This is a genomic window from Microbacterium sp. KKR3/1 (assembly GCF_021272365.1).
GTDB lineage: Bacteria > Actinomycetota > Actinomycetes > Actinomycetales > Microbacteriaceae > Microbacterium > Microbacterium aurugineum.
Map to the genome: position 1 here is coordinate 1,539,522 of NZ_JAJSDW010000001.1, position 225,537 is coordinate 1,765,058.

General features: G+C 66.3%; 217 protein-coding genes and 6 tRNA genes (1 of these 223 cut by a window edge). 89 read left to right on the forward strand and 134 right to left on the reverse strand.

The genetic code is table 11. From position 1 onward, the window contains the following. Window positions 1-72: 72 nt before the first annotated feature. Window positions 73-630 carry a nucleoside phosphorylase gene (locus LVJ59_RS07410; protein WP_232762532.1) on the forward strand — a complete coding sequence of 186 codons (558 nt, stop codon included), beginning with the start codon at window positions 73-75 and terminating at the stop codon, window positions 628-630. 26 nt (window positions 631-656) lie between these two features. Here LVJ59_RS07410 and LVJ59_RS07415 read toward each other — a convergent pair whose 3' ends face one another. The 3 genes from LVJ59_RS07415 to LVJ59_RS07425 all read right to left on the reverse strand — a co-directional run bounded on the left by LVJ59_RS07415 (window position 657) and on the right by LVJ59_RS07425 (window position 5,247). Further along, window positions 657-3,656 (reverse strand): AAA family ATPase, encoded by a 3,000-nt coding sequence (locus LVJ59_RS07415; protein ID WP_232762533.1) that lies wholly within the window; start codon window positions 3,654-3,656, stop codon window positions 657-659. Beyond that, a complete protein-coding gene (locus tag LVJ59_RS07420; RefSeq protein ID WP_232762534.1) occupies window positions 3,657-4,826 on the reverse strand; it encodes an exonuclease SbcCD subunit D in 1,170 nt (389 codons plus the stop codon). A 112-nt stretch (window positions 4,827-4,938) separates the two neighbouring features. Further along, on the reverse strand, window positions 4,939-5,247 hold the full coding sequence (locus LVJ59_RS07425) for a GNAT family N-acetyltransferase (protein WP_232762535.1): 309 nt from the start codon (window positions 5,245-5,247) through the stop codon (window positions 4,939-4,941). Window positions 5,248-5,579: 332 nt separating this feature from the next. Here LVJ59_RS07425 and LVJ59_RS07430 point away from each other — a divergent pair, with 332 nt between their 5' ends. From LVJ59_RS07430 to LVJ59_RS07440, 3 genes are read left to right on the forward strand one after another with little or no spacing between them, the layout of a single operon-like run. After that, window positions 5,580-6,287 carry a winged helix-turn-helix domain-containing protein gene (locus tag LVJ59_RS07430; protein ID WP_232762536.1) on the forward strand — a complete coding sequence of 236 codons (708 nt, stop codon included), beginning with the start codon at window positions 5,580-5,582 and terminating at the stop codon, window positions 6,285-6,287. A gap of 43 nt (window positions 6,288-6,330) precedes the next feature. Continuing rightward, window positions 6,331-7,290: a DNA-3-methyladenine glycosylase gene (locus tag LVJ59_RS07435; protein WP_131491745.1), complete on the forward strand. Its 960-nt coding sequence runs from the start codon at window positions 6,331-6,333 to the stop codon at window positions 7,288-7,290. Window positions 7,291-7,312: 22 nt separating this feature from the next. After that, the gene (locus tag LVJ59_RS07440; RefSeq protein WP_047520535.1) at window positions 7,313-7,510 is read left to right on the forward strand and encodes a hypothetical protein; all 198 of its coding nucleotides are present in this window, start codon (window positions 7,313-7,315) and stop codon (window positions 7,508-7,510) included. An 18-nt stretch (window positions 7,511-7,528) separates the two neighbouring features. Here LVJ59_RS07440 and LVJ59_RS07445 read toward each other — a convergent pair whose 3' ends face one another. The 4 genes from LVJ59_RS07445 to LVJ59_RS07460 are packed head-to-tail and all read right to left on the reverse strand — an operon-like array spanning window position 7,529 to window position 11,347. Beyond that, on the reverse strand, window positions 7,529-8,284 hold the full coding sequence (locus LVJ59_RS07445) for an ABC transporter ATP-binding protein (protein WP_131491744.1): 756 nt from the start codon (window positions 8,282-8,284) through the stop codon (window positions 7,529-7,531). Then, entirely contained in the window at window positions 8,281-9,309 is a 1,029-nt protein-coding gene (locus LVJ59_RS07450; protein WP_232762537.1) for an iron chelate uptake ABC transporter family permease subunit, read from the reverse strand. Before LVJ59_RS07450 ends, LVJ59_RS07445 begins: the two co-directional genes overlap by 4 nt. A gap of 7 nt (window positions 9,310-9,316) precedes the next feature. Next, window positions 9,317-10,303, reverse strand: a complete 987-nt coding sequence (locus LVJ59_RS07455) for an iron chelate uptake ABC transporter family permease subunit (protein WP_232762538.1) — start codon at window positions 10,301-10,303, stop codon at window positions 9,317-9,319. Between the two features lie 48 nt (window positions 10,304-10,351). Further along, window positions 10,352-11,347: a siderophore ABC transporter substrate-binding protein gene (locus tag LVJ59_RS07460; RefSeq protein WP_131491742.1), complete on the reverse strand. Its 996-nt coding sequence runs from the start codon at window positions 11,345-11,347 to the stop codon at window positions 10,352-10,354. Between the two features lie 100 nt (window positions 11,348-11,447). On the opposite strand from LVJ59_RS07460, the gene LVJ59_RS07465 reads away from it, so the two are divergent. From LVJ59_RS07465 to LVJ59_RS07480, 4 genes are all read left to right on the forward strand, one after another. After that, complete coding sequence (locus LVJ59_RS07465; protein ID WP_232762539.1) at window positions 11,448-12,215, forward strand: siderophore-interacting protein; 768 nt, start codon at window positions 11,448-11,450, stop codon at window positions 12,213-12,215. 391 nt (window positions 12,216-12,606) lie between these two features. Then, a complete protein-coding gene (locus LVJ59_RS07470) occupies window positions 12,607-13,776 on the forward strand; it encodes an RtcB family protein (RefSeq protein ID WP_047520525.1) in 1,170 nt (389 codons plus the stop codon). Between the two features lie 237 nt (window positions 13,777-14,013). Next, window positions 14,014-14,301: a hypothetical protein gene (locus tag LVJ59_RS07475; protein WP_232762540.1), complete on the forward strand. Its 288-nt coding sequence runs from the start codon at window positions 14,014-14,016 to the stop codon at window positions 14,299-14,301. A gap of 2 nt (window positions 14,302-14,303) precedes the next feature. Further along, on the forward strand, window positions 14,304-15,131 hold the full coding sequence (locus LVJ59_RS07480; protein ID WP_232762541.1) for an acyl-CoA thioester hydrolase/BAAT C-terminal domain-containing protein: 828 nt from the start codon (window positions 14,304-14,306) through the stop codon (window positions 15,129-15,131). Window positions 15,132-15,133: 2 nt separating this feature from the next. Here the strand turns inward: LVJ59_RS07480 and LVJ59_RS07485 are convergent, their stop codons facing one another. From LVJ59_RS07485 to sigJ, 3 genes are read right to left on the reverse strand one after another with little or no spacing between them, the layout of a single operon-like run. After that, window positions 15,134-16,594 carry an MFS transporter gene (locus LVJ59_RS07485; protein ID WP_232762542.1) on the reverse strand — a complete coding sequence of 487 codons (1,461 nt, stop codon included), beginning with the start codon at window positions 16,592-16,594 and terminating at the stop codon, window positions 15,134-15,136. Between the two features lie 55 nt (window positions 16,595-16,649). After that, entirely contained in the window at window positions 16,650-17,990 is a 1,341-nt protein-coding gene (locus LVJ59_RS07490; RefSeq protein WP_374199044.1) for a M20/M25/M40 family metallo-hydrolase, read from the reverse strand. 25 nt (window positions 17,991-18,015) lie between these two features. Continuing rightward, window positions 18,016-18,897, reverse strand: a complete 882-nt coding sequence (gene sigJ, locus LVJ59_RS07495; protein WP_232762544.1) for an RNA polymerase sigma factor SigJ — start codon at window positions 18,895-18,897, stop codon at window positions 18,016-18,018. 120 nt (window positions 18,898-19,017) lie between these two features. Here sigJ and LVJ59_RS07500 point away from each other — a divergent pair, with 120 nt between their 5' ends. Further along, window positions 19,018-19,758 (forward strand): SDR family oxidoreductase, encoded by a 741-nt coding sequence (locus tag LVJ59_RS07500; protein ID WP_232762545.1) that lies wholly within the window; start codon window positions 19,018-19,020, stop codon window positions 19,756-19,758. 119 nt (window positions 19,759-19,877) lie between these two features. Further along, window positions 19,878-20,291 (forward strand): VOC family protein, encoded by a 414-nt coding sequence (locus tag LVJ59_RS07505; RefSeq protein WP_232762546.1) that lies wholly within the window; start codon window positions 19,878-19,880, stop codon window positions 20,289-20,291. Window positions 20,292-20,303: 12 nt separating this feature from the next. Here LVJ59_RS07505 and LVJ59_RS07510 read toward each other — a convergent pair whose 3' ends face one another. From LVJ59_RS07510 to LVJ59_RS18065, 11 genes are all read right to left on the reverse strand, one after another. Next, the gene (locus LVJ59_RS07510) at window positions 20,304-21,818 is read right to left on the reverse strand and encodes a CdaR family transcriptional regulator (RefSeq protein WP_232762547.1); all 1,515 of its coding nucleotides are present in this window, start codon (window positions 21,816-21,818) and stop codon (window positions 20,304-20,306) included. Then, window positions 21,815-22,843 (reverse strand): DUF917 family protein, encoded by a 1,029-nt coding sequence (locus LVJ59_RS07515; RefSeq protein ID WP_232762548.1) that lies wholly within the window; start codon window positions 22,841-22,843, stop codon window positions 21,815-21,817. The genes LVJ59_RS07510 and LVJ59_RS07515 overlap by 4 nt, the downstream gene beginning before the upstream one ends. 10 nt (window positions 22,844-22,853) lie before the next feature. Then, window positions 22,854-23,972, reverse strand: coding sequence for a DUF917 domain-containing protein (locus tag LVJ59_RS07520; protein ID WP_047520508.1), 1,119 nt, complete (start codon window positions 23,970-23,972; stop codon window positions 22,854-22,856). Continuing rightward, complete coding sequence (locus tag LVJ59_RS07525; RefSeq protein ID WP_232762549.1) at window positions 23,969-25,069, reverse strand: DUF917 domain-containing protein; 1,101 nt, start codon at window positions 25,067-25,069, stop codon at window positions 23,969-23,971. The genes LVJ59_RS07520 and LVJ59_RS07525 overlap by 4 nt, the downstream gene beginning before the upstream one ends. 1 nt (window position 25,070) lies before the next feature. Continuing rightward, window positions 25,071-26,618: a hydantoinase/oxoprolinase N-terminal domain-containing protein gene (locus LVJ59_RS07530; protein WP_131491729.1), complete on the reverse strand. Its 1,548-nt coding sequence runs from the start codon at window positions 26,616-26,618 to the stop codon at window positions 25,071-25,073. Window positions 26,619-26,659: 41 nt separating this feature from the next. Continuing rightward, window positions 26,660-27,997 (reverse strand): cytosine permease, encoded by a 1,338-nt coding sequence (locus LVJ59_RS07535; RefSeq protein ID WP_232762550.1) that lies wholly within the window; start codon window positions 27,995-27,997, stop codon window positions 26,660-26,662. 388 nt (window positions 27,998-28,385) lie between these two features. Further along, complete coding sequence (gene thrC / locus LVJ59_RS07540) at window positions 28,386-29,789, reverse strand: threonine synthase (protein ID WP_232762551.1); 1,404 nt, start codon at window positions 29,787-29,789, stop codon at window positions 28,386-28,388. Between the two features lie 89 nt (window positions 29,790-29,878). Continuing rightward, a complete protein-coding gene (locus LVJ59_RS07545; RefSeq protein WP_232762552.1) occupies window positions 29,879-30,385 on the reverse strand; it encodes a methylated-DNA--[protein]-cysteine S-methyltransferase in 507 nt (168 codons plus the stop codon). Between the two features lie 49 nt (window positions 30,386-30,434). Then, on the reverse strand, window positions 30,435-31,199 hold the full coding sequence (locus tag LVJ59_RS07550) for an rRNA adenine N(6)-methyltransferase family protein (protein ID WP_232762553.1): 765 nt from the start codon (window positions 31,197-31,199) through the stop codon (window positions 30,435-30,437). Window positions 31,200-31,424: 225 nt separating this feature from the next. Beyond that, on the reverse strand, window positions 31,425-32,027 hold the full coding sequence (locus tag LVJ59_RS07555; RefSeq protein WP_047521181.1) for a response regulator transcription factor: 603 nt from the start codon (window positions 32,025-32,027) through the stop codon (window positions 31,425-31,427). Next, the gene (locus LVJ59_RS18065) at window positions 32,024-33,223 is read right to left on the reverse strand and encodes a histidine kinase (RefSeq protein ID WP_232762554.1); all 1,200 of its coding nucleotides are present in this window, start codon (window positions 33,221-33,223) and stop codon (window positions 32,024-32,026) included. The genes LVJ59_RS07555 and LVJ59_RS18065 overlap by 4 nt, the downstream gene beginning before the upstream one ends. A 155-nt stretch (window positions 33,224-33,378) precedes the next feature. Between LVJ59_RS18065 and LVJ59_RS07565 the strand changes: the two genes are divergently transcribed. The 5 genes from LVJ59_RS07565 to LVJ59_RS07585 all read left to right on the forward strand — a co-directional run bounded on the left by LVJ59_RS07565 (window position 33,379) and on the right by LVJ59_RS07585 (window position 36,883). Continuing rightward, window positions 33,379-33,924 (forward strand): small multidrug efflux protein, encoded by a 546-nt coding sequence (locus tag LVJ59_RS07565; protein WP_232762555.1) that lies wholly within the window; start codon window positions 33,379-33,381, stop codon window positions 33,922-33,924. Between the two features lie 74 nt (window positions 33,925-33,998). Continuing rightward, a complete protein-coding gene (locus LVJ59_RS07570; protein WP_232762556.1) occupies window positions 33,999-34,346 on the forward strand; it encodes a helix-turn-helix transcriptional regulator in 348 nt (115 codons plus the stop codon). Continuing rightward, on the forward strand, window positions 34,346-35,002 hold the full coding sequence (locus LVJ59_RS07575; RefSeq protein WP_232762557.1) for a cation diffusion facilitator family transporter: 657 nt from the start codon (window positions 34,346-34,348) through the stop codon (window positions 35,000-35,002). The genes LVJ59_RS07570 and LVJ59_RS07575 overlap by 1 nt, the downstream gene beginning before the upstream one ends. 32 nt (window positions 35,003-35,034) lie before the next feature. After that, the gene (locus tag LVJ59_RS07580; RefSeq protein ID WP_232762558.1) at window positions 35,035-35,943 is read left to right on the forward strand and encodes an SDR family NAD(P)-dependent oxidoreductase; all 909 of its coding nucleotides are present in this window, start codon (window positions 35,035-35,037) and stop codon (window positions 35,941-35,943) included. 40 nt (window positions 35,944-35,983) lie between these two features. After that, window positions 35,984-36,883 carry an arginase family protein gene (locus LVJ59_RS07585; RefSeq protein WP_232762559.1) on the forward strand — a complete coding sequence of 300 codons (900 nt, stop codon included), beginning with the start codon at window positions 35,984-35,986 and terminating at the stop codon, window positions 36,881-36,883. Between the two features lie 22 nt (window positions 36,884-36,905). Here the strand turns inward: LVJ59_RS07585 and LVJ59_RS07590 are convergent, their stop codons facing one another. The 7 genes from LVJ59_RS07590 to LVJ59_RS07620 all read right to left on the reverse strand — a co-directional run bounded on the left by LVJ59_RS07590 (window position 36,906) and on the right by LVJ59_RS07620 (window position 42,540). Then, window positions 36,906-38,189, reverse strand: coding sequence for a hemolysin family protein (locus tag LVJ59_RS07590; RefSeq protein WP_232762560.1), 1,284 nt, complete (start codon window positions 38,187-38,189; stop codon window positions 36,906-36,908). A 94-nt stretch (window positions 38,190-38,283) separates the two neighbouring features. Then, window positions 38,284-39,300: a TerC family protein gene (locus LVJ59_RS07595; protein WP_232762561.1), complete on the reverse strand. Its 1,017-nt coding sequence runs from the start codon at window positions 39,298-39,300 to the stop codon at window positions 38,284-38,286. Between the two features lie 199 nt (window positions 39,301-39,499). After that, window positions 39,500-40,150 (reverse strand): GntR family transcriptional regulator, encoded by a 651-nt coding sequence (locus LVJ59_RS07600; RefSeq protein WP_232762562.1) that lies wholly within the window; start codon window positions 40,148-40,150, stop codon window positions 39,500-39,502. Between the two features lie 102 nt (window positions 40,151-40,252). After that, entirely contained in the window at window positions 40,253-40,714 is a 462-nt protein-coding gene (locus LVJ59_RS07605; protein WP_232762563.1) for a universal stress protein, read from the reverse strand. Window positions 40,715-40,778: 64 nt separating this feature from the next. Next, on the reverse strand, window positions 40,779-41,447 hold the full coding sequence (locus LVJ59_RS07610) for a response regulator transcription factor (RefSeq protein ID WP_232762564.1): 669 nt from the start codon (window positions 41,445-41,447) through the stop codon (window positions 40,779-40,781). 338 nt (window positions 41,448-41,785) lie between these two features. Beyond that, window positions 41,786-41,893 carry a universal stress protein gene (locus tag LVJ59_RS07615; RefSeq protein ID WP_232762565.1) on the reverse strand — a complete coding sequence of 36 codons (108 nt, stop codon included), beginning with the start codon at window positions 41,891-41,893 and terminating at the stop codon, window positions 41,786-41,788. After that, complete coding sequence (locus LVJ59_RS07620; protein WP_232762566.1) at window positions 41,890-42,540, reverse strand: universal stress protein; 651 nt, start codon at window positions 42,538-42,540, stop codon at window positions 41,890-41,892. The genes LVJ59_RS07615 and LVJ59_RS07620 overlap by 4 nt, the downstream gene beginning before the upstream one ends. Window positions 42,541-42,810: 270 nt before the next feature. Here LVJ59_RS07620 and LVJ59_RS07625 point away from each other — a divergent pair, with 270 nt between their 5' ends. The 6 genes from LVJ59_RS07625 to LVJ59_RS07650 all read left to right on the forward strand — a co-directional run bounded on the left by LVJ59_RS07625 (window position 42,811) and on the right by LVJ59_RS07650 (window position 49,230). Then, on the forward strand, window positions 42,811-44,508 hold the full coding sequence (locus tag LVJ59_RS07625; protein WP_232762567.1) for a GAF domain-containing protein: 1,698 nt from the start codon (window positions 42,811-42,813) through the stop codon (window positions 44,506-44,508). Window positions 44,509-44,824: 316 nt separating this feature from the next. Further along, window positions 44,825-45,403, forward strand: coding sequence for a flavodoxin domain-containing protein (locus LVJ59_RS07630; protein ID WP_232762568.1), 579 nt, complete (start codon window positions 44,825-44,827; stop codon window positions 45,401-45,403). Further along, window positions 45,400-46,839, forward strand: coding sequence for an MBL fold metallo-hydrolase RNA specificity domain-containing protein (locus tag LVJ59_RS07635; protein ID WP_232762569.1), 1,440 nt, complete (start codon window positions 45,400-45,402; stop codon window positions 46,837-46,839). Before LVJ59_RS07630 ends, LVJ59_RS07635 begins: the two co-directional genes overlap by 4 nt. 35 nt (window positions 46,840-46,874) lie before the next feature. After that, window positions 46,875-47,933, forward strand: coding sequence for a zinc-dependent alcohol dehydrogenase (locus LVJ59_RS07640; RefSeq protein ID WP_232762570.1), 1,059 nt, complete (start codon window positions 46,875-46,877; stop codon window positions 47,931-47,933). A 33-nt stretch (window positions 47,934-47,966) separates the two neighbouring features. After that, window positions 47,967-48,488 (forward strand): hypothetical protein, encoded by a 522-nt coding sequence (locus tag LVJ59_RS07645; protein WP_232762571.1) that lies wholly within the window; start codon window positions 47,967-47,969, stop codon window positions 48,486-48,488. A 127-nt stretch (window positions 48,489-48,615) separates the two neighbouring features. Beyond that, on the forward strand, window positions 48,616-49,230 hold the full coding sequence (locus LVJ59_RS07650; protein ID WP_232762572.1) for an HAD-IA family hydrolase: 615 nt from the start codon (window positions 48,616-48,618) through the stop codon (window positions 49,228-49,230). 126 nt (window positions 49,231-49,356) lie between these two features. On the opposite strand, the gene LVJ59_RS07655 is transcribed toward LVJ59_RS07650, so the two are convergent. After that, window positions 49,357-49,794 carry a hypothetical protein gene (locus LVJ59_RS07655; RefSeq protein ID WP_232762573.1) on the reverse strand — a complete coding sequence of 146 codons (438 nt, stop codon included), beginning with the start codon at window positions 49,792-49,794 and terminating at the stop codon, window positions 49,357-49,359. Between the two features lie 50 nt (window positions 49,795-49,844). Next, window positions 49,845-50,141: a hypothetical protein gene (locus LVJ59_RS07660; protein ID WP_232762574.1), complete on the reverse strand. Its 297-nt coding sequence runs from the start codon at window positions 50,139-50,141 to the stop codon at window positions 49,845-49,847. A gap of 989 nt (window positions 50,142-51,130) precedes the next feature. On the opposite strand from LVJ59_RS07660, the gene LVJ59_RS07665 reads away from it, so the two are divergent. From LVJ59_RS07665 to LVJ59_RS07680, 4 genes are all read left to right on the forward strand, one after another. Continuing rightward, entirely contained in the window at window positions 51,131-51,841 is a 711-nt protein-coding gene (locus LVJ59_RS07665) for an ABC transporter ATP-binding protein (RefSeq protein WP_232762575.1), read from the forward strand. Further along, on the forward strand, window positions 51,838-53,127 hold the full coding sequence (locus LVJ59_RS07670; RefSeq protein ID WP_232762576.1) for an ABC transporter permease: 1,290 nt from the start codon (window positions 51,838-51,840) through the stop codon (window positions 53,125-53,127). Before LVJ59_RS07665 ends, LVJ59_RS07670 begins: the two co-directional genes overlap by 4 nt. Window positions 53,128-53,130: 3 nt before the next feature. Continuing rightward, window positions 53,131-53,733, forward strand: coding sequence for a TetR/AcrR family transcriptional regulator (locus LVJ59_RS07675; protein WP_232762577.1), 603 nt, complete (start codon window positions 53,131-53,133; stop codon window positions 53,731-53,733). A 463-nt stretch (window positions 53,734-54,196) separates the two neighbouring features. Then, window positions 54,197-56,116 carry an alkyl/aryl-sulfatase gene (locus tag LVJ59_RS07680; RefSeq protein ID WP_232762578.1) on the forward strand — a complete coding sequence of 640 codons (1,920 nt, stop codon included), beginning with the start codon at window positions 54,197-54,199 and terminating at the stop codon, window positions 56,114-56,116. A 670-nt stretch (window positions 56,117-56,786) separates the two neighbouring features. Here the strand turns inward: LVJ59_RS07680 and LVJ59_RS07685 are convergent. Both LVJ59_RS07685 and LVJ59_RS07690 read right to left on the reverse strand, forming a co-directional pair. Then, window positions 56,787-58,136 carry an NAD(P)/FAD-dependent oxidoreductase gene (locus tag LVJ59_RS07685; RefSeq protein WP_232762579.1) on the reverse strand — a complete coding sequence of 450 codons (1,350 nt, stop codon included), beginning with the start codon at window positions 58,134-58,136 and terminating at the stop codon, window positions 56,787-56,789. Further along, window positions 58,133-58,447 carry a thioredoxin family protein gene (locus tag LVJ59_RS07690; RefSeq protein ID WP_100812219.1) on the reverse strand — a complete coding sequence of 105 codons (315 nt, stop codon included), beginning with the start codon at window positions 58,445-58,447 and terminating at the stop codon, window positions 58,133-58,135. Before LVJ59_RS07690 ends, LVJ59_RS07685 begins: the two co-directional genes overlap by 4 nt. Before the next feature lie 54 nt (window positions 58,448-58,501). On the opposite strand from LVJ59_RS07690, the gene LVJ59_RS07695 reads away from it, so the two are divergent. From LVJ59_RS07695 to LVJ59_RS07710, 4 genes are all read left to right on the forward strand, one after another. Further along, the gene (locus LVJ59_RS07695; RefSeq protein ID WP_232762580.1) at window positions 58,502-58,906 is read left to right on the forward strand and encodes a heavy metal-responsive transcriptional regulator; all 405 of its coding nucleotides are present in this window, start codon (window positions 58,502-58,504) and stop codon (window positions 58,904-58,906) included. Window positions 58,907-59,091: 185 nt separating this feature from the next. Beyond that, window positions 59,092-59,688 (forward strand): recombinase family protein, encoded by a 597-nt coding sequence (locus tag LVJ59_RS07700; RefSeq protein ID WP_100812217.1) that lies wholly within the window; start codon window positions 59,092-59,094, stop codon window positions 59,686-59,688. Window positions 59,689-59,695: 7 nt separating this feature from the next. Then, complete coding sequence (locus LVJ59_RS07705) at window positions 59,696-61,081, forward strand: Mu transposase C-terminal domain-containing protein (protein WP_033105409.1); 1,386 nt, start codon at window positions 59,696-59,698, stop codon at window positions 61,079-61,081. After that, window positions 61,081-61,893, forward strand: a complete 813-nt coding sequence (locus LVJ59_RS07710; RefSeq protein WP_206477256.1) for an AAA family ATPase — start codon at window positions 61,081-61,083, stop codon at window positions 61,891-61,893. Before LVJ59_RS07705 ends, LVJ59_RS07710 begins: the two co-directional genes overlap by 1 nt. A gap of 248 nt (window positions 61,894-62,141) precedes the next feature. Here LVJ59_RS07710 and LVJ59_RS07715 read toward each other — a convergent pair whose 3' ends face one another. Then, window positions 62,142-62,660: a DUF305 domain-containing protein gene (locus LVJ59_RS07715; protein ID WP_200838872.1), complete on the reverse strand. Its 519-nt coding sequence runs from the start codon at window positions 62,658-62,660 to the stop codon at window positions 62,142-62,144. Then, window positions 62,657-63,058, reverse strand: a complete 402-nt coding sequence (locus tag LVJ59_RS07720) for a hypothetical protein (protein WP_058631433.1) — start codon at window positions 63,056-63,058, stop codon at window positions 62,657-62,659. The genes LVJ59_RS07715 and LVJ59_RS07720 overlap by 4 nt, the downstream gene beginning before the upstream one ends. A 215-nt stretch (window positions 63,059-63,273) precedes the next feature. On the opposite strand from LVJ59_RS07720, the gene LVJ59_RS07725 reads away from it, so the two are divergent. The 6 genes from LVJ59_RS07725 to LVJ59_RS07750 all read left to right on the forward strand — a co-directional run bounded on the left by LVJ59_RS07725 (window position 63,274) and on the right by LVJ59_RS07750 (window position 68,262). Then, window positions 63,274-63,555, forward strand: a complete 282-nt coding sequence (locus tag LVJ59_RS07725; protein ID WP_058631434.1) for a metal-sensitive transcriptional regulator — start codon at window positions 63,274-63,276, stop codon at window positions 63,553-63,555. Between the two features lie 31 nt (window positions 63,556-63,586). Beyond that, the gene (locus LVJ59_RS07730) at window positions 63,587-63,910 is read left to right on the forward strand and encodes a heavy-metal-associated domain-containing protein (RefSeq protein WP_058631435.1); all 324 of its coding nucleotides are present in this window, start codon (window positions 63,587-63,589) and stop codon (window positions 63,908-63,910) included. 55 nt (window positions 63,911-63,965) lie between these two features. Continuing rightward, window positions 63,966-66,104, forward strand: a complete 2,139-nt coding sequence (locus LVJ59_RS07735; RefSeq protein WP_374199047.1) for a heavy metal translocating P-type ATPase — start codon at window positions 63,966-63,968, stop codon at window positions 66,102-66,104. Between the two features lie 54 nt (window positions 66,105-66,158). After that, the gene (locus tag LVJ59_RS07740; protein ID WP_232762581.1) at window positions 66,159-66,593 is read left to right on the forward strand and encodes a DUF6153 family protein; all 435 of its coding nucleotides are present in this window, start codon (window positions 66,159-66,161) and stop codon (window positions 66,591-66,593) included. 86 nt (window positions 66,594-66,679) lie between these two features. Continuing rightward, the gene (locus LVJ59_RS07745) at window positions 66,680-67,273 is read left to right on the forward strand and encodes a DUF305 domain-containing protein (RefSeq protein ID WP_210697702.1); all 594 of its coding nucleotides are present in this window, start codon (window positions 66,680-66,682) and stop codon (window positions 67,271-67,273) included. 143 nt (window positions 67,274-67,416) lie between these two features. Then, a complete protein-coding gene (locus LVJ59_RS07750) occupies window positions 67,417-68,262 on the forward strand; it encodes a F510_1955 family glycosylhydrolase (protein ID WP_058631439.1) in 846 nt (281 codons plus the stop codon). A gap of 646 nt (window positions 68,263-68,908) precedes the next feature. Here LVJ59_RS07750 and LVJ59_RS07755 read toward each other — a convergent pair. The 11 genes from LVJ59_RS07755 to LVJ59_RS07805 form a co-directional block, all read right to left on the reverse strand. Then, a complete protein-coding gene (locus LVJ59_RS07755) occupies window positions 68,909-69,100 on the reverse strand; it encodes a hypothetical protein (RefSeq protein ID WP_136054584.1) in 192 nt (63 codons plus the stop codon). A gap of 301 nt (window positions 69,101-69,401) precedes the next feature. Then, entirely contained in the window at window positions 69,402-69,869 is a 468-nt protein-coding gene (locus LVJ59_RS07760; RefSeq protein ID WP_058631443.1) for a signal peptidase II, read from the reverse strand. Window positions 69,870-70,060: 191 nt separating this feature from the next. Then, window positions 70,061-71,077, reverse strand: a complete 1,017-nt coding sequence (gene ccsB / locus LVJ59_RS07765; RefSeq protein ID WP_058631444.1) for a c-type cytochrome biogenesis protein CcsB — start codon at window positions 71,075-71,077, stop codon at window positions 70,061-70,063. Window positions 71,078-71,412: 335 nt separating this feature from the next. Further along, window positions 71,413-72,987, reverse strand: coding sequence for a cytochrome c biogenesis protein ResB (locus LVJ59_RS07770; protein WP_307861169.1), 1,575 nt, complete (start codon window positions 72,985-72,987; stop codon window positions 71,413-71,415). 124 nt (window positions 72,988-73,111) lie between these two features. Continuing rightward, window positions 73,112-73,861, reverse strand: coding sequence for a cytochrome c biogenesis CcdA family protein (locus LVJ59_RS07775; protein WP_058631446.1), 750 nt, complete (start codon window positions 73,859-73,861; stop codon window positions 73,112-73,114). Further along, window positions 73,858-74,517, reverse strand: a complete 660-nt coding sequence (locus LVJ59_RS07780; RefSeq protein ID WP_307861170.1) for a TlpA disulfide reductase family protein — start codon at window positions 74,515-74,517, stop codon at window positions 73,858-73,860. Before LVJ59_RS07780 ends, LVJ59_RS07775 begins: the two co-directional genes overlap by 4 nt. 669 nt (window positions 74,518-75,186) lie before the next feature. Beyond that, entirely contained in the window at window positions 75,187-76,173 is a 987-nt protein-coding gene (locus tag LVJ59_RS07785) for an arsenic resistance protein (RefSeq protein ID WP_058631448.1), read from the reverse strand. Continuing rightward, window positions 76,170-76,703 carry a signal peptidase II gene (locus LVJ59_RS07790; protein ID WP_227751395.1) on the reverse strand — a complete coding sequence of 178 codons (534 nt, stop codon included), beginning with the start codon at window positions 76,701-76,703 and terminating at the stop codon, window positions 76,170-76,172. Before LVJ59_RS07790 ends, LVJ59_RS07785 begins: the two co-directional genes overlap by 4 nt. Continuing rightward, a complete protein-coding gene (locus LVJ59_RS07795) occupies window positions 76,700-77,308 on the reverse strand; it encodes a cadmium resistance transporter (RefSeq protein WP_058631449.1) in 609 nt (202 codons plus the stop codon). The genes LVJ59_RS07790 and LVJ59_RS07795 overlap by 4 nt, the downstream gene beginning before the upstream one ends. Next, window positions 77,308-79,224 carry a cation-translocating P-type ATPase gene (locus tag LVJ59_RS07800; protein ID WP_058631450.1) on the reverse strand — a complete coding sequence of 639 codons (1,917 nt, stop codon included), beginning with the start codon at window positions 79,222-79,224 and terminating at the stop codon, window positions 77,308-77,310. The genes LVJ59_RS07795 and LVJ59_RS07800 overlap by 1 nt, the downstream gene beginning before the upstream one ends. Then, a complete protein-coding gene (locus tag LVJ59_RS07805; protein WP_058631451.1) occupies window positions 79,221-79,580 on the reverse strand; it encodes a helix-turn-helix transcriptional regulator in 360 nt (119 codons plus the stop codon). The genes LVJ59_RS07800 and LVJ59_RS07805 overlap by 4 nt, the downstream gene beginning before the upstream one ends. A 129-nt stretch (window positions 79,581-79,709) precedes the next feature. On the opposite strand from LVJ59_RS07805, the gene LVJ59_RS07810 reads away from it, so the two are divergent. From LVJ59_RS07810 to LVJ59_RS07875, 14 genes are all read left to right on the forward strand, one after another. Continuing rightward, on the forward strand, window positions 79,710-80,714 hold the full coding sequence (locus tag LVJ59_RS07810) for an acyltransferase family protein (RefSeq protein ID WP_232762582.1): 1,005 nt from the start codon (window positions 79,710-79,712) through the stop codon (window positions 80,712-80,714). Window positions 80,715-80,780: 66 nt separating this feature from the next. Continuing rightward, window positions 80,781-81,254, forward strand: coding sequence for a hypothetical protein (locus LVJ59_RS07815; RefSeq protein WP_153002304.1), 474 nt, complete (start codon window positions 80,781-80,783; stop codon window positions 81,252-81,254). 70 nt (window positions 81,255-81,324) lie between these two features. Beyond that, the gene (locus LVJ59_RS07820; protein ID WP_058631453.1) at window positions 81,325-81,990 is read left to right on the forward strand and encodes a thioredoxin domain-containing protein; all 666 of its coding nucleotides are present in this window, start codon (window positions 81,325-81,327) and stop codon (window positions 81,988-81,990) included. Next, window positions 81,990-82,976 (forward strand): NAD(P)/FAD-dependent oxidoreductase, encoded by a 987-nt coding sequence (locus LVJ59_RS07825; protein ID WP_058631588.1) that lies wholly within the window; start codon window positions 81,990-81,992, stop codon window positions 82,974-82,976. Before LVJ59_RS07820 ends, LVJ59_RS07825 begins: the two co-directional genes overlap by 1 nt. An 8-nt stretch (window positions 82,977-82,984) precedes the next feature. After that, entirely contained in the window at window positions 82,985-83,899 is a 915-nt protein-coding gene (locus tag LVJ59_RS07830; protein WP_058631454.1) for a cation diffusion facilitator family transporter, read from the forward strand. 43 nt (window positions 83,900-83,942) lie between these two features. Then, window positions 83,943-84,560: a copper resistance CopC family protein gene (locus tag LVJ59_RS07835; RefSeq protein WP_165875501.1), complete on the forward strand. Its 618-nt coding sequence runs from the start codon at window positions 83,943-83,945 to the stop codon at window positions 84,558-84,560. Then, a complete protein-coding gene (lspA, locus tag LVJ59_RS07840) occupies window positions 84,553-85,086 on the forward strand; it encodes a signal peptidase II (protein ID WP_232762583.1) in 534 nt (177 codons plus the stop codon). The genes LVJ59_RS07835 and lspA overlap by 8 nt, the downstream gene beginning before the upstream one ends. Continuing rightward, window positions 85,083-85,418, forward strand: coding sequence for a DUF6804 family protein (locus LVJ59_RS07845; RefSeq protein ID WP_045278974.1), 336 nt, complete (start codon window positions 85,083-85,085; stop codon window positions 85,416-85,418). The genes lspA and LVJ59_RS07845 overlap by 4 nt, the downstream gene beginning before the upstream one ends. A 25-nt stretch (window positions 85,419-85,443) precedes the next feature. Beyond that, window positions 85,444-86,394 (forward strand): cytochrome c oxidase assembly protein, encoded by a 951-nt coding sequence (locus LVJ59_RS07850; RefSeq protein WP_058631457.1) that lies wholly within the window; start codon window positions 85,444-85,446, stop codon window positions 86,392-86,394. Window positions 86,395-86,518: 124 nt separating this feature from the next. Further along, complete coding sequence (lnt, locus tag LVJ59_RS07855) at window positions 86,519-87,982, forward strand: apolipoprotein N-acyltransferase (protein WP_232762584.1); 1,464 nt, start codon at window positions 86,519-86,521, stop codon at window positions 87,980-87,982. Beyond that, the gene (locus tag LVJ59_RS07860) at window positions 87,967-88,482 is read left to right on the forward strand and encodes a DUF3515 family protein (RefSeq protein WP_058631458.1); all 516 of its coding nucleotides are present in this window, start codon (window positions 87,967-87,969) and stop codon (window positions 88,480-88,482) included. Before lnt ends, LVJ59_RS07860 begins: the two co-directional genes overlap by 16 nt. Beyond that, on the forward strand, window positions 88,479-90,377 hold the full coding sequence (locus tag LVJ59_RS07865) for a cytochrome c oxidase assembly protein (protein WP_058631459.1): 1,899 nt from the start codon (window positions 88,479-88,481) through the stop codon (window positions 90,375-90,377). The genes LVJ59_RS07860 and LVJ59_RS07865 overlap by 4 nt, the downstream gene beginning before the upstream one ends. Further along, window positions 90,374-91,057 (forward strand): copper resistance CopC family protein, encoded by a 684-nt coding sequence (locus tag LVJ59_RS07870; protein ID WP_058631460.1) that lies wholly within the window; start codon window positions 90,374-90,376, stop codon window positions 91,055-91,057. Before LVJ59_RS07865 ends, LVJ59_RS07870 begins: the two co-directional genes overlap by 4 nt. A 193-nt stretch (window positions 91,058-91,250) precedes the next feature. Then, window positions 91,251-92,609: a M23 family metallopeptidase gene (locus LVJ59_RS07875; protein ID WP_374199048.1), complete on the forward strand. Its 1,359-nt coding sequence runs from the start codon at window positions 91,251-91,253 to the stop codon at window positions 92,607-92,609. A gap of 97 nt (window positions 92,610-92,706) precedes the next feature. On the opposite strand, the gene LVJ59_RS07880 is transcribed toward LVJ59_RS07875, so the two are convergent. From LVJ59_RS07880 to LVJ59_RS07910, 7 genes are all read right to left on the reverse strand, one after another. Continuing rightward, the gene (locus LVJ59_RS07880) at window positions 92,707-93,468 is read right to left on the reverse strand and encodes a cytochrome c biogenesis CcdA family protein (protein WP_045278969.1); all 762 of its coding nucleotides are present in this window, start codon (window positions 93,466-93,468) and stop codon (window positions 92,707-92,709) included. Then, window positions 93,465-94,034, reverse strand: a complete 570-nt coding sequence (locus tag LVJ59_RS07885) for a TlpA disulfide reductase family protein (protein ID WP_058631462.1) — start codon at window positions 94,032-94,034, stop codon at window positions 93,465-93,467. Before LVJ59_RS07885 ends, LVJ59_RS07880 begins: the two co-directional genes overlap by 4 nt. 359 nt (window positions 94,035-94,393) lie before the next feature. Then, window positions 94,394-95,785 carry an SAVED domain-containing protein gene (locus LVJ59_RS07890; RefSeq protein ID WP_206549486.1) on the reverse strand — a complete coding sequence of 464 codons (1,392 nt, stop codon included), beginning with the start codon at window positions 95,783-95,785 and terminating at the stop codon, window positions 94,394-94,396. Beyond that, window positions 95,742-96,227, reverse strand: a complete 486-nt coding sequence (locus tag LVJ59_RS07895; RefSeq protein WP_082682572.1) for a Mov34/MPN/PAD-1 family protein — start codon at window positions 96,225-96,227, stop codon at window positions 95,742-95,744. Before LVJ59_RS07895 ends, LVJ59_RS07890 begins: the two co-directional genes overlap by 44 nt. Further along, entirely contained in the window at window positions 96,224-97,540 is a 1,317-nt protein-coding gene (locus tag LVJ59_RS07900; RefSeq protein WP_164743634.1) for a ThiF family adenylyltransferase, read from the reverse strand. The genes LVJ59_RS07895 and LVJ59_RS07900 overlap by 4 nt, the downstream gene beginning before the upstream one ends. Window positions 97,541-97,767: 227 nt before the next feature. Continuing rightward, complete coding sequence (locus LVJ59_RS07905) at window positions 97,768-98,814, reverse strand: nucleotidyltransferase (protein ID WP_232762585.1); 1,047 nt, start codon at window positions 98,812-98,814, stop codon at window positions 97,768-97,770. A 361-nt stretch (window positions 98,815-99,175) separates the two neighbouring features. Then, entirely contained in the window at window positions 99,176-100,201 is a 1,026-nt protein-coding gene (locus LVJ59_RS07910; protein ID WP_127481840.1) for a RelA/SpoT domain-containing protein, read from the reverse strand. Between the two features lie 367 nt (window positions 100,202-100,568). On the opposite strand from LVJ59_RS07910, the gene LVJ59_RS07915 reads away from it, so the two are divergent. Continuing rightward, entirely contained in the window at window positions 100,569-101,081 is a 513-nt protein-coding gene (locus tag LVJ59_RS07915) for an HAD domain-containing protein (RefSeq protein WP_127481839.1), read from the forward strand. 23 nt (window positions 101,082-101,104) lie between these two features. Here LVJ59_RS07915 and LVJ59_RS07920 read toward each other — a convergent pair whose 3' ends face one another. Together LVJ59_RS07920 and LVJ59_RS07925 are read right to left on the reverse strand one after the other, a co-directional pair. Then, complete coding sequence (locus tag LVJ59_RS07920; protein ID WP_058631468.1) at window positions 101,105-101,482, reverse strand: hypothetical protein; 378 nt, start codon at window positions 101,480-101,482, stop codon at window positions 101,105-101,107. Between the two features lie 86 nt (window positions 101,483-101,568). Next, complete coding sequence (locus tag LVJ59_RS07925) at window positions 101,569-101,991, reverse strand: hypothetical protein (RefSeq protein ID WP_153002306.1); 423 nt, start codon at window positions 101,989-101,991, stop codon at window positions 101,569-101,571. 262 nt (window positions 101,992-102,253) lie between these two features. Between LVJ59_RS07925 and LVJ59_RS07930 the strand changes: the two genes are divergently transcribed. After that, window positions 102,254-102,538, forward strand: a complete 285-nt coding sequence (locus LVJ59_RS07930) for a helix-turn-helix domain-containing protein (RefSeq protein ID WP_205802387.1) — start codon at window positions 102,254-102,256, stop codon at window positions 102,536-102,538. Here the strand turns inward: LVJ59_RS07930 and LVJ59_RS17860 are convergent. From LVJ59_RS17860 to LVJ59_RS07980, 12 genes are all read right to left on the reverse strand, one after another. After that, window positions 102,419-103,081 carry a hypothetical protein gene (locus LVJ59_RS17860; RefSeq protein ID WP_164743609.1) on the reverse strand — a complete coding sequence of 221 codons (663 nt, stop codon included), beginning with the start codon at window positions 103,079-103,081 and terminating at the stop codon, window positions 102,419-102,421. The two genes, LVJ59_RS07930 and LVJ59_RS17860, sit on opposite strands and share 120 nt — an antisense overlap. A gap of 482 nt (window positions 103,082-103,563) precedes the next feature. After that, window positions 103,564-104,466: a TniQ family protein gene (locus LVJ59_RS18165; protein WP_363512367.1), complete on the reverse strand. Its 903-nt coding sequence runs from the start codon at window positions 104,464-104,466 to the stop codon at window positions 103,564-103,566. Next, window positions 104,463-105,491 carry an ATP-binding protein gene (locus LVJ59_RS07935; RefSeq protein WP_058631472.1) on the reverse strand — a complete coding sequence of 343 codons (1,029 nt, stop codon included), beginning with the start codon at window positions 105,489-105,491 and terminating at the stop codon, window positions 104,463-104,465. Before LVJ59_RS07935 ends, LVJ59_RS18165 begins: the two co-directional genes overlap by 4 nt. Continuing rightward, the gene (locus LVJ59_RS07940; protein WP_082682575.1) at window positions 105,488-107,491 is read right to left on the reverse strand and encodes a Mu transposase C-terminal domain-containing protein; all 2,004 of its coding nucleotides are present in this window, start codon (window positions 107,489-107,491) and stop codon (window positions 105,488-105,490) included. Before LVJ59_RS07940 ends, LVJ59_RS07935 begins: the two co-directional genes overlap by 4 nt. Further along, a complete protein-coding gene (locus tag LVJ59_RS07945; RefSeq protein ID WP_058631474.1) occupies window positions 107,491-108,228 on the reverse strand; it encodes a TnsA-like heteromeric transposase endonuclease subunit in 738 nt (245 codons plus the stop codon). Before LVJ59_RS07945 ends, LVJ59_RS07940 begins: the two co-directional genes overlap by 1 nt. A gap of 427 nt (window positions 108,229-108,655) precedes the next feature. Further along, window positions 108,656-109,615, reverse strand: a complete 960-nt coding sequence (locus LVJ59_RS07950) for a DUF2971 domain-containing protein (RefSeq protein WP_232762586.1) — start codon at window positions 109,613-109,615, stop codon at window positions 108,656-108,658. Window positions 109,616-109,671: 56 nt separating this feature from the next. Beyond that, entirely contained in the window at window positions 109,672-110,763 is a 1,092-nt protein-coding gene (locus tag LVJ59_RS07955; RefSeq protein ID WP_232762587.1) for a reverse transcriptase family protein, read from the reverse strand. A 243-nt stretch (window positions 110,764-111,006) separates the two neighbouring features. Further along, window positions 111,007-112,212: a hypothetical protein gene (locus LVJ59_RS07960; RefSeq protein WP_232762588.1), complete on the reverse strand. Its 1,206-nt coding sequence runs from the start codon at window positions 112,210-112,212 to the stop codon at window positions 111,007-111,009. Next, a complete protein-coding gene (locus tag LVJ59_RS07965; protein ID WP_232762589.1) occupies window positions 112,209-112,952 on the reverse strand; it encodes a M48 family metallopeptidase in 744 nt (247 codons plus the stop codon). The genes LVJ59_RS07960 and LVJ59_RS07965 overlap by 4 nt, the downstream gene beginning before the upstream one ends. Next, a complete protein-coding gene (locus tag LVJ59_RS07970) occupies window positions 112,939-116,037 on the reverse strand; it encodes an HsdR family type I site-specific deoxyribonuclease (RefSeq protein ID WP_232762590.1) in 3,099 nt (1,032 codons plus the stop codon). Before LVJ59_RS07970 ends, LVJ59_RS07965 begins: the two co-directional genes overlap by 14 nt. Further along, complete coding sequence (locus LVJ59_RS07975; protein WP_232762591.1) at window positions 116,034-117,164, reverse strand: restriction endonuclease subunit S; 1,131 nt, start codon at window positions 117,162-117,164, stop codon at window positions 116,034-116,036. Before LVJ59_RS07975 ends, LVJ59_RS07970 begins: the two co-directional genes overlap by 4 nt. Next, window positions 117,164-119,617: a class I SAM-dependent DNA methyltransferase gene (locus tag LVJ59_RS07980; protein WP_232762592.1), complete on the reverse strand. Its 2,454-nt coding sequence runs from the start codon at window positions 119,615-119,617 to the stop codon at window positions 117,164-117,166. Before LVJ59_RS07980 ends, LVJ59_RS07975 begins: the two co-directional genes overlap by 1 nt. A gap of 297 nt (window positions 119,618-119,914) precedes the next feature. Here LVJ59_RS07980 and LVJ59_RS07985 point away from each other — a divergent pair, with 297 nt between their 5' ends. The 3 genes from LVJ59_RS07985 to LVJ59_RS07995 all read left to right on the forward strand — a co-directional run bounded on the left by LVJ59_RS07985 (window position 119,915) and on the right by LVJ59_RS07995 (window position 121,140). Then, window positions 119,915-120,298 carry a hypothetical protein gene (locus LVJ59_RS07985; RefSeq protein ID WP_232762593.1) on the forward strand — a complete coding sequence of 128 codons (384 nt, stop codon included), beginning with the start codon at window positions 119,915-119,917 and terminating at the stop codon, window positions 120,296-120,298. Window positions 120,299-120,329: 31 nt separating this feature from the next. Then, a complete protein-coding gene (locus LVJ59_RS07990) occupies window positions 120,330-120,728 on the forward strand; it encodes a hypothetical protein (protein WP_232762594.1) in 399 nt (132 codons plus the stop codon). A 127-nt stretch (window positions 120,729-120,855) separates the two neighbouring features. After that, window positions 120,856-121,140: a helix-turn-helix transcriptional regulator gene (locus tag LVJ59_RS07995; RefSeq protein WP_308191500.1), complete on the forward strand. Its 285-nt coding sequence runs from the start codon at window positions 120,856-120,858 to the stop codon at window positions 121,138-121,140. Here LVJ59_RS07995 and LVJ59_RS18070 read toward each other — a convergent pair. The 4 genes from LVJ59_RS18070 to LVJ59_RS08015 form a co-directional block, all read right to left on the reverse strand. Continuing rightward, window positions 121,021-122,025, reverse strand: coding sequence for a hypothetical protein (locus LVJ59_RS18070; protein ID WP_308191513.1), 1,005 nt, complete (start codon window positions 122,023-122,025; stop codon window positions 121,021-121,023). The two genes, LVJ59_RS07995 and LVJ59_RS18070, sit on opposite strands and share 120 nt — an antisense overlap. A gap of 1,036 nt (window positions 122,026-123,061) precedes the next feature. Further along, window positions 123,062-124,090 (reverse strand): AAA family ATPase, encoded by a 1,029-nt coding sequence (locus LVJ59_RS08005; RefSeq protein ID WP_232762596.1) that lies wholly within the window; start codon window positions 124,088-124,090, stop codon window positions 123,062-123,064. Beyond that, window positions 124,087-126,114, reverse strand: coding sequence for a Mu transposase C-terminal domain-containing protein (locus LVJ59_RS08010; RefSeq protein ID WP_232762597.1), 2,028 nt, complete (start codon window positions 126,112-126,114; stop codon window positions 124,087-124,089). Before LVJ59_RS08010 ends, LVJ59_RS08005 begins: the two co-directional genes overlap by 4 nt. Next, window positions 126,111-126,851, reverse strand: a complete 741-nt coding sequence (locus LVJ59_RS08015) for a TnsA-like heteromeric transposase endonuclease subunit (RefSeq protein ID WP_232762598.1) — start codon at window positions 126,849-126,851, stop codon at window positions 126,111-126,113. The genes LVJ59_RS08010 and LVJ59_RS08015 overlap by 4 nt, the downstream gene beginning before the upstream one ends. A gap of 423 nt (window positions 126,852-127,274) precedes the next feature. Between LVJ59_RS08015 and LVJ59_RS08020 the strand changes: the two genes are divergently transcribed. The 3 genes from LVJ59_RS08020 to hrpB all read left to right on the forward strand — a co-directional run bounded on the left by LVJ59_RS08020 (window position 127,275) and on the right by hrpB (window position 132,185). Then, window positions 127,275-127,703, forward strand: a complete 429-nt coding sequence (locus tag LVJ59_RS08020) for a MarR family winged helix-turn-helix transcriptional regulator (RefSeq protein ID WP_232762599.1) — start codon at window positions 127,275-127,277, stop codon at window positions 127,701-127,703. A gap of 119 nt (window positions 127,704-127,822) precedes the next feature. Then, window positions 127,823-129,427: an SPFH domain-containing protein gene (locus LVJ59_RS08025; RefSeq protein WP_232762600.1), complete on the forward strand. Its 1,605-nt coding sequence runs from the start codon at window positions 127,823-127,825 to the stop codon at window positions 129,425-129,427. Between the two features lie 202 nt (window positions 129,428-129,629). Beyond that, the gene (hrpB, locus tag LVJ59_RS08030) at window positions 129,630-132,185 is read left to right on the forward strand and encodes an ATP-dependent helicase HrpB (protein ID WP_232762601.1); all 2,556 of its coding nucleotides are present in this window, start codon (window positions 129,630-129,632) and stop codon (window positions 132,183-132,185) included. 21 nt (window positions 132,186-132,206) lie between these two features. Here hrpB and LVJ59_RS08035 read toward each other — a convergent pair whose 3' ends face one another. The 5 genes from LVJ59_RS08035 to LVJ59_RS08055 form a co-directional block, all read right to left on the reverse strand. Beyond that, window positions 132,207-132,941 (reverse strand): ABC transporter permease, encoded by a 735-nt coding sequence (locus LVJ59_RS08035; protein ID WP_232762602.1) that lies wholly within the window; start codon window positions 132,939-132,941, stop codon window positions 132,207-132,209. After that, window positions 132,938-133,723, reverse strand: coding sequence for an ABC transporter ATP-binding protein (locus LVJ59_RS08040; protein WP_232762603.1), 786 nt, complete (start codon window positions 133,721-133,723; stop codon window positions 132,938-132,940). The genes LVJ59_RS08035 and LVJ59_RS08040 overlap by 4 nt, the downstream gene beginning before the upstream one ends. Before the next feature lie 65 nt (window positions 133,724-133,788). Further along, the gene (locus LVJ59_RS08045) at window positions 133,789-134,385 is read right to left on the reverse strand and encodes a TetR family transcriptional regulator (RefSeq protein ID WP_232762604.1); all 597 of its coding nucleotides are present in this window, start codon (window positions 134,383-134,385) and stop codon (window positions 133,789-133,791) included. A 42-nt stretch (window positions 134,386-134,427) separates the two neighbouring features. Beyond that, complete coding sequence (locus tag LVJ59_RS08050) at window positions 134,428-135,180, reverse strand: AAA family ATPase (protein ID WP_232762605.1); 753 nt, start codon at window positions 135,178-135,180, stop codon at window positions 134,428-134,430. Between the two features lie 69 nt (window positions 135,181-135,249). After that, on the reverse strand, window positions 135,250-136,746 hold the full coding sequence (locus LVJ59_RS08055) for an L-serine ammonia-lyase, iron-sulfur-dependent, subunit alpha (RefSeq protein WP_232762606.1): 1,497 nt from the start codon (window positions 136,744-136,746) through the stop codon (window positions 135,250-135,252). A gap of 126 nt (window positions 136,747-136,872) precedes the next feature. On the opposite strand from LVJ59_RS08055, the gene LVJ59_RS08060 reads away from it, so the two are divergent. Beyond that, a complete protein-coding gene (locus LVJ59_RS08060; protein ID WP_232762607.1) occupies window positions 136,873-137,169 on the forward strand; it encodes a hypothetical protein in 297 nt (98 codons plus the stop codon). Window positions 137,170-137,280: 111 nt separating this feature from the next. Here LVJ59_RS08060 and LVJ59_RS08065 read toward each other — a convergent pair whose 3' ends face one another. Next, on the reverse strand, window positions 137,281-139,011 hold the full coding sequence (locus LVJ59_RS08065) for an L-aspartate oxidase (protein WP_232762608.1): 1,731 nt from the start codon (window positions 139,009-139,011) through the stop codon (window positions 137,281-137,283). 71 nt (window positions 139,012-139,082) lie between these two features. Here LVJ59_RS08065 and LVJ59_RS08070 point away from each other — a divergent pair, with 71 nt between their 5' ends. Beyond that, entirely contained in the window at window positions 139,083-140,018 is a 936-nt protein-coding gene (locus LVJ59_RS08070) for a LysR family transcriptional regulator (protein WP_232762609.1), read from the forward strand. Window positions 140,019-140,095: 77 nt separating this feature from the next. Here the strand turns inward: LVJ59_RS08070 and LVJ59_RS08075 are convergent. Then, window positions 140,096-140,168: transfer RNA gene (locus LVJ59_RS08075), tRNA-Arg, on the reverse strand. Between the two features lie 64 nt (window positions 140,169-140,232). Beyond that, the gene (locus tag LVJ59_RS08080) at window positions 140,233-140,817 is read right to left on the reverse strand and encodes a hypothetical protein (protein WP_047521226.1); all 585 of its coding nucleotides are present in this window, start codon (window positions 140,815-140,817) and stop codon (window positions 140,233-140,235) included. Between the two features lie 129 nt (window positions 140,818-140,946). On the opposite strand from LVJ59_RS08080, the gene LVJ59_RS08085 reads away from it, so the two are divergent. Beyond that, window positions 140,947-141,786, forward strand: coding sequence for an SDR family oxidoreductase (locus LVJ59_RS08085; RefSeq protein ID WP_232762610.1), 840 nt, complete (start codon window positions 140,947-140,949; stop codon window positions 141,784-141,786). 7 nt (window positions 141,787-141,793) lie between these two features. On the opposite strand, the gene LVJ59_RS08090 is transcribed toward LVJ59_RS08085, so the two are convergent. From LVJ59_RS08090 to LVJ59_RS08120, 7 genes are all read right to left on the reverse strand, one after another. Further along, a complete protein-coding gene (locus tag LVJ59_RS08090) occupies window positions 141,794-142,666 on the reverse strand; it encodes a hypothetical protein (protein WP_232762611.1) in 873 nt (290 codons plus the stop codon). Continuing rightward, window positions 142,663-142,908 carry a hypothetical protein gene (locus LVJ59_RS08095; RefSeq protein WP_047521232.1) on the reverse strand — a complete coding sequence of 82 codons (246 nt, stop codon included), beginning with the start codon at window positions 142,906-142,908 and terminating at the stop codon, window positions 142,663-142,665. Before LVJ59_RS08095 ends, LVJ59_RS08090 begins: the two co-directional genes overlap by 4 nt. A 109-nt stretch (window positions 142,909-143,017) precedes the next feature. Continuing rightward, the gene (locus tag LVJ59_RS08100; protein ID WP_232762612.1) at window positions 143,018-143,683 is read right to left on the reverse strand and encodes a GntR family transcriptional regulator; all 666 of its coding nucleotides are present in this window, start codon (window positions 143,681-143,683) and stop codon (window positions 143,018-143,020) included. A 123-nt stretch (window positions 143,684-143,806) separates the two neighbouring features. Next, entirely contained in the window at window positions 143,807-144,448 is a 642-nt protein-coding gene (locus LVJ59_RS08105) for an NADPH-dependent F420 reductase (RefSeq protein WP_232762613.1), read from the reverse strand. Between the two features lie 57 nt (window positions 144,449-144,505). Beyond that, window positions 144,506-145,447: an N-acetyltransferase gene (locus LVJ59_RS08110; RefSeq protein WP_232762614.1), complete on the reverse strand. Its 942-nt coding sequence runs from the start codon at window positions 145,445-145,447 to the stop codon at window positions 144,506-144,508. A 16-nt stretch (window positions 145,448-145,463) separates the two neighbouring features. Next, window positions 145,464-145,898: a Fe-S cluster assembly sulfur transfer protein SufU gene (gene sufU, locus LVJ59_RS08115; RefSeq protein WP_232762615.1), complete on the reverse strand. Its 435-nt coding sequence runs from the start codon at window positions 145,896-145,898 to the stop codon at window positions 145,464-145,466. Beyond that, window positions 145,895-147,202 (reverse strand): SufS family cysteine desulfurase, encoded by a 1,308-nt coding sequence (locus tag LVJ59_RS08120; protein WP_232762616.1) that lies wholly within the window; start codon window positions 147,200-147,202, stop codon window positions 145,895-145,897. The genes sufU and LVJ59_RS08120 overlap by 4 nt, the downstream gene beginning before the upstream one ends. Before the next feature lie 82 nt (window positions 147,203-147,284). Between LVJ59_RS08120 and LVJ59_RS08125 the strand changes: the two genes are divergently transcribed. Then, window positions 147,285-147,932: a LysE family translocator gene (locus LVJ59_RS08125; RefSeq protein WP_232762617.1), complete on the forward strand. Its 648-nt coding sequence runs from the start codon at window positions 147,285-147,287 to the stop codon at window positions 147,930-147,932. Window positions 147,933-147,956: 24 nt separating this feature from the next. Here LVJ59_RS08125 and LVJ59_RS08130 read toward each other — a convergent pair whose 3' ends face one another. From LVJ59_RS08130 to LVJ59_RS08150, 5 genes are all read right to left on the reverse strand, one after another. Continuing rightward, the gene (locus LVJ59_RS08130) at window positions 147,957-148,757 is read right to left on the reverse strand and encodes a DUF1206 domain-containing protein (protein ID WP_232762618.1); all 801 of its coding nucleotides are present in this window, start codon (window positions 148,755-148,757) and stop codon (window positions 147,957-147,959) included. A gap of 68 nt (window positions 148,758-148,825) precedes the next feature. Next, on the reverse strand, window positions 148,826-149,461 hold the full coding sequence (locus LVJ59_RS08135; protein ID WP_232762619.1) for a GyrI-like domain-containing protein: 636 nt from the start codon (window positions 149,459-149,461) through the stop codon (window positions 148,826-148,828). 91 nt (window positions 149,462-149,552) lie between these two features. Next, window positions 149,553-150,419, reverse strand: coding sequence for a GyrI-like domain-containing protein (locus LVJ59_RS08140; RefSeq protein ID WP_232762620.1), 867 nt, complete (start codon window positions 150,417-150,419; stop codon window positions 149,553-149,555). 81 nt (window positions 150,420-150,500) lie between these two features. Then, the gene (locus LVJ59_RS08145; RefSeq protein ID WP_081996931.1) at window positions 150,501-150,635 is read right to left on the reverse strand and encodes a methionine/alanine import family NSS transporter small subunit; all 135 of its coding nucleotides are present in this window, start codon (window positions 150,633-150,635) and stop codon (window positions 150,501-150,503) included. Beyond that, window positions 150,632-152,254 carry a sodium-dependent transporter gene (locus tag LVJ59_RS08150; protein WP_232762621.1) on the reverse strand — a complete coding sequence of 541 codons (1,623 nt, stop codon included), beginning with the start codon at window positions 152,252-152,254 and terminating at the stop codon, window positions 150,632-150,634. The genes LVJ59_RS08145 and LVJ59_RS08150 overlap by 4 nt, the downstream gene beginning before the upstream one ends. A 111-nt stretch (window positions 152,255-152,365) precedes the next feature. Between LVJ59_RS08150 and LVJ59_RS08155 the strand changes: the two genes are divergently transcribed. Continuing rightward, window positions 152,366-152,875 (forward strand): hypothetical protein, encoded by a 510-nt coding sequence (locus LVJ59_RS08155; RefSeq protein WP_232762622.1) that lies wholly within the window; start codon window positions 152,366-152,368, stop codon window positions 152,873-152,875. A 47-nt stretch (window positions 152,876-152,922) separates the two neighbouring features. Next, entirely contained in the window at window positions 152,923-154,020 is a 1,098-nt protein-coding gene (locus LVJ59_RS08160) for a YihY/virulence factor BrkB family protein (protein ID WP_232762623.1), read from the forward strand. Between the two features lie 21 nt (window positions 154,021-154,041). Here LVJ59_RS08160 and LVJ59_RS08165 read toward each other — a convergent pair whose 3' ends face one another. After that, complete coding sequence (locus LVJ59_RS08165; RefSeq protein WP_232762624.1) at window positions 154,042-155,349, reverse strand: DUF2254 domain-containing protein; 1,308 nt, start codon at window positions 155,347-155,349, stop codon at window positions 154,042-154,044. Between the two features lie 80 nt (window positions 155,350-155,429). Beyond that, window positions 155,430-155,518: transfer RNA gene (locus LVJ59_RS08170), tRNA-Ser, on the reverse strand. Between the two features lie 220 nt (window positions 155,519-155,738). Here LVJ59_RS08170 and LVJ59_RS08175 point away from each other — a divergent pair. Both LVJ59_RS08175 and LVJ59_RS08180 read left to right on the forward strand, forming a co-directional pair. Continuing rightward, window positions 155,739-156,455, forward strand: a complete 717-nt coding sequence (locus tag LVJ59_RS08175) for an ion channel (RefSeq protein ID WP_232762625.1) — start codon at window positions 155,739-155,741, stop codon at window positions 156,453-156,455. After that, entirely contained in the window at window positions 156,452-158,062 is a 1,611-nt protein-coding gene (locus LVJ59_RS08180) for an MFS transporter (RefSeq protein ID WP_232762626.1), read from the forward strand. Before LVJ59_RS08175 ends, LVJ59_RS08180 begins: the two co-directional genes overlap by 4 nt. Before the next feature lie 36 nt (window positions 158,063-158,098). On the opposite strand, the gene LVJ59_RS08185 is transcribed toward LVJ59_RS08180, so the two are convergent. Further along, on the reverse strand, window positions 158,099-160,366 hold the full coding sequence (locus LVJ59_RS08185; RefSeq protein ID WP_232762627.1) for a glycoside hydrolase family 3 C-terminal domain-containing protein: 2,268 nt from the start codon (window positions 160,364-160,366) through the stop codon (window positions 158,099-158,101). Between the two features lie 93 nt (window positions 160,367-160,459). Here LVJ59_RS08185 and LVJ59_RS08190 point away from each other — a divergent pair, with 93 nt between their 5' ends. After that, window positions 160,460-161,041 carry a TetR/AcrR family transcriptional regulator gene (locus LVJ59_RS08190; protein ID WP_232762628.1) on the forward strand — a complete coding sequence of 194 codons (582 nt, stop codon included), beginning with the start codon at window positions 160,460-160,462 and terminating at the stop codon, window positions 161,039-161,041. Between the two features lie 82 nt (window positions 161,042-161,123). Here LVJ59_RS08190 and LVJ59_RS08195 read toward each other — a convergent pair whose 3' ends face one another. The 9 genes from LVJ59_RS08195 to serS form a co-directional block, all read right to left on the reverse strand. Continuing rightward, entirely contained in the window at window positions 161,124-162,071 is a 948-nt protein-coding gene (locus tag LVJ59_RS08195; RefSeq protein ID WP_232762629.1) for a carbohydrate ABC transporter permease, read from the reverse strand. Continuing rightward, complete coding sequence (locus LVJ59_RS08200; RefSeq protein WP_194239344.1) at window positions 162,068-163,033, reverse strand: carbohydrate ABC transporter permease; 966 nt, start codon at window positions 163,031-163,033, stop codon at window positions 162,068-162,070. The genes LVJ59_RS08195 and LVJ59_RS08200 overlap by 4 nt, the downstream gene beginning before the upstream one ends. 6 nt (window positions 163,034-163,039) lie before the next feature. Continuing rightward, complete coding sequence (locus tag LVJ59_RS08205) at window positions 163,040-164,407, reverse strand: ABC transporter substrate-binding protein (protein ID WP_232762630.1); 1,368 nt, start codon at window positions 164,405-164,407, stop codon at window positions 163,040-163,042. 40 nt (window positions 164,408-164,447) lie between these two features. Further along, the gene (locus LVJ59_RS08210) at window positions 164,448-166,094 is read right to left on the reverse strand and encodes a glycoside hydrolase family 13 protein (RefSeq protein WP_232763167.1); all 1,647 of its coding nucleotides are present in this window, start codon (window positions 166,092-166,094) and stop codon (window positions 164,448-164,450) included. A gap of 189 nt (window positions 166,095-166,283) precedes the next feature. Continuing rightward, on the reverse strand, window positions 166,284-167,288 hold the full coding sequence (locus LVJ59_RS08215) for a LacI family DNA-binding transcriptional regulator (RefSeq protein WP_131492918.1): 1,005 nt from the start codon (window positions 167,286-167,288) through the stop codon (window positions 166,284-166,286). 62 nt (window positions 167,289-167,350) lie between these two features. After that, entirely contained in the window at window positions 167,351-168,589 is a 1,239-nt protein-coding gene (locus LVJ59_RS08220; RefSeq protein WP_232762631.1) for an LCP family protein, read from the reverse strand. A 49-nt stretch (window positions 168,590-168,638) separates the two neighbouring features. Further along, a tRNA-Ser gene (locus LVJ59_RS08225) sits at window positions 168,639-168,723 on the reverse strand. Window positions 168,724-168,766: 43 nt separating this feature from the next. Continuing rightward, window positions 168,767-169,588: an HAD family hydrolase gene (locus LVJ59_RS08230; RefSeq protein WP_232762632.1), complete on the reverse strand. Its 822-nt coding sequence runs from the start codon at window positions 169,586-169,588 to the stop codon at window positions 168,767-168,769. Further along, window positions 169,585-170,889, reverse strand: coding sequence for a serine--tRNA ligase (gene serS / locus LVJ59_RS08235; protein WP_131492924.1), 1,305 nt, complete (start codon window positions 170,887-170,889; stop codon window positions 169,585-169,587). The genes LVJ59_RS08230 and serS overlap by 4 nt, the downstream gene beginning before the upstream one ends. Window positions 170,890-170,980: 91 nt before the next feature. Between serS and LVJ59_RS08240 the strand changes: the two genes are divergently transcribed. After that, on the forward strand, window positions 170,981-171,979 hold the full coding sequence (locus LVJ59_RS08240) for a diacylglycerol kinase family protein (RefSeq protein ID WP_232762633.1): 999 nt from the start codon (window positions 170,981-170,983) through the stop codon (window positions 171,977-171,979). Between the two features lie 14 nt (window positions 171,980-171,993). On the opposite strand, the gene LVJ59_RS08245 is transcribed toward LVJ59_RS08240, so the two are convergent. The 3 genes from LVJ59_RS08245 to LVJ59_RS08255 form a co-directional block, all read right to left on the reverse strand. Continuing rightward, window positions 171,994-172,722, reverse strand: a complete 729-nt coding sequence (locus LVJ59_RS08245; protein ID WP_232762634.1) for a hypothetical protein — start codon at window positions 172,720-172,722, stop codon at window positions 171,994-171,996. Between the two features lie 47 nt (window positions 172,723-172,769). Next, a complete protein-coding gene (cls, locus tag LVJ59_RS08250; RefSeq protein WP_131492927.1) occupies window positions 172,770-174,230 on the reverse strand; it encodes a cardiolipin synthase in 1,461 nt (486 codons plus the stop codon). Between the two features lie 85 nt (window positions 174,231-174,315). Then, window positions 174,316-174,489, reverse strand: a complete 174-nt coding sequence (locus tag LVJ59_RS08255) for a hypothetical protein (protein WP_165875449.1) — start codon at window positions 174,487-174,489, stop codon at window positions 174,316-174,318. Window positions 174,490-174,601: 112 nt separating this feature from the next. On the opposite strand from LVJ59_RS08255, the gene LVJ59_RS08260 reads away from it, so the two are divergent. Continuing rightward, window positions 174,602-175,729, forward strand: coding sequence for a DUF4192 family protein (locus LVJ59_RS08260; RefSeq protein ID WP_232762635.1), 1,128 nt, complete (start codon window positions 174,602-174,604; stop codon window positions 175,727-175,729). A 17-nt stretch (window positions 175,730-175,746) separates the two neighbouring features. Here LVJ59_RS08260 and lysS read toward each other — a convergent pair whose 3' ends face one another. Beyond that, window positions 175,747-177,279: a lysine--tRNA ligase gene (gene lysS, locus LVJ59_RS08265; protein ID WP_232762636.1), complete on the reverse strand. Its 1,533-nt coding sequence runs from the start codon at window positions 177,277-177,279 to the stop codon at window positions 175,747-175,749. A gap of 80 nt (window positions 177,280-177,359) precedes the next feature. Between lysS and LVJ59_RS08270 the strand changes: the two genes are divergently transcribed. Next, a complete protein-coding gene (locus LVJ59_RS08270; protein WP_232762637.1) occupies window positions 177,360-179,195 on the forward strand; it encodes a DUF2207 domain-containing protein in 1,836 nt (611 codons plus the stop codon). A gap of 25 nt (window positions 179,196-179,220) precedes the next feature. Here the strand turns inward: LVJ59_RS08270 and LVJ59_RS08275 are convergent, their stop codons facing one another. The 5 genes from LVJ59_RS08275 to LVJ59_RS08295 are packed head-to-tail and all read right to left on the reverse strand — an operon-like array spanning window position 179,221 to window position 182,535. Further along, on the reverse strand, window positions 179,221-179,661 hold the full coding sequence (locus LVJ59_RS08275) for a DUF805 domain-containing protein (RefSeq protein WP_232762638.1): 441 nt from the start codon (window positions 179,659-179,661) through the stop codon (window positions 179,221-179,223). Window positions 179,662-179,692: 31 nt separating this feature from the next. After that, window positions 179,693-180,880: a hypothetical protein gene (locus LVJ59_RS08280; RefSeq protein ID WP_232762639.1), complete on the reverse strand. Its 1,188-nt coding sequence runs from the start codon at window positions 180,878-180,880 to the stop codon at window positions 179,693-179,695. Continuing rightward, a complete protein-coding gene (locus tag LVJ59_RS08285; RefSeq protein WP_232762640.1) occupies window positions 180,877-181,389 on the reverse strand; it encodes a signal peptidase I in 513 nt (170 codons plus the stop codon). The genes LVJ59_RS08280 and LVJ59_RS08285 overlap by 4 nt, the downstream gene beginning before the upstream one ends. A 59-nt stretch (window positions 181,390-181,448) precedes the next feature. Further along, on the reverse strand, window positions 181,449-181,967 hold the full coding sequence (locus LVJ59_RS08290) for a hypothetical protein (RefSeq protein WP_232762641.1): 519 nt from the start codon (window positions 181,965-181,967) through the stop codon (window positions 181,449-181,451). 13 nt (window positions 181,968-181,980) lie between these two features. After that, the gene (locus LVJ59_RS08295; protein ID WP_232762642.1) at window positions 181,981-182,535 is read right to left on the reverse strand and encodes a TasA family protein; all 555 of its coding nucleotides are present in this window, start codon (window positions 182,533-182,535) and stop codon (window positions 181,981-181,983) included. A gap of 454 nt (window positions 182,536-182,989) precedes the next feature. On the opposite strand from LVJ59_RS08295, the gene LVJ59_RS08300 reads away from it, so the two are divergent. After that, window positions 182,990-183,751 carry a DUF1345 domain-containing protein gene (locus LVJ59_RS08300; RefSeq protein ID WP_232762643.1) on the forward strand — a complete coding sequence of 254 codons (762 nt, stop codon included), beginning with the start codon at window positions 182,990-182,992 and terminating at the stop codon, window positions 183,749-183,751. Between the two features lie 93 nt (window positions 183,752-183,844). Here LVJ59_RS08300 and LVJ59_RS08305 read toward each other — a convergent pair whose 3' ends face one another. The 11 genes from LVJ59_RS08305 to hpt form a co-directional block, all read right to left on the reverse strand. Beyond that, entirely contained in the window at window positions 183,845-186,421 is a 2,577-nt protein-coding gene (locus LVJ59_RS08305) for a LuxR family transcriptional regulator (RefSeq protein ID WP_232762644.1), read from the reverse strand. Between the two features lie 95 nt (window positions 186,422-186,516). Further along, entirely contained in the window at window positions 186,517-187,209 is a 693-nt protein-coding gene (locus tag LVJ59_RS08310; protein ID WP_232762645.1) for a DUF2520 domain-containing protein, read from the reverse strand. Window positions 187,210-187,211: 2 nt separating this feature from the next. Then, complete coding sequence (locus LVJ59_RS08315) at window positions 187,212-189,077, reverse strand: PH domain-containing protein (protein WP_232762646.1); 1,866 nt, start codon at window positions 189,075-189,077, stop codon at window positions 187,212-187,214. Next, window positions 189,074-189,655, reverse strand: coding sequence for a PH domain-containing protein (locus LVJ59_RS08320; protein ID WP_047521280.1), 582 nt, complete (start codon window positions 189,653-189,655; stop codon window positions 189,074-189,076). The genes LVJ59_RS08315 and LVJ59_RS08320 overlap by 4 nt, the downstream gene beginning before the upstream one ends. After that, the gene (locus tag LVJ59_RS08325; RefSeq protein WP_131492944.1) at window positions 189,606-190,088 is read right to left on the reverse strand and encodes a DUF3180 domain-containing protein; all 483 of its coding nucleotides are present in this window, start codon (window positions 190,086-190,088) and stop codon (window positions 189,606-189,608) included. The genes LVJ59_RS08320 and LVJ59_RS08325 overlap by 50 nt, the downstream gene beginning before the upstream one ends. After that, on the reverse strand, window positions 190,085-190,624 hold the full coding sequence (gene folK, locus LVJ59_RS08330; protein WP_232762647.1) for a 2-amino-4-hydroxy-6-hydroxymethyldihydropteridine diphosphokinase: 540 nt from the start codon (window positions 190,622-190,624) through the stop codon (window positions 190,085-190,087). The genes LVJ59_RS08325 and folK overlap by 4 nt, the downstream gene beginning before the upstream one ends. Further along, on the reverse strand, window positions 190,621-191,016 hold the full coding sequence (gene folB, locus LVJ59_RS08335; RefSeq protein ID WP_131492947.1) for a dihydroneopterin aldolase: 396 nt from the start codon (window positions 191,014-191,016) through the stop codon (window positions 190,621-190,623). Before folB ends, folK begins: the two co-directional genes overlap by 4 nt. Before the next feature lie 45 nt (window positions 191,017-191,061). Then, window positions 191,062-191,871, reverse strand: coding sequence for a dihydropteroate synthase (gene folP / locus LVJ59_RS08340; RefSeq protein WP_232762648.1), 810 nt, complete (start codon window positions 191,869-191,871; stop codon window positions 191,062-191,064). Further along, complete coding sequence (gene folE / locus LVJ59_RS08345) at window positions 191,871-192,473, reverse strand: GTP cyclohydrolase I (protein ID WP_232762649.1); 603 nt, start codon at window positions 192,471-192,473, stop codon at window positions 191,871-191,873. Before folE ends, folP begins: the two co-directional genes overlap by 1 nt. Window position 192,474: 1 nt before the next feature. Then, on the reverse strand, window positions 192,475-194,475 hold the full coding sequence (gene ftsH, locus LVJ59_RS08350; protein WP_232762650.1) for an ATP-dependent zinc metalloprotease FtsH: 2,001 nt from the start codon (window positions 194,473-194,475) through the stop codon (window positions 192,475-192,477). Between the two features lie 86 nt (window positions 194,476-194,561). Then, window positions 194,562-195,113 (reverse strand): hypoxanthine phosphoribosyltransferase, encoded by a 552-nt coding sequence (hpt, locus tag LVJ59_RS08355; RefSeq protein ID WP_232762651.1) that lies wholly within the window; start codon window positions 195,111-195,113, stop codon window positions 194,562-194,564. A gap of 92 nt (window positions 195,114-195,205) precedes the next feature. Here hpt and LVJ59_RS08360 point away from each other — a divergent pair, with 92 nt between their 5' ends. Then, a complete protein-coding gene (locus LVJ59_RS08360) occupies window positions 195,206-195,805 on the forward strand; it encodes a DUF937 domain-containing protein (protein ID WP_232762652.1) in 600 nt (199 codons plus the stop codon). 14 nt (window positions 195,806-195,819) lie between these two features. Here LVJ59_RS08360 and tilS read toward each other — a convergent pair whose 3' ends face one another. Next, complete coding sequence (gene tilS, locus LVJ59_RS08365; RefSeq protein WP_232762653.1) at window positions 195,820-196,812, reverse strand: tRNA lysidine(34) synthetase TilS; 993 nt, start codon at window positions 196,810-196,812, stop codon at window positions 195,820-195,822. A gap of 63 nt (window positions 196,813-196,875) precedes the next feature. Here tilS and LVJ59_RS08370 point away from each other — a divergent pair, with 63 nt between their 5' ends. Next, window positions 196,876-197,538, forward strand: coding sequence for a TMEM175 family protein (locus LVJ59_RS08370; RefSeq protein WP_232762654.1), 663 nt, complete (start codon window positions 196,876-196,878; stop codon window positions 197,536-197,538). A gap of 40 nt (window positions 197,539-197,578) precedes the next feature. After that, window positions 197,579-198,070, forward strand: coding sequence for an inorganic diphosphatase (locus LVJ59_RS08375; protein ID WP_017204665.1), 492 nt, complete (start codon window positions 197,579-197,581; stop codon window positions 198,068-198,070). A 77-nt stretch (window positions 198,071-198,147) separates the two neighbouring features. Here the strand turns inward: LVJ59_RS08375 and LVJ59_RS08380 are convergent, their stop codons facing one another. Then, entirely contained in the window at window positions 198,148-199,503 is a 1,356-nt protein-coding gene (locus LVJ59_RS08380; protein ID WP_131492953.1) for a M23 family metallopeptidase, read from the reverse strand. A gap of 211 nt (window positions 199,504-199,714) precedes the next feature. Here LVJ59_RS08380 and LVJ59_RS08385 point away from each other — a divergent pair. The 4 genes from LVJ59_RS08385 to LVJ59_RS08400 all read left to right on the forward strand — a co-directional run bounded on the left by LVJ59_RS08385 (window position 199,715) and on the right by LVJ59_RS08400 (window position 200,464). Further along, window positions 199,715-199,787: transfer RNA gene (locus LVJ59_RS08385), tRNA-Glu, on the forward strand. Window positions 199,788-199,816: 29 nt separating this feature from the next. Further along, a tRNA-Asp gene (locus LVJ59_RS08390) sits at window positions 199,817-199,890 on the forward strand. A gap of 69 nt (window positions 199,891-199,959) precedes the next feature. Next, window positions 199,960-200,032, forward strand: a tRNA-Phe gene (locus LVJ59_RS08395). Between the two features lie 114 nt (window positions 200,033-200,146). Beyond that, window positions 200,147-200,464 (forward strand): hypothetical protein, encoded by a 318-nt coding sequence (locus LVJ59_RS08400; protein WP_232762655.1) that lies wholly within the window; start codon window positions 200,147-200,149, stop codon window positions 200,462-200,464. Between the two features lie 33 nt (window positions 200,465-200,497). On the opposite strand, the gene LVJ59_RS08405 is transcribed toward LVJ59_RS08400, so the two are convergent. From LVJ59_RS08405 to LVJ59_RS08420, 4 genes are all read right to left on the reverse strand, one after another. Beyond that, window positions 200,498-201,343, reverse strand: coding sequence for a transposase (locus LVJ59_RS08405; protein WP_232762656.1), 846 nt, complete (start codon window positions 201,341-201,343; stop codon window positions 200,498-200,500). Between the two features lie 55 nt (window positions 201,344-201,398). Then, window positions 201,399-202,724 (reverse strand): FG-GAP-like repeat-containing protein, encoded by a 1,326-nt coding sequence (locus tag LVJ59_RS08410; protein ID WP_232762657.1) that lies wholly within the window; start codon window positions 202,722-202,724, stop codon window positions 201,399-201,401. A 129-nt stretch (window positions 202,725-202,853) separates the two neighbouring features. After that, on the reverse strand, window positions 202,854-203,147 hold the full coding sequence (locus LVJ59_RS08415) for a hypothetical protein (RefSeq protein ID WP_231554993.1): 294 nt from the start codon (window positions 203,145-203,147) through the stop codon (window positions 202,854-202,856). A gap of 163 nt (window positions 203,148-203,310) precedes the next feature. Beyond that, on the reverse strand, window positions 203,311-203,460 hold the full coding sequence (locus tag LVJ59_RS08420; RefSeq protein WP_232762658.1) for a hypothetical protein: 150 nt from the start codon (window positions 203,458-203,460) through the stop codon (window positions 203,311-203,313). Here LVJ59_RS08420 and LVJ59_RS08425 point away from each other — a divergent pair. Next, window positions 203,459-204,847, forward strand: coding sequence for a cell division initiation protein (locus LVJ59_RS08425; protein ID WP_232762659.1), 1,389 nt, complete (start codon window positions 203,459-203,461; stop codon window positions 204,845-204,847). The two genes, LVJ59_RS08420 and LVJ59_RS08425, sit on opposite strands and share 2 nt — an antisense overlap. A gap of 88 nt (window positions 204,848-204,935) precedes the next feature. On the opposite strand, the gene LVJ59_RS08430 is transcribed toward LVJ59_RS08425, so the two are convergent. The 4 genes from LVJ59_RS08430 to LVJ59_RS08445 all read right to left on the reverse strand — a co-directional run bounded on the left by LVJ59_RS08430 (window position 204,936) and on the right by LVJ59_RS08445 (window position 208,916). Continuing rightward, window positions 204,936-206,108, reverse strand: coding sequence for an acyl-CoA desaturase (locus LVJ59_RS08430; RefSeq protein WP_232762660.1), 1,173 nt, complete (start codon window positions 206,106-206,108; stop codon window positions 204,936-204,938). Window positions 206,109-206,210: 102 nt separating this feature from the next. Continuing rightward, window positions 206,211-206,486, reverse strand: coding sequence for a hypothetical protein (locus tag LVJ59_RS08435; RefSeq protein ID WP_232762661.1), 276 nt, complete (start codon window positions 206,484-206,486; stop codon window positions 206,211-206,213). A 204-nt stretch (window positions 206,487-206,690) separates the two neighbouring features. After that, the gene (locus LVJ59_RS08440; RefSeq protein ID WP_232762662.1) at window positions 206,691-207,659 is read right to left on the reverse strand and encodes an intradiol ring-cleavage dioxygenase; all 969 of its coding nucleotides are present in this window, start codon (window positions 207,657-207,659) and stop codon (window positions 206,691-206,693) included. A gap of 72 nt (window positions 207,660-207,731) precedes the next feature. Then, the gene (locus LVJ59_RS08445; RefSeq protein WP_374199052.1) at window positions 207,732-208,916 is read right to left on the reverse strand and encodes a low temperature requirement protein A; all 1,185 of its coding nucleotides are present in this window, start codon (window positions 208,914-208,916) and stop codon (window positions 207,732-207,734) included. A gap of 308 nt (window positions 208,917-209,224) precedes the next feature. On the opposite strand from LVJ59_RS08445, the gene LVJ59_RS08450 reads away from it, so the two are divergent. The 6 genes from LVJ59_RS08450 (at window position 209,225) to LVJ59_RS08475 (ending at window position 217,960) form a co-directional block, all read left to right on the forward strand. Beyond that, a complete protein-coding gene (locus LVJ59_RS08450) occupies window positions 209,225-210,751 on the forward strand; it encodes a sugar transferase (protein WP_134352920.1) in 1,527 nt (508 codons plus the stop codon). Between the two features lie 4 nt (window positions 210,752-210,755). After that, a complete protein-coding gene (locus LVJ59_RS08455; protein ID WP_134352919.1) occupies window positions 210,756-211,517 on the forward strand; it encodes a WecB/TagA/CpsF family glycosyltransferase in 762 nt (253 codons plus the stop codon). Then, the gene (locus LVJ59_RS08460) at window positions 211,514-213,019 is read left to right on the forward strand and encodes a polysaccharide biosynthesis C-terminal domain-containing protein (RefSeq protein WP_232762663.1); all 1,506 of its coding nucleotides are present in this window, start codon (window positions 211,514-211,516) and stop codon (window positions 213,017-213,019) included. The genes LVJ59_RS08455 and LVJ59_RS08460 overlap by 4 nt, the downstream gene beginning before the upstream one ends. Window positions 213,020-213,198: 179 nt before the next feature. Then, on the forward strand, window positions 213,199-213,759 hold the full coding sequence (locus LVJ59_RS08465; RefSeq protein WP_134352917.1) for a hypothetical protein: 561 nt from the start codon (window positions 213,199-213,201) through the stop codon (window positions 213,757-213,759). A gap of 29 nt (window positions 213,760-213,788) precedes the next feature. Beyond that, window positions 213,789-217,238: a fibrinogen-like YCDxxxxGGGW domain-containing protein gene (locus LVJ59_RS08470; protein ID WP_232762664.1), complete on the forward strand. Its 3,450-nt coding sequence runs from the start codon at window positions 213,789-213,791 to the stop codon at window positions 217,236-217,238. 8 nt (window positions 217,239-217,246) lie between these two features. Continuing rightward, a complete protein-coding gene (locus LVJ59_RS08475; RefSeq protein WP_232762665.1) occupies window positions 217,247-217,960 on the forward strand; it encodes a CDP-alcohol phosphatidyltransferase family protein in 714 nt (237 codons plus the stop codon). 258 nt (window positions 217,961-218,218) lie between these two features. Here the strand turns inward: LVJ59_RS08475 and LVJ59_RS08480 are convergent, their stop codons facing one another. Then, entirely contained in the window at window positions 218,219-219,811 is a 1,593-nt protein-coding gene (locus LVJ59_RS08480; RefSeq protein WP_232762666.1) for a hypothetical protein, read from the reverse strand. Window positions 219,812-219,928: 117 nt separating this feature from the next. Here LVJ59_RS08480 and LVJ59_RS18075 point away from each other — a divergent pair, with 117 nt between their 5' ends. The 5 genes from LVJ59_RS18075 (at window position 219,929) to LVJ59_RS08505 (ending at window position 225,244) form a co-directional block, all read left to right on the forward strand. Beyond that, window positions 219,929-221,227 (forward strand): O-antigen ligase, encoded by a 1,299-nt coding sequence (locus tag LVJ59_RS18075; RefSeq protein WP_232762667.1) that lies wholly within the window; start codon window positions 219,929-219,931, stop codon window positions 221,225-221,227. Between the two features lie 60 nt (window positions 221,228-221,287). Further along, window positions 221,288-222,196 (forward strand): glycosyltransferase family 2 protein, encoded by a 909-nt coding sequence (locus LVJ59_RS08490; RefSeq protein WP_374199053.1) that lies wholly within the window; start codon window positions 221,288-221,290, stop codon window positions 222,194-222,196. Next, window positions 222,197-223,096 carry a glycosyltransferase family 2 protein gene (locus LVJ59_RS08495; RefSeq protein WP_232762669.1) on the forward strand — a complete coding sequence of 300 codons (900 nt, stop codon included), beginning with the start codon at window positions 222,197-222,199 and terminating at the stop codon, window positions 223,094-223,096. Next, window positions 223,093-223,608 (forward strand): serine acetyltransferase, encoded by a 516-nt coding sequence (locus LVJ59_RS08500; RefSeq protein WP_232762670.1) that lies wholly within the window; start codon window positions 223,093-223,095, stop codon window positions 223,606-223,608. The genes LVJ59_RS08495 and LVJ59_RS08500 overlap by 4 nt, the downstream gene beginning before the upstream one ends. Window positions 223,609-223,702: 94 nt before the next feature. After that, window positions 223,703-225,244 carry a family 16 glycosylhydrolase gene (locus LVJ59_RS08505; RefSeq protein WP_232762671.1) on the forward strand — a complete coding sequence of 514 codons (1,542 nt, stop codon included), beginning with the start codon at window positions 223,703-223,705 and terminating at the stop codon, window positions 225,242-225,244. Here LVJ59_RS08505 and LVJ59_RS08510 read toward each other — a convergent pair. Continuing rightward, on the reverse strand, window positions 225,241-225,537 hold the 3' end of the coding sequence (locus LVJ59_RS08510) for a glycosyltransferase (protein WP_232762672.1). It continues 924 nt past the right edge of the window; only the last 297 of its 1,221 coding nucleotides appear in the window; its start codon lies off the right edge, out of view; its stop codon occupies window positions 225,241-225,243. The two genes, LVJ59_RS08505 and LVJ59_RS08510, sit on opposite strands and share 4 nt — an antisense overlap.

Here is a 225,537-nt window from a genome sequence, read left to right on the forward strand (position 1 = left end):
CTCCGTGTTACACCCGGGTGACGCCGCGTCGCTCGTCAGGTTCTGTTCGCGGTGACCTGAGAGAATGGGGCAGTGAAACTCCTCGTCGCCGCGCTCGCCTCCGAACTGTCCGCCTTCCCGGAGGAGCTCGAGGGCTTCGATCGGCTCATCACGGGCCCCGGCAAGTTGCAGGCGACGTACGCACTCACCCGTGCCCTCGATGCGAACGACTACGACGAGATCGTCGTGGTGGGCACCGCCGGGGCGATCGACCCCGACCTCGAGCCGAGGGTGCACGAGGTCGGCACGGCATTCCAGCACGACGTCACCGATCTCGACGGAATCTCCGGGCAGCACGTCTCCCTTCCCACGAAGGTGTCGACCGGGAAGGAGGGCGTGCTGATCGCGACCGGCGACCACTTCGTCGAGGACGCGGAGATCACCGCCGTGATCCGCCCGTCCGGCGCGGTTCTGGTCGACATGGAGACCTATGCGTACATCTGGGTGGCGGGGCGGTTCGAGGTCCCGATCCGCGTGTTCCGGGCCATCTCCGATCAGGCCGAAGACGGCGCTCTCACGGACTGGCGCGAAGCCGTCGCGCGCTGCAGTGTGCAGCTGCGCGAGTTCATCCTCGCCGAATACGGCGTGTGACACCGCGGCGCCGTGCGGGCACCACCTCAGCGAGGCTCGATCATGCTGGGACCGTTCGGCAACGCCCGCACCGTGAGCTGCGCCGGGATCTGCTCCTGCATGGCCTCGACGTGGCTGATCACCCCGACGGTCCTGCCGCCCTGTCGTAGTTCGTCGAGGGTACGCATGGCGACATCGAGAGTGTCTCCGTCGAGCGAGCCGAATCCCTCGTCGATGAAGAGCGTGTCCAAGCGGATGCCGCCGGCTCGCGCGGTGACGACTTCGGCGAGGCCGAGCGCGAGCGCGAGCGAGGTGAGGAACGTCTCACCACCCGAGAGGGACTGCGGCGGCCTGGACTGTCCGGTGAACGCGTCGAAGACCACGATGCCGAGGCCGGAAGCGGCGCCTCGTGCGGCGAGCGCATCCGAATGCCGCAGCTGATAGCGCCCCGTCGACATGTCGTGCAACCGCCGGTTCGCCGCTTCGACGATCTCTTCGAGTTCGGCGGCGAGGACGAAGGTCTCGAGCGTCATCTTGTGCGTGTTCGCTCCGCGCCCGGCGATCGTGTCTGCGAGATTCTGCAGCAGCTCGAATTCGGACGCCTCCGCGGTCGTCCTCGCATGCTCCGCGGCAGCCGACTCGATCAACCCTTCGAGCCGCTCGGCGACACCTGCAGCGCGGGCCGCCTCATCGACCGCGCCCTTCCAGAGCGCCCGGGCGGCTTCCGCCGCCTGCTCGGCCGGTTCCAGGTCGATGGGCTCTTCGGGGAGCGTGCGCAGTTCCAGATCGAACAGGATCCCGCGCTCTTTCTCGCGCTGGACGGCATGCTGCGCGATCCGGGCGTCGAGGGTCTCTTGCGCCGTCGACGAGCGAAGCGCCTCCTCCGCGGCCGCCGCGTCACTGAACGGCGAGTCGGCGAGGGCCGTGTCTCGCTCGGATTCCGCCGCGACGAGCGCCTCGGACCTGCGGCGGTGTTCCGCGACCGCCGCAGCGAGAGCACGGGCGGCGGCGATTGCGGTCGCTGTGTCCGCGAGCCGGGCGGCGACCGTGTCGAAGTCGCCCCGAGCCTCGGCGATCGACTCGCGCGCCTGAGCCTCCCGCTGCCGCAGCAGGGCGTGGTCTTCTCGCGCCTGAGCGAGGGCCGCCGCGTCTGCCGCCTTCTCGGCCTCGAGCCGTTCGACACGCGCCGTCAGTGTCGCCAGTTTCGCGTCGAGCGCCTCCAACTCCTCCACGGCGCTCAGGCTGCGTGTGTACGCCGCCGTCGCCTCGGCGTGCTCTCTCTCGGCCTGCTCGACGCTCCTTCCGTCGGCGCGAGCCAGGACCGCGGCCAACTCGGCCTGCACGCTCGATGCGGCCGACATGAGTTCCCGCTCCCGCTCTGCCGCGGCGTCACGAATGAGCTCGGCGTCGGCGATGTCGTCGGGCGACACCGGATCGGAGTGCGTGGCGAGGCTCGGATGCTCGACAGAGCCGCAGACCGGGCAGGGGTCGTCAGGACGGAGACTCGACGCCAGTTCGCCGGCCATCCCGTCGGTGCGACGCTGTCGAAGCTTCGCGAGAGCGGTCTGCGCAGCGGCGTGCTCGGTGGTGGCAGCGGTGAGATCGCGCTCTGTCGCCGCTTGGTCGGCCTGGAGTCGTCGGGCTGCCCTCGCCGCCACGACACGCACGTCCGCCGACTCCTGCGCGATCCTCAGGTCGTCCGCACGATCGGCGATGCGCCGGGTCTGGTCTCGCTCCGCCTTCAGCGCGGCCACCGCGTCGGGCAACGAGGCGCGCTCCGCTTCCCCGGCCTCGATGCGTGCGGTCGCTGCGTCGACGGCGGCGACCGCGATCCGCAGTTCTTCGTCGAGGGCCGGTGCCTGTTCCTCGAGCTCACGCGCCCGCTCCCAGGACCCGGTCTCCTTGGTACGCGCCGTCACCCACGCCTCGAGGTCTCCGTCGACGTCGAACTCGAAGGCGTCCCATTCCGCGCGAGCGCGCTCCTCGGCCGTCGCGGCAGCGTCGACCAGCTCGTGAGCCCGTGATGCCGCAGCGATCGTCGAGCGCAGCGCCTCGGCAGCACGCGCAGCCGTGAGCTCGGCACGCGCCTCGTCGATCAGCGGCGCATCCGCTTCGAGACGGGCGAGTGCCGCACGTGCACGGTCGCGTTCCTGCTGTGCGCGCCGCTCCTCACGCGTCGTCACCAGCGCCGCATCGGCCTCGGCCGATCGCTTCTCGGCGTCGGCCTGTTCGGAGGCCCGCCGCTCGGCACGGTAGTCGGCTCGCGCCTGGGCTCGGCGAAGGGCGTCGAGACGCTCATCGATCGTCAGTGATGCTGGCGGCTGCTCCCCCGCCGCCGTGGGCGCCGTGCCGTCGTCGGCGTCGCCCGAGAGCCCCGTGGTGCCCACCAGACGTTCGGCCTCATCGACACGAGCGTCGACGGTGGCGAGCCGCGCACCGAGCGTCTGCTCCGCCTGGCGGCGCCGCTCGTCGAAACGGGCCTGCACGTCTTCGAACCGCTGAGTGCCGAAGAGGCGGCGAAGCAGCGCCTGGCGATCCCTGCTCCCCGCCAGCAGGAACTCGGAGAAGCGGTTCTGCGCCAGGAGGATCACCTGCAGGAACTGCTCGCGGCTCAGCTGCAGGATCTCATCGAGGTCGCCGGCGACGTCGACGGCTCGTGCGGCACGCCCCACCCAGCCCGCGTCCGTCCATTCCTCCAGTGACACCGCTGCGGCCTGCTTCGTCAGCCCCCCGCCGCGCTTGGCCGGACGAAGGTACTCCGGCGAGCGCGTCACGCGGAACCGACCGGCCGGAGTACTGAACTCGACCACGACCTCGGAGGGATCATCGGGCTCGCAGTGGTCGCTGCGGAGCCGCTTCTCGCCCCCGTCGTAGCGTGGCACACCACCGTAGAGACCGAAGCAGACGGCATCGAGGATGCTCGACTTGCCGGCGCCGGTCCGCCCGGCGATCAGGAAGATGCCATCGTCGCCGAAAGCGTCGAAATCCACGATCTGCCGCGACCGGAAAGGGCCGAACCCCTCGATCTCCAGGCGATGGAGGCGCATCTAGACGAGAGCTTCCGCGCGCACGCGCTCGTCGAGCACCGCGCGGAGCAGGTCGCGCTCCGCATCCGTGGCGCCGTGCCCGGCGCGGACGTGCTCGAGGAACGCCTCGATCCGGTCGACATCGGTCACCGCGGTACGGAGTCGCTGCGAGTACGACCTCTCCTCCGCCTCGGAGACGGCCACGGGCTGGTGCTGCACCATGGCGCAGTAGGGGTAGCTCTCGCGCAGACGCCGCATCGGCTCGGCCTGAGGCAGAGCATCGGTGTACACGGCGCACACCCACTCGTTCGCATGCTCGGCGACCATCTCCGGCGCCAGGATCTCGTCGAGCGTTCCCGTAAGCGTGACCAGACGACGCGGCACGGGCAGTTCGAGCCACTCGACGGTGGCGAGACCGTGGGCATCGAGGTCGACGAGCCACGAACCGCGCGCCTTGTGCTGCTCGCCGAAGCTGTAGTGCAGCGGAGCCCCGGCGTAGCGGACGCGCTCGCTGAGCGTCTGGCGACCGTGGATGTGCCCGAGCGCCACGTAGTCGGGGCCGTCGAACACGCTGAGAGGCACGACATCGAGCCCACCCTGACGCACCTCGCGCTCGAGGCCTGCGGTGGCATCGACTCCTGCGGCGAAGCAGTGCGCGATGGCGACCGCACGGCCCTCGTGCATATCCATGCCCGCACGGACGAGGTCCATCGCATGCCCCATGGTCTGCGCCTGGGTGCGCAGCGGGCGGCCCGCACTGTCGCCCTCGGGCCAGTGCTGACGCACGATGGCCGGCTCGAGGTAGGGGATGCCGAAGAAATGAACCGGTCCATCGGTATCTGCGATCGTGATGGGCTCTCCGACAGCGAGCGGATCGGTCAGCACGTGGATGCCGTCACGGAGCAGCCGCGCCTGGAAACCGAGCCGCGCGGCCGAGTCATGGTTTCCGCTCGTGACGATCACTCGCGCCCCGGCCTCTTCCAGCGCCACCAGCGCATCGCCGAGGAGCGAGTAGGCGGGACCGGACGGCGTCGCGGAGTCGAAGACGTCTCCGGCGACGACCACGACGTCGACGGAGTGCGTGCGCACCTGCTCGGTCAGCGCCCCGAGCACCTCGGTCAGCGCGTCCATGGTCGAGTTGCCATGGAACGTGCGGCCGATGTGCCAGTCGGAGGTGTGCAGGATTCGCATACTCACACGGTACGAACCCCCTCGGACATTCCGTCCGAGGCGTGCCGCGACCCGTTCATGACGTCACCCCGTCGGTAACCCGCCGTAACACGACGTCATGAAACGACGGCGGTCAGCGCGAGCGCAGCAGGGGGGCGTGCTCGGGGTGCGCGGCGAACCAATCGGCGACGTACCAGCACACCGCGTCCACCTTGCGGTCGCCACGCTCCTCGATGTCGGCCACCGCACCCTCCACGACCTTGCCCGCGTAGCCGTTGCCGCGGAAAGTCGGGATAGTGAACGCGCGGGTGAGGGCGATCGTGTGACCGTCGTCGCGGTAGTCGAGAACGCTCACGAGCTTTCCATCGCGCATGAGCGTGTAGCGGGACGCGTCCTTCTCGTCGGTCAGGATGAAGCCTCCGACAGTGTGCGAGATCGTCATTCGATCCACGTTACGCCCGCCAGGAGCGCCCGGGCGTTTTGACATGGGGCGTCACGATCGGACATAATCCCCCCATGACCACCAACGCAAGCCCTTTGTCCGCCCAGGAGGCGAACAGGACTGCCGGGATGATGATGCCCGGTCGCGTTGGCATGTGTTGCCGAATGTGTCGCTGAACGAACAGCCACCCCGCCTGACCTGATTCCTCGCGAACTGCGAGGCCAGTGTCTCCGAGCATCCACCCTCTGCTCGCTTCCCGGCTCCGCCGGTCATTCATGCAACGCATCAGAGCCCCCCTCGATCCGGGCTCACGTCCTGAGGACTTCATCATCATGTCGAACACCGCACTTCTCGAGCGTCCCGCCACCACCGCCGCGAACCGCACTCGTGCCGAGGCCGCCGCACCGGTGCCCTCCGCCACCGCAGACCTTCCCGCCGTCCGCTCCCCGCGAGGCTTCGCGCTCTACGTGGGGCTCGACGAGATCAAGGCCGCCGAAGCCGGTGTGAGCCTGCCGTTGCTCGTCGATGCCCTGCGACGCACCCTCGCCGAACTCGCTCCGGGTGCGGAGACGCACGCCACGGTCGCCCTCGCGCCGCACGGCTCGGGCGGCCGCGACCTCGACGTCGTCCGCCTCGCCCTGCAGGAGCCGGGCGCCATCGCGCGCACCAAGGCCGCTGCCGAAGAGGACACGGCAGAAGAGGAGAGCGGCGTCACCGTCGACATCTCCCGCAAGCGCGTCCTGATCGACGGGGAGTCCGCGGCCTTCACCTACAAGGAGTTCGAGCTGCTGCAGTACCTCGTGCTGCGCGAGGGCCGCACGATCGAACGCAGCGAGCTGGTCTCTGCTCTCTGGCAGGCGCAGGACGACGAGACCCCCGGTGAACGCACGATCGACGTCCACGTGCGTCGTCTCCGCGCGAAGCTCGGACGCTACGAGGACATCGTCCGCACGGTGCGGGGAATCGGCTACCGGTTCGACCGTCACGCCGACGTCGTCATCCGCTACGGACACGGAACCCCCTCGCCCGACCGCTTCTGACCGTCTGCGAGTCGGTGTCAGGGCCGGCGCGTAGGGTGGGCGCATGACATCGACGGCGCAATCCGCAGCGGCTGAGGTCGCGCCATCGGATGCCCCTCGGGAGACCGTTTACCGCCCATCGCACCCTCTCGATCTCGGCCGCACACTCGGCTTCCTTCGCCGTGGCACGGGCGACCCGACCATGGTCATCGCCGGATCGGTGATCTGGCGGGCAGTGCGCACACCCCTCGGTCCGACGACGTTGGCGGTGCGCACGATCGGTGGCGAGGTGCGCGCGACCGCCTGGGGCCCCGGAACGGACTTCGCGCTCGACGCCGTCCCCGCACTCTGTGGAGCCCACGACGACGCCGAGGGGTTCGACGCATCGCATCACCCTCTCGTCGCCGAGTCCGCGCATCGCCATCCCGGGCTGCGCCTGACACGCACCGACGAGGTGTTCGACGCGCTGGCATGCGCGATCATCGAGCAGAAGGTCACCGGCATGCAGGCGTTCGGAGCGTGGCGTTGGCTCGTCTCCCGCTTCGGCGAGCGCGCCCCCGGCCCGACGCCCCGACCGATGTTCACCGCGCCCACCGCCGCACAGTGGCACCGCATCCCCTCCTGGGCGTGGCACCGCGCCGGGGTCGAGCCCCCACAGTCCCGGACCCTCGTGCGCGCCGCGGAACGAGGCGATCGCATCGCCCACGCCGTGCGGACCGCCCCGGACGGCACGGCGCGCGACCGCGTTCTCACGAGCCTTCCCGGCGTCGGCGTGTGGACCTCGGCGGAGACCCGGGCCCGCGCGCTCGGCGATACCGATGCCGTCAGCGTCGGCGACTACCACCTCGCCCACGAGATCGGTTACGCCCTCACCGGCACGCGCACCGATGACGCCGGGATGCTCGAGCTCCTCGCTCCCTGGGCGGGGCAACGACAGCGAGCGGTCCGCCTCATCGCCGCCAGCGGGGTGCACGAGCCGCGCCGAGGCCCTCGCCTCGCACCCGAGAACCATCGCGACCGCTGACTCCGCCGCCTATGCTGGGGCCATGTCCCGCAGAGCGATCCGCATCTCCATCACTGTCGGCCTGTTGATCGTCGGCGTGGTGGTCGGGCTCATCTTCCAGAATGTGTGGCTGGGCGTTCTTCTCGCCGCCATCGTGTGGCTGGGCTGGTTCCTCGGGTACGAGTCGCGGCGCGGGAACAACGCCGGCGTCAACGATGAAGACCACGGCATCGAGCTCTGAGGAGCTCGTGCGCGGAGGTCAGTAGTACACCGCGAGCGGTCCGGAGGGCCCGGCGATCACGCTCACGGGGGTGTCGAAGACCCGTGACAGCACCTCATCCGTCATGATCGCGGCAGGGGATCCGAACTCCACGACCGCGCCGTCCTTCATCGCGCAGATGTGGTCGGCGTAGTGCCCCGCGAAGTTGATGTCGTGCAGCACGATCACGATCGTGCGTCCGAGTTCCTCCGCCGCCCGTCGCAGGTGCTTCATCATCTGCACCGCGTGGCGCATGTCGAGGTTGTTCAGCGGTTCGTCCAGCAGCACGAACTCGGTGTCCTGTGCCAGCACCATCGCAACGTAGGCGCGCTGACGCTGCCCTCCGGAGAGCTCATCGAGATACCGCCCCTCCAGCGGACCGAGGTCGAGGAAGTCGATGGCCTGGCTGATGATCTCCTCGTCGGCCCGGTTCAGCCGTCCCTTCGAGTGCGGGAACCGGCCGAATCCCACGAGCTGGCGCACGGTGAGTCGCGTGACGAAGTGGTTCTCCTGACGCAGGATCGACACGACCTTCGCCAGGTCCTTCGATTTCGTCGAGGCCACATCGAGCCCCGCGATCTCGATGGCCCCCGCATCCATTCCGTTCAGCCGGCCGATCATCGTGAGCAGCGTCGACTTGCCCGCACCGTTGGGTCCGATCAGCGCGGTGATGCCGCCGGTCGGGATCTCGAGGTCGACCGGACCGATCGCGACCTCGCTGCTGTAGTCCCGGCGGACGCCGTCGAGAGCGATCACAGTCTGCCCTTTCTGAGGATGACGATGAGGAACACGGTCCCGCCGACGAGCTCGATCAGGATCGAGACCATTCCCTGCGCGTAGAACACGTTCTTCATCACGAAGTACGCCCCCGCGAGGATCGTGAAGGCGGTGAGCACCGCGACGGGGAAGATCAGCCGATGGTCATGCGTGTCGGCGAACTGGTAGGCGAGCGTGGCGACCAGGAAGCCGAGGAAGGTCATCGGCCCGACCAGCGCGGTCGACGTCGCCATCAGCACGGCGACGAGGAACAGTACGACGAACAGCTCGCGCCGATGGTCGACACCGAGCGAGCGCGCGGCGTCCGGACCCAGGGCCATGAGGTTGAGCCGACGCGATCGGATCCATAGCAGAGCGGAGGCCACGATCACGAGCGGGATCGCGAGCGGCAGGTAGGAGGCGTCCGCGTTCGAGACGTTGCCGAAGAGACGGGCGGCGAGCACGTCGAACTCGCTGGGGGTGAGCAGACGCTGCATGAACGTGGCGACCGCTCCGAGACCGCCGCCGATCACGATGCCGACCAGAAGCATGATCTGCAGGTTTCCGTATCGCCCCGAGAGCAACCACCCGTACAGGGCGACCGCGAGTCCGACCATGATGACGACCTGGATCGCGAACTGGCCGACGCCCTGGATCGCGACGAGCCCGGCGACTCCGAACAGGTAGACGGTGGAGGTCTGCACGACGCGGTACAGCGACTCGAAGCCCATGATCGACGGCGTGATGATGCGGTTGTTGGTGACGGTCTGGAAGCTCACCGTGGCGATCGCCTGGGACACGGCGACGAGCGCCATCACGGTGACATCGATCGCGCGGTGCTGGGCGATTCGCCAGAATCCTGCGGAGCCGACCGGCATCGGGTTCGCCCATGCCAGCAGCCCGAAGCCGGAGACGGCGGCGAGGACGACGAGCACGCCGAGGACGAGGACGTAGCGACGGCGCGCTCGCGGGGTCGTGAACGAGCCGGCCGATCGCACCGGACCGCCCGTCGTCGTCGGTATCATCACAACGCTAGCCACGTCGACGCTGCCTCAGCAGGAGGAGCACGAACACCACCGCGCCGACGACCCCGAGGATCAACGACACCGGGACCTCGAACGGCATGATGATGGTGCGGCCGATGATGTCGCACACCGTGACGATCGCGATGCCGAGCAGGCACACCCACGGCAGATTGCTGCGCAGATCGTCACCGCGCACCATCGAGACGATGTTCGGCACGATCAGCCCCAGGAAAGGAAGATTGCCGACGACGACCGTCACGACACCGGTGGTCACCGCGATGAGCACCGTGCCGAGCAGGATGATCCGGTTGTAGTTCACACCGACGTTCGTGGCGACCTCCTCCCCGAGCCCGGCGATGGTCAGTCGATCGGCGACGATGAAGACGATGACCCCGATGACCGCCACGATCCAGAGCATCTCGTACTGACCGCGCATCACCGAGGTGAAGCTCCCCGCGAACCAGACGCCGATGATCTGCAGCGAGTTGGTGACCAGGGCGAGATAGGTGGACAGGGCACCGACGACCGCACCGAGCATGATGCCGACGATCGGGACGATGAGCGAGGACTTGAGGGCGACCCGACGGAGGAACGCGAAGAACACCATCGTGCCGATGAAGGCCGCGAGGATCGCACCGGCCATCCGCAGCGGGAGCGACGGCTGCGGCACGAGGATCATGACCATCAGCAGCCCGAGCCCCGCCCATTCGGTGGTCCCGGTCGTCGTGGGCTCGACGAAGCGGTTCTGCGTGAGAAGCTGCATCACGAGGCCCGCCATGGCCATGGCGGCGCCGGCGAGGACGAGCGCGATCGTACGGGGGACGCGCGTGATCTGGAACATCTGCGCGCCGTCGTCCGCCCCGGCGATGTCGTAGACGCCCGTGAAGAGCGAGATCACGAGGAGCACCGCGACGACGAGCACGCCGATGAGCAGTTTCACGTCGAAGAGCCGCCCGGCGTGGCGGGGCGGCTGGGTGATGTCGGTGGAGACCATGATGACCGTGCGGCGGCACCCGGATCATCCGGATGCCGCCGCAGTACCTCAGTTCTTCGCGCTCTTCTCGAGGGCGTCTGCGAAGTCGTTGAGGAACGACGTGTAGGTCTGGATGCCCTCGTTCAGGTACGTGTCGGTGGGCATGTAGACGAGCTGCTTCTCCTTCACTGCCGTGACGCCGGCGAGGGCCTCGGAGCTCTCGAGGATCTCCGCAGCCTGCACGTAGTCCGGGGTTTCGGCAGCGAACACGGCGTCGCGGTCGAGCACGAGGATCCAGTCGGGGTCCGACGCGGCGATCGCCTCGACCGAGATCTCATCGCCCTGGTGGTCATCGGTCGCGTCGTCGACCTGAAGTGCCGGGGTGAGCCCGAGAAGGTCGTAGATCGGGCCGAGCGAGCGGCCGACGGTCGGGGCGAGGTAGCCGATCTCGCCGCCCGACGTGTTGACGGCCATGACGGTGTCGGCGTCGTCGTACGCGGCCTTCGCGCGCTCGGCAGCGGCGTCGAAGTCCTCGACGAGCTTCGCGGCCTCGTCCTGCTTGCCGAAGATCTCTCCGAGCACGGTGACCTGGCGCTTGAGCTCCTCGTCGAAGGGCTCTCCCTCGCGCGGCTCGAGGTCGACGATCGTCGCATCGGGCACGAGGTCGGCGATCGCGGTGTTGTGCTGCGTGAATCGCTGGCCGCTGATGATCAGGTCGGGCTCCACGGCGACGATGGCCTCGAGGTCGGGCTCGCTGTGCAGTCCGATGTCGACGATGCCGTCGTCCTTCACGTACGACACGGTCTCGGGCATGAGCGCGACGGCTCCGGCCGAGAGCTCGACGCCCCAGTCGGACAGCGTCTGGAAGGTGCGGTTGTCGAGAGCCACGACGGAGGTGGGAGGTGTCGCGATCTCGTGCGTGCCGGTGTTGTCCTCGACCGTGACGGTCGCGGCTGCAGGTTCGTTGTTCTCCGATTCCGCCGAACCGCCGGATGCGCAGCCGGCGAGGGCGAGAAGACCGACGAGCGCGACGCTCGTGGCGGTGAGGGTTCTGGGCACGGACATGGAGAGACTCCTGTTCTGCGGGATCGATGCGCACACGACGGGCGCCGGGCGGCGAGGTTAGGGCAACCTTCCCTCGACAGTTTTAGGTTAGCCTTACTTTATGAGCAACACGAAATCCGGATTCTCGATCGAACGTCGTGGCCTGGAGCTGCGCTTCCGCCACGTCGCACTGAGCGCCCGGGAATGGCTCGCGCCGGATTTCGTCCGCGTGCGGCTGACCGGCTCGGACCTCGCCGGCTTCGATTCGCCGGGCGCCGATGACCACATGCGGCTTTTCTTCCCCCTCGGCCCCACGGGCTCGGTCGAGGAACTCCGCGCCTCACCGAGCCGCGAGTACACGCCGCTCGCCTGGGGCGACGACTGGCTCGATGTCGAGTTCGCGGTGCACGGAGACCAGGGCGTCGCGGCGCCCTGGGCGGCGACGGCACCGCTCGGATCCATGATCGGTGTCGGCGGTCCGCGCGGATCAGCCGTGCTGTCCGGCGACCCCGACTCCTGGCTGCTGGTCGGCGACGAGACCGCGATCCCCGCCATCCGACGCTTCGCCGCGCTGATCCCGGCAGGCACCCCGGCCCGCATCGTGGTGGAGACCGTGAACCAGGGACGCGAGTTCGAGATCGATGCGCCGGTCGACATCGAGTGGCTGCATCGCGGCGAAGCCCCCTCCGGTTCCGCACTCATCGCCTTCCTCGAGACTCTGACCGCGGACGACGCCGTCGGAGACGACCCGTTCGTGTTCATCGCCGCGGAGCAGTCGATCGTCAAGCCGGGCAGGGCACTGCTCGAACGCTGGGGCGTCGACCCGACGAAGGCCGTCGTGAAGGGGTACTGGAAGCGCGGCGAGGCCGAGTACCACGCGCCACACTGACCCTTCCCCGGCGAAAACCCAGACCACCCGACGTGTTCGCGTCTGGTCGTGGTTCGACACAGCGGAGCTCCCAGCGCTGGTCTGGGTTTTCGCCTTCCGGCGCAGTCGGTGCCGCTTGACTCCCGGGCGTGTCGCACTCTAGGGTGGCAAAGCTGTGCCATTCAGCGCAGCACACCAGCCGAGGAGTCGACGGATGACCGCGCAGCGGAACCTCCCCATCGCAGCGGTGTTGCAGCTTCAGCAGAAGCGCAATGACCGCTACGAGTCGTACCCTCCGGCACGCGCCGTGTGACAGCACCCGCTCTCACAACGCCCCGTACCGTCAGGTCCGGGGCGTTTTCCGTGGAAGACCCCTGACCTGTGGCCGGAAACCACCACAAGGAAAGGAATCATGGAGAGGCTCTCCGCACGGCTGCTGTCGTGGGCGTCACTGATCGACGAGAAGACACTCGCTCAGGCGCACACCACGGCTCGCATGCCGTTCATCCACCCGCACCTGGCACTGATGCCGGATGCCCACCTCGGCAAGGGGGCGACGGTCGGCTCGGTGATCCCGACGCTCGGCGCCATCATCCCCGCGGCCGTCGGCGTCGACATCGGCTGCGGCATGATCGCCGTTCGCACCCAGTTCACCGGGAACGACCTCGCAGGTCATGACCTCGCAGGACTCCGGGAGCAGATCGAGCGCGCCATCCCCCTGTCGGCCGGACGCTACAACCGCAAGGTCGTGGCCACCGCCGAGCCGCGCATCGCCGAGCTCGAGCAGCTCGCCGAGAAGAGCGGCTTCGATCCCGCCCAGTACGCCGGGAACTGGCGGCTGCAGCTGGGGACGCTCGGTTCGGGCAACCACTTCATCGAGGTGTCGGTCGACGAACTCGACCGGGTCTGGCTGTTCCTGCACTCGGGATCGCGAGGCGTCGGCAACAAGATCGCCGGACACCACATCGGTGTCGCCCAGCGGCTCGCGAAGCAGTGGTGGATCGACCTCCCCGACCCCGACCTGGCCTACCTGGTCGAGGGGACCGCGGAGTTCACCCGCTACATCCGGGAACTGCGGTGGGCCCAGCACTTCGCCCTGCTGAACCGGGAGGAGATGATGGACCGCGTCATGCGCCAGGTCTCGGAGTTCCTCGGTACCGCGGTCGACGAGCAGGAGCGCATCAACTGCCACCACAACTTCACGGAGTCGGAGAAGCACTACGGCACGCAGGTGTGGGTGTCGCGGAAGGGTGCCATCCAGGCGGACGCCGGCCGACCAGGACTGATCCCTGGGTCGATGGGCACCGCCTCGTACGTGGTCGAGGGGCTCGGCGACCCGCAGTCGCTGAACTCCTCTCCGCACGGTGCCGGGCGGGAGTACTCCCGGTCGGCAGCACGGCGGACCTTCACTCACGAGCAGCTGCGGGCAGCGATGACGGGAATCGAGTTCCGCGACACGGATGCCTTCATCGATGAGATCCCGCAGGCGTACAAGCCGATCGACCAGGTGATGGCGGATGCCGCGAGCCTCGTATCGATCCGGCACACGCTGCGGCAGATCGTCAACGTGAAGGGCGACTGAACAGGACCGGGCGGTGGGAACCCCACCGCCCGGTCGGGTGGCAGCACCTCGCCTCCGTCGAAGATGCCGACGGCATCCGGATCGAGTTCCTGCACACCCCCCCAGGGCGGGGACTGACCTTTCCTCCACCGAACGACATGCAAACCAGTTGTTCGCCGTTCGTGAGTAGCCGATATCTTCGTCTCCCGCACTCTGGCAGGCTTGCCGGATCGATGCGACGATGACGGAGTGGGATTCATGAATGACGCACAGATCTGGACCATGATCGGATCGTTCACCGTGCTGATGTTCAGCACCCTCACGGTCGTCTCGACCCTGTTCGTCCGGATCGTCCGCAGCGAGATCGCTGGCCTGCGCACCGAGATGAACGGACAGCTCGGTGGCCTGCGCACCGAGATGAACGGACAGCTCGGCGGTCTGCGCGCCGAGATGAACGCCCGATTCGACACCGTGAACACCCGCATCGATGCCCTCGACCGCGACGTCCAGGCCATCGTGAAGCGCACGTTCGGTCTCGATCGCTAGTGATGACGACGAAGCTTCCCCGCACCTCGGTCGACCCCGCCGACCGGCATGATGCCTTTCCGGAGGCTCCCTGCGGCACCGCGGTCCTGCTCCTCGCCGGATCCAGCGGACGTGTGGAGGCTCAGCGGGCCGACCTGCTCGCGCGGCACGGGGCCCGGGTCCGCGCCATCCGCTGGTTCGGCGGCACGGACCAGCGCCCCGCTCCGCACGAGGTACCGATCGAGATCTTCATCGACCAGTTGGATCTGCTCCGCCGTGATGCGGATCGCGTCGCGATCTTCGGCACATCGTTCGGAGCAGAAGCGGCACTCGTCACCGCGTCGCTGCACTCGGTCGACGCCACCGTCGCAGTCGCGCCGTCGTCCGTCGTCTGGTCGGGCGTCGTCGACGGCAACTGGTCGTCGCACTGGAGCCTTCGTGGCACTCCGCTTCCCTCCGTGGGGTTCGACCCGTCGTGGTCCCCGACGACCGAACCGCCGGAGTATCGATCGCTCTACGAATCCAGCCTCGCCCGCGATCCCGATCTCACCCGCGCGGCGGCGATCCGGGTCGAGGACATCACCGGTCCGGTCATCCTCGTCGCCGGCGGAGACGACCGCGTCTGGCCGAGCGACCGATTCGCAGCCGAGATCCAGCGTCGCCGTTCGTTGCACGCTGGAGTGACGACGCTCGTCACCCACCCCGAGGCCGGACACCGCATCACCCTTCCCGGCGAGACCGGCGTCCACGGCGGTGTGACCATGGGTCGGGGCGGCACGCCGTCCGCCGATGCGGCCCTCGGCGCCGACGCGTGGACGGTGATCGCCCGCGCACTCGATCTGCGCGAGTGACGTCAGAGTGCCGGGACGACCTCCGCATCGGCAGCCCGGTCGGTGAACGCGGTCTTCGGGACGAACACGAGGATCACGGCTGCAGCGAGAGCGGTGGCGCCGCACACGATCCACACGGTGAAGTAGCCGGCGAGCGAACCCGCGGTCCCCTCGGTCGCCCCCGCCGTGGTCGCGACGCCGTGTAGCAGCGCGATGCCGAACACACACGAGGCGATCGCCCCGCCGACGGTTTTGACGGAGTTCGTGAGGCCCGTCGCGACGCCGGTCTGCGACGCCGGTGCTGCCGAGGCCGCGGCGGCAGGAAGCGCGGCCACCAGGGCGCCTGAGCCGAGTCCGACGACGACCATGTTCACGATGACCTGCGTGTAGGTGTCGTGGAACGGCAGGAAGAGCAAGAAGCCGAGTCCCACGAGCACCGATGCCCCCATCAGCGTCAGGCGTGGGGTGATCCAGCGGGCGAACGACGGGAACAGCAGGGCACCCGTGATCATGGCGACGAGGTAGACGCCGATGATCAGCGAGGTCGCGAATCCGCTGGTCCCGAGACCGTAGCCGTAGACCGCGGGGTCGGTGCGCGCGAACGTCGACAGCGGTGCCTGCGCGCCGAGGACGCTCACCCCGAAGAGCCCTGCCGTCAGGAAAACCGGGCCGAGCGCGGGCGAGCGGAACATGCGCACATCGATGAGGGGGTCTTCGCACCGCAGCTCCCACAACACGAACGGAACCACCAGCAGCACACCCAGGACCACCACACCCCACGACCAAGGATTCTCCAGTCCGCCCTCGAGACGAAGCAGACTGAGACCCCCGGTGAAGCAGACGAGTGCGAGCGAGATCAGCACGAGACCGACCGTGTCGAAGACGCCGCCCGCGGGCTCCGGAGACTCCTTGACCCCGAGCAGGATCACGAAGAAGCACACCACGATCAGTACGGCAGGCACCAGCAGGACCACGGTGAGCGGCAGGACGTCGATGAGTGCACCGCCGACGAGGGCTCCGATGATCGCGCCGCCTTCGAGCGCCGCGACCAGGAGTCCCGCCGCCTTGGCCGTGATCGAGGAGCGACCCTCCATCCGCCGCGACCGCGACCAGATGAGGGCGATCTCCAGCGGGAGCCAGACGACGTAGAACCCCATCAGCGCCCAAGCGGCGAGGAACACCCCGAAAGAATCCGTGAAGGGCAGCACCAGGGCGGCCGCGCCGGTGACCGCGGTGGAGATCAGCAGCATCCGCTTGTGGCCGACCATGTCGCCGAGCTTCGCGAACGCCGGGACGACGAGGGCTGAGAGCATCAGCTGCGTGCCCTCGAGCCAGTTCACGTCAGCATCATGGACCCCGAGATGACGGGCGATGTCCGTCAGCATGGGCGTGTAGTACCCCTGCAGCACACCGCTCGTGAACTCGACGAAGGCGAGGAAGCCGACGACGACGGCGAGGGTGCCCAGTGTGCGGGTGCGCGTCATCGCGTCTCCTGCTTCTCGTTCGGATGCTCCTGCGTCGGCAGGAGGCGGGGTGAGATCACCCTAGTCGTTCGAGAAGTGCCCGATGGAATCGCTCCCCGCGCTCCAGGGCGACGATCTCGACGCTCTCGTCGACGCCATGGATCGACGCCCGCTGGGCATTCGACATGTCCAAGGGCGCGAAGCGGTAGACAGCGGGCGAGAAGCGATGGAAGTGCCGGGAGTCGGTGGCGGCCATCATCACATAGGGCACGGCGGGGACCCCGGGATGGGAGACGTCCAACGCGGCTGCGAGCAACGCGAACTGCGCGTTGTCGGTGGGCGACTCGGGCGAGGGCTCCCCCGCTTCGACCACCTCGACGGAGACGAGCGGATCGCGGATGCGCCGCCGTACCCGGAAGACCGTCTGCTGGGTGGTCTCCCCCAGCGCGATGCGGAGGTTGAGGGTGGCGGATGCCTGCGAGGGCAGCACGTTCGCCGCCGTGCCGCCCGACTGCATGGTCGGAGCCACGGTCGTGCGGACGAGAGCGGCGGGTTCGCCCCCGAGCGCGGCGAAGACCTGCCCCGTCACCAGCGGCATCGACCCCAAGAACCTGAGCAGGTGGCGGGCCGGCCCCGGGGTGCGCGTCGCCAGTTGCGACAGCATCCGCAGGATCGCTTTCGAGGCACGAGGTCGGAAGGTCGTGGGTCCGAGCCGGTCGACGGCTCTCGCGACGCGTCGGACCGCGGTGAGCGACGGCGGTGCGGACGCATGACCACCCTCGCCCCGTGCCGTCAACCGGAGGGTCATCACGCCCTTCTCCCCCACACCGATCATCGCGGCTCGACCGGGGACGAAGGGCAGCGGCGCATCGACGACGGCGCCGCCTTCGTCGAGGACGAGCCACGGCATCACGCCGCGGGCGCGCAGCACGCGTGCGATCTCCTCCGCCGCCTTCCCGTAGGTCTCCTCGTTGCCGCCGAACGAGAGATACACGTCGCGGGACGGGACGAAGCCGTCCGCGAGCAGATTCTCCACGGCTTCGAGCACGACGAGCAGCGGGCCCTTGTCGTCCAGGGCGCCTCGGCCGTACACCGAACCGTCGGCGATGGTTCCCGCGAACGGCGGATACGTCCACGCGTCGCTCTCGTCGACGGGGACGACGTCGTAGTGCGCCATCAGCACGAGAGGGTCTCGGCCCGCCGCGCCGTTCCCCGCCCAGTGGAACAGGAGACCGAAGTCGGTGTGCCGTTCCAGCCGCAAGTCCCGGTGCGTCAAGGGGTACAGTTCGGCGATCAGCGCCACGAACTCCTCGAAGGGGGCAGGTCCGCGCTCATCGAGCTCCGCCGAGACCGTCGGGATCCGGATCATCTGCGAAAGCCGTTCGGCGATGCCGGGGCGCACGGTCGGGGTGGTCACGCTCGTCATCGTACCGAGTGAGGTCTCACGGCCATTGGCTGAGTTTGTCGGGATTGCGCACGGCGAAGACTTCCGTGATGCGGTCTACGCGGACGACGAAGGAGAAGACCGCATCCGCGCGGCCGTCGATCGTCGCGAGCATCACGAGCCCATCGGGGGCCGCGACGAGCGAGACGTCGGCCTCGGGATGGCGCTGCGCGATCCCCCGCAGGAAGCGTGCCACGCGGTCCGCTCCCGCCACCGGCCGCAGCGCAGCCGACTTCTTCCCTCCTCCGTCGGAGACGAGCACGACGCCGGGGTCGAGCAGTGCGATCAGACCTTGCAGCTCTCCGGTCGACGCAGCGGCGAGGAAGGCTCTCGCCACGGCATCGTGCTGGTCCCGCGACGCCACGACCGCCCGGCGTTCGCGCACGCGCCGACGACCCTGCGAGGCGAGCTGGCGCACCGCATCCGGGCTCCGACCGACCGTCTCCGCGATCTCGGCGAAGGGGACACCGAACACGTCGTGCAGCACGAACGCGACCCGCTCGGCGGGGGTGAGCGACTCCAGCACGACGAGCAGGGCCATCCCCACCGATTCGTCGAGCGTCATCCGCTCCAACGGATCCGGGTGCGGACGGGCGGCGAGCAGCGAGTCGTGCGGAACGGGCTCCGGCAACCAGGGGCCGACGTACCTCTCCCGACGAGCACGCGCTGATCCCAGCGCGTCCAGGCAGATGCGTCCGGCGACGCGGGTCAGCCACGCAGCGGGGTTCCTGATCTGTGCACGTTCCTCGACGCTCATCCGGTACCACCGCACAAACGTCTCCTGCACCGCGTCTTCCGCATCGGCGACCGTGCCGAGCAGACGATAGGCGAGAGCGAGCAGGGTGCGGCGTTCGGCGTCGATCACCTCGAGATCATCCATCGCCTCCATCCTGGCCCGACGCGGCGCCCGCCGCTGCCGTCTTTCGGCTGTCGCCTTACATTCCCGTGGTCTGCGTCGTCGAAAGAGGAGAAGGATGAAATCGAGAGAGAAGGAGCACACATGAGAATCGCCGTCGCAGGAGGAACCGGGACGGTCGGTCGGCCGACCGTGGCCGCGATCAAGGCCGACGGACATGACGCGGTAGTGCTCAGCCGTTCGCACGGGGTGGACCTGGTGACCGGCCGGGGACTCGATGCCGCGCTGGACGGTGCCGACGTCGTGATCGACGTCACGAGCATCGAGACGCTCAAGGCCGCCGCGGCGATCGAGTTCTTCACCGCCGCGACCGGCACCCTCGTCTCCGCGGCCGAGGAGGCCGGGGTCCGACACGTCGTGCTCCTGTCGATCGTGGGTATCGACCGCATCCCTTACGACTACTACGCAGGCAAGATCGCGCAGGAGAAGGTGATCGCGTCCTCACGGGTGCCCTGGACGATTCTGCGGGCGACACAGTTCCACGAGTTCGCGGGACAGATGTTCGCGCGCGCGAAACTGGGGCCGCTGCACCTCGCCCCGAACGCCCGCACCCAACCCGTGGCCGCCTCCGAGGTCGGCGCCCGGCTCGCAGCCCTCGCGACGTCGGAGCCGCAGGGCCGGGCGCGTGACCTCGCCGGCCCGCGCGAGGAACAGCTCTCCACCATGATCCGGGCGTTCGCCCGCCGGGAGGGGTATCGAGGGTGGATCCCGGCGCTCAACGTCCCCGGGCCGCAGATGGCGGGGATGCGTGCCGGCGATGCGCTTCCCGGTCCCGACGCCGACCTCGGACGCCAGACCTTCACGGACTGGCTCGCCGCGCGGTGAGCACCTGCTCCACCGACGCACGGGGTTCTCGGAGCGCGCAGGAGTCCTCTTGCGGATCCGGTCGGAGGCGGCGCAGACTGAGCGTGCGGTCGATGCATCCACCTCACCCCGGAGCGATCATGGCGAACCTCAATCCGTATCTGTCCTTCCGCACCGAAGCCCGCGAGGCGATGGAGTTCTACCGGAGCGTGCTCGGCGGGGAGCTCGTGATCAACACCTTCGGAGAGTTCCCCGACATGGTGCAGGATCCGAGCCAGAAAGATCTCGTCATGCACGCACAGCTGGATGCACCGGGCGGACTCGTGCTGATGGGCTCCGACTCCCCGGACGGCATGCCGTACGAGAAGCCGCAGGGCTTTTCGGTCTCGTTGAGCGGCAACTCTCAGGACACCACCCGCGAGGTCTGGGAGAAGCTGTCCGAAGGGGCGACCATCACGATGCCGCTCGATGTGCCGCCGTGGGGTGGCCTCTTCGGGATGCTCATCGACCGCTTCGGCATCCCCTGGATGCTGCACGGCGATCCGGAGGACTGACCCCGCCCGGCCTCAGCGCGGCTGCACGGCCCGACAGGCCAGGTGCAGCGCCAATCGCGCCTCGGGGTCGTTCATGTCGATCCCGAGCAGCTCCTGCACGCGACGGATCCGCACGGCGATGGTGTTGCGGTGCAGACCGAGGGCCGTCGCCGTCGCCGCTATGCCCGACTCGTGATCGAGATACGCGGAAAGAGTGGTGAGCAGTTCGCCTCCCCCTTCCCGCAGCGGGGCGAGGAGGGATTCCGCGGCGGGCACGAACGTGTCGTTCCCCGTCCACGCCAGCAGCAGCTGCTCCAGGCCGAGACTGTCCACCCGCACGAACCAACCGGTCGCCGACCGCGCCGCGGCGATCCGCGCCGCATCCCCCGCCTCGTCCAGCGTCGTGGCGAGTCCCTCGGATCCGGCCTGCAAGGATCCGACGCCGGTCGCGACGGTGAAGTCCCGCAGGACACCCAGGTGAAGCTCACGCAGTGCGGCCACGGCCCGCTCGACGCGATCGGGATCGGGGGCATCCGGGAACGTCAGCCACCCGCTCAGTCCTCGACCCGCTGTCGTAGCATGCGCCTCCGCGTCGATCGCACTGAGCCCGACACTGACGGAGCGCAGCAGCGAGAACGAGTCGAGACGCCCTCTCGCCACCACCCGGAAACCGAGATGATGACCGCTCGTGCGCCAGCCGCGCTCGATCATCCGCCGCTGGACATCGGCATCCGCTGCCCCATGCAGATCGACGAAGTCGCGCAACAGCCCGGACGACACCGCGACGTCGTTCACGGCTGCCACCTCGTCGATCAGGATGCGCGCGGCCACGGCAGGCATCGCGACCTCGGCCGCGACCGAGAGCGACTGCACCTGTGCCTCGCCGAGACCCTGCCCGAAGAGCACGAGCCTCAGGCCGCTGCGTCCGGGACTGTCGACCCGCACCGACGCCGCAGCCGTCTCGCCGACGCGCACCCGGTCGAGCCACGAGTCGAAGCCGATGGCCGCATGCAGTCGCTCGTCGAGATGCGCGCCCGCCTCCTGCAGGACACCGGACGAGTCGATCAGTGCGGCACCGACACCGAGGTTCGCCGCGATGTGTCCGAGCAGATCGGTGAGATCATCGGCAGCGTACTCGAACGACTGCGCGACCTTGCGCACCTGGCTGAGCGTCAGCGCATCGCGCGCCTCGATCAGCATCCAACAGGCCTTCGCGAGTTGGATGGGGCGCGGGACGTCGAGCAGGCACAGGCCGATCCGATCCGCGAGGCGGAACGCGCCCGCGTCGAAGTCCGCCGCCCCGGACACGGCGAGCCCGGTGAACCCCCGGTCCCGCAGCCGGCGCAGCAGAGCGTCCTGCTGCCAGGTCGATGTCGGGGCCGATGCGGTGATGATCGCGAGCCGCTCGGCGCCCCTCTCGGTGAGTTCGGCTTCGCTCGCGCCGACGGCCACCTCCTCCCACGCCGCATCGCGTGGTCCGGCGATCCACTGCAGGCCGCCGTTCTCCGTGTGGGAGAGCAGCGCGCTCACGGGCAGCCGCGCGCTCACGCCGCATCCAGATCGTCGAGGCCGTAGGCGGAGGGCAGCACTTTCGCGCGACGCTCGGGCCGCGCATTCCACCAGGCGGGCGCAGGGATGGAGAAGACCGCGACGTTCCGCGCCAGACGCAGTTCCGTGACCTCGAGGATCTCGCGTGACACCGCATCGACGACCACGATGATCGTGGGGGCGGACGCGACCAGCAGCCCATCGGTCAGCACCGCGAGGGTCTCCGATCGGCTCACCACACGGTGGACGGCACCGCCGAGTCCGCTGATCTCGACGGCGTTCACGTGCGGATCCTGCGGCGACGGGGCGACCGAGACGATACGCCCTTCAGCCAGTAGCTCGCCACCGAGGGCATCCGCTAAGAGTGGGAGGGGCGCGCCCGCCGATGCGAGGTAGGCCCTGCCGAGTTCGAGCGCATGCGCCAGATGGCCCCCGATCGCGTGTTCATGGAGGTCGCCGACCGTGAAGCCTCCGAGCACCGCACAGCCGACGCCGCCCGCCTGGATGATCGCGGATCGCACGACCCGCTCGGCGTCGATAGCCCGGTGCGCCTCGACGAGGGCGACCCCTCCGGCGCCGGTGTCACAGGCGAACACGAGTCCGGGAACCCGGTCGACGAAGAGCGACATCTGGTCCAGCCCCGGAACGGCACGGCCGGTGCAGTCCGCGTCCACCACGAGGTGGGACCCGGCCAGCGTCAGCGGAGCGAGCCCGTTCATCCCGCCGCCTTCGAGGGAGCAGACCGCGGGAACGGGATGACCGATCCACCGTTCGACCGCGGCCAGCAGACGGGCGAAGGGCTCAGCGCCGGGAAGGCGTTCGCCGAGCAGCATCGTCGAGCCGACGAAGGCGACGCCCAGGCAGGGTGTGCGCGGGTCCAGCGAGGAGATCGGAGAGATCTCGATCGGCCCCCGGTCGGACCCGGCGAGCATCAGCTCGAGCATGGTCGTCGAACCGCCACCGCCGGATCCGAGGAGCGAATAGCCGCGGGCGAGCGCCGTGAGGTCGTCGCGCTGCAGCATCATGCACTCCAGCCTAGGGAGAAACGTCCTCACCCGCGGCCAGAGTCTCGACCGGGACGAAGTCCGCGGCGAGACCGAAAGCGGACGGTCCGAAGGCGGCGAGCGCCTCGGGGGTGCGCATCATCTCAGGTGTGGAGATGCCGAGCACCCGTACGCGCTGCCCGTAGCGGAGTCCCTCCGTGGTGATGGGCTCGGCCGTCTCGTGATCGACCACGCAGATGAGGTCGGGCACGATCGCCACGAGCGTCTCCCCGTGATGGGCGATGAGGTTCTCGTTCTGGAACGAGATCTCGAAGGTGGCGCCCTCCTCTGCGCCGAGCGGTGCGATCACCGCACGCCCCTTGGCGAACCCCTCGGTCGTGCGCCGCTCGACGTCGATGACCTTGCCGACGCAGAGTTCCCGAAGGTGCGGGTAGAGCGTCGTCGCGAGGGTCGAGGCGATCGCCTCGAACGGTGAACGATGCTCCTCCCGGGCGAGACGGATGGCGCGGCCCAGCGCGAGGGCCATCGAGATCGTGCGCGGGACGGCGGTGCGCCGGACGTCCGCGCCGGTCATCGCGTACTCGGCGATGTGGCCGACGCCGCCGAGACGGATCGTGATGCCGCGGGCGAGCCACTCCATCTGCCGGTCGTCGTCTCCCGTGTCGATCACGACCTTCTCGCCGCGCTCTCCCGCGAGCGCGAGGGGCGATCCATGCACGCCGTACACGGCGAAGGTCTCCATCGACAGCTCGGGGAATGCCCGGCCCATGCCGTCGGCATCCACCACCGGCAGGCCCGTCTCGGCCGCGACGATGAGCGGGATCATCGAGTTGATGCCGCCGCACTCGATCGGCATCGTGGCATCCGCCGTGCGTCCGAGGTGCTCCTCGAGCGTGCGCAGGGCGAGCGTGGGCTCGGTGCCGGCCGGGATCTTCTCAACCATGACCGTGGGCGCACCCATCTGGGCAGTCGGGATCACGAACAGATCGTCGGCGAGCTCGTCCGGATCCAGGATCGTGATGCTCCCCTCGCCCAGCACGCGCTCGACGAGCATCTTGCCGATGTACGGGTCACCGCCCCCACCGGTCCCGAGCAAGGTCGCGCCGCGAGCGAGATCGGGAAGGTCGGCCGCGGTGAGCTGCCAGCTCATGCCGTCGCTCCCGCCGGCACGGTTCCGGTGGAGATGCTGCCGTCGAAGCGGTGGGCAGCCATGTCGTACCCGAAGTACCCCGGGCCGACCATCGCGAGGGCGGCGTCCGAATGCCAGCGCTCATCGGCCGGAGCCGCGATCACCCGGACCCGCTGTCCGTAACGCAGTCCCTCGGTCGTGATCGGCTCACCGGACTCCCCGTCGAGCACCATGATCAGATCGGGCGTGGTCGCCAGGACCGTGCCGTCGGCTTCGGCCACCAGGTGCTCGTTCTGGAACTGCAGCGTCAGCGAGCGGTCGGCGTCGCCGTCGATGCGAGCACGGCCACGCGCGAAGCCCGTGGTGGTGGCTCGGTGCACGTCGACGACCTTCCCATCGAACAGCTCGCGTCCGCCGAGGAGCCGGACGACCGCGTCGACCGGATCGGACTTCTCCTCGCGTGCCGTCGCGATGCGCTGCCCGATCTCGATGCAGCGGGACAGCGAGCCCGCGACGAGCGACTCGCGCGCCGCCGAGCCGGACATGGAGAACCCGGAGATCATGACCGAGCAGCCCATCTCGACGCAGGCCACGCGAGCGATGCGTTCGGTCCACGAGTTGTCGGCCGTCTGCAGCACCCCCGTGTTGCCCTTCTCGTCGCTGAACGCGAGGGGCGATGCCGTCACGCCGTACAGCGTCGGCAGAACCATCTGCAGCTCCGGGAACGCGCGACCCATGCCATCGGCATCGACCAGCGGCAGTCCGAGTGCGGCCGCGGCGGCGATCGGGATGGTGGAGTTGACTCCGCCCACCTCCGCGCACGCGATGTGGGTCACCGGACGGCCCAGGTGGACGCTGAGCGCTTTGACCGGTTCGATGACCTCGGCGAGGCTGGGGAGCTTCTCGACCATGACGGTCGGCGCGCCCATCATCGCGACGAACAGCACAAGCGCATCGTCGGGCACCTCGTCGAGCCCGACGACCGTGACGTCGCCGGAGGTCAGGGCCTGACGCGCGAGGAGGGCACCGATGTACGGATCCCCTCCGCCTCCCGTGCCGAGCACCGCAGCACCGCGAGCGAGACCGTCGATGTGGGCGGGGGTGATCGTCCAGCTCATGTCACGCCCCCATGTCGAGGTCGCCGACCGCCTTGACGCGGATGCGCGTGGCGTTGCCGGGCAGATACGGGATGGGCACCTCGTCGAAGTCGATGATCGACACGGTCGAGGGCTTGGCACCCGCCGCGATCGCCTTGTCGACCGCCTCGGCGCGCACCTCGGCGAGTGTCTCGTCACGACGACCGGGCTCGATCGCGTAGACCTTGTCGATCTCACCGCCGACCTGTGCGATGGAGGCGCCGATGGCGTTCGCGACCGCGTAGTTCTCAGGTCGGTGCACGGTGCCGAACAGCGGCAGCTCGTCGGGGAGCAGGATCGAGCCTCCGCCGACGGCGACCACCGCGATGGGCTCGGGTGACGTGCGCATGCGGTCGACCGCCTCCGACACACGCTCGGCGATGCGGGCGAGCACCCGCTCGACGAACACGGGGTCGAGGTGCGCGACCTTGCTCGCGTCGCCCACGTGGGCGCGGCCGGCCGCGACCGCGATGTCCGTGGCGGTCAGGGTCGATCCACCGAACACCAGCGCTTCCGTGGTCAGCTTGTACCCGACGGATGCCGGTCCGACCTCGGCGGTCTCCTCATCGACGATGCTGCCGCCACCGATGCCGAGCGAGAGGACGTCCGGCATCCGGAAGTTGGTGCGGATGCCGGCGACCTTGACCTCGTTCGCGGTCTCCCGGGGGAAGCCGTTGATCAGGAGCCCGATGTCGGCCGTGGTGCCGCCCACATCGATCACGGCGCAGTCGTCCAGACCGCTCGTCGCGGCTGCTCCGCGCATCGAGTTCGTCGGACCGGAGGCGAAAGTCGCGACCGGGTAGCGACGCACGTACTCCTCGTCCATGAGCGTGCCGTCGTTCTGGCTGAGGAAGATCGGCGCCTCGATGCCCTGGGCGCGCACGGCAGACGTGAGCCCATCGACGATCTCGGACGCGAGCTCGCGCAGCGCGGCGTTGATGATCGTCGCGTTCTCGCGCTCCAGCAGTCCGATGCGTCCGATCTCGTGGGAGAGCGAGATGGCGGCATCCGCCCCCAGCACCTCTGCGACGATCTCAGCCGCCCGCACCTCGAGGTCGTGGTTGACCGGGCTGAACACCGACGAGATCGCGACCGAGCGGATACCGTGCGACTTCATGTCTTCGGCGTGCGCCCGGATCTCGTCCGGGTCGAGGGGTGAGATCGGTCGGCCGTCGAACTCGTAGCCCCCGTGGGCGAGATAGCTGCGGGCCTGCGTCGCCTCGACCAGCACGTCGGGCCAGTCGATCAGCGGCGGCAGAGCTCGCGTCGCCGGGAGTCCGAGGCGGAGTGCCGCGACCGGCGCCAGACGGCTCGCCTGCACGAGTGCGTTGATGAAGTGCGTCGTGCCGATCATGACGGCGTCGACGTCGGCGCCCTCGAACGCGTGTCCGGCCCGCAGATCCTCGATCGCCTGGATGATGCCGCTGGTGACATCGGGGGTGGTCGAGTGCTTCACGCCCGCGAGCGTGCGGGTGCCGTCCATGAGGACTGCGTCGGTGTTGGTGCCGCCGACGTCGATGCCGATGTGCATGATTCTCGCTTTCCTGTGAGGAGGTTCTGACTCGGGGCGGCTCAGGCCGCGGCTGTCTCTTCGACCGGGCTCGCCTGCCGCGTGTTCGCGACTCCGACACCGCGGACCCAGCCGAGCTTGCCCGCCACGATGTAGAGCACCATCGAGAGGAAGAGACTGAGCAATGACGGGATGCCCCAGGTCACGAAGTAGCCGACGAGCGCGGACACCAGCCACACGACGATCGTCGCGGGAACGATGCGTGGTGCGGTTGCCGGAAGGGTGCCGGCCTCACGGGTCGCGTCGAGCTCCGGACGCCAGCGGCGCACCACGTAGTACTCGGCGACCATGATGCCGGCGATCGGCGGGAAGGCGACGCTGAGCACGATCAGGAACTCGGTGAACTGTCCGAGGATGCCGACCGCGGCCAGAATGGACCCGACGACGCCCAGCACGATCGTCGTGGTGACGCGGTGCAGGTTCTTGCCGAACGCCGTCGAGATGAAGTTCACCAGGCCCAGGGTCGACGAGTACAGGTTCCAGTCGTTGATCTTCAGGGTGCCGGTGAGCACGATGAAGAGGCCGATGAAGCCGACGGACGACGTCACGATCGCGACGATGTCACCGGTGGCGGCCGCGTGTGCCAGCAGGACACCGGCGAGTCCGATCACGAACTCACCGAGCGAGACTCCGAGCACGGTCTGCTTGACGACGTCAGCGCGAGAACGGTTGAAGCGGGTCATGTCACCCGTGATGATCGCGCCGACGATGAGACCACCCGCGACGATACCCGTACCGGCCCAGACGCTCATCGTGGGTCCGGGTGCCGGCCCCGTGAGCAGCTCGCCGATGTCGTGACGGCTCAGCTCGGTGATGACCGACCAGCCGACCAGGATGAGGAAGAGCGGCACCGTGATGTTCGCGAGCCACTGCATGCCGACGAAGCCGAAGGCGACGATCGCGGTGACGGCGAGACCGAAGATGAGGCTCCACGCCCAGACCGGCAGCGCACCGGGCATCAGGGCGTCGAGGGACTGTGCTGAGATGGCCGACTGGATGCCGAACCAGCCGATGAGGCTGATCCCGATCGCGAGCCCGACCAGCGAGGCACCGATCTCCCCGAAGCCGGTCCACCGGGCGAGCAGTGCGGTGTTGAGGCCCTCGCGCTGGCCGATGAAGCCGACCACGCACATGATCACCTCGAGGATGATCGAGCCGAAGAGGAAGGCGAGGACGGCCTCGCCGAAAGTCATGCTGTAGCCGAGGGTCGCGCCGAGGAGGAACTGCGAGAGGGCCGAGACCTGACCGAACCGCTGCACAGCGATTCCGAACCAGGGTTTGCGGGCCTCAGGAGTCACTCGGGAGAGCGCGAAGTCGTCTGGGTGCGCCGTGCGTGCCATGAGGATCCTTCGGGAGAGGGAACGGGTTGTGCGCCACAGTAGCGATGCCCTGCGCACCGCCCACATGTGCAGATCGCACGAACATCAGGCACTGATGTGCAGATCGCACATCATCCCGGCCGTCCGTCTCCCGACGCCTCTGTCCCTCTCGTCGACACCCCCTCCCCGCGTCCAGACCCTCGCCCCACGTCGACACCCCCTCCCCGCGTCGGCGCCCCCTCCGGTTCGCGGTGTGCAGAGGGGGTATCGACGGGCGGAGGGGGTGCCGACGGAAAGAGGGGGCACCGACTGGTGATGAGGACGTCGACGGGCGGAGGGGGTGTCGACGGGTGGAGGGGGTGGAGCCGGAGGGGGTGGGGACGCGGGAGGCGCGGATGTGCGGGTGCGCTCAGCTCACAGCGTTCGCGGCGATGAACTCACGGAGTGCGTGCTCGTCGTCGGGCATCTCGGTCACGTGCTGCGGTGCGTCGAGCATCTCCTGCAACTCCGGTGCGTAGCCGAGCTCCACTCCGAGCGCCTCGTGGATCGTCTCGGCGAACTTCTCGGGCTTCGCCGTCTCGAGCACGAGCATGGGCACACCGGGCTCGACGTACTCTCGCGCGACCTTGACACCGTCGGCCGTGTGCGGGTCGATGACCTCACCCGTCGTCTCGTACACCGAGCGGATCGTCGCCAACCGGTCCTCGTGCGTCGAGGTGCCGCTGACGATCCCGAACTCCTCGACGAAGCGCTCCTGCTCCGCGGAGAAGTCGAAGAAGCCGCTCTCGTCGAGCTCACGCCAGGCACCGACGACGCGCTCCGCGTCACGGCCGACCAGCTCGAAGATGAAACGCTCCAGGTTCGACGCCTTCGAGATGTCCATCGACGGACTGGAGGTCGCGAGCGTCTGGGCAGCGCTGCGCGGGCGGTAGACACCCGTGCGGAAGAACTCGTCCAGCACGTTGTTCTCGTTCGCGGCGAGCACCAGGCGACGGATCGGCAGGCCCATCTGCTTCGCGAAGAACCCGGAGAGGATGTTGCCGAAGTTGCCCGACGGAACGGTGAACGACAGCTCGGTCCAGCCGCCTGCATCGGTCGCCCGCAGCCACGCCCAGAAGTAGTAGACCGTCTGCGCGGTGATGCGTGCCAGATTGATGGAGTTCACGGCACCGAGGTGGTGGGCACGCTTGAAGTCGAGGTCGCCGGCGAGCTTCTTGACGAGGTTCTGACAGTCGTCGAAGACACCCTCGACGGCGATGTTGTGCACGTTCGCGTCGTCGAGGGAGAACATCTGCGCGCGCTGGAACGCGCTCATGCGCCCTCGCGGTGACAGCATGAACACCGCGAGGCGCTCCTTGCCCCGCAGCGCGTGCTCGGCCGCCGACCCGGTGTCTCCCGAGGTCGCGCCGAGGATGTTGAGCACCGATCCCTTGCGCTCCAGCGTGTACTCGAGCACCTGGCCGAGGAACTGCATGGCCATGTCCTTGAACGCGAGCGTCGGCCCCTCGGAGAGCCCGACGAGGGTGAGCTCGTCATCGATCGCCCGCAGCGGCACGACGCCGTCAGGGAAGTCGGCGTATGCCGCGGCGGTCATCCGGGCCAAGTCTGCGCGAGGGATGTCGGTCGCGAACAGTCCGAGCACCTCTGTCGCGAGCTGCGGATAGGTCAGTGCCCGCCAGCGCTCGAGCGTCTCGCCGTCGACGACCGGCATGGTCTCCGGCACCGCCAGCCCGCCATCGGGCGCGAGGCCTTCCAACAGCGTCTCGCTGAACGACTGCGGCTGCATGCCGCCGCGGGTGGAGATGAACTGCACGTTGGCTCCTCGGCTCGGGACTCGGCACGTCCATTCTCGCAGGGTGTTCCCGGTCCGAGTGACGGGATGACGGACACCACCACTCACCGTCAGAACAGGGAGGTAGGGAGCGCCCCTTCATGCTCCAACAGCCACCGCTTCGTCTCGAGGCCGTGCCCCTCTTCTCCGCCGGAATAGCCGCCCAGCCCATCGCCGGCGACGACCCGATGACACGGCACGATCAGCGGAACCGGGTTCGCGCCCATGATCGAGCCGATCCCCCGGGCCGGCACGTCGGTGCCACTGCGCGCGGCGAGACCGCCGTACGTGATCGTCTCTCCGTGCGCCACGGTCTCATGGAGTGCGGTGAGGACAGCACGCGTGGCCTCGGTCTGCGGGCCGAGGTCGACCGGCAGATCGAAGCGACGCAGTGTGCCGTCGAAGTAGGCCGCCAACTGTGCGAGCGCCTCGACCAGCAGGGGATCGGACCCGGTGTCGGGCACGACGACACTGCCGCCGGACGGAGTGGTTCGCCACGTGACCCGGGTGACGGCCGCGCCGTCGCTCACGACCCCGATGACGCCGACCGGGGTCGCGAGCGTGCCGAAGGCGGACATGCGTCGAGAGTACCTCCGCCGTCCGACAGCGGAGTCACGATCCCGCGCCTCATCCGCGGGAGACCTCACGCCAGAGCGCCGCCCAGTGCTCCGGATGCAGATCCCGCGGCCATCGACAGCTGGTCGCGTCGGCTGCCACCACGGCGCGCCGCGCACGCGACATCGGAGCGCGAGTCGCCGCCGCCAGCACCGCGGGAAGCGTGGCCCCTCTCCCCGTGAACATCGCACGGACGAAAGCCTCGTACCCCCGTCGGTCGGACACCGGAACGAGCGGTGAGGCCCGTCGCGTGATCGTGAGCACGCCCCCGTCGACGCTCGGTTGCGGGGAGAAGCCCCAGGCCGGGACCCTCCCCTCGAGGGAGAAGGCGAACCACGGAGCCGACTGCGCGGTCATCATGGTGCCGCCACCGACGCCCGCACGCTTGCGCGCCACCTCCCATTGGGTCAGCAGCACGGCCTCCCTCCACTCCTTCCGCGACAGCAGACGCCGGAGGATGGGAGTGGTCACGTGGAACGGGATGTTGCCGACCACCACGGCGGCATCGAGGGGATGACGGGTCGCGTCCCCGAACTCGACGCGGACCCCGGGCAGGGCCGCGCGCAACCGCCGCACCCGGTGCTCGTCGATGTCGATAGCCGTGAGCGGCCGGCCGAGCCCCGCGAGCCGGCGCGTGAGGGCGCCATCGCCGCACCCCAGTTCGAGGATCGATCCGGACGTGCGGTCGACGAGAGCCGTGATCCGGGCGAGGGTCGGACGGTGGGTGAGGAAGTTCTGGCCGAGTTCGTGACGGCCGCCATGGGGTGAACGAGGCATGAGTGCGCTCCATAAGAAGAATCGGAGCACCTCGGAAGGAGGGAGGACGCGAAGAGGCGTCAGTGAGTTCTGCCCGTCCCGAGGTGCGATGACATCTCGGTGGACGGCGCGCAGATGCGTGCGGTGAGCGAGCGCGCCGTCAGACGCGGCGGTCGCGGAACACGAGGGTGCGCCCCATCACGGGCGCGGCGCATATTGTTCCCATGCGTGCCAGCATAACGGCGCTCAGATCCACCCGCGCTCCTCGGCGGTGAGCACAGCCTGCTGGCGCGTGTCGACGGCGAGTTTGCCGAGGATGACGGAGATGTGGTTGCGCACGGTGCCGGGCGCGAGAGCGAGAGCCCGCGCGATCTGACCGGTCGTCTCCCCGCGCCGCCCCGCGCGCAGTACATCGAGCTCGCGATCGGTGAGGGGCGAGCGCTCATCGCTCAGAGCGTCCGCCGCGATCTCCGGATCGACATAGCGGGCTCCTGCCGCGACACGGCGGATGACGGCGGCGACCTCGTCCGCACCCCGGGACTTGGGCAGGAAACCGGAGACGCCGGATGCCAGGGCTCGCCGCAGCACCCCCGGACGCGCATGGCGGGTGACCACCACGCAGCGCGTCGCGATCGCACGGTGCAGTTTCTCGGCGACCTGCACCCCGTCCAGGCCGGGCATCTCCAGGTCCAGCAGACACACGTCGGGTTGCAGACGAAGCGCCTCGGCGACGGCCTGCTCGCCGTCGGCGCACTCCGCGACGACGTCGATGTCGGCTTCGAGTCGCAGCAGTGCGGCGAGCGCAGAGCGGATCATCGCCTCGTCGTCGGCGAGCAGCACGCGGATCAACGCCCCTCCTCCGCCTGCGACGGAACGGTCACGACGACCGTGAACTCGTCGGCATCGCGCCGGATCTCCAAGGAACCGTGCGCCTCCTCGATCCGTCGTCGAATCCCCTCGAGGCCGGATCCGTCGTGATCGAGCGGCGCACCGGGCATCCTGTCGTTCGCGATCTCATATCGCCAGGCGTCACCGGTCCGTGCCAGCAGCAGCCGCGCGCGACGGCCACCCCCGTGGCGCAGCACATTCGTCGTGGTCTCCCGGATCACCGGCCCCAGCGCAGTCCCCGGTGCGGCATCGGCATCCGGATCGATCACGGCCTCCACGGTGAGACCCGCTGCGGTCAGGAGATCTCGCGCGTTGGCGAGCTCATCGCCGAGCGGAACGGACCGGAAGCGGGTCGCGAGGTCTCTGGTCCCCTGCCGCGCCTCGTCGACACTGAGCCGCGCGGCCCGGAGCTGTTCCATCCCTGCCTCCGCATCGGTCGGCAGGAGCCGCTCCGCGAGTTCCAGCTGCAACGCGATGACCTGGAGATGATGCCCCTGCAGGTCGTGCACGTCGGTCGCCACCCGCAGGCGCTCCTGCGTCGCGGCGAGCTTGACCTCGGAAGCGCGGGCGCGGTCGAGTGTGACCAGGACATCCCACCACCAGAGCGAGCTCACGGTCATCGCCGGCAGCAGGACGGCATACACGGCGGGCAGCCACAAAGGGAGGCCCGTGTCGAGGCCTCTCGCGGTCGAGTCGACCGCCGTCAGGGCCACGAGCAGCAGGGTCGCCGTCGCGGCCACGCGCATCCGGATTCCGCGCGGCCATCGCAGGAGGACGAAGAACTGCGCGACCGGCATCGCCGCGAGCGCCCAGCTCCCGACCGCCGACCCCGCCACCACTCCGTATGCGACAGCAACCAGGAAGGGCACGGCCAGGCGCCCCCAGGCGATGCCGGGACCCGCGTCGATACGGCTGCGGTAATCGGCGAGCAGCAGCATGGTCGAAGCACACCAGAGCACGCCACCGATCGCGACGACGAGGATCGCGCCGCCGCGCAGATCGACGGCGGCGGTGATGCCGGTCCATGCTCCGACCAGCATCAGCTCGATGAACACCACGGCGCTCGCGGTGTACCACCAGGTGGCGGTGATGCCCCGGGCGAGCTGGCGGGAGCCGGGCGTCGGATCGGCGACGGGGAGGGGCGGGACGGAACTCACGCTCCCACGATAGAGGCGTGACACATGTCACGGGATCACCGTGCGAACCGCAGGGGAACAGGTGACGGGCCGACACTGCCGCCACGGCTGCTCCTCGGCTGGACTGGAGTCATCGCAGCGGAGACACCGCTCGCACCGACAGCAGGGAGCACCCCATGAACCTCATCGAGACCTTCCAGAACCTGGTCGCCCAGGTCCCCGAGCTCGTGCAGCCGCTCATCGTCGCCCTCGCCGGCGCGATCCCGTTCATCGAGGGCGAGGGCGCGGTGAGCATCGGGATCCTCGGCGGCATCCCTCCGGTGGTCGCGGCGATCGCCGCGATGGTCGGCAACTTCCTGTGCGTCGCGGTGCTGGTGCTGGCGAGCTCCGGTGCGCGTCAGGCGGTCGTGAACCGCTCGCGTGCCAGGAACGCTGTCCTCGCCGGCGGCGGCACGACGGACACAGCACCGGCAGCGGAAGCCGCCGACTCCGGGCGCGGTTCCGCCCGGAAGGAGAAGTTCCAGCGCGCCTTCGAACGCTACGGCGTACCCGGCGTCAGCCTGCTCGGCCCGCTGCTGCTGCCGACGCAGTTCACCGCAACGATGCTCGCCGCCTCCGGCATCGGGAAGGCGCGCATCCTCTTCTGGCAGGCCATCGCCATCATCGGCTGGACGACCGTCGTCGCCGTGATCATCGGCAGCGCGGTGTACGCGATCCGCTGATCGTCCGGGGGCGCGAGACGTCGTCGCGCCCCCTCTTGTTAAATTCAGAAGTTCCTGAATTCAGCAGTTTCTGTATGATCAAGTGCGTGACGACCGCTCTCGCATCGCTGACCCACACGTCTGCCGTCGCTCGCCTGGGACACGCACTCTCCGACCCGACCCGCGCCGGCGTGCTCCTCGCTCTGCGCGAGGCCCCGGGCTACCCCGCTGATCTGGCCGAAGCTCTCGGCGTCTCCCGCCAGGCCCTGTCGAACCACCTTGCCTGCCTCCGCGGCTGTGGGCTCGTCGAGAGCGTGCCTGATGGGCGTCGCAGCAGCTATCGTCTCGCCGACCGTCACCTCGCACCGGCCCTCGACATGCTCCTGCGGGTCACCCTCATCGTCGAACCGGACTGCTGTTCGGGTGAAGGATGCACCTGCTGATGTCGTCGGCGCTCACCGACGCGCGTCGGGAGACCCTGCATCGTCGCATCCGCCTCCTCGTCGGCGTCACGATCGGCTACAACGCGGTCGAGGCGATCATCGCGATCACGGCGGGGACGGTCGCATCGTCCGCGGCTCTCATCGGCTTCGGGCTGGACTCGACGATCGAGGTGCTGTCCGCGGCCGCCGTCGCCTGGCAGTTCACCCGCCGCGATCCGGAGCGCTGGGAGAAACCCACCTTGCGCGTGATCGCTGTGGCGTTCTTCGCTCTCGCCGCCTATGTCACCGTGACCTCCGTGACCGCACTGGTCACGGCCGAGCGCCCGGAGCACAGCACGATCGGCATCATCCTCACGGCGGTCAGCGTCGCGGTCATGCCGTTCCTGTCGTTCGCCGAACGTCGCGCGGGCCGGGAGCTCGGATCGGCGACGGCGGTCGCGGACTCGAAGCAGACTCTCATCTGCACGTACCTCTCCGCCGCCGTGCTGATCGGCTTGGTCGCCAACTCGCTGCTCGGATGGTGGTGGGCCGATTCCGTCGCCGGACTCGTGATCGCCGCCTTCGCCGTGCGCGAGGGCATCGACGCCTGGAAGGGCGACGCCTGCGCCACCTCGATCGGAATGCTCCTCGAGAACGAGGACGACCACGACCACTGACTGCCGGCGCGCACAGCGCCTAGGTTGGGGAGATGGATGCCGCTTCCCTCACGCCTGCCGAAGACCTGCGCGGACGCACGGTGCTGGTCACTGGCGCGAACGCGGGCATCGGCTACTGGTGCGCCGAGCAGCTGGCCGCTCGCAGAGCCCGCGTGTTGTTGGGTTGCCGCTCATCGGAGCGCGCGCAGACTGCGGCCTCGGCGATCCGGAGCCGCATGCCGGATGCCGAGCTGCGCGTGCTGCCACTCGACCTCGGCTCCCTCGACAGCATCACTCACGCCGCTGCGCAAGTGGGCGAGCGGATCGATGCGGTGATCTGCAACGCGGGGGTGAAGGCGGCCGACCCTGCGGCGCGCACGGGCGACGGCTTCGACCTCATGGTGGGCACCAATTTCCTCGGCCATTTCGCCCTCGTGGCGCAGCTCGAACCGCTCTTCGCACCGGATGCCCGCGTGGTCGCGGTGGGCTCGATCGCGCACCGTTTCGCGCGGCTCGCCCCCGCGACCCTCGACGCCCCGTGGAGCGGTTCCTCGCTCCGCCAGTACGGACGCTCGAAGGCCCTGTTGATGGCCTTCGCTTTCGAGCTCGCACGGCGTTGGTCGGACTCTTCGCGGTCGGCGGTCGTCGCGCACCCGGGCTATGCCGTCGACCCGCTCACTCCCCCGCGCCCCGGCCTCGCCCACGTCTCCGGTTTCCTCCGCGCCCTGACGGCGCCCACTCGGATGCTCGTGCAGGGCAAGGACGGTGGAGCGCTGCCCATCGTGCACGCGGCGACCTCCGCGGAGGTGGTGAACGGCGACTACTGGGGTCCGGACGGACTGCTCGAGTTCCGTGGGGCACCACGACGAGTGACAGCCTCGGACGAGGTCCGCTCCCCCACGACCGGAGCCGCGGTGTGGGCGGCCGCCGAGCAGGTCACCGGGGTGCGCTTCCCGGCGTGATCGCGGTCACGATGTCAGACTCCCCGCACAGACTGAGGACATGATCACCGTGATCTCCGCTCCGTCCAACCTCGGACTCCGTCCGCCGGAGCCGGGAAGCGTGCCCGGTGCGGCGAAGGCACCGGAGGCCCTGCGCGAAGCCGGCCTTTTCGATCGGTTCGCCGAGCTCGGCGCCACCGACTCCGGTGTCGTCCTCGCAGGCCGCTATGTCGATGACGACGGCAGACGCCCCTCCGGCCGAGTGCGCAACGAGAGCGCGATGGCCGACCACTCCCGGCGCCTGGGCGCGCGCATCGCCGCGGCATTCGATCGGGGCGAGGCACCGCTGGTCGTCGGGGGCGATTGCTCGATCCTCCTCGGGGCCGGCATCGCCGTCGCGGGTCGCGGCGTCGGGCTCGTGCACGTCGATGGACATACCGACTTCCGCCATCCAGGAAACAACTCGGTGAGCGCGAGCGTCGCCGGCGAAGACCTCGCCGCTGCGATCGGCATGCATTGGCCCGCTGTCGCCGACATCGACGGGCTCGGCCCCTACTTCCGCGCCGAGCGCACGGCGCACATCGGCCATCGCGACGATGATGCGGAGCAGGAGGAAGCGCGCGCGGTCCTCGGCCGGGTCACGCCCGCCGCCGATGTGCTCGCGCTCGGTGCCGCCCGCGTGGGTGCCGACGCGGCGGCGGTGGCCGGACCCGCATACTGGCTCCAGGTCGATGTCGACGTCCTCGATCCCGCGGTCATGCCCGCGGTGGACAGCCCCGACCCGGGCGGGATCGGGGCTGCGGACCTCACGGCCCTCCTCCGCAAACTCGCACCGCAGGCAGTGGGCGCCTCGGTCACGGTGTTCGACCCCGACCTCGATCCCGACGGACGGTACGCGCGACTGCTGGTCGACATCCTCACCGAAGGGCTCAGCGAGCTGGGCACCGGCGTGCGCCGCTGAAGAGAAGCCTCACCCGTCGGCGTCAGTCCTCGACGAGCTCCGGGCTCTCCTGCGGTGTGACCCGCACACGGGAGATGCGACGACGATCCAGGGCCATGACCTGAATCGAGGCACCGGGCACCTCGACGGTGTCGCCGACGACCGCGAGGCGACCCAACTGCTCGGTCACGAAACCTGCGATCGTGTCGGACGAGCCCCGCGGCATCGCCAGCCCGGTCGCCTCCTCGAAGTCCTGCAGGTTGAGCCGCCCATCGAGTCCCTCTTCCGCGGAGAAGTACTCCTCGGCGTCGTACTCGTCGAAGATCTCGCCGACGACCTCCTCGACGAGGTCCTCCAACGTGACGAGACCGTCCGTGCCGCCGTACTCGTCGACGACGACCGCGATGTGGTGCCCTTCGGCCCGCATCCGCGTCAGCGTGGGCAGGACGCGCGCGCTGGAGGGGATGTACGGGATGTCGCGGACGAGCGCACGGAGCGGACGCGCTGGGTCGTCGGACGACGCCTCGAACAGGTCCCGCACGTGGACGAACCCCGCGATGTCGTCGATGGAAGTGTTCGAGACGGGGTAGCGCGAATACGGGAGGTCCCGCACCTGGGCCAGCACATCACCGACGTTGGCATCCTCGTCGAGGGCCACGACCTCCGGCCGCGGTCGCATGACCTCGCTGACCTGGCGCCCCCGCAAGGACAGCACATCGTCGAGGATGCGGCGTTCATCTTCGGGTAGACCTTGGTGGCTCGCGACGATGTCGCGCACCTCCTCGTCGGTCATCTCGTCGCCCATCTTGCGGGGATCACCGCCGAGCAGTCGTACCAGCGCGTCGGTCGACACGGAGAGCAGCCAGATCACGGGACGCATGATCACCGCGAACCCGTTGAGAGCGGGGGCCACGGCGTATGCGAACTGGGCGTTGCGCTGGATCGCGAGCCGTTTGGGCACGAGTTCTCCGAGCACGAGCGACAGGTAGGCGATCACGAGGGTGAGGATGACGGTCGCGATCGTGAGGGCGAGTGCGGGGGCGAGGCCCCACGACTCCAGCAACGGCGCCAAGGACGGTGCGATCGATGTGGCGCCGTACGCGGCCGAGGCGAAGCCCGCGACCGTCACGCCGATCTGCACAGCCGAGAGGAAGGTGTTGGGGTTGCGGGCGAGTGCCGCGACCTTCGCCCCACGGCGGCCCCGTTGCCCGATCGCGTTGATCTGGCTCTCGCGGAGCGTGACCAGGGCCATCTCCGTCGCAGCGAAGACACCGCCGATCAGCACGAACGCGAAGACGAGGGCGATGTTCCAGAGCAGGTCGCCCATCAGCGGGCCACCTCGTCTGTGGTGGGGTGAGCGCCCGGGACGAACCGGGCGCTCGTACTGTCAGAGTCCGAAGAGTCAGAACAGCGCTGCGCGCTCAAGAGTGCTCCTTGTGGGTAGGGGTGGTGTCGGTGGAAGAGGTGACCTCGCCAGGGGTGCGACGGGTCTTGAGGAGGCTCGCGGCGGTGGCCACCGCGATGGTCGCGCCGATGAACAGCAGGGAGAACCAGATCGGGATCTCCGGCGCCCACTCGACGCCCTGGCCGCCGTTGATGAACGGGAGCTCGTTGACGTGCAGTGCGTGCAGGACGAGCTTTACTCCGATGAATCCGAGGATGACGGCGAGGCCCTGAGCCAGGTAGACCAGACGCTCCAGCAGTCCTCCGATGAGGAAGTACAGCTGGCGCAGACCCATGAGTGCGAAGGCATTCGCTGTGAAGACGATGTAGGCCTGGTCGGTGAGACCGTAGATCGCGGGGATCGAGTCGACGGCGAACACGAGGTCGATGAACCCGATGGCGATGATCGTGAGCAGCATCGGCGTGACGAAGCGCTTGCCGTTCTTCACGACCGTGAGCCGGTCGCCGTTGTACTCGTCGCTGACGGGCAGGTGACGGCGGACGAACGTCATGAACCGTCCGTTCGCGGGGTTGCTCTCATGGTTGCTGAACGCCTGGCGATACGCGAGCACGAGGAGCAGGGCGCCGAACAGGTAGAAGATCCACGAGAAGTTCTCGATGAGCGTCGCGCCGATGGCGATGAAGATTCCTCGCAGGATCAGCGCGATCACGATGCCGATCATCAGCACCTTCTGCTGGTACTTCTTCGGCACGGCGAAGCCGGTCATCACGATCAGGAAGACGAAGAGGTTGTCGATCGACAGCGCCTTCTCGGTGAGGTAGCCGGCGAAGTACTCGCCGCCGAACGTCCAGCCGGAGAAGACGCCGATCCCGACGCCGAACAGCAGCGCGAGGCTGATGTAGAAGATCGACCAGCGCGCCGACTCCGCGATCGTCGGCTCGTGCGGGGTGCGAACGTGGGAGAAGAACTCGTACACGAAGAAAGCGATCGTGATCGCGATCGTGATGATCCAGATCAGCGGGGTGATATCCAAATGAGGGCTCCAGACTCGGGGTACGACCGTACCGCCAAAGTCTTCTCCATTCCGTGAAACAGGAACCGGTGGCCCGGGATGCGACGTGCATCCGTAATGACGATCCCACCGTGTCGGAGTACTCCCCTTGGGAGATCCCAGAGTACGAGGACACCCTTTGGGGTTCCTGTGGATTGGCCGGGAATGCGGCGGGGTGCGGCTACTCCGGGTCGGAGCGGAGGAGACCCCGTTCTTCCGCGCGGTCGATCATGCCGCTGAGCACATCGTCGAAGAGAGTCACGAGCACGCTTCTGGTCTCCACCACGTCACGCTCGCTCAGCGCCACGCGAAGTGCTTTGACGCACGCCGAGACGGCCTCCGCGTCGAAGGCATCACGAGCGTGCTGAGCGAATCGGCGGATCTGGGGGTCGAGACGCTCGATGGCAACTGCGCGCGAAGCGTTGCCTTCGATGCGAGCGAACCCGGTCGCGAGGGATCGGAGCGCGATACCGAAGCCGGCCACGTCGCGCACGTGGGCGGCCGCGACCACCTCGTCCGTGAGCGCGGTCAGGTGCGCGAGGTCATCGGCCTCGATCACCGCCTTCGCATGACGGAGGGAACCGATCCAGATGTCACCGAAGAGGTCGACGGCGTTGCGGACTCCTTCGAGATCGATCGGGGCCACCCGCGTGTAGCGGTTGCGCTGCATCTCGACGAGGCCGTGATCGGCCAGACGGTCGAGCGCGTGGCGGATCGGAGTCTTCGACGTGCCCAGGCGCTCGGCGAGGTCATAGTCGCGCAGACGTTCGCCCGGGGGCAGTTCGCCTGAGATGATCGCGTCCTGCAAGCGCGCATAGGCCTCGTCGCTCATGGACCTGCGCTCGAGCGGTCCACCCGACAGTGCCACATGTCCTCCAGCGAGAGAGAAAGAACGTAGAACCTGACGTTCTACCCGCTGTGCAATATATCGCGATCACGAGGGCGGGTTGGCGACGACGTCTTCGTTCGTCCTCCGTTCATGCACGATCAACACGGGACAGTGCGCGTGCTCCGCGCACGTCGCGCTGACCGAGCCCAACAGGAGTCCCACGAACCCGCCATGCCCCCGGCTGCCCAGCACGAGCATTGCGGACGTGTCGCTCAGCCCGATGAGGGTGCGCGCTGCGGGACCGAGGAGAACGGCTCGCGTGAGCCCCGCAGGGGGCGTTCGGCCGAATACCTCCACGATCGCGGCGTCCAGCGCCTCTCCGGCGTACTTCTCGGGTGTCCACTCGATCGCCATGAAGGGATCGATCGGAGGCGCTGTCCACGTCGTGACGACATGCAACGGAGCATCGAGCGCCTCGGCCATCCGCGCGGCGTAGCGAAGGGCCGAGAGAGAGGATTCAGATCCGTCCACGCCGACGACGATGCGATCTGTGGCTGCTTTGTCCATGCGTACACGGTGTCTCGCTCGGGCCGCAGCGGGCGGGACGAAGGTCACACGAACTCCGGGACGCTCAGCGAGACCGCTCACTCGCCGAACGGTCGAGCGTAGGGCGATTCGCGCGTTCGGCTTGGAGGACCGCCGCTTGCGTGCGTCGCTCGAGCCCCAGCTTGCTCAGCAAGGAGGAGACGTAGTTCTTCACCGTCTTCTCTGCCAGGCCGACTCGATCGCCGATCTGCCGATTCGAGAGCCCCTCCGCGATGAGGGCGAGGATCTGCTTCTCTCGCAAGCTCAGCGCCCCGAAGCGCGGGTCCTCCTCGTCCGCATCATCGACGCTGCGCGTGACGTGCCGAACCATCGAAGGTTTCAGCAACCTCCGGCCTTCCGCGACGGCACGGACCGCAGACACGATTTCGCCGGTGCGCAGCGTCTTCACGAGGTAGCCTGCCGCGTCTCCCATCACCGCCGCGAAGACAGCATCGTCGTCATCGAAGGCGCTGAGTATCAGGCACTGGACTCGCGGATGCGCCTGCCGAATCTGACGACAGAGGTCGATGCCACTGCCGTCGGGGAGATGCACATCGAGCACGACGACGTCCGGCAGAGTCGCCGCGACGCGCGCAGACGCTTCGCGAACGGTCGCTGCCTCGCCGATCACGGTGAGATCGGGTTGCGCCTCCAGGAGGTCGGCGACACCGCGCCGCACCACCTCATGGTCGTCGACGAGGAAAATGCGGAACATCTCGCCTCCGTTCACGTCGCCTGTTCCCGGTTCGCATCAGCGTACCGCTCGAGTCGTGATCGGTTTCGGGACCTTCGACCCTGTCGGGTCGGGCTGCGGGGGTGTCGACTGGAGGCGTTCCTCGACCTTGGGCAGCAGGTCACGTTGCACAGCGCGTCGGCGTCCGGCGGGAGAGGTGGTCAGCCACCCGCAATGGGGATTCGGTCTCGTGTCAAAGGTGAGACGTGACGCGAGGCGAAGGGTGGCGCCGAAAGGGGAGGTGGAAGGGGCGGTGCTTCGGGTGCACCGCCCCTATTCACAGGGCATCGCTCGTCCCAGATGTCGTGAAGCTCAGAGACTCAGCCGGCGGGAGCCTGCACGACCAGGACGGGGCAACGCGCATGGCTCGCGCACGCAGCGCTGACCGAACCGACGACGATCGGCAGCGCGCCGGCGTTCTCGATCATCGTGTCCGCTGTCCGTCCGGTTCTGCGTGGCCCATCCGCGACGCGCGAACGATGAGCACCGGCGCGTTGATGTTCACAAGCACGTCGTGGGTCACGGATCCGATCGCATGACCGGCACCTCGCGGATGCCCCGCTCCGATGACGAGGAGCGCCGCGTTGCGGGAAGCATCGAGCAGTGCCTCAGCAGGTGATCGGGCCGTAGCGTGCGTCCGCACCCTCACGACACCGTTCTCGCGTGCTGCCAAGGCGGCGCGATCGAGCGCTGTCCCCTGTGTCTCGACGGGAGCGGGGACGAGCCCGACCGACGATGACTGGATCAAGTGAAGCGGCTCTCTCCGCGCACGCGCCTCGTCGCCGGAGGCCCGAACGATCGCCGGCACCAGCTCGTCGTCTTTCACACCGGCAACGACCCCAGACCGGAACCGGAGGTCGACGTCAGGGATCACGGCGACGGTGCATGCCACCTCAGCGACGATCTGCAAGCTCAACGTGCCGAAGACACGGCTGCGGATGAACCCGGTCTTGCCCGTACCGATCACGAGGATATCGTCGGCACCGACGAAGCGCGCAAGGGCGTCCGGGACCCGACCGGTCACGTGCACCGGATCGTGTGCCGCGGCTTCATCGGGGTGTCGGCGTGCGGCCACGACATCTGGAGTTACGACGTGCACGCGGACCAGCGGAACATCAGCAAACGAGGCGTGGGACTCCGCCCACGCCTCGGCACCGGCTAGGGCACTTGCGCCGGAGCTGCCGACGGCGAGGACATATCGTGTGGGCATTCAGAGCACCGCCTCTCGGATCGGAACGGAGTCGAGACGATCGTCGGTCATCGGTCACCCGCGTGCAGAGTCGAAGGTCCCTCGGCGCCTGTTCGGGAGTAGTGTCGTCCCATCGAGAGCCCGGAAGGGAGTGCGATGGAGGGCCCGCATCTCAACTTCCCGGATGCGCCGCGTTCCGAGCTGGAGCGCACGATCGGGGAACTTCTCGAGCGTGCTCACCGAGTTCTTGGGGCCCAGGGGCGCCTACGCAGCCTTCTTCACGCATCCCAAGCCGTCGTCGAAGATCTCGAGCTCGAACAGGTGCTCCGACACATCGCCGAGGCTGCGCTCACCCTGGTCGGTGCACAGTACGGCGCTCTCGGTGTCATCGATCGAGACGGACGCCTCGAGCAGTTCATCCACGTGGGAATTCCCGATGACGTCGCCCGGGAGATCGGACACCTTCCCGAAGGTCACGGCATTCTCGGAGCCGTCATCGAAAGTGAGCATCCGATCCGGCTCGAAGATCTCGGAGACGATCCCCGCGCGGCGGGGTTCCCCGACCATCACCCACCGATGCACACCTTTCTGGGCGTACCGATCCGAGTACGCGGTGAGATCTACGGAAACCTGTACCTCACCAACCGGGCAGAGGGTGGTTTCACCGATGAAGACGAAGAACTCGTCCGAGCACTGGCGTCGACCGCAGCGATCGCGATCGACAACGCCAGGCGGTTCGAGGAATCACGCCGACTGCAGCGGCTGAGCACCGCATTGGCTGAGATCAACGCGGCCCTCCTCGCCCCGGACTCCGGCGACGTCTTCGGCATGCTCGCCGAGCGAGTCGCCTCGCTCGTGAAGGCCGACCTCGTCTACATCGTCGTTCCGGACATTCTCACCGGCCGCGCCCGTATCGAGACAGCGCGCGGACGCGGCGCGGAGTCGCTCGAGGGCACAGAGATCTCGAACCCCGGATCGGTGGCGTCGCGAGCGATGGCCAGCGGAGGCATAGCGGTGTCGGAGGGGCCTGAGGATGCGTTGCCCGACGACCCGGACCACGCCCGCGGTGCCAGGGCCGCCGTTCCCCTGGTGGTCGGGGGCGAGACGGCCGGAGCCCTTTGCGTGACACGTGATGCAGGGGGCCGGCGGTTCTCGCCCGAGGATCTGTCGACGCTTGCGGAGTTCGCCGCTCAGGCTGGTCTCGCACTCGCGCTCGATCAAGCGCGCACCGATCGGCAGCGGCTTGACCTGATCGAGGACCGAGCCCGGATCGCCAGGGACCTTCACGACAACGTCATCCAGAGATTGTTCGGCACCGGACTCGGATTACAGGCACTCGCGGCGAAAGTTCCGGCCCACGCCGCCACGATCGCCGCGCAGGTGGCAGAGATCGATGCCGCCATCGCCGACTTCCGCACGGCGATCTTCACCCTGCAGGCCTCTGATCCCGGATCGCTCCGCCAACGCCTGCTCGACGTGGTGACTGAACTCGCGCCGCTTCTCAAGCGCTCACCGCGGATCGCGTTCGACGGACCGGTTGACCTTCTGGTGACGGGTACGCTTGCTGACGACGTCGTCGCCGTTGTGCGTGAATCGCTCACGAACGTCGCTCGTCATGCGCACGCCACGACTGCGCAGGTCAGTGTCTCGGCCGCTGCTTCGCACGTGACGATCATCGTGGAAGACGATGGGATCGGCATGCCCGCGCAGCCCGCGCGTGCGAGCGGCACGGCGAACCTCGTCACTCGCGCGCACACGCACGGCGGCATCTGTAACATCGAGCCGCGAAGCACGGGTGGCGCGCGGGTACGATGGCGCGTCCCCCTCGACTCCGCAACGGAGACCCGGCAGTGAGCGTGGTGTTCCTCGGAGACCACCATCGGGCCGCATCCGAGTGCATCGGTCGCCGGAGGGTAGCTCGGCTCATGTGGCCGTGAGCGGGCCAAAGGTCCTCCCCCCATCGCTGAGCGCGATGGGACGTTCGACCCTGGAGTGAAGCCGGCGAGGAGACACGATGTGACGACGGGGAATCACATCACCGCACAAGGAGCATCATGAACGACACCAGCTTCGTCATCCGCCCACTGCCTCCCGTCGGTCCAGCAGACCTGCAGCTTCCGCCCACGCAGCCGATCGACCTCACCGAGCTGATCCAGATGGAGGCGGGGCAGTGACCACGGACGCGTCGGAAGCACCGCTTCCGACCATGACCATCGTGTTCGAGTCGCTCTTCGGCAGCACTCGGCACGTAGCCGAGGCCATCGCTGCGGGAGTCCGGGAAACCACCCCCGTGACGGTGATGCCCGTCGTCGATGCGCCCGCGCTCACTGAATGCGACGTCCTGGTCGTCGGTGCGCCGACGCACGTGCATTCACTGAGCGGGCCGGCATCCCGGGCGGAAGCCGAAAGGTGGGCACGCGACCCGGGCAAGGATCTGCGGTTCGAAGGCGACAGCCGCACCACCGGGGTGAGGGAGTGGATCGACAGCCGTCCCTCCGCCCGTATCGGTTACGTCACGTTCGACACCCGCGTCGATATGCCGCGGATCTTCACCGGCTCCGCAGCTTCCGCAATCTCGAAGCGGCTCAGAAAGCAGGGCCTGCACGAGGTGCTCCCCTCGGAGAGCTTTCTCGTCGATAAGGACAGTCATCTGCTGCCGCCGGAACTGGACCGTGCACGGCGGTGGGGACGCGCAATCGCGTCCACCGTTGCGGCGCCGGCTCTCCGGGAGACCCGGGGGAAGCGATGACCGCGCGAGACCAGCGACTGCGGAGTTCGGGCGGCGTCTTGCTGAGATTTCTCGGCGCCGCCGACACCGTGACGGGCTCGCGCTACCTTGTCACCGACTCCTCCTCGCGGATCTTGGTGGATTGCGGGCTCTTCCAGGGCTTCAAAGTGCTCCGTGAGCGAAACCGAGCCCCGTTCCCGGTTCCTCCTGAGTCCGTCGACGCGGTCGTGCTCACGCATGCGCACCTCGATCATTCGGGCTACCTTCCCGCGCTCGTGCGCGACGGCTTCCGCGGTCGCATCTACGCCAGTGAGGGCACCGTCAAGCTCTGCCGCATCATGCTGCTGGACAGCGCACATCTTCTCGAGGAGGAAGCACGCCACGCGGCGAAGCACGGCTGGTCCCGGCATCCGAAACCCTGCCCGCTCTATACGGTCGACGACGCGACGGCGGCTCTCGAGCGGTTCGTCGCGGTGCCCGAGGGCAACGACGTCGCCCTGGCCGGAGCGGCGAGGTTTCGGTTCCTCGGGGCCGGTCACATCCTCGGGGCCATGAGCGCTTACCTCGATGTCAGCGGGGCTCGGCTGTGCTTCACAGGTGATCTGGGCCGTCCAGATGACCCGCTCATGCTCCCACCTCACCCGTTCGATGGCGCCGACGTACTCGTTACTGAATCCACATACGGAGACCGCAGCCACAGCGAGGTCGATCCGGCGAAGCAGCTCGGAGACATCGTTCGCCGGACTGCTCGCCGCGGCGGCGTCGTCCTGATCCCGGCGTTCGCGGTGGGCCGCACGGAGACGATCCTGCTCCATCTGTCCAGGCTCTTGGATCGCGGAGATATTCCCGAAGTGCCGATCTATGTGAACAGCCCGATGGCGGTGAGCGTCGCCGATGTCTATCGCGACCACCCCGAAGAACACCGCATATCGCCCGAAGAGGTCGAACGCCTCTACCAGGTCGCGACACCGATCCGAAGCGTCGACGACTCGAAGCTCCTCAACCTGCGCGGTGGTCCGATGATCATCGTGTCAGCGAGCGGAATGCTCACGGGAGGTCGGGTCTTGCATCATCTCCGTGCGTACGGTCCTGATAAGCGCAACACTATCGTCCTGAGCGGGTTCCAGGCGGGAGGAACACGGGGGGCACGGTTGGCAGCAGGCGAGCGCACTCTGCGAATCTTCGGGGAGGACGTACCGATCAGAGCGGAAATCACAGCGATCGAGTCGATGTCCGCGCACGCTGACGCCGACGACATCATCGATTGGATGCGCAAGAGCCCTCGGCCGCCGGCCACCGTATACGTCACCCACGGCGAGCGCGCAGCGGCAGACACTCTCCGCCTGCGGATCGAACGCGAACTCGGCTGGCCGGCGCGGGTCCCCGAGCAGGGAGAAGAGGTGTCGATCTCCACTCGAAGGGACCTTGGACCCGTGGCCGGCCCGTCGCCAGCGTAAGACTGCAGGAAGTCGAATCCCGTCAAGGAGGAATGATGCGATCAGCCGTTGTCAGAGAATTCGCTTCGCCGGCCCAGGTCGAGGAGCGCCCGCTCCCCCAGCCTGGCCCTGGACAGGTCCTCGTCCGCCTGGAGACGTGCGGCCTCTGTCACACCGATATCCATGCCATGCACGGGGACTGGCCGGTGAAACCGAATCTCCCCCTGGTGCCCGGACACGAGGGCGTGGGGATCGTCGAGCAGCTCGGAGACGGAGTGATGAACCGCACCATCGGACAGCGGGTCGCGATGCCGTGGCTGGGTCACGCGTGCGGCGAGTGTCGTTACTGCATCGACGGGCGTGAGAACCTCTGTGAGGCCCAGTTCAACAACGGATACGCCGTGGATGGCGGATTCAGTGAGTACATGGTGGCTGACTCGCGTTTCGCCACGCCCGTGCCCGATGGCGTCACCCCGGTCGACGCCGCCCCCCTCACATGCGCAGGTGTGACGACCTACGCCGCAATCAAGAACGCGCGCGTCACCCCGGGGGAAACGGTTGTCATCTTCGGTATCGGTGGACTCGGACATCTCGCCGTTCAGTACGCCCGCCTCGTGGGGGCGAAGGTCATCGCGGTGGACGTCACGGACGAGAAGCTGGAGCTGGCGTCCGAACTCGGCGCGGATCACGTCGTGAACGCAGGCGAGGCGGATGCAGTGGCGGAGATACGCAGACTCGGCGGAGCCGACGTGGCCGTCGTCCTCGCAGTCGCCCCCACGGTTTTCGATCAGGCATTCAGTTCCCTGAATCGTGGAGGCCGACTGGTGCTGGTCTCTCTGCCCGCCGGAGGCGAGCTGACGGTGCCGATCTTCGACACCGTGCTCAAGGGGATCAGCATCATCGGGTCCATCGTCGGTACCCGGCAAGACCTCACCGAGGTCTTCGCCTTGCATGCCGCTGGACGCACCCGAGTCGTCACAGAGACACGCGAGCTGCAGCAAGTGAATTCGTCCGTAGATGAAGTGCTCGCCGGAACGGTGCCCGCTCGACTTGTGTTCCAGTACCACACGGCTGACGTCATGCCGTTCTCAGAACCAGAAGCCGCATCTCGGTGAAACGCGAGTGGCAAGCGGATGGAAACCGGGAAGATGAACACCCGAATGGTGCCGGAGTTCCGGGTGGGGCAGCCGCTCATCCGAATCGGACTGCTGAGCGTCGAGGCTCTCGTCGGGCTCACAGCTCTCGCGGGCGGGATCGCGCTCATCCTCGGGGCGATCATGCCGCAGACCGTGACGGCAGTCAGCCCACCCGACGAGTATCTCGCCGGAACGCCGTTCAGCAGCTATCTCGTTCCTGGCATCGTGCTCGCCGTCGTCGTCGGCGGTCTGCATAGCGGCGCGTTCGTTCTGGAACTGCGTCGGAACAGATTGCACATCATCGCCGCAGCGACCGCGAGTTTCGCGTTGCTCATTTGGATCTTCGTCCAGATGATCGTCATTCCGTTCAGCTTCCTGCAAGCAGCGTACTTCGCTGCCGGCCTCGCCGAACTGGGCTTGGTGCTCCTTTCCCTTGATGTGCTTCGTCTCGCACCGAATCACCCTGAGCGACGAGAGCATCGCTCAGACGTTCGCCCCGGACAACTCGCTGGAGATGATCGCGTCTTCCGCTGAGCGACCATGACGCAGAAGCTGACGTTGCACCTGCGCGGCAATGATGCGCGTAGCGTCGCCGAGGACGGACCGGAGAGTGTCTCGCACCTGCGGGGGACGACGAAAGCGCCCGGGATAGAGTGCCGGGATGAAGTGGGTCCTCTACGACATCGGCGGCGTCCTCGAACTCGTCGACGATGACCGTTGGCCGCAGATCTTGGAGAAGAGGTGGAGCGTCCGCGTCGGGCTGTCGGTCGAAGCCCTGCGTGCTCGTCTCGATGCCGCCGACCTCCCGGACACGACGCTGCAGGCGGGCGTCGAAGGTGAGTTCTGGCGAAAGTTCGCCGCCGCGCTGGCACTCGATGACGCGGAAGTCGCGGCCATGCGAGCCCAGTTGTGGGACGCATACTGCGGTGAGGCGAATGTCGGGCTCCTCGAGCATGCGCGCTCGCTGCGCGGACGCGCCGGTCTCGCCATCCTCTCCAACTCCGGCGATGGAGCACGCGAGGAAGAAGAACGACGTTTTCAGCTCTCGTCCCTCTTCGATCCGATCTGTTACAGCCACGAGCAGGGGGTGGCGAAGCCGGACGCCGGAGCCTATCTCACCGCCCTCGAACGGATGGGAGCGCGTGCGGAGGATGTCCTCTTCATCGACGACAACGACGCCCCGGCGCGGGGAGCAGAGAGTTGCGGGATCCGCGCGGTTCTCCACCGCGACAACGCCACGACGATCGCCGCGATCGAACGGTTCTTGGCGAACTGAACTGCAACTTCAATGTTGCACTCCCCGTGGCACCTCGGTATCGAGATGAGATCGAAGACCTCGGCCCCGGATTCGACGGCTTCTGGATCTCGTCCGGTCTCGCGGGAGCGTCGTGAGCGTGGAGTTCTACGGAATCCACTCCGTGGACCAGTAATCGACGATGAGGTTCAGGACGCTGCCCGCCGGTCGCGCTGACACCCAGACGGTGCGAGGGTCCCAAAAAGTGCCGGGTATCGACATCTGCGGGGTGGCGCCCATCTCTTCTGCGAGAGCCTGCGGGGACTGTCCCGCGGGAGGTCGCACGGTGAAGGTCACCGAGCATCCGCCGCTTCCACAGCCGATGCTGTCGCCGAGGATCTCCGCCCCCTCCGGCAGCGGAACCGACGACGCCGGCGGCACGTCGCCTTCCGTCGCCATCATGGTCAACCACGCGACGCGTCCGCCGTAGAACAATGCCAGCAGCGCTGCCGCAATGATGAGCCCGGTCCACATCACCCGTCGCCGCTTGGCCGCTCTCTGTTTCGCGACCCACGCGGCTTGGTCGAAGGGCGTAGCGGTGTCCACGCTGTGAGCCTAGTAGCCGGACCGCGGAGCCGACTCCGACATAGCCCCCGTCAGGAGAAGAGTTGGCGGAGGGCGTTGAGGTCGCCGGAGTCGACGACCTTCTGGACGGCGGCGACGGTTTCCTGACTGGTGAACATAGCCTTCAGGGTGCCGTTCCAGATCTTCCGCACAGTGTCCACATCACCGGCATCCACGGCCGTGCCCGCGGACTCGATCGCCTGCTGGTACGGAATCTGCGGGAATCCAGCGGGCGCATCCCAAGGGTTGTAGTACGGCACCCAAGGGAGGTCGGGGTCGGGCGTGAGCCAGAGCACCTGGCCGGGGTGAATGTCGCGCCTGTGGTTCATCGAGGCAAGAGTTGGGTACGCGCAGAGTCGTTCAGCGACCACCGCCTCGACGTCTCCAGGCTGAACGGTATAGGTCACGGGAGTGCCGTCCCCATCGACTGTCACCTCGCCCCGCGCGAACTCACGTGGGCCCAGATCTCGGAGAGTCCCCCGCCGTTCCCAATACAGACCGCCGCCGTCTCCGTAGACCTCTGACATGCCGGAGCAGGATTCCGGCTCGGTCGATCCCGGCGTCGGCATAGCCTCGGTACTTGGGTCGACGACAGCCGTGGGAGCGGATGACTTGGATGTCTGATCTGCCGCTGGCACTGTGGCGGTGCACCCGGCCAGCGCGGCTGCGGCCAAGGCGAGTGCGGCGAGTACAGGCGCGAGCTTGTGTGTGCCGGACATGACGCCATACTGACAGACCGGTTCAAGCTTCTCGACGTCGACCGGGCGGGCAGCTGACGCCCCGCCGATTACCTCCGTAGATCGACGGTTCTGAAGGACGTTAGTTGGTGCCCATCTGGCCCGTTCGGCGGCGTCCTGCCAGAAACCATCGCTTCCGGCATCCGCGTCGAGGCCGCTAGTTGACTGCGTGACACGACGGTCGCGCACCCGCCGAAACTCCCTGCCGGAACCTGATGCGCCGAAACCCTCCGCTCGACGTTTTGGGTAGGACGGGATGAAACGCGATCACCGACAACTTTCGTGAGACAACCGGGCCCCTCGGCAGCGCGCCCCGCACCCGTCATTCCGCGGCTGTCGTGTCTCAGCGACTGCGAACTCTCGTGAGATCGGACATCTCATCAGATCCGCCGAAATCTCACCTACCTGCAGATCGCCGACGACCAACTGGCTGCAGGCGGTCGATTACGCATGCCGCCCCGTCGCAGGGCTACCTTGCCGGAAACGATCCTTTCCGGCCGCCCGGAGGGTATGTGCAAGTTCCACCTGATGAGTTCGCCTCGTTATGGCAGTAACTGTAGAAAGTTGTTACAGTTACTGCCATGAACAGTGAGCAAGAGTCCTCTCCCCTCCTGGAGGCGCGTGGGCTGTCCAAGTGGTACGGGAAGGGCGAAGGGCGGTTCCGGGCCCTCGACGACGTCACTGTGCGGATCCGCAAAGGCGAGTCCGTGGCGATCGTCGGGAAGAGCGGGTCGGGCAAGTCGACGCTGATGCATCTGCTCGCCCTCCTGGACGCCCCGGACGAGGGCGCCGTAATCGTCGAGGGGCGCGACGCCTCCGGGCTGCGGACGCGGGAGGTGAACGAGCTGCGCAACCGTCAGTTCGGGTTCGTGTTCCAGCAGTTCTTCCTCACTGCGAACACGTCCGTTCTCGACAACGTGACCCTGCCGTTGAAGATCGCGGGCGTCTCAGCACGGGAGCGTCGCGCCCGCGGCCTTGCGGCGTTGCAGAAGTTCGGGCTGGAGGACAAGGCGAAGAATCGGGCGAGCGATCTTTCCGGTGGTCAGAAGCAGCGAGTGGTGCTCACTCGGGCGCTGGTCGGTGAGCCCGCGGTGATCTTTGCGGACGAGCCCACCGGCAACCTGGATTCCGCGACGGGGAGCCTGGTGGAGGAGGAGCTGTTCCAACTGAATCGGGAGCAGGGGATCACCCTCGTGATCGTTACCCATGACGAGGATCTTGCCGCTCGGTGCGACCGCCAGATCCTCGTGCGCGACGGCCGCATCGTCGACACGGCGGAGGTGGCGGCATGAAGACTACCGATCTGATCCGGACCGCGTTCGCGAACACGTTCCGAAGCAAGCTGCGCACGACCCTCACCGTCCTCGCGCTGTTCATCGGCGCGTTCACCCTCACTCTCACGACAGCCCTCGGGGCCGGAGTGTCGGACTACGTCACCAAGCAAGTCGCGTCCCTCGGCGCGAACGACGTGTTCCTCGTCTCCAAGGACTCGAGCGCGACCGCTACCGACAGCGGTCCGCAAAAGTACGACCCCGCGACCTCCAGCCCCGGAACGGGCACCGGCAATCCGCTGACTGGCTCCACAAGTGCTTTGTCGGACTCCGACATCAGGACACTCTCTGAGATCGGTGGTCTCCGGGACGTGGAACCCGTGTCGACGGTCGCCATCGACTATGTGGAGGCCGATGGCAGCGACAGGTACCAGTTCACGATCGCGCCAACCTCTTCGATCGCCCAGGCCGACCTCACCGCGGGCAATCAGCTGGACTCGTCGAGCTCCGAGTATCAGGTGATCCTGCCCGAGGACTATGTCGATCCCCTCGACCTGGGCAGCAACGAAGAGGCGGTGGGCGCCACCCTTACGCTCGGATTCACCGACGTCACCGGAACACAGCACGCCGAGACCGCCACCGTCGTGGGTGTCTCGAACACGAGCCTGCTCAGCGCGGGAGCGGGCGCGAACTCGGCGCTGGTTGCCGCGATCGCCCAGGAGCAGAAAGCTGGCTCCAGCGCTCCCGACCGCTACCAGGTGGCCGTGGCCTACTTCGACGCGGACGCCACTGATGCTCAGATCGCGCAGCTGAAAGACAGGATCACCGAGGCGGGGATGTCGGCCCAGACCATCGAAGATCAACTCGGAGTCGTGCAGACGATCATCACCGGGATCACGGGCGTGCTGAACGCCTTCGCGATTATCGCGCTCCTTGCCGCCGCCTTCGGCATCGTGAACACGCTCCTGATGAGCGTGCAGGAACGAACAAGAGAGATCGGCCTGATGAAGGCGATGGGAATGGGCAGCGGCCGCATCTTCACCCTCTTCAGCCTCGAAGCCGCCGTGATCGGCTTCCTCGGCAGCGCGCTCGGCGTGGTCGTTGCGATCGCTGTCGGGCTGCCACTCAACGGCGCACTCGCCAGCGGGCCTCTCTCGGGGCTCTCGGGTCTGACCGTCCTGCTCTTCCAGCCCAGCGGGATCATCGGCGTCATCGCGCTCATCGTCATCATCGCCTTCCTCGCCGGAACACTTCCCGCGCGACGAGCGGCGAAGAAGAACCCGATCGACGCCCTGCGGTACGAATAGAGGATGAGCGAAACGATGAGCGCGCGCGGGAACAGCAACGCGAGAGGACGAGCCACCGCGCGCGCCATCGAGTCCGCCGCGGTGCGCCTCGCCACAGAGCACGGCGTAGCGGCAGTGACTGTCGATCAGATCTGCGCGGAAGCCGGCATCGCTCAGCGCACGTTCTTCAACCACTTCGACACGAAGGAAGACGCACTTCTCGGCAAGGATCTCCCCCAGGTCGACGAGCAGCGCACCCGTGAATACCTGAGCTCCACCACTGTCGGTGTGCTCGCCGGCGCCCTCAACCTCGTGCGACTCCCGACACCCGGGGACAGCGACCACGAACTCCTCCTCGCCCGGATCGCTCTCCTCTCGACATCACCCGCTCTCGCCGAACGTCAGGCGCTCCGGCTGCGCCCCCTCGCCGACGAGGTGCAGAGCATCATCACGCTCAAACTCACCGACATCGCGCCCGACCGCACCCGAGAAGAACTCCACACGTCCGCCTCACTGATCACGCAGATCGCCTCCGGGCTCATGCTCACGTCCGCCCTCCCCCGCCCCGACCAACCGCTCGCCCCGTCGATCCAGGACCTCGCCTGGGTCTGGCCCCGACTGCTCTAGGCCCGACGCGCCACTTCTGGCCCCGCTGACCAACGCATTGATGCCCCCCCCCCGCTGACGAACGAAGGAATGAGCACTAGCCGACCACGTCGAATCCGTCTGCCGAAAGCGGATTCTGGTGATCCTTTCCGGCAGCCCATCACAAGCCTGACAGCGCACCCCGCCGCAAACGATCGTTTACGGCGCAGCCGAGAACGAGGTCTCGCAGAGCCCTCCGTAAGACGTCAGTCGATACCCGGTATCGGCGGGGAGATTCGGCGAGCGATGTCGTAACTCGGTCGCTGGTTAGAAGTGCCCGAGCCCTTTGCCGATCATGCTCACCCCAAGAACCCGAACGAGCACCGTCATGACGGTGGTGTTGTTCCTCACGAGTCATCTTCACGACATCGATCGTCGCCGGAACGATCTTGTGCGTCTCGATGAAACGTCATTAGCCTCAGCACAACGACGCTGAGGAGCTTTGATGGACGCCACGACCCCCAAACCCGCGACCGACGCGACCAGGAAGGCCAACGCTGAGGCAGCGAAGCACCTCCCTTGGGATGACCGGCAGGACTTCGACGACGTGGCCCGCGGATTCATCGCCCCTCTCGCCGACCCGGTCGTGCGCAAGGAATCCGGCGCGCCGGTCATCAACCTCGCGGCCTGGGACTTCGTCAAAGAGTCCGACGACGCGCCCGACACGGTCCACCCGAGCCTCTGGCGTCACGCGCAGGTCAACAGCGGTCGCGGCCTGTTCGAGGTGACCGACGGGATCTACCAGCTCCGCGGCATCGACCTGTCGAACATGACCATCGTCGAAGGCGACGAAGGAATCATCGTCATCGACCCCCTTGTCGGTAACGAGACCGCCGCCGCAGGCCTCGCGCTCTACCGAGAGCACCGCGGCGTCCGCCCCGTGAAAGCCCTGATCTACACACACAGCCACGCCGACCACTACGGCGGCTCGCGCGCCATCGTCAGCGACGACGACATCGCCGCCGGCCGCACGGTCGTGATCGCCCCGGACGGGTTCCTCTCCGAGGCCGTCTCCGAGAACGTCTACGCCGGTACCGCGATGACTCGCAGGGCCCTGTACATGTACGGTCCTCTGCTGCCGATCGGCGAACGCGGACAAATCGACGCGGGCCTGTCCTCAGGCGGAGGCGCAGGCTTCTCATCCAGCCTCGTGCCGCCCACCGACACGATCGCCACCACCGGCGAAACGCGCGTCGTCGACGGCGTCGAGATGGTCTTCCAAATGGCACCCGGCACGGAAGCGCCCTCCGAGTTCCTGATCTACTTCCCCGCTCACCGCGCCCTGTGCACGGCCGAGGACGCAACCCACGTCATGCACAACCTCCTCACCCTCCGTGGAGCCCAGGTGCGCGACGCTGCCACCTGGTGGAAGACCCTCAACGAGACGATCCACCTGTTTGGCGCGGACACCGACGTCGTGTTCGCACAGCACAACTGGCCCCGCTGGGGCACGGAATCGATCATCGAGTTCCTCGCGAATCAGCGCGACCTGTACAAGTACATCCACGACCAGGTCCTCCGCCTCACCAACCTCGGCCAGACACCTGTCGAGATCGCGGAGCAGATGGAACTCCCCGCCGCTCTCGACCAGCAGTGGTACAACCGCGGCTACTACGGCTCCCTCAACCACAACTCCAAAGCCGTCTACCAGCGCTACATCGGCTGGTACGACTCCCACCCCGCGCACCTGCACCCGCTCCCACCGACCGAGGTCGGCGCCCGCTACGTCGAGTTCATGGGCGGCGCTGACGCCGTCGTCGAGAAAGCGAAAGCCTCCTTCGACAAGGGCGACTACCGCCGGGTCGCAGATGTCCTCACGCACGTGGTGTTCAGTGAACCCGACCACCAGGCAGCCCGTGAGCTCCAGGCTGACGCCTTCGAGCAGCTCGGATACCAGTCCGAGAACCCGACGTGGCGCAACGAGTACCTGATGGCCGCTCTCGAGCTGCGGAACGGTGTCAGAGACCTCGGCACGCTCAGCCTCGCCACCCTCGACGTGCTGAACTCCATGACGCCGGAGATGATCTTCGACTTCATGGGCATCAAGCTCGACGGCCCCGCCGCTGCCGACCGCCGGTCCACCCTCGACTGGGTCATCAGCGACGCTGGAGCCGACGGCGTCACCTACGCACTCGAACTGCGAAACGGCTGCCTCATCTACACCCCCAACACCACCTCCGCTACCGCCGACGCCACCGTCACATCGACCAAGAGCGAGCTCGCTGCTCTCGTGTTCGGAAGCACCGACCTCGACACCGCCCTCTCAGACGGATCGGCGAGCGTCGAGGGCGACCCGGCCGCGGTGAGGACGCTGTTCGGCCTCCTCACCGCATTCCCGCTCTGGTTCCACATCGTCGAGCCATAAACCAACCTCGCACGTCACCGAACGGGCGGAACCACCTTCTTGTGGCTCTGCCCGTTCGGCCTGTTACGGCAGCCCCTGCACGGCTGAGTCGTCGTCGACGATCGATGGGGCTGGGAGCGGTCCGGTCTTGAGATCTTGCCGCGGGATGCTGTCGTTCAGGATCCATGGTCTAACGCGAGGTCAGAAATTCCTCGAGGGCGAGGCGTCGCCGAAAAGGCGATCCACCGAAAACGATCGTTTCCGGCAGGGTCGATGACCCTGCCGCCAATCACAGGTCCGACACCTCTCGTGAGCATCAGACACGTTTCGTGAGACGTTGCGCCAACTACTGAGAATCCGACACCTTCCGTGAGAACGGACATCTGTTGTCCGATCTCACGAAAGTTGTCGGCTGGTGAGACAGAGCAGCCCCGGAAAGACGGGTGGCTGATGCGGCGCCGAAAGCGCCCGTTGTCTCACGAAACTTGTCGGTAATCGCGTCTCAACCCGTCCTGCCTAAAACGTCGAGCGGACGGTTTCGGCGCGGCAGGTTCCGGCAGGGGGTTTCGGTCGGCGCACGGCTGTGGACTTTGCCGCTCTCTGGCAGTGTTTTTTGATCGCTCGTTGGCGGGTGCGTCGGGCTCGGTAACTGGCTGAAAGCAGAGGGTTGTTGACTCTCTGCTTTGCTCGGTTAAAGCAGGGAGCCGAGGTCGGAGCCGAGGGAGGGGTAGGTGGCGGTGGTGGATTTGAGTTGCCGGGTGGTGAGGCCGAGCTTGATGGCGATACCGAAGGTGTTGATCAGTTCGGAGTAGCCGGGGCCGAGGAGGTGTGCGCCGAGGATCTGGTCGGTGTCGGTATCGATGATGATCTTGGCGGCGGCGGTGGTCTCGGCGACCCGGTAGGTGGAGTACCAGTTGCTGGTGTCGGTAAAGCGGACGGCAGTGTTGTGGCCTTCGGCAGCTTCTTCTTCGAGGAGACCGACCCGGTTCAGTTCCGGGATGGTGAATACGGTCGTGGGAACTCCGGTGTAGTCGGGCGCTGTCGTGGTGCCTTTCAGCATGTTCGAGGCCGCGACTTTACCCTCAAACACGGCGACCGGCGTCAGGGGCCGTCCCGCGGTGTTAGCGGCGTCTCCTGCCGCGTAGACGGCGGGATTGGTGGTGCTTTGCAGGTGTCCGGTGACGGTTACTCCGTGTGAGCTGCTCGCGATGCCGGCAGCGTCCAGGTGGAGGCTTTCGAGGTTCGGGACGCGGCCAGCACCGTGGACGACGAGGTCCGCGTCAAGGCGGGTGGTCGTGCCTTTGGTGTCGACGTTGAGCTGGAATCCGGAGGGGGTTGCCTCGATGGCGGTGACGCTGGTGTTTCGGTGGACGCGGATGCCGGCTTGTTCGGTGCGTGAGGTCAGCAGCTCCACCAGGTCGGGGTCGAATTCGCGCAGGGGCCGCGGGCCGCGGTCGATGATCGTGCAGTGCGCGCCGGCTCGGGCGGCGATGTGGGCAAATTCGAACGAGATGAACCCGCCGCCGATGAACACGATCCGCTGCGGTAGGGCATCGAGGTCGAGGAACTGGGTGCTGTCGATGAGGTGCTCCGCGCCCGGGAATGTCAAAAGCCTCGGGGTGGCCCCGGAGGCGATGAGGAACCGCTCCGCCTCGTGGGTGGTGCCATCGATGGTGATGGTGTTCGGGCCGGTGAACTCGGCGTGACCGTGGAAGGTGGTGGCACCGTTGCCGGTGAGTTCGTCTTCCATGCCTTTTGGTACCCCGTTGGTGAAGCCGCGCTTGCGCTGCATGAGTGCCGACCAATCGACACGGAGGCCAGCTTCTGTGATGCCGGTGTCGTTCATCAGCCGGGCGGCATCGACGATTTCGGCGCCGCGGCGAAGGATCTTTTTCGGGTCGCATCCCCGGAGAGCGCAGGTGCCGCCGTAGGGGAGCGCGTCGACGATCCCGACCCGCCAGCCTTGTGCGGCGCACTTGTTCGCAGCGGACGTGCCAGCCATGCCGGCACCGATGACCAGCAGGTCCAACGCGTCACTCACCGGGTGCCCGCTTCGACGTTCACGATGGCGTCGCGGATCTGCTCTGTCGTGGGGGACCCGGCAAGACCTGCTGGTGTCAGATACACCCGGCACGACAGGCCAGGCGGAGCCTCCGGCACGGGAAACAACGGCACACCGTCGGCCAGGAGAGTCGGGGAGCCGCGGAAGTCGACCGTTTCCGCTTCCGCTTGTGTCTCGATGAGCTGCCGGCTCACCGTGATGTCGGATCGTTCCGCCGTGATCACGGCGAGGCGCTCCTCGGTCGTCTGCCAGTTCGGGCACCCATCGAAGTACTGCAACGTGATCTCCATCCAACGACCGTAAACGTTTCAGCCCGGTACAAGGTCAAGTGGTGTGATGGTCACATGCGCATTGGAGACCTCGCCGCGGCCACGGGCGTCAGCACTCAAACCCTTCGCTTCTACGAACGCGAGGGCCTCCTGCCGGCCCCGAGCCGACAAAGCAACGGATACCGGGTCTATGACGACGGGGTCGCTTCCCGGGTCGGGTTCATTCGCGCCGCTCAAACCGCCGGACTAACGCTGTCCGATATCGCCGGGGTTCTCGCCCTCCGGGAGGATGGGCAGGCCCCGTGCTCACACGTGCATTCACTACTCACTGGCAAACTCGGTGAAGTCAGAGCCCGCCAACAAGAACTCGCCCGCCTCGAGAGAGCGCTCGTGGGCATGCTGACGACCAGCTCGGCCCTGGATCCAGCGACGTGCTCGGAGCGCAGCATCTGCCACGTCATCCCACAGCCGCTCCCGTAAGCCCGTCGTTGTCCGCACCAGCGGTCCGCCTCGAAAAGCTAAAGTTTTCCGAGGCACGCGAAACCCCTTCCGAGCAGCCGAGGGAAGTGGCGGATTTCCGGGACGCCATTTGTCTTGGAAACATGTCTTACCGCAAACTGTCTTTCCTTCGCCGCTTCTAGCAGTTATTGAGGCACAATGGTCGGGTGAGGCATCTCGGGTACACGCGGGTCAGTACGAGAAGCCAAGACGCGAAGTTGCAGGTCGACGCCTTGGTCAAATCCGGCGTGCAGGAGCGCGACATCTTCGCCGACGTCACCTCAGGTAGCCGAACCGCGATCTCCCGGCCCGGAATGAAGAAACTCCTCGACTACGCCAAGCCCGGCGACACGGTCGTCGTCTGGCGAGTCGACCGCCTCGGACGGTCCCTGATCGATGTTCTCAACACCGTGAAGCTCCTTCGGGAGCGAAACGTCCAGGTGCAGAGCATCTCTGATGGCATCGACCCGTCGACGACCTCGGGCCGGCTGATGCTGAACATGCTTGCCACTTTGGCTGAGTACGAGCGCGAGCTGATCACGGAACGGGTGAATGCCGGGATCACTGCTGCTCGGCAAGGCGGCACGAAGTTCGGCCGGCCCTTGTCGGATCCTGTCGTCGTCGCTGACAAACTCAAGCTCGTCACCGAGGCCAGGGCCAAGGGCCGGACCGCGGCAGATGCCGCGAAACTCGTCGGCTGGAGCCGAGCCACCCTCTACCGCCACCAGCAGGCCTTCGCGGCCCGCGAGAGCACCACCGTGTAAGTGACTCATGGACGCGGCCGAACGGTGGCGTGTTCTTCGGCTTCATGTCGAAGACCAGATCCCGCTCGCCGTCCTCGCCCGGGAGACCGGGATCTCCGCCCGCACCCTCCAACGCTGGCACCAGCTCTACCGCGCAGGCGGCATCGCAGCCCTCGAACCTCATGACCGCAACGACAAGGGGGGCCGCCGAACATCAGCGGAGACTGTCGCGTTCATCGAACGATTGGCGCTGACCCGGCCACGCCCAAGCATCGCCACCTTGCACCGGCTCGCCTCCGCGGAGGCGGAAGCTCACGAACTGCCGGTGCCGAGTTACGCGACCGTCCGCCAGATCGTCCAGGCACTCGATCCGGCCCTTGTCACGCTGGCACTTGAGGGACCGGTCTCGTACCGGGACAAGCACGAGCTCGTCTTTCGGCGCCGGGCGGAACACCCCAACCAGACGTGGCAGTCCGACCACACCGAGCTCGACATCCTCATCGTCGGCGCGGACGGGAAACCCGACCGGCCCTGGCTCACCACGGTCATGGACGACTACTCCCGCGCCATCTGCGGATACATGGTCTTCACCGGCGCACCCTCAGCCATCAACACCGCCCTCGCTCTCCGACAGGCGATCTGGCGGAAGACCGACCCGGCGTGGGCAATGTGCGGCATCCCCGAAATCCTCCACGTCGACCACGGCTCCGACTTCATCAGCCATCACCTCGAGCAGACCGCACTCGCCCTGCACATCAGGATCGTCCACTCCGCCGTCGGGCGACCCCAAGGCCGCGGGAAGATCGAACGGTTCTTCGGAACCATCAACACCGAACTCCTAGCCACGCTCCCCGGCCACCTCGGACCCGGCAGCCGAACACCAATGCCTATGCTCGACCTCGCAGGCCTCGACCGTGCCATCGGCGACTTCATCGGCACCTACAACGACCGGCCCCACAGCGAGCTGGGGATCTCACCCCGGGATGCGTGGGTCGCGGACGGCTGGCTTCCGCGGATGCCCGAGAGCCTTCAAGAGCTCGACGGGCTGCTCCTTACTGTTCCGAAGAACCGGGTCGTGCAACGCGACGGCATCCACTTCCAAGGCCAGCGCTACCTCGCCCCAACCCTGGCGCCGTTCGTCGGTCACACCATCACGATCCGGTACGACCCCCGGGACATCTCCGAGATCCGCGTCTACGACCGCGACACGTTCATCTGCACCGCCATCGACGAGGCCCACCCCAACCTCCGCCTCAGCCTCCGCGACATCGAAACCGCCCGCCGCGCCCGCCGCAAGCAGCTGCGTCGTGCAATCCACGATCGCATTCCGACCGTTGCCACCCGCCAGGAACCTCGCACCCCCGAACCGATCAAGCGGCGGCCACGGCTTCGCACCTACGAAGAGGACGAGTGATGAACCAGGCATTCATCGTCACCAAAGAACACCGACGCTTCACCGAGTTCGCCAACGCCGTCCGAAAGGAGAAAACCATCGGGATCTGCCACGGCGCCGCCGGCGTCGGGAAAACCAACTCCGCCCGCCGCTACGCGAACTGGGACGCCCTCGAGCCCTACATCAACGCGTGGGGACCGAGAGGCGATCACGACGCAAAGCACTATGCCCTGGCGAACCGATCCCGCACCGTCTTCTACACACCCGAAGTCCTCTGCCGGCCCAAGGACCTCATGCACGACATCGACCACTGGCAGATCAAAGTCGGACTCTGCGCCGACGAGCACCTCCGCTCCCTCATGCCCGACGGTGAAGTGGTCAGGCAGAACGACGTCACCCGCCTGGTCGAGCTCCTCATCATCGACGAAGCCGAACGGCTCACCCCGACCGCCTTGGAGCTTCTCCGCGACCGTCACGACCGCACGCATCTCGCGATGATCCTGATCGGCATGCCCGGTATCGACGAACGCTTCCGTCACTACCCCCAGCTCTACAGCCGCCTCGGCTTCTCACACCACTACCGCGCCCTTGGCCGGGAAGAGCTCCTCTTCGTTGTCGAACGCCACTGGAAGCGACTCGGCAGGACTCTCGACCCTGACGACTTCACCGACGCTCAAGCCATCGCCGCCATCGAACGCATCACCCGCGGCAACTTCCGCCTGCTCGAACGGCTCTTCCCCCAGATCAATCGCGTGCTGAAGATCAACCAGCTCGACACCATTACCGACGACGTCATTGAAGCCGCCGCGAGCATTCTCGTCATCGGCAACTAGCGACACGAAGCGATCACAGAACACCGCCAAAGAGCGGCAAACTCCACAGCGCACGGCCGGCGTGTCGTGTGGTCGGCCGGCGGCCTGGGAGGGGGCTGCCGGAAACGATCGTTTTCGGCAGCTCTCGCGTAAGGCTGAGGCGTAAGGTTGCCTGGTCGACCCGGACCCTGTCGACGGCGGTGATCCGGTCCGCTCGTCATGAGCGCGGTAGCCGGTCCACTTGTCGCAAGGGTGGTGCCGACGCCCCACTAATCGTCGAGACGGTCGAGAATCTCATTCATCTGGTCGATCTCTTCCTGCTGTGACGAGATGATCTGCTCACAGAGATCTTGGATCTCCGGGTCGCTGATGTCTGATTGCTCACACACCAGAATCGCTCGAGAGTGATGCGGGATCATGGAACGGAGGAACTGGTCGTTACCGACGAACGCTTCCGAGCGTCCCATGAAGAAGGCGACAAGGAAAAGCGCGGCGAAACCTACGAGCAAGCTGATGTTCGCGGCCTTGTTCGGGAACATCTTCCACATGACGATGACCATGATGATGCCCATGGGGAAGACCATCATCAGTGCCATGTAGAGGTTGCTGATGTTGAGGAAGAGATCGTCCAGGACGTTGATCATCGCAAACGTGAGGAAGTACATCACAACGAAGCTGAGCGATAGCGAGACGGCGAGCTTAAGGTAGCTCGACATCCCGCCCTGATTCTTCCCCTGGGAGTGGCCGGCCGGCGGGCGTGAACCGTTGTCGGCGTGCTGGCTTGTCATAGCGACTCCAGCAGTGCAACGCACGCCTGTTCGCAGCGTCGGCATGCTTCAGCGCAGATCGTGCAGTGTTCGTGCATGGTGTGCTGTTCACATTCGTTAGCACAGCTCAGGCACGCCGCTCGGCAAGCTTCGAGCGCGGCACGGGTGACGCTGGCGTCGTGCCCGGTGCGACGGGAGAGGATCCGGGCGGTGGTTATGCAAAGGTCTGCACAGTCCTGGTTCGCGCGAATGCACTTGATTAGGTCAGCAACCATGTCCTCGCTGAGGCAAGCGTCGGCACATGCGGTGCAGGCTTGCGCGCACGCGAGACACGCGTCGATGCAGTCGACGAGCTTCTTCTGATCAATTCCGCCCAGATCTTTCGGATACGTGCTGAGCATTTCTTCGGTGACGGTCATGAGAGAACTCCTTTCGTGAGCCACGAAAGTACGCTCGCATCGCCCGCGCACTGAGGCCCTTGAATACCCCGCTGGGGTCTGGTAACCCGGTATTGATATGCCGCCGCGCTGCGCAGATCAGCCTGTGAGCTGAACAGAGTCGGCGACCACGTTCGCCTAGCGGGAATAGAAGCGAAAACATTGAGTTAGATACCCCCAGGGGGTATGCTCGAGGCATGAACGGGTACGACGGAAGCAAGGACGACCTGCGCAAGCGGTTGAATCGCGTCGAAGGCCAGGTGCGGGGGATCTCCCGGATGGTTGATGAGGACAAGTACTGCATCGACATCCTCACGCAGGTCTCTGCGGCGACGAAGGCCCTCGAGACGGTGGCGTTGTCACTGCTCAGTGATCACCTGAGCCACTGTGTCGCGGAAGCGAGTGCGGAGGGTGGGGAGGTCGCGGCCGAGAAGGTCCGTGAGGCTAACGAAGCGATTGCTCGCCTGGTTCGTTCATGACCACACGTCTGTCTAACTGAAGGAGAACACCATGACTGATCGCATTGAGCTCGGGCTGAAGGACGCGAACGCTGGTTGCGCATGCTGCGCTGTCCCATCGAACACGGAGACATCGGCGCCTGTTGATGCCGCGGTGACGGCGGAGGTGCTTGTCAACGGGATGACGTGCTCGCATTGTGCGTCGAGCGTCACTGAGGAACTGGGCGCTGTCGAAGGCGTCGAATCCGTCACCGTGGATCTGAACGCGGGCGGCACCTCCCGGGTGACGATCCACAGCACCACCCCGGTCGACCCCGCTGCCGTGAAGAGTGCGGTGGAAGAGGCCGGCTACGCCCTCGCAACCAGCCAGCCCTGAGTTGCATCTGTCGGCGTCCGGCTTACCCCGGGCGCACCTGAGCAAGGAGTCCCCGATGAGCCAGCACGACGAACACACCGATCACACCGCGCACCACAACCACACGGCGGCCGCCACAACGGAGCACGACCACGCGGCGATGAGCCCCGAACCGGCTGCACCGCACGAACGCACCGGGCACGGTGGCCACGATGGCCACGAGGGTCACAGCGGGCATAGCGGCCACGGGGATCATGTGGGGCAGTTCCGGCGCCTGTTCTGGATCATGCTGCTCCTCGCCGTGCCGGTGGTCGGGCTCTCCATGATGTTCTCGATGATCCTGGGGTACTCGCTGCCGGACGCGGCGTGGGTCGCGTGGGTGTCGCCGGTTCTTGGAACGGTCATGTACGTGTGGGGCGGGGCACCGTTCCTCACCGGCGCCGTGAGCGAACTCCGTGCCCGCAAACCGGGGATGATGCTGCTGATCGCCCTCGCGATCACCGTGGCGTTCCTCGCCTCGTGGGGGGCGAGCATCGGGCTGCTGCACCACGAGCTGGACTTCTGGTGGGAGCTGGCGCTCCTGATCGTGATCATGCTGCTCGGTCACTGGATCGAGATGCGCTCGCTCGCCCAGACGACGTCGGCATTGGACTCCCTCGCCGCATTGCTGCCCGACGAGGCGGAGAAGGTCGACGGAGACACCACCGTCACCGTCGCACCGGCTGATCTGCAGGTGGGGGATGTCGTTGTGGTGCGCCCCGGCGGGCGGGTCCCCGCGGATGGGCGGATCGTGCAGGGCTCGGCCAGCATGGACGAGTCAATGATCACCGGCGAATCCCGCCCGGTTCGCCGCAGCGATGGTGATCCGGTGATTGCCGGCACGGTCGCCACCGACTCCGGGGTGCGGGTAGAGATCACCGCTATCGGCGAGGACACCGCTCTCGCGGGTATCCAGAAGCTGGTCACGGAGGCGCAGAGTTCATCGTCGCGGGCGCAACGACTCGCGGATAAGGCAGCGGGGTGGCTGTTCTGGTTCGCGCTCGGCGCTGCCGCGATCACCGCGATTGTCTGGACTCTCGTCGGCCAACCCGACGCGGCGGTGATCCGCACCATCACGGTGCTGGTGATCGCCTGCCCGCACGCGCTGGGTCTCGCGATCCCACTGGTCGTGTCAATCGCGACCGAACGCGCCGCCCGAGGGGGCGTGCTGATCAAGGATCGGCTCGCCCTGGAGAGCATGCGCACCGTCGACACGATCCTGTTCGACAAGACCGGCACGCTCACCAAGGGCACCCCCGCCGTCACCGCGATCGACCCCGTGTCCGGCACCGATTCTGACCAGCTGCTGGCGTGGGCGGCGGCCGCGGAAGCGGACTCCGAGCACCCCCTCGCCCGTGCGATCGTCAACGCAGCGAAGGAGAAGAACCTCACCGTTCCGCGCTCGACCGATTTTGAATCCTCCCCCGCCGTGGGGGTGCGTGCCCGTGTCGACGGACGTGTCGTGCAGGTCGGTGGCCCGTACATGCTCGAGCAAGAACACGCCACCGAGCTGCCGGTGGCCGACGAGTGGCGCGGTGAGGGTGCGATCATCCTCCACGTGCTCGTTGACGGTCAGGTGACGGGCGCGCTGCGCCTGGCGGATGAGATCCGGTCCGAGTCGCGTCACGCGGTCGATGCGCTCCACGAACGGGGCGTGCAGGTGGTGATGATCACCGGTGACGCCGATGCGGTCGCCGCGTCCGTCGCCGGCGAGCTGGGTATCGACCGGTACTTCGCCGGGGTCCGTCCGGAGGACAAGGCCTCCAAGGTGAAAGAACTGCAACACGAAGGCCGCAAGGTCGCGATGGTCGGTGACGGCGTGAACGACGCCCCCGCCCTCGCCCAGGCGGACGTGGGGATTGCGATCGGTGCCGGAACGGACGTCGCGATTGCCTCAGCGGGTGTCATCCTCGCCAGCGACGACCCTCGATCGGTGATCTCCGTGATTGAGCTGTCGCGGGCGAGTTACCGGAAGATGAAACAGAACCTCTGGTGGGCCGCCGGCTACAACCTGCTCTCCGTCCCCCTCGCGGCCGGTGTGCTCGCCCCCGTCGGATTCGTGTTGCCGATGTCCGTCGGTGCGGTGCTGATGTCACTGTCCACGATCGTTGTCGCGCTGAATGCGCAGTTGCTGCGACGGCTGAACCTCAGCCCGGACGCCGTCGTCGACAAGTAGGCGTCAGGGGCGGCGGCGACGTACCCTGGAAGAAAGGGAGGTGGGACAGTGTTGATGACGATCGCACGGCGCGTGCAAGACCAGCGCACCCTCACCCGCACCCTCCTGACCGTCGTCGCCGTCGCCTTTTCCGTGATCTTCGGGCTTCTGGCGATGCACTCGATGAACACGCACACCATGCCCTCCGGGCACAGTGAGACCATCGCCGTCGCACCCGCGCATGCCGATGCTCACCCCGCACACGCCTCTGGCGACGCCGCAGCGGTGGACGAGGCGGGGTGCGCCACGTGTTCTGACGATCACGGCATGGCGTGGATGGCCTGCGTTCTCGCGCTCCTCATCGCTGTCGTGCTGCTCGCCCGGCCGTCCGCCTGGTGGCGAACCGTCGCACATTCCCCGGGAACGCCCGTGTCCCGCCTACATCTCCGGGATGCGCTGCATCCGCTGCGGCCTCCGTCTCTCACCGTTCTCTGCATCAGTCGCACGTGATGGCAGGCGCGCCCGCTTTCCGCGGGTAACGCCCTCGCCCAGCCTCTCTCGCTGGGCACCATCATCGACTCTTGGAGAACCCCATCATGAAGACCCGGTTTGCGGCGACAGCCGCACTCACCCTCGCCGCAGTGCTTGGACTCGCCGGCTGCGCCGGTACCACCTCCGGCGGCGACATGCCCGGCATGAACCACGAAAGCAGCACCTCGGCCCCGGCGTCCGCGGACGCCAACGACGCCGACATCATGTTCGCCAGCATGATGAAAGAGCACCACGCCCAGGCCATCGACATGTCCGACATGCTCCTTAGCAAGGAGGGTGTCGACGAACGTGTCGTCGCTCTTGCGAAAGAGATCAAGGCCGCGCAGGAGCCCGAGATCCAGAAGATGGACCAGTGGCTCGAAGAGTGGGGCGCTGATACCTCCGACATGGAGGGCATGGATCACGGCGGTGGCATGATGTCGGAGGATGACATGCAGGCTCTCGAGGATGCCACCGGTGCGGACGCCAGCCGCCTGTTCCTCGAGCAGATGATTCAGCACCACGAGGGTGCCGTCGAGATGGCCCAAGAAGAGGTCGACAACGGCCAGAACAGCGACGCGGTCGCTCTGGCCGAGACGATCATCGAGGCGCAGACCACGGAGATCGCCACGATGAAAGATCTCCTCGCCACACTCTGATCTACCTTCGGGGGTGCGGCGCTCGCCCGCACCCCCGAACTGGCCATCTCGCAGTAACCCACGCCACCGCGCTGGTGCCCTGTCGCGACTCTCATTCGCGTACCGCTCGCGCACCCGCATGCATTTCTTCAAGTCGGAGTCTCATGAACCGCCACTCGCCCCTACCCGCTTTCGCGATCGCTCTCGTAGCCGTCGCCCTCACCGGCTGCGCCGTGCCGCAGGCCTCCGGCACCAACGCGGTCCCCCCCGTCATCCAACACATTCACGGTGTTGCCGCTGACCCCCGCGGTGAGGACCTCTTCGTAGCCACCCACGGAGGGCTCTTCACCCTCACACCCGAAGGTGCGATCGCCGGTCCCATCGGAGGCCACGATTTCGATGCGATGGGCTTTACCGTCCTCGACGACGCCCTCTTCGCATCCGGACACCCGGGCACACAGACACCCGCAGAGCTCGGCTCCCCGAACCTAGGTGTCATTCGCAGTGACGACTTCGGCGAGTCGTGGTCACCGATCGCGCTCACTGGCAGCACGGACTTCCATGTCCTCACCGCCGGACCGGACGGCACTCTCTACGGGATCGCGTCCGATGGCGTCGATCTGCTCATCAGCACTGACGACGGTCTCGAATGGACCCGCGGCGCAACGCTTGCCGCGGCAGACCTCGCCGCCAACGGCGACGGTCTCTACGCGGCCTCAGAAGAAGGACTGCTCCTCAGCACCGACAACGGCGCCACCTTCACCCCCATCGCCGACGCCCCCCTGCTCTACACACTCGACGCCAAACCCAATGGCTCGCTCGCAGGAGTCGGAACCGACGGTGCCCTCTGGTCACAGAATACCGAAGGAACATGGCAACGCCTCGACGCGCTTCAAGGGGCCGCTCAGGCCTTCACCGCGATCGATGACGAACGCTTCATCGTTGTCGACGACCGCGGCATCGTCCAGATCACAGCAGACGACACAACCATCCTCGCCCCCGCCCGGTAGAGAAAGCCACCACCAGAACGGCCACCCATGGTCCCCCGCCGCAATCCCTTCCGACGCATATCCGTCTTCGTCGCGTGCGCCACAGTCCTCGCCCTACTTCTCGCCCTTGCGAGCTTCTACCTCATCGGAGCCATATTCAGATGACCCGCCACCCGTACCCTGCTCCTCTCAGACCACAACGAGACGTTCCTGCTCAACCAGTCACGCCCACCAGCCGCCTGTCCCCGCGGCTGCGTCACGATCGTCTCGTACGTGGCGGGGCCATCCTCCTCCTGGTCGCCGTCGCACTGATCGCAGCTCATCTCCTCATCGACACAACCGTCCCAGACCAATGGTCATTCTGGGCATACACGCTTGGAAGCTACGAAACAGCGTTCATCCTCGCGATCGTCGGACTGGCGCTCGTGCTGCGTGAACCCCCCGGGAGGCGCGGATGAATCTCAATGACTACTGGACCAACGCCTTTTGGTCCGTCATCCCCACGATCGCCGTCGTCGCGGCATTCTGGTTCGTCCTGCGGTCCATCGTCAGAGCCGACCGCAGCGAGCGATAAGCACACGCCAAGATCGAGCAACAACTCCGCGCGGAACGAAACCAACCACGCCAACTCGCATCGACAGACGACGAGCGAGGGCAGCCAGATCAGCTACCTGAACGCCGGAAACGCCTGCCGAAAGCAGATACCGGCGGGCGTTAGCGGCGAGCGTCCGGTGACGTGTAACGCGAGTTCGCCGGAAACGATCGTTTCCGGCGTGGTCGCCGCGTCAAAGAATTCATATCGGAGCGGATCGCCGACCGCGAGTGCCTCATCAACGCTGCCACTGCCGAGACTGAACATGAACACCCCTCGTTGAGTGCTACTAAGGATGTCTGCCTGATGTGAGCTAGCGGAGAACTCTCGTCTCAGCGTCGGAAAAGGCTCCCCCGATGACGGCGTCGGCAATCCGCCGGCAATCCGCTTCGTTTCTATAGCCTCGTCCCCCGTCGGTGGCGATGACGTGGCCCTGGGATGTGAGCTTCCATGCCCACTTACCATCGGGCCGCTTGTAGATCAGGCGCACAGCCGCCATATCTCCTCCTCACGTCGTGCCATAAGCGTAGATGTCACGGAATGCGCGTTTCACCTTGATAAACCGAGGTTACTTCTCGTCGGCGGAGATCTCCGTTGCATGTTCACTGGACGGTTGCGGTTGGCGGCTGCGGAGCATCTGGAGGATGCCGAGTCCGACACCGATTCCGAGGGCGACGTCGGCGATATTTCCGATGAAGAGGTTGCCATAGGCGAGGAAATCGGTGACGTGACCGCGGGCGAACCCGGGAGGGGCGAAGAGGCGGTCGATGAGGTTCCCGGCCGCTCCACCCCAAACAAATCCGATGGCGACTGCCCACGTTGTGGATGTCGCCCGCCATGCGGCGTAGAACAACGCAATTACGGCTACGGTTCCGATCACCGTGAACACAAAGGTGCTGCTTGAGCCGAAAGACATAATGGTGCCGGGGTTGAAAGCGAGCTGCATGCCGAACAGATCACCGACTAGCGGAGTGCGCTCTTGCTCGCTCAGTTGCGCAAGCGCCAGGGCCTTCGTGCCCTGGTCGATGACAGCCATCGAGAGTGCAACCAGGCACGCGGTTACCAATCTTCGACTACGATCGCCCCTCAACGTGGGTCCCACACTTAGAAGTTATTGCGACGGTGGAGGGTACCCGTACCCGCCTGCGACCGTGGAGGCCGGCCGGGATCTAGCAGTGCTGTGAACACGGAGCGGTGCGTCCTTTGTTAGTGAAGCGGCGTTGATCGTCAGTTGAGGCCGGAGTATGCATGCAGGCCCTTGAAGAACACGTTCACGATCGTGAAGTTGAACAGCACTGCGGTGAAGCCGACGATCGACAGCCATGCCGACGGGTTGCCCCGCCAGCCGCGGGTCGCCCGCGCGTGGATGTAGCCTGCGTACAGCACCCAGATCACGAACGTCCAAACTTCCTTGGTGTCGAATCCCCAGTATCGTCCCCAGGAATCGTTGGCCCAGATTGATCCGGCGACCAAGGTGAACGTCCAGAAGATGAACCCGACGATCGCGAACCTATAGGCGAGGGACTCCAGCGTTTCGGCGGTCGGGAGCGTGCGCAGATATCCCGCCCCGGCCATCTTCGCCGCCTCGCCTTTCGCCGCGATCCGTCGCTCGCGTCGGGCCTGCATGAGTTGTGTGGCTGATAGTCCGCAGGAGATGGCGAAGAGGGCGGTGCCGAGGGAGGCGACGAAGACGTGGATGACGAGCCATACGCTCTTGAGTGGATCCATCAGAGGGGTTATCTCGACGTAGAAGGCAAGGGTCGCTCCCCCGAGCAGTAGCGCGACCATGCCGATGAGGAACGAGCCTAGGAAGCGTAGGTCGTACCGGCGGAGTACGACCATGTAGACCGCGACGACCAGCAGGGTACCGGTGAGGGCGAACTCGTACATGTTCGCCCACGGGACCCGGTCTGCGGCGATCCCTCGCCCTAAAGTGCCAGCGAGGTGAAAGATAAACGCGAACCCGGTCAGGACAGTGCCGATGCGCGCCCAGAGCAGACGTTGCCGCTGGCCTGGCCGGGTACGGACTTCGTTCAGTGTTGGGCGTTCGTCGTCGGTATCGTGCGCCTTTGCTTCGCCGTTGGCGGCCACGAGCGCGGGTACCCGTTGGACCTCATCGCGGCGCACTGAGCGTTGGGCAAGGTCGATTGCGTAGGCGACGAACGCGAGCAGATATACGGCAATTGCGGTCCACACCAACAGCAGAGCGATGCCGTCCATGGTCAGGGATTCGGGTTCAGGCATCAGTTTCTCCTCGGGCGGAACGGGGGCTGGAGTGGAAGTGCCGATGGCTGATTCCAGCCATCGCGAAACCGGTGATCGCACCAAGTGCGATCACCGTGGTGAACGGGTAGAACGCCCCGCAGGCCTCGCATTCGAAGTCGAGAAACTCCACCAGTGTCGGGGGATCGGGTCCAGCGCTGTCCAACACGTGCGAGTTGGCGCGAGCACCAATAAGTGCGGCGGCATTGTCGTCTGTGGACGCTTTTGGACGGGTGGCGATCGTGTAGATAATCGCGCCGGTGACAGCGCGATCACGGTAGCGATTGTGATGAGGGTGACTTTCCGGGAGGACTTCATCATGGCTTCCTTCGGCGGGGCATCTGTGGGCTTGAGCCTCCGCGGCGGGCCATGTGGTTGTCGCGGAGGTGGGCTATTTCGTCCGGAAGCTGCGGGTCCTCTCCTCGCGCGAGGCCGGCGAATTCCAGGTGCAGGGAGGGTGCTACCGGGGAGCCGACGACGGATGCCTTGACGAACACCCGCCGTCGGGGAACGAGAAGGCCGATGATTAGGCCCAGGGTGGCGAGGGTGGCGAAGGCGAGCACCCATGTTCCACCCGTGTCACGTTTGATATCCAACGACGCGAACCTCTTCACTGCTGCCAGCGGATCCGAGCCGTCGGACGCATCCTCGAAGGTGACAGTTCCCCACCCGTTGGGAAGGTCTGCGGTCTGCCCGGGCGTGAGCTCGATCGACTCCGTGCCGCTACCGCCGCCCGTGAGCTGGGTCATGTCGGTGGTGTCGAGGGTGTACACCGACCGGGGTACGCCGTCGTCGATGCCGAGGCTGCCGGAGAACACGTTAAACGTGACGACCGGATTCAGCAGGTCGGGATACACCGAGGTGAACGCCCCGGAGTCAAGAACACCTTGGGTTGGGTAGAAGAACCCGATGAGCCCGATCTGTTCGGCAAGCCCATCCGGCACCTTAATGACGCCGAGCGAGGTCATCATGGAGTCCTGCGGGAGGAAGGGCTGCGACTCGCTGTACACGATCGTCCCCTCAGGATCTCTGACGGTGATGGTGGGTGCGTAGCCATTTCCAAGCAGGTAAACCCGTTCACTGCCGACAGTGATGGGGTGGTTCACGCGCACCTTCTCCGTGCCCTCTGTCCCGGCGCGGGCATCACGGATAGTGAGGTTGGCGGCGAAGTCGCCTGCTTGGCCGGCCCCGGCAGACCCCAAGGGCACGTAGTTGACCTCGAAGCTGTCGAGGGTCAGCGAGTATGGGTCCAGCTGTGTACCGTTCACGAACCTGCCGGGGCTGAACGAGGAGTAGTCGTTGAGGGTGTTGACGAAGGTGGTCCCCTCAACGATGACCCTTTGCCCGGTGTAGGAAAACCCGCTGGAGGCGAGCACAGCGACCAGCACCCCAACGAGAGATGCGTGAAAGAGAAGGTTGCCGGTTTCTCGAAGGTACCCGCGTTCGGCCGACACCGACCACGAGCGGGCGGTGTCATACCGCTGAACACGGTATCCGCGTCGACGCAGATCTGTTGTCGCGGCGGTGATCGCCGCGTCCGCGTCCGCGCCTATGTCCTCAGCTTTCGGCGGGACGTCAACGTGGAGGTGGGTGCCCAGCCGACTGAGCCGCGCCGGGGTGCGTGGTGGACGGGAGCGGAGCGCCTTCCAATGGTGTCGGGTGCGAGGAATGATGCAGCCGATCAAGGAGATGAAAAGCAACAGGTAGATACCTGAGAACCAGGCAGAGTTGTACAGATCGAACACCTGGATGCCGTCGAGGAAAGACGCCAGGTCCGGGTTGTCCCGGAAGTATTGGACGACCCCGTTGGGGTCCGCAGTGCGCTGAGGGAAAATGGACCCGGGAACTGATGCGATGGCCAACAGGAGCAGCAGCAGGATGGCGGTGCGCATGCTGGTCAGCTGCCGCCACCCCCACCGCAGCCACCCGACGGCTCCCAGCGTCGGGGACGTGACGGTGTCCGGCTCTTCCTGATCGATGTGATCGGCGGGTCGAGAGGGGTCGGCAGGAAGCTGGTCAGAGAGGGAGCGTGACACTGAGCATCACCCCCTGCAGAACTGACATCAGCATGCCCCAGATGCCCGTGACCATCAGCACACCCAGCGCGATCAGCATGCTGCCGCCAATGATGTTGACTACCCGGATATGACGGCGGAGGAAAGCAACCGATCGGGTGGCCCAGCCCAGTCCGAGCGCGAGTAGGAAAAACGGAATGCCCAGGCCGAGTGAGTACGCCAGCCCCAGCAGCGCAGCACGGCCGGGGTCCCCGAGATTCCACGACACCGACATAATCGCCGCGAGCGTCGGTCCGATGCAGGGCGTCCACCCGATCCCGAGCGCTATTCCCAGCAGCGGCGCGCTGAGCAGGCCTAGGTTGCCGCGGAAACGGGGTCGGAGGGTGCGTTGCGTGCGGGGGAATGCCCCGATGAAGACCAGACCCAGAACGACGACGACCACTCCGAGCACCCGAGTGAGGATGTTGGCGTACTCGAGGAAAAACATCCCCGCGACCCCACCGAGCACCGTGACGGTCATGAACACGAGCGTGAACCCTGCCACAAACAATGCCACCCCACCGAACAGTCGTCCACGACCAGAAGCGGGAGTCCGTGTCGGCGAGCTGGAGAGGGAAGAGCCGAGGTAGCCGAAGTAGCCGGGCACCAACGGGAGCACACACGGGGAGACGAAGGAGATCAGCCCCGCCAGCATGGCGATGAGCACAGCCACCCACAGCGCACCGTCGAAAATGAGCCCCTCGGCATTCATTCGCTTTCCGCCAGCGCGTCTGCGATCAGGGTGGACAGGATAGACGCGGCCGGTAGCTGACCGATGATTCGCGCGGCGACCCTACCCTCGCGGTCCATAACAAGAGTCGTCGGCGTCGCCTGAATGGGGGTGACCGCCGCAAACGCGAGCTTCGTCTTCCCGTCGACGATGTCGATCACGCTGCGGTACGTGATCCCGTAGTCCTCCGTGAAGGACAACGCGGTGGCAGGCTGGTCGTAGATATTCACCCCGATGAAACCCACCCCCTCGGTCTGATAGCTCTGCCACACCTCCTCCAGCAGCGGCGCCTCGACCCGGCACGGCCCGCACGCCGCATACCAGAAGTTCACGACGTAGACCTCGCCAGCGAATTCGCCGCTACTGATCGGGTTGTCGCGCTCGTCGACGCCGGCAAATACCACCGTCTCGCCGCGCTCGTCCGCAGGTATCTCGACGACGCGCTCGTCGACGCTGGTGGAACCGGTGCCGTTGTTCATCGCATCAGCGAGGTCACTTTGGGACGTGCAGCCCGTGACTGTAAGCACGGTGGCGACGGCGACCATCGCGGCGACGGCACGAAACGTGTGTTCAAACTTTCGCTGGGGATCAGATGGTGTGGCGCGGGTGGTGGAAGCCACCCCGAACGGGTTGGTCACGACTACTCCAAATTGGGAACTCAGTAAACGCGCTTGATAGCGCGAGAATCCGCGTGCTTTCACGGATGAGAGGGAGTTGATCGTGATTCAGGTTCGGGAAACGCGCAGTTGCGTGAGTGTGAGCATCGGTGATTGGGACGGCTGGCGCGCGACTGTCTCTCGCACCCTCCGCGTCACACGTCCAGTGCTGCATGTGCGAGACGGTGCTCGCCAGGCAGAGATGACGAGCGCCAGCACGCACGCCACTCCCAAAAGACATAGGGCGGCACCAAGGTCTTCAGCCTCGCCAGCATGACCGTCTGCCATCACGCCGGGCACGACACCCAAGTCGTTCGTGGCGATCAGCTCCGCGATAGGCGCTACCTGCAGGTCCTCGGTCCCCGCGTGCGTCGCCACCCACGATCCGACCAGGAGCGTCAATGCTAGCCCCAGGCCGATCAGCAGCCTCGCCGCTAGCCCACTCGTGCGCGCAGCGGTAGCGCGCTCAGTGAGGGCGGGGCGGATCATTGGACGGTCCTACGTTCGAAGTGGAATCAGGGTAGCCGACGATTAGACACTACCAGCTGTACAGTCAGCGCATGTTGACGGTTGCTGTAGCGGGGGTGATAGTTCACGTTCACACGATGCCCGACCCGATCACTTTCGGATTCTCTTGTCGCTTCTTGGCCCCTAGCTGTTTCCCGGGAGGCTGGGCCGCGGTTCGCGCCCGCGGAGGGAGACGACACGGACGAGGATGATCATCGCGACCAGTTCGACAAGGGTTTGTGTGACTACCGCGAGCGGGGCGATGCTCATCGAGGCAGGGAGAGCGAGAGCGAGCGGTAGGACGACGATCGAGTTGCGCGTCGCGGCGGAGAACATCACCGCGCGGGTGGCGGGGACCTCTAGTCGTGCGACCCGGCCGGCGAGCTTCCCGATCGCGACGGCGAGGATGACGAAGGCGATGTAGAGCGGTACGACGCGCAGGAGGGCGGTGATCTGCGATCCAACAGCGGCGATCTGGGAGCCGATGACCACAGCGAGGGTCACCATCATCAGCGGCACCATCGCGCCCGCCATGATCTTCTCTATGAAGCGGCCTCCCCGGTGACGACGCGCAACAGCCTGCACCACCGTTGCTGCGGAGAGGGGGACCACGATCAGCAACAGGAATGCCCGGATGAATGGGCCGATGTCGACCACATCGAGCGCAGCGCCGCCCGCGAAGAGGAACAGGAACACCGGCAGAAGCAGGATCTGGACCAACATCAGCAGTGGCGCGGCTGCGAGCAGTCGTGCGCCAGCGCCACCTGCGAGACCGGCGAACACGATGACGTAATCGATGCACGGGGTCAGCAGGACGAACAACACCCCGAGCAACAGTCCCCGGTCATCGACCACGAAGCGCGAGAGGCCCCAGGCGAGCATCGGCACGATGACGAAGTTCGCCACCAGCACCGTGCCTAGAAACCTGATATCGCGGAACGCGCGTTTCACCTCGATGAGCGGGACGCCGAGAAACGTCGCGAACAACAGCAGCATCAGTGCCGGTTCAATCGAATGCTCGAGGCTCGGAGCAAGTTGCGGCGTTATCAGCCCGACGGCCGCCCCCACGGCGATCGCGCCGATGTAGAGAGCCAGTTGACGGATATCCCACCACCGCACAACGGATCTCACTCGGTGGTCTCATCGCCTGTGCGGATCATGAAAACTGCTCCGGTGATCGCTGCGGCGAAGATCACGATGTCGGCGATGTTCCCGATGAACCAGTTGCCGTAGGCGAGGAAGTCTACGACGTGCCCCCGGGCGAATCCGGGGTCGCGGAAGAGGCGGTCGCCTGCGTGTGAGGCGGCAGCGCCGCCGAGCGCGCCGATGACGATCGCCCATCCCACGCGTTGCACTCGGAACGCGAACACGATCGCTGTGATGGTGGCTGCGACAGCGAGCAGTGCGAACACCCAGGTGAAGCCTTCCCCGAAGGAGAATGCCGCTCCGGGGTTATAGGCGAGCTGCAAACCCAGCAGGTCACCGATCAGCGGGATGCGCTCACGCTCGGTGAGGGTCGCTTCGGCCCACACCTTGGTTCCCTGATCGATCAGCACGACGACCACGGCGATCAAGAGCGCTCCACCAGTGAGCTGCCGCCGCCGGGTCGACGACAGCTTGCTCGCAGCGGGCGGATGAGCCTCTGCCTGGGAGGAGGTCATGCGAGCACCTCGATCAGACGGACGATGACCCCAGATTCGATCAGGATGAACAGGCCCAGGCCGATGAACACGGCCGGTACGAGCCAGTGCTCGACGCGCTCCAGCCCCTCGGTGACAGCCTTGTTGGTGCCGATCAGCCGGCCGGCCGCGCACCAGACCGCGACGAGGACCAGGAACACGACGATCATGATCGCGACGTCGCTGGGGGCGCTGGTGCGGAAGATCGGCGTGTAGAGGGAGATGTTGTCGGCCCCGTTGGCGATCGTGATACCCGCGACACCCCATAGTCCGACCGCGGTGATCTTGGAGTCGTCATCATCGTCATCGCCGTTACGGCGCAGGCCGCGAATGAGCGTCCAGATGCCGATGCCGAGCGGGATCAGACCCAGGAAACCGACCCATTCGTCCGGAACGATGGTGAGACCGAGAGCGGCGATCACGCTGATCACGACGAGGGTGATGAACCCGAGATACTGGCCCGCGACGATCTGCCACGGCCGGGGCTTCCCTCGACTGGAAGCGAGGAACAGCACGGTAAGCACGACGATGTCGTCGATGTTGGTCGCCGCGAACAGGCCGATCGCTGAACCGATGGTGGCGAGCATCAGCTTCCCAACCGTGGCGTGCGGGTGCGGGCGGCACGCAGACCATTGAGGATCACGATGACCTCCGCAACCTCGTGGACCAGGACGACCGCGGCGAGCCCCAGCACGCCAAAGAGCGCGAGCGGGAGCAGTGCGGTGATAATCAGCAGCGACAGGACGATGTTCTGGTTGATGATCCGTCGACCGCGCCGGGCGTGGTCGAACGCCCGCGGGATGAGGCGCAGATCATGGCCGGTGAAGGCCACGTCGGCGGATTCGATCGCTGCGTCGGAGCCGGTCGCGCCCATCGCGATACCGATGTCCGCGCCAGCGAGGGCCGGGGCATCGTTAATGCCGTCGCCGATCATCGCGACCGGTCCCGCCGTCGACAGTTCCCCGATCGCGGTCGCCTTGTCCTCCGGGCGCAGCTCCGCGCGCACGTCGCTGATCCCTGCCTGTGCCGCCAGTGCACGAGCGGTCCGGGCGTTGTCGCCGGTGAGCATCGTCACCCCGACGCCCTGGCCGGTGAGTGTCCGGACGACCTCGGGGACTTCCGGGCGCAGCTCGTCCCGAACGCCGATCGCGGCGACCGGTGACCCGTCGCGGTGGACGATCACGACGGTCATGCCCTGCTCTTCCAACTCGCCGACCCGCTCCGCGAGGTCGCCGGCGTTCAGCCAGCGGGGACTGCCGACGGTGATTCTCGATCCGTCGACGGTGCCGTCGATGCCGTGCCCGGCCTGCTCGGTCACATCTGCAGCTCCCGGTGTCCCCGGGGCTGCGGCAGTGATCGCTGAGGCGAGAGGATGGGTGCTGTGCTGCTCCAACGCGGCCGCCCACGCCAGCGCCTGAGCCTCCGTAACGCCATCTGTGGTGAGCACGGCGGTGACCGCCGGTTCGTTGCGGGTGAGGGTGCCGGTCTTGTCGACGGCAACGTGGCGGACCGTGCCGAAGCGCTCGAAAACGGCGCCGGACTTGATGATCACGCCGAACTTGCTCGCCGCACCGATCGCCGCGACGACCGTCAGCGGAACCGAGATTGCCAGCGCACACGGAGAAGCGGCGACCAGCACGACGAGTGCGCGAGTGATCCACACCTCCGGGTCGCCCAGCAGCGACCCGATGATCGCGACGAGCGCAGCGAGGATCAGTACTCCGGGTACGAGCGGGCGGGCGATCCTGTCCGCCAGACGGGCACGCTCGCCCTTCTCGGTCTGCGCTTTCTCTACCAGCTCCACGATCGTCGTGAGCGAGTTATCGGTGCCCGCAGCGGTCGCCTCGACTTCCAGGACACCGGCGCTGTTGATCGCACCGGCCGACACCGCATTCCCGGGCTCAACTTCGACCGGGATCGACTCCCCGGTGATCGCCGAGGTATCCAGGCTGGAGCGACCAGAACGCACGACCCCATCAGTCGCGATCCGCTCACCCGGGCGGACCACCATGACCTGGCCGACCGTCAACTCTTTCGCCGGCACCTGCGCGGAGACACCGCTCTGAAGCACGGTCGCTGTTTCCGGCACGAGCTTCAGTAGTGCCCTCAGTCCGCCGCGGGCGCGGTCCATCGCCTTGTCCTCAAGCGCCTCCGCGATCGAGTACAAGAACGCCAGAGCTGCAGCCTCCTCCACGTACCCGAGGATGACGGCACCGATCGCGCTGATCGTCATCAGCAGCCCGATGCCGAGCTTGCCCTTGAACAGTTTCCGGATCGCGCCGGGCGTGAACGTCGATGCGCCCAGCAGCAGTCCGACCCAGAACAGCACCAGTGCCGGGATCTCGAGCCCGGACCACTCGAAGATCAGACCGGCCAGGAACGCAACGCCGGAGAACACCGGCACCATGACCCCGCGGTCTCTCCACCAGGGCCGCTCGGCCTCTTCGATCTCTTCGCCTGCCGTCGCGGCAGGCTCGTGCTCGCAGCCACACGCCTCGCTCACGCGTCAGCCCCCGTCCCACAGCAGCCAGCCACCATGCACGCTGAGTCCACGCAGGGCGCGTGCTCATCGACCGCCAGTGTCACGTCCACGAGCGCGACGAGCGCAGCCGCAAGATGCGGGTCGGCGATCTCGTAGCGGGTTTGGCGGCCCTCAGGCTCGGCGACAACGATCCCGCAGTCACGCAGGCAGGTGAGATGGTTCGACACGTTGGAGCGCGTCAGCTCTAGCTCACGGGACAGGACTGCGGGGTAGCTCGGGCCACCGAGCAGAGTCATGAGAATCCGAGAACGCGTAGGATCAGCCATGGCGCGGCCGAGCCGGTTCATGACGTCGAGACGAGAAGCAATGGTCAGCATAAGCTGAACTATACAGTCTCCGCTGACCTATTTCCTATGCGGTCAAGCCAATGCCCTCAGGGCATGGTCTTCGAGCCCGAAAGAACGCTGCCGCCCAGAATGCACAGGCGAGCTCGACGCGTCTCTGACATGAGCCGTCTTCTGGTTCCGGACGCGCTCCGCGGGTTCGCGATTGTCGCGATGCTCATCGCGCACGCGGCTCCTTTCGTGCCGAACGCACCGTGGGCGGTGCAATTCGTCACGGCGAACTTCAGTAGTGTCGCGTCGCCGCTCTTCGCTCTTGTCATGGGCATGTCGGCGGAGCTTGTGTGGAGACGCGGCGGCGCTGTGGGGGTGACGTTGCTGCAACAGACTCTGCGTGGCCTGTTCCTCATCGTCCTGGGTGTTTGGATGGCCACGTGGGGCTCCTGGCTGGCGGTCATCCTGAGCTATCTCGGGCTGCTGATCATCATCGGCGCGCCCCTTCTACTCCTGCGCAGCTCGGTCGTGATTGCCGCGACAGCGGTCCTTGTCCTGGCCAGTCAGCCATTGCTGAGCGTCGCACGCACCTGGATTTGGGTCTACACCGCGCCGCCGCCCGTGCGTGAGGTCACGACCTCGATGTTCCTGGGCCCTCAGTATCGGGTGGTCAACCTGTTGCCGGTGTTCCTCATCGGTGCCCTGTTGATCCGTCACGGCTTGAAACGCGATCGCTTGTTGTGGATCATGGCGGCTGTGGCGCTGTTGGCGTATCTTGCCTGGGGTTTCGGGCAGCGCTTCGGCACGGTGTTATCGGGGGACTACCTGGACTCTCTGAGGGATATTGGCTTGGTGTTCGCCGTCTACGTCTGCGTTGTGCTGGGGGCTACGGTGCGGCGGGAGCACGCAGAACGTTTTTGGGGTGCTGTCTTTGTTCCCTTGTGCGCCTGCGGTCAGGTGGCGTTGTCTCTGTACTTGCTGCACGGCAGTCTCATCGCATTTTGGAGTAACGCGTATGGCCGCCCTGCCGAGAACTTCTACTTGGGCTGGCTGGTGATCGTTCCGGGCATGATCGTGGTGGGTTGGTTGTGGTGGCGGTTCGTTGGAACTGGCCCAGTTGAATGGGTGATGGGCTGGCTCAGCGGACGTCCCAAGTCTTCCTCGCTTCGCCGGTAGAGCGGGTGCGTGGCTCTGGGGCTCGCAAGAAGACTTGATTGGTCGGGCTGGTACCATCCTGAGGTCATGGTCGTCCACGGTCGCGCTCACAAATGCGTTAGCCGAGCCGACGAGTTCCTGATAACGAAGATCATTACAGCCCTCGGGCTGGCGCTTCTTCTCGTTGTTGGAGCGTGGCCGGGCGGCCATCGTGATGCGACAGATGCGACTCCGTATCTGAGCACCACATCCTCGTCGTCACTAGGGACGCCTTCTGCTGGTCATTTTTCGGCGGGTTCGGGTGAAAGCGTTGTCGGCGCGACCGCGGAACAATTCCTGGCCGGGGATAGCGCGAACGACATCGTGATCGGCGTTGCCGGGTGCCTCTTGGGTATCATCTGCTGCTTCTTGGTGCTCATCGTCACGCGGAACTTCCGCCGTCACGTCCCCTCTTCTCACATTCGCGAACGTTTGCCGCGCGCACCATCACTGGCAGCTATGACGGGGCGCCTGTTCGCATTGCCTCCTTCTCTCACACAGCTTTCTCTGTCGCGGACCTGACTCCGGCGGCGCCATCTCTTCGATGGCGCTCCACTGGTCGTCCCCGTTCGTTGTGTGTGTCTGGAGTGTTATGAAATCTTCCGTGAAAGCGGTACTTGTCACCGTGTCTCTCGCCGTGGTGTTGCTGGTCGTCGCACTGGTCTTCGTCCTGATTAATCAGAATCAAGCTGCCGCACCCGAGACGGGGACCGCTGACGGTCCACAAGTCGTCCGTGAGAACTCGCACGTCCTCGATGACGGAGGAGAAGGGGCGGTGACGGTGGTCGAGTTCCTCGATTTCGAGTGCGAGGCCTGCGGTGCTTTCTATCCCCTCGTCGAGGATCTCCGCGGCAAGTTCGATGGCGAGATCACCTACGTGATCCGCTACTTCCCGCTGCCTGGTCACCTCAACTCAAAGAACGCCGCAATCGCTGCCGAAGCCGCAGCGCAGCAGGGACGGCTCGAAGACATGTATCACCGCCTGTTCGAGACGCAGTCTCAATGGGGTGAGGCTCAAGAGTCTCGTGCGGACCTGTTCCGGGGGTTTGCGGAGGAACTCGGATTGGACATGGCCGCGTTCGATGATGCGGTCGCTGATCCGGCGACAGCGGAACGGGTTCAATTCGATCTCGACGAGGGTGAGCAGCTCGGTGTCAGCAGTACCCCCTCGTTCTTCATCGATGGGGAGCCTGTCGTGCTGGAAACGTGGACCGATCTGGAGGACAGCATTGAAGCCGCCGTGAACGGTGCTGAATGATGGCGCGTTCGCTATCGCACCGTCGAGTCATCATCGTCGGTGCCGGGCACTCCGGATTGGCGACAGCCGCCGCGCTCAGGTCCTCTGGGCTTGAGCCACAGAAAGACTTCGTGATCATCGATTCTGCACCCCCCGGTCGACGAAGCTGGGCCACACGGTGGCAGTCGATGAAACTGCGCAGCGCGGCACGCCACAGTGTCGTCCGCGGGTTCCCTTTCCCGGGCGATGGAGACCGTCATCCGAGTGTGGATGAGATGTCCGATTACCTGTCTTCGGTGGAGAAAGCCCTCGGTGTGAAGACCGTGTGGGGCACTCGTGCTCTTGGAATCAACCGGTTGGGCGACGGATCCACGCTGCATCTGTCGACCTCCGCCGGGGAAGTGCAAACCCGAAATGTGGTCTGTGCAACGGGAGCTGCCGCGGTGCCGCGCATACCGGGCTGGCGCCCGGGATTGGCCGTACCCGGTGTTGTGCTGCATTCCAGCCAGTACCTCTACCCCGCCCAGATACCTCCCGGCCACGTGTTGATCGTTGGCGGCGGATTCAGCGGAGTGGAGATTGCTGAGGAGCTCGCGTCCTCCCACGACGTCACCCTCTCCACTCGAGCGGAACCCTCAGGGGTGTCGGAGCGGCCTATCTGGTCGAGGCTGCGACGTAAGGGTGCGCTCTCCGAGGCACGCCCCCGCGTAGCTTCGACAGACGTCACTCATGCCGTCGCCGTGACGGAGGTTCACGGAGACACCGTGATGTTCGCCGATGGGGCGTCCGTGAAGCCGCATTCCGTGATCCTTGCGACCGGGTACAGGCCGGCAGACGCATGGCTGCCCGATTCGGAGCCGCCCGGTCAGCCTTTGCACGTCAGTGCACGCATCCCGGGACTGTTCACTGTTGGCATGCCCCGTTACTCCCGGGCGGATGCGGACACCCTCGTTGGGGCGGGTCGTGATGCGGCGACCGTCGCCCGACTCATCGTTGGACGGCCGTAAGGAGCACCATGACAGAAGCAGGGCACAGTCACGGTATTGGTGACGCCACTCCTCGCAATCGCCTGGTCATCGCGTTCGCGATCACCTCTTCGGTCTTCATCGTCGAAGTGATCGGGGCGATTATCACAGGCAGCCTCGCACTGCTCGTTGATGCGGCGCACATGCTCACCGATGTCGTCGGGTTGGCGATGGCCGTCACCGCCGCGCATCTGATGAATCGTCCCCCGACTCCCAGGTACACCTTCGGTCTTCAACGCACGGAGGTGCTCGGTGCGCTCGCTCAAGCAGCTCTGCTGCTCGGGGTGGGTATCTTCGCGCTCGTGGAAGGCGTACGGCGGCTGTTCGAGCCCCCTGAGATCGCATCGGGAAGTCTGCTGTTCTTCGGCATCGTCGGTCTCGTCGCCAACATCGCCTCCATGCTCGTATTGTTCAGCGGCCGCGGACGCAACCTCAACATGCGCGCCGCGTTCCTCGAGGTCGTCAACGATGCCCTCGGTTCCGTCGGCGTCATCGCCAGCGCCATCCTCATCGCCGTTTTCGGTTGGTATCAGGCGGACGCCGTCGCGGGCGTCTTGATCGCGCTCCTCATCATCCCCCGCACCCTCATCCTGTTGCGAGCATCCGGCCGGGTATTGATGGAGTCCACACCTGCCGGCCTCGATCTCGAGGATGTCCGCCGCCACATCCTTGCCCTGCCGCACGTGGTCGCTGTGCACGACCTCCACGCGACCCAGGTCTCGACCGACCTCCCCACGCTCACCGCCCATGTCGTGGTCGATGACACCGTCACGATGGAAGCTTCCGCCGCACTGCTGACATCACTTCAGCAATGCGTCAGCGAACATTTCGCCGTGAGCATCGAACACTCCACCTTTCAGATCGAACCCGAATCCCACCCCGGAGAGCACGACACCCATGCATAAACGCCTCTCGGCACGCACCGCTGCCGTCCTCACCACCCTGTTGTTGTCGGCATCCGTCGTCCTTGGGACTGCATCTCCGGCGGCCGCTCACGACGACTTCGTTTCGTCGTACCCCACCGCCGACTCGACCATCAACGGCTCCCCCGACGAGATCTCTTTGATGTTCACCGGGGCCCTCACCGGTGGTGACGATGCAACGGTCGTCGAGGTTATCGATGAAAGCGGAGCAAACGTCGCCGTCGACCCGCCAACGGTGAGCGGTGACTCGATCACTCAACACCTCTCCCCCGACGCCGCAACCGGCATCTTCACCGTCCGCTGGAAGACCGTCTCCGCCGACGGACACCCGATCAACGGGGAGTATGTGTACACCGTCACGCCCGCGACGGACACGGAACCCAGCACTCCGACCACAAGCCCCACCCCTGAAACCTCCCCAACGGAGGAGCCGGAACCGGCCCGACCCGCGCAAACATACGGTGGCACGGCATCCGGTGGCGGTGCTTTCGAACTGCTCCCCCTGTTCTTCCTCTCGGGTCTGGCACTGATTCTGGGGATCGGCGTTGTGGGAGTGGTTATGGCCGGGCGCCAGCGTCACCAGCGCGACCGCGCACAGGCCGCCAAGGATGCTGCAGCTAAGGAGAAAGACGCCGATGCGTGATCGAGTCCGCCGGTCGGCCGTGATGCTCATCGTCGCCGCCATCCTCATCCTGATCGATCAAGGCACCAAGACTCTTGCTCTGAACACGTTGCGGCAGGATGCGCGTATACCGCTGATCGGTGACTGGCTCGGTCTTCAACTGGCCTTCAACCCCGGGGCGATCTTCTCGCTCGGGGAAGGCTCCACATGGGTCATCACCGTCATCGGGGTCGCTGTCACCGCGGTCCTCATCGTTGCCGCCACCCGAGCCCGGAACGTGTGGTCGGCGGTTGGTTTCGGTTTCATCGTGGGCGGTGCGATCGGGAACCTCATCGATCGCTTATTCTCGCCGCCCGCGTTCGGGATCGGGCACGTCACCGATTTCCTCGCCTACGGGAACCTGTTCATCGGCAACCTCGCCGATATCGCTCTCGGCATCGGTGCCGTGTTCCTCATCGTCGCGGGTCTGCGCACGAGCCGTCGCCGGCCAGACCCCACGTCCCGCCCCGACGACCCTGTACCCGCCGAAGAAACGGTTCACCCATGAGTCCCAAAGAACGCGTCCCCTCCACTTACCAGCGGAACGCCCTGGCCCCCAGCCTCGTCGCCGCCGCGATCCTGTTTCTGGCCCCGGCGCTCTTCCAGGCGAATTGGGCGCCGCTCGTCCTCTTCATTGCCTCAATTTTCGGGCTGATCGTCGCGTGGTTTGCGCTCCAGGCACGCCACTGGTGGTGGATCCCGGTCTTCCTCGCCATTGCCGTGCTCTGGAATCCGGTGATGCCCTTCCCCTTCTCCGGTGTCGTGTGGACCACAGCACAACCCATCGCGGCCGTGGTGTTCCTGGCAGCGGGGGCGACGATCAAGGTGATCCGGAAGTGAACTGCGCGATCTTCTTGTCACGACCATGCGTATGAGCGGCGAGATCCCCGACAGCCCCCCATCTCTGCAGGCGTTCCTCGCACCGGCCGACATTCCGCTTCCAGTGCTACCGATCGTTGCGGGGATCCTCGCTGCGCTGTATCTCGTCGGCGCGATCCGGTTGTGGACGCACGGGCGTCGTTGGCCCGTGTGGCGCACGGTCAGCTTCCTGCTCGGGTGCGTTCTCCTCGCGGCGGTCACCGGTCTGGGTGTTGAAACCTACGGCCAGGCGCTGGTGTCCGTTTTCATGTTCCAGCAGCTCACTCTGATGATGATGGTGCCGCCGCTACTGGTCCTCGGCTCACCCGGAACCCTTCTTCTGCGATCAACACCGCACCATGGGGCGGGACGGGTAGTCCTCACAGCGGCCCACAGTGCTCTTCGAAGCCCGGCCGCGAAATGGATACTCAGCCCGTGGGCCACTGTCCCGCTGTACCTGTTCGCGTTCTACGGCATCTACCTTGCGGGTGCTGCCGATGCCATCCTCGCTCTCCCCGGGGGCCACGTCGCACTCGAGGTCGGATTCCTCCTCGCCGGCATGCTCTTCACCATCCCCATCCTGTCCTCCGATCCGCTGCCGGTCAGGTTGGGTCATGGTGCCCGTGCACTGGACGTGTTTGCTGAAGCCGCGCTCCACGCGTTCTTCGGGGTGTTCCTCATGATGGCCAGCACGATCCTGGTCGGCTCATTCGTCGCCCCCACCAAAGCACTGGGCATCGATCCCCTCGCCGATCAGCAGCTAGCCGGCGCTCTGGCATGGTCCTACGGTGAAGCCCCGACCGTGCTGATGTTGATCTACGTGATGCATCGCTGGTTCCGCAGCGACACCGCCCGGGCTGCCGCGGCCGACCGGTACGCCGACGTGCACGGGAACACCGACCTCGACATGTACAACGCCTACCTCAAAAAACTGAGCTCTCATGACCGTGACCGCTGACCCATTGGTGAGACACGCCCTCTCCGTTCGACCACGGCGCGGGAACCCCCGAGCGCACGATGCGCGCCTACCAGCTGGGGTGCCGTTTCCCGTAGCGATCGTCGCGTCCGCCATCGCAGGAGGCATGCTGGATCTCGCCTACCCCGCAAACGGGTGGTGGCCCGCAACGTTCGTGAGCGTAACCATCGGGCTGTGGACGCTCCGCGGACGCTCTCTACCCGGGGCGTTCCTGATCTCCCTCGTCTACGGCGCGACCTTCTACTTCACCCACCTGGTATGGGTGACCCGGTTTCTGGGACCCATCCCATGGGTCGCGCTGGCTGGCTTGGAATCCCTGCTGTTCGGTGCCGGCGGTGCGCTGATCGCACTCGCCTATCGGGTCACCACCACCCGCGCGGGATACGCGTATCGTGCGATCACTCCCATGCTCGTCGCCGGGGTATGGATGCTGCGAGAAACACTGATGGGGAGTACGCCGTACACCGGGTTCCCATGGGCGCGCGTCGGTTTCAGCCTCGCCGAGAGCCCGCTCGCGGAAGCCGCTTCATGGGTGGGAACCACGGGGCTGTCCTTCCTGACCGTTCTCGTCTGCGCGAGCGTCGTGGAAGCCCTCATCCTCCGCCGATGGGAGCCAGCAGCAACGGCCGTGGTCATCGTCGTTGCCGCGATAGCCATCCCTCTGTTCCCCACCGAGCAAGCGGGAATGATGCGCGTCGGATGGGTACAGGGCAACGGACCCAGCGGCTACTTCGACACCAGGACACCAGGCGACATCCTGCGCGCACAGGAAGAAGCGACATCTCCTCTCCTGGGGCGTGAAATGGACCTTCTCGTCTGGCCAGAAGGGGCCGTCGACGCCGATCCCCTGCGCGATGCCGCCGTCGCAGACCGCCTTGATCGACTCGTGCAGAGTGCCGGCACTCCGGCACTGGTGAATGCGGCAACCACCCGCGGAGCCGACACGTTCAACACCTCCATGCTGTGGACCAGCGCCGGGCCGCAGCAGCTCCACGACAAGGTCAACCCCGTCCCTTTCGGCGAATACGTCCCGGACCGTTGGTTCTACGAAGCCATCGCCCCCGACCTCATCGGATTGATACAACGCGAGTACACGCCCGGCTCCAACACACCCCTCATGAACGTTGACGATGTGCCCATCGGTCTGGCGATCTGTTTCGACGTCATCTACGACGACGTCATCCACCAAAGCGCTGCCTCTGGCGCGCAAATGTTCGTGTTTCAAACCAACAACGCGGACTTCAGAGGCACCGACGAGAACCTCCAACAGCTGGCCATCGCCCGCATGCGCGCGCTCGAAACAGGGAGAACTGCGGTGAACGTCTCCACCACCGGGACCAGTCAAGTCATCGGCCGCGATGGAAAGGTGCTGGCGCAGGTTGCGGTGGACACGACCGCGGCGAAGATCACCGAGGTCCCCCTCCGCACCGGCACGACTCTCGCTGTCGTGCTGATGCCGTGGCTCGACTGGATGCTCAGTATCGGAACGGTACTAGCGCTGCTCGTCATGTCGATCCGACCGCGACGGACTCGTGCTGACTCCCAGGAAGACGGATGGATGACGTTGTGAAGCTCAAGATTCTGACCTCTGTCGCGGCGCTGTGCGCACTGCTTGTGCTCACCAGCTGCGCACCCACCATCCACCTCGAGCCCGCAGCAAACGCGAACGACCCGCTGTGCGCAGAGGTCACCGTACGACTACCGGACTCAATTGGCGACCAGGCTCGCGTCTGGACGGACGCTCAGGCCACCGCAGCATGGGGTACCCCCAGCAGCGTGCTCCTCACCTGCGGGTTGGAGCCCCCGGCCCCCACCACCCTGCAATGTGTCAGCTTGGGTGGCGTCGATTGGATCGTCGACGAGGAGGAGACCCCGAATCTGCGGCTCACAACCTACGGCCGAGAGCCAGCTGCCCAGGTGTACGTGGACACCACCACCCTGTCGGCGGACGCGGTTCTCGAATCTCTTGCCGGGGCGATCCAGCAGCTCACCAAGACCGGTGAATGCACGGCGCCTGTGACAGAAGACCCGGACGCTCCTGGCACTGAGACAGGGGATACCACTCCATGAATGCCGTTGTTCTCCGGATCGCTGGACCGACGCTCCTCGTTGCCGCCGCACTCATCGCTGTGGTCGTCGGGCTCGCGATCGGTGGAGGAGCTGCACCAAGACTCACCAGTGACCCTGGAGCGCTCGTGCGATGGGGACTCCCGGCCGCGAAACTGTTCGTCAATCTCTCCGGTGCGGCGATGCTCGGGCCCCTGGTACTGGCGGTGTTCGCTCTCCCCTCGGCAGGGAAGCCCTTCACCGTCGCGCTCGATATAGCCTCCGCCGGCGCCGCGACCCTCACCATCACAAGCGGGGTGGTGGCTTACCTCACCTTCCTGTCCTCATTCAATCCGCAAGTGAACCTGAGCGCTGAGTTCGGCGCGCAGCTGGGCCGCTTCCTCCTCGACACCGAACTGGGACGATCATGGCTTATCACCGCGATCCTCGCCTCGGTCGTGACAGTCCTCGCATTCGCTGTGCGCAGCTATGGTGCGGTGCTGATCACAACCATGCTTGCGATCATCAGCCTGATACCCATGGCCACCCAAGGTCATTCGGGTGAGCTCGCCAACCACGATCCCGCGGTCATGTCCCTCGTCCTGCACGTCATTTCAGCAGCGATATGGCTCGGAGGTCTCATCCTGCTCGTCGTCGTGCGACCGATCAGCTCTCCGCACGAACTCGACAACGTGCTTCGCCGGTACTCGACGGTGGCGCTCATCGCGTTCATCGGTGTCGCCGTCTCGGGATACGCGCGGGCGCTCACTGCCCTCGGCCGGTGGGAGGATTTGGCCTCACCGTACGGCCTCATCCTTCTCACAAAGATCGGCGCTCTTCTGGTCATGGGCGTCCTGGGTGCCGCCTACCGCCGTCGACTCCTCGCAAATGCCAGCGAGGGCCGTGGCGCCTTCTGGATGATCGTGAGCGTCGAACTCGGTTTCATGGGTATCGCGAGCGGTGCGGCCGCCGCCCTCGCCCGCACCGCCGCCCCCGCCGATACGATCACACTGCCGCAGAACACCGCCGCGGAGATCCTCACCGACGCACCCGTCCCGATCGCACTCACCCTGCAGAGATGGTTCACGGCGTGGAGCCCCGACCTCCTCTGGGTGCTCGTCGCGGGTTTCGGAATCGTCTTCTACCTCGTCGGCGTCCAACGCGCACGGCGCCGCGGGTATCCGTGGCCAGCCAGGCGGACGGTCAGCTGGATTGCGGGGATGGGTGCGCTTCTGTGGACAACCAGTGGCCCGCTCGCCGCCTACGACGACTCGCTCATCAGTATGCGATTCCTCTCCTTCGCTCTCCTCAGCCTCGCGATCCCCTTGCTCCTTGTCTTCGCGGCGCCGATCACCCTCGCAGCCTTGGTCATCCATCCACGGGACGATGGAAGCCGAGGACCGCGGGAATGGCTTCTCTGGGCCGCCCACAGCCCGCTGGCCAGATTTACTCTGCGCCCCGTCGTCGCCGCGGCTCTTTTCGCCACGTCGCTGTGGTTGTTCCACTACTCCGACCTGTTCCGCTGGTCGCTCTACGACCAGCTCGGAGCGGAATGGATGATCAGCCAGCTCCTCGTCACCGGGTGCCTTTTCATACGATCGCTTTCCCTGAACGCGTCCACAACCCCCGAGGGGCGGTGGCGTGTGGCCTCACTCACTGCGCTCACAGGCGTGGCAGCGTTCTTCGGCATCGCCACGATCACTCGCTCCGACCTCATCGTCGCGGAATGGTTTGGCGCCATGGGGCGGACATGGGGACCCACCCCCCTCCAGGACCAGGCCCTCGCCGGAGCCGCCACCTTGGTGATCGCGGGAATGCTCGCAATCCTCACCGGCTTCTCCGTCCTCCACACGAAACGCAACAACCGACCTACCGACAGCACCCCCGTGCCCGCCGTACGAAAGGACCCGCACCTGTGACCTCCACCCACCGCACCCGCTGGCTCGCCAGCACACTTCTAGCTCTCATCACACTGGGAATCGTGGCCGCACCGGCCCCCGCAGCTCTCGCGCACGACAACCTCCTGGACACCGTGCCCGGGGCAGACGAAACCGTCACCCAACTTGACGACGTCGCTCTCACGTTCAGCGGGGAACTCATTGACTTCAGCCAGGCCAGCTTCGCCCAAGTGCAAGGACCCGACGGCCTCTTCTACGAATCCAGCTGCTCCACCATCGACCGCAACATCCTCACCACCCCGGTCGCACTCGGAGAACCGGGCGTCTACACCGTGCTGTGGAACGCCGTCTCCAGCGACGGTCACCCCATCTCCGAGAGCTTCACGTTCACGTACGCTCCCACCAGCAGCGAGCCAGGGCTGGGATGGGACAAACCAGCATGCGGGAACGAACAATCACGGATCCAACCGGCAAAGGCGTCGCCCTCCACCGCGCCAACCACCGAACCGCCAGCAGCGGACACCCCTGCCCCGGTGGTATCTGCAGGCGAGAACGAGGTGGCTTCAATCGCGATCCCGCTCATCATCGCCGTCACTGTCATCGGTGCCGCGGTGATCACCGCCACCGTTGTCGTACGGCAAGTGAAGAAGAAAAAACACAACCGGTCGAGCGCCGACGTCCACACGGACCCGAAAGAGTGAGCCTCGTGCCAGGACAGTCGAACTCAAGTTCGATGCGTCAAATATGGGCCACAGATCAGAGATCACGGGCGAGTCGGCGCGACTTCGGCCCCCACGAACGGACGATAGACCAGACAGCGGGCAACGCGAGCATGGCCAATCGGCGCGCCCATGGCAGCAGAATCCACGAAGCCGAACTCGAGGAGAGGGCACAGTGAACGAACGACGCGTCTCCGTGGCTGCTACGGAGGCGGCTGAAGAATGCGGGTGTGCACCCACGCCCGCCGAACGCGACTCATTCTGGAAGCTGAGTGTGACTCGACGTGGCGCTTTCGGACTCGGCGCCCTCGGCGTCGCTGCATTCGCTGCATTCGGTATCGGCTCCGGCGTCTCAGCGGCGTACGCTGCGTCCTACCCGAGCTGGGACGATGTCCAACGCGCCAAGAACAACGAAGCTGCCAAGGCCGCCGAGATCACCCGAATCGAAGGGCTGATCCAGTCCTTGACGCAGAAAGTCGCCGAGACCCAGGCTGCCGCCGATACAGCCTCCGACGAGTTCTACGCAGCACAACAGGAATACTTCGCTGCGATCACGGAAGCCGAGAGCCTGCAGGCGCAGGCCGACGAACAATCAGCGATGGCCGAAACCTCTGCGCGCAGGGCCGGTCAAGTTGCGGCACAGCTGTACCGCAACGGTGGAGACGACTCAGCACTGCAACTGTTCTTCTCCGGCTCCGCGGACAACGCCGATGAGCTCCTGTCCCGGCTGGGCACCATGGACAAGCTGCTCGAGTACAACCGGTCGGTCTACGATGACGCAATCTCGGCGCGCAACACCGCCCAATCGCTGACCGATCAGGCGAAGGTCGCCCGCGACGAACGAGACCGCCTGCAGCAGGTCGCGGAGCAGAAGATGATTGCCGCACAAGAAGCGGCCGACGCCGCACAGGCCGCGCTCGACGAGCAAGCCGCGAACCTCGAGACGATGCAGGCGCAGCTCGCCGCGCTGAAAGACACCACCACGCAGACGGTCGCCGGCTACCAGGCGGGTGTAGCCGCGCGCGAGGCCGAAGAGCGCGCCCGTCGCGAACGCGAAGCCGCCGAAGCGGCAGCCAACGGAGGCGGCAACGGTGGCGGCGGAGGCTCCGCCGGGAGCGGCGGTTGGGTTCGGCCCCACGGGGGCGGCCGAAGTTCAAGCTACGGCCCGCGGACCCCCATCTGTGGTTCGCAGGGCTGCTCCTCGAGCTACCACTACGGCGCCGACCTGGCCAACGGCTGCGGAGCGGCGATCTACGCCGCCAACTCCGGAACCGTGGACTACGCCTCCGCCAACGGCAACTACGGCAATTACGTCCGCATCCAACACGGCGGGGGCGTCAGCACCGGGTACGCCCACATCAAACCCGGTGGCATCGCCGTCAGCCGGGGGCAATGGGTCAATTCCGGCCAGGTCATCGCATACGCGGGTGACACCGGACGCTCCTTCGGGTGCCATCTGCATTTCGAGGTCTACATCAACGGTGGTTACACCAACCCCGTCCGATTCATGGAAGACCGCGGCGTTTATATCTAAGGCTCCGAAACAGGATCACGAAGTGGCGCCGTCGACATGAGCAGTTGGGTGGAGAGGGCTGCTCCAGTCGTCACTCCCGACATCCCTGCTAGGGATCTCAGAGCGGGAGGATGACGCTGCCCATCACCGCCGTCAGCCGCGACATGATGTCGGTCCACAGCCCGGTCACCATCAGGAGGCCGAGGACGATTAGGAGGATACCGCCGCAGACATTCAGCACCCGGATGTGACGGCGGAGGAACTCGACCGTCTTCGCCGCCCAACCGAACCCGAACGCGACCAACAGAAACGGGATGCCCAGGCCGAGCGAATACGCGAGTCCGAGGAAGCCGGCCCGGACAGGGTCGCCGGCGTTGAACGAAAGCGCGATGATCGCGGCAAGCGTCGGACCCATACACGGTGCCCAGCCGATACCGAGTGCCACTCCAAGTAGCGGCGCCCCGACGACTCCGGCCCGGGAGCCGACGTGGAAGCGGACCTCCCGCTGGGCGAAACTGAACAACCCGAGGAAGACAAGCCCCATCAGGATGATGACGGCGCCGAGGATGCGCGTGACCAGGTCACCCCAGCGCAGGAAGAACACGCCAGCCGTGCCGCCCAGCGCAGTGATGAGAACAAAGACGACACTGAAGCCGAGGATGAACAGAAGCACGCCAACCACGAGCTGACGGCGCTCAGGCGCGACTGCGTTCGTCGCGTCACCCTTCGTCCGCGGCGCGACCGCTCCACCGAGGAAGCCGAGGTAGCCGGGGACCAGTGGGAGCACGCAGGGCGACAAGAACGACACGAGGCCAGCGAGCATCGCCACGGGGACTGCGAGCCAAAGCGCACCGGACCCGATGATGGTGTCGGCGTTCACGGTGTCTCCGCTAGGGCGTCCTTGACGAGCGTCGAAAGGATCGAGGTGCCGTCGATGGGTCCGATGATGCGGGCGGCGACACGGCCCTGTCTGTCGAGCACGAGAGTCGTCGGCGTCGCCTGGATCGGCACAGCCTCGGAGAAAGCGAGTTTCGCCTCGGCCGTGGTCACGTCGATCAGGCTCGGGTAGGTGATGCCGAACTCGTCAGAGAAAGCTCGGGCAGTGTCGGCCTGGTCGCGGGTGTTGATGCCGATGAAAGCTACATCCTCGCCGCCGTATTCCTGCCAGACGCTTTCGAGATCCTTCGCCTCGATGCGGCACGGCGCGCACCCCGCGTACCAGAAGTTCACCACCGTGACCTTGCCGGCGTTGTCCGCACTGTCGAAATCATCACCAGTTTCAGTAATGCCGCTGAAGTCGACCGGTTCGCTCCGCTCGGCGATCGGGATCTCGACGATCGCGCCGTCGGCGGCCACATACCCGGTGTTCTCACCCTTGAGGAAGGAATCGCTGACGGGATCCGGCGCACACCCGCTCAGACCGATCGCGAACACCGCAGCGAGCATGACTCCGACCGCACCACGAACGGTACGAAAGCGTGGGTCTCGAGGCACATTCGCACTGTACGCAGATCCCCTATGCGTCCGCCGAACCACGCCACCGCACTGTCGAAATCGCTTGCCGCTTCCGACGCTTCTCCAGAGCTAGTTGATGTGTAGGCGACCTCGGCGTTGCTGACACAGGTGTCGATCCCGGAAGACCGTGTGACAACATCCGCGAGAATCCGCCACCTTTCATGAGAACAGCGACAGGTTTCGTGAGAATGCGACAGGTTTCGTGAGAAACGACAATAGTGGCTGTCCGATCTCACGAAAGTTGTCGGTTGGTGGGCCGCTACTCCCCTCTGCCACGCAAGACGGCGCGCCTAGGCATCGTCAGCGCCGATTCCAGCCGTGCCCCCAACGCTGCCTCCGTCACTTGGGAGCAGAGCGGAAGTGATTGGCCCATTTGGAGCGCCGGCGTGTACATCGAGCGCGGCGACGTACCGCGGTGTGAAATCGCCATCCACGTCGCTGTCATCCCACTCGAATAGCCGTACGCGCAGCGTGTTCGAGAGTCTGCCCATCAGCACGGACAGCGGAAAGGGGCATCTCAGCAGCAGGTCGACCGCCGCGTTGCCATGCCGAGCGGAAAGCTGACGTACGAGTGCCATCGCCTCTGCGGCGATGCTGCCTGCATCGGCCGGGTCGATGAGGCCTCCATTCGCGTACGCAATCGTGGCGCTCGCGACGTACTCGCCGACGTGGTCGTCGAGGAATCGCAGCGGCGCAGCGTCGCTCCGGGTAGGTAGCAGGTCGACGTACGCGACGACTCGCGGACGGCCCCCGACCGTGGACTCAGCATCCACCGCGTCGAAGGTGAGCTGAGGCACTGCGGGCACGGCGGCCTCGGTCGTGCTCGCCCATTCGGCGTCGCGCTGGTCGATGACCGTGATGCTGCCGACGCGTGACGACGGTAGCGCGGCTCCGAGCGCGAACCCGACCGAAAAGTGTCCGCCGCCGGAGATGCGGACATTCCGCGCCCCGGTCGTGACGACTGCGTCCGGAAGAAGCGTGAGGGCTCGCCGCAGGTCGTCGAGACCCTCTGCGCAGGGGAGGCGCTCGTGGGATGAGCGTCGGACCCGCACGTCGAGCTGCGCGCCCGTACGGTCGTATACCTGCCCGATATTGCGGGTTTGAACCGTGAGCTCGAAGTACCCGTTCGCCTCCACGATTGCACGGTGCTGTGCCATGCGGTGCGCGACGGCCGCTCGGACAATCTCGAAGAGCCCGTCATCGGTTACGGGGTTTTGGTTGATCCCTTCCAGTTCGCGACGCACGCGTTCGAGGAGCCTGTCTGGTGCGCTGTAGTCGACCTTGCCCGGTGAGCGCTCAATGGCGTTCGCGACCAGCAGTTGGAATCGATTGTCGCCGCGATTTAGCCTGATGAGTGCGGGCGCCTCAATGGACTTCACAACGGGGCTGTTTGCGATGTCGGGCGTGATGACCACTACGCCGCCGGACAACCTGTCGGCCAGTGCTTGCTCCAGACGGTCCGCGGTATCGCCGGGCGGGAGGTCGTCGACGTCCCGCCACACGGGGATCCCCGCCGCGCGCAGCAACCATCCGAGCGAGGAGACGGTCTTCGTTCCGTCTGACTGTCGGTACGAAAGGAACAGGGGACCTCGGACGTCGATGTCGTCGTCATTGACAGGAATGTTCATGATGCCTCGGTTAACTGGTCGTGTCGGTTTGATGTGCAGGTAGAGGAAGGTCACCGGTTGGAATCATGCGGCAGGGCACGATGCGGGTGCCGCGCGCCATAGACATGTCCAGCGCATAGGTTGTGCCGCGGTGGCGAGCAACCAGCAGCAGTACTGAGCGACGCATCGCCAGAGACGTCGTGCGAGTAGTGAGGAGGTCTGTGCGGCTTGCCGGCACGTCGGCGGGATGGGAATGCCAGTCGCCGATATAGCCGAGACGCGCGTCGGCTCGACGTGCGTCGCGAACCGCACGCTGAGTGACGCCGCGCGGGAGGATGAACTGGGCAGGGCCTCGTCCTGGCGAATCGAACGTCCGGACTTCGGTCACCCAGGGGGAGTCGCCTGCTGTCACGCCAATCAGGATGCCGCCGGTTTCGAGAGGGTGAGAGTGGGCGGCGCTAACCCGCAGCCGTTCCAGGGCCGATTCCGACACGTACACGATCGGCTCCGCGATCATGGCGCCGCCGTAGGGAATCTGTGTTCACCGACGACATCGAACGGTGCTTCGTCGAGGGGGCGGAGTATGGTCACTGCATCTGCGGTGCGCCCAGCCCGGCCGAGCAGGAGGTCGAGGCAGGCCAGCGTTGTTTCGGACGCAGCACGCAGGACGCTTGCCGGAGCCGCATTGTGCACAAGCGCAGTGCAGCCGAGCTCGAGGAACCCGAACGCTTCTGATTCGTCGCCAGGCGGGATGGGTGGAAACTCAGGCGCGGTCCGCTGCATGAGCGGCACATCTTCATCCGTCTGGCGTTGAACGCGGAAAGCGTCGCCGCCGCGTGCGAGAGACGCGCTGATGAGCGGCACGTTCGTCTCATCGCAGGCCGAAGCGATAGCCAGTGTGGCGGCGAAGACCCCTGTGCAGTCAACGACGAGGTCGACGTCGCGCAATAAAGGAACAATGTCGTCCGGCCGAAGCGGAACGTCCTCGTGCATTGTCGGCCTGCACCAGGGCGCGACGTCCTCGATGTAGAGGCTCGTGAACCCTGCTTTCGAGTGCCCGACGGAGTGGGAAAGCAGGATGTGGCGCACCAAGTTGGTGGAGCGCATGCTGTCGTTGTCGTGGAGACGGAGACGTCCGACGCCACTAGTTGCCAACGTGCGCGCAACCTGGCTGCCGAGCGCTCCGACGCCAGCGATGAGGACACGCTTGCCGCGCAACTGAGGAGCGTCGGGTCCCGCACGACGGAGGCGGCTCTCGGTATCCGAGGGGGAGGTGGGATTGGCGAACGCCGCCAGCGTGCCCTCCGCGCCGGTGAAGGTGAGCACGAGCGCCTCGTACTGGTCATACTTTGGCCAAGCTAGGACCGCGAAGTCGTAGCCGCCGCTCGGTTGATTCTCTCTCGCGTCACGTCGCCGCTGGAGACCGTTGTCGAGGTTGCTGCGCTGCCGAGGTGTCAATGCGGCTCGGAAGTCGTCAAGCGAGCGCGGGGTCTCGAGCGCGGCGTCTCGGAAGAAGACCGGCCCTGAGAGCAGGTAGTTCTCGGCGGGCCGCCGGCTGAGTGTCAGCACCCCGTCGGCACGTCCATGGACCACATGGGTCTTTCCGTTGCGTGGCGTGTCGAACAGTGTCGGGATATCCAGTTCGGCAGCGAGGGAGGCGCGCCCGGGGAACATCACCCACGCATCGAGAGCGCGGTCTTCCGGTCGAAAGTCTTGGGCCGCGCTCGCTGCCCAAGCTCCCAGTCGCTCCAAGTACACGCCCCAGGTTTGCGCAACGACCTGCGCCGGGTCATCGTCGGCCCAAAGGCAGATGTATCCCGTGTCGGGCATGACATGGTCAGACACGAACCCGGGAACATGGCCGCGTACCGCTAGCGCCGGCCACCCGTCCGGGAAGGACAGCCGCATCTCAGTGAGGTCGGTCAGCGGGCGAAGCGCCTCCGGCAATGGGCCCACCCATCGTGCCTGATGCGTCCCAGGCACTGGGCTGAACCCGGCCATAACCAGTTCCGCACAGAAGGCCTCAAACGCGGGTTGGCTGTATACGAAGGGCGGTCTCATCGCAGCGCGAAACCGCGAGCGCGTGTCGGCCCGTTGGCGCTCACGGCGGCTACTGCCGGCACGGGCACACCACTCCCGCTGCAGCCGTCAGGAAGCGGGAACACCTGACCGCGGTCGTTCGTGCCGAGGATGTTCCGCCAGGTCTTCGCTGCCGCGCACGGAGTCGCTCGAAGTGCCTCCTCTGCATCAGCCGCGAGCGCACCGAACGTCCGGCTCGCATGCAGGCAGTCAGAAGTCTCGAGTGCAGGCTTGAGCGGCGTGCGGAGAATCGGATCTAGGAGCCCGTCGCCCGCCGCCGTCAAAAAGATGCGGGATACCTCGTAAAGCGAGGACGCGAACAGCTCGGCCCATGAATCGCCGGTCACACGTCCGTTCTGCCACGCCTCGTACACAGCTACCTCGACATAGAGTCCGCCTGGCTTGGCTTCGCCAAGATGCACATGGCGAACCTGTCGCAACAGCCTCACGATCGGCTTGTATGCGTTCCGACCGTTGACGACGGGGCTCTTGTCGCTCGTCGACAGCGCCTGCGAGGCCTCACCGAAAGCAACAGGGTTCGTTCGAACCCAGCGATCGGCTTCGTTCTGCCACGTCGAGCGGTCACGATTGGGGATAGCCCAGTCTCTGCCCCACGGAACAGCCGGTACAGCGTCCACGCTGAACGCGAGGTCAGCCTGCGCATTCGGGGAGGCGAAATCGACCTTCAGGCTGCGCGGCTGCGGGGTCACCCGACCGCCGTCGTCGACATGTCCGTACTCGGCCAGGAGGACCCTGGACACTTCGTCGTAGACGACTGCAGGGTCGAAGGCGATGCCCAGGTTGAGGAACCGAAGGAAGATGTCCACGTCCTTGCCGGGGTATCGGGCAGTCTGGCGACCATAGGACCCAATGAGAAGCGGTGTTATGTCCCAGCTCTTCAGCGTGGCGTCTGCTTCAAGAAGCTCACGCACCTCGGTGTGCGCGGCGATGGCGCGCCGTTCTTTGTCCTCACTGATAGTGACGTTGCTGACGGCAGTGGTGAACTGCGTCGGAAGGGTTTCCATTCGGGTCTCCTCGGGTCGGGAAGAGGACGTGCACGCTTCAATGTACGACCTGCATCAGACATCAGCGCCGATGCGCGTGCAATCGACTCTCCAGTCGGCGTCGTGCATCCGTCTCGCGGCGCGTGCGGCGGTCATTCTCGGCGGGGCCCGTGGATTCACCGTTGACCAGACAGTGCATGAAATGCTTCGTGAGAATCCGACAAACCACGTGAGGACGAGCAGGTGTGTCCGACCACACGACATTGGTCACGAAACGAGACGCGAGAGCCGCGAATGACGCGGTAGCTGTGAGTTGCGGCGGGGGCGTTTGTCTAACGAAGTTGTCAGAATCTGCGCAACGCGGATTCCCCACTTCCGGACGCTAGCCGACGGCGATGGCGCGATTCACGAGATGGATGAAGACCTCGATGTTCACGAAGTAGTTCGGGTAAGCCTGTTGCAATTTGCTCGCGTCATCGACGGATACAAGCACGACGTCCCGGAACGGGTTGCTCCGAGTGCGCGTTTCCAGGTCGGCGTACGCATTGGTCGCCGCCTCGTCGTCGGAGTACCCGACCATCTCGAGCGTTCCATCATCCAAGTCAAGGTCGAGGAGGATGTACTTCCCGTCCTCGGCGGTAGATCTCTGGATGACTTGCTTGAAGCTAGCTAAACGCGCTGTCACCTCGTGCACTGCATCGATATCTTCCAAGCGTTGTCGGCGCTCTTCTCGCGCCGTAGGGGTCCCTGGCACGAGAGGCATTCCTTCGAGCTCGGCGATCTCCGAGCTCATCAACGCGAAGAACTCCCGCCACCAGTTCTCGCCGGTCCCGAACTTCAAGTTTTGGCCGGAGAACAGGTCGACGGTCTCGACTGCCGTCGCCCAAAAATGCTGCAGCCGAGTTCGCAGCTGGATCTCGATCCGGTAGGAGTCCCAGGGTGTTGGTTGACGCGTGCCGTACGCGTATGCAATGTGAACCGAACGATACCCGTCGTCCTTCGGCATCGATAAATAGTCGTCGTGCTGCTTCAAAACGTGGTTGCCCGGTCTGCTCAACAGCAGTTTCTCGACCGCACGGACCTGGTCGACGTCCGCGAGCACGGCGCGCACTCCACCGAGGTCTTGCATCGTGTCGAGTTGGCTGTTCTCGAAGCGAGCGAGCTTTCGTTCGATCGACGGGAGGCGCTTCAGCCTCTGCGCGACTAGAGCGTCTCCATCGCCTCTGGTGTAGTTCCGTACCCGCACCTGCCAAGTGTTCATCGGATACTGGTGTGCAGAGCGCCACGCTTTTGCGAGTTCTCGGGCTTCCGACTTTTGCTCGACGGACGCACTAGGTGACCGAAGAACCTCGCCCGCGCGACGCACTGATTTCTTGGAACCTGTGTATTGGGGCCACTCTCTGGTCATGGGTGAACTGTATTCCGTGAACTGCGCTCGAACGAAGCAACAGTCGTCCTACGAATGAACCCGTCGACCACGAGGTTCCTGTCTCTATAGCGAAGCAGCAGCTGCGCGCAGCCCTCGGCAACGAGCACGACCCACCCAGACAGCGGGTGAGCCAGTCCCCGCTGCTGTTGCCGATGGCGTGCAACTGCGCGTGGCGGCTATCGCCTCCTCCGCGACCGTCATACTCCATGCGAGGAGAGACTCGCGCCTGAGCCACGATGCTCCTAGGCTCGCGCTATGGCCACCTCGGAGCCCCCCATTTGTCACACCAAGACGGCCGAACACCAAGCCCGTCCGACAACGCAACCTCACGCAGAGATGTCTGATCGTGAATAGGCGCTCTCATCAGCGCACTGCACTGCTTGCGCTCGATGTCGATGGCACAATCTCCAGGATCTACCGCGAGGAAGAGCGCGCGCTGCATCAGAACGATGAAGGCTGGCGTTCCTGGATGACGGTCGACGATGACCTGGTGGACGCACTTGACGACCTCGCCCAGCGACCCGGCGTGCAGGTCGCCTGGCTGACGACGTGGCCGCGTGATCAGGTCGGCTGGTTGATCCGCGAGCCGTTGCGAGGCAAGCTCATCGGCCCGTACGTGCCTTGGCAGAACTGGCCCAAGCGTGGATGGCGGACGGCGAGCCTGATCTCGCACATTCGGCAGACGAGCCCGAACGCAGTCGTGTGGGCAGACGATCAAGCTCCCGAGGACGCTGAGCAACGGCTAACCGCAATGACGGAGGTCCCATCGCTGGTCGTCCGCCCCGACAAGTTCGTGGGCGTCACCCTTGACGATATTGGGCGAATTGATCAGTTTCTAGCCGAGCAGCTCGGACTCTGAACACCCGCCGGGCACTGCGGGCTTCATTCGGCGGCTTCCTCAGCCTTGGCACGAGCGTGAGAAGCGCAGAGTGCCCACACCCACATTCGGATCGTGTAGGTCCTCGCCGGCGCCCCGCATTCTTCGCAGGTCGTCGTGCTCTCCCACTCAGCGGCGAGGATGGCTTCGCTGAACTCGTTGTTGTAGTCGTAGACGTCTTCGGATGCCCGAGCGTAAAAGCTCAGAGAGCCGAACTTTGATTTGACCTGCTGAACGACGTAGCCCGGAGCGATCGCCGCGAGCTTTCTGTCAAGCCGGTCGAGAAGCGGGTACCAGCCGGAACTCACATCGATGAGCTGAGGCCAGCCAGGTTCGATACGAGCAATGATCCGCCGAAGCCCCGGCGGAGCGTTCTCAGTCATATCGTCCCCTCCTGATCGACGTTCTACGCTCTAGACGACTCGAACGGGCTAGTGGTGGCTCACGGGTACCTCGGCTCGATGGGAGCCTACGTACCTTCGTTCGTTTCGTCAGCCACCTCCAGCGGCTCCGCAAGCAGGACCAGTGTGGAATGCTTCGAACCGTTACGGGCAACTAGGGACGCTCGGGACTGTTGCCGCAGTCGAGAATGCTCACGGAACGCGCGCCCTACGCGCAGACTGCGCATCACGGCCCTGTCGAAGCTAATCATTCCTCGACGACGCCACTCGATAGCGGCGTGACCTCGAAATCCCGTGACCGCCCGTCGGCGCTCCATGAACTCGAGTTCTGGGAAAGGACCCGGCAATCCACCGGTGTCGGGCAGCAGGTGGGTGAAGAGTTCGGCGAACGTCGGACCGAGGCCCGTGCGGCGTCGAGTCTGCGCGATGAAGATGGCGGCAGCCAGTGCCCATTCCTCCGCGGTGTCATCGCCGGTGAACTCTTCGAACATGTACACCCATTCTGTAGGCGGCGGACTCGTGATGTCCTGCCACCAGATCGGGAACGCCTCACACATGACGCACACCATCACATTTCGCGGTCGCATGCACGGGCCGATCCCGCGGCGCGACCGCCAGTCACCGGGATGGGCAGCACACGTGCAGGGAGTAGCGGAGCAATCCGACGAAGATGATGATTGTTTCGTATGGCCTCCCAAATTATGCCATACCGATTAGGCCAAACATGAGCGCCCGGATCTAGACGCTTGGAAGGTGCGCCAGCGGAACGACGACTTGGAAGCAGATTGGGCTGCGTTCGCGCAGCGCTTCGCCACTTCCCTTCGCACTGCTCGCCACAAAGCCAATCTGAGCCAGGAAGACGTGGCCTACCGCGCCGGGCTGACCCGGTACACGTATCAGAAGTACGAGAAGGGCGAATCACGCCCCGGCCACTCGGCTAACCCGACGTTGCGAACTCTCCTGGCTCTCACCCAGGTGCTCGGCATCACCTTGACCGATCTGGTCCCGGGGAACGCTCCCGATCTTCGAAGTCGCTGAGCGCTGTTCAGTCCCCTGCGTGACCCACGGTGCATCGTCAGCCCAGCCGGGAACGATGCGCCGGGATACGACCCGAGATGCAGGTGCCGCACGCACAGCACGCTCCACGATGTCCGCTCTTCTGCCGGAGCGCGTGACGTGGCGCAGGAGAACCGCTTTCTCACGGTAGGACGCTTCCGCGACCCCCTTCTCAAATGGCGTTTTCGATACCGTCGCCCCGCTCGATTTCGGCATTCGGATCGCGGTGTACATCGCGGCGCGGTGAACCGCTACGACCGTGGCTGCGGTCGATTCCAGTTCCGCCGTCCGGCTTCCACCTCCAATGCCTACGACGAGCCCGATAAGCCCTTCGACCTGCTGGGAGTCGCTCTCGGCGAGTGCAAACAAGCTGAGCGTGACGTCAGGGTGCGTTAGCGTCACGAGCAGGTCAACTGCCGGCGCATACGAGCACGAGGCTCGGAGCCAGCGCGCGTCAGGTCGCTCTTGCCAGCTGTCGATGATCAAGCGCAGGGCAAGGTCGTATTCGCCCGTGTGCATCGTCACCCCGCGTCTCCAAAGGATTCCTGAAATCGACTGTTCGGCGCGATGGCACGCCGACGGGGTGGACAGGAGTTCATCTTCACCGAGGAAGTGCCATCGACGGTGGCGAATGCAAAACCCACCTCCCCTACTGAACACCTCAGTCGGGTTTCCGTCGCTGCATACCAAGCACGCGGAGCGAGCGCGATCAACAACTTCGCACGTGGCGCAGCGTCGAAGCATCCACCGAACGTGGTGGCAGCGCCGATACAGACGGAAGCGTGCGCGCTCCTTGGCGAAGTATCCGGGAGGCAGCGCACCGATTGCCTCAGTCGCAGATGTGAATCGAGCGTTGGTCGAGCTCGACCTGTTGGCACCAACCGTCCGCTCCAAATAGTGGGTGAGCGCGCTGAGATCGAGCGAGTTGGCGACGGCCAACCTAGCTAGGAAACCGGTAGGCGTCTCCCCGGGCAGCGGAATCACACGACAGGGAAAAGTTCGCATGCCTACCTCGACCTCAGTTCCACACGATGGTTCAGCACATGCGCCCTGATCGCCTTGACCCTCGGAAGCATGCGCCTGGCAGCGGGCGTAAGCACGCAGCCGCCTTGCGTAGCGACCGCGGACCTGCCGATCCAGAGTTCCCGTCCCTGAATCCTCAGGCTGTCGAAGATGCCGTCCACGGCGCGATGCCCTAGAGAGTGCGCGGCGACTACGCGATCGAACAGCATTGCCAGTGCGTACCCACCGAGACCCTGCGACATCAGAACGTTCGCGAGACGAGCGTCAGTGAGCCGCGCAGTGAGCGCGATTCGCCGCGGAAATTGAGGAATCTCGTCATCCAGAAGTTCAGCTGCGCACCCACCTTCGAGATTTCGCAGTCGCAGCAACTCCGCGGCCGCATCAACTTCGGGTGACCGATACGGCACACCTCGAAGAGTGAGAGTTCCATTCAGCAGGCGTTGCGCGAGCAGGTGCTTGTGCCTCCCCGGCAGGGGAATATCTCGACCGCTTCCGTGCCACCTCCGGTGTCGCACGCAGACCGGACCGTGCATACGCGCGACTGTGACCTGATCGCCTCCGGCGCACCGTCTGCAGAGAGCCACAGCTGCCGGAATCATGCGACAACTCGGGCATTCGACTTGACGCGTGGCGCCACCATGTCCACAGGCGCGACCGCCGGCTTCGCGGAACAATGCACCATCCGGAAGCCCACCTAACGCCTCGATCTTCCAGAGGGCGCTTCTCGGTGTCACCCGAATTGGGAGGGTTCGATCCTCGCGTCGCAACGCCAACCAGAGGTCCTTTTCGCCGATTGCATTTGCGGCGCAAAGCCGCGCCCAGTAGCTCGCCGCCGTTTCCCCCGGATACAGGCGAACGGAAATCGGAAGCCCGAGACGCGAGGTCATGCCGCACTCGCAGGCGTTCGCGATCGTCGCGGCTTGCTTGTGTGGAGCGTTGCGGCCGTCTGACGGCGGGCAAGGTCGCGTTCGAATGCGGCCGCATCGAGCTTCTCGGTTCCGTCGTCCATCGCGCTCAGGGCAGCGAACTGCAAGAGGTCCTTGAGCAGTCCGATCTCCCCGCCCGTCAGCGCGTGCAGTGTCGGCGCCGCGGACAGAATCGATCCTGGCCGTTGCTCTGCTAGACACAGTGAGCTCTCCATGGCGAGAAGCAGATCACCCCAGCGAGCCTTCTCCGCGGTCGAGATCAAAGGAAATGGTAAGGCCACGTGCACTTCGAATCGCTTCCCGATCTGCCCACCACGTGAGCCGTCGAGAAGTCCGGTCCCCTCAACTGCGATTCCGGCGTAGACGAACGTGCCTCCACATCGCTCAGAAAGCTGCTTGAGCATGTCGGATGCCTCGACGTTCTGCCGGTACTTCAGATCGAGGTGATGCACGTCATCGACCAAGACGAGTTCGGTGGAGCATCTGCGCAGGGCGTTCGAGACCGCTTCCAGCAGGTCCCCGTAGGTCATCCTGCCGAGAACCGGGAGACCAAGGAATCGGGCGAACTCATGCATCAGAGCTTTGGCTGAGCACTGGGCGGGTACCGCGACATACACGACTGGGAGCATGCCCGGCCCCGCAGCCGGGTGGCCGGTGTCTCGCCGCCTGCGTTCGTGTGCTCTACCGATCTCGACTAGCGAAGTGGTCTTGCCCTGGCCTGGCTCCCCCGAGAGGATCAGGCCTAGCTTCCCGACTCGTCGGTAGGCGTTGAGCATGACGCGATCCCGAACGGCTCGCTGGAAGGCTTCGAACTGCGGTGTCCGCACGAAGGCGCCTGCCTGCGAGTATTGAGCTCGTCCCTGGTTGTATAACGCGCGGTCCCCGAAGCTCATGGCCCGAAGCTCCTCGGATGTGACCGGCGCCGGGCGCTCATACGCGGTGTCAACGTGCTCGCGCCAGCCTTCCTTGGTCGCGATCTCGATCATTCGTCGATCCTCCGCCGCACCTCGTCGAGCCTGTCTCCGATGAGAGGGAAGCCACCGCTGTTAGGCCATTCCTCGGTAGAGGTGGTCTCGATGGACGAGTTGTCACCGTCAGCAGGTCGTTTCTCGTCCTCGATGCTCTTCACACTGGTGAAGTTCATCGGATCTTCAGCGATCGCTGCCAATCGAGCGCGCTCTCGCCCGCTTCGCTTCTGACCGTTGCTTCGAGGGGCTGGATTCCCTTGACCGGCGAACGCCTTGATCGCCATCGCAAGCTCGCGACGTTCAGCATCGAGCTCAGCGACATCACCGGAGCGCGACGTGCGGGCGTACCGCCAGACATCACCCAGCATCGGGAGTTCATGGACCTGATTGGACCATCTCAGAGGGATGAACTCGCCGTCCCGCTCGAGCCAGACGACGTGCAGATTGTAGGGGTCTACGCGGATCGGCCATCGGCCGTTCCGCGCTTTGTCAGGAGACTTGCGCCTCCACAGGCCTTTGAGCCGCTCGGAGTTGTAGACGCGGTTATCGATGCGCACGCCGTAGCGGTTCAGAACTCGGTAGTCCACAGGTAGCAGCGCGATGTAGTCGTCTCGCGTCAGCGGTACGTGGAGTTCGGGCACGTAAGCACGGAACGCGCGACACATCTCGTTCGGCGACAACTTGATACGCGGATGCAACGGGTCCCGCAGTCCGTCATGCGGACGATTCTGCCACTCGACCGCGATCCAGTCCTCTAGGAGCTCCTGGGCCTGTGCGATCGTCAGTAATTCGTCGGATTCCGTGTCTGTGTCGCGACCGCGATGTTCGACGCTGCGGCCGACATATCCCTTCACGTGCTGCAGCAGCATTGAGTTGATTGCCCCGAACGCTCGCTCTACGTGCGGTTTGTCCGTTGGTGTGTGCGGCGCCGAGGTGATCAGCGAGATATTCAAGGTTTCACACGCAGCGCGGAAATGCCGCGACAAATAGTTTCGTCCGCGGTCGGTGGTGATCGTGTCGGGAAACACATACGGCTGCGCGAGACGCAATCGCTCAAATCGCTCCTGATCGATCAGTTGATCGTCAGCCCATGCCGTCGAAATCAGCTGTCGGGTCTCGCGAACCCCTTCCATACGCCGGCCATAGGGCACCAGGGCCCGTGCAAGGACAGCCACCAGGTCGACGCTCTTCGTCCCTTCGGGGCGCAGCATCGCGGCAAGAATCGAGCGAGTTGCGACGTCAAGGAGAATCGTCAGTTCGGGCCGGCCGACGGTTTCGTCATCGATCCGCAACATGACATCGATCCGCGTGGAGTCCATCTCGACCAGTTCGCCGGGACGCAGTGCGGTGCGAGTGCCGAATGTGCCGTCGGGTTGAAGCGCAAGCGACTCGCGAGTCTTGGCCGAACCGAAGGTGAATTGCCCGTGCTCGTCTGCTTCGAGAAGTCGGAAGAACGTCGCTCGGCTCGGCAGCTTCACCGCATCGCCGTGGAGACGTTCGACGCGCCTCATGATTTGTTCGATCGCTGTAGTTCGACTCACAGTCGAGGCGCGGCTCTTTCCTCCGAGTACGTGGTTGATGGCCTCGACGAGGCGTGGATCCCATGTGCTCTTGCGTGGGGAGCCTTTGCCTGCAGTGGTCGTCCCCTGCTCTCGGAACGCTTTAAGCCGACGCTCCACGGCGCGCGTGGAGACAGTTCTACTTAGGCGCACCTCCAGCCACTCGCGCTCTGCTTCAACAGCCTTCCCGACCCCGATCTCTTCTCGGGTCGCCTCGATGCGTATGCACGATTGCAGCCACGGATCCATGTCCGGCGTGATGTCCTGCACCTGCAGAGAAAGGTTCAGCAGACCTGAAGTGTCGCTAGGCACCGGTGTTGCATCATGTCGAAGCTCGTCGAGAGCGACTTCGACCTCACTTCCGTCCTCATCTCGGAGCATCGCCGAATCCTTCTCAATAAACAAGACCGAGAACTTGCGTTGACGCCACGTGAGCGACCCGCCAACTACAACGCGCATCACACGCTCCTTTGCCACACGATCGTTCTGATGTTGAGGGCTTGATCGAGATCTGCCTCGAGCGCCCCTGACCAGAGGTGCGCGTAGCAGTGTGCGAAGCCCTCGGATCCGACACCGAGCAGCGCAGCTACCTCAGCCAGGGGTAGCCCATCTTCTGGGAGCATTGGCAGTTCTTCGCTGCTCGCCCAGTCTCGGAACGGGCCCAGGAATCGGAGGTTGGCCTCGCGGACTACCGATTCCGCGTCATAGACGACATACCGCCAGCCGCGCTCAGCGGCGAACACCGCTGTCATGTCGAACTGTCTTCTGACGTCGTCCTTGATCTGAGTCGCCGGCTTGACGTCCATCAGCACGGCGTGCCCGTCGTCCAGACGCACGAAGTAGTCCGGGCAGTGCTCGCGCGGGCCGTCGGGCGTGGTCCATCGGATCCACATGGGCTGGCTGGCGATCGCAACCACGCCCGGGGTGCGGTCCAATTCGATGAGGCAGCCCCGCTCCGTCAGCGACTCGAATCCGACAGACGCGCCAAGCGCTCCCATCCAGTGGTAGCCGTCGTAATGCCGCTTGAGCCGCCAACTGGGAAAGTTCCGAACGGGATCGCCTCGTTCGAAGGGCACGCTGTCGCAGTCGACGGCGTCAAGTTCTAATTGCACGCCATCGAGACGGTACTCAACGCGAGCTCGCGTCCGGTTCGCTTCAGTGGTGGGAGGAACAGGCCACTGCTGAGTCAGGTCCATAGGGATCCAATCGACATCGACGGATACTTCCTATTCGGCAGTCAGCCTCTCTCCTGGGGAGCGGTACTGGCCTATGTCCTGAGCCCTGACAAAGATGCCCCAACTGGGGATCTGCTCACGGGCAGACTATGTCCGGCACCCAACGAGGCTGGTCGACACGCCGCTCTTCCGACACGTCTAGTGAGACTCCGACACTTTCGTGAGACTCTCCGACAGCCTTCGTGAGACTCCGACACTTTTCGTGAGATCGGACATCTGTGCTGACTGTCCGATCTCACCAAAGTTGACGGTCCGTGAGACAAACGATCCGCAGAATCATGCAGAGTTCCTGGATCACGCCAGCGTCAGTTTGTCTCACGGGTCGTGTCAGAAACTGCGCTGCTGGGTGCTGCGCGGGCCGGAAATCGGATACCTCGACGTCGCCATGCTACGCGGGGAGATATCTAATGGTGGAGCCGTTCACCCGCGCCTTTGACCCGTTAGCTCGGAGGAGCGATGTAACACCGATGACTCGCTGCCGCTCGCTTTCTCCTTCTGGCGGCCCGACACGAACCTCTTCGATTGGGAGAGGGGCTTTGGGATCACCGAGGCCCGTCAATCCTGCGAGCTCCCACCCGAAATTCGGGTAGTGGTTGATCCTCATGTACGGGACGACTCCTCGGCTAGAACCCCGATGGCTCGGCGAAGCTTCTTCCGGGAGGTATGCGATGAGTCGGACTTCCTTCTCTTCCGTGTACGCCGAGTCCTTCATCGATGCGGCGAGAGCAGCGAGAAGCCCCCGGATGAGCTTGTTCGCAGTAGCGGCGTCAGGGGCGTCAAGCGCGGGCTTAATCAGTCCGGAAGTGATGCTCTCCAGAACCCGGTGAATTCTGTGATCCTGCTCATCCGGCTGGTACGCGATTGTGACCCACTGAGGCAGAAAGATGAATCCTGACATCATGGGCGGATCCGCCGGGATCAACTCGGCGTGGGAGTCGAGACTAACGGCAACGCCCGAGGTACTGGCGTAGTTACGCCATTGGTTCAGGACTCGGTAATCCGTCGACGCACACACCACGTAGGCGGGCTTCCTCAGTATGGAGTCGACGAAGTCATCGTTCAGGATCTGGGTGAGCTGCATGTGTAGCGACAGATCCTTCGGGAGGGTTTCTCCGAAACGTTCGTACCATTGGGCGATCCGCTTGGCACCATAGACGAGTTCTTCCGGGTCATTCAGCATGGTCGCCGCGGTCGCCCAGAGCTGCCTATTCTCGACCATGCTAACGAGCGCGTTCGAGTCCGTGAAATGCCAGATCGGACCGTGATAGTGCTCGCTGGACGGGAGAGGACCAAACGCTCCACGGTGCTCGACACTCGGGCTTTCATGCGCTCCCGGTTCTGTGTTCATCCCACCAGGGTAGGGGCTTTCGCTCGCGTCCCCGCCGCTCGCCCGCTCGATCAACTTCAGGCGACGCGTCGCAATAGGTCTGCGGGAAGCCCATCCGCCGAGAGGATCTGGCGCAGCCGCTGACGCCAGACGGTCGCGCGCGCTCGCTCGACGCCCAGCGCAAACGAGATCCACCCGTCTAGATGATCGATGAAGGAGAACACAGAGTCGAAGCCGCGATGGGCAGCATGCTTAGCCAGCCCGAATATCTCGCATCCTCGCAAGTGAACCTCGATCCTGCGACGGTCCTCGGGAAGCAACCGAACCGAATCGTCGACGAGAAGACCCAAGACGATCTTGCGTGCGCCGGGAGGGACCAGCCGGGACTTTGTGCGGTGGGCCTCAAATCCAGCACGCCTTACAAGGCCACTGACCTCTCCAATCACCCCGGAAGCTTTCATACGGCTGAACGTAGAATGACCAGAGAACGCGAGATCATCCGAATAACGGGTGTACACCAGTCCTGACCGAGTTGCGTAAGCCTGCAGTAGTCGGTCTAGCCGACCTGCCGCTGCGTTGGCCAACTGACCGCTTGTGGGCCCACCCTGCGGAAGGACTCCTTGATTGTGCATGGAGTAGTCGCCGATCACGTGCTCGCTGCCAGACGCACGTATATTTCCTTCCGCGCGCGTCGTGATACGTGCCAACTCAAACGCCACGAGCTTCGAATATCCGAGCGTGCGGAAGACTCGATACACGGAAGATTCGAGCACAGTCCCGAAGAAGTTGTGGAGGTCCATCTTGACCATCCACTGTGCTCCGACGTGCTGCTCGGCACATTGAACGATCGACACTCCTTGTCGATACGCGAAGCTCGCTGGGTGCTCAGGCACACGGTTGAGCACGTTCGACAAGAGCCAGCGCTGAACGTCCATCAAGATTGGCTCAGGCACTGAGATCGGCCTTGTGCCGCCAGACCGCTTCGGCAGTGCGACCGATGCGTAAGCATCGCGCGTCCGATTGACGATCTCGCGGAGATACGAGTAACTCGCACCGGTCTCGTGCGCCAAGTGCGCCAACGACAGGACTGGATACGCGCCTTGCGCCTTGAGGCGAGCCAGCTCAGCTGTCGCTCTGTTCACTACAGAAGGATCGCCGCCGTCGGCCACCCCGTTCTTGTAGTAGAGATGAGGAGGAAGCAACTCACTTACCTTTCGACCCGTCAGGGTCCGCAGGAGCGGATGGAGAATCCCCGAGGCTCACGAGGATACGGATTCTCCATCCGCCCCTACGCGTAGCCCCTGATCGCCCTGCGATCGCAGTCAGCTGCGACCATTGAGCACGATTGTTCGATCGTGCCCTAGCGAGCTGCCACAATGCGACAGCTTCATCACTAAGCGGGCGTTCCCTCCTCATCTCTTCAGCCGAGGATAGTACGGCGAAGGATCTTGATGGAGCTCAGCGGAGACACGCCGCGGTTTTCGACGATGACGATCGAGCGCCCGCCGTCCGGCTTCTGTAAGCCGTCCCTCTTCGTTGATCAGGTTGAGGCGCGTGAGCGCCTCACGCAGTTGTTCGACGCGCTCAACGTCAACACCAAGCTTCAACGCAAGGTCCTCGTCGGTCGCAGGTACTAGCGACAGCACCGATAGGTGGGTTTGCCAACGCATCTCACCACGCGATTCGCGGAAGCGGCTAGCGAGTCCGATGCGGCCGGCATCCTCCACACGCTGAGGCACGTCCACAAGCGGACGTTGGCTACTGAGCTCCTCCGCGAGGTTCGCCGTCACTGACCGACCATCGAAGAACGGTGTCCAGGTTGGCGAGCGTCGAATTAGAATTGCCGGCAGATTGTTCGGCACGGAGAATGTACTAGCGAACAATCCGGCGCTGTCGCGATACCCCAGAGGCGTGCCCAGCTTCCCTCGCTTCGCATAGCGGCGGCAGATTTCCTGCACTCTGCTATCGGCAAGGGACGCCTCAGCAATCCCCGGAACGATCTCCTTAACGTACGCGGCGTCGACGCCTCGATGCGAGCGAACGGCTTCCTTACCACCCCTCGTTGCGGCGTAAGCCACAACCACGATCTTTAAGAGCCCGAGCGACCGCCAACTCCGGATCGACGAGTGGCGACACCACGCATCAACGTAATCCTTCACCTGCTGCCCCGAGCCGATGTAGTCCGTCACGCAGATCAATGTGCGTGCACGCGAGTCGCGCATGCCGTCACGCGTCACCGGCGTCGGGACAAACAGGTCGCTGTGCAGTCCGCGCTTAACTTCACGGATCTGCTGCGCGAAGAGGGCTTCGCTCCCAGGTTCACTATCGAGCAACTGCCCAGGATCAAACGCAGCGAAGACAGTCGGCTCCGCACCGGGCGTGAGTTTGACACCGTCTTGGTCCCGCATGTCTTCCACGGCCAGTACGGGAAGGAGGACGACGGGGACTCGGTCAGCCTCCCGTTGGATGAACTGCTCTGTTGTTTGCCGCACGCCCGTCATCACGGTTCCCCCATGCGCGAAAAGGATCGTGTCCAGCAACGCTACCGCTGCGGCACGGTCGTCCGACTCAAACTGACGCAACCACTCCGCGGCGCGAGTGGTCTGCGAAAGCCTCATCCCCCTGACTCCTCGTTATACTCCCATTCTTCGTCAGCCAGCGGCGAATCATTAAGTTCGTCTCGACGAGCACGCCAATCCGGTAGGTACTGATCCATCAGCGCGACAAAGCGTTCGTTGTGGCTGCGTTCGTGTAGATGCGTCAGCTCGTGGACAACGATGTATTCGAGACAGCGTGGATTCTTCTTCGCCAGCTCCGGGTTCAGCCAGATCGTGCGTGAGTGTGCGACGCAGGTGCCCCACTTGGTCTTCATCCGTCGCACGATGATCTTGCCCGCTTCGACCCCGATGATCGGTTGCCACTTGGCCAGGAGCGCAGGAACGGCTGCCTTCAGTTCGCGACGATACCAACGGTCTAGCGTCGCTCGCTTGGCCTCGGCGTCAGCGTCCGCGGGCGCGATGACCCACAGCGTCTGCCCTTTCGTCTCGACGTGAAAGTTTCCCGACGTTCTCGATACGTCGAGTCTGTACCGCTGGCCCCAGACGTAGTGCGTCTCGCCGGATTGCATTTTGCGCACGCTCTGGCGGTCGGCCTTCTGCAGTTGTTCCCTCTGCCGCTTGATCCACGGCAGGCGTTGCACAATCGCGAGGCGAATCGTGTCCTCGTTGGTCGCCTCCGGCGCAGCCACTCGCACCCGTCCGACGGGAGGGTAGACGGAGATATGCAGGTTCTTGATGTCCTTGTAGACGACGTCGACGCCAAGCCCAGCGACGGTGAGGTAAGCACTATCGGTACTCATCGCGAGCTTTCACCAGTTCAAACAGTTCATCGAATCGATCGAATCCATCGGGCAGGGCGCGGCGAATCTCACGGGCTAGCGCGCGCTCCTTCATCTTGTTACCGACCCAGCCGTGCTCCTTCTGGTGCATCACGGTGTAGTCGACCAGGACGGCGAGGTTGGGGTCAGGGAAATTGAAGTCGACAAGTGCCCGCTGGGCACCGTTCTTTGCCCATTCCGGATAGACCGTGTCCGACTCCCGAGTGCCGACCTTGATCGCCAGATCGAGGAGTTGCTGCAGATAGGCCTTGTAGTCCAGGGCATCTTGGTGGCGTTGCTCGATAAGCGCATCCAGCAACTCGGACATTCGGTCGTAGTAACGCGGGTTGAGTGCTCGTTCGTCGACGATGGTCTTGCGCACATTGTTCACGATTGTCTCGGCTGCCGCTTCGGGGCTCTTGCGGATCCCCGGGGGCAGGGAGTCGAACGCGCCTTCGCCGCGTTCGACGATCAGGTCAACTAGACCCTTCTCGAACGTGGCCACGACCTCCGACGGATCGGCCTGGATGTACGTGTCGAGGAGGGCACGCATCCCTGCCTCGAACTGCTTCGTGTCGATGTTCTCGCCGGCGCCGAGTTCCACCTCGTCGCGAACAGCCACAAAGTGATCGACTTCTTTCTTGATCGCCGTGGCCTCCGAATGCGAGTAACCAGCCGCGTCCATGTCGTTGGCGAGAGCGGCATACGCTCGAACCAGACCCGAGACGCTCTTGTACAGTTCGACGCGCTTCGGCTCGTTGGCCTTGATCTGCCCGGCATCTCCCGGCACCGCTGTCACGAAGTAGTGCTGGTACTCGAGCGTTCCCTTGGGTGGTGCAACCGGTTCGACCAGCGCCCGGATCTTCTCCAACGCCTCGTCGAGATCCTGACGCCCTTGTTCGAGACGGTCTTTGAGGAGTCCCTCGACATCCTTCTCTTCGTAGCCATCGAGCGCACCCGAGGTGTAGTCGGTGATCGCCGACTCGAGCGAGTTGAACAGATCGCGGTAGTCAATGATGTAGCCGTACGCCTTGTCGTCACCATCGAGCCGGTTGACGCGGCAGATGGCCTGGAACAGGCCGTGGTCGCGCATCTTCTTGTCGATATAGAGGTAAGTTGCGCTCGGGGCATCGAAGCCGGTCAACAGCTTGTCGACCACGATGAGCAGCCGCATCTGACCAGGCTCCTCGATGAATCGGCGTTTGACTTCCTTGTCGAACTCTTCGATCCGGCCCACCGCCTCATCTGCCGGAACGTCAAAGAAGTCGGCAAGCATCTGACGGTAGATGTCGTACTGCCGCAGCTTTTCGGTCGCGCCCGCACCAGAGTCTTCCTTCGAGATATCTCCCGGGCTCGGCACGTAACTCGTGACAATGGCGACTCTGTCCTTGAACCCAGCGTTGACGAACATCTCGTAGAACTTGCAGGCCTGGTAGATGCTGTCGCCCACCAGCATCGCGTTCCCGCGGCCACTCACCAAGCGAGGCTCAGTCTCCATATCCAGCAGAATGTCCTGCACGATCTGCTTGGCGCGAGGCTCAGCAGACACGACCTTCTGCATGGTGCCCCACTTCTTCTTGAGGCGAGCTTTGCTGAGATCGGTGAGGCCCTTGGTCTTGGCCTCGAACCATTTGTCGACCTTGCCCGGACTGGTCAGATCCTGCTCGATATTGCGCGCCTCATAACGCAGATCAAGCACCACGCCGTCCTCGACCGCCTCATCGAACTTGTAGGTGTGGATGAACGAGCCGAACGTCTCGATGCTGGTGGCCTTGTCAGCCTTCAGTAGTGGGGTTCCCGTAAAGCCAATGAACATCGCGCCGGGCAGCAGTTCCTTCATCGCCCGGTGCATCTTGCCCGACTGGGTACGGTGCGCCTCATCAACGAAGACGAACAGGTTGCCCTTGGCCGCGAATCCAGCAGGGAGGCGCGAGCGCAGTTCGGCAATAAACTCATCGCTGTCGCGGTCGACCTCCTGGTCATCGTCGCTGCCACGGAACTTGTGCACCAGGGAAGCAATCAGCCACGGATCGTGCTTGTTCAGCTGGGTCAGCAGGTCGGCACCCGAAGTTGTGCGATAAATCGTTTCGGTGACACCGCCAAAGACGTTCTCAATCTGCTCATCGAGTTCCGTGCGGTCGGTGATGATAAGCACACGCGACTGCGGCTGGTGCTCACGGATCCACTTGGCCAACCAGACCATCGTCAGACTCTTCCCGGAGCCCTGCGTGTGCCAGATGATGCCGCCCTCGCGCTTGGCAATGCGCGCCTGCGTCGCCTTCACCCCGAAGTACTGGTTGTGACGGGCAGTCTTCTTCTTGCCCGAATCGAACACCATAAAGTCATGGATCAACTCGAGGAAGCGATCCTTCGAACACATCTGCAGAATCGCCCGATCAAGCGGCTGGGCAACATCAGCGCCGACGGTGCTGTCCTGCGACTCTTTCCACTCCAGCCAGTACTTCTCCGGCGTCTCGATCACGCCGTAGCGCAGCCCCTCAACGTCATTGCCCGCGAACACGAGCTGGACGGTCGAGAAGAAGGGGCGAATGAAGTGCGTACTCTGGTTGCCGATGTTCTGGCGGATACCCTCGGTAACACTGACCTTGGATCGCTTGAACTCAATGACACCCAGCGCCAGGCCGTTGACATACAGCACCACGTCGGGGCGCTTATTGTGTGCGCCCGCGATCGAGACTTCCTCGGCCACCACGAAGTGGTTCGCGTCGGGATTGTCCCAGTCGATCAGCCAGACCGTCTCGAACTGATCGCCAACCCCGCGCTTGATCTTCACGCCGTAGCGCAGCAGATCGTAGACATCACGGTTGGCCTCATACAGAGTGCGAACACCGCCCACAGAGCTCGCGGTCTCCACCGCATGGAGCACCTTACGGATGACCTCTTCGTCATACCCGCGGCTGTCCAAGTAGTGGATCAGGGAATCTTCATCGACGTTGCTGTTCTCGAACGCCTCAAGGTTGCCGCCATACTCGTACCCCAAGCGCTTCTGGAAGAACTTGACGACGCGATCCTGCGTCTTCCGCTCGATCTGTCCAACCGAACTCATGCTGCAACCTCCTCGGCGACAGGCAGGCGAGTGCGCCCGGTCAGCAGCTCCTGCATCATGCCTTGCTTGATAGCACGGGTGGACTCGAGGCGGCGCTCGAGGGCGACGATCTCTGAGTCGGCGTCGTGGACCACGGCGGCGATTGCCTGCTGTTCGCGTCTCTCCGGCAGGAGGATCTCAACCGATTCGATCCGTGTTCCCGTCAGACTGGGGACACCCGTTGCCTCGCTCAACGAGACCCAGTCGATTGTGGCGCACACGTAATACAAGAACCGTGCATCTGCCCGTGGATCGATTTCCGTGTAGAACAGCGTGTCAACTGTCCAGAACGGAGAGTCCTGGAACCGCGGTCGATCGATCGTGCCTTTACGCCCGATCAGCACCGAAGGCTTAGTGTAAATCGGTGTGTTCGTACGGCCGATCTCACCACCCGTAGCAAGGATTGGGTAGCGACCGCCCGCGACTTCAACGTCGCGCTGACTGCGGCCGTTCCTCACCTTCAATGCAGAACCGAGTCGAGCCGTCGACCAATCACCGGTAAATCCAGGCAGGCGAGTGCGCCCGGTCAGCAGCTCCTGCATCATGCCTTGCTTGATAGCGCGCTTCTTGGCAATGAGTTGCGTCAGCGCCCCAACCAGGGCATCGACATCCGCAAGACGTCGAGCGATCTCCGAGCGCTCTCGATACCCCGGGTAGGCAACTTCAAAGCCTTTCAGGCTCTTGTTGGTGATCTGGTTAATTGTGGCGCCGAGGTGTTCCTCGACTTGGCGCTTGAACTCCTCCGATTGGAAGAAGTAGCGCAGGTAGTCGTTCAAAGGAGAACGGAACACGGCCATGAAAGCGCCGAAGGTCTCACCATCAACTCGCTCATCAAGAACGAGACTCTTACCGATTAGCGGGCGACTGCCGTTTCGAACACAAATCAAGATGTCAGAGCGATGAACGCGAATTTTCTCGGGGATCGGCGCATCCACGTAGACGGTGTCGTCGAGGGCCAGCTGACCACCCTGAATGTTTGACGAACGCAAGACAAGGGTTCCTCCTGTCGTGCATACCTGCGAGGGCGAGTACGTCAAGCCGATCAGCGTCTCACCGATGTCACCCAGCGTGGTTACTGTCCAGTCCATCAGTCGGCTACCCCCATCGCCGCCAGGTGGGCAGAAACCTTCGCGCTCAACGCCTCGACCTCGGCGTAGATGTCGCTCACAGTCTCCTCGTAGCGGGACCCAAGTACGTTCAGCCGCTGCACGAGCGTCTGGATCAGTGCGGCACGCTCCGACTGCACCCCGGCGGCCACGCGGTCACCCCATTTCTCGTCAATGACGAGGCTCTGGATATCGGCAGTGGAGAGCTTGGCGTACTGTTTGAGCGCCTGCTGGTCGAGTGCGAGCCGGGCGTCCTTCGCGGCCTTTTTCGCGGCGGTTTCGGCCTTGAACAGTCCGACAACGTGGGCGAGTGCTTGGATCTCGTCGCGGTCGGCACTCTCCACCTTGGCTGCCTTGAGCCGGTCGGTGGCGGTCTTGTTGGTGACCTTGCCATCGTCATCGGTTGCGTCGAGCAGCAATCCTTCTTCGACGGCGTGCTCTTCGACGTACTCCTCGATCGCCTGGCCAGCCGTCTCGACCGCGGCATCCAGTGCATCGAGCTCAGTCTGCTCGTTGGTAAAGTAGCGCGCGACGATCAGCTCCGGCGGGATCAGATCCATCACCCAGCGCTGGGCCTTGACGCCAGTGCCGAACGTAACATGCGCCGACTCATACTTCGGCTTCTTGTTCTTGTCGTATCCGAGAACGCGAGCATCGCGCGGCTTGGCGGCACCGTCCCAGCCCTCTCCCATGATCAACGCGACGTCGTCGTGCATGACGTCGTTCCAGTAGCTCATCAGTTGCTCGTATACGCCGTACTCGTCAATGAGCGGCTGATCGCGGAACGCCTCGAGCAGGCTGTCGCCCAGTTCAGCGATCAGGTCGGCGGGGCGAGTGGTGCGCGTAATGTTCTGTAGGACCGCCTCGTGACCGCTCCACCAGCGACCGACGATCGCGTTGGTGTTCTCAACGAACGCCGCATACTCATGCGAGTCAGTGATCGTGGCCTGAATGTCTGCCTTGTCGACTGGCAGTTCACTGTACCCCTCGCGCAGTGGCTTGAAGAGCGTCGAGCGGAGGGCAGGGAACGCATCCCAATACGGCTGCAGGGCGTCGAGGTCACGGTTCGGGATCCCGCCCTTGAGGTGGGCGTGTAGATCCTGGATGTCTTCGGGCTGCGAGCTGTCGATGTAGCGAGGGATGTTGAGGTTGTAGTCGTTCTTCGGATCTGCGATCTCGCTCAGCGGCACCATGCGCGAGTACCGAGGCACCTCGAGCTGCTTCGTAAACGTGTCGATGATCTGGTGCATATCGCGCGGGCGTAGGCGGTTCTTGTTGCCGTCCTTCGTGAATCCCTTGCTAGCGTCGACCATAAAGATGCCAGTGCGCCCGACCGCGTTCTCCTTGTCGAGCACAATGATGCAGGCCGGAATACCGGTGCCGTAGAAAAGGTTCGCCGGAAGCCCGATGATCCCCTTGATATAGCCACGCTTGATCAGCTCCTTGCGGATCGTCGCTTCGGCGTTGCCCCGGAAGAGCACACCGTGCGGCAGGATCACCGCTCCCTTGCCGGTACTCTTCAGGCTCTTTATCATGTGGAGCAGGAAGGCGTAGTCGCCATTCTTCTCCGGCGGGCGTCCGAAGCCATCAAAGCGCCCGTACTCATTCTCTAGACCGTTGTTCCACGACTTGACGCTGAACGGCGGGTTGGCGACGAGGTAGTCGAACGTCTGCAGTTCGTTGCCGCGGAGGAACTGCGGGCTCGTGATCGTATCGCCCTGGCGGATATCCGCCGTTGCGTTCCCGTGCAGCACCATGTTCATCACGGCCAACGCCCGCGTCGCGTTGTCCTTCTCCTGGCCATAGATAGTCAGGCCGTGGGGTGCGGCATCAGCAACCTTGAGGAGCAGGGAGCCGGATCCACAGGTCGGGTCGTAGACAGTGGCCGACTTCGGCGTGTCGGGCTTGATACCAATGAGGGCAGCCATGACACGCGAGACCTCAGCGGGCGTATAGAACTGGCCCTTGCTCTTACCTGACTCACTGGCGAAGTGCCGCATCAGGTACTCGTAGGCATCACCCAGCAGGTCGTCGCCCTCGGCGCGCGAACCCGTGAAGTCAACATCCTGGAAGATGCCAATCAGCTTCGTGAGGCGATCGACAAGCTCCTTGCCCTTGCCGAGCTTGTCCGGGTCGTCGAAGTCAGCGTTGTTGATGACGCCCTGCAAGTCGTTGGCGTCAGCCAGCTTGCGGATGGCAATGTTGACCTGCTCACCCAGGTCGGGCTTGCCCTTCATCGCGACCAGATCGTCGAACGAGCCGCCCTCGGGAACCTCGATGTCAGCGTATGGGTCGGCCTTCGCTTTGTCCGAGACGTACTTCACGAACAGCAACGTCAGAACGTAGTCCTTGTACTGGCTGGCGTCCATGCCGCCGCGGAGCTCGTCCGCTCCGGCCCAGAGTGAGCTGTACAGGTCCGACTTCTTGAGGGCCATCAGACAGCCCTAGCAATCATGCAAGACCGGGAACCATTAACATCAATCATCAGGCACTCTCTCTGCAGCACTCAGAACGCCCTGTTCTGCCGCTAAGCACACTCTATTCGCGGACGGCCGCCCGATTCCGCTCGCGAGTTCAGCGCCCATCCCCAACGCCATGCATGCTGCGTCGCTGGGAGATCCACGAGGGTTACTCGTAGTGGGTCACCTATCCGCGCAGCAGCCCATGCTCCCACGACAGCAATAACCTGAGCGTTATGTACCATGCCTAATCCATATGGCATCCTTCACTCTATGGAAGCGATGGCGATCGAGCATGAACCGTTCGCCTTGGCGGTGGACGATCCGTACCTCAGTGCGTTGATAGGCACGATGGAAGAGCCCCAAGGCAGCTCAACCGCCGAGCTCGCAGGCCAGCTGACACTTTCGTGGTGGGATCGTCACGGCACCGGACCCTCCCCCGCCGAGCTTTTCGATGAAATGTTCTCGAACCCCGACTGGGAACGCATCATCGACGACCCCGGTCGCTCGCTCGTTCAGCGGCTGGAGCAGCGCGAACTGCTCCAGCGCTGGCTGTTGAGCTATTGGTCGCGAATCGGAGCAATTACCTTCATCCCCGGCCACGACGACGTGATTCGACCAGGACACCTTCCCTCTCAGGCCGGGGATGAGCTCTGATAGCCTGCCCCGTTCGGTTCGAGGAGGCCAGATGAACGAACTCGCAATCAACGGTCGCACGATCACGGTGACGCACGTTGACACTCAGCCAAGCGAGTACGGCGACATTCAGCGATATCGCATAGAGATGTCGGAGTCTGATGTCACCGCCCGTCTCTCCGGACTCAGCTCAGACGCCGCTGTGAACGCTCGGGTAATGGCGTCTGCCATCGACTGTGAGTTGCTTCTCGAATACGCGGGGAGTGACGAGACGGGCCTGCTCCGTGACCCCAGCATTCGGGAGTGGCGAGATCAGAATCGAGACCTGATCGAAGCCGAGCTCGCACGGCTGCACAAGGTAGCCGCCGCCCTTCCTGCGGAACCGATGAGCGATCTCGAACGGAGCCTCTGGCGCGCGATCGAGGCTGATGAAAGAGGGAGAGGCGGCTGAGGTATCGCTAGGCACTTGGATGTCACCGAGCACACGATCTACGCCTTGTCTCAGCCTCGTATGGCCTTCCGAAATATGCCATACAGATTAGGCCATACGCTAACGCAAACGTCTCGACGCTTGTTAGGTGCGCCAGCGAGACGATGACCTTGAGGCCGAATGGGCCTCCTTTGCTCAGCGCTTCGCGACTTCACTGCGCACCGCTCGCCACCGCGCTGGCCTTAGTCAAGAAGACGTGGCCTATCGTGCCGGCCTGACTCGGTACACCTATCAGAAGTATGAGAAAGGCGAGTCACGCCCCGGATACTCTGCTAACCCCACGTTGCGCACGCTCCTGGCTCTCGCTCAAGTGCTCGGCGTCGGCTTGGTGGATTTGATCCCTGGCGACCCGCCCGATCTGCGTAGCCGTTGACGTACTGCCACCGGCCGTTGTGTTCCATGGGGCGTCATCTGCCCAGCCCGGGACGAGACGACGAGAGACGACACGGGACGCGGGTGCACCTCGCACGACACGTTCTTCGAGCTCATCTCGCCGTCCAGATCGGGTGACATGGCGAAGGAACACCGCTTTGGCTCGGTACGACGCTTCCGCAATCCCCTTTTCGAAGGGTGCTGTTGTGATCGTTGCTCCATTCGAGTTGGGCATCCGAAGTGCTTCATACATCGCGGCGCGGTGCACCCTAATCACGCGGTTTGCCGTGTCTTCCAGTTCTCGCGTCCTGCTCCCTTTCCCGGCGCCGACGACGAGTCCGATCAGCCCCTCAACCTGGCGACGGTGGCTTTCGGCAAGCGCGGCCATAGTGAGTGCGACGTCCGGATAGGTGAGCGTCACGAGAAGCTCCACGACGGGGCCGTAGGTCCGCCGGGCAATATGCTGCTCTGCAGCTGGTTGCTCCTGCCAGCTATCAAGGATGAGCCGCGTGGCGAGGCCGAACTCACCCGTGTGCAACGTCACCCCGCGGCTCCAGAGCAGCCCCGAAAGCGCTTGCTCGGCGCGAAGGTGCCCATCGAAATCGGCTACGATTTCATCCTCACTGCCGTCATGCCACCGGCGGTGACGGACGCAGAATCTCCCTCCTCTGCCGAACACCTCAGTGGGTTTGCCGTCGCTGCATACCAGGCATGCGGTGCGCGCACGGTCAACCACGTCACACTTGACACAACGCTGCAGATTCCATCCAGAGTGGTGGCAGCGTCGGTAGAGACGAAATCGCGATCGATCGCGAATGAAGTGTCCTGGATTCAGTCCACCGAGCGCCTCGGTCATCGATATGAACCGCGGATGGGTGGCGATCATGGATTTGACACGAAGTTCTCGCCGAATGTGGTGCGACAGCGAGGTCACGTCGAGTGCGTTCGCGTGTGCAAGCCTGCCGAGGAATCCCGCGGAAGTCTCTCCAGGGAGTGGAGCCACCCTGCAGGGCAAAGGATTCACTTTCATCTCACGACCAGTCCGATGCGATGTTGAAGGGCGTGCGCACGAATCGTCGTCGCCCGAGGCAGCACGCGTCGAGCAAGGGGTGTCAGCTGGCACCCTCCCTGCAGCGGGACAGGTGACGCTCCAAGCCACAGCTCTCGACCTTGGATCCTCAGCCCGTCCAGCATCCGCTCGGTCGCTCGACGTCCGGCCGCGTGGGCTTCAACGAGCCTTCCGAAAAGCGCCGCCAAGGCGTAAGGCCCGCATCCCGAAGGCATCAGGACGTTCGCGAGGCGATCGTCCGTCAGCAGGGATGCCAGTTCGATCCGCGCTGGGAACAGCCGAACCTCAACATCAGCAGCCCCAACGTCAGGAACACTGACATCTGTGGACGTCCTCAGCCGAAGCAGCTCGGCAGCGGCATCAACTTCAGACGACTCGTAAGAGACACCGCGCCGCGCAAGTGAGCCGTTCAGGAGGCGCTGCGCCGCCAGGTGCCTAACGGTCAGCACGGACCCGTCACCATCGAGCCACCTCCGGTGGCGGATGCACACCGGTCCGTGAATCCGACGGACTGTGACCCGATCTCCTGCCGCACATCGTCGGCACAGGCTCACTGCGTCCGGCAGCATCCGGCAGCTCGGACATTCAACTTGGCGCGTTGCTCCGCCGTGACCACATGCCGGGCCACCGGCGTCGCGAAGCAGCTCGCCTTCCCGAAGCCCTCCGAGCACCTCGATATATGAAAGCGCTGCTCGTGGCGTGACACCCGTGGGAAGCCCGCGGTCCGCATGTCGCAGCGCAAGCCAGAGATCAAGCTCACGGATGGCGTTGACCTTGCACAGCCGGGACCAGTAGCTCACCGCTGTCTCGCCTGGGTAGAGGCGCACCGTTACCGGCAGCCGGCGAAGTGGACTCACTGTGCACTCGCACGCGTCCGCTTGCGTCGGGCCGTTGTCGGCAAGAGTTCTGCCACTGTCTGGCGTCGACTGAGGTCACGCTGGAATTCGGCCAGGTCAAGTTTCTCAGTTCCATCCTGGATCGCTCTCAGAGCGGCAAACTGCAAGAGATCCTTGAGCAGCCCAATCTCCCCGTTTGTCAGCGCATGTAACGTCGTCGCGGCTTCGAGGATGGCGCCCGGTCTTTGCTCCGCAAGGCACAAGGAGCTCTCCATCGCGAGAAGCAAGTCACCCCACTGCGCCTTTTCCGATGTCGTTCCGGCGGGAAATGGGACCGCGACGTGCACTTCGAACCGTTTCGCGATCTGACCGCCACGCTCACCATCGAGGAGCCCTGTCTGTTCGACCGCGATCCCCGCGTAGACGAAGGTACCCCCGCACCGCTCTGAGAGCTGCTTGAGCATGTCAGATGCCTCAATGTTCTGCCGGTACTTGAGGTCGAGATGATGCACGTCGTCGATCAGCACCAGCTCGGTTGAGCATCTCCGCAACGCATTCGCAACGATGTCCAGCAAGTCGCCGTACGTCATCCGTCCAAGCACGGGCAGCCCCAGAAACCGAGCGAACTCATGCATCAGCGCCTTCGCAGAGCACTGCGCCGGCACCGCAACGTACACAACCGGGATCTTCCCAGGCCGTGCTGCGGGGTGCGCGGTGTCCCGCCGTCGACGTTCATGCGCACGCCCGACCTCGACGAGCGAGGTGGTCTTGCCCTGGCCAGGTTCTCCAGAAAGGATCAGTCCGAGCTTGCCCACTCGCCGATGCGCGTTGAGCATCACCCGATCGCGCACCGCGGATTGGAACGCGTGAAACTGGGGCGTCTGCACGAACGCACCAGCCTGCGAGTATTGTGCACGACCTTGGTTGTACATGGCTCGGTCGCCGAAGCTCAGCGCCCGAAGTTGCTCCGCTGTGATCGGCGCGGGTCGCTCGTAGGTGGTGTCGACGTACTCACGCCAGCCTTCCTTGGTCGCGATCTCGATCATTCGTCGATCCTCCGTCGCACTTCGTCGAGCGAATCACTGATAAACGGGAAGCCTCCTGTGTGTGGCCAATCTTCAGCTGCCGCGACCTCATGCATCGAGTCATGAACCTCTGCGGGTGGGGCTTCATCGTCGAGATTCTTGATGCTCGTCAAGTTCATCGGGTCATCGGCGACCGCAACCTCCCGAGCTCGCTGCCTCGCGCTTCGTTTCTGCTCGCCGCCCCGAGGTGCCGGATTTCCACGTCCGGCAAACGCCTTGAGCGCCGCTGACAATTCACGTCGGTCATCGCCGAGAGCCTCGTCGGGCGCACCCTGTGCAGCACGCGCGTATCTCCAGACATCGCCGAGCATCGGGAGCTCGTGAACTTTGTTGGACCACCGCAACGGGATGAACTCGCCATCGATATCGAGCCACACGACGTGGAGATTGTACGGATCGACTCGAACGGGCCACCTCCCCTGCTTCGACTTGACTGGAGACTTTCGGCGCCGATATTCAGCCAGACGTTTCGAGTCGTACACTCGGTGGTCGATCGTCACGCCATATCGGTTGATCCGTCGGTGTGTCACGGGCAGCAGCGCTATGAAGTCGTCACGCGTCAGTGGTACGTGGAGTTCGGGGACGACGTGTCGAAACGCGCGGCACATCTCATTGGGTGACAACGCAATCTTCGGATGCAGCGGATCTCTCAACCCGTCGTGGCTACGGTTCTGCCATTCGACGGCGACCCAGTCTTCGAGCAGCTCCTGCATCTGCGCGATCGTCAGCAGTTGCTCTGATTGGCTTTCGACGTCGCGACCTCGGTGCTCGACGCTGCGCCCTACGTACCCTCGGGCATGCTGCAAAAACAGCGATGCAATCGACTCGAACGTGCGCTCCACGTGCGGTTTATCGGTCGGCGTATGAGGCGCCGCTGTGATCAGCGATATCCCGAGTGTCTGGCACGCCGCACGAAAGTGCGTCGACAGGTAGGTGCGACCGCGGTCCGTCGTGATCGTCTCCGGGAAGATAAACGGTTGTGCTGCCCGCAACTTCTCGTACCGTTCTTGTTCGATCAGCATGTCTTCCGCCCACGCTGTAGAAATCAGTTGTCGCGTTTCGCGGGCACCGTCAGGGCGATGCGAATACGGCACCAATGCTCGCGCCAGCACGACGACCAGGTCCATGCTCTTCGTACCTTCGGGGCGCAGCACGGCAGCAAGAATCGAGCGAGTCGCAACGTCAAGCATGATCGTCAGTTCAGGGCGCCCGATTGTCACCTCATCGATGCGCACCATCATGTCCAAGCGGGTCGTGTCGATCTGTACTTGCTCCCCCGGCCGGAGCGCAGCGCGACTCCCGAAATCGCGATCCGGCGCCAACGCGAGCGACTCGCGGGTCTTCGCTGACCCAAACGAGAACCGTCCGCGGTCCTCGTCTTCAAGAAGTCGATAGAAGGTCGCCTTGCTCGGTATCTTCACATCCGGACCATGAGCTTGTGCTACAGCGCGACGAACCTGCTCGATGAGAGCTGCCTTGCTGATCGTCGACGACCGTGATCGACCGCTAAGGATGCCGTTGAGTGCTTCAACCACTCGGGGGTCGACGGTGCTCGTGCGCGCCTGCCGAACTTCGCTCGCTCGCTGATCCAGCAGGCCGCTGAGACCGTCTCGCTCGTATGCCTGCAGCTGCCGGTATACGGTTCGCGAGCTGACGGTCCGGCCGAATTCCCGCGAAAGACGCTCCGCTTCATCGGTGACAGCTTTGTCTTTGAGCCCAAACGTCTCACTGGCTGCTCGAATTCGCTCGATCGCGTCGCGCCATGCCTGCACGGTTGGTGAGAGCACATCACCGCTGAAGAGTGCGCCATCCGCCACGCGACTGAGCGCGGGAGCAGCCACCTCGGCGCTGCGATTCAACTCGTCGAGCGACACCTCCAGTTCGCTGCCTTCCGGGTCGCGTAGCAGGGCGGCGAGTTCGCGAACCACGACCACCTCGTACGCGACTCCACGCCAGTTGATGAGCGCGCCTGCCATAGCTTTCATTGGGACTCCTTCCACCACACCGCGGATCGCAACGACAGCGGTTCGTCCAGGTCGACGGCCAGATGCCCGGTCCAGATGAGCGAGAAACATCGCGCCAGGCCATCCCCATGCGACTCAAGGATCCGGGCGATGGACTCGATGGTGCCATCGGCGCCGCGAACAGTGCTCTCGGCCTCTAAGGAGCGCCAACCTTCTTCTCGAAAGCGCATGAGGAATCGCATGTTCGCATCGCGCACCTCCGAGTCAGGCGCGTACACCGCGTAGTCCCAGCCGCAGTCCCTACACAGTGCTGCCGTGCGATTGAACTGACGCGTCGCCCTCTCATCGATACGAGCGAGTGGCCGAACATCGACAACCATGCCCGACCCATCCTCGAATCGAACGAAGTAATCCGGCGCGTGGGCTTCAGGATTTTCCCCGCCCCATCGAATCCACATGGGCTGGCTCGAGACGAGCGCAACGCCAGGCGTGCGGTCCAGCTCGATCAGGCAGGATCGCTCGGCGAGCGATTCGAACGGAACGTGCCGACCAGTTCGCTCCATCCAAAGCAATCCTGAGTGGTGACGTTTGCCTCGCCATGCTGGAAACTCGCGTACGGGATCGCAGTTCTCGAAAGGAATGTCACCGACATCGACGACATCGGCTTCGAGGCGCACAGCATCCAGGTGGTACTCGACCCGGCACGAACCAGTCGAGAGCGTGCTTGATGGGATTTGCCAGGGGTGATCGAGGAGCATCGAAACGCCAATCGGAGGGCGGACAGCTTCCGTGTTCGACAGACGGCCTGAGTCCTGAGGAGCGGTTCCGCCCTATATCGAATGCCCTGACAACGCATCCACCAGAAAGGTAAGCGCGGCCAGAGCGCTCCGCGTGCGCCACGCCGAACTTCTGACAGGTACGTGAGAATCTGACAGGTTTGATGAGAAGTTCTGACAGGTACGTGAGAATCTGACAGGTTTGATGAGAAGGGACACTGACTGCACGAAGATTCCGTGACCAAACCGTTGCATTCGTTATCTCGCCGTTATACAGTGATCACACGGTGAATGTTTGCTGTGGCACTCACCGCATGTGATTGCAGGACACTCTTGGTGCAAGGGACAAGGGCCGGTCGGGAGCCTCTCCGACCGGCCCTTTACTGTTCCCACTATTCTGTGAGGATGACCGACCGCAAGCTCGCCATCGAAGCCTGGGAGAGCCTGTTCCGCGCACAGCATGAGGTGTTCACCGCGATGCTGGTCGACTTCGAAGAAAACCACCTCTCACAAGCCGAGTACGACGTGCTGCTGACCGTCACCCGTTCCCCCGACATGACCGCACGGCTGCGTGACATCACCTCGAACATGCTGATCAGTCAGCCGAGCGTCTCTCGTCTGGTCGACCGGATGGTCACCCGTGGTCTCGTGGCGAAGTGCTCGGATCCCGACGACGGTCGCGGCGCCCTGATCCGCGCCACGGACGAAGGGGCCAGGGCCTTCCGCGCACTCGCGACCGTGCACGGACGCTCGATCGCCGAGCGCATGTCGCGCCTCGACGACGATGAGCTGCGCACTCTGCGCGACCTCGCCGAGAAGCTCCGCTCCCGCTGACCTGCGCCTGTGGGCGCCGAGAACGACCTCCGCCTTTTCTGGCAGGGTGGGTGGCATACGCCTGCGCATTCGGCGGGCACGTCAGACCGCCCCCTCGGGGGGAACCAGGGAGGTCATTCATGGAGATCGCCGGAATCGTCGGCATCCTCGTCATCGTGGGCATCGGCGTCGTCATCGCCGTCGTCCTGCTACTGATCCTGTTGCTGTTCGCACGCAGCTGGATCAAGGTCGCCCGAGCCGACGAAGCCCTCGTCATCTCGGGGCGCAAGCAGAAGATCCAACGCGCAGTCATCGCCGCAGACGGCACGACCAGTTCGGAACTGGCGGAATCGCCGGTCACCGTGATCGTGAACGGCAAGTCGCTCGTCAACCCGATCACGCAGCGCCACGAGATCATCTCTCTGCGCTCCCGTCAGGTCTCCCTCAACGCCGAGGCGCAGTCGCTCGACAGTGTGACGCTCAACGTCGACGGCGTCGCGATCGTGAAGATCGGCTCCGACCCGCTCTACGTGCGCCGCGCTGCCGAGCGTTTTGCATCGCAGGACAAGGCCATCGAGCAGTTCACCACCGAACAGCTCGAAGGTGCGCTCCGTGGCATCGTCGCGACCCTGTCGGTCGTCGAGCTCATGCGCGAGCGCAAGAAGTTCTCCGATCAGATCGCCGCCGATGTCTCGCAGGAACTCGCCGAGCAGGGACTGATCCTGGACTCGTTCCAGATCAAGGGCATCACCGACAAGGTCGGCTACATCCAGTCGCTGGGTGCCCCCGAGATCCAGGCGAAGCGTCAGGCCGCCGAGATCTCGCAGACGAACGCCGACCGCGCGATCAACCAGAAGAACATCGCGAACCAGGAAGCCAACCTGATCGAGCAGACCGCGCTCGACACCAACACCGCCAACGCCGACTCCGGCATCGGACGTGCACGTGCGGAAGCAGAGCAGGCAGAGGCTCTCGCACGCGCTCAGGCGGAGCAGGCCGTTCTGCAGCAGCAAGCCGAGAACAAGCAGGCTCAGCTCGACGCCGACGTCAAGCGCGTTGCCGACGCCCAGCGGTACGAGGCGGAGACCCGCGCTCAAGCCGAGCTCTACACCCGCGAACGCGCGGCCGAGGCCGCCGCGATCGAGCAGGTCAAGCAGGCCGAAGCCCGCACCCGTATCGCCGAGCAGCAGGCGCAGGCTGACAAGGCTCGTGCCGAGGGTGAAGCAGCCGCCGCCATCGCCAAGGCGAGCGGTGAGGCGAACGCCCTCCGCGCCCAGGCCGAAGCCGAAGCGGAAGCCCGCCGCCTGCGCGCCAGCGCCGAAGCCGATGCCATCCGCGCCGAGGGTGACGCGCGTGCCGGCGCCCTCGAGGCCGAGGCCAAGGCCATCGCCTCGAACCAGGACGCCTTCCTCTCGCAGCGCGTGCTCGACGTTCTGCCCTCGATCATGGCCGAGTTCTCGAAGGGCTACGCGGCGATCGGCAACGTGTCGATCATCGGCAGCTCCGGCGAGGACGGCGCATCGAACGTGGTCGGCGCCGACAACGCCAAGGCCCTCCGCTCGGTGTTCGACAGCGTCCACTCGGCCACCGGCCTCGACCTCGCGGGCATCATCCAGGGTCAGGCCGTCGGCCGTGGTTTCGGCGCCGGTGTCGCCGAGGCCACGCCTCCGACGCAGTCCCCCGCGCGTGCGTCGACGCCCCCCACGGCGTCACCCGCCACGGAGCCTGCTCCCGCCGCGGAGTAGCGCCCACGCAACACGAAGCGGATGCCGCGGCCGATCGGGTCGCGGCATCCGTTTTTCGTGGCCCGGCATCCCGTTCGCCCGTTCGCAATTCAGGAAGAACGAGGTGGTCGGAGCCGGTGAGGGCCGCTCGGGGCCGGAAGGGCGCGTTTCTCCTGAGTTGTGAACGGCGCCGGCCGCTGAGCCGACGCGGCAGACTGGACGGATGATGCCCGCCGCCTTCGATCTCGACGCGATCGGCGCGGGGCTCTCGTTCGCGGGCGCTCTCAACGAGCTCTCCGCGGCCCTCGACGCCGGTGGCTCGGTGGTCGTGACCGCACCGCCGGGCACGGGCAAGACCACCCTCGTGCCGCCTCTCGTCGCCTCGCGGTGCACCGGTCGCGTGATCGTCACCCAGCCTCGCCGCGTCGCCGCCCGTGCCGCCGCCCGACGACTCGCCCACCTCGACGGCTCTCCGCTCGGCTCACGTGTGGGGTTCACGGTCCGCGGCGAGCGCGCCGCGGGTCCCACGACGCAGATCGAGTTCGTCACCGCCGGCGTGCTCCTGCGGCGGATGCTCGATGATCCCGGCCTCGACGGCGTGGACGCCGTGATCCTCGACGAGGTGCACGAGCGCGCGCTCGAGACCGATCTCCTGATCGGCCTGCTCTCCGAGGTGCGTGAGCTGAGGGAGGACCTCGTGCTCGTCGCCATGTCCGCCACCCTCGACGCCGAGCGCATCGCATCCGTCCTCGGCAGCGAGGCGGCCGCGGCCCCGATCGTGGACCACGATGTGCCCGCCTTCCCCCTCACGGAGCGCTGGGCCCCGAGCCCCGTACCGCGCCTCGACGAGCGTGGGGTCACCTCAGGTTTCCTGGACCACGTCGTGCGCGTCACGACGTCTGCGGCCCTGACGCAGATCGCGGAGGACCCGGAGGCCGACGTCCTGGTCTTCGCACCGGGGGCCCGGGAGGTGTCGGAGATCGCCCGTCGCATCCGGGAGTCGAGCGAGACCTTCGATGTGCGGGAGTTGCACGGACGCATCCCGCCGGCCGAACAGGATGCGGTGATCCGAGGTCGTACGTCGAAAGACCGTCCGCGCATCATCGTCACGACCTCGCTCGCGGAGTCCTCGCTCACGGTCCCGGGCGTACGCCTGGTCGTGGACACGTGCTTGTCGCGGCATCCGCTGCGCGACGCCTCCCGAGGAATGACGGGTCTGGTCACGACCGCAGCATCCCGGTCGTCGTGCGTGCAACGAGCGGGACGCGCCACCCGCCAGGCTCCCGGTGCCGTGGTCCGCTGCGTCGACGAGCGGTCTTACGCGGCGGCTCCCGCGCGCCCGGTACCCGAGATCGCGGTCATCGACCTCGCGGATGCGGCCCTGCTGCTCGCGTGCTGGGGATCCCCCGGTGGCACCGGGCTGCGGATGATCGACCCGCTGCCCGCAGAGAACCTCGCCGATGCCCTCACGGTCCTCCGCGGTCTCGGCGCGATCGATGACGAGGGTCGTGCCACCGCGGAAGGTCGCGCCCTCGCCCGCGTTCCGACCGATCCTCGACTCGCCCGCGCGCTCCGCGACGGCAGTCCGGCAGTCGGCAGACGCCTCGCCGCGGAGGTCGTCGCGCTGTTGGGGAGCGATCTTCGAATCGCCGATGCCGACGTCGCACAGGCTCTCATCTCCTTGCGGGGCGGACGCACGCCGGATGCCCGCCGATGGCGCGATGACGTCAATCGCCTCGAACGTCTGGCCCCTCCGGCACCACACGCCTCTGCGGATCTCGACGGCGTCGGACTCGTGATCGCCCTGGCCTTTCCCGAGCGGATCGCCCGCCGCGTCGAGCGCACCGCGGCCGGAGCGACGTTCCTGCTCGCATCCGGGACGCGAGCAGGAGTGACGGGCCCGCTCGCGGCGGTCGAATGGCTCGCCGTCGCCGACGTCGCCCGCGCCTCCGGGCGCGCGGGAGCCGGGTCCGGAGCGGTCATCCGCGCGGCAGCGGCGCTCACGGAGTCACAGATGGAGCAGGCCGCCGGCCACCTCCTGACGGACCGCGTCGAGGCCGAGTTCAGCGGAGGCCGTGTCCAGGCCCGACGCGAACGCCGGCTCGGGGCGATCCTGCGCACCTCGGTCCCGGTCCGGGCCTCCGCGCAGGAGGGGCGGGATGCTGTCCGCCGCACGCTGCGCCGCGACGGACTGGGCATGTTCGCGTGGTCCGACGGCGCGGAGGCACTGCGCCGTCGACTGGCGCTGCTGCGGCGCGAGCTCGGCGACCCCTGGCCGGATGTCTCGGACGCGGGCCTGCTCGACACCCTCGACGCCTGGCTGGCACCCGAACTCGATGCGCTGGCTTCCGGCACGCCGGTGGGACGACTCGACCTGCTTTCCGCCCTTCGCCGCCTGCTGCCGTGGCCGGAGGCGGTGCGCCTGGACGAACTCGCCCCGGAACGCCTCGAGGTGCCCACTGGATCCCGCGTCCGCATCACCTACCCGGAACCCGACGGCGACACGTCGGCACGGCCCGTCGTCGCGGTCAAGCTTCAGGAGTGCTTCGGGTGGGCGGAGACTCCTCGGCTGGTCGATGGGCGCGTGCCGGTGCTGTTCCACCTGCTGTCCCCCGCGGGACGCCCGCTCGCGGTGACCGACGACCTGGCCTCGTTCTGGTCCGGTCCGTATGCACAGGTCCGCGCCGAGATGCGGGGGCGCTACCCGCGGCACCCCTGGCCCGAGGATCCGTGGGCCGCCACGCCGACCAAGCACACCAAGAACCGCGCCGCGCGTTGAGCAGCGGAACGGACCGAGACTTCAGCGTGTACGCCGCCGCAGCGTGAGCGCCGCGAGCACCAGGGCACCGACGGCGAAGGCGACGACGATCAGCAAGGGACCGAACACGTCCCAGCCCTCGTCCCCCGCGGCCACGGCATTGATCGTGTCGATCGCGTAGCTCAGCGGCAGCCAGTCCGAGATCGCGTACAGCACGTCGGGCATCTGGTCGCGGGGCATGAAGAGCCCCCCGAGGATGATCTGCGGGAACACCAGCAACGGCATGAACTGCACCGCCTGGAACTCCGTCTGCGCGAACGCACTCGCGAGCAGGCCGAGCGCGGTGCCGAGCAGTGCGTCGACCACCGCGACCAGGCCCAGCTGCCACAGCGGCCCGTCGACGTCGAGCCCGCACACCCCGACCGCGAACGACACCGTGATCACCGCTTGGATCACCGCCATCGCTCCGAACGCCAGCGCGTAGCCGAGGATGAAGTCGGCCTTCTCGAGAGGCGTCGTCATCAACCGCTCGAGCGTGCCCGAGCGGCGCTCCCTCAAGGTCGTGATCGAGGTGATGAGGAACATCACGATGAACGGGAACAGCGCCAGGATGGCACCGCCGACCTGGTCGAAGACACCTTCCTGGTCGCTGAACAACCAGGCGAAGAGCCCCACGAGGAGGCTCGGCGCGATGAGCATCAGGGCGATCGACCTCGGATCATGCCGCAACTGCGTGAGGACGCGGCCTGCCGTGGCGAAGATCCGGCGGCCGTTCATTCCCCGCCCTCCCCGTGCATCCCGCGCGTATCTCGGCGCGACCTCCTGGTGTCTCCGAGGCCGGCCGCGCGGTCACGCTCGATCAACGCCAGGAAGGCGGCTTCGGCGTCGGTCGTCCCGGTGTCGGCGAGGAGCGACGTCGGAGTCGTGTCGGCGATGATCCGCCCCTCCCGCATCAGCACCAGCCGGTCGCAGCGCACGGCCTCATCCATCACATGGCTCGACACGATGAGTGTCACCCCGCGATCCGCGAGACGACGGAAGAGGGTCCACAGCTCAGCGCGCAGCACCGGATCGAGTCCCACCGTCGGCTCGTCGAGCACGACGAGCTCGGGCGCACCGATCAGCGCCACCGCGAGCGACACCCGCGTCGCCTGTCCTCCGCTCAGGGCGTCGACGAGCTGCCCCGCCTGCGGCCCGAGACCGACCTCTTCGATGACCCGATCGACGTCGCCCTTCGGGGCTTTCAGCAGCGAGGCGAACGAGGTGAGATTCTGACGCACGCTGAGGTCGCCGTACACCGATGCGCCCTGCGTGCCGTAGGCGACCCGGTGCCGGAGCCCTCGCGAACCGCCCGGCTCTCCGAGGACCCTGACGTCTCCGGAGGCGATCCTCTGCACGCCGACGATCGAGCGCATGAGAGTCGTCTTGCCGCACCCCGACGGCCCCAGCAGGCCGGTGATCTGCCCGCGCGGAATCGTGAGGTCGATCCCGTCGAAGACCTGGACGGCGCCGCGGTGCACACGCAGCTGCGAGATCTCGACAGCCGAGTTATTCATCATGTGATGAATTATGCGCCCGAGCACCGATGGCGTCAACGGGATCCGCGCGCCTGAGCCGGCGTCCCTCAGTCGAAGAGGTAGCGCTGCACGGTCGGACCGACTCGTCCGACGAGTTCATCGACCGATGCACCGGCGAGCGCGGGGAGCCGCAGCACGTAGCGGGCGATCAGCATGCCGGCGACCTGCGAGGCGACGAGCGCGGCGCGCAGATCGGCATCGTCGGTGTCCAGACTCCGAGAGACGCGGGAGAGCAGCTCGCGCGAGAGGAAGCCGGCCAGCAACGGGGTCGTCAGCCGACTCCCCACGGCGGTGCGGATCAGCATGACCCCTCGCCGGCGCACCTCCGGCTGCTCGAACGCCTCGAGCACATAGCGGACGAGTCGCTCACCGACGCCGTCGCGAGATCCGGCCAGGATCCGCGGCACGTCGATGTCGGGACGCAGAGGGATGCCCACGGCCTCGGCGAAGAGGTCGGCTTTGGTCCCGAAGTAGTGGTGCACGAGCGCGGAGTCGACACCGGCGCGGGCCGCGATCGAGCGGACCGTCGCCCCGTCGTAGCCCTTCTCGGCGAAGTCGTCGACCGCGGCCGCCAGGATGCGCGCCCGCGAGTCCGAGGCACCTCTCGGGCGTCCTCGCCGGCGCGGTGACTTCTGCTCGGTCATGCCCGCCAGCCTACGACTTCGCTCCCCGCGATCGACCCGGGCTCAGTCGAGCAGATGACGGAGGTAACGCGTGGGGTGGTCGAGGAACGAGCGCCAATGGTCCACGATCTCGAGGTCATCCCAGTCCGCCGGACGCACGCCCCACTCCCCGACCTCGAGGATCTTCGCGCCGGGGAGGGCCGCGAGGACCGGCGAATGCGTCGCGCAGAGCACCTGGCCCCCCTCGTCGGCGATGCGGCGAAGCACCGCGATGAGGGCGAGCGTCGAGGTGAAGGACAGGGCCGCCTCGGGCTCGTCGAGGCAGTAGAAGCCCGGCTCGTCGAACCGGCTGTCCAGCAGCGCGAGGAATGATTCCCCGTGGCTCATCTCGTGGAACGGAACGTCGCCGCTGGCCGAGGGGTTCTCTTCCGGATACGTGTAGAACGAGTGCATCGTCTCGGCGCGGAGGAAGAAGCCCCAGCGATTCGCCCCCACCCCGCGCTGCAATCGAAGCCAGTCCGACAACGGCGACTCCGTCGCGCGCGTGCGGTGCCGTGCCTGCCGTGACCCGCCCTCGGGCGAGAGCCCGTACGCCAGCGCGATGCCTTCGACCAGAGTGGACTTGCCGCTGCCGTTCTCGCCAACCAGAAAGGTCACTCCGGGGTCGAGGTCGATCCCGTCGCGGAGCACCTGGGCCACGGCGGGGATGTTCGTCGGCCACTCCCCGTCGGGCGTCGGGGCATCATCGTTCGGCCGGACGGCGACCACCGGCTGCTGCCGTCGACGGCGAGAGCTCGGCTCCCAGAACGCATCCATCGTGCTCCCTCCGCGCGTGACGTCTCGTGGAGGCTATCGCCACCCGCGGACACGATCACGATCGGACGGTCAGCACTCGATGACGTTGACCGCGAGACCACCCTCGCTGGTCTCCTTGTACTTCGTCGACATGTCGGCACCGGTCTGGCGCATCGTCTCGACCACGGCGTCCAGGGACACGTAGTGGCTTCCGTCGCCGCGCAGAGCGAGTCGGGCCGCCGTGACCGCCGTCGACGCGGCGATCGCGTTGCGTTCGATGCACGGGATCTGCACGAGTCCGCCGATCGGGTCGCACGTGAGACCGAGGTGGTGCTCCATCGCGATCTCCGCCGCGTTCTCGATCTGACGATTCGTGCCACCCATCACGGCGGTGAGGCCGCCGGCGGCCATGGCGCACGCGGATCCGACCTCGGCCTGGCATCCTCCCTCGGCCCCGGAGATCGACGCGTTCGCCTTGAAGAGCGAGCCCAGAGCCGTCGCAGTGAGCAGGAAGCGGCGGATGCCACGGCGACGGTTCGCCTCGGCCGTCTGCTCCTCGTCGAGGCCGCTGGCACTCTCCAGCGTCCGCACATCCGACTCGAATCCCAACAGCGCGCTGCCGACGAGTTCACCGTAGGGGGTCACCGCGTTGCCCGCTCCCAGCCCCGAATCGGCGAGGAACCGCCACCAATACATCGCGACGGCCGGAAGGATACCGGCGGCTCCGTTCGTCGGGGCCGTCACGACCCGTCCGCCTGCCGCGTTCTCCTCGTTCACCGCGAGCGCGAAGGCACCGAGCCACTCGCCCGGGAGCTCACGATGCCCGTCGGCCTCGACCGCCTCGAGCTGACCGCGGATCACTCCGGCCCGTCGCTTGACCTTGAGGATGCCCGGGAGGGTTCCTTCCGCGTGCAGACCAGCGTCGACACAACCCGCCATCGCATCCCAGATCGCGTCGAGTCCGGCAGCGACCTCTTCCTCGCTGCGCACGGATGCCTCGTTGAGTCGCGCGACCTCGGCGATCGACAGCCCGTTCTCGTCGCAGAGGGCGAGCAATGAGGCAGCATCCGCATACGAGTACGGGTACCCTGCGGTCGCGAGCTTCGCCTCTTCACCGTCCCTGCGGATGAATCCTCCGCCCACCGAGTAGTAGGTCTCCTCGGAGACGACATCGCCCGCTGCATCCCGAGCGGTGATCGTCATGGCGTTCGGATGCCCGGGAAGCCGGGTGCGCGGCGCGAAGACGATGTCGTCCTTCACGAACGGCACCTCGTGGGTGCCGTCGATGCGGATCACGGCACCCGCGGGGAGGTCGGCCCAGGCGGCACGGACCTCAGCCGGGTCGCACGTCTCCGGCGTGAGCCCACGGAGCCCGGCGACGACGGCATCCGGAGTGCCGTGGCCGATCCCCGTTGCACCGAGCGAGCCGTACAGCGCGACCTCGACACGGCCGACTCGCGCCAGAGCACCGCTCGCCGTGAGGCGTCGCGCGAAATCGAGAGCAGCCCGCATCGGTCCGACCGTGTGGGAGCTCGAGGGACCCACTCCGATCGAGAAGAGGTCGAAGGCCGAGACGTACGCTGTCACCCTTCCAGGCTACGCCGGATTCGCCGGTTCGGTTCACCTCGGTTAACTCGACGGGGAGTCAACCCCCTTCCGGCGAGCGTGCGGTCGGGGCATCGTGGCCCGAGGAAATCGCCGAAAGGGGTCACCATGACCGACACCACTCCTGAGCCGGAACCCACCGACGAGCTCTCTCCTGAAGCGCAGACTCCGACGCCCAGCCCTTCTTCGGACACGAGCCAGGCGGAGGCGAGGACTCCCATCGAGGCCGAGTCGCCGGAAGACGCCGACCCGAGCGAGGTCCCGAGCACCGAGGAACTCGAAGAGCCGAGCACCGAGAAGGACCCCGGCGAGGAACCCACCGCGCCGAAGCGGGATGAGCCCGAGCCAGACCACGAGGCCGTCGGCATCGGTGTGATCGACACCGAGGAGCCGCAGGCCGGCTGATCCGTTCGCCGAGACCCCCGGTCGCCGCCGAGACCCCACCCTGCAGCCGACGATAGGGCGGGGTCTCGACGATAGGGCGGGGTCTCGACGATGGGGCGGGGTCTGGGCGGACTACTCGACGAGCTTGCCCTCGGTGTCGACCTCGCGCATGAGTTCGGCGATCTCGGGTGCGACGTCCGGGATCTCCTCGCGGGTGACGCCGGCGGTCGGCGACCACACCAGGTTCACCTGCAGCGTGGGGTCGGTGTCGGGGAAGTCGCTGCGGTTGTGGCATCCGCGTGTCTCTCGACGCTCCAGCGCCGCTTCGAGGGTGGCCCGGGCGGCGAGCGCCGACGCCTTGAGGTCGAAGGCGTGGGCGAGGTCCTGGAACCCCGCGATGTCCGGGTGGATCCCGATGTCCTCCATCCGCCCTTCGATCATGTCGAGGTCGGCGAGTCCGGCGAGCAGCCCTTCTTCGGAACGCACGACCCCCGCGTACTCGGTCATGAGGTTGCGGATCGCGCGTTGCAGAGCCCGGACGTTCTCGCGCCCCTCCGCGGCGAGGAGGTCGTCGATCTCGGCACGCGCCTCGGCCACTGCCGTCGCCGAGCGGCGCTGGGCATCGAGGCCCGCCGCATGCTCCATGGCCGCCTGACCGACGATGCGGCCGTACACGAGCAGTTCGATGAGGGAATTACCGCCGAGTCGGTTCGCGCCGTGCAGTCCGCTCGAGGCCTCACCGATCGCGTAGAGCCCGTCGACATCGGTCTGGTGGTCTTCCGGTCGCACCCAGACGCCACCCATCGAGTAGTGCGCCGTAGGGGCGATCTCGATCGGATCGGTCGTGATGTCGAGCATCTGCAGTTCCATCATCGTCTGGTAGACGCGGGGAAGCCGGGTCATGATCGTCTCGCGGGGCAGGTGCGACACGTCGAGCCACACACCGCCGTTCTCCGTGCCTCGACCTTCCTTGATCTCGGTGTAGGCCGCGAGCGCGACGCGGTCACGGGTCGACAGCTCCATCCGCTCGGGGTCGTACTTCGCCATGAACCGCTCGCCGAGGGCGTTGCGCAGGATCCCGCCCTCTCCGCGGGCGGCTTCCGAGATCAGGGTCCCCGCAGCGCTCTCCGGCTCGATGATGCCGGACGGGTGGAACTGCACGAGTTCGGGGTCGCGCAGTCGGGCACCCGCATCCACCGCGAGACGGAACGAGTCGCCGGTGTTCTCATCGCGGCGGGATGAGGTGCGCCGCCAGATGCGATTGTGGCCACCGGCCGCCAGGATCACGGCGTCCGAGTGGATCAGGTAGCGGGTGCCATCGGCCTGATCGAATCCGTAGGCACCGAACACCACGTTGTCGCGCACGAGCAAGCGGGTGATGTAGACGTGGTCGAGGATGGGCACGTCGAGCTGCTCGGCCTTGCGCACGAGCGTGCGCTGGATCTCGAGGCCCGTGTAGTCGCCGGCGAAGGCCGTGCGACGGAAGGTGTGCGCACCGAAGAACCGCTGCGAGATGCGCCCATCGTCTTCGCGGGCGAAGTCCATGCCCCAGCGCTCCAGGTCGCGGATGCCGCGCTCCGCGCCCTGCGTCACGATCTCGACGGTGTGCGGATTCGCGAGCAGGTAGCTCTCCTTGATGGTGTCGGCCGCGTGCTGCTGCCAGCTGTCGTCCGCATCCATGGTCCCGAGCGCCGCGTTGATGCCGCCTGCGGCGAGGGACGTGTGCGCATCCTGCCGCGGCCGTTTGCCGACGGCGAGCACATCGACGCCGTGCTCGGCGATCTCGATCGCCGCTCGCAGCCCCGATCCGCCGGTACCGATGACGAGGACGGTGGTGGATATCTGACGTTCGCGCGTAGCCATGGGATCCACGCTAATTAGGGGATCCTAATAACTCCAATGCATAGTCTCACTGGAAACGATACGCGTAGACTATGGTCATGAACCTCGAGCAACTCCGCGGGTTCGTCGAGGTCGCGCGTCTCGGACACTTCACCCGCGCCTCCGAGCACCTGCACCTGGCACAGCCGTCGTTGAGTCGTCAGATCTCCACCCTCGAACGTGAGCTCGGCGCCGAGTTGTTCCACCGGGCACGGGGCCACATCTCGCTCACCGCCGCCGGAGAGACGCTCCTCCCCCGCGCGCAGCGCATGCTCGCCGATGCCGATGCCATCCGCGATGAGATGGGAGAGCTGGCGGGACTCCGCCGCGGACGCGTGCGGCTCGGGGCTCCGCCCACCCTGTGCATCAGCCTCGTCGCCGAGGCCGTCAGCTCGTTCCACGCCGCCTACCCCGATGTCGACCTGCACCTGACCGAGAGCGGCTCACGGCTCCTGGTCGAACAGCTCGCCGTCGGCGCCGTCGACATCGCTCTCATCACCGCGTCCGACGGTCTTCCCCCGGCCGGCGTGAGCCTGACCAGGATGCCGCTGCTCGCCGAGGAGCTCGTCGTGGTGTCCTCGGCTGCGGAGCCGCCGCTGACGGATGGACCTGCCATCGACCTGGAACAGCTGGCCGGTCTCCCCCTCATCACCTTCGGCGAGAGCTACGAACTGCGCGCGACGACGGATGCCGCCTTCCGTGAGGCCGGCCTGACACCTCACCCCGTGCTGGAAGGGGCCGAGATGGACACGGCCCTCCGCTTCGTCGAGCGCGGCCTCGGCGTCGCCGTGGTGCCGGCGATGGTCCTCTTCGATCGGCCAGGCCTGCGGTCGGTGCGACTCTCGCACCCCATGATGACGCGGACGGTCAGCCTGGCCCACCGTTCGGATGTCACTCCGGCGATCGCCGTGGCAGCGATGCGGAAGGCGATCGTGTCGACGTCCGCGGAAGTCGCGCGCCGCGATCCCGCGATCACGAGCCTGCTCTGACCGGATCGACGGCCGGAACAGCAGAAGGTCCCCGCCGCTTTCGCGACGGGGACCTTCTGTACTGTCTCAACACAGTGTGCGCCCGAAGGGACTCGAACCCCTAACCTTCTGATCCGTAGTCAGATGCTCTATCCATTGAGCTACGGGCGCCCTGCCCGCTCAGCGGGCCGTGGAACAGCCTACAACAGTCCAGACGCGAAAGCGAAACGAGACCTCAGTCCCCGGCCGCCGCAGCTTTCTGCTGTTTTTTCCGACGCTTCGCCTTCGCTCTCTGCTCCGAGGAGAGTGCCTGCAGATCGACGAGTCGCAGCGCCTGCATGCGGGCTTCACGCATTCGCCCGTAGTCGGGATCATGGTCGGGGCGCATGCCCTCGACCCGCAACCGGCGGTCGAGGTTGTGCCGCACATCGGCCCAGGCGGCGTCCCTGGCCTCTTCCACGATCTGTGCGAGGCTGTCGCGATCCTGCATCATCTCGCGCAGGCGCTCGGCCACCCCGGTGGACTGCTTCGCCCGGCGTCGGAGGTTGCGGACGTCGCGGTCACGATAGTCGTGCGTGCCCACCGGATCGGAGTGCCTTCCCCTCGCCCGCTTTCGCAAGGCGGTGACGGTGGCGGCGGCCTCCTCGGACTCCTCGGCCATCGCCCGCAGCGCTTCGCGCGCATCGTCGATGTACTTGTCCATGTCGAAGACGCCGTCTTCCGCGATGGTGCCGATGAGGATGTGGTTCTTCACGGCGAGGCGCGCGGCAGCGGTCGCGATCGCGACGCCTTCGGCGATGGCATCCGCTGTCCGTCCCACCGGTACCTCCTCTCCTTGAGCGTACCGGTATCACTACGGCCCGGTGTCGGCCAGAATGGTTCGAAATCAGCTTGCCCCACCCATCCGACATCCGCGGGTTCGCACCCGGGTCGCGCCCGCAGGAGACACATGAGACACCTCGATCTCGTCGGCAGCACCACGGTGATCACCGGAGCCGCGAACGGGATGGGCGCCGACATCGCCCGGCTGCTCGCCGCACGGGGAGCGCACCTGGCCCTGATCGACCACGATGCCGCAGCGCTCGAGGCGATCGCCGGAGAGCTTCACGACAGCCGGGTGACGACCCACGTCGTCGACCTCCGCGACGATCAGGCCGTGTTCGCCACCGCCGCCGCGATCGGCGACGCACACCCGCGGATCAATGCACTGATCACGTGCGCCGGGTCGTCGATGCTCGGCAACCTCGACCAGCTCACGATGGAGGAGATGCGCTGGCTCACCGATGTGAACCTCTGGGGCACGGTCTCCATCACCAAGGCGCTGCTGCCGGCGCTCCGCGCGGCACCCGCGGCGCACATCACCCATCTCGCCAGCGTCTACGCTCTGGCCTCCCCGGCCGGACGCATCCCCTACGCCATGAGCAAGTTCGCCGTGCGGGCCTTCTCCGAGGCTCTGCGTCACGAACTCGAAGGCACCTCGGTGAGCGTCGGCGCGGTCTACCCCTCGGGCGTACGCACCGGGATCATCCTGCACGGACGTTACGCCGCGGCCATCGACCCCGCCGTCGCGGCCCGTGCCGCCGCCGCGCAGGCCGCGATGTACCACACGGAGCCCGCGGAGGCCGCCGCCCGCATCGTCCGGGCCACCGAGCGGCGGGCGGCGAGGACGATGGTCGGACGCGAGGCGCGCCTGATCGACGTCCTCGTGCGGATCCTGCCGTCGTCGTACTGGCGAGTGATGCGGCGCCCCCTGCGGGACGCGGTCGACACGACCACCCCGGTGGCGTGAGGACGCCTCAGCGGACCGCTCCGACCCAGATCCCCGAGGCCCAGGCCTGCTGCTCGCCGTTGCAGCCGGCTGAGCCCGGATAGCCCCGGACGGCGGCCATGCAGTTGGCCAGGAACTCCGGGTCGCCGCCGAACAAGGAAGCGTAGGCACCCGACGACGTCAGCGCACCCCAGACCCGGAACTGGTAGATGTGCGCGAGCTCGTGCGCCATCGCCCAGTTCAATCGCCCCGAGCTCCAGTTGGCGATGTCGGCGCGGTACTTGATGTACCCGTTGCTGTTGGCACATGCCGGCGCGCTCCCGCCCGCGCACGACGAGGACTCGTACAACCCGACCCCGCCACCCCCGACGAGGTCCAGTGCAGCCCGCACCCGGGCGTAACCGCCGGGACCGCTCGAGGTCCAGGCCGGCCCTCCCGGTCCGGCGCTCTGCGCGGCGAGTGCGGCCTGTGCGGCTTGAACCTCGGTGCCGACCTTCTCCGTCAGTGCGTTCACCGTCGCGGTCGCCGCCGTCACCGTGTCCGGGTTCACCTTCTCGGCCAGCACCGTCTGCTGGGCGGAGAGGGCAGCGGCCCGGTGCGCGGCCGTGTCGACCACCCCGCGTGCTCCGTCCAGAGCGGCGGCGAAGGCGGTGAGCTCGGTCACGAAGGCCGGGCGGACGGCGAGCACCGCCGCGCGTTCCGCGGTGTCCCTCTCGGCGCGATCGACCGCCCCGTCGAGATAGTCGGTGCGCTGGGTCGTCTCGTGGTATTCCCGGGTGAGGGAGCTCAGCTCGGCCACCGCCACCGCGCGTTCCTGGTCGAGCGCGTTCGCCCGCGCGAGCACCCCGGCGGAGAGCATCACCGTCATCGCGACCACGACCGCCAGCATCCGGCGGATCACGGCAGGAACCCCGTGGTGTCCGCGATCTCGCCATCCTGCTCGGCGATCTGCGAGCGGAGGGCGGTGAGCTTCTCAGCGAGCTCCAGATTCTCGCCCTGGGACTCGTCCAGAGCACGCTCGACTCTCACGATCTCCGCCTTGACGGCATCGACGGCGGCTGCACGCTCCTGGTCGGCGAGCGCCACGACGACCACTCCGCCGAGCAGCAACAGGCATCCGACCGCGACAGCAAGATTCCGCATCTCGCTCCCCAGAACAGCGCAACATTTCCGGACCGACTCCGATCGCACCAATATACAACCGATGCCGTCGCCGTTGCCCCGGACTTCGCGCGGCCGACCGTCGTCGCGGTCAGACCATCAGGTCGCTGCTGCGCGCGAGGCGGCGTTCCGCGGCGGCCTGGCCGCTGGCGAGGTGGGCAGGGATGATGCGGCGGAGCGCTTCCGTGTCACGAGCCATCATGGCTTCCAGGATGATGCGGTGCTCGTCGGCCATCGCGAGGAGGTCGTCGTGCTGACCGAAGAGCCACCTCAGGCGCGTGAGGAACACCGCGATGAGTTCCCCGAACATCTCGTTCCCGGCCAGCTCGACCGCGATCTCGTGGAACTCCGCTGCGGCGATCCTCGCGGCCTCGGCGTCGTCAGCTTCGGCGGCAGCGAGCTCGCGCTCATAGGCGCCGCGCATCCGGACGATGCCGGCCTCGTCGTGCCGTTCCGCCGCGAAGACGAAGATCAGCGTCTCGATGGCCTCGCGCACCTCGGCGAAGTCCTGGATGTCACGTCGGGTGAACTCGCGCACGACGGCCCAGGTGCGGGGTCGGGCGACGACGACCCCTTCGGCGACCAGCGTGCGGATGGCCTCGCGGACGGGAAGGCGGGACACGTTCAGCTCGGCCGCGATGTCGCGCTCCACGAGCCGGGAGCCGGGGGCGCGCCGCCCGAGCACGATGTCGTCTCGAAGAATCCTCGTGACCCTCACCGACTCGAGTTCGCCGATTCCCCCCATAGCCCCCGCCATCTGGGCATTCTCGCACTCCGGAGTCGGATCAACAACTTTTGGTATCCCAACACGCCCGGGCGTACGCGCCCCCCGAGCGGGCACGACGAGTGCGCGACGCCCCCACGCCCGCGTAGGACTCGATCAGGGCAGCCGGTTGGCGGCGGCGATGTTCGCGGCCAGCTCCGCGGCGTTCTGCCGCACGACGTACGCGGGGCGATCACGCTCGACCCGCCACGACTCACTGAGCGGCCCGACGTTGACCGTGTCGAAGCCGGCCTCGTCGTAGAAGCGCGTCACGAACGCGACAGCCTCCGCGTCGTCACCGGCCGTGGCCAGCGCACGTCGATCAGCGGTCCCGGCCGGCGTGCCGTCCGCGGTGATCTCGGACGCGTAGATGTGGTTGAACGCCTTCGCGATCTTCGACGTCGGGAGCGCGCGCTGCACGAGCTCCGACGTCGTCGTCTCCCCCTTGTCGAGAGCCTCGATGCGCCCGTCGCGCTCGAAGTAGTAGTTGTTGGTGTCGAGCACGATCTTGCCCGCCAACTGCTCGGCCGGGAGCTTGTCGATCGCATGGAGCGGCACGGTCACGACCGCGATGTCCGCTGCGGCGGCGGCATCCTCCGCGGTGGCAGCCTTCGCCCGCGGTCCGAGCTCGGCGACGAGGTCGGCGAGGGTCTCCGGCCCGCGCGAGTTCGCGATCACGACGTCATAGCCGTTCGCCACCGCCACCCGGGCGACCTGGCTGCCGATGTGTCCTGCACCGATGATTCCGAGAGTTGTCATGTTCGGCCCAACGCAGCTCGCGCGTGACTATTCCCGTCGCGTCCACCGCTGAGGACCTCAGAGCTCCCGAAGCAGACTCTCCTCCGTGCGGCGATAGCCGAGCTGCTCGTACAGGTCGATCGCGCCGGTGTTGAAGCCGAAGACGTGCAACCCGATGGAGTCCGCACCGAGCCGGCGGGCCTCGCGTTCGGCGGCATGCATCAGCGCCCGCCCGTATCCCTTGCGACGCTCAGCGGTGTCGACCTCGATGTCGAGCACGAAAGCATGAGGGCGACCGTCACGGACGCGCATGCCGATCCAGAGGATCCCGACCTCCGCACCGTCGACCGAGGCGGTGAACAGTGCCTGCCCCTTCGTCTCCACTCCCTCCGGAAGCTCCGCGACCAGCTGGCGATGCGATTCGGCCGCCGCTTCCTCGGGCGAGTATCGGCCGGAGGCGACGAGATCGTCGGCGAACCCTTTCTCCGAGGCGGCGACGAACCGGGGGAACCGCTCGGCCGTCATGGGCACGACGTCCACGTGCACGGGAGCCTCCCGCACCGGCAACGGCTCGAGGACCATCTGGATCGACGCCACCTCGAACCCGCGCCCCTCCAGGAGAGCGTGACCCGCCGCGTCGTGTGGGAACAGCGGTGCGCTGATCCGCGCCACGCCCCGGTCCCTCGCGATCGCCAGGATCTGCGCGAGCACATCATCGTTCCGGGCATCGGAGAGCGGCTCCTCGACGGCGAGCTCGAGAAGGAAGAGCTTGTGTTCACCGACCGCGAGCCAGAGGGTGCCGAGCTCGCGTTCGTGCTCGTCCACGATGCGCAGGATCCGCACGGTCGGGGTCGCGAGGCCGTCCGGCAGCAGCTCCGCGAAGAACGCGTCCGCGAAGTCGACCGCGTCCGCGCCGATCCGGTGCCCGGACACCCGGTTGCCGTCGATGACCCGTTGCCTGGCCGCGCTGTGCCACTCCTCGAAGCGTTCGGCGGGCAGAGGACTCAGCTGCAGAGGCATGCGTCCATCCTGCACCTCACCCGCGTGTGAGCGCGTCCTCCGCGGCGACCCAGGCGAGCATGGCGCACTTCACGCGGGCCACATACTTCGACACCCCTCCGAGAGCGGCTGCATCTCCGAGCAGCTCCTCGTCCGGTTCGATCTTCCCCCGCGACCTCATCGCCTCGCGGAACGCGGTGATCCGCACTTCGAGCTCCGCGACGGTCAGCCCCTCGGCGAGCTCGGCGAGCAGGGACGCCGACGCCTGGGAGATGGCGCATCCGTGCCCTTCCCACGCGATCGCCTCGATGCCGCCGTCGGGACCACGATGCACTTGCAGCGTGATCTCGTCACCGCACGTGGGGTTCAGCTGGTGCGACTGCGCCGCGATCTCGTCACGGAGCCCGTATCCGTGCGGAGTGCGTGAATGGTCCAGGATCAGCTCCTGGTACAGGTTCTGCAGGTCGCTCATACGCCCCTCCGGAAGAAGTCGATCGCTCCGGCGACGCCCTCGATCACGGCGTCCACCTCGGCATCGGTCGTGTACAGGTAGGTACTCGCCCGCGTGGACGAGGTCACTCCGAGGCGCCGATGCAGCGGCTGCGCACAGTGGTGCCCGACCCGCACGGCGATCCCGAGATCGTCGAGGAACTGCCCCACATCATGGGAGTGGATGCCGGCGACATCGAAGCTCGCCAGGCCCACGCGCGGGAGATCGATGTCGGCGCCGAGCACGCGGACCCCGTCGATCGCACCCAGACCGTCGACGAGGCGCCGACCGAACGCGGCCTCGTGCGCGGCGATGCGCGACATGCCCACCTCGGTCAGATAGTCCACGGCCGCGGCGAGCGCGATGGCCTGCGACACCCGTTGCGTGCCCGCCTCGAACCGCTGCGGCGGCGGAAGGTATTCGGCCTCCGTCGTCGTCACCGTGGTGATCATGGACCCGCCGGTGAGGAACGGGGGCATCGCGGCCAGCACCTCGCGCCGACCGTAGAGCGCGCCGATCCCGGTGGGGCCGAGCATCTTGTGCCCGGACAGCACGGCGAAGTCGACGCCGAGCGCCCGCACGTCGAGCGGGAGATGCGGCGCCGACTGGCACGCATCGAGCACAGTCAGCGCGCCGACCTCGCGGGCCGCGGTGACGAGGGTCTCGACCGGATTGATCACGCCGAGCACGTTCGAGACGTGCGTGAACGCCACGAGCTTCGTGCGTGCGGTGATCAGGTCGGCGGCGACGTCGAGCCGCAGCGCGCCATCGTCGTCGAGCGGGATGACCTTCAGCGTCGCCCCGGTCCGCGCGGCGAGTTCCTGCCACGGGATGAGGTTCGCGTGGTGCTCCATCTCGGTGGTGACGATCTCGTCTCCCTCGCGGAGGCGGAATCGTTCGGCCTCCGCTCCCCCACGCCCGAGTGACGCGTTCGAGAGCGAGTACGCGATGAGGTTGATCGCCTCCGTCGCATTCGATGTCCAGACGATCTCGTCCTCGTCCGCCCCCACGAACCGTGCGATCGTGCCGCGGGCCTCTTCGAACAGCTCCGTCGCCTCCGCGGCCAGAGTGTGCGCGCCGCGGTGCACGGCGGAGTTCAGAGTGGTCGAGAACTCGCGCTCGGCGTCGAGCACCGCGAACGGGCGCTGCGCGGTCGCCCCCGAATCGAGGTACACCAGGGGATGCCCCTGTACCTGTGTGTGCAGGATCGGGAAGTCCTCACGGATTCGCCGCACCTCGTCCTCACTCAGGGGGGCGATCACGTCGACGCCGGAAGAAACGCTCATCGTTCCAGTTTCCCACCTGCACGACAGGCGTGGGCCCGCACGACCGCTCGACCGCGGCCGTCCGCCCCTCTAGGCTCGACCCATGATCGCCCCCGACACACTGCTCGCCCTCATCGCGGCGGCGTTCGTGATGGTGGTGATCCCGGGCCCCACTGTGCTGTTCACGATCGGACGGGCGATGTCGCTCGGCCGGATGGGCGGATTCCTCAGCATCCTCGGGACAGCCGCCGGCTCGATCGTGCTCGTCGTCGGCGTCGCACTCGGTGTCGGCACCGTCATCGCGCAATCGGTCCTGCTCTTCACGATCATCAAGGTGCTCGGCGCCGGGTACCTCGTCTACCTCGGCGTCCAGGCGATCCGCCACCGGAAGGACGCGGCGCGCGCTCTCGTCGCGGAGCAGGCAAGACGCTCCGGATGGCGTCTGCTCCTCGAAGGATTCGTGGTCGGCGTCACCAACCCGAAGTCGATCGCGTTCTTCCTCGCGATCCTGCCGCAGTTCGTCGACCTGCAAGCCGGGTCGGTGCCCGCCCAGCTCTTCGTGCTCGGTGTGATCGTCGTGGCGATCGGTGTGACCTGCGACGCGGTGTGGGTGCTCCTCGCCAGTGCGGCGCGCGGGTGGTTCGGCCGCTCTCCGCGTCGAGTCGAAGCGATGGGCGCGACCGGAGGCGGGCTCATGATCGCTCTCGGCGCGTTCCTGCTCGTGTGGAGCGAGAAACCTGCGAGCGCCTGAGCGGCCGGCGCGAAGCACGCGGACTCACATGCGGGCGAACCGCGCACGGGCGATGCAGAACACCCCGTAGACCGCCAGTCCCACCCCGACGGCACCGAGGAGGACGGGCCCGAACGGCAGCACCAGCAGGCTGTGCAGAGCCGCGTCCAACCCTGCCCCCTTCTCCGGGTCCTGCGTCACGGCCGCCACCACGAAGAGCACCCCGGTCACCCCGACGGCGATGCCCTTGCCGAAGTACCCGATGACGCCGAGCGTGACGATACCGCCGCGGGCGACTCCGGAGGGGAGGTCGAGCAGCTTCTCGAACCCGCGGGTGAACCCGCCGACGATGAAGCCGACCCCGACTCCCGCGACGGACAGGCCGATGACGACGAGCAGTGCCACTCCTCCGGGGGCCGCCAGCACGACCGCGCTGAGGGTCTTCGACGCCTTCTCCGAGTCGGCGCGTCCACCCACCGCGTAGATGAACGCCATGCCTCCGACGACGAGGTAAGCGAGGGAGATGCCGACGAGCTTGATCCGCTGACCCCACTTCTTCGTCTCGGCGGGATCGGTCGCGAGGAAGGCACTCGCGACCTGCCAGGCCGCCAGGGCGAACAGCCCCACGGCGATGAGCACCAGCAGCAACCCACCCACGGGATTCTGACGGATCTGCTCCATCGCTCCGTCCTGATCCGCGTCACCGGATGCGCCCGCGGCGATGGAGATGGCGATGGAGCCGAGGACGACGTGGATCAGCCCGAGCACCACGAAGCCGGCGCGCGCGATCCTTCGGAAGGCGGAGGAATCCTTGGCGACCCGTGCGGCGTGCTTGACCGTGCTCATCGATGAAGAGTATCCGTCACGGCGTGCCGCCAGAAGAGGCTTGATTTCACGACGCGGTCGTGCGGGCGTCAGGTGGCCGGTGCCACCGGCTGCCGGAGGATCGTGCGCAGCTTCGCCGGATCGCTGCGACGCGGATCGCTCAGATAGATCTCATGGTGCCGCCCTCGCATCCGCAGCCCGTTCTCGGGGATGAAGCGGTGATGGAGATCGTCGAGCACGGGACCCTCGTCATCGAAGGGGCCGATGTGCAGGGTCTGCACACAGGTTCCTTCGTCGAGCGTCTCCAGTCGCACGCCTCCGAGTGCGGGCAACGGCTCCTTCTTCTTCGCCGCCTTCTGTGCCACGGCCTCCACGGCGTCGGTGAACATCTCCGCGGTGATGTGGTCGCCGACCATGATCATCATCGTCCACAGCCACGCCGACTTGTCGCGACGCGAGGTGAACGACTCCATGTCGGGCGCATGCCAGAGTCCTTCGAGTGGCATCACGACGGTGTCGATGCCGAATTCCTTCCGACTGGCGAACTTGAGCGTGTACGCCACCGGGAACAGTGCGGAGACGGCTTCGGCGTACGCAGGAGCCGTATTCGGATCCCCCGCTCCATCGATCGCCAGATACTGCAGAGGGGGAACCTCGACGACACGGAACGCACCCCGTTTCGCCTGGTACGCATCGAGCGTCTTCTTCGGGTCGATCGCCGCCATGACGTGCCTCCCTGGGTCGTGTGCCCAGTCTTGCATCGAGGTCCGACATTCGAGGCGGGGCGCACGTGAGTGACGTCCCGCCTCGCGGTCCTCAGCTCTGTTCGACAGGGAGCCAGAGCTCGCACGAGGCGAAATCGCCCGTGAACTCGAGGTAGCGCACGATCGAGGGGCCGGGGCGCAGGCGCCACGGATTCGACGGGAACCAGTCCGCCGCGGTGGCCGCCCACAGTTTCTGCAGGGTCTCGGGGAACGGCCCCCGCGCCGCGAACACGGCCCACGCACCCTGCTCTTGGGGAAGCGTGTCGAGGTCAGCGGGCACTGCGGTCGTGGGCTGCAACGCGACGCCGTGCAGATAGGTCAGCGCTTCTCCCTCCGCGGCGTCCGGAGCGATGTCGGCCGTGACGGCCAGGATGCCCGACGGCTCGGCATCGCCGAGGATTTTGAGTCGCGCGTGCTCCTCGGGTGGTATCGCCGCGATGTGCGCCTGGATATACGGGTTGACGCCCTCGTGGATCAGTGGCACCTCGGCGGCATGGCCTGCGAGGGTGAAAGCGGGCTGGTGAGTGATGGTGACGTCCATCGGAGTGCTCCCTTCGACGCTCAGGCGGAACCGGAGCGTGGGTTGTGTACGGAGAGGACCCCCATCTCGGCGCGCATCAGCCGGGCTGATGCCGTGCACCGCACGGAACGCCCGGCCGAACGCCTCCACCGACCCGTAACCGTGCCGAACGGCGACCTCGAGCAGGCTCGACGCTCCGGTGGCGAGCTCTGCACCGGCGAGTGTCATCCGACGACGACGCACGTACTCCGAGAGCGGCATTCCCGCCAGCGCGGAGAACATGCGGCGTAGGTGATACTCCGTCGTGCCGTGCTCACGAGCGAACCCGGCGACGTCGATCCCCTCGGCGGGACCTTCGGCCTCGACGAGGTCGACCAGGGCGTTGAGCGAGCCGATCATGGGTCCTCCTTTCCCCACCATCGTCGCCGCGCGCCGCTCACCCGCACCCGACTTCTCCGGTCGGATGCGGTCATCTCCCGCTCAGAGCTCGACGGGCGGAGCGGGCTCCGTCTCGGCTTCTTCCGGGTGACGAGCGAGGTTCACGATCCCGGCGACCAAGCCGCCCCAGACCGTGACCATCGCGATGATCATCATGACGATCGCCGTCGTGGTCATGCGCCGGTTCCCTTCGTGGTCGTGTCGATCAGCGGGATCGCCGAAGTCTCCGCATCGGGTTCGTATTCTTCCTTCGAAAGGAATTCGTCGTACTCGGGATCGTCCTTCGCATGCGAACGCCCGCTCCACGGCAGAGCCGAGAGGATCAGCGCCAGCACGACCAGGGCGATGACCATCCCCCAGCCGAAGATCGCGAGGAACCAGGCAGGGTAGCCACTGTAGGGCTCAGACGTCTTGGCGATGAGCTCGCTGATGAAGAGGTACCCGAGCACCACCGGCGCCAGGATGCCCACGAGCACCTTCCAGATCGTCCCTACCCGGAAGCTCGAACGCCGGTTCAGGTGCTCCGCCAGCACCGGCAGCTTGTGCAGCAGCCAGGCCACGACGATCACGGCCACCAGCGCGACCGCCATGATGCCGAAGGAGTTGACGAAGGCATCCGCCGTGTCGAGGACCGACAAGGCCGTGGTCGTCGAGAAGAGCGCCATCGAGATGATCGCCAGCGGGATCGTGACCGTGAGCGTGGTACGCACCCGAGCCCAGCCGAGCTTGTCCTGCAGCGCGGCCACGATCACTTCGAGGATCGAGATCAGCGAGGTGATACCGGCGAAGACGAGGGCGCCGAAGAACAGGACGCCGATGATCGACCCGCCCGTCGCCTGCGACACGATCGTCGGGAAGGCGACGAAGGCGAGTCCGATGCCGGAGGAGGCGACACCGGCTACCTCCGTGCTCTGCGCCTGCGCCATGAAGCCGAGAGCCGCGAAGACACCGATACCGGCGAGGATCTCGAAGCCGGAGTTCGCGAAAGCGACGACGAGTCCCGAGCCGGTGAGATCGGTCTTGCGCTTCAGGTACGAGGAGTACGTCACCATGATGCCGAAAGCGACGGACAGCGAGAAGAAGATGTGGCCGTACGCCGAGGCCCAGACGCCGGGATCGGCCAGGGCCTCCCAGTTCGGGGTGAAGAACGCGTTCAGACCGTCCATCGCACCCGGAAGGAAGAGGGACTGCACCACGAGAATCGCGAACATGAGGGTGAGCAGAGGCATCAGGATCATGTTCGCCCGGCCGATGCCGCGTTTCACTCCGAACGCCATGATCACGATGACGATCAGCCAAGCCGCGACCAGGGGGATGCCCACCTGCGGCACGAAGTCGGTCGACACGCCCACCTCGGCGACATCGGCCGAGCGGAGGAAGTCGATGAAGAAGAAATCATTCTCGTTGCCCGCACCCCACGTGAGCTGGGCGGAGAACCACGTGTACATCGCGGCCCAGGCGACGATGACCGCGTAGTACACGGCGATCACGACGCAGATGAGGACCTGCCACCATCCGAGAGGCTCGGCCGCACGGTGCATCCGTCGGAACGCCAGCGGTGCCGACCCGCGGAAGCGGTGGCCGATCGCGTAGTCGAAGAACAGCAGCGGGATACCCGCCGTGAGGAGCGCGCACAGATACGGGATGAGGAACGCTCCGCCACCGCCTTCGTAGGCGACGTAGGGGAAGCGCCAGATGTTGCCGAGGCCGACCGCCGATCCGATCGCCGAGAGGATGAACACGTTGCGCGAGCTGAAGGCTTCGCGTTTATGGGTCTGCGTCGCTGCGGTGGCCATGCGGGCGAGACTACCCGAGGGGGACACCGGTTCACACTCCGCGCACAGAGTTCGTGAAAGCGCGTCGCGTAATCTCAACATATTGGGGACCTCTGGGGAGAGCGACGGGGCATGAACGCGAATGATCTGCTGATCGGCATACCATCCGGACTTCCGGCGCTCCCGGACGCGGAGAATCCCTTCCTGACGCCCGACGCTCTCATCGATGCCCAGATCACCCGGGTCATCGTCGATGTGCTGGGCGGATCGGTCGGCGTGCTCCTCGAACTGCGTCAATCCTCGCGCCTCCGCGGCAACACCGCCCTGCTCCGGGTGAAGGATGTCGCGCAGCAGAACTGGCTGTGCACACGGACCGCTAACGAGTTCACGGCCTGGTCGATCACCGGTTCGAGGGTGTACGCGCACGAGCGGGAGTTCCAGCTGATCATCGATTGCCTCCCCGTGGGCACCCTGCGCATCGTGGGCTCGGCGGCAGAATTCGTCCTCCTCGACGCAGCCGGACTCGACACCGCACCCCCGGACTACCGCTCCGCCCCTCAATCCCTCGTCAGGTTCGGCGTCGCGGACGAGAACACCCCGGTCGAGCCGATCGGTGTCGCACGATCCTTGCCGCTGCTGTAGCGCAAGGGGTTCCGCTCGCCGCCTCCCGGCGGCGTAGCGTGAGAGACATGTCGAACACGCGCGCAGCAGACCGAGCGAAGCCTTCGACTCCTCTGCAGATTCGACGGCAGACCTGGACGTACATCGGGCGTCGCGCGGTCCAGGAGTTCGTCCGCGACGGGTGCGTGGACGCGGCGGCCGCCCTGACCTTCTTCGCCGTCCTCTCGGTCTTTCCGGCAGGGCTGGCGGTGATGGCGCTGGTCGGAGTGCTCGCGGATACCGACGAGGTGCTCGATCGGCTGCTCACGCTCCTCGCCGAGGTCGCGCCCCCGGCAGTGACCGACACGCTTCGTGCGCCGTTGACCGATGCGGCAGGCACGTCCGCTGCGGGCATCACCGTGATCGTGGCCATCGTCACCGCCGTGTGGTCCGCCTCGATCTATGTGAGCGGATTCGGTCGGATACTCAACCGGATCTACGGCGTCCCGGAAGGGCGACCCTACTGGAAGCGCAAGCCCTGGCAGCTCGGCGTCACCGTCGTGCTCCTCGGACTCGCACTGGTGGTCGTCGGGGTGGTCGTCCTCTCCGGGCCCGTCGCTCGCGCGGCCGGACATGCTCTGGGCATCGGCGACACGGCTCTGGGCGTCTGGGACGTCGTGAAGTGGCCGGTCCTGGCCACGGCCGTCGTCATGATGATCACCCTGCTCTACAAGGGCACCTCCAATCTGAAGCAGCCCCCGCTTCGGTGGTTGGGGCTGGGTGCCGCGTTCGCCGTGGGGGTTCTCTCCCTCGCCTCTGCCGGCCTCTTCATCTACGTGTCGAACTTCGCCGACTACAACCGGACGTTCGGCTCCCTCGCCGGGGTCGTGGTCTTCCTCCTGTGGTTGTTCGTCATCAACATGGCTCTGCTGATCGGCGCCGAGTTCAACGCGGAACTCGAACGCGGCAGGCAGCTCCAGGCCGGGCAGAAGGCGGAATCGGAGTTGCAGCTCCCCCTTCGCGAGTCCACCGTGGTCGACCGGACCGAGCGCTCGCGCGAGATCACGATCGAACGCGGCACCCGTCTCCGCCGAGGGGAGACGCTCTCACCGCGCGAAGACACGGTGTTCCGGAGGGCCAAGAGGTTCCTGGATCGCCTCTGGCATCGAAACGATCAACGCTCCTGACCCCACGCTGTCGCCAGGTCGTCAGGGCAGGCGGCGGACGGTGTCGTCCAGCCGCTCGAGCACGGGGGCGGCATCGGTGGGCGGCGGATCCGTGGCGACGTAGGCCGAGCGGAACGCGGCGATCTCATCCCGCAACCGCAGACGATCTCCCCCGGTCATCGCAGCCTCCAGCCGTTCGAGGAGCCCGACGCCTGCACGCACGACGAGCGGGTGCCTCATCCCGTACGTACGAAGGGCCAGAAGCGCATCGGCGATCAGCTCGATGGGAGACGGCCAGCGGCAGACAACCCGCAGTTCGCCGTCGTCGCCGGGATACCTTCCGTCTGCCGCCGGACGGCCGCAGAGGGTCACGAGGGCCGAGCTCAGCGCATCGATCGCAGCCACCGCCGTGTAGGGGTCGTTGGTACCCGCTGCAAGCCCGCGGACGCCGATCTCGGTCAGCCCCTGAACGGCGAAACCGAGGTCCTGGCGGGGAGTGCGCGCCGCTCCGACGGCGATCGCGGAAGTGATCGCCTTCGACGCCGCCTCCTCCGTGCTCTCGTCCCGCCCCTGATTCCGGGAAACCAGAGACTGAGCGATCACCTGGCCCTCCAGCACGTGGGTTCCCGGCGGCGTGGCTATGCGGACGACGACCTGATGCGCGCGTGCGAAAGCGACGAGGTCCTCGAAGTCGACGTATTGCACATAGCCCGAGGCGGTGGCGAAGAACTCCTCGTGGACGATGAGGTCATCCGGTTCCGTCGTCACCGTGTCACGGTCCGACGCGTCGGGATAGAGGAGGTCGATGACCTCGACGAGCTCCCTCAGCACCCGCCCCTGCAGGGTGGTCACCTGGACCGACCTGGCGATGTGGTGGATGAAGTACACGAGCACCGCGACGTCGGCGATCGCCAGGAATACGGCGAACGTCACTGCCGTGACAGGGACGAACGCAGAGATCGAGTCCTGCTCGGTCCGCACCGCGCGCAGCACCACCAGCGTGTAGAGGAACGTCGAGGTGAGGACCGCGAGGACGAACTGGTTCCCGCGGTCCGCCATGAAGTTCCGCACCAGGCGGGGACCATAGGCCGATGACGTCGTGGCCAGCACCGAGATCGTGATCGAGAAGGATGTCGCCGCCACCCCGAGCATGGTCCCGCCGATGACAGTGAGGATCGCGCGCCCGCCCGTCGCGGACAGATCCGCCAGGAGGGCACCCGAGGTGTCGCCGTTCGCGAGCAGCAGGCGGTCGAGCTCGGTCAGTCCGATCGCGAGGGCGATCGCCGCCACCCCGAACACCGTCGGCAGGAACCAGAAGGACTCACGAGCGCGAAGGAACCAGGTACGCATTCCCGAAGGTTAGTCGTGGATCGCCCCACAGCACACGACCTGACGCGTGGCGGGGGCGGATGCCATCCCTGGGAAAAGTGCGGAGACGAGGGGATTTGAACCCCTGGTCCCCGTGAGGGGACTCCACCTTAGCAGGGTGGTGCACTCGGCCGGACTATGCGACGTCTCCAGGCATCCGACCCGAAAGCACGGATGCACCTCACCATCATAACCGGAATGGCGAGCTGTCACGAACCGGCGCCCGCATCGCCCGGAAAGGGTGACACTCGCCGACCGCTCGGTCCGCACGGATGCCACGATGAGCGTGCGACGACGCCCGCACCCGCCCCGGAGACTCTCCTCCGGCCCTCCGGCTCCCGCGCCGTCGACAGACGGGGGCGAGGTGCGATATGACGGGGATGCGAGAGTTCCAGACGGGTGCGACACCGACGTCCGGCACCGTCTTCGACGGGGTGTCGGGATACGTGATCATCTTCGCGCTGCTCGTCGTCTCCTACGCCTTGTGCGCGGCACAACGCGCCACGGATCCGAGCCCGTGGGCGTTCCTTGTCATCCTCGTGACGGTCGCCGTCGTGTTCCGCGTGACCGGGACACCGCCGATGATCCAGCACGTGGCCTGGGTGATCCTCTCGGCGGCCGGGCTCGCGACGATCATCACGGCGCTCAGCAGCGCGGGCGGGCACGTACTCGACATCGTGTTCTCGACCGCGACCATGGTCGCGCTCCTCGTGGCGCCGGTCGCGATCATCGGTCACCAGGTGAAGCGGCGTGGGCTCAACCTCGAAGCGCTCCTGGCAGCCATCACGGCCTACGTCTTCGTCGGCCTCTTCTTCACGTTCGCCTTCAACCTGCTCTCCCTCGTCTCCCCCGCCTCGATCTTCGACGGCACGGATGACGACTCGCTCGCCAACCAGCTCTTCTTCTCGTTCACGACGCTCACGACCACCGGTTACGGCAACCTCGTCCCCTCCACCGCGACGTCGCAGGCGGTCGCCGTCGCAGAAGCGATCACGGGACAGCTGTTCCTCATCACGGCGGTCGCGCGCATCATGCGCGGCGCAGGCGCTCGCGCGGGAGTCGCCGCCCCATCCAAGGAGTCACCATGAAGCGAGCGGGCGTCATCGCCGTCCTCGGCTCCGCGCAATTCGTGATGGTGCTCGACGGCACCGTGATGAACGTCTCGATCTCGACGGTGGTCGCCGACCTCGACACCACGGTCGCCGCGATGCAGAGCGCGATCACCTTCTACACGCTCACGATGGCGGCGTTCATGCTGCTCGGCGCGAAGCTGGGCGATGTGTGGGGACGCCGGCGAGCGTTCGTGATCGGGTCGTGCGTCTACGCGGCGGGCTCGCTGATCACGGCACTCAGTCCGAACGTGGGCCTCCTGTTCCTCGGGTGGTCGGTCGTCGAGGGACTCGGCGCCGTGCTGGTCATACCGGCTATTGCGGCACTCGTCGCGGACAACTATCAGGGGAACGACCGGATCGCCGCCTTCGCCATCATCGGCGCCGTGTCCGGTGCCGCGGTCGCCGCCGGACCTCTGATCGGCGGATTCGTGACGACCTACTTCGACTGGCGATACGTGTTCGCCGCCGAAGTGCTCATCATGATCGGCGTGGTGCTCTGCGCCCGGATCGTCACGGATCCGACCCCGAAGCGGAGCGGCCGCATCGACGCCCTCAGCATCGTGCTCTCCTCGGTGGGGCTCGTGTCCGTGGTGTTCGGGATGTTGCAGAGCAAGACCTGGGGTTGGATCCTGCCGCTGCACCCACCTTCGATCGGCGAGGTAACCATCGCACCTCTCGGCATCTCCCCCGCTGCGTGGTCCATCGTGTTCGGCGTCGCCGTCCTCGCCCTGTTCCTCGCGCGGCAGCGCATCCTCGAACGCACCGGCCGGGGACCGCTCGTGCACGTGAAGATGTTCTCGATCACCTCGCTCCGCAGCGGATTGTTCGTGCTCGGAGCTCAATACACGGTGACCGCCGGACTGTTCTTCATGATCCCCGTGTACTTGCAGATGACGCTCGGCCTCGACGCACTGGAGACGGGGATCCGGATCTTCCCGCTCTCGATCGCGCTCGTCGTGCTCTCGATCGTGGGAACCCGGATCTCGCGTGTGCTCTCTCCGCGGACGATCGTGCGGATCGGGCAGCTCATCCTCGTCATCAGTGCAGTGATCTTGCTCGGCTCGGCGACCAGCGATCTGCGCAGTGGACTCTTCGCCACCGGGATGTTCCTGTCCGGCGCGGCGCTCGGACTGCTCGCCTCACAACTCGGGAACGTGAACATGTCGAGCGTGACCGAGAAGGAGACGAGCGAGGTCGGCGGACTCCAGGGCGTGTTCCAGAACCTCGGCTCGTCGCTCGGAACGGCTCTCATCGGCTCGATCCTGATCGGTGCCCTCTCGACCTCATTCGCTTCCGGCGTCGCAGCGAGCGACCTGCCCGACACCACGAAGTCGACCGTGACGACGGCGACAGACCATGGGGTCACGATCGTGCCGGCGGCCGACGTGGCCGGCATCGCCGAGCGGGCCGGACTGAGCGATGCCGACGCCGACACGCTCGCGACGGTCTACCGCGACTCGCAGTTGTCGTCGCTGCGCATCGCCTTCTTCGGGCTCATCCTGATCAGCCTGGGATCGCTCTTCTTCTCGCGTGGCATACCCACCGAGGTGGCGGTACGACGACGGACGGGTTCGAGCGGCTGACGAAGGCGGCCACTTCGCCGTGGACCGTCCCGCGGCTCACTCCCCGGCGTTCGCCGCAGCCACCAGCTGCTCGATCTGCTCGAACGTGACGGGCAGCCCGGGGAATCCGGCGAGGCGGCCGATCGGGAACGACGCCATCATCTTCTGCATCGCGTCGTCGTTCGGCATCATCGACGCAGCAGCCGCATCGCCACCACCCATCAAGCCACCGAGGGCCTGCTGCACGATCGGCCCGGCGACCGGGTGGGACATCAGATCGCCGACCGAGGAGTTCATGGTCAGCTCCTGATGCACCGGGTCGCCCACGATCTCGACCGAGACGGTCGAGCGGAGGTCGCGGCTCGACGCAGCGACCTCGACCGTGTAGGTGCCGCTCTCGACGATCCAGCCATCGACGCGCACGTCCCAGTAGGCCAGGTCCTCGCGCCGGACGATGAGCTCGACGACGCGCGCCTCCCCTGCGCCGAGGGCGACGGACGCGAACGCCTTGAGTTCACGAGGAGCCCGCTGCACGATGGACTGCGCAGGGGCGACGTAGACCTGCACGACCTCACGGCCGTCGCGGTCGCCGGAGTTCGTGATCTCGACCCTCACGGTGATGTCGCCGTCCGTGCCGACCTCGGCCGTCGCAGGGCCGTACTCGAACGTCGTGTAAGAGAGCCCGTGGCCGAACGGGTAGGTGACATCCAGGCGCTTCGCGTCGTACCAGCGGTAGCCGACGAGCAGCCCTTCGCCGTAGCGCACATGCCCGAACTCTCCCGGGAAGTTGCCGTAGGAGGGGTTGTCCTCCAGCCGCACAGGAACGGTCTCGGTGAGCTTGCCGGAAGGGTTGACGACACCGTAGAGCACGTCGGCCACAGCGCCACCTCCGGCCTGCCCCAGCAGCCAGCTCTCGACGATGGTCGGCACACGGTCCGCGAAGGGAAGCGCCACCACTCCGCCGTTGGACAGCACCACCACCACGCGAGGGTTCGCCTCGAGCACAGCATCGAGCACCGCGAGTTGCGCCGCAGGAAGGTCGATGTGCTCGCGATCGAAACCCTCCGACTCCTCCGCGGCAGGCAGACCGAGGAAGAGCACGGCGACGTCGGCGGAGCCCGCCGCGTCGACAGCCTCGGCGCGGAGGTCATCAGCCGACCGTCCCTCTGCCGCGATGGCGCCGCCCTCGACCGCGAAACCGGGCGCGTACGTGACCTGCTCCCCGCCGAAGGCCCGCATCTCGTCCAGCGCCTTGTCGATCCGGGTGGGATTGATCAGCGATGAACCCGCCCCTTGGAAACGAGGTTCGGTCGCGAAGGCACCGATCACGGCGACCTTCTGGTCTTTCTGCAGAGGCAGCAGTGCGTCATCGTTCTTCAGCAGAACGATCGACCGTCCTGCGGCTTCGCGGGCGAGTGCATGGTGCGCGTCGACATCGAGGGGGCCTTCCGCGACCGGGCGCGCGCCCGCCTTGCGAACGAGGTCGATCGCGCGGTCGGCTGCGGTGTCGAGCACACTCTCGTCGAGGGTTCCCGCGCGCACCGCGGCGACGAGCTGCGCGTCCGTGCGTCCGCCGGAGGCGGGCATCTCCAGGTCGAGACCGGCAGCGACACCGACGACGCGATCATTCACGGCGCCCCAGTCCGAGACGACGAGACCGTCGAAGCCCCAGCCATCACGGAGCACGCTGGTGAGCAGCCAGGGATCCTCCGAGGTCCAGACCCCGTTGAGCTTGTTGTACGAGCACATGACGGTCCAGGGCGACGCGTCCTTCACGACACGCTCGAATCCGCGCAGGTAGATCTCGCGAAGCGGACGGGGGTCGACGTCGGAGCTCGCCCGCATGCGGTCGAACTCCTGGTTGTTCGCTGCGAAGTGCTTGAGCGAGGTGCCGACCCCTTGCGACTGGATGCCTCGGACCGAGGCGGCCCCGAGTACTCCGGAGACGATCGGGTCCTCGGAGAAGTACTCGAAGTTTCGTCCGCACAGCGGCGAGCGCTTGATGTTGATGCCGGGTCCGAGCACGACGGCGACGTCCTCGATCGCGGCCTCCACACCGATCGCCGCACCGACCCGCTCGATGAGTTCGGGGTCGAAGGAAGAGCCGATGCCGACAGCGGGCGGGAAGCACGTGGCCGGAACGCTGCCGGCGAGTCCGAGGTGGTCGGTGCTGCCCGCCTGCTTGCGAAGCCCATGAGGACCGTCGGTCATCATCACCGAGGGGATGCCGACCCGATCGACGGCTTTCGTGGTCCAGAAGTCCGCGCCGCTGGTGAGCGACGCCTTCTCCTCGAGGGTGAGGTCGGATGCCGAGATCTCGGTCATGGTCTTCCTTTCGCGGGGACAGCGATGTCTTGCGAAAACCTTACGTGATTCAGTATTAGATTTCAAACAACATTCAGGATTACGCTCGTGATCATGGTTCGACGAGGTTCATACGCGAAGGGCGTCGCGCGACGCGAGGAGATCCTCGAGAGCGCCCTCGACGTGATCGGGCGCAAGGGGTATCAGAACGCCTCGCTCAAGGAGATCGCCGAGGTGGTCGGTGTGACCCCCGCCGCACTGCTGCACTACTTCGGCTCGAAGGAGGAGCTCTTCACCGAGGTTCTCCGCAAGCGCGACGAGCACGACGGCCTGGATCCCTCCGTCGCCGGGGCCGCCGGAGCCCGCGACGGCTTCCTCGAGGTCATCCGCCACAACACGCAGGTGCCGGGGCTCGTCGCCCTCTTCTCCCGGTTGTCCGTGGATGCCGCCGATCCCGAGCATCCGGCCCACGCCTACTTCCTCGAGCGCAGCGAGCGCCTGCGCGGGACGATCGCGGAGAGCTTCGCCACCGAGGAGCAGCGTCCGGCGCTCGACCCCGAGACGCTGGCGCGGATCATCCAGGCCGCGTCGGACGGCCTCCAGCTGCAGTGGATGATCGACCCCTCGGTCGACATGCCCGGCATCATGACCGCGCTGATCGACACTCTCGCCCCCCGCCCCGCTCCCCACCCGTGACGCCGAGACCCCGCCTTCTCGTCGAGACCCCGCCCTGGGGGCGACAACGGCCGGGGGTCTCGGCGGGAGAGGGGGGTCTCGGCTAGCCCTTGACGGCTCCCCCCAACCCCGCCGAGCGCAGGAACACGGATTGGAACAGCAGGAACATGCCGATCGGGATGAGCGTCGCGATCGCAAGTGCGGCGAGGAACACATCCAGCTCGGTCTGCGACTGCACTGCCGGAAGACGGACCGACAGCGGCTGCACGGCGGGATCGGGCAGCACCAGCATCGGCCAGAGGTAGTCCTTCCAGGCCGCGATGATCGCGAACACGGAGACCACGCCGAGGATGGGCTTCGACATGGGCAGCACGATCGACCAGAACAGGCGGAAGGGGCCGGCACCATCGGTCCGCGCCGCCTCGAATACTTCGCGGGGCAGGCTGTCGAAGAACCGCTTCACCAGCAGGATGTTGAACGCGTTCGCGCCCATAGGCAGCCAGACCGCGAGGTAGTTGTTGAGCAGGCTCACATCCCCGAGGAGCGGTGGGTGGACGATCGTCAAGTACAGCGGCACGAGCAGCACGATGCCCGGGATGAACAGCGTCGCCAGCACCAGCGCGTTCAGGATCGGGGCGTACCGCGGCCTCAGCACCGAGAGCGCATAACCGCCGGTGGTCGCGATGAGCAGCTGGACGAACCAGGCGCCGAGCGCGATGATCACCGTGTTGAAGAAGTACTGATCGATGTGTATGTCGTTCCACGCAGTCGACAGGTTCTCCCAATCGGTCCCGTTCGGCCAGAGCGCGAACGGCTGCTGCAGCGTGTCCTGCGTCGGCGTGACGGCCGACTTCGCCAGCCACAGAATCGGCCCGAGTCCGGCGATCACCAGCCCGACGGTGAGGAACACATGCGTGAGCGACATGCCGACGCGGATGCCACGCCGCCGCCGCTCCGAGTCCGAGATGACGGTGCGGTCCCCGACGCGATCGGCGGCCTTCTCCGCTGCCTTCTCCGCCGCACGGGTCGAGAGGCGGGTGGTGAGACTCATGTCGTGCTCCAACGGTCGGTCAGCCTGAAGTACAGCCAGGAGAGCAGGGCGAGGACGATCGCGAGCAGGACCGAGACGGCCGTCGCCTCTCCGTAGTCGCCGCCCAGACTGTTGCGGAAGGCTTTGTCGTAGATGTACAGCAGCACGGTCTTGGTCGCCCCGGCAGGGCCGCCCCCGGTGAACAGGAACGGTTCGAGGAAGACCTGAGCGGTCGCGATGATCTGCAGGATCAGCATGATGAAGAGGATGCCGCGCAGCTGCGGCAGCGTGACGTGCCAGATCTTCTTCCAGATTCCGGCACCGTCCACCTCGGCGGCGTCGTAGAGCTCGGGCGGTACCCCCAGGAGCGCGGCGAGGTAGATGATGATCGAGCCTCCCGCTCCGGCCCAGGTGGCTTCCAGCACGAGGGACGGCATCGCCTGCACGGCATCCTGGATCCACGGTTGCGGGGGGATGCCGACATATCCGAGCACGGTGTTGAACACACCGGAAGGGTCGGCACTGTAGAAGAACTTCCACAGCAGTACGGCGACCACGGGCGGGATCACGACCGGGAGGTAGGCGAGGGCCGAGTAGATGCCTTTGCCGCGGCGCACCTCGCTCATCAGCACGGCCATCAGGAGCGGCAGCGGAAAACCGAAGAGCAGAGCAAGCACAGCGAACCACAGCGTGTTGATCACTGCTCGACCGAGTTCCGGATCACCGATCACCGCGACGTAGTTATCGAACCCGACCCATTCGGAGACGATCAGGTTCGTCTTCTGCAAACTCATGATCACGGACTGCACGATGGGCGACCATGAGAAGAAGACGAACACGAAGAGCATCGGGAGCACGAACAGGAGGTTCGCGAGCCCGCCGCCTCGGAACCACGTGAGCGGCGAGCGGCGACGGGAGGTGCGCACAGCGGGCGGCGGAGAATCCTCCACCGCCGCCCGCTGCTCGGAGAGCGTCATCGTCATGAAGCGTTACTCGTCGAGCTTCGCCTGCGCATCGGTCTGCGCCTGAGCGAGCAACGCGTCGATGTCGGCGTTCTGATCGGTGAGCACCTTCTGCACGACGGTGTCGAGGAGCGCGTAGACCTCCTGGGTCTTCACCTTCGGCTCACCGACCGGCGTCTGATCCCAGATACGGTCACTGAACGGCGCCATCTGTTCGACGGGCACGTTGATGTAGTCGGCGATCCACTCCTGCGACTCGTCGTACAGTTCGCGGCTGAGTACAGGCAGGAGCGGGGTGCCGACGGCCTGGCCCGACTCGTTCAGGGTCTTGGCGTCGAGGACGGCGGCGTCCTCATCCATCAACTTCTGCATGTAGTACCAGTCGATCCACGTCACCGCCGCCGCCTTCGTCGCGTCGTCGACCGTGGGGCTGATCACCGCGATGTCACCGCCGCCGAGGGTCCCGGGGTCGTCGCCCTCCATCGGCACGACGGTCATGCCGTAGATCGACGGCTCCATGCCGAAGTCGCGGACGAGAGCGGTGTAGATGTCGGAACCCGACGTGTACATGCCGATGTTGCCGGCAGCGAACTCCTGGTTGATCGTGCCCCAGTCGAGGTCGACCTTGGAACCGAACGAGCCGTCCTCCCACTTCACATCGTGCAGGAACTGCAGCGCGGCCGTGGTGGCGTCGTTGTCGATCGTCGACTCCGCCGTGCCGTCGCTGTTGTCGGTCTGCGTGCGACCCCCGCGCGCCACGGTCTGCGAGGTGAGCTGCCAGCCGCCCGTGTTGTTGATCGCCATCTGCGCGTAGCCGGCTTTGCCCGTCGCGTCGGTGATCGCCTTCGCGGCCGTGCGGATCTCGTCCCACGTCTGAGGCGGGTTGTCGGGATCGAGCCCCGCCGCCTCGAACAGGTCCCGGTTGTAGTGCAGCGCTGCTGCGTAGGCCTGGCGCGGGAAACCATAGATCTTCCCATCGGAGCCGGTGACCCCGTCGAGGATGATCGGATTGAACTTGTCTGTGTAGCCGAGCTCCTCGATCGCGTCGGTCACGTCCATCAGCTGCCCGTTCTCGAGCAGTGTCTTGGAGTCGGTGAAAGGCACGGTGAACACGTCGGGCAGGCTGCCACCGGCGAGCTGCACCGCGAACGTCGGGCCCTCCCACTCGTACTCGACGCCGATGATGTCGATGTCGGGGCGCTCCTTCTCGAACTGCTTCTCCTGGGCGGCGAACGCCTCATAGGCCGCGGCGTCGGCTCCCGGCGGGAACGTGGCGACGCGCAGCTCGGTCTTGCCATCGGCACCGTCATCGCCGCTCGGCGTGCAGCCGGCGAGTGCGCCGACCGTGGCGAGCACGGCGACGCCGGCGACCAGGGCTTTCGTTGGTGACTTCATTGTCAGTCCTTCCATGTGATGCGGATCGGGTGGTGCAGGGCTACTTGTGCGCTCGCGGAGAGCGCCCGGGAACGGCTCGAAGAGCGAGCCAGGCAGTGGAGTCGGGAGGCAGTGCGCCACCGTCGAGGAGCGTGCTGGCGAGCAGCACCTCATGGTGCGCGGGCAGCGGAACCGGCACCGCGCCGAGGTTGGTGATGCTGACCGTGCCGTCGCCGCGACGGAACGCGAGGACATCGGCGCCGAGCTCGAGCCACTCCAGTTCGCTTCCGGCGAAGTCGTCGATGCGTCGGCGCACCGCGATCGCCGCACGGTAGAGGTTCAACGTCGAGCCCGGGTCGGCGTCCTGGGCCTCGACCGAAAGCCCCGCCCAATCGGCAGGTTGCGGGAGCCACGGCGCTCCGCCGAACCCGTAGGGGCTCGACGCGCCCGCCCACGGCAGCGGCACGCGGCAGCCGTCCCGTCCGGGGTCGACACCGCCGGAGCGGAAGTGCATCGGATCCTCGATCACGTCGAGCGGAAGCTCCACCTCCGGGAGGCCGAGCTCGTCCCCTTGATAGATGTAGAGGCTCCCGGGGAGGGCGGCGACCAGCAGCGCCGCGGCCCGCGCTCGGCGCGCTCCCCGCTCCACGTCGGTCGCGGTGCCGCGCCGCTTGCGCTCGAAGGCGAACGAGGAGTCCGCCTGCCCGTAGCGCGTCACCGGACGCGTCACGTCATGGTTGGAGAGCACCCACGTGGCCGGAGCTCCGACCGGCTCGTGCTCGGCAAGGGTGCGGGTGATGGAGTCGCGCATCGCTCGCGCGCTCCACGGCTGCGTCATGAACCCGAAGTTGAAGGCCGTATGCATCTCCCCCGGACGCAGATAGCGAGCGAATCGCTCTGCATCGTCGAGCCAGACTTCGCCGACGAGCACCCGCTCGCCGTCGTACTCGTCAGCGACGGCACGCCAGTCACGGTAGATGTCGTGCAACTCGTCACGATCGATGTGCGGGTGCCCCGCCGTCGGAGTGCAGCCGGCGGGGAGGTCGGGCAGAGCCGGGTCCTTGACCGGAAGGGCGGCGGAGTCGATGCGGACGCCCGCGACGCCTCGGTCGAACCAGAAACGCAGGACGTCCTCGTGCTCGCGGCGCACGTCGATGTGGTTCCAGTTGAGGTCGGGCTGCTCGGGAGTGAACAGGTGCAGGTACCACTCGCCGGGGGTTCCGTCGGGATTGTGCGTGCGCGTCCACGTCTCGCCCTGGAAGCTGGAGACCCAATTGGTGGGGATGCCGGAGCCGTCGGCGCCCCGACCGGGGTGGAACCAGAAGCGCTCGCGCTCGACACTGCCCGGCCCTGCGGCCAGTGCCTGCTGGAACCACTCGTGCTGGTTCGAGATGTGGTTCGGCACGATGTCGACGATCGTGCGGATGCCGAGTTCGAGCGCCTCCGCGATGAGCTGCTCGGCCTCTTCGAGGGTGCCGAAACGGGGGTCGATGCGCCGGTAGTCCTGCACGTCATAGCCGCCATCGGCGAGCGGACTCTGGTACCACGGCGTGAACCAGAGCGCATCGACCCCGAGGCTCTTGAGGTATCCGAGGCGGGAGCGCACGCCGGCGAGATCGCCGATGCCGTCGCCGTTGCCGTCCGCGAAGCTGCGCACGTACACCTGATAGATGACGGCCGTGCGCCACCACCCCTCACCCGCGGGCATCGTCAGGGTGCGGGCAGGTGCCGCGCTGCGCAGAACATCAGTGTCCACGGAACTCCTCGTCGTCGGGGGGCGATGAGTTGAATGTAGCTTTTCCGTGCTCCTAACGCAAGAAGTAAACGAGATGTTGGAAATTTGCGATGCGCTACGGGCGCACGAAGCCGTTCGTCGCGACGCCGGTGCGCCTCCCGGTCAGGCCAGCGGACCCGTCGAAGACCGCAGGACCAACTCGGGCTCGAACAGCAGCTCGTCGCTCGGCCGCGAGGTTCCGGCGATCTGTGCGAGCAGCAGCGCGATCACGGCGCGCCCCATCGACTCGATCGGTTGCCGCACGGTCGTCAACGGTGGCTCGGTGCAGCTCATCAGCGCCGAGTCGTCGAAGCCGACGATGCTCACGTCACCGGGAACCGCGAGCCCCGCCCGCCGCGCGGCGCGCACCGCGCCGAGGGCCATCGGATCACTCGCGCAGACGATCGCCGTGGCCCCGGCGGCGAAGAGCCGCGCCGCGCCGGCCTGTCCCGATTCGAGCGAGTACATGCCGCGCACCACGAGTTCTTCGGACAGCGGCTCACCGAGCTTCTCCAGCAGACGACGCGCAGACTCGAGCTTGCGCTGCGACGGGACGTGATCGTCGGGCCCCAGGAGGAGACCGATGCGTCGATGCCCGAGCTGATGCACGTGGAGCACCGCCTGTTCGGCCGCCGCCGCGTCGTCGGTCGAGACTGTCGCGAACTGCAGCTCGGGCACGCGGGCGTTCACGAGAACCGTCGGCAGGTTCACCTGGCGCAGCCGCTCATAGTGCTCGTGCGCGGCATCCGCCTGTGTGTAGTTTCCGCCGAGGAAGATCACTCCCGAGACCTGCTGCGCGAGAAGCAGGTCGACGTAGTCCGACTCCGTCACGCCGCCCGCGTTCTGCGTGCACAACAGAGGCGTGTACCCGTTCTGAGTGAGCGCGCCACCGACGATCTCGGCGAAGGCGGGGAAGATCGGATTCTGCAACTCGGGGAGCACCAGACCCACCAGACGCGCCCGCTCGCCGCGAAGCTTCGTCGGCCGTTCGTATCCGAGCACGTCGAGCGCGGTCAGAACCGCTTGCCGCGTGGCATCGGAGACCCCCGGCTTGTCGTTGAGCACACGGCTGACCGTGGCTTCGCTCACTCCGACCTTGCGCGCCACCTCGGCGAGTCGCTTCGACATGGGGTCAGCTTACGCAAATCCTTGCAAGACTGCGCAAGCGAATTGCACGGAGCGCAGGCGTCTCAGCGGACGTTGCCGTTGGAGCAGGTCGTCTGCGCGGCCGAGTTGCCCTTGATCGAGTCGGGCAACGCCACCACGGTGTCCGGGGTGGCCGTGGGATCCGGCGTGGCCTCGGTGACGGGCTCGGTGGGCTCCTGCACGATCACGCCGTCGTTGCTGGTGTTCTGGTGCGTGATCTGCAGCTGCGCGTTCGCCTCGATCGCATCCCAGAGGGCTGCGGCGGCCTCCTGGTTCGGGACGACCTTGTTCGGGTCGGCGTAGTCCGCCCCGGTCGGGTACTGCACGAAGACGATGTCCTCGAACGGCACCGATTTCACCGCGAGCGCGATCTGCACGAGCGTCATCGGGTTGTTCGCCAACGAGGTGCTGGCTTCCAGATTGCTGAGCGCGGTGTTGGCGAGCTTGAGCATGACCGGGACGTTACCGAGCACCTCACCACTGATCATCTTGCGGGCGAGGCTCGACATGTACTGCTGCTGGTTGCCGATGCGGCCGAGGTCGCTACCGTCACCGACACCGTGGCGCGTCCGCAGGAACTGGAGGGCCTGCAGGCCTTCGACAGTGTGCGTGCCCGCGGCCATGTCGAGGCCGGTGTAGCGGTCCTTGATCGGGTTGGCGAGGCATACGTCGACGCCGCCGATCGCGTTGGTGATCTCGATCACGCCGCCGAAGGTGACGGAGGCCGCGAACTGGATCTCTTGATCGGTCAGTTCCGAGATCGTCTTGACGACGCAGTTGAGGCCACCGTCGGTGTACGCGGTGTTGAGCGGCTGCTTACTCATCGCCGAGCGGACGTTGCCCTCGTCGTCCAGGCACTCCGGGATCGGGATCATCAGATCGCGGGGGAAGCTCACGACAGTGATACGACGGGGCTCCTGAGAGACGTGCACCAGGAGATTCACGTCGTTGAGGGTGCCCTCGGAGTCACTTCCTGTGCACCGTTCGCCGAACAGACCCGCGTACTTCTCTTCGCAGGTGTCGACGCCGGTCAGGACGAGGTTGAACCCCTCCTCGTACTCGCCGATGTCCGGCGGGACCGCCTCCTGGCCCTCGAGGTCGACGGCGTTCGCGGCGACCGTACTGGAGAAGTCGTACGCGATGTAAGCCGCGACGCCGAACCCACTGACGAGCACCACCGCCAGACCGATCGCGATGAGCTTCAACAGCTGGTTGACGGGACCGGGGGTCGCCAGCTGACCGTGTCGCGCGACCGTGCGGCGGCGGCGGTGGTTCTCGCTCACTCGGGGCCTTTCGGATTCAGCGCCGGTGAGGGGCCACCGTGCTCAGCTGCGGAGGGTGTGGGATTCGAACCCACGAGACATCTCTGCCCACTGGTTTTCAAGACCAGCTCCATCGGCCGCTCGGACAACCCTCCTCGACAGACACATCTGTCGACAAGGCGTGAGTCTAGCCGAGTTCTATTCTCCCGTGCTGACCTGGGCGGGTGCTGGAAGCGTGTCGAGGGCCTGCGCCAGTCCGCCGTCCTGTACGTCTGCGGTGACCTCGCTCGCGGCATCCTTCACTTCCGCGGGGGCCTGACCCATCGCCACGGCCCGTCCGTCGAGAGCACGCGCCCAGCCGAACATACCGATGTCGTTGCGACCGTCGCCGGCGACGAGGATGCGCCCTCCGTCGAGTCCCAGTTCGGTGCGCACCTGCTCCAGTGCGGTCCCCTTGTCGACGCCCTGCGGGGCGATGTCCAGCCAGGCCGTCCAACCGATCGCGTACGAGACCTCGTTGAGACCGGCATCCGAGACGAGCCGATGGAAGTCGTCCTCGTCGTGCCCGGGCGAGACGACCACGATGCGCGACACCGGGAGTCGGCCGAGCTCCTCGAAGTCGACCTGGCGACCGCCGTCGAGCGTCCAGTCGTCGAGCTGCTCGGTGTACAGCCGCTGCCCGGAAGCGAGCTCGACCATGTACCGGGCCTCGGGCAGGCGGTCGCGCAGCAGTCCGAGAACGGGGGTCGGGTCGAACGTCTCGACACTCCAGCGCTCCCAGTCGTCTCCGTCGCGACGCATCGTGACCGCGCCGTTGGAGCACACGACATAATCCGCGGTGAGGCCGAGCTCCTCGACGTAGCGCCGCGTCGCCATCCAGCTGCGCCCAGTCGCGATCGTGACCACGTGTCCGGCGTCGCGAACCCGCGCGATCGCTTCGGGAACTCCGGGACTCATGGTCTCGTCCTGCAGCAGGATCGTTCCGTCGACGTCGAGACCGACGAGCCAGGATGCCGTCACCGAGCTGCCCGCCCCTCGTCGAGCGGCCGGATCACGTCGAGGCCGCCGAGGTACGGGCGCAGAACCTCGGGCACCCGCACCGAGCCGTCGGCCTGCTGATGCGTCTCGAGCAGTGCGACGATCCAGCGGGTGGTGGCGAGCGTTCCGTTGAGCGTGGCGACGTGCTGCGTCTTCGCCGCGCCTTCTGACGCGTCGACCGCCGGCCGGTAGCGGACGTCCAGGCGGCGGGCCTGGAACGTGGTGCAGTTCGAGGTCGACGTGAGTTCACGGAACGCGCCTTGAGTGGGCACCCACGCTTCGATGTCGTACTTGCGTGCGGCGCTCGACCCGAGGTCTCCCGCGGCGACGTCGATCACGCGATAAGCGAGACCGAGCGAGGTCAGCATCTCCTCCTGCAGGGCGACGAGGCGAAGGTGCTCGGCCTCGGCGTCTTCCGCGGTCGTGTAGACGAACATCTCGAGCTTGTTGAACTGGTGCACGCGGATGATGCCGCGGGTGTCCTTGCCGTGGGAGCCGGCCTCGCGCCGGTAGCACGTCGACCACCCCGCGTAGCGGAGGGCGCCATCGCCGAGATCGACGATCTCGTCCTTGTGGTACCCGGCGAGCGCGACCTCACTGGTGCCGACCAGATAGAGATCGTCGTCCTTGTCGAGGTGATAGACCTCGTCGGCGTGCTCGCCGAGGAAGCCGGTCCCCTGCATGATCTCGGGGCGCACGAGGGTCGGCGTGATCAACGGCACGAAACCGTTCTGCAGCGCCTTGTCGAGCGCGAGGTTCATGAGCGCGATCTCGAGGCGCGCGCCGATGCCGCGCAGGAAGTAGAACCGCGCGCCGGAGACCTTCGCGCCGCGCTCCATGTCGATGGCGCCGAGAAGCTCGCCGAGCTCGAGGTGGTCGCGCGGCTCGAAGTCGAAGGCGGGTACGTCTCCGACCCGGCGCAACTCGACGAAGTCGGCCTCACCGCCGGCCGGCACCCCGTCGATCACGACGTTCTCGATCCGGGCGAGCGCAGCGGATGCCGCGTCGGCTGCGTCGTTCGCCGCGTGCTGGGCCTGCTTGACGCGCTCCGCCAAGTCCTTGGCCTGCGCGACGAGCGCCGCCTTCTCTTCCTTCGGGGCTTTCGCGACCTGCTTGCCGAAAGCGTTCTGCTCCGCACGCAACTCCTCGAAGGCGGACAGCGCAGCCCTCCGCGATCGATCGGCCTCGAGTGCGACGTCGACGGTGCTCTGGTCGTTTCCACGAGCAGCCTGCGAACGGCGGACGGTCTCCGGTTCTTCGCGGAGGAGTGCGAGGTCGATCATCTTCCAAGTCTACGGTGCGGCGGACGCCACCCCTCGGCCACACGGATGCGCGCAGTCCGCGAGACGCGGCATCGCGGATTAGAGTAGCGCCATGACCACGCCCGCCCTCGTCCGACGACAGGCGGCACTCGTCTACAACCCGATCAAGGTCGACGGGAAGCACCTCCGTGAAGCCGTGAGGGACCTGTCCCGCGAAGCGGGGTGGGAACACCCGGCCTTCTACCCGACGACGGTGGAGGATGCCGGACAGCAGGCCACTGCGCAGGCCCTCGAACGCGGCGTCGACGTCGTCCTGGTGGCGGGCGGCGACGGCACGGTCCGCGCCGTGTCCGAAGCGATCGCGAACACCGGAGTCCCGTTGGCGATCCTGCCCAGCGGCACCGGGAATCTCCTCGCCCGCAACCTCGGACTTCCGCTCGCCGACCCGACGGAGATGATCCGAGCCGCTCTCGGCGGCTTCCGGCACCCGATCGACATCGGCTGGGCGCGCCTGACCAGAGCCGACGGCGAGGAGCAGGAACACGCCTTCGTGGTGCTCGCCGGCATGGGCCTGGATGCGGACATGATCGCGAACACCCGCTCGAACCTGAAGAAGTCGGTCGGATGGATCGCGTACGTCGACGGCGCCGCGCGGTCACTGCCCCGCGCGAAGCCCTTCCGTGCGGTCTACCAGGTCGATGACGGCCGCCTGCATTCGCATCGCGCGTACAGCCTGCTCTTCGCGAACTGCGGGACCCTTCCCGCCGGCATCGCGCTGATCCCTGACGGGTCGATCACCGACGCATCCCTCGACATCGCCGTCATCAAACCCACCGGGGTCCTCGGATGGTTCGCCGTCTGGCGCAAGATCTGGTGGGACAACTCGGTGCTGCGGCGCTTCCGTGCCGGGCGTCGCGTGCTCGAACGTCGCGGCAAGAACGCCTCGGTGCACTACTTCCACGGGGCAGCCGCCGAAGCAGCTGTGCCCGGTCCGATCCCGATCGAACTCGACGGGGATGAATTCGGTGAAGCCGTGCGGATCACCTGCTGGGCCGACCCGGGAGCGCTCCTGCTCGCGCTTCCCCCCGACCACCCGGTGCACATGCTCTGAGAGCGACCGCGACGCTACCGGACCTCGACCGTTCCGTCGAGACCGCCGCCGACGAGCGTCAGTGTGAAGGTGCCGTCGTCCTCGACGGTGTCGTCACCGAACGCGAGCATGGTCGCCCGCGGCCCCATGTCCATCGTGCAGACCTGATCGTCATCGGTGACGAAGGTGGCGGTGCCGGAGGTGCCGGAGCCCTCGAGAGACTCCACCACCGGGATACAGCTCGAGGACCCCCAGGTGAGCAGCACGAGAGCACCGTCGTCGAACCACCCGGCGGTCGGCTGGTACTCGGTCGACCCTCCTGGCGTTCCTGCGGCAGCGGGGTCGCCGTCGAGGTCGATGTCGTCGGTGAGATCGCCGTAGGTGACGTTCAGGGTGATGTCCTTCGTCGGGTCCACGCCTTCGGGCAGGGCGCCGAGGCTCGCCCGCGGAGCGAGATCGGCCGTGCACGGCTTCTCCGCTTCCGCGGCCGGATCCGCCAGGGTCACGGTCACGGTCTGGCCCTCGCCCGTGACCTGGTCCACCTGCGGCACGCAGGTCGAGGATCCCCACGTGACGACCGCGAACATGCGGCCGTCATCGAGCAGGGCGCCCTCCATGTCGTTCTGATCGTCGACGTTTCCGGCGCTCGGAGCCGGTGAACTCGTCGGGGTGTCCGAACCCGGCCCGGCGGTGCACCCTGCGACGAGGAACGCGGCGGCGACGAGGCCGACGACGGAGGCGAGGGGACGCAGCGCGGAGGTCATGCACACAGAGTATCCCGCGCCACGATCACCCGGAAGGCACTCGCGTGCTACTGCAGGGCGGAGGTGAGACGCGCCAGGTTGTCGAGCACGGTGGAGCGCAGCGGCTGCTGCATCCACTCCTCGAGGGTCAGCTCGCGACTGAGCGAGCGGTACTTGTCCTCGACTTCGCGCATCTCGGCGACGAACTCCTCGCCCCGCACCAGCATCGAGACTTCGAGGTTCAGACCGAAGGAGCGCATGTCCATGTTGCTGGACCCGATGACCGCGACCCCGTCGTCGATCGTGAGCGTCTTGGTGTGCAGGATGTACGGCTTGCGATACATCCAGATCCGCACGCCGGCCTTGAGCAGCACCTCGTAGTAGCTGCGTTGGGCGTGGTACACCATCGCCTGATCGCCCTCCTCCGACACGAAGAGCTCCACGTGGACGCCTCGGTCGACGGCTGCGGTCACCGCCAGCAGGAGCGCTTCGTCGGGGACGAAGTAGGGGCTGACGATCATGATCTTCTTCTTGGCCGCGTACAGCAGCCCGAGGAAGAGCCGGAGGTTGTTCTCGACCTCGAACCCCGGTCCCGACGGCACGACCTGGCAGTCGAGGTCGCCCGAGCCGATGTTCGCATGGGCGATGTCGATCCCCTCGAGGACCGTATCGGTCTCGCTGTACCAGTCGGCCACGAAGATCGCGTTGACACTCAGAACCACGGGACCGTCCAGACGGACCATGAGGTCGACCCAGTGCAGACCGCGCTTGATGTTCTTCGGCAGGTTGTACGTCGAGTCCGTGATGTTCTGCGAGCCAAGGAACGCGATGTTGCCGTCGACGACCAGGAGCTTGCGGTGATTGCGCAGGTCAGGACGCTGCATCTTGCCCTTGAACGGCTGCACGGGGAGCATCAGATGCCAGTCGGCGCCCATGGCGTCGAGACGGGCGATGGTCTGCTTGTACCGGGGCTTGCCGCGGTTGGCCCAGTGATCGAGGAGGACTCTCACCTCGACGCCACGCGCCGAGACCTCTTCGAGCGCTCGGAAGAAATTGTCCGTCGACGCATCCGCTTGCAGGATGTAGAACTCGACGTGCACGTACTCCTGAGCGGTGCGGATGGCCTCGGCCATCTCGTCGAGGGACTCCTGGTAGTCCGAGATCAGGTGGGCGCCGTTGTCACCCGAGAGCGGCAGCGCGCCGAGCTTCTGATTCATCTGGACGATGGGCCCCAACCACTCGGGGGCGTTCGGACGCAGAGTCCCGAAGTGCAGGTGCTCACTCGTCTGGGCGATGTATTCGTTGATCTGGTCCTGCTTGCGCCGCCGGGCACGCGGGAGCCGTGGGTTTCCGATCAGCAGGAAGAGGAACACGCCGACGAACGGGATGAAGAAGACCGCGAGGAGCCAGGCCATCGCGGCCGTCGGTCGGCGATTGCGCGGGATGACGATGATCGCCGTCACGCGGATGACGATGTCGAGGGCCACGAGGAAGGCGGCTATCCACCAGCCCCAGGTCTCCGCGGTCATCGTGTCCCCTCACACCGTGGTGACGATCACCTCGGACTCACACCGGAGCCGGTGTGCTGGCTTCACAGTAGCGGATGGGTCGGACTCAGACGCGCGGCGGGAGGCCGCGCGCCGCGCGCTCTTCGGCCTCGATCTGCGCGTGGACCTTGCGCTCTTTGCGATCGAAGCGGAGGATGCCGCGGAGCACGAAGACGAACACGATGCTCACTCCGACGGTCGGCAGGAGAGACCATGCCGCGGCGAGCCAGAAGTTGTCCATCACCCCATGGTACGCGAGCCACTCTTCGTGCACATTCCCGCTCTTTCTGGATCCGCGTCCACAGCCCGCCTCTTCCGCCCTGCGTGACCACGCGTTCCGCGACACTCTCGGCATGACAACAGTTCTTCGTGCCACCGATTCCGCCGCGTTCCTCGCCCTGGTCCCCCCTCTCGCCGGGTTCACACCTCGTCGGAGCATCGTCCTGCTCCCTTTCTGCGGCGCCCGCACCGAGGGAGCCATGCGGCTGGACCTCCCCGACGACGAGACCGATCTCGAGCACTACGCTCATGCGGCAGTGGGCCTGGCGTCCCGCGTCACCGGCACCGATGCCGTGGCACTCGTGGTCTACACCGACGCGGAGTCCCAGGCCACCCGCGACGGGCTCGTGCTGCCGTACGCCGTTGCCGTCGACGAGGTGCTGGGGTCCGCGGAGGATGCTGGTCTCCGAGTGGTCGACGCGCTCTGTGTGACACCGTCGGGGTGGTCGAGCTATCTCGACCCGGCGCCGCGTCTCCACCCCCTCGCGGAGGTCCTCCCGCCCGCGGAGGTGCCATCGGTGGGCGATGTCTCCGGGGATCAGTGGGCCGGAGCGGAGCTTCCCGAGGTCGACCTCGCAGAGAAGGAAAGGGTCGGGCGAGCGATGCAGGAGCTGACGGCACTGCTCGATCAGGAGGAGACGGGACGCAGCGCGCGTGTGACCGGACGCGAGAACCCCCAGCTGATCGCTGCGCTCGTGCTATTGGAAGACATCCCGGCGCTCTTCGAGTCCGTGCTCACGACTCCCGATACGCTCCCGCCGTTCGCGACCGCGACGTTGCTGTGGTGTCTCGAGCGCCCGCTTCTGCGAGATGTGGCGATCGCCCAGTGGGCCACCGATCTCCTCGGCGGCAAGCGCGCCTACAGCGCACAGATGGCCTTCGCGACCAGCGGCGAGATGGTCCCGGACGAACTGGGGCGGTTGTTCCTGGGGCAGGGGCCCGGCCCGGACCCGGAACGGCTTCGCGTCGCCCTCTCGGCCGTCCGCGCGGCGGCCGCACGGGCACCGCGGGCTTCACGACCGGCACCGCTGACGGCGGCGGCGTGGTTGTCCTGGGCCCTCGGCCGCGCCACGCATGCGGGTCACTACCTCGACCTGGTGCGCGAGATCGATCCCGGCTACTCTCTCGCAGCGTTGCTGGAGACCATGCTCGGCAGCGCCCTGTTGCCGGAGTGGGCGTTCCGTCGAGGCTCAGCGGCGTGAAGGCCGGGCCGCGCGGGTCACTTCACCAGCGGGAAGAGGATGGTCTCGCGGATCCCCAGGCCGGTGATCGCCATCAGCAGACGGTCGATCCCCATGCCCATCCCCCCGGATGGCGGCATGCCGTGCTCGAGTGCTCGCAGGAACTCCTCGTCGACAGGCATCGCCTCGACGTCACCCCGTGCGGCGAGCTTCGCCTGCTCCACGAAGCGCTCGCGCTGGATCACGGGGTCGACGAGCTCGGAGTATCCGGTCGCCAGCTCGAACCCACGGATGTACAGGTCCCACTTCTCCACGACGCCGTCGATCGAGCGGTGTTCACGCACGAGGGGCGAGGTGTCGACGGGGAAGTCCATCACGAACGTCGGGCGCACCAGGTCGCCCTTCACGAAGTGCTCCCACAGCTCTTCGACGAGCTTGCCGTGGGTGGCCTGAGGCGGAAGATCGACACCGGTCTGCTCGGCGAAGGCGATGAGGTCTTCGACGGAGTCCTGCGGGGTGACCGTGCGGCCCGATGCTGCGGAGAGCGACTCGTACATCGAGATGCGGTCCCACTCGCCGCCGAGGTCGTACTCGGTGCCATCGGCCCAGGTCACGGTCGTCGATCCCGCGACCGCGATCGCCGCCTTCTGCACGAGTTCCTGCGTCAACGCGGCCATTTGGTTGTAGTCGCCATAGGCCTGATAGGCCTCGAGCATCGCGAACTCGGGGCTGTGCGTGGAATCCGCACCCTCGTTCCGGAAGTTGCGGTTGATCTCGAAGACACGCTCGATGCCCCCGACGACCGCGCGCTTCAGATACAGCTCCGGCGCGATGCGCAGGTACAGCTCGGTGTCGAAGGCGTTCGAGTGGGTGATGAACGGGCGTGCGGATGCCCCTCCGTGCTGCACCTGCAGCATCGGGGTCTCGACCTCGAGGTAGTCGTGACTGGTGAAGGTGGCACGCAGGCTCGCGTTCACGGCCGCACGCGCACGGACCGTGGTGCGTGCCTGCTCACGGACGATGAGATCGAGGTAGCGGCTGCGCACGCGCCCTTCCTCGCTGAGCTCGGAGTAGGCGTTGGGGAGAGGCAGGACTGCCTTCGACGCGATCTCCCACCCATCGGCCATGATCGACAGCTCTCCGCGACGGCTGGAGATCACTTCTCCGTGCACGAAGACGTGATCGCCGAGGTCGACGTACTCCTTCCAGTCCGCCAGCGACTCCTCGCCGACGTTCGCGAGCGAGATCATCGCCTGGATGCGTGCGCCGTCACCGGCCTGCAGCGTCGCAAAGCAGAGCTTGCCGGTGTTCCGGCTGAACACCACGCGGCCTGCGACCCCGACCACGACGCCGGTCTCATCGCCGGCTTCGAGGTCGCCGTACTCGGCGCGCAGCGCGGGAATGGTGTGCGTGATCGGCACGCCCACCGGGAAAGCTCCCCCACCGGCATCCGTCCGCTTCTCGATCAGACGCTCGCGCTTGGCGAGTCGCACGGCCTTCTGTTCGTGGACGTCTTCCTCGGCGGGGAGGTCGTTCGAGGCCGGTTCGGGCGCGGCGGACGCGTCAGTCATGTGCGGGGCTCCTTGAAAGTCGTTCCCAGTTTACCGAGGCGGCGTCTCTTCCCTCGGCACAGGCTGGGTAGCCTCGAAGAATGGCCCACACACGGATCCTCCGCGCGTTCGCTGCCCTCTCCCTCGCTCTTGCCGGGATCGCCGCGCCGGTCACCGCGGAAGCGGCACCTGTCTCCGCGGCGGACGTGGACGACTTCTCGTATGCCTCCTGGGATGCCGACTACGAGGTCGGACTCGATCAGGAGGGCCGCGCGCTGATGTGGGTGACCGAGACGCTGGTCGCCCGCTTCCCCGAGACCGATCAGAATCGCGGAATCGTCCGGGGACTGCCGACCTCATACCAGGGCGCCAGCACCGAGACGCGGATCATCGCGGTCACGGATGAAGACGGTACTGCCGTCCCCTACGAGACCGACGAGGAAGACGGACTCACCTTCGTGAGCATCGGCACCGACGACTACGTGCAGGGCCTCACCACGTACGTGATCGAGTACGAGATGCGCGACGTGGTGCTGGCGACGAGTCCGACCGATGGGTCGTCGACGCCGTCGGTGGACGAGTTCTATTGGGACCTGCTCCCCCTCGACAGCACACAGCCCATTGAACGCTTCCGCGCCGGCATCACGTTCGACAGCGAGATGTCGGCGGCGCTCACCGGCTCCGCCCGCTGCTACACCGGCGCTTCGGGCTCGAGGGACGAGTGCGACCTTCAGGGCCCGACCACCGACGGTGGGGCCGCGACGTTCCGGGTCGAGTCCGCCCAGCTCCCCGCCGGTCACGGAGTGACCGTGGCAATCGGCTTCGACGCGGACACCGTCGCACAGCCCCTCGCGCGGACGCCGGATCCGGTAGGCGACATCGCCCCGCTGATCGCCGCCGTCGGTGCGGTCGGCGTCTCCGTCGGCAGCTGGGTGGCCGTCGCAGGGTTCACGCGCCGACGCCGGAGAGCGACCGGGATCGTCATCGCCCAGTACGACGTGCCGGATTCGCTTCCGCCGCTGCTCGCCGGCGCCATCATCCCCGGCGCGAAAGACGTGATCCCCGCCGAGATCGTCCACCTCGCCGTGCGCGGCAGCCTGCGCATCGAAGAGGGCGCGCAGGCGGAGGAACCCCGGTTGCGGCGTCTGCGGGCGACGACCGGGGCCGACGAGCTGGACGAGGCCGCGTTCGAGGCGCTCTTCGCAGACGCCGACCCCGACGGTGTCGTCGACGTTCCTGCCACAGACGAGGCGTTCGCCGCGCGGATGTCCACTCTGGAGCAGAGTGGGAAGGTTGCCGCGGCATCGCGTGGCCTGACCGAGAAGGTCCGCAGTCGCGCGGCCGTCATCCTGCAGTGGTGCGCGATCGGCATCGCAGCGATCGGCCTGGCCCTCGGCATCTGGGCCGCCACGACCGGCCGCCTCTCCGCCATCCCCGGTGTGGTCGTGATCTCCTTCGTCGCGTTCCTCGTTCTGCTGTCGAGCCTGTACGCGTTCTCGAAGCACACCGTGCTCACCGCCGAGGGCGCCCGTACCTACGAGTACCTGCAAGGCGTGCAGGAGTTCATCCGGGTCGCCGAGGCCGACCGTCTGCGCATGCTCCAGTCCTACAGCGGTGCCGAACGCCGACCGGACGGCACCGCCGACGTCATCCACCTGTACGAACGTCTCCTCCCCTACGCGATCCTGTTCGGCATGGAGAGCGAATGGGGCGACGTCCTCGAGCGTGCGTACGCGGGCGAGCATCGCGGGGCGACCTGGATGGGCGATCCGACCTCGTTCGCCCTCCGGATGCAGCTCGCGGCGTTCGTGGCATCGTCCCGCTCCGCCGCGACCTATACCGCACCGTCGACGAGCACCTCATCGAGCGCCGGCGGATCGTTCGGCGGCGGGTTCTCCGGGGGCGGAGGCGGAGGCGGGTTCTCCGGCGGGCGCTGACCCCGGGCCCGGAGGAGACCTCGGCTCAGCGCTTGTCGTATCGTGCGCCCGCGGGATTGGACGGCTGTATCGTCAGCACCAACAGCACGATGTCCCCGACGGACGGAATGAGCCGCAGCAGGACGAACCACCCCGAGAGGTTCGTGTCGTGCAGGCGTCGCACGGCCAGCGCGATTTGCGGCACAAGCGTGGCCAGGGCCCAGACCGCCAGGAGCGCAATCCCGACGTTGAAAGCGGGACCCAGGTAGAACACCTCACCTCCGGTGTCCAGCTCGCCGCTCGCGACGCCGATGGCAACAGTCGAGCCCGCCAGAACCAGATAGACGACGGTGGTGGCGAGTTGCCACCACCAGTACTCCGAGCGACTCGCACGGCCGGAGAACGTCGCGTACTTGCGAAAGAACCTCGTTATCGCTTGCCCCAAGGAAGCACCGTAGAGCGGATCAGCCAAGATCGTCGTGCCCATGAGTTCCCCTTTCACCCGCGGCCGTAGGTCATCACGGCCAGCGGAGGATCGTGATCGCGCTGCCGAAGGTGTTCCGCGGGGTGGTGTCGCCCGTTCCCAGCTGTCCGAACGCGTTGCTCCCCGCCGAGCTGAACGTGCCGTCCTGCCCGAGATACAGAGCATGGTCCGCGCCTGCCCCGGTTTGGAGTGCGACCGACCCCGGCGCGAGCGTCACCGGCGTCGGTGAGGGCACAGAACCGCCGGTGGTTCCCAAACCCAGCTGTCCCTGACTGTTGTCTCCCCAGGCGAACAGGGCTCCGTCGGCGCGCCACGCGTAGAAGGAGGAGGAACCTGCAGCAGGGAAGGAGGCGTCCACTCCGACGATATCGGTCGCGCCGACGACCGCGGACGCCGTCGCCGAGGTCGCCGAGAAAAGGGACCCGTCCTGGCCCCAGGCCAGGACGACGTTGGTGCCCGCCGCGACCCCATCGACCGTGGAGGTGATCCCTGTGAGCGTCACCCCCGCAGCGGCGCCGAACCCGGTGCCCCACGCAATGGTCTCTGCGCCACCTTCGACCTGAGCGATGCCTGCGAACCGCCCCGCGGCTGCGCTTTCGACGGCCACGAGGTTCAGTCCCTGTGCTGTCACCCGTGCGGGCGGACTCTGTCCTGTCGCTGACCGACCGAGCCGTCCGCCGCCTGCCGTGCCCCATGAATACAGGGCTCCGCTCTCCGTCCACGCCAAGTAGTAATATCCGCCACTGGAGACCCCGACGACCGGATCCCCGAGCGCGTCGAAGAACGCACTGCGTGTAGGCGTATGACTCGTCCCGCTGACAGTTGCGTTCCCCCAGGTGTACACGCCGCCGTCCGACGCGAGCGCGATGACGGTGTCCAGCCCACCATCAGCCTTCACGATCTGTACCCCCGAGGGCAACATGACCTGCTCAGGGACGAGACGCGAACCGCCAGAGGTTCCATTACCGAGCTGTCCTGCTCCGTTCCCGCCCCAGGTGAAGATCTCACCGGCAGCTGTCCAGCCCATCGAGTAGTTCTCTCCGGCATCGATACCGACGAAACTCAGCGGAACGGAATCCACAGCCGACAAGCTCGACTGCACGCGGCCCGTGTCAACGAACTGAGCGACGGACCCCTGGCTGGCTCCCAGCACCGATCCCGCCACCGCCACCACAACGGCGGCAGTGAAGGCGGCGAAGCGGCGGCGGCGTCGGGTCGTCATGCTTCTCGTCCTTGCTCGGTCTTCGGGCTCTCGGTTTTCGCATGCTCTGGCTTCTTGCGCGAATGGGGACGTGTCGGTATCGCCGCCAGCACGACCAGAGCGATGACCGCGCCGAGGAACCACGGCGACTTCATCACGGCCAGGGCCGCGCCGGCGTGGGGAATCGCGAACGCCACACGCTGCGTCTGGGAACCGAGCGCATACGGTGCGGCGTCGGCCGCAGGGTTCGCATCGCCCTTCAGTGTCGCGACAGTGAGCCCGTCATGAACGGTCAGATCGACGATGCGGTGGGTCACCAGCTTCCCGTCCCCGGCACGGGCGACGCTGATGACGTCGCCGATCTGGAGATCGTCGGTGTCACGAGGAATCGTCATCGCCGCGGAGCCCTCCGGGATCGCAGGAGCCATCGAGCCGGAGGAGAAGATGAGGACTCGCGCTCCGATGATGGCAGCGAAGAGAGCGATCACCACCGCTGCGGCCCCGATGATCGCAGCGGTGTTCAAAAACACCCGCCACCCCTTCCCTGACGACGAGGTAGACGTCGAGGCAGGCGTCGATGTGGTGTCGATCATGATCCCCGCCGTTCCCGCCGTCGTCGCATCCCGAAGCGGAGCGCTACTCCTACGGCCAGGCATGCCAGTGCGAGAAGCAAGGTCCCACCGACCGCCACCCCTGTCGGAGGCAGCGCGTCCGGTGGATTCTCCGGTGGACTCGAGAGCACGCAGACGTCCGCTTCCGTCGCGGTGACGATGTAGTTCGCCACCCCGGACTGGCCCTGATACTCGTTTCCGGCGGTGATGGGCAGCTCTGCGACCATCGTCACCGTGACCGTCCCCTGCGCCGGGATCGCCTCTGGGTTGTCCGAGCACCGGCCTTCCTCCGACAGCGAGAAGCTGACGTCGAGCGGAGTGTCTCCGCCGAACAAGACACCGGACTGCATCAGCTCTGAGGACAGCTCGACAGGCACATCGTTGCTGTTGGTGAGCGTGAGCGTCCGGACCTGCGGGTCGCCGGGCTTGATGTTCTCTACCGTGACGACGGGCGGAACCCAGACGAGCTCTGAGGGGACCCCGACCATGTCACTCATGACGGACAGCGCTCTATGCCTGCGTCGCTTCGAACGGGAACACGACCGTCACGCCCTGTCCAGCCGCGCCCACCGGGGCCGCAGGGTCAAAGGTGACGACGATGTTCAGAGTGGTCCCATTGGCCGCTCCGCCCGACGAGATGTCAAGCCCCGTGAACGACGCCGAAGCCAGGGTGCCGTTGAACAGCTCGGTGGACGTGCCGGTGTCGGTGATCACGACGGTCAGGTAGTCCTCCAGAGCCGTCGCCGGCGTGCCCTCGGAGTTCGTCAGAATCGGGGCGCCGAGACCGAGCAGCGCATCGATCGTGCCGGAGTTGTAGACGAGCAGGTCCAGATCGACGGAGTCCCCTGGCGCGAGGTTGTCGAACCCGGCGCTGAAGTCGACGAGGTAGTTGTCCGGGTTCCCGTCCTGGTCGTCGTCGAACTTGAGGTCCAGCGTCCCCGAGGTGAACGTGGTCTCCACGTTGCCTGTGTCGGTGAACGCCGCGAGGGTCGCGCCCACGGCCGCCACGGCGATTATCCCGATCGCTGCCAGCACTTTCGCGCGGGTACTGATCTTCACGTCCATCTTGATCCTCCGATGCACCTAAGACCCGCGTCAGCGAGTCGTAATCTGATCTCCCCGCGGTGACCCGCAAGATACCACGACTCGAGACGGCGAGCTTCGTTCTCGCGTGATCGATCACAAATCGTGATAGATCGGACGAGCGCTCTCACTCAGCCTCCGACGCCCGACCATGCCCACGCTATGGGTCGGATTCGGCGCTTGGGTGGTGAGCGATCGCGATTCAGTAGCCGCGAAAGCGGTATCAGTGTCACCTCGCGCAAACGCATGCGAACAGCCGGCGTCTTCGAGGAGCGTAGTGGTGGACGATGCACGGTGCTGCTGCCCGATGCACACGGAGCTCTGCCTCGTCACTCACCGAATTCCGGTCGACTTCCTCTCACCCGGAGAGGTTCCGAGCAGCCGAGACGAAGACGGCTGCTGAAATGAAGTCCTTCGATCCTGCGGAAAGGTCTTCATGTCCACGTGCGAATCAGCGACAGACGAGCGCCGCTCGGATCTGCGTGATCGCTCGCGACGGTTGTGGAAGCCGGCTCCTCTGTCGAGAGAGCGGCCGACTCGGCGGGCGAGGCAGTGGTGGGGAGCGGCCGGCTATGGAGCGGCACTGGTCGGTCAGGTTGCGATGATCGTCCTCGGCATCGTCATCAACTTCGTCTTCGATGGAGGAGCCGCGCAGCTCGACTGGCTCGGCGCCTGGGCTCTCCTCGGCACCTTCTACGCGTCCGCGACGCTGCTCGTGCTCGGCATCTCCGCTCGATCAACCGCCCACGTTCGCCCGCATCGATTCGTCGCGAGCAGGCTTGCACGCCTCGTGGCGACGTCGACGACGGTTCTGGCGAGTATGACCGGCCTCACCGCCGCCGTGCGTGTCCTCACCCTCGCCCCGGATTGGCAGGTCGGGCTGAGGACGACCGTCATCGGCGTGTGGGTGATGGTCCTCGCCTGGGGCTTCCTCCACTGGGGCTTCGCGCAGATCTACTTCCAGCGCAACCTCCGGGACGACGAGCCACCATTCGACTTCCCCAAGACCCCGCACCCACGAATGGTGGACTTCGTCTACTTCTCGTTCACGGTCGGAACCAGTTTCGCCGCTTCCGATGTCACCGTGCTCTCCACTCGCATGCGGTGGACGGTCATCTGGCACTCCGTGTGCAGCTTCTTCTTCAACGGGCTGATCATCGTGCTCGCGCTCAACACGATCATGTCCAACGGCCAGTAGCGCGCGACTCCCTCCTGAGCTCCTGAGCTCTGACCGTCGAAGTGGCGGAGCACTGTCTCCGAGTCACCCGACACGACGCCCAGTCGGAGCGACTCAGCGAAGGGCCTCCAGGTGGTTGCTCAGGCCCTGTCGCCCTTGCAGATCGAGCTTGCGGAGAAGTCGATGGATATGGCTCTCCACCGTCCTGACACTGAGAACGAGTCGAATCGCGATCTCCGGATTCGTCAGGCCCTCGGCCGCCAGCCGACCGACCTCCTTCTCCCTTTCGGTGAGCGCAGTGGCCGTTGCGGCGAACCGAGCGGTGTCTATCTGTCGCCCGGCAAGGTCGCTCCGGAAACGCTCTTCTCGTGCCCGTGCCGCGGCTTCCCGCTCCGGATCCGCGGCCTTCGCAAACGCCGCTGCGGCGAGCTTGCACGCGGAGAGAGCCAGACCGGTCAGACCTCGGTCCTCCAGAACGTCGACGGACGCGAGCATCGCCGCGGGGTTTCCGGCCACGCCCGCCGCGACGAAGTCCGCATATGCGGCGAGCGAGCGAGCATCGGGGAGGTCTCGCAGTTTCTGTCGAACGTCAGCCAGGCGTTCGGGAGACGGCACCAGCTCGAGCGAGGACAGGAGCTCCGTCACCCCTGCGTATCGTGCATTGCGATTCCACAGATCCGTGCCGGAACTCCACAGGACCTCCCCCGCCCGAGTGAGGTCGCCCTCGAAGGCCAGGAGTTGCGCCCTCGGCCAGGCTCGCGACTGCCCGGGCAAGGGGCCGTCGGGGTATTCGAGCTTCTCTATCTCCGCGGCGAACCGCTCCCCCGCCGAGACCTTGCCTCGTCGGATGTTGATCACCGCACTGATCGACAGCAAGGCGAGCGGGATGCCCGGCGGATAGACGGCCGGATCACCCGCGGAATGCAGGGTCTCCAAGACGTCATCGGCGGCGGTGTAGTCTCCTGCGAGCATGTGTCCCAGGGCGAGGGCTGCACCGAACGTGCGCAACGCATCCACATCGAGATACCCGTGCGCTTCGTCGAACCCGCGGCCGAGGAAGTCCATCCCCTCCCGATGCCGGCCGGCTCCGAGCAGGGCGAGCCCCATGAGCGCCCGCGAAAGGTGGGAAGCATGTCCGCCCTCGATCGTCGACACCTCCGCGAAGACCCGCCTCGCATCCTCGAATCGACCGAGGCAGACGAGCACGAGCATCTGCGTCTCCCACAGCGTGATCTTCACAGCGTCCGGCAGATCATCCTCGACCTCGAGCTTCGAGGTGAAGTCCTGGGGAACTTCACGGAGGTTGACGAGCAACCGCACCTGAGCCGCATCGAGGAGCCGTCGATACGGCCCCAGGGAGAGATCAGCGGCATCCCGTCGGAGTTGCGCGATCGCCTCGTCGAGTTCCCCCGCCACGTACGCGCGCCACTGTGCCCTCAGGACCACGAACTCGGCCAGACTCGCGCCGTCGCCCAGGCTTGGATCGACGGTGTCGATGATCCCTTCCACCGTGGATCGCACCGTCTCGCTACTCGCGTGCATCAGCGCTGTGGCGTATCGGACCGCTGCAGCCGGTGACGGATTCGCCGCCCATTCCGCAGCCGTGACCAGGCGCAACGTCCGCGCGCGTTCCTGAAGGAGACGCACGAAGAGAGCATCGTCCACGCTGCTGATGCTGCGCCGCGACTCGTCAGGCTCCGACTCGTGCTCCCCGAGCCCTGCCCCGAGCTTGTCCTCGACGAGTTCGATGAGGCGAGTCCTTCTCGTCGCCAGTGGCTCATGCCGGAAGTACTCGACGAGGAGGGGAGGAACGACCGTCACGAGTCTTCGTCCTGCGCTCGGGACGATCGCGATCGTCCCCCGTTCCTCGAGCAATTCGAGGATCTCCCACGGCACGAGTTTCCGCACCGTTTCGAGGTCTGCGACGCCGACGACCGCGATGATCTCCAACGCGTCCCGCGTGTGATCCTCGAAACCCTCGAGATGCGCTTCGAGCACCGCACGGAGAGCTCCGCTCCAGAGGTCGCGCGATGCCTCCCACTCCCCGGTGCTCCGACGAGACATGCGCTGTTCCCGAATCGAGGCGTCGACCAGGGTGAGGAGAAGTCCGACATTTCCTCCGGACTTCGCGAAGAGGCGGCTCATCGTTCCCGCTTCGACCGGTGCGTCGAGGTGTTCCCTGAGCACCGACTCCATCTCGTCGAACCGGAGGGGCTCGATGTCGATCACGTATGCAGGCTCGAGCGTCGACGCGGGCAAGCCCGTCGGGGTATGGCGTGCACGAAGGCCCTGGAGGCGCGATATCACGACCGGCACGCCGGCGTCTCGGCGGACGTACTCGACCACTCCCCAGGATGACTCGTCGAGATCATCCCAGTCGTCCACGAGCAGCACCCCTGTTCGTGCACGGAGTCGCTCGGACAGCGCGCGTGCGGTCTCATTAAGAGTCGCTGGTCGAGCACCCGTCGCGGTACCGAACCCGGCGAGGTGCAGCGCGCCCAAGCTGTGCTGCCGTAACGACGCGATGCCTCGTGCCCGGACGACGGTCCATTCCCGATCCTCGAGGCGGGAGGCCAGGGCACGGAGGAATGTGCTCCGACCGCTCCCCCGCCCGCCCACGATGTCGACGCTGACGCCTGCCATCAGGAGATCCATGGCGGCGGCCAGCGGACGCTCTCGACCGATGACCATGGGCCTCCTCCTCTCAGGCGCTCCGATGCCCTCAAGATAGACCTGGTGCCCACCGGGTACAAGCACTCGCTCCAGGACCCGTGCGCGCAACACGGTCAGATCAGCGGAGAAGGATCCGAGGCTTCGCGAAGGGCGCGTTCGACGGTCGACTGCACCAGCGCCGACAGGTATCCGCCGGCGTTCTCCACGCCGATCTCACGCAGCCGTGCGGTCGACTGCCCGATGATCGACCGGGAGAACTCGGTCGCGGTGGCGATCGCGTCGGCGTACGCGGGACGGTCGGCCTCGGCGATCACGACCGGTTCGCAGCCCATCTCCACGGCGAGCGCCTGAGCGATGGGTAGCACAGCGGCTGGCGCGGTCACCGCGGCGAAGCCGGCCTGCAGCTGGCGGAGGTCGATCGACGTCCCGGTGAAGGTGATCGCCGGGTGCACGGCAAGGGGGATCGCACCGCGTGCGGCGGCAGGACTCAGAACCTCGATGCCGAACGCCGGATCCGTGTGCAGCACGAGCTGTCCGACCTGCCAACCGCCCACCTCGGCGATACCCGCGACGAGCGAGGGCAGCTGCTCCGAGGGGACCGCGATGATCACGAGTTCGGCGCGACGCACGACGTCGAGCGCGTCGAGCACCGGCACATCGGGAAGGACCGCAGAGGCACGCTCGTCGTCGGAGCCGCTCGTGATCCCGACCACGGCGTGCCCTGCCCCACCGAGCGCGGCTCCGATCACGGGACCGACGCGCCCGGCGCCGATGATCCCGACGCCGAGTCGCCCATCCCGCGGCACCGTCACTGCTCCGACCGCGGCTGCGGCGGCGTCGCCGGTGGAGGCGGCGGCGCGGTGGGAGGCGCCGGCGGCGCGGTGGGGGGCCCGGAGCCCGGAGGTGGAGGTGCGACCGGAGGCGTCCCTGTGTACGGAGGCGGAGGAGAGACGGGAGGCGGCCCCGTGTAGGCCGGGGGCGCCGGAGGAGTCGGCTCAGATGCGGTAGGCGAATGCTCGCTCCATCGGTGGCTCCTGTCGCGCGACGCGGCCTCAGCGGCGGCGACCACGACGCCGTCGAGCAGCGCCAGGGCATCGGCACGCTCGAGTCCGGAGAGGTAACCCGTGATCGGACCGGGAACGGTGTGAACCTGTGCCCCCGACACCCGCTGTGCTCGATCGATCGGCCCCTGGCTGAGGGACACGCCCTGCAGGCGCGCGAGCGGGAACACGGCGAGCTTGCGCCACACGATCCCGCGACGAAGCAGCAGCCCGAAATCGGTCACGAGATAGCCGTGCCGCTTCCACGAGAACGGACGCCGCCACCGCGCTCGACGAGGCATCGTCCGGTAGGCATCGCCCTCCACCGGACCCACGATGCCGTGCTCCCAGAGTTCCGGGATGTTCGCCGCCGGAACGTCCGGCAGAACCAGCCCGAGGACACGCTCGACGTCGGCCCGCTTGCCGACCGGGAGCACCACGTTGAACTGCTGCCCGCTTCCGGAGGACTGCTGCGCGGCGCTCTTGCCGCTCATCCGGTTGATCCGGATCGTCCACCAGCCGAACGGACGCCACAGCAGGGACTGCGACACCTCGACCGCGAAGATGCGTCCGGGCGGAAGCGTCTCGGTCACCGTGGTGAGCAGACCGTAGGTGATGCGCACGCCGTCGGGCGTCGGGGCGATCGAATAGCGCAACGACTTCGAGATCTGCGCCCAGGTGATACCGACGACCGCGATGACCATCGGCACACCCATGCCGAGGCCCAGGCCGAGCAGCACGATCCCGCCGCCCGTGTCGCCGTCGACGAACATGCCGATCAGCGCGCTGCCGAAAGCGATCGCGAAGATCGCGCCGAAGAACACGAACCAGAGCACGCCCGAGATCAGCTGGGAGCCGACCAGACGGCCCGTCGGGATCTTGACGACGCTCTCGGGGACGACATCGGCGAGGTCCACCCCCGCGAGGAGTCCGTTGACGCCCTCGTTCATCGAGCCGACCAGCTGCGCGCGAGCAGAGGTGGGCGCGTCCGCCGCGGCAGTGGGATCAGGGTTCTGGGCCGCAGCGCGTGCCGCCCTCGCTCCGGAAGCCAGGCGGAGGATGTCCGACCGGACGGACTCCGCGCGAGCCGTTGCGAGATACTCCAGCTCCACGTTCGCGTCGTTGCCCGCGCCGACGACCTCGAGCTTGGCGAGGCCGATGATGCGAGCGGGGAAGGGGCGGGTGAGGTTGACGCCCTGCACCCGATCGAGCGGTGCCCGACGGTGCGAGCGGAAGATGATGCCCTTGCGCACTTCGACGTGGTCACCGGTGATGCGGAACTGCTGGAAGCGCCAGACGAACCAGAAGATCAATATCAGCACGATCGCGAGACCGAGCACGCTGAGCAGCACGACCAGGATTAGGTTGTTCGCGAGTACCCACTCGACGGGGTCGGCCCCGGCGTAGTCACCGTAACGCGCTTCCTCCGGCGCGAACAGGGCCACGGCCCATGCGATGAGGCGATCGCGCATGTTCGCGATCGTGATGCCGGCGACGATGATGAGCACCAGCCCGCCCTTGAAGAGCGGGGTGAGCGGATGCATGCGGTGCCACTCGCCGTTGGCGAGGCTCGTGGACGGCTCCGAGGCCGTCGCCTGCGCACTCGGAGACGGCGGGAGCTGCGGCTCGCTCACAGGCCGGTCCGGCGGGTCTCGGCAACGTGGATGAGCGTGTCGCGCAGTGCCTCCGCGGCCTCCTGGGTGAGTCCGGGGATCTGCACGCCGGTCGTCGCCGCCGCGGTGACCATCTTCAACTGGGCGATACCGAAAGCGCGATCGAGCGGTCCTTGCGTGATGTCCACCAGCTGCATGCGTCCATAGGGAACCGCGATCATGCGCTGCCAGAGGATTCCCTTGCGGAAGACGATGTCATCGGCACGCAGCATGTATCCGATCGCCCTGGCCTGGCGCGGCAGGATGATGAGAGCGAAAACCGTGATCAGCAGGATCACGCCGGCGGGGATCCACACCCACTGCTGGTGCAGCACCAGGTTCAGCACGACGGCCGCGACGGCCACCAGGACGATGAAGATCACGTTCTGCACGATCTGGGACACGACGTAGCGGGGCGAGATCTGGTGCCAGGTGCCGTCGAGCTCCAGCCGGGCCTCGTTGCGCGCGGTGCGCAGCTTCGAGTAGGTGCCCTGGTCGAGGGCGGCGAGATCAGTGCCCTCCGCCGGGTTGAGGGGCGTGGTCTCTGGGTTCTGAGTCATCAGGATCCTTCGGCAGGGTGCAGAACTGTTCGGCGACGAGAGCGGCGATCACGAGGATGATCGCGCTTCCGATCAGGGCCAGCATGGCCACAGTCGACCCTACCTGCGGAACGACGGGACGGGACAGGAGGAACGCCAGCAGGCCTGCCCCGAAGCCGGCCATGATCGCCCCGAGCAGGCTCGAGGCACGGGCGAGCGTCGCCGCACGGAGGGCGCGGAACGGATCGATGCGGATCCCCGACCGCACGCTGCGCCGGACCGGCCAGGCGACCCCCACCGAGGCGGCGGCGATCAGGAGGAGCAGCACGGGCAGCAGCAGCGACGGCGTGAACGTGATGCGCCCCGACGCGGTGAGGATGTGATCGAGCAGGAATCCGGCGCCGCCGGCGAGCAGCGCGAGGACGACGAGGACGCCGAGGGACGTGCGCCTCATCCCTCGCCCCGTGCTCGAAGCCCGGCGACGAGGTCCGACACTTTTCCCTTGCCGAGCAGTTCGGCCTCGGGGTCGACATCGAGCCACGGATCGAGGACGAACAGCCGCTCGCCCGCCCGGGGATGCGGCAGCTGCAGGCGGGGGTCGTCCGACACGATGGCGCCGTACGCGATCAGGTCGAGATCGAGGGTGCGGTCGCCCCACCGCTCTCGGCGCTCCCTGCCGTTCTCGTCCTCGATGGCGTGGAGCATCCCGAGAAGGATCTCGGGCGCGAGCCGGGTGGTGACCAGGGCGACCGCGTTGACGTAGCCGGGCGCTTCGGGATCCGGACCGTCCAGGCGGAGCGCGACGGTCTCGAACAAGCGAGAGAGCCGGACGTCGCTCACCAACGGCAGCCGCGCGATCCGCTCGGCCGCCGCGCGGATGGTCCCGTGACGATCCCCGAGGTTCGCGCCGAGCGCGACGACCGCCACGGTTTCAGGGCGGCCGGCGCGGCGGCCCGGCAGATCGAGCGGGTTTGCGAGGTTGCGGCTCATATCGTGATGTCTTCCATCGCCTCGGGCGCGCGGCTGCGGTGCACCGTGACGGCCACATCGGCGAAGCTGAGCGGAATCGGGGCGTGCGGCTTGTGCACGGTGACGGTGACGTTCTGCACGCGCACGTCTTCCAGCGCCACGGCGGCGATCCGTTCGGCGAGCGTCTCGATCAGGTTCACCGGCTCGCCCCCCACCACCGCTGCCACCTTCTCGGCCAGTTCTCCGTAGTGCACGGTGTCGGCCACGTCATCCGACGCCGCCGCCTGGTCCAGCGACATCCGCAGACGCAGATCGATCGAGAACTCCTGCCCGTCCTCCCGCTCGTGCGCATAGACGCCGTGGCGGCCGAAGACGGTCAGGCCGGTGAGGACGATCTCATCGAGGAAATCCATGCCCTCTAGCGTACGGGGGACGCCCTCCGGCGGCTGAGCGTACGTTCAGCCCGTCCAGGCATGCGTTATCGCGAGCGCATCGCGGGTCGCGGCCACATCGTGGACCCGCACGGCCCACGCTCCGGCCTGCGCGGCGAGCGCGCTCGTGACAGCTGTCGCGAGGTCGCGCCGCGACTCCGACACCTCGTCGTCGGTGCCGGTCTCCTGGCGCAGTGTCTCCGCCAGGAAGCGCTTGCGCGACGTGCCGATCAGGACCCGGGGCCCGAGCGCGACGATCTCCTCGAGTCCGCGCAGCACGTCCCAGTTCTGCGGCCCGGTCTTCGCGAAGCCGATACCCGGATCGACGATCACCCGCGACGGAGCGATCCCGGCCACGGCCGCCTCCCCCATGCGCTCGTGGAGTTCGCCGGCGACCTCGCGGGCGACGCGGCGGTACTCGGCGTTCGCGTACATGTCCGCGGAGAAGCCGCGCCAGTGGCCGATGACGAAGTCCGCGCCCGACTCGGCGACGGCCGCACGCATCTCCGGGTCGGCGAGCCCGCCGGAGACGTCGTTCACGATGCGGGCGCCCGCACGCACGGCCGCGGCAGCGGTGGCCGCACTGAGCGTATCGATGCTCACGGGCACACCGGCAGCGGCGAGTCGCTCGATCACGGGGATGACGCGCTGCTGCTCGATGTGCTCGCCGACCCGCTCCGCACCCGGCCTGGTGGATTCACCGCCGACGTCCAGCACGGTCGCCCCCTCGGCACGCAGTCTCAAACCGTGCGCGACCGCATGATCGACATCGAGGTAGCGCCCGCCGTCGCTGAAGGAGTCGGGCGTGACGTTGAGGATGCCCCAGATGCCCGTCATCAGCGTGCTGCTCCGGCCCCTGCCGCCCCGATCAACGTGATGAGCTCGGTCCGGGCGACGGCATCCGTGTACTCGCCCCGGGCGGCGATCGTGAGCGTGGAGGTCTCGGTCTGCCGACCGCCCCGCATCGTCACACAGCCGTGGGCGGCGTCGAGCACCACCAGCACGCCGCGGGTGTCGAGGTGTTCGGCGATCGTGTCCGCTATCTGCTCTCCGAGTCGCTCCTGCACTTGAGGGCGCGCGGCGAGGATCTCGACCACGCGAACGAGCGCCCCGAGCCCCACGACCTGCTCCCCCGGAAGATACGCGATGTGGGCGTGCCCGGCGAACGGCAGCAGGTGATGCTCGCAGACCGAGCGGAAGCGGATGTCGCGCAACAGCACGGCGCCGGAGGGCAGGGTGTCGGGCGCCGGGCCGCGGGAGACGCTGATCGTGCGGGCGAGCGGCTCCGCCGGGTCCTCCCCCACCCCGGAGAAGAACTCGGAGTACAACTCCCCCATCCGCGACGGGGTCTGCTTCAATCCCGGTCGATCCGGATCCTCACCGATCGCCTCGAGAAGCTCGCGGGTGAGCCGCTCGACACGCTGTCTGTCGACGGTCACGTCACGCCGTCGCGGGCCGCGGGTTCCCGGCTCCCGCCGAACCCTGCTGCGTGCGCGGGGCACCGGCCGGGGCTTCGACGGATGCCGCGAGCGAGACGTCCTTCTTCGGTACTTCGATCGGAGGACGCTCGGACACCGGACGGCCTTCGCTCGAGAGCCACAACGGGCGCTCCGGGAGCTTCTTGATCTCGGTGAAGATCTCGGCGATCTGGTTGTGGTCGAGGGTCTCCTCCTCGAGCAGGGCCAGAGCGAGCTTGTCGAGGATGTCGCGGTTCGCGCTGAGAACCTCGTAGGCCTCGTTGTGCGCCTGTTCGATGAGCGCGCGGACCTGGGTGTCGACCCGCTCGGCGATCGTCTCGGAGTACTCACGTCCGCGGCCCATGTCGCGGCCGGCGAAAGGCTCGCCGCCCTCGGTGCCCAGCTTGACCGGACCGAGTTCGGTCGTCATGCCGTACTCGATGACCATCTTGCGAGCGATCGAGGTCGCCTTCTCGATGTCGTTCGAGGCACCGGTGGTCGGATCGTGGAAGACGAGTTCCTCGGCGACGCGGCCGCCCATGGCGTAGGTCAGCTGGTCCTGGAGCTCGTTGCGGGTGACGGAGTACTTGTCGTCGAGCGGCAGCACCATCGTGTAGCCGAGAGCCTTGCCGCGGGGCAGGATCGTGATCTTGGTCACCGGGTCGGTGTAGTTCATCGCGGCGGCGGCGAGTGCGTGTCCGCCCTCGTGATACGCGGTGATGAGCTTCTCCTTGTCGCGCATCACCCGGGTGCGGCGCTGCGGACCGGCGATCACACGATCGATGGCCTCGTCGAGGGCGCGGTTGTCGACCAGCTGCGCGTTCGAGCGCGCGGTCAGCAGCGCCGCCTCATTGAGCACGTTGGCGAGGTCGGCACCCGTGAACCCGGGGGTCTTGCGTGCGACGACCTCGAGGTCGACGTTCTTGGAGAGCGGCTTGCCCTTGCTGTGCACCTCGAGGATCTTCTGACGTCCCTTGAGGTCGGGAGCGTCCACACCGATCTGGCGGTCGAAACGACCGGGGCGCAGCAGCGCGGGGTCGAGGATGTCCGGACGGTTGGTCGCCGCGATCACGATGACGTTCGCGTTCGGATCGAAGCCGTCCATCTCGACCAGCATCTGGTTGAGGGTCTGCTCTCGCTCATCGTTTCCGCCGCCCATGCCGGCGCCGCGGTGACGGCCGACGGCATCGATCTCGTCGATGAAGATGATCGCCGGGGCGTTCTCCTTGGCCTGGCCGAAGAGGTCGCGCACACGCGAGGCTCCGACGCCGACGAACATCTCGACGAAGTCCGATCCGGAGATCGAATAGAAGGGGGCTCCTGCTTCCCCGGCCACCGCACGGGCGAGCAGCGTCTTGCCCGTTCCTGGGGGGCCGTACAGCAGGACGCCCTTCGGGATGCGGGCACCGATCGCCTGGAACTTGGCGGGATCCTGCAGGAACTCCTTGATCTCGTGGAGTTCCTCGATGGCCTCGTCGGCACCGGCGACATCGGCGAAGGTGACGGTCGGGGTCTCCTTGCTCACCAGCTTGGCCTTGGACTTGCCGAACTGCATGACCTTGCCGCCACCGCCCTGCATCGACGACAGGAGCCACCAGAACAGGAGGCCCAGCAGCACCAGCGGGAGGAGGAGGGAGAGGAAGCCGTCGAACCAGGTCGCCCGCGGCACCGCGTCGTTGAAGCCGTCCTTGGGAGCGGCCTCGTTGATCGCCGAGACGACCTCGTCGGCGCGTGCGTCGACGTAGTAGAACTGCACGTTCTCGGAGCCCTCGAACGGCTTGGAGAGTGTCATGTCCACGCGCTGATCGCCGTCGGTGGTGACCACCTCGGTGACGGTGGTGCCGGAGAGGAGCTTGAGCCCCTCCTGCGTCGTGATCTGCTTGGGCGCACCCAGATTCGAGATCAGCAGGAATCCGCCGAAGAGCAGCACGCCGATCAGCGCGACGTAGATCAGCGGATTCCGGGTGAGCTTCTTCACATCCATGATCGGATCAGCGTATCGCGCGCGCCCTAGGGGGTCGCTGTGCGTTCACCCACGGCGTACCCCGGCAGCACACCCGTCGTCGCGCGTCAGGAGTAGACGTGCGGCGCGAGCACGGCGACGTCGCGCAGGTTGCGGTACCGCTCGTCGTAGTCGAGGCCGTATCCGACGACGAAGTCCGTGGGGATGTCGAAGCCGACGTACTTGCAGTCGATGACGACTTTCGCGGCCTCGGGCTTGCGCAGAAGTGCCAGCACCTCGATCGACTCCGCTCCACGCGAGCCGAAGTTCTCGAGCAGCCAGCTGAGCGTGAGACCGGAGTCGATGATGTCCTCGACGATCAGGACGTGCTTGCCGTTGAGGTCGGTGTCGAGGTCTTTGCGGATCTGCACGACGCCGCTCGATTTGGTGCTCGCGCCGTAGCTCGAGACCGCCATCCAATCCATCGGTGCGTGGAAAGGCAGTGCCCGCGCGAAGTCGGCCATCACCATCACGGCGCCTTTGAGGACGCCGACGAGGACGAGGTCCTTGCCCTCGTAGTCCCGGGCGACCTGCGCCGCCAGGTCCTCGAGTTTGGCGAGGATCTCCTCCTCTGTGACGAGGATCTGTGCAAGGTCGTCCTGGATCTCCGCGGCGCGCATGGATCGATTTTAGGCGACGCCACCCCATGCTCCGGTATCCGCACTACTGTGAGCGGTGACGCGGGCGGACGCCCCTGAGGGAAGGATTCACCATGGCTCTTGACGACATCCTCGCGCAGGTACCGATCGACGACATCGCGGAGAAGCTGGGGGTCTCGCGAGACGAGGCCAAGGTCGCCGTCGAACAGGGTGGCGCCGTGCTCCTGGGCGGCCTCGCGAAGAACGCGGAGACCGACGAGGGCTCGGCAGCGATCCAGAACGCGCTCAAGAAGCACGAGGGCACCGCCGGCGCCTCGAAGGTCGATGACATCGATCAGGCCGACGGCGGCAAGATCGTCGCGCACATCCTCGGCTCGAAGGAGAAGGAGGTCACGAAGGAGCTCACGGAGTCGAAGGCGACTCCCAGCATCGACTTCGGCAAGCTCCTCCCCATCCTGGCGCCGATCGTGATGGGCCTCATCGCCAATGCGAACAAGGACAAGACCGCCAAGACGGACACCGGGGCCGAGAGCTCTGGCGGGATCGGCGACCTCATCGGCGGCCTTCTCGGCGGAGGCGGCAGCAGCGGTTCCGGCGGAGGCGGGATCGGCGACGTGATCGGCGGACTGCTCGGCGGCGGAAACGGCAGCGGATCGGGCGGCGGCATCGACCTCGGCGGAATTCTGGGCGGTCTCTTCGGCGGTAAGAAGTAGGGCTTCCCCCTCGCTCAGCGACCGGACGCGGTGAAGACGATGCGCCCACCGCGGCGCACGGCCGAGCACTCGGGCAGGTCGATCGGCCCCTGACCGTTCCAGTCGGTCACCAGCCGCGCGACCTCGATGGTCTGCGTCCTCGTCAGACTGACACCGAACTCACTGTCGACGACCAGGCGGATGATCCGGTTGCGCAGCGCCGCCGGGTTCGCGGCGAGCGCCGCGACGCTGACGGAGATGCCGGCCTCGGCGTGCTCGACGATGTCTTCGATCATCTCGTGGATCATCTCGTCGAAGGCTTCCGCATCCTCCCGCAGCTGCTCGGCGGTGCGCACGAGCGCATCGGCGATCCCTGGGCCGAGTTCCGTCTCGAGCACCGGGAGCACGCGCTCGCGCACTCGAACCCTGGCGTAGCGCTCGTCACGGTTGTGCGGGTCGTCCCACGGCGTGAGCGCCGAGGCGACGCAGAAGGCCCGGGTCGTCTCCCGCCGGACGCCGAGCAACGGGCGTACCCACCGCACACCGTCGGTGTCTTCGCGGACCGGCGCCATGCCCTGCAGGCTCGTGGCCCCGGATCCGCGGGCGAGACCGAGCAGCACGGTCTCGGCCTGGTCATCGAGGGTGTGCCCGAGCAGGACCGCAGCGGCGCGGACGTCCGCCGCCGCATCCCGCAGCACCCCGTAGCGCGCCTCACGCGCCGCGGCCTCCGGCCCACCCTCCCCGGCGACGTCGACACGCACGATCAGCGGGTCGAGACCGAGCGCCGCCGCCGCCCGCGCCGCCTGCGAAGCCACCGCGTCCGATCCTTCCTGCAGACCGTGATCGACGGTGAGCGACGCCGCGCGGAGCCCGAGCTTGGGAGCTTCGAAGGCCGTGGCGGCAGCGAGCGCGAGGGAATCCGCTCCCCCGGAGAGGGCGACGATCACCGTGGCACCCTCGGGCATGTCGGCGAGCGCGGTGCGCACGGCCAGGCGGATCTCGGCGATGGCGGGAGACAGGGAAGGCACGGTTCCACGGTAGGGCACGACCCGGGCCGTGCGCCGGTGCACCCTCGGGGCTATCCTGGCGCCGTGACAGCTCAGCCCCGCACGCAGCAGTTCCATACCGAACGCTTCAAGGCGTTCGTCGATGCCGTCGTGGCGATCGCGATGACGCTGCTCATCCTGCCGTTGTTGGAGTCCGTCTCCGACGCGGCGTCCGGGAGGCTGACGACGGCGGAGTTCTTCTCCGAGCACTCGCCTCAGCTGGTGAGCTTCGGGCTGAGCTTCGTCCTCATCGCGACGTTCTGGATGGGGCACCACAGCCAATATCGCGATGTGGAGCTGATCACCACGCCGCTCCTGTGGATCAACGTCGCCTGGATGGCGACCATCGTCTGGCTGCCCGTGCCCACCGCGATGCTCGGACAGCTGGACTCCGATGCCCTCCAGGCCGTGGTCTACATCGGGACGTTGATCATGACGCAGGTCACGACCTTGGCCGGGTGGATGTATCTGCGTCGCCACCCCGATCTCACGACGGCACCGACGGAGGTGCTGAGAGCGGGGATCGTCGGCGACCTCGCCGCGATCATCCTGTTCGCCGTCTCCTTGGTGATTGCCGTGCTCACCGTGCCCAACGGCTATTTCGCCCTGCTCCTCCTGCTGCTGAACGGCCCGCTCTCGCGCCTGCTCAACCGCATCGCACACCGTCGCGGGCGGGGGTCGGACGCTGAGGAGCCGCGGGTAGGCTAGTCCGCGGTATCCAACCGAACTTTTCCTGAGGAGTACACGCATGGGCGCACACGACGCCGTCATCGAGATCCCGCGCGGCAGCCGCGTGAAGTACGAGGTCGACCACGAGACCGGACGAGTTCACCTCGACCGCGTTCTGTACACGACCTTCGGCTACCCCGCCGACTACGGCTACTTCGACAACACGCTGGGCGAGGACGGGGACCCGCTCGACGTGCTCGTGCTGCTGGACCACGCGATCTACCCGGGCGTCGTCGTCGAGGTCCGTCCTGTGGCCGTGCTGAAGATGAGCGACGAGGCCGGCGGAGACGACAAGCTGGTCGCCGTGCTTTCGAAGGACCCTCGCTGGGCGCACATCCAGGACATCGACGACATCGCCGAGTACACGAAGAAGGAGATCGCGCACTTCTTCGAGCACTACAAGGACCTCGAGCCCAACAAGTGGGTCAAGGTCGACGAGTGGGGGAACGCCGCCGAGGCTCAGCGCATCCTCGACGAAGCCATCGTGCGTTTCGGAGAGCAGGGCCACTGATCCCCGTGCCTTCGACGAGAAGACCCCCGGTTCCGCAACTGCGGCCGGGGGTCTTCTCGTCGAAGATGAGGTGCTGATCAGGCGGAGACGCCATGCCGAGCGAGGAACTGCACCGGGTTGATGGCGCTACCGCGGTCGTAGACCTCGAAGTGCAGGTGGCAGCCGAACGAGCGCCCGGTGTTGCCCGCGTAGGCGATGACCTGACCGGACCTGACCCACTGGCCCGACCGCACGACGATGCCTCCGTCGCGGATGTGCGCGTAGCCGGTGCCGATTCCCCCGCCGTGCTGGATGCGGATGTAGTTTCCGTAGCCGCCGTTGTAGCCCGCGTAGTCGACCGTGCCGGACTGGGCGGCATAGATCGCCGCGCCGCAGCCGTTCGCGAAGTCCGTGCCGTAGTGGAAGCTCGAGGAGCAGCCCTGCGGGCCGCACTGCTGCGAACGGGGTCCGTAGCCGGAGCTCTTGCCGCCGCCGTGAGGACGGCACCAGCCACCGCTGCCCTGAGAGCCGCCGCCGCCGCTGTTGCCGCCGGCGTTGGCCGCAGCTTCCGCAGCTTCGCGCTCTCTGCGCTTCTTCTCCTCGGCCGCGACACCGGCCTTGTAGCCCGCGACCGTCTTGGTCGTCGCGTCCTTGAGAGCGGCGAGCTGCGCCTGCATGGTGGCGAGGTTCGCGGACTGCTCGTCGAGCGCAGCCTGAGCGGCGTCGGCGGCCTGCTGAGCGACGACCATCTTCTCTTCGGCGATCTTCTGCAGGCGGTCGCGCTCATCACGAGCGACCACCGCCTGGTCGCTCATGGACTGCGCGGAGTTCCGGGCGGCGACCGCATCGTCGTACACCGACTGGTTGTACTCGAACAGCTTGTCCATCGTGCCGAGGCGCGCGAGCAGCTCGTCGGCATTGTCGGCGGATCCGGTGAAGAGCAGCTCGAGAGAGGTGTCATCGCCACCGTTGCGATACAGCTGCGCGGCGACCTGGCCGGCCTTCTTCGCGGACGCGTCGGCCTTCGCGGACTGCTCGTCGGCCTTGGCCTGCAGAGAGTCGGCCTCGGTGGACGCGGCGAAGAACTTCTGCTGTGCCTCGTAGAACTCGTCCGCGGCGACCTTCGCAGCCGCCTGGGTCTCGGCGACCTTCTGGGTCAGGGACTGGATGAGGCCCTCGATGCGGGTGACCTCGGCGGCCTTGGCGGCCTCGCTCTGCTTCGCCCGCTGCACATCGTCCCAACTCGGGTACGTCGCGGCGTAGGCGGCGGATACGCCCTGGGAGATGCCGAAGGCGCTGAGCGCGACGACACTGAGCACGCCGAGGCCGAGAGCGCCTCGGCGGCTGAGGCCGTCTTTGCCGAACGCTCGGCGCTCGGCAGGACTGGGCGCGCAGCCGCAATCATCTGAAGCGGCGGCAACCGCAGCATCCAGAGTTGTCTGGTCGTCGTTCACGCGGCCCCTTCCGCCGGTTTCACAAATGCCACACTAACAACAACTTTCACATCCGCACCAGGGTCGATCCGACGACGGTCATCGCACGCCTGACCGTTCCATCGTCCTCCTGAAACACGCCCGGGGGTAGCCGCCTCGCCCTCGATTCGCGATTTGCCCGGATCATCCCTTATGCTTGAGCGTCGGCAAGGAAGTCCTCCGGGACTGACTCGGCCCCATCGTTTAGCGGCCTAGGACGCCGCCCTTTCACGGCGGTAGCACGGGTTCGAATCCCGTTGGGGTCACACCTTCCGATACAATTGAAAACAAGTATGGCCCTGTAGCGCAGTTGGTTAGCGTGCCGCCCTGTCACGGCGGAGGTCGCGGGTTCAAGTCCCGTCAGGGTCGCTCCGTGCGATGAGCTCTTTCTTCGGAGAGGGCTCTTCGTCTAGGACGCGACAGGTTCGCCGGTCGCGCGGCTCTGTAGCTCAGTTGGTAGAGCGTTCGACTGAAAATCGAAAGGTCACCGGATCGATGCCGGTCGGAGCCACACGAGTGATCGTTACAATCACTCCAGAAACCCTCGCCTAGCTTCTACATGGCGGGGGTTTTGCTTTGCCCTGGTGAAAAGCGGGTTCCCGCGGCCCAGTAGGCTTCGGTCATCATGGATGACGAGAGGTCGGCGCGGGGTCCCGGAGCGAGCGTCCGCCGGATCGAACTCACGATGCGGCGCCCCCGTTTCGCGCTCTACGCAGGAGTCAGGCCCACGCTCGTCATCGGCGAACGCGGTCAACCGACGCAGTGGGGTCGGGGCACCTGGCAGATCCCGACCGACCGTCCCGTCGTCATCGAAGTGTTCCTCTTCAACCGCCTCTGGCGCTTCGGTCGCGCGGAAGCCTCCCTCACTCCCGAGGATGACGCGAACTGGGAATACCGAGCCCCGGCGCTCCCCTTCCTGCGTGGTCGTCTCCGTCCCGCTTGACTCGACTCGACGCAGCTCTGCGGAAACTGCACGCTACAGGGCGTCCAGGGCCTTCCGCGCGAGCGCCGTTGCCTCCACGGCGTCATCCACCCGCTCTGCGGCAATCGCCTGACGCTCCTGCGCCTCGGGGATGTCCCGTTCGACGTGGCTCGCCGCCACACGGGTCCGGGTGAGTTCCGCCTCGAGCTCTTCAGCTTTCTCGGCAAGCTCGGCCGCACGGTCTCGGAGCCGCTGCAGCTCCGTCTCCTGCTTCGCGAGCTCCCGTTCCGCGGCCACCTGGTCCTTCTCGGCCGCGGCGAGGCGACGTTCGGCTTCTCTCCGCGCGCGCCGCTCCTGCAACTCGTCGGTCGGCCGCTGCGGGGCGGCTTCCCGCGAATCGATGTCGCCGGCCACAGCGTCCCGGATGTCGGTGGCCGACGCCGTGGGTTCGAGCGCCCGCAACAGCCGCCCGGAGGCGACCGCGCTCGCAGCCAGGGGATCGAAGAACGCCGCCGAGATGCTGCGCTCGACGGCTTCCCGCGTCGCGGGGGTGATGCGTTCGCCGCGAGAACCCGCGAGCTCGGCCGCCGTCTCCGCGAGCCGTCGGGTGAGAGCGCGACGTTCTCTGCCGAGCTTCGCCAGCGCAGGCGCATCCAGTTCGTCCTGCGCCTCACGAAGCTCGGCCGCCAGCCGCAGCGCCTCCCCCAGCTGGCCGGCCCGCTGCTGCGCGAACACGTTCACGACCCAGGCCGCGATCGAGGGCTTGCGGAGTGCGAGGATGCGGGATGCGAGTTCCGCGTCGTCGACCTCCGAGGCCCGGTCCTTCCGCGACGCGACGAAGGCTTCCGGGGAGCCCGCGTACAGAGCGGCCGCGATCTCCTCGAAGGTGGGGTCGGCCATGCGCCCACGATACGCCGCACACCTTCTCCAGCGTCGGTTCGCGGCTCGACCTGGACTACTCGATCGCCAGCTGGTCAGCCCAGTCCGCACTGATCAACGATCTGGTGCCGACATTGCCGTTGCCGAGCCCCGGGTAGAGATAGAGCTGACCGGCGGGGGTGCGAGCGACCAGATCAGCGAGACCATCACCGTTGTAGTCGACGCCTCCGGTCAGGGCGGTGAACTCCACCCACCCCGATCCGACCGCACGCCGCGTCCCGAACTTCCCCGGCATCCCCGGATAGAAGTAGAGCGTTCCGAGGCCGTCGATCGCCATCAGATCTCCGCGCCCATCATTGTCGAAGTCGCCACCGACGAGGAAGTGGAACGACTCCCATCCTTTGCCGACGGTGATGTTCGGAGACCCGAACCTTCCGGAGCCGTTGCCGCGATAGATGGTCAGGATGCCGGACGAGGAGACGCCGAGGACATCCTGCTTCCCGTCACCCGTGTAGTCGGCACCGGAGACCACATGCAGCATGTTGTACCAACCTGTGCCCACCGATACGGCTGATGCGAATCCGCCTGCGCCGTTACCGGCATAGAACTCAAGGACGCCATCGGACCGTGCGGCGAGGATGTCGGCCTTGCCATCGTTGTTGAAGTCGGCATGGGTGAGATGTCGACGAGTGTCACCCCACCCTGCGAAAAGGGTAGTCCCGGAGGAGAAGCGCCCCGCACCCGTGCCGGGCCGGAGACGGAGGTCACCGTTCCCGGAGATCGCCAGAAGATCGGCATTCTTGTCACCGGTGTAGTCGGCCGATCCGACACCGGGGGCCTGTCCGTCTCCGAGGCCCGGGAAGTACAGGGGAAGCGAGGCGCCGCGCACGACGTTCGAGAGGCAGACGAACCCGTTGTTGACCGCGGTGTACACCGCGCCTCTGAGCCGCACCTCGAAGTGCAGGTGGTAGGCCGGGGAGTTACCCGTGTTGCCGACGATGCCGATCTTCTGGCCGCGGACCACCCGGGTGCCCGGGGCATACATCCCCGGCGAGGCCATGTGCGCATACCTCGTGACGTAGCCGCCTGGATGCTCGACGTCGGTGTAGTTGCCGTAGCCGCTGTTCGCGGTGCGCGACTTGATGACACCGTCGTAGGACGCGACGATGGGCGTGCCGCCGGCCCCGGAGATGTCGATGCCGTCGTGGGCACGGTAGTTGCCCCGACAGCCGTCGCCGACCTTCGACTGGATGTTGCCCGATGCCGGATAGACCATCTGGGGAACGCTCGCCGCGGTAGCCGTCATGCTCGAGGACAGCGATGGCGCAGATGCGCCGATCACGAGTGCGAGCACGGTGACGATCCCGATGCGACCGAGACGCACACGGGATGGTCGCTTCATCTCGACGTTCTCTCTTGTTCGGCGGCCCCAGGGACGTGATGCCCTCCGCCGTCACCGTATCAGTGCGGTGGCCATCTCCCACGAGCGCCGCCGCGGAACCCCTGGATCCGCGGTCCTTGAGTCTTCCGCTCAGACCAGGTCGTACTCCCCGCCGTAGGGCGTCCCGCCGTCGCCGTCGTCGTGCCCACCCTCATCGGCCGTCGAGGTCGAGATCACGACCTGTGTGGTGGAGCTGATCAGGACGCTCACCGACCGCTCCCCCGCGACGTCGAACTCGACGAATCCGCCGCCCGAGCGCATGGCCTCTTCGATCCTCCGTCTGAGGTCTGCGACATCCTGGCCCTCCGCCAGGAAGTACTCCGCCTCGTTGAGCGCGATCCGCGTGCGCATGATCGTGTACATCTCGCCTCCGGTCGTCGTCATCTTCTTCCGGTTCGCTGCTGACGCTATGCGACTCGGCTCCTCGTCGAAAAGGGGTTGCGCCGCGGGCCGGGAGGAGGCAGGGGGTCACCGATATGCTGTCGGCCCGGGCTGTGCCTTCCCTCCGAGACCGGCAAAACAGGCTCACAACTTCGCGCCGTCGCAACTAGGCTGGGACGAGCGCCTCGCCCGTCCCGACCGTCCCGGTCATGGCGGCGTGAGCCCAGACGACCTCCTCCTCCGGTCGCACGGTCCCGCACTCCGGGATGGAGCCGCAGCCCGCCGTGTGCCCACGCCAGAAAGGCAAGAACCTCATGAGCGATTCTCCCGGAAACGCCGGCCGCGACGACGAGCGCTCGCCGGACTTCTTCGACCAGCTGATCGAGACCACGCCGCGCGACCAGCAGGGCGCCTTCACGGTCGGCTTCCGCGGCTACGACAAGGCCGAGGTCGACTCTGCGCTCGCGGCCCTCCGGAATCAGCTCAAGCAGGCTGCCGCCGATGTCGCCGAGGCACAGGCCCGCGAGGAAGAGGCCGTCGAGACGGTCCGGGAAGAGGAGCGCAAGGCCCGCGAAGCCCTCGAGAGCGAGTTGGCCGCCGCGAACGCCAAGGCCTCCGACGCCGAGCAGCAGGTCGCCACGCTCACCTCCGAGCTCGTCGACACCCCGCAGCCTGATGGTGAAGAGGCGCCGTCTCGTCAGCAGTTCGAGGCGATCCTCCGCGTCGCCGAGGAGCAGGCGAACGTCCTCATCCAGAACGCGGCTGTGCAGGCCGACCGCCTGATGACCTCTGCCCGTGAGGAAGTCACCGCGCAGCGTGCCGAGGCCGAAGCCGACGCTGAGCGCATCAAGGACCAGGCGCAGCGCGACGCAGACCAGGTGCGTCTGAAGATGGACACCGAGTACACGGCGCACGAGGCCCGCATCGAGCGCGAAGCCGCACATGCCGCGGAGAAGGTGAACCAGGCCGCACAGGAGGCGACGGCGATCCGCACCGAGGCCGAGAAGGGCGCCGCCGCGCTGCGCTCCCTCGTCACGCGCGAGACGACCCAGCTGCGCGCCGACGCCGAACGCGACGTCCGCGACATGAACGCCCGAGTGCTGGAGTTCGAGGAGACCCTCACCCGTCGGCAGGACGACGCGCAGCAGGAGTTCCTCGTTCTGCACAACCAGGCCGTGGCGCACGCCGAGCGCATCACCAACGACGCCAACGAGCAAGTCTCGGCGTCGCTCGAACACGCCCAGCGCATCTCGGCGCGGGCAGAGGACTACGAGCGCCTGACCCGTTCGCAGGCGCAGGCCATCGAAGCCGACGCGCAGGTGCGCGCTCGCGAGACCCTCGAACGCGCTCGCGCGAAGGCGCAGAAGATCGTCGACTCGGTCACCGGCCACACGACCGCAGTGCTGCACGATGCGGAGGACCGCACGCGTCAGTTGCGGTGGCAGCAGCAGCAGCTTTCGAGCTTCATGGCCGAGGTCAAGGAGCTCATCCGTCCCGACGGCATCTTCTCCGATGACGCCTTGCCGACGGAGATCACCGGAGCGGACGCACCCGGCGCAGCCCCCGCAGAGGCCGTCGCGGACGAGACCCCGGAAGACACCTTCCTCGGCGATGAGGTCCTCGAGGACGAGCTCGACGACGACAGCCCGCTCGAGAAGATCACGATCGACGTGGTGGAGACGAAGAAGAAGTCCTCCAAGTAGTCACGCAGACGAGAGAGGCGCGAGCAGGGATCCCTGCTCGCGCCTCTCTCGTTCCCGGACTGATCAGCGCCCGGATGGTGTGTGCGGGCTAGGCCCGACCGAACTGCGCCACCGCAGGGCAGTCGAACGGGTCGGCACCGGCCGCGAGGCCGACCCGGTTGAGGTACTCGATCACGATCAGGTACGAGCGTCCGAGGCTGGTCTCCGTGTACGGCACGTTGTTCGCGGCACAGTAGTCGCGCACGATCTCCCGCGCCTTCGCCAGATGCGGTCGCGGCATGCTCGGGAAGAGGTGGTGCTCCACCTGGTAGTTGAGTCCGCCCATGAGCCAGGTCGTCCACCATCCGCCACTGATGTTGCGGGAGGTGCGGACCTGCTTGGTGAAGAAGTCGAGACGGGCGGCGGGATCGACGATCGGCATGCCCTTATGGTTCGGCGCGAAGGCGGCCCCCATGTAGACACCGAACACCGCGAACTGCACGCCCATGAACGCGAACGCCATCCCGAGCGGGAGCATCATGAACACGGGCACGAGGATCAGGGCGAACCGCAGTGCGATGATGCTCAGCTCGGTCCAGCGTCCCTTGACGTTCTTGGTCGTCAGGAGGTACTTCAGTCCGAGGAAGTGGAGGTTCAGTCCCTCGAGCGTGAGCAGTGGGAAGAAGAGCCACCCCTGCTTGCGGGTGATCAGCTTGATCAAGCCCTTCGCCTTCGCCGCGTCCTCCTCGAGGAACGAGATGGTGTCGACCTCGATGTCGGGGTCCTTGCCGACCTGGTTCGGGTTGCCGTGGTGTTTGGTGTGCTTCGAGTCCCACCACGAGTAGCTCATGCCGATGCTGGCGATCACGATGCGTGCGAGCTTGAAGTTCGCGGGACCCGTCGTGAGGATCTGGCGGTGCGCGGCCTCGTGTCCGAGGAACGCGATCTGCGTGAGGACGATGCCGAGGCCCGCCGCGATGAGCAGCTGGAACCAGCTGTCGCCGAGCAGGATGAAGCCGGTGATGAGGCCGCCGAGAGCGACGGCGATGCCGACGGACACCAAGACGTAGAACCACCGCGTCCGGCCGAGCAGCCCGGTCTCCTTGACCACCTGCGACACCTGCTTGTACGCCTTGGCCATCGGCGGGAAATCCGCATTGCCGGAGTAGGTCTGACGAATCGGGCCCAGCGTTGCCGCGGTCGGTTCGATCTGTGTGATGGAGATGATCTTCTCCTGACGTTCGGAGCCCTTGAGCTGTGAAAGCCCAAGGCAGCCGCCCAACGCTTACCTCACAGTAGCCCCCACCGCATACGCGTCAGGGAATACATCGGAACCTCACGACGAGCGCCCAGGCGCGGTCAGTTCCGGCGTCTCGCCGCTCGGTCAGGCGCGGGCGCGGCGAGCGCGGCGCCGCCAGGCTCGCGGGAGGAAGGCAGGACCCTGCGGGGTCGGCTCGTGTGCGTCTTCGAGCGCACGGAAGGCCTCGTCGAGCGAGCCGAATGCGCCGAGCTCGGCGCCGTGGTTGTCACGCACGAGATGGGCGTTGCCGTCGAACTCGACGAAACCGGCGAACTCGCCGGCGCGGGTCGCGACGTGGACGTCGTCGTCAGCCTGCTTCCAGGTCAACGGATCGGATGGAGGAAAAGTGGTCGTGCTCATGGTCATGCTCATTGCTGTGTGGCGGACACGCGTGGCGCTCCGCAAGATGTGAGATCGAGGGCGGATTCCGCACGCATCGATGTGCGCGGTCCGTGATGGCCCTGATCAGTGGCGACGTGGCGGCCGAGAGGGGGGCGATGCACACACGTTGCACGATCAGCATAGCAGACCGCCGCAGCGACAGACGAGACAGCCTCTTCGTCGTCAGTTCGAGGGTGGTGTGCCACCGCTCCCCGGTCCGCCTTGGCCACCTCCGGGCGCGGACCCTGCCGTGGGCTCCGTCGCCGTGTCGACGCCCACCACAAGAGCGGCCTTGTATCCCGCCGCGACACCTCCGGTCACCGTCGCGACCTGCAGAGCCCCAGAATCCTCGCCGAACACGTTGTCGCTCGCGAGGGAGATCTGCGACAGGTTCCGTGCGGAGCCGTCGTACGTCGACACGGCATACACCGCCGTGCACGCGTCTTCCGGCAGCGCCAGCTGTGAGGTGGCGATGGCGTTGGTCGAGGCGGTGATCGAGTCGACATCGGGATAGACCTCGAAATGGATGTGCGGCCAACGGCCGGAGTAGCAGCCGGGGAAGACAGAAGTGAACGACACCTTGCCGTCGGCATCCGCAACCTGAACGCCCCGAAGGTACGTGACGTCTTCCAGACCGGAGGAGTACATCGAGTATTCGCCCTGTGCGGTGCAGTGCCAGGCGTAGACCGCGACCCCCGCGAAGGGGACGCCGCCGTTCGCCAGGTCGAGGATCTGCAGCTCGAAGGTGAGGGGCACACCGTCGGCGGTCGCCGCTCCGTCGATCGACGAGCGGATATCGCGGCGGACGATCCCGGAGTCTTCGAGCACATCGGGGCCATTGGAACCGTCACCCGGATACGGTCCGGCTGTCTCATCGGGGATCTCGTCCACGCCCGTGATCGCCCCCGTTGCCCCGGAGGTCGCCGTCGACGCAGGCGTCGGCGATCCGGACGACGATCCTGGCGCGCAGGCCGCCAAGACAACGGCACCGATACCGACACCGGCGAGGCCGAGCACGCCCCTCCTGCTCATCAGGGTCCGGATGTCGAAAGCCGCCCCTTGATCGACGACCTCTTCGTCGGCGCGATCGAGAAGCCGCCCTTCGTACGTAGGACCGTCCGGTGTGTGGGTGGGTTCGGGAATGCTCATCATCTGTCTCCTGTCGAGCGACCGGTGTGGTTCACCCATGGTCCAGGAGCATCCGATCAGCGACCTTTGCCCGCGTTATGCCTCGCCTATGTCTGCCGACCCCACCGGCGGGCGAAGGACCAGCACCACGACGACGCCGACGAGGATCAGAGCCGTCAATGTCACGGGGACCGGAAGCACCGGGTCCAGCAGCACGAGAAGAGCAGCGATCGGGACGACGGTGTTCACCACGCGGTCGGCGTTCTCCCGGATCGCGATCCACCAGATGCCGAGCAGGAAGATCGCGATCGGGATGGTGACGGTGAAGGAGGCCGCGACGTTGGCCAGATGGCTCTTCCCCGTCAACACGTCGAGTTCGACCTCGATCCCGGCCGAGAAGGCGGCGGCCGCTGCGAACACGAAGTAATGCGTGTAGCCGTATCGCAGTGAGCGCTGGAAGCTGGTGATGGCCCGGTGGTGCGGTGGCCAAAAGTAGATCCACCACAGTGACGCCGTGACGACGAGCGTGAGCACCGAGATCGCGATCAGCGGACCAAGGCTCTCGACCTCCTCGATCGCTTCGATGATGGCGTTCGCGGACGCGAGCAGACTCTCCCCCAACACGATCAGGGTGAAGAGGCCGTAGCGTTCCGTGATGTGGTGAGGATGCCAGGGCGTCTGCTTCCGGTACTCGGCGAACACCGGGATGCCGATCTCGATGAGGGCGAAGACGATGAACGCGGCGATCTGCCAGGGTCCGCTCGGAATCACGAGGAAGAGGATCCACAGCACCTGGACCGCGGCGATGCCGAACGCGTATCGCCGTGTCGCCGAACGCAAGGGACCGGCCGAGCGTGATGCCCGCAGCCACTGCGCCACCATCGCGATGCGCATGACGACGTATCCGAGGACCGTGATCGTGAAATCGCCGTCGGTGAACGCCCGTGGGATACCCGCCGCCACCACGAGGACACCACCCATCTGAACGAACGTCGTCACGCGATAGAGCCAGTCGTCGGTGTCGAAGGACGTCGCGAACCACGTGAAGTTCATCCAGGCCCACCAGATTGCGAAGAACAGCATCGCGTACGAGGTGATGCCGTGCAGGAAGTCGCCATGGCTCAGCGCGTGGTGCAGCTGCGCAGATGCGATACTCACCGCGACGACGAACACGAGGTCGAAGAACAGCTCGAGCGTGCTGGCGGTGCGGTGCGGCTGGGCAGGATCGCGCGGCAGCATCGGGCGGAGGTGGAAGCGCGCAGTGGTCGGGTTCGCGGTCACGGCGACAGGATAGCGCCAGGGTTCATCCCCGCGGCGACACAGGTTCGTCCATTCGGGAGAATTACCTTTCGGTCGCCCGCATGTTCCGCTACAGTGTTGAAGGTCTGCAGTGCCTGCTGTCAGCGAACGCCGTGTGGGACGGCGAAAACGCACTCCGTGATGTGGGAATCACAGAGAGTTTCAGCAGGACCCGAGGGGTCGGGACGCAGACGATGCCGTGAACGTGGGGTTCATGGTCTGGGGAATCTGGGGAATCAAATGACGCACTGGGGAATTTTGCGTACATTCACGGCTCAAGGGGCCTCGGCATGACTTCCGTCGAGGATGCTCTGAGCATCGCTCGTACGGGCTTCGCGCCGGTGGCGGCTCCACGAGCCACCAAGTCGGTGACGCGCACGGTGGTCACACCGCGCGCATCGGCGACGTTGGAACGACGTCGGCAGTGGGAGCGCGGTTATCGGATGCGCCTGCGGATCACGGATGCGGCTGTCATCCTGTTCGCGGTCGGTCTGACGGCGGCGATCCAGCTGATCACCGACGTGTGGGCCGCCGAAGCGCTGCGCAACGCGGCGCTTCTCGGCCTGGCCTGGTATCTGATGCTGTCGGCCCTCAACACCCGGGCGGCCGCCATCTTCGGATCCGGAGCCACCGAGTACCGCCGCGTGGCACACGCCGGCGGTCTCGCCTTCGGCATCGCCGCGATCGCGGGCGTCCTCCTGGAGTGGGAAGGACTGCAGCCGCTGTTCTTCGCCGCACTCCCGGTCGGGATGCTCGGGCTGCTCTTCGCACGCTGGACCTGGCGCCGCTGGCTGCAGCGGCAGCGCCTCAGGGGCCAGTACGCGTCGAGGACCCTGGTCGTCGGCGATACCGGGGACGTCGAGTATGTGATCGATTCTCTGCAGAAGGGTGCGGAGAACGGCTACCACGTCGTGGGGACGACGCTGCTGGATCGCAATGCCGGCACGCTCACGATCGGGGAGAGTGTTTACCCGGTCGTGGGCAATCTTCACTCTGTCGCCGCAGCCGCGGCGCAGCTCGGGGCGGACACCATCATCGTGGCGAGCCGCCCCGAGGGAGACCCCGACTTCATCAAGCAGCTCAGCTGGCAGTTGGAAGGAACTGCCGCCGAGCTCGTGCTGTCGAGTCGGCTGACCGATGTCGCAGGACCCCGAATCTCCCTCCGCCAGGTCGACGGTCTCCCCCTGATCCAGGTGAAGATCCCGACCTACGAGGGTGGCGTGCACATGCTCAAGCGTGCGCTCGACATCGCGGTGGCGACGCTCGCTCTCATCCCCATCGGCCTGATCACCCCGGTGCTGGCGACGCTCATCAAGCTCGACTCGCCAGGACCGGTGTTCTTCTTCCAGGAGCGCGTCGGACGAGACGGTCGCACCTTCAAGATGGTCAAATTCCGCTCGATGAAGACCGACGCGGAGCAGCAGCTCGCAGCGCTCAAGGCGCAGAACGAAGGCGCCGGCCTTCTCTTCAAGATGAAGGATGACCCGCGCGTCACACGCATCGGCAAGATCCTGCGCAAGCTGTCGCTCGACGAGCTCCCTCAGTTCTGGAATGTCCTCACCGGAGACATGAGCGTCGTCGGCCCGCGTCCGCCGCTGCCCAGCGAAGTCACCGCGTACGACGGCACAGTGTTCCGTCGCCTCTACATCAAGCCGGGTATCACCGGCCTGTGGCAGGTGTCCGGACGCAGCGACCTCTCGTGGGACGAGAGCGTCCGCCTCGACTTGCGCTACGTCGAGAACTGGTCGGTCATGAACGACTTGCAGATCATGTGGCGCACGGCGAAGGTCATGGTCCAGCCGAGCGGGGCATACTGAACGGATGAGTGACGGACATCCACCCGCAGGCGTAGAGTCCATCGATGTCGCCGGTGTGCGGGTCGACTCGTACTCCGAGTCGACGTTGATCGACCGGGTCCTCACCATGTCCTCCGGCGACCGCACGGAAGTGGCGGTCGGCGTGAACGCGCATGTGTGCAACCTCGCCCGAAAGGACGAGCGCTTCAGCCAGCTGCTCGACGCCAGCACGACGTACGCCGACGGGCAGTCCGTCGTGTGGGCGGCAAAAGTGCTCGGCCTGCCGCTCCCGGGCCGTCTCGCGACCACCGACATCGCCGAGCCCATTCTTCGTGCGGCCGCGCGATCGGACATCCCTGTCTATTTCTTCGGCGCGGCCGATGGCGTGGCAGAGAGCGCGGCGACCAAACTGCGCGCGAAGATCCCCGGCCTCGCACTGCGCACTCATCACGGCTACGTCTCCGCCGATCAGATCGACGGCGTGCTCGACGACATCGCCGCCCACGGCACGCGGATCCTGTTCGTCGGAATGGGCGATCCCGCTCAGCAGCTTTGGGTCGATGCGCACCGCGACCGGCTCCCCCCCGCGGTGCTGACCTGCGGCGGACTCTTCGACTGGTTGAGCGGATCGAACCGGCGCGCACCGGAGTGGATGATCCGTGCAGGGCTTGAGTGGCTCTGGCGCCTGATCATCGAGCCTCGCCGCCTCGCCAAGCGGTATTTGCTGGGAAACCCCTCCTTCATGGCCGCGGTCGCGAGACAGAAGCTCCGCGGGTCGCGGGCATGAGCGCAGCCACCACCTCGCGCGGCGAGCTGGCGCGCGGTGGGGCGCTGAGCTTCGTCGGCTCCGCGATCAGCGCCGTGATGGGCCTGGTGCTCATCATCGTGCTGGGCCGCCTTCTCGGTGACGCCGGCTCGGGCGTCGTCCTGCAGGCAGTCGGCGCGTTCACGATCGCGCTCGGCGTCGCCAGATTCGGCATGGATTCCGCCGCTATCTGGATCCTGCCGCGCCAGCTGGAAGACGATAGGCAGCTCCTCCGCCCCACTAGCGCGTTCCTCCTCCTGACCTCGGCTGTCGCGGGCCTGGTCTGCGCAGTGGTTCTCTTCGCCGGCGCGCTGATCGTCGAGGCACAAGCGCCCGGTGACCCCGTGGCAGAAGCGATCAGATCGATCGTGTGGCTGCTTCCCGTCGCCTCGGTGATGCTGACGGCCCTGTCGGCGACGCGGGCCCTCGGCCAGGTGACCGCCTACGTGCTCGTGGGCAACGTGTTCCTCCCCTCGTTGCGTCCGCTGGCGATCGCCGCCGTCGTCGGCCTCGGTGCCGGTGCCCTGGGGGCGACCGTCGCCTGGGCACTGCCACTCGTGCCTGCCGCGCTCGTCGCTGTCATCGTGGTGCTCATCCAGCTCCGGCGGCTGGGCAGTGCGACGCAGCCCGGATTCCTGCGATCGGGCGTGCCCGGCCGTACCCTCCGCTATGCCCTCCCTCGGGTCGTGTCATCGGGGTTGGAGCAACTGCTGATCTGGGTGGCCGTGATCATCGTCGGTGCCATCGCAGGTCCCGCGGCGGCAGGGGTGTACGGGGCCGCGAGTCGATTCGTCGCCGCGGGAATGATCGTCGACACCGCGCTACGCGTCGTCGTCTCTCCGATGTTCAGTCGGATGCTGCACCGCGGGGACAGACACGAGCTGGAGTCGGTCTATCGCACGGCCACCGTGTGGCTCGTCCTCTTCAGCACACCGGTCTATCTGCTGCTCGCCATCTTCGCTCCGGTCGCGCTCTCACTGCTCGGTGAGTCCTTCGCGGAGGGGCAGGCGGTTCTGATCGTGATGTCGGTCGGCTCGATCGTGACCTTCCTCGCGGGAAACATCCACTCCGTGCTGCTGATGAGCGGTCGCAGTGGATTGGCCGCGGCCAACAAGGCGGTGGCGGTCGCGGTCAACGTGGCACTGATCTACGCGTTCGTGCCGCTGTGGGGCATCACGGGCGCGGCGGCCGCTTGGGCCGTGGCGTGCGCATTGGATGCCCTCCTCGCCTCCCTCCAGGTGCGATACGTGCTGAAGCTGAACGTATCGCCCCTACCCGGCCTCTACCCGCTCCTGGTGGCGACGCTCACGATCGGCATACCGGCTCTCGCGTCCCGAATGCTCCTGGGGGCGACCTGGGTAGGTCTCATCGTTGCTGCCCTCGTCGGTGGCGCACTGTTTCTCGCATGGTGCCGCTGGGACCGTCGGCGTCTTCACCTCGGAGAGCTCCGGCGTCCGCCCAGCAGCCCGACTCCCCAGGGGTAGTGCGCCTGTCGAGACGCGTGCTAGTATGCCGCCTGGGGAGCTTCTGACCGAGTCGTGTCGGAGGCCGCTCGGTGGGACGAGCAACTTACAACTGGGGAAAAGTAATGTCTGGGGACGTTTTGGGGACGCCTACTGACGCCAAAAGGCGCAGCAAGGCTCTATGGATTTCGATCGTCGCGGTGGTTCTCATCGCCGCGGGCACGATCATCGCTTTCGCGCTGTCCACGAACAGTGGCAACGGTTCGACGCCCGGTGCGGCATCGCCGACACCGCAGGTGACAGCGACACCCGCGCCGGCCGGTCCGCCGACCGTGGCGGGCGAGCTCGATGATGACGAGGCACTCGTCACCATCGAGACGGCGCTGGCCGCTCCGATCGGCACGGTGGGCACGTCGGCCGACCTCGAGGCTCTCCTCAAGGACATCGCCGTCGACTCGTACGCCGCAGAGCTCGAGGCGCAGTGGCAGGAGCTCATCTCTCAGGGCTGGAGCATCAAGGGCTCGCCCACACTCGTGACGAGCGAGGTCACCAGCCTCACTTCGGACTCCGATCCGCCGACGGCTCAGATCACGGCGTGTATCGACTCTTCCGCCGTGTCGATCCTCGACGCCAACGGCGATCCGATCGGTGACGATTCTGCGAAGACGCCTCGCGCACTGCACCTCTTCACGCTGGTGCAGGGCAGCGACGACATCTGGCGGATCGCCAACCACAGTTTCCCGAACGACCCGACATGCTGACCTCGGCCGCTGACGAAAGGCGCCCTGAAATGACTCGCAACACCTCTCGCCGCACCGGCCGCGTCGCGGTCGCAGCGGCGACCGCCGCCCTCACGATCGCAGCGATGTTCACCTCGGTATCCGCGGCGTCCGCCGCCGAACCGACGCTGCCCACGGCGGACGGCCTGTCCGAGATCACCGCCGCGGCATCGTGCTGGGAGATCAAACAGCGCGACCCGCAAGCCTCGGACGGCATCTACTGGCTGAAGACGCCGGCAATGGTCGCCGCCGACCAGTTCTACTGCGACCAGACCACCAGCGGAGGCGGCTGGTTGCTCGTCGGACGCGGACGTGAGCGTTGGTCGACGTCGACCAACGGCTCCGGCTCGCCCGAGCAGGTTCGCACCGACATCACCGGCCCCGCGGCGTTCAAGCCCCGCCAGCTGTCCGGCGAGCTCATCGACCAGTTGGTGAACAACCAGCCGGTCAAGAACCTCGCCGAGGGAATCCGGCTGGTCCGCGCCACCAACACGGCCGGCACGACGTGGCAGGACATGACGTTCACCTTCTCCAGCCCGCGCGACAAGTGGACCTGGATGTTCAACAACGAGCAGCGGGTGGCGCAGTACAAGATCGGCAGTGTCACGAGGACCGGCGGCAACACGTCGAACTTCGGAAGCGACAACAACTACAACCGCGTCCGCACCATCACCGGCTCGACCGAAGGCTGGGCGATGGGCTTCGGATTCGGCAGCAACATCAAGGGCAGCCCGAGCGACACGAGCTACCTGTGGTCGAAGGACACGAACACCGGATACGCCCGCCCGTTCACGCAGGTGTTCATCCGTCCGCAGATCTCGACGGCCTCGCTCACCGCGATCCCGTCGTCCGGCACGGGAGCGATCGCGAACCAGGCCGTCGTCGACAGCTTCGCCCAGACGCAGAACTGGGGCGTCGCCGGTCTCGGCAACGGACCCGCGTCGATCGAGGGCAGCAACGAGGTCTCGGCGTTCGCCGAGGTCGGCAACACGGTCTTCGTCGGCGGTAACTTCACTTCCGCGCAGAAGACCGCGGGCGGCGGCAGCGCTCAGTCCCAGTCGTATCTGGCCGCGTTCCAGCGTGACTCGGCGGAGTTCGTCTCGACGTTCCGCCCGACTTTCAACAACCAGGTCAAGGCACTCGCCGCAATGCCCAACAACCGCATCGCGGTCGGAGGCTACTTCACCCAGGTGAACGGCCAGAACGTCGCCGGGCTGGTCGTGCTGAACGCGACGACGGGTGAGATCGACCCGACGTTCACGGGACGCCTGACGAACGCGCTGAGCGGCGGCGTGCCCGTCGTGCGCACCCTCGATGTCCAGGACGGCTGGCTGTACGCGGCCGGCGTCTTCACACACTCGACCGGTGGGTCGTCCTCCTCGTCCAACTACACGCGCGGTGCCGCCCGCTTCTCGGTGACCAACGGCACGCCCGACGGCTCGTGGAACCCGGAGTTCAACGGAACGGTCATGAGCGTCGACGCCTCGGCCCGTGGAGATCGCGTGTACTTCGCCGGATTCTTCACGCAGTCGAAGTCTCGCCCGGCGGACAAGGCCGCCGCGATGTCCGCGAGCAACACCGACCTCTACCCGTGGTCTGTCGTCTTCTCCAACCGCAACAGCGGACGCAGCGGTTACCAGCAGGCTGTCCTCGAGGTCGGGGACCGCGTCTGGCTCGGTGGGTCCGAGCACTCGCTGTTCAGCTACTCCCGAGACGGTCTCACGCTGATGAGCTCGTCGGTCGGCAACGCCGGCGGTGACTTCCAAGCGATCGCCACCGATGGAAACGCCGTCTACGGCGGATGCCACTGCTTCGAAACCCAGTACCAGGGCGCGACGACCTGGAACCCGATCGGAACGACCTGGACTGCGGCAGACGCTGTGTATGGCTCGGGAGCGTGGAGCGCATCGACCGGTGACCGGATCCCCAGCTTCAACGGCGACTTCGACACGCAGCGTGGCGCAGGTTCGTGGGCACTGTTCGTCGACTCGAAGGGCACGCTCTGGCAGGGCGGTGACTGGAGCTACTCGACGCAGGCCGGGTACGTGCGGCAATGGTCGGGCGGTTTCGTACGCCACGCCCAGCGCGACACGACGGCGCCGACCACGCCGACGGGTCTCGTGGTGAACACTGCGGACGACGGCGTAGCACTCAGCTGGAACGCCTCCACCGATGACCGTGGAGTGACCGCATACCAGGTGCTCCGGAAGGATCGTGTGGTCGCGACTGTGACCGGGACCACCACCACGTTGCCGGCCGCGCCCGCCGACACGCTCTACTTCGTCCGCGCGATCGACGCTCGCGGCAACGCCTCCGCATCGACCGCCGGTGTCACGGCGGTCGCCCCGCCGGCACAGCCGACCACCGAGACGTTCATCGCGGCCGGGTCCGAGTGGTCCTACCTGTACAACGCCACGGGTCCGACGGGCGCATGGACGACCACGTCCTACGACGCGTCTTCCTGGCAGACCGGTGCGGCTCCTCTCGGATGGGGCCAGGCAACTCTCGGCACCACGCTGACCACCAGCGTCACGCCGAAGCCGCTCGCCTCTTTCTACCGACAGGCGTTCCAGGTCACCGATGCCTCGAAGGTCGAGTCCGTGGAGATCACCACACGCGCTGATGACGGCATCGTCCTCTACGTCAACGGCACGGAGGTCCTCCGGAAGAATGTCGACCCCGGCACGGCTGGCGTGGGCACCTACGCGAATGCTGCGGTCGGAGCGTCGACAGCGCTGGCGAACCCTCAGACGGTCACGGTTCCGGGCTACTTGTTCACCACGGGCACCAACGTCATCACGGCGTCGGTCCACTCGAACTACCGCTCGACCCCGAGTCACAGCTTCGAGCTCGAAGCGGTGGCGACGATGGGCACGCAGCCGGCACCGCCCGTGGAGCCGGACCCCGAGCCGGAGCCCGAGCCCGAGCCCGACCCCGAGCCCGAGCCCGAGCCCGCCGACACGAGCGTCATCGCCGCCGGATCCGACTGGTCCTACCAGTTCTCGACGGACGCGATTCCGGCGAACTGGGCGGCGACCGACTTCGACGCCTCGGCGTGGACGACCGGTGCCGGCGCCTTCGGGTGGGGACACAGCGGCCTCGCCACGCCTCTCGACACGGCTCAGTCGCCGCGACCGGTGACGAGCTACTACCGTCACCCGATCACCCTGACCGCGGTCGACTTCGACAAACTGACGGTGACCACCCGCGCCGATGACGGCATCGTGGTCTACGTGAACGGTGTCGAAGTCGCCCGCAAGAACATCGACCCTGGGACCGTCACACAGAACACCTACGCGAACGCCGCGGTGTCCGCGACGAACGCCGTCAACACCCCGTTCGTGTTCGACGTGCCGGCGTCGGCGTTCCAGGTGGGCACCAACGTAATCGCGGTCGAAGTGCACTCGAACTACCGCTCCACTCCGAGCCACAGCTTCGAGCTCTCCGCCGTGACATCATGACAGGTGTGATGGCCGCACCCCGAAACGGATTCCGAGAGTATCTCGCCGATCTGAACCGCGCCCAGAAGAGCGGCGCAGGTGTCCCGGCCTATACGCGCTGGGTCAACCGTCGGCTCGCCCGAGGAGTCGCCGCGGCGTCGGCGGCCCTCGGGCTGACGCCGAACGCGGTGACGATGATCAGCGCCGCCCTCTCGGCAGCCGGCCTCGCGGTGCTGGTCATCGTCGGCCCCACCTGGTGGACGGCGCTGCTCACCGCCGCCCTGCTTGCTGCAGGGTACGTCTTCGACTCGGCCGACGGTCAGGTCGCCCGGCTCACCGGGGCGTCGAGTCCTGCCGGCGAGTGGCTCGATCATGTGGTCGACGCCATCCGCACGCCCGCGATCCACCTGACGGTCGCGGTGGTCGTCGTCCTGCACCGCCCGGAACTCGCCTGGCTCGCGGTGGTCGCGCTGCTGTTCGCGGTGATGAGCGTGGGCCAGTTCATGAGCCAGATCCTCGCCGAGCAGCTGGTCCGCAACTCCGGGGGCGAGGAGGCCGAGTCCAACGGCCTCCGCAAGTCGTTGTTCCTCCTCCCGACCGACACCGGCGTGCTCTGCTGGAGCTTCGCGTGCTGGATCTTCCCGCCGCTGTTCGCGGTCGTCTACGCGCTGCTGTTCGTGATCAACTTCGTGCACACCGCCGCGTCGATGCGACGGAAGTACCGCAAGCTCACCCTTCGCTGATCACGCCACGTGATCCCGCGCTCGCGCGGAGAACCCCGTCGCCCATCCACTCGGCGACGGGGTTCTTCTTGCGCGCGAGGAAGGTGACACTCGAAGTCGGCCCTCGGAGTTCACACCTTCCCTGGCCACGTTCGGTCAGGGCCTCTTCCCGATGCCCGGAGATCGACGTCGAGGCACCTGCGCGGGGCGTTCTTCGAGAGGAAGTGCTACGGCGACTCGGAGCTTCGAACGAGAGACCAGCGCGAAGCCGTCCCGGGATCAGGAAGCCCCGGACACCACAGAGGACTCCTCGTCCCGGGCCGCCGCGGTCTCGTCGGTGCGGGCGCTGTGCCGCGAGGACGCCGTGCGCTCGGAGCGAGCGGAGAGCGGCCAGGCGATACCCGCTTCTCCGCGGTCTCCTCTGGACACCGCGCGTTCCGCGACAGCGCCGAGGATGGGCGTTTCGATACCGTCGGCCTCTTCGCGAAGCCAGCGGATCTCGGTGCTGGTCGTATCCTTCTCCCGCGTGACGATGACGACAGACCGCGAGACACGCAGACCGGCGAGGATGCTCGCGGGATGCGCCGAGGACGAGAGCACAAGGAAGGTGATGTCCTCGGCGCCCGCGTTATCGATGGCCACGTGCGTCTGTTCCGTCAGCAACAGGTCGCCCTGGAGCTCGTCTCCGTCGTCTGTGGCCGAGAACACCCGCAGGGCAGGCACCGTCCTCGAGTAGGCAGTGCCACCCGACGCAGCTTCCAGCGCGAGCGCCGTTCGCAGATGGTCGCGGAACTCCTCCGAGCCCTCGGGCACGATGAGCTGAACATTGTGCCCTGCCTGCGCGGTGACCACGGCGAGGTTGACGGCAGTGGGCGACGTCTCCCCACGGTGCGTGGCGTCGATCACCAGAACCGTCGACCCGAGGTAGATGTCGACGAGCAGGCGCTCTCGGGTCACTCGCAGTGAATCTGCGGCGTCGCCGCGCGCCGGAACGTCCTCACGGCGAGCGTCGAGCGTGGCGAAGACGGGTGCCCGCAGCTCCCGCGACATCTCCTTGGCGTTGCGGAGTCGACGATCGAACGGGTTCCACACGAACGCAGCGATGATGCCGACGACGAGGCCTGCGGCGAGGCCGGTGAGCAGCGTGACGGTGCGCGCCGGCGAATAGGCCAGTTCGTTGTCCTCCGCAGCAGAGAGGACGATACCGCCCGTGGTGTCGACGCTCTGGAGCCCATTCCGCTCCGAAAGCAGGCCGTCGAGCTCGGTGAGGATCTGCTGACGCTGAGTGGTCGCCTGCGCATAGGCGGCGCTGCTCGGGTCGGCCGACACCAGCTGCTGGTTGACCTCGCCGAGCGTCTTGTTCAAGGCGTCGATGCGCTCGGTGAGGTTGCTCACCATCACATCGATGCGCTCTTGTGCCTGGTCACTGCGGAACGAGAGGTACGCGGAGGCCACCGCGTCCGCGCCACGGATCGCATCGGCGGCGGTCGATGCGTCGAAGTCGACGGTGACGACAGCCGCGCCGGAAGTGGTCGCGACGGTGGAGGCGCTGCGGATCTCGTTGGGCGAGAAGGAGTCCTTCAGGAGATCGGAGGCGCGGGACGCGACGACGTGCGACCGCGCGATCGCCGTCTCCGTCGCGTCGTCGAGGAGGCCGGAGGCCGCGCGCTGTGCGCTGAACGGCTCGGTGGTGATGACGTTCAGATTGAGGGTCGTCGTCGCGGTGACGGTCTGCGGCGCGAGAAGCAGGTACAGGGCGGCCACGAGTCCCCCGATGACGGTGGCACCGATGAGCAGACGCCATTGCCGCTTCAGCACGAAGACGTACTGCTCGAAGCCCAGCGACGCCGCGCCGGTCTGATCCTCATTCATGGACGAAATTCCCCCTCGCCTTCACACCGTTGCGGAACAGCCCCCACTGCTCTCCCGCCGATGTCACAGCCTCTGCACCTATCCTAGGGGCGAACCCTGAGTGAACACGGAGGACGGGTGAACACGCACGCGACAGTGGTAGGGCGAACGCCTTCGCGCACCCTCGGCGCATCGCGATCGACCCTCCCCCGCTGGCCCTTCACCGCCATGCTCGCCTTCTTCCCCCTGTGGTGGGTCCTCGGCTTCGCCGAGATGGCGTGGATTCCTCTCGCCGGTTGCATGGCGGTGCTGATGATCCGCCGCGGAGGCATCCAGGTGCCCCGCGGCTTCTCGATCTGGCTTCTGTTCATCGTCCTGATGTGCGCATCGGTCATCGGTATCGACACGTCGGGGCGCCTGATTGGCTTCATCTATCGCGCGCTTCTCTACATCGCGATCACCGTCGTCTTCATCTACGTCTACAACGCCCGTGAGACGCTCACGCTGCGCTACATGCTCGGAGTATTCACCCTGTTCTGGCTGTGGGCCGTGTTGGGCGGCTTCGCGGGCATCATCGCCCCGGAATTCTCGTTCCGGACGCCGTTGTCCTACGTCCTCCCGCAAGGGCTGCAGGCGAACGAACTCATCGGCGAGATGGTCGTCCGACGCCTCACCCAATACAACCCGGACAGCTGGCTGGCTCTCGACCCACGGCCGTCCGCACCGTTCCTCTATACGAACGGCTGGGGCAACGTCTACTCGATCACTCTCCCGATGGTCGTCGCCTACCTGACGGTGATCCCCCGCGGCCGGCGGTTCTGGCTGCTGATCCTGGCCATCCCGCTGTCCCTCATCCCGGCGTTCCTCACGCTGAACCGCGGCATGTTCATCGGCCTCGCGGTGGCCGCGGCCTACCTCTTCGTCCGGTTCGTCCTTGCCGGCCGACTCCGAGCAGTCGCGCTCCTCAGCGTCATCGGCATCATCGCCGGCATCGCCGCGGTGGCGCTCGACGTGGGGAGCAAGCTCACCGACCGTGTCGAGACCAGCTCGTCGACCGAAGACCGGGCGAACCTCTACGAGGAGACCTTCGTCCGCACCCTGCACTCTCCGCTGTTCGGCTACGGGGCGCCCCGGCCATCGTTCACGGACGGTGCGCCCTCCGCAGGCACGCAGGGGCATCTGTGGATGGTGATGTTCTCGCACGGTTTCCCGGCGTTGGTCTGCTTCATGGCCGCGCTGGCCTGGATGTTCTTCGCGACGATCCGCGGGCGCAGCACCGCGATGCTGATCCTCAACACCGTGCAGCTGGTGATCCTCGTCGAGGTCTTCTTCTACGGTGTGCTGCCCAACGGCCTGATCCTGACCTTCCCCGCTGCGGCGCTCGCGATCCGCGAACTGCGCAGTACAGCGTTGGCACCGCCGCCGACGACACGGTAGAGTTGCCCGGATCGCGCTTTTGGGGAAGCGCGACAGTTCGACCAAGACTTAGGGGAGTCGATGGTGCAACCGATCGTTAGTGTCGTCATGGCGACGCGAGACCGTCCACAGCTGCTTCGTCGCGCCGTGGCGTCCGTCTTCGCACAGGAACACGTCCATCCGATCGAAGTGGTGCTCGTCTACGACGGCACACCGATCGATGAGCTCGAGGACCTCGAGCGTGGACCACACACCCTACGGGCGGTGAACAACACCAGGACTCCCGGGCTCGCCGGCGCGCGGAACACCGGAATCCTCGAGACGAGCGCGCCGCTCATCGCATTCTGCGACGATGATGACGAATGGAAACCGGGCAAGCTCGCCGCGCAGTTGCCCCTGTTCGAGGACCCCGGCGTGGTGCTGACGGCGACCGGCATCGAGATCCACTCCGCGGGGGGCACCCACGAGCGGCTCTCCCCCGCCACCGTCGAGTTGGACGATCTCCTCCGATCGCGGATCACCGAACTGCACCCGAGCTCCTTCGTCATCCGCGCAGAGGCCCTCAAGACCGGCTTCGGTCTCGTCGACGAAGAGCTTCCTGCCTCGTACGGCGAGGACTACGACCTGCTCCTGCGGGCGGCCAAGTTCGGCCGCGTCGCTGCGGTCCCCGAAGCGCACACCATCATCCACTGGGATCGCACATCGTATTTCAGCGAGAAGTGGCAGGGCATCGTCGATGGCCTCAGCTACCTTCTCGCCAAACATCCGGAGTTCACACGGAGCGGCGAGGGCCAGGCCCGGATCGAGGGCCAGATCGCCTTCGCCCACGGTGCTCTCGGTGATCGACCACAGGCGCGTTCCTGGGCACGTCGCGCAATCGGCCACGACGCCCGTCAGCCGCGCGCCTACCTCGCGATGCTCGTCGGCATGGGATTCGTCTCCGGCGAGCGGGTGGTCTCCGCGTTGAACAAGCGCGGACGGGGTATGTAGATGCCTCGTCTCTCCGTGATCGTCCCCGCCTACAACGCCGCGGGGACGATCGCGTCGGCGATCCGGTCGACCTTGAACGCGCTCCCGCGCGATGCCGAGATCGTGGTCCTCGATGACGGCAGCTCGGACGCGACGGCAGAAGCCGCACGAGGTGTCTTGGACGCCCGCGTGCGCGTACTCTCGCGCTCCAACCGTGGCGTCGCGGCCACCCTGAACGATCTCATCGGCGCAACCGACAGTGAATACATCGCCCGAATGGACGCCGACGACCTCGTGCTCCCCGGGCGCTTCCGGCGGCAGCTCGGCGCTATGGGCGGCACTGTCGACGCGGTGTTCACCACCGTCGTGACGTGGGGTTCGGGCATGCCCGGCCTTCCGCGCCCGTCTGCCATCTCGGAGGAAGACTTCGGCCTGCACCTGCTGCTGACGAACCCGGTCGCGCATTCGACGATGCTCGCCCGCCGGTCGGCCGTGCAGGACGTCGGCGGATACCGGGTGCTGCCGACCGAGGACTACGACCTGTGGCTGCGTATGGCTGCGAACGGCGCACGCCTGCGCAGGCTCGCGCTGCCGGGGCTCGCCTACCGCGTGCACCCGGGGCAGGTGACCGCATCGGCGCAGTGGCGTCGCGCATCGTGGGAGAACGCGGAACTCGCCGCCGCGTATTCGGCTCTGGCCGAGCGACTCATCGGCGCCCCCGCGGTACGGATCACATCGTTGTCGATCGACGACTCCCGCACTCCGGATGAGAAGCGGGCCGAGCTGGACAGCTTCACCGGGCTTTTCGAGAGCGCGCTGCACGGTCACGCGCCTTCTGCCCAGCGCGCACTGCGACGCAAGCTCGCGGAGCGCCGGTCATGGCTGTCTGCACGGCTCGAGGAGAAGGCCGTGGCGACATGACGACAGCACAGAGCCCCCGAGATCGATTCCGGACAGTATGGGCAGCCGACCGGAAGGCGAACGCCGCCTACCCGAAGAGCAGGTTCGTGTTGCGCTGGTTCCGTTCGGCTCAGCGTTGGCGAGCCGGCAGCGGACCGTTGTCCCGGCTGCTCTTCCTCGCGGTCGGCGGCTCCTACAAGCTCGTCACCGAGGGGTTCATGGGGATCGAGCTACCCGTGAGCACCGAAGTCGGGCCCGGCCTCCGCCTCCGCCACGGTGTCGGGATCGTCGTGAACCCGGCGAGCAAAATCGGCGCCGGCGTGATGCTGCGACAGGGAGTGACCCTCGGGAACCGCAAGCTCTCCGATGATTGCCCCGTGATAGAAGACGGTGTGGAGATCGGGGTAGGAGCGGTCGTGATCGGCGCGGTGACGGTCGGCACGAACGCCAGGATCGGCCCGAACGCTGTCGTGTTCCGAGACGTTCCGGCGGGAGCTGTGGTCATGTCTCCGGCATCCGACATCCGCAGCTGAGCCCGACTTCCGATTTGACCTCGACGCCCGATCATGCTGTGATGAACTCGTTATTTTCCGCGGAGGGGGTCCGACGGAATGAGTCTTTCGAATCATGCGAACCTCGCGAAGAACGACGATCGCTGCGCTCGGCGCGACGATCCTCGCTTTGTCCCTCCTCAGTGCCGCACCAGCGGTCGCGGCTGACGAGGACCTTCCTGGATGGACTTTCCAGGAAGATGTCGACCTGTCCGATTCCAGCCGCTGGACGCTGGAGACGGGCCAATCGTCGAACACGTCGTCTTACGACATCCCGAGCAACGTCTCGTTCGGCCCCTCGGGTCTGAGCGTTCGAGGCGCGGCAGAGAGTCGCTCCACCGCCGACTACACCTCCGGTGATGCGAAGGGCTTCGGGATCAGGATCCCGAACTACTCCCGCGTCGAGGCCACGGGCTCCGTGCCCTTCGGACCCGGGCTGTGGCCGGCGCTGATGTGGCTGCGGCCGCTCGACAGCGCGCACGGTGAGATCGATCTGATGGAGGTCTTCGGTGACGATGCGCGCCCGGCCGCCACGATCCACAATGAGTACGGCCCCACCCATCGCAGCCTTCAGGGCTCGGTCCGCTGGGAGAAACTGCCGAACTCCGACCCCACCGGTGTGCACACCTATGTGATGGAGAAGACGCCGAACCGCATCGTCATCAGCGTCGACGGACACGTGATGCTCGATGCCGGACCGGAGGACGTGCGTCCCGGCTTCGACTGGAACGCCATCTTCGAACGACCCGGTGCCACCTGGTATCCGCGGGTCACGCTCCAGATCGGCTGCGCCCCGGTGGAGCCCGACTGCGGCATCGGTCTCCCCGCGAAGGGCTGGAAGGGTGGCACGATCAACCTGTCGAGCCTGAAGATCTGGCGCATGGCGAACCCCGACGAGCAGCCCCCCGTGGTCGAGCCTCCGGTGGTCGAACCTCCCGTGGTCGAACCTCCCGTGGTCGAACCTCCGGTCGTCGAGCCTCCCGTCGTCGAACCTCCCGTGGTCGAACCTCCCGTCGTCGAACCTCCCGTCGTCGAACCTCCCGTCGTCGAACCTCCCGTCGTCGAACCTCCCGTCGTCGAACCTCCGGTCGAGCAGCCCCCCGCTATCGAGTCCGGCGCCTTCGAGCTGCGGCCCGGCAAGGAGATCCGCCACGCCTACGACAGCGGTGACACGAGCGGCTCCGAGGCGACCGTCGCCTTCACTGTGCCGGAGAACATCGGGTCCGGTGTGATGTACCACTCGCTCCAGGTGCTCTCCTCCGAAGACGGCCGCAACGGCTACCGCGCGACCGTATCCCTCAAGGCGTCCGGCTCCCTCCGCCTCACGATGGCGAGCGTCACCGGCAACCGCAGCACGGTTCTCGAGGATGTCTACGTAGGCGGTCGCGGGAGCTATGGTCCGGGCGATGATGTGCAGGTCTCCCTCCGTGTCGTGAACGGCAAGGTGTCGGCCAAGGCGTGGACGGCCGGCTCCGAGGAGCCCGACTGGCAGCTGACCGCGCGGGCGAACCGTACGGTTCCGGTCGGCGACGATGTCGTCCTCCTCGGCTACCTGTCTCAGCGCGCACCGGAGGCGCTCACGGCTCCGTGGTCGGGCCTCGGGGTCTCCGCGCCCTAGAGTTCGCCGGGCTTCATCACTTCGGTGTCGATCGCCCGAATCACACGCAGCGCGGCGGTATCCGGCTTCGGCTCGGATGCCGCCGCGTCGTCGTTCCGGCGCCGCTTCGGGGCGTAGACGACGAGCGAGTGGAACAGGAACCGCGCGAAGAAGGCCACGATGAGGGAGAGGGCCGTCGCGAGCACGCTCGAGATGTGCCAGGACTCGACCATCAATGCCATCACGGGGATCCGCAGCGCCGCCTCGACGTTGTTGAAGGCGAAGGAACTGGCGAAGCGGACCCCGAGCCCACG

Coding starts and splice junctions, on each gene's coding strand:
- LVJ59_RS07415 (WP_232762533.1), bottom strand. CDS start 3,656: ATGCGCCTCCATCGCCTGGAGATCGAGGGGTTCGGCCCTTTCCGGTCG.
- LVJ59_RS07420 (WP_232762534.1), bottom strand. CDS start 4,826: ATGCGAATCCTGCACACCTCCGACTGGCACATCGGCCGCACGTTCCAT.
- LVJ59_RS07425 (WP_232762535.1), bottom strand. CDS start 5,247: ATGACGATCTCGCACACTGTCGGAGGCTTCATCCTGACCGACGAGAAG.
- LVJ59_RS07430 (WP_232762536.1), top strand. CDS start 5,580: ATGTCGAACACCGCACTTCTCGAGCGTCCCGCCACCACCGCCGCGAAC.
- LVJ59_RS07435 (WP_131491745.1), top strand. CDS start 6,331: ATGACATCGACGGCGCAATCCGCAGCGGCTGAGGTCGCGCCATCGGAT.
- LVJ59_RS07440 (WP_047520535.1), top strand. CDS start 7,313: ATGTCCCGCAGAGCGATCCGCATCTCCATCACTGTCGGCCTGTTGATC.
- LVJ59_RS07450 (WP_232762537.1), bottom strand. CDS start 9,309: ATGATACCGACGACGACGGGCGGTCCGGTGCGATCGGCCGGCTCGTTC.
- LVJ59_RS07455 (WP_232762538.1), bottom strand. CDS start 10,303: ATGGTCTCCACCGACATCACCCAGCCGCCCCGCCACGCCGGGCGGCTC.
- LVJ59_RS07460 (WP_131491742.1), bottom strand. CDS start 11,347: ATGTCCGTGCCCAGAACCCTCACCGCCACGAGCGTCGCGCTCGTCGGT.
- LVJ59_RS07465 (WP_232762539.1), top strand. CDS start 11,448: ATGAGCAACACGAAATCCGGATTCTCGATCGAACGTCGTGGCCTGGAG.
- LVJ59_RS07470 (WP_047520525.1), top strand. CDS start 12,607: ATGGAGAGGCTCTCCGCACGGCTGCTGTCGTGGGCGTCACTGATCGAC.
- LVJ59_RS07475 (WP_232762540.1), top strand. CDS start 14,014: ATGAATGACGCACAGATCTGGACCATGATCGGATCGTTCACCGTGCTG.
- LVJ59_RS07480 (WP_232762541.1), top strand. CDS start 14,304: ATGACGACGAAGCTTCCCCGCACCTCGGTCGACCCCGCCGACCGGCAT.
- LVJ59_RS07485 (WP_232762542.1), bottom strand. CDS start 16,594: ATGACGCGCACCCGCACACTGGGCACCCTCGCCGTCGTCGTCGGCTTC.
- sigJ (WP_232762544.1), bottom strand. CDS start 18,897: ATGGATGATCTCGAGGTGATCGACGCCGAACGCCGCACCCTGCTCGCT.
- LVJ59_RS07500 (WP_232762545.1), top strand. CDS start 19,018: ATGAGAATCGCCGTCGCAGGAGGAACCGGGACGGTCGGTCGGCCGACC.
- LVJ59_RS07505 (WP_232762546.1), top strand. CDS start 19,878: ATGGCGAACCTCAATCCGTATCTGTCCTTCCGCACCGAAGCCCGCGAG.
- LVJ59_RS07515 (WP_232762548.1), bottom strand. CDS start 22,843: ATGATGCTGCAGCGCGACGACCTCACGGCGCTCGCCCGCGGCTATTCG.
- LVJ59_RS07520 (WP_047520508.1), bottom strand. CDS start 23,972: ATGAGCTGGCAGCTCACCGCGGCCGACCTTCCCGATCTCGCTCGCGGC.
- LVJ59_RS07525 (WP_232762549.1), bottom strand. CDS start 25,069: ATGAGCTGGACGATCACCCCCGCCCACATCGACGGTCTCGCTCGCGGT.
- LVJ59_RS07530 (WP_131491729.1), bottom strand. CDS start 26,618: ATGCACATCGGCATCGACGTCGGCGGCACCAACACCGACGCAGTCCTC.
- LVJ59_RS07535 (WP_232762550.1), bottom strand. CDS start 27,997: ATGGCACGCACGGCGCACCCAGACGACTTCGCGCTCTCCCGAGTGACT.
- LVJ59_RS07545 (WP_232762552.1), bottom strand. CDS start 30,385: ATGTCCGCCTTCGGCACGCTCGCGACCCCGGTCGGCGTCATCGGGGTC.
- LVJ59_RS07550 (WP_232762553.1), bottom strand. CDS start 31,199: ATGCCTCGTTCACCCCATGGCGGCCGTCACGAACTCGGCCAGAACTTC.
- LVJ59_RS07565 (WP_232762555.1), top strand. CDS start 33,379: ATGAACCTCATCGAGACCTTCCAGAACCTGGTCGCCCAGGTCCCCGAG.
- LVJ59_RS07570 (WP_232762556.1), top strand. CDS start 33,999: ATGATCAAGTGCGTGACGACCGCTCTCGCATCGCTGACCCACACGTCT.
- LVJ59_RS07575 (WP_232762557.1), top strand. CDS start 34,346: ATGTCGTCGGCGCTCACCGACGCGCGTCGGGAGACCCTGCATCGTCGC.
- LVJ59_RS07580 (WP_232762558.1), top strand. CDS start 35,035: ATGGATGCCGCTTCCCTCACGCCTGCCGAAGACCTGCGCGGACGCACG.
- LVJ59_RS07585 (WP_232762559.1), top strand. CDS start 35,984: ATGATCACCGTGATCTCCGCTCCGTCCAACCTCGGACTCCGTCCGCCG.
- LVJ59_RS07590 (WP_232762560.1), bottom strand. CDS start 38,189: ATGGGCGACCTGCTCTGGAACATCGCCCTCGTCTTCGCGTTCGTGCTG.
- LVJ59_RS07600 (WP_232762562.1), bottom strand. CDS start 40,150: ATGAGCGACGAGGCCTATGCGCGCTTGCAGGACGCGATCATCTCAGGC.
- LVJ59_RS07605 (WP_232762563.1), bottom strand. CDS start 40,714: ATGGACAAAGCAGCCACAGATCGCATCGTCGTCGGCGTGGACGGATCT.
- LVJ59_RS07610 (WP_232762564.1), bottom strand. CDS start 41,447: ATGTTCCGCATTTTCCTCGTCGACGACCATGAGGTGGTGCGGCGCGGT.
- LVJ59_RS07615 (WP_232762565.1), bottom strand. CDS start 41,893: ATGATCGAGAACGCCGGCGCGCTGCCGATCGTCGTCGGTTCGGTCAGC.
- LVJ59_RS07625 (WP_232762567.1), top strand. CDS start 42,811: ATGGAGGGCCCGCATCTCAACTTCCCGGATGCGCCGCGTTCCGAGCTG.
- LVJ59_RS07635 (WP_232762569.1), top strand. CDS start 45,400: ATGACCGCGCGAGACCAGCGACTGCGGAGTTCGGGCGGCGTCTTGCTG.
- LVJ59_RS07640 (WP_232762570.1), top strand. CDS start 46,875: ATGCGATCAGCCGTTGTCAGAGAATTCGCTTCGCCGGCCCAGGTCGAG.
- LVJ59_RS07645 (WP_232762571.1), top strand. CDS start 47,967: ATGAACACCCGAATGGTGCCGGAGTTCCGGGTGGGGCAGCCGCTCATC.
- LVJ59_RS07650 (WP_232762572.1), top strand. CDS start 48,616: ATGAAGTGGGTCCTCTACGACATCGGCGGCGTCCTCGAACTCGTCGAC.
- LVJ59_RS07660 (WP_232762574.1), bottom strand. CDS start 50,141: ATGAACCACAGGCGCGACATTCACCCCGGCCAGGTGCTCTGGCTCACG.
- LVJ59_RS07665 (WP_232762575.1), top strand. CDS start 51,131: ATGAACAGTGAGCAAGAGTCCTCTCCCCTCCTGGAGGCGCGTGGGCTG.
- LVJ59_RS07670 (WP_232762576.1), top strand. CDS start 51,838: ATGAAGACTACCGATCTGATCCGGACCGCGTTCGCGAACACGTTCCGA.
- LVJ59_RS07675 (WP_232762577.1), top strand. CDS start 53,131: ATGAGCGAAACGATGAGCGCGCGCGGGAACAGCAACGCGAGAGGACGA.
- LVJ59_RS07680 (WP_232762578.1), top strand. CDS start 54,197: ATGGACGCCACGACCCCCAAACCCGCGACCGACGCGACCAGGAAGGCC.
- LVJ59_RS07690 (WP_100812219.1), bottom strand. CDS start 58,447: ATGGAGATCACGTTGCAGTACTTCGATGGGTGCCCGAACTGGCAGACG.
- LVJ59_RS07695 (WP_232762580.1), top strand. CDS start 58,502: ATGCGCATTGGAGACCTCGCCGCGGCCACGGGCGTCAGCACTCAAACC.
- LVJ59_RS07705 (WP_033105409.1), top strand. CDS start 59,696: ATGGACGCGGCCGAACGGTGGCGTGTTCTTCGGCTTCATGTCGAAGAC.
- LVJ59_RS07710 (WP_206477256.1), top strand. CDS start 61,081: ATGAACCAGGCATTCATCGTCACCAAAGAACACCGACGCTTCACCGAG.
- LVJ59_RS07715 (WP_200838872.1), bottom strand. CDS start 62,660: ATGACAAGCCAGCACGCCGACAACGGTTCACGCCCGCCGGCCGGCCAC.
- LVJ59_RS07720 (WP_058631433.1), bottom strand. CDS start 63,058: ATGACCGTCACCGAAGAAATGCTCAGCACGTATCCGAAAGATCTGGGC.
- LVJ59_RS07725 (WP_058631434.1), top strand. CDS start 63,274: ATGAACGGGTACGACGGAAGCAAGGACGACCTGCGCAAGCGGTTGAAT.
- LVJ59_RS07730 (WP_058631435.1), top strand. CDS start 63,587: ATGACTGATCGCATTGAGCTCGGGCTGAAGGACGCGAACGCTGGTTGC.
- LVJ59_RS07735 (WP_374199047.1), top strand. CDS start 63,966: ATGAGCCAGCACGACGAACACACCGATCACACCGCGCACCACAACCAC.
- LVJ59_RS07740 (WP_232762581.1), top strand. CDS start 66,159: ATGACGATCGCACGGCGCGTGCAAGACCAGCGCACCCTCACCCGCACC.
- LVJ59_RS07745 (WP_210697702.1), top strand. CDS start 66,680: ATGAAGACCCGGTTTGCGGCGACAGCCGCACTCACCCTCGCCGCAGTG.
- LVJ59_RS07750 (WP_058631439.1), top strand. CDS start 67,417: ATGAACCGCCACTCGCCCCTACCCGCTTTCGCGATCGCTCTCGTAGCC.
- LVJ59_RS07755 (WP_136054584.1), bottom strand. CDS start 69,100: ATGTTCAGTCTCGGCAGTGGCAGCGTTGATGAGGCACTCGCGGTCGGC.
- LVJ59_RS07760 (WP_058631443.1), bottom strand. CDS start 69,869: ATGGCTGTCATCGACCAGGGCACGAAGGCCCTGGCGCTTGCGCAACTG.
- ccsB (WP_058631444.1), bottom strand. CDS start 71,077: ATGCCTGAACCCGAATCCCTGACCATGGACGGCATCGCTCTGCTGTTG.
- LVJ59_RS07770 (WP_307861169.1), bottom strand. CDS start 72,987: ATGCGCACCGCCATCCTGCTGCTGCTCCTGTTGGCCATCGCATCAGTT.
- LVJ59_RS07775 (WP_058631446.1), bottom strand. CDS start 73,861: ATGAATGCCGAGGGGCTCATTTTCGACGGTGCGCTGTGGGTGGCTGTG.
- LVJ59_RS07790 (WP_227751395.1), bottom strand. CDS start 76,703: ATGACCTCCTCCCAGGCAGAGGCTCATCCGCCCGCTGCGAGCAAGCTG.
- LVJ59_RS07795 (WP_058631449.1), bottom strand. CDS start 77,308: ATGCTCGCCACCATCGGTTCAGCGATCGGCCTGTTCGCGGCGACCAAC.
- LVJ59_RS07805 (WP_058631451.1), bottom strand. CDS start 79,580: ATGCTGACCATTGCTTCTCGTCTCGACGTCATGAACCGGCTCGGCCGC.
- LVJ59_RS07810 (WP_232762582.1), top strand. CDS start 79,710: ATGAGCCGTCTTCTGGTTCCGGACGCGCTCCGCGGGTTCGCGATTGTC.
- LVJ59_RS07815 (WP_153002304.1), top strand. CDS start 80,781: ATGGTCGTCCACGGTCGCGCTCACAAATGCGTTAGCCGAGCCGACGAG.
- LVJ59_RS07820 (WP_058631453.1), top strand. CDS start 81,325: ATGAAATCTTCCGTGAAAGCGGTACTTGTCACCGTGTCTCTCGCCGTG.
- LVJ59_RS07825 (WP_058631588.1), top strand. CDS start 81,990: ATGGCGCGTTCGCTATCGCACCGTCGAGTCATCATCGTCGGTGCCGGG.
- LVJ59_RS07830 (WP_058631454.1), top strand. CDS start 82,985: ATGACAGAAGCAGGGCACAGTCACGGTATTGGTGACGCCACTCCTCGC.
- lspA (WP_232762583.1), top strand. CDS start 84,553: ATGCGTGATCGAGTCCGCCGGTCGGCCGTGATGCTCATCGTCGCCGCC.
- LVJ59_RS07845 (WP_045278974.1), top strand. CDS start 85,083: ATGAGTCCCAAAGAACGCGTCCCCTCCACTTACCAGCGGAACGCCCTG.
- LVJ59_RS07850 (WP_058631457.1), top strand. CDS start 85,444: ATGCGTATGAGCGGCGAGATCCCCGACAGCCCCCCATCTCTGCAGGCG.
- lnt (WP_232762584.1), top strand. CDS start 86,519: ATGCTGGATCTCGCCTACCCCGCAAACGGGTGGTGGCCCGCAACGTTC.
- LVJ59_RS07860 (WP_058631458.1), top strand. CDS start 87,967: ATGGATGACGTTGTGAAGCTCAAGATTCTGACCTCTGTCGCGGCGCTG.
- LVJ59_RS07865 (WP_058631459.1), top strand. CDS start 88,479: ATGAATGCCGTTGTTCTCCGGATCGCTGGACCGACGCTCCTCGTTGCC.
- LVJ59_RS07885 (WP_058631462.1), bottom strand. CDS start 94,034: ATGCTCGCTGCGGTGTTCGCGATCGGTCTGAGCGGGTGTGCGCCGGAT.
- LVJ59_RS07895 (WP_082682572.1), bottom strand. CDS start 96,227: ATGATCGCGGAGCCGATCGTGTACGTGTCGGAATCGGCCCTGGAACGG.
- LVJ59_RS07900 (WP_164743634.1), bottom strand. CDS start 97,540: ATGCCCGACACGGGATACATCTGCCTTTGGGCCGACGATGACCCGGCG.
- LVJ59_RS07905 (WP_232762585.1), bottom strand. CDS start 98,814: ATGGAAACCCTTCCGACGCAGTTCACCACTGCCGTCAGCAACGTCACT.
- LVJ59_RS07910 (WP_127481840.1), bottom strand. CDS start 100,201: ATGACCAGAGAGTGGCCCCAATACACAGGTTCCAAGAAATCAGTGCGT.
- LVJ59_RS07920 (WP_058631468.1), bottom strand. CDS start 101,482: ATGACTGAGAACGCTCCGCCGGGGCTTCGGCGGATCATTGCTCGTATC.
- LVJ59_RS07925 (WP_153002306.1), bottom strand. CDS start 101,991: ATGTTCGAAGAGTTCACCGGCGATGACACCGCGGAGGAATGGGCACTG.
- LVJ59_RS18165 (WP_363512367.1), bottom strand. CDS start 104,466: ATGACCTCGCGTCTCGGGCTTCCGATTTCCGTTCGCCTGTATCCGGGG.
- LVJ59_RS07935 (WP_058631472.1), bottom strand. CDS start 105,491: ATGATCGAGATCGCGACCAAGGAAGGCTGGCGCGAGCACGTTGACACC.
- LVJ59_RS07940 (WP_082682575.1), bottom strand. CDS start 107,491: ATGCGCGTTGTAGTTGGCGGGTCGCTCACGTGGCGTCAACGCAAGTTC.
- LVJ59_RS07945 (WP_058631474.1), bottom strand. CDS start 108,228: ATGGACCTGACTCAGCAGTGGCCTGTTCCTCCCACCACTGAAGCGAAC.
- LVJ59_RS07950 (WP_232762586.1), bottom strand. CDS start 109,615: ATGAACACAGAACCGGGAGCGCATGAAAGCCCGAGTGTCGAGCACCGT.
- LVJ59_RS07960 (WP_232762588.1), bottom strand. CDS start 112,212: ATGAGGCTTTCGCAGACCACTCGCGCCGCGGAGTGGTTGCGTCAGTTT.
- LVJ59_RS07965 (WP_232762589.1), bottom strand. CDS start 112,952: ATGAGTACCGATAGTGCTTACCTCACCGTCGCTGGGCTTGGCGTCGAC.
- LVJ59_RS07970 (WP_232762590.1), bottom strand. CDS start 116,037: ATGAGTTCGGTTGGACAGATCGAGCGGAAGACGCAGGATCGCGTCGTC.
- LVJ59_RS07975 (WP_232762591.1), bottom strand. CDS start 117,164: ATGGACTGGACAGTAACCACGCTGGGTGACATCGGTGAGACGCTGATC.
- LVJ59_RS07980 (WP_232762592.1), bottom strand. CDS start 119,617: ATGGCCCTCAAGAAGTCGGACCTGTACAGCTCACTCTGGGCCGGAGCG.
- LVJ59_RS07985 (WP_232762593.1), top strand. CDS start 119,915: ATGGAAGCGATGGCGATCGAGCATGAACCGTTCGCCTTGGCGGTGGAC.
- LVJ59_RS07990 (WP_232762594.1), top strand. CDS start 120,330: ATGAACGAACTCGCAATCAACGGTCGCACGATCACGGTGACGCACGTT.
- LVJ59_RS18070 (WP_308191513.1), bottom strand. CDS start 122,025: ATGATCGCCACCCATCCGCGGTTCATATCGATGACCGAGGCGCTCGGT.
- LVJ59_RS08005 (WP_232762596.1), bottom strand. CDS start 124,090: ATGATCGAGATCGCGACCAAGGAAGGCTGGCGTGAGTACGTCGACACC.
- LVJ59_RS08010 (WP_232762597.1), bottom strand. CDS start 126,114: ATGAAAGCTATGGCAGGCGCGCTCATCAACTGGCGTGGAGTCGCGTAC.
- LVJ59_RS08015 (WP_232762598.1), bottom strand. CDS start 126,851: ATGCTCCTCGATCACCCCTGGCAAATCCCATCAAGCACGCTCTCGACT.
- LVJ59_RS08020 (WP_232762599.1), top strand. CDS start 127,275: ATGACCGACCGCAAGCTCGCCATCGAAGCCTGGGAGAGCCTGTTCCGC.
- LVJ59_RS08025 (WP_232762600.1), top strand. CDS start 127,823: ATGGAGATCGCCGGAATCGTCGGCATCCTCGTCATCGTGGGCATCGGC.
- hrpB (WP_232762601.1), top strand. CDS start 129,630: ATGATGCCCGCCGCCTTCGATCTCGACGCGATCGGCGCGGGGCTCTCG.
- LVJ59_RS08035 (WP_232762602.1), bottom strand. CDS start 132,941: ATGAACGGCCGCCGGATCTTCGCCACGGCAGGCCGCGTCCTCACGCAG.
- LVJ59_RS08040 (WP_232762603.1), bottom strand. CDS start 133,723: ATGATGAATAACTCGGCTGTCGAGATCTCGCAGCTGCGTGTGCACCGC.
- LVJ59_RS08045 (WP_232762604.1), bottom strand. CDS start 134,385: ATGACCGAGCAGAAGTCACCGCGCCGGCGAGGACGCCCGAGAGGTGCC.
- LVJ59_RS08050 (WP_232762605.1), bottom strand. CDS start 135,180: ATGGATGCGTTCTGGGAGCCGAGCTCTCGCCGTCGACGGCAGCAGCCG.
- LVJ59_RS08060 (WP_232762607.1), top strand. CDS start 136,873: ATGACCGACACCACTCCTGAGCCGGAACCCACCGACGAGCTCTCTCCT.
- LVJ59_RS08065 (WP_232762608.1), bottom strand. CDS start 139,011: ATGGCTACGCGCGAACGTCAGATATCCACCACCGTCCTCGTCATCGGT.
- LVJ59_RS08070 (WP_232762609.1), top strand. CDS start 139,083: ATGGTCATGAACCTCGAGCAACTCCGCGGGTTCGTCGAGGTCGCGCGT.
- LVJ59_RS08085 (WP_232762610.1), top strand. CDS start 140,947: ATGAGACACCTCGATCTCGTCGGCAGCACCACGGTGATCACCGGAGCC.
- LVJ59_RS08095 (WP_047521232.1), bottom strand. CDS start 142,908: ATGCGGAATCTTGCTGTCGCGGTCGGATGCCTGTTGCTGCTCGGCGGA.
- LVJ59_RS08100 (WP_232762612.1), bottom strand. CDS start 143,683: ATGGCGGGGGCTATGGGGGGAATCGGCGAACTCGAGTCGGTGAGGGTC.
- LVJ59_RS08105 (WP_232762613.1), bottom strand. CDS start 144,448: ATGACAACTCTCGGAATCATCGGTGCAGGACACATCGGCAGCCAGGTC.
- LVJ59_RS08110 (WP_232762614.1), bottom strand. CDS start 145,447: ATGCCTCTGCAGCTGAGTCCTCTGCCCGCCGAACGCTTCGAGGAGTGG.
- sufU (WP_232762615.1), bottom strand. CDS start 145,898: ATGAGCGACCTGCAGAACCTGTACCAGGAGCTGATCCTGGACCATTCA.
- LVJ59_RS08120 (WP_232762616.1), bottom strand. CDS start 147,202: ATGAGCGTTTCTTCCGGCGTCGACGTGATCGCCCCCCTGAGTGAGGAC.
- LVJ59_RS08125 (WP_232762617.1), top strand. CDS start 147,285: ATGATCGCCCCCGACACACTGCTCGCCCTCATCGCGGCGGCGTTCGTG.
- LVJ59_RS08130 (WP_232762618.1), bottom strand. CDS start 148,757: ATGAGCACGGTCAAGCACGCCGCACGGGTCGCCAAGGATTCCTCCGCC.
- LVJ59_RS08135 (WP_232762619.1), bottom strand. CDS start 149,461: ATGGCGGCGATCGACCCGAAGAAGACGCTCGATGCGTACCAGGCGAAA.
- LVJ59_RS08140 (WP_232762620.1), bottom strand. CDS start 150,419: ATGATCGGCTCGCTCAACGCCCTGGTCGACCTCGTCGAGGCCGAAGGT.
- LVJ59_RS08145 (WP_081996931.1), bottom strand. CDS start 150,635: ATGACCACGACGGCGATCGTCATGATGATCATCGCGATGGTCACGGTC.
- LVJ59_RS08150 (WP_232762621.1), bottom strand. CDS start 152,254: ATGGCCACCGCAGCGACGCAGACCCATAAACGCGAAGCCTTCAGCTCG.
- LVJ59_RS08155 (WP_232762622.1), top strand. CDS start 152,366: ATGAACGCGAATGATCTGCTGATCGGCATACCATCCGGACTTCCGGCG.
- LVJ59_RS08160 (WP_232762623.1), top strand. CDS start 152,923: ATGTCGAACACGCGCGCAGCAGACCGAGCGAAGCCTTCGACTCCTCTG.
- LVJ59_RS08165 (WP_232762624.1), bottom strand. CDS start 155,349: ATGCGTACCTGGTTCCTTCGCGCTCGTGAGTCCTTCTGGTTCCTGCCG.
- LVJ59_RS08175 (WP_232762625.1), top strand. CDS start 155,739: ATGACGGGGATGCGAGAGTTCCAGACGGGTGCGACACCGACGTCCGGC.
- LVJ59_RS08180 (WP_232762626.1), top strand. CDS start 156,452: ATGAAGCGAGCGGGCGTCATCGCCGTCCTCGGCTCCGCGCAATTCGTG.
- LVJ59_RS08185 (WP_232762627.1), bottom strand. CDS start 160,366: ATGACCGAGATCTCGGCATCCGACCTCACCCTCGAGGAGAAGGCGTCG.
- LVJ59_RS08190 (WP_232762628.1), top strand. CDS start 160,460: ATGGTTCGACGAGGTTCATACGCGAAGGGCGTCGCGCGACGCGAGGAG.
- LVJ59_RS08195 (WP_232762629.1), bottom strand. CDS start 162,071: ATGAGTCTCACCACCCGCCTCTCGACCCGTGCGGCGGAGAAGGCAGCG.
- LVJ59_RS08200 (WP_194239344.1), bottom strand. CDS start 163,033: ATGACGATGACGCTCTCCGAGCAGCGGGCGGCGGTGGAGGATTCTCCG.
- LVJ59_RS08205 (WP_232762630.1), bottom strand. CDS start 164,407: ATGAAGTCACCAACGAAAGCCCTGGTCGCCGGCGTCGCCGTGCTCGCC.
- LVJ59_RS08210 (WP_232763167.1), bottom strand. CDS start 166,094: ATGCCCGCGGGTGAGGGGTGGTGGCGCACGGCCGTCATCTATCAGGTG.
- LVJ59_RS08215 (WP_131492918.1), bottom strand. CDS start 167,288: ATGTCGAAGCGACTCGCCGAGGTGGCGCGCAAGGTCGGAGTGAGCGAA.
- serS (WP_131492924.1), bottom strand. CDS start 170,889: ATGATCGACCTCGCACTCCTCCGCGAAGAACCGGAGACCGTCCGCCGT.
- LVJ59_RS08240 (WP_232762633.1), top strand. CDS start 170,981: ATGACCACGCCCGCCCTCGTCCGACGACAGGCGGCACTCGTCTACAAC.
- LVJ59_RS08245 (WP_232762634.1), bottom strand. CDS start 172,722: ATGACCTCCGCGCTGCGTCCCCTCGCCTCCGTCGTCGGCCTCGTCGCC.
- cls (WP_131492927.1), bottom strand. CDS start 174,230: ATGACCGCGGAGACCTGGGGCTGGTGGATAGCCGCCTTCCTCGTGGCC.
- LVJ59_RS08255 (WP_165875449.1), bottom strand. CDS start 174,489: ATGGACAACTTCTGGCTCGCCGCGGCATGGTCTCTCCTGCCGACCGTC.
- LVJ59_RS08260 (WP_232762635.1), top strand. CDS start 174,602: ATGACAACAGTTCTTCGTGCCACCGATTCCGCCGCGTTCCTCGCCCTG.
- lysS (WP_232762636.1), bottom strand. CDS start 177,279: ATGACTGACGCGTCCGCCGCGCCCGAACCGGCCTCGAACGACCTCCCC.
- LVJ59_RS08270 (WP_232762637.1), top strand. CDS start 177,360: ATGGCCCACACACGGATCCTCCGCGCGTTCGCTGCCCTCTCCCTCGCT.
- LVJ59_RS08275 (WP_232762638.1), bottom strand. CDS start 179,661: ATGGGCACGACGATCTTGGCTGATCCGCTCTACGGTGCTTCCTTGGGG.
- LVJ59_RS08280 (WP_232762639.1), bottom strand. CDS start 180,880: ATGACGACCCGACGCCGCCGCCGCTTCGCCGCCTTCACTGCCGCCGTT.
- LVJ59_RS08290 (WP_232762641.1), bottom strand. CDS start 181,967: ATGAGTGACATGGTCGGGGTCCCCTCAGAGCTCGTCTGGGTTCCGCCC.
- LVJ59_RS08295 (WP_232762642.1), bottom strand. CDS start 182,535: ATGGACGTGAAGATCAGTACCCGCGCGAAAGTGCTGGCAGCGATCGGG.
- LVJ59_RS08300 (WP_232762643.1), top strand. CDS start 182,990: ATGTCCACGTGCGAATCAGCGACAGACGAGCGCCGCTCGGATCTGCGT.
- LVJ59_RS08305 (WP_232762644.1), bottom strand. CDS start 186,421: ATGGTCATCGGTCGAGAGCGTCCGCTGGCCGCCGCCATGGATCTCCTG.
- LVJ59_RS08320 (WP_047521280.1), bottom strand. CDS start 189,655: ATGACTCAGAACCCAGAGACCACGCCCCTCAACCCGGCGGAGGGCACT.
- LVJ59_RS08325 (WP_131492944.1), bottom strand. CDS start 190,088: ATGAGGCGCACGTCCCTCGGCGTCCTCGTCGTCCTCGCGCTGCTCGCC.
- folK (WP_232762647.1), bottom strand. CDS start 190,624: ATGAGCCGCAACCTCGCAAACCCGCTCGATCTGCCGGGCCGCCGCGCC.
- folB (WP_131492947.1), bottom strand. CDS start 191,016: ATGGATTTCCTCGATGAGATCGTCCTCACCGGCCTGACCGTCTTCGGC.
- folP (WP_232762648.1), bottom strand. CDS start 191,871: ATGACGGGCATCTGGGGCATCCTCAACGTCACGCCCGACTCCTTCAGC.
- ftsH (WP_232762650.1), bottom strand. CDS start 194,475: ATGGATGTGAAGAAGCTCACCCGGAATCCGCTGATCTACGTCGCGCTG.
- hpt (WP_232762651.1), bottom strand. CDS start 195,113: ATGCGCGCCGCGGAGATCCAGGACGACCTTGCACAGATCCTCGTCACA.
- LVJ59_RS08360 (WP_232762652.1), top strand. CDS start 195,206: ATGGCTCTTGACGACATCCTCGCGCAGGTACCGATCGACGACATCGCG.
- LVJ59_RS08375 (WP_017204665.1), top strand. CDS start 197,579: ATGGGCGCACACGACGCCGTCATCGAGATCCCGCGCGGCAGCCGCGTG.
- LVJ59_RS08400 (WP_232762655.1), top strand. CDS start 200,147: ATGGATGACGAGAGGTCGGCGCGGGGTCCCGGAGCGAGCGTCCGCCGG.
- LVJ59_RS08405 (WP_232762656.1), bottom strand. CDS start 201,343: ATGGCCGACCCCACCTTCGAGGAGATCGCGGCCGCTCTGTACGCGGGC.
- LVJ59_RS08410 (WP_232762657.1), bottom strand. CDS start 202,724: ATGAAGCGACCATCCCGTGTGCGTCTCGGTCGCATCGGGATCGTCACC.
- LVJ59_RS08415 (WP_231554993.1), bottom strand. CDS start 203,147: ATGACGACGACCGGAGGCGAGATGTACACGATCATGCGCACGCGGATC.
- LVJ59_RS08425 (WP_232762659.1), top strand. CDS start 203,459: ATGAGCGATTCTCCCGGAAACGCCGGCCGCGACGACGAGCGCTCGCCG.
- LVJ59_RS08420 (WP_232762658.1), bottom strand. CDS start 203,460: ATGAGGTTCTTGCCTTTCTGGCGTGGGCACACGGCGGGCTGCGGCTCC.
- LVJ59_RS08435 (WP_232762661.1), bottom strand. CDS start 206,486: ATGAGCACGACCACTTTTCCTCCATCCGATCCGTTGACCTGGAAGCAG.
- LVJ59_RS08440 (WP_232762662.1), bottom strand. CDS start 207,659: ATGATGAGCATTCCCGAACCCACCCACACACCGGACGGTCCTACGTAC.
- LVJ59_RS08450 (WP_134352920.1), top strand. CDS start 209,225: ATGACTTCCGTCGAGGATGCTCTGAGCATCGCTCGTACGGGCTTCGCG.
- LVJ59_RS08455 (WP_134352919.1), top strand. CDS start 210,756: ATGAGTGACGGACATCCACCCGCAGGCGTAGAGTCCATCGATGTCGCC.
- LVJ59_RS08460 (WP_232762663.1), top strand. CDS start 211,514: ATGAGCGCAGCCACCACCTCGCGCGGCGAGCTGGCGCGCGGTGGGGCG.
- LVJ59_RS08470 (WP_232762664.1), top strand. CDS start 213,789: ATGACTCGCAACACCTCTCGCCGCACCGGCCGCGTCGCGGTCGCAGCG.
- LVJ59_RS08475 (WP_232762665.1), top strand. CDS start 217,247: ATGGCCGCACCCCGAAACGGATTCCGAGAGTATCTCGCCGATCTGAAC.
- LVJ59_RS08480 (WP_232762666.1), bottom strand. CDS start 219,811: ATGAATGAGGATCAGACCGGCGCGGCGTCGCTGGGCTTCGAGCAGTAC.
- LVJ59_RS08490 (WP_374199053.1), top strand. CDS start 221,288: ATGGTGCAACCGATCGTTAGTGTCGTCATGGCGACGCGAGACCGTCCA.
- LVJ59_RS08495 (WP_232762669.1), top strand. CDS start 222,197: ATGCCTCGTCTCTCCGTGATCGTCCCCGCCTACAACGCCGCGGGGACG.
- LVJ59_RS08500 (WP_232762670.1), top strand. CDS start 223,093: ATGACGACAGCACAGAGCCCCCGAGATCGATTCCGGACAGTATGGGCA.
- LVJ59_RS08505 (WP_232762671.1), top strand. CDS start 223,703: ATGCGAACCTCGCGAAGAACGACGATCGCTGCGCTCGGCGCGACGATC.